Here is a 229,137-nt window from a genome sequence, read left to right on the forward strand (position 1 = left end):
AGTTCGACCATGGTCGGAGAACTGCAGCATTTGGTGGACACTACCGGGCGCCGACTGGACCGTTCCGTTGCGATCGATGATGTACAGATTCGTCTGCTCGCGTACAACTCGCATGACAGTGCCGTCGATTCAGTCAGAATGAATTCCGTTCTACAGCGGAATGTTTCACGCGAGATCGTAGACTTCATCTACGCGAGTGGAGGCCGTGAAGCCCTCGATCTCTTCACTGTTCCCGTCAACGAAGAACTAGGGCTGACCCTTGGCCGGGTCGGGATGCCGATCCGATATCGCAATGCGCTGCTGGGCTTCGTCTGGCTGTTGACTTCGGAGGGCGAAGTTGACGAGGATCAAGCCGAGGTCTTGAGGCGCACGGCTGATGCGGCAGCGATGATCCTCCACCGCGAACAGTTGCTGGACGAGTTGTCCCGAAGTCGGGAGCGGGAACTTACTCGAGACGTCCTGTCGGGCGAGCGGTCGCTGCGCGAGGACGCGGCAAACAGGTTGGCCGAGGAGGGCTTGTTGGCTGCGGGTCCAGCAGTCGTGGTCACTGTGTTGCTCCGTCCTGGCGACCAGTCGACATTGACCGAAAGAGATCGTCTGAGTGTTGCCGTCGGCGTCGATCAGCTTCGTCGGAGGCTCCCGCGGAACAGTGCAATCCAACTCGACCGCCCCGACCACAGTCTGTTGATCGTATCGGTGGCCGAACGCTCGACTCAAACCCATCTGGTCTCGCTGATCGTGGCAGCCCGGGAGCGAGTCTTGTCTGAAAGTGGGCGCCAGAACATCGAATGTTGGGTCGGTATCGGTGAACCGCGAACCTCGGTTGCACACGTGCGCGAATCCTACGAAGAGTCCAGACGTTCCGCAGATGTGGCCCAGGTCGTCAAGGTGCTCGGAAATGTTGTGCGTTATCGGGATCTCGGCGTCTACGGACTTCTGGCCGAACTGTCGGAGGATCGACTCGAGAACAGTATTCACTCAGGTTTGCAGTCCTTGCTCAGCCATGAGGACTCGAAAAGTGAGGCTCTTCTCGCGACGCTGGAGAGTTTTTTGGACAATGCCGGTGACGTAAAGCGAACGTCAGAGGCGCTCTGTGTGCATCGAGGGAGCTTGTACTATCGCTTGCGGCGAATTCAGGAGATAACACGAGCAGACTTGGCAAACGGCGACGACCGGTTGGCCTTGCATTTGAGCCTGAAAGTCGCGCGGCTGTTGGATCTCCGATGATCCCGATCCGAGAAGAGGGGACTGCGGAAGAATCAAGCGGCTCAACGTAGTTGGCGGCTTTCGATCGTCAAGCGGGATGGTTCTGGGGTGGGAAAGGAAGCGCGTCGTACATCGGCCGGGGTGGGTTGGCTTGACCTGCTGAGACGTTCATACGTTTGATCGGGCACCTTCTATCCTCCTGTCGGCAGATGCGGCGGAGTGCAACTTTTTCGGGCATTGAAAGTGCAGAATCGTCCAGATGGGTGTCGAGCTGCGTGAAGAACGCGCGTTTTTGCAAACCGAAATGACGACGAATTTGGTCTGAGTTCGGTCCCCCGGTACGCAGATGTTTGCGCGCGAACTGGACTATTTGTTGCCGACTGCAAATTGGGGATTTCGCGACCATCCCGTTGGCTCCCTTTACGGTTGGGTTGGATCAGATACCTGAGTCGGTGCGATTTTTACGCACCCCTTCACTGCAGGTCTGGTCTGATCTTTCCGAAATTGGAGTCGCGGAGATATATGCAGTTGTTCGAGATCGTTCCCCCGAAATTGAACAAACGCGCCAGACTGGATTGTGGCCATTGATGCTGCACGTCTAGCCATTTGCTTGCTGCTGAACTGGCTGGTCAGTACGACACGGTATCGGTGATGTTGCCGGCCTAACGCCAAACGGTGAAATGGTTCTGCCAGGAGAACGACACGTTTTTGCCGGCATTCGAGACGACGACTCCGCGTGGATCAACTTCTGGGGGAAGGGGAACCGACCACGTCATCTTTCCGTCGCGAGCCCGGATCGCGTGCATGCCGGTGTAGTCGCTGAAGACGAAGTGGTCGCCATCGGTTACCCCGCTGCGAACCCAGTACGCGTCTTGCCAGGGCGTTTGCCACAACTGTCGGCCACTCTCGATGTCGAGACCCGAGATTGTGCGAGTCTCGGGAGACGTGACCAGGATTGTTTTTCCTACCACCGCGGCGATGGCGCTTCCCATCCCGGCCATCGCGGTGTTGACGATTTGTGAACTGCGCCAGAGTTCGTCACCGGAATTCGGGTCGTAGGCGCCGTCGCCGAGAAACATCGGCAGGCCCGTCGAGGACTTACTTGGGTAGGACGACGATGAGTACGAGGGAATCGGTATCGCACGAATCGTGGATCCATTTGAAGCCAAGAGGTTTTGGGTTCCTGCATAACCTGACCTGCCGCCGACACTGGTGAGGAACAATCCGTTCCCGGCCGGGGCAAGCGAATCACCCTCGAATCTGAATCGTTCGGCGCCGGAATCCAGATCGTAGATTCGATAGCGGTACTGTGGGTCCCCGCCATCGCCCTGTTCCATCGCAATGACAGTGTCGGTGTGAGGGACCGTGTAGACGGCCCCGAACTTCTCACTTGGTTCGAAGGTGCGAACGAAGTTGGCAGTCAAATCGGTTGTGGTGCCGCTGGCAAGAATTCGTGTTCGAACCGTTCCGTCCATCCTTTCGCCGGACGTGTACACGGTGTCTCCGGCGATGGTGGCGCCATTGAGATCGAAGTCGGTTCCGAGGTCGGACATAAGAGTTCCGGTCGCGGTATCGACAAAGATCATCCGTCGATCGCCCCAGCACGCGATGATCGTGGATTCGTTCTGTTGGCTGCACTGGCCGATGACTCCGCCGATTCGCGTTTTCCACAGCGGACTTCCGTCGTCGGGATTCACCCCGACGAGTGTGACGGCACCGACTCCCTGACTCGACGAAGACTCGTCGGTCTTGGGAAGCGGATAAGCAGTCGCGGCCACCAGCACGTCACCGACTTGGTACGTGTTGCCGTAGCCGTAGTAGCTATCGAGCGTGGAAGGCATCGACAGCAGCACGTCCCCGGGGTTGTCCGTGAGCGCTCGGACATCGAGTTCCCAGGCTTGTTGCGGAGGATCGGAGAGGTCTACGTCGACAACGCCTTGCTCGACGATCGGACCGCCTGTCTTCTGCTTCGGCCATGCCGCATCACTGGAGTCGGAGATTACCGATACGACGATGAACGCGATCGCCACGAGCAATGCCAGTCCGAGTGCGACCAGTTTCCAATGTTCCTTCAACCGAAGCTGCATCGAAAGACCGTAACCGATCGATCAAACTGATCGGTTCGTTTCGCGGACGGCCGGCACGATGTCGATCGCGAGATCGAGCCCACGTGCTCGGTGTGACGAAGTGTGGTGGCCTCGTACGCACGAGACCACCACACCGACGGCGTCAGACGTAAGGCGAGTACGCCGGAAGATCCAACTGACCGTTGCCGGACAGCCCGATCACGATCACCTCGGGTTCGGTGACGGCACGGGCGTGAGCGATAGCGCCGGCAACCGCGTGGGTGGATTCCGGAGCCGGGATGATTCCTTCGGCGCGGGCGAAAATCAGACCTGCCTGGAGTGCGTCGTCCTGATCGACGGCAATTGCATCCATGAGTCCGAGGTTGACCGCGTGCGAGACCATCGGCGACATGCCGTGGTAGCGGAGGCCACCGGCATGGATGGCCGGCGGTACGAAATCCTTACCCAGAGTGTGCATCTTGAGCAGCGGCGTCAGGCCGGCGACATCACCGAAGTCGTAGCGGTACTCGCCCTGGGTGAGGGACGGGCATGCCGACGGCTCGCAGGCGACCAGACGAGTCTTGGTGCCTTCGCGAAGGTTTCGTCCCAGGAACGGGAAGGTGAGTCCGGCGAGGTTGGAACCGCCACCGGCGCAACCGAACACGGTGTCGGGGACGGCGTCGCCGGCTTCTTCGAGCTGGACCATTGCTTCCTGACCGATCACGGTCTGGTGCAGCATGACGTGGTTCAGCACGCTACCGAGTGAGTAGTGCGTGTTCGGATCCTGCGCAGCGACCTCGACGGCCTCACTGATGGCCATACCGAGCGAGCCGGTGGTGTCGGGATGCGACTTCAACAGTGCGCGTCCGGCTTCCGTCAGGTCCGAAGGCGACGGGTGACAGATTCCGCCGTACGCCTCCATCTGGATGCGTCGGTACGGCTTCGAATCGAAGGACGAGCGAACCTGCCATACCTCGACGTCGAGTCCGAGCAGCGCGCCCGCGAACGACAGCGACGCACCCCACTGTCCCGCACCGGTTTCGGTGGTGAGCTTGGTGGTTCCCTCGATTGCGTTGTAGTAAGCCTGCGCGACAGCAGTATTCGGCTTGTGTGAACCGACCGGGCTCACGCCTTCGTACTTGTAGTAGATGCGGGCAGGTGTGCCGAGAGCGCGCTCGAGTCGATGCGCGCGGAACAGGGGAGAGGGCCTCCACATGCCGTAGATCTCGCGAACCGTCTCCGGGATCTCGATGTAGCGCTCGGTTGCGACTTCCTGCGCGATGAGGTTCATCGGGAACAGCGGCGCCAAGTCCTCGGGGCCGAGCGGCTCACGAGTGCCCGGATGCAGGTGCGGGGGAACAGGCTCGGGGAGGTCAGCCGCCAGGTTGTACCAGTGCGTCGGCACTTTCGACGGGATGGAGACGCCCAAAGGCTCGAGCGAACGGTTGAGTGGGGTGGTGGTCAACTAACTCTCCTTCGTGGATTCGGTACCTGATCTTGGCGGTCGTAGCGACGACGCGTACGGCATTTGCCGGATCGGGGATCCTGAGAGGAGCCTGCTGGACCACCCGATATCGGTCCGGGCAGCACGCAGTTGCGGCTGACCGTCAGCGGTCGGGCCACCAGAGGTGCGCAGTGAGCAGGGTCACGAGCCGATCGTACATCGGCACTCGCACCCTGCTCACGTCGGGCTTAGCGAAAAATCATGCACGTCGTGGTTCCATGCGCCACCAACTTGCCGTTTTTGTCGAGGACCTTGCCCTCTGCCGTCGCGGTACGCCCGCCCACGTGAATGACGCTGCCGTGGGCTGTCAGTTCGTCACCGTCGAGAGGCACCGTGCGGATGTAGTTGAGCTTGAGTTCGAGGGTCGTGTAGCCGACGCCGGCCGGAAGCATCGTGTGTACCGCGCAGCCCATGACCGAGTCGAGCAGCGTTGCGCAGATGCCGCCGTGCACAGTGCCGAGCGGGTTGCTGAAATCGGCGCGCGGGGTCAGGGCGAAGCTCACGGATCCTTCGTTGACCTCGCGCATCTCCATGCCGAGGAGGCGTCCGATGCTGGGCCGGTCGTTGACCTGCGTTCCCATCCAGCGGAGAAGTTCGAGGCCTGTCATCTGCGCCGGATCGACGGTCGCGGTTGTCTCGTCACTCATTGTTTCATCCCATCACTATGTAGGTCGTCATACATAACGTAGCGTATGAGTCGACAGGTGTACCGACGGCCGAAGGATCTGTGACATGGCAGAGCTGAGCTCACGTGATCGCATGATTCGTAGTGCGGTCGAACTGATCAGCCGCAACGGCGTCGATGCGACATCCTTCAGCGACGTCATCAAGCACAGCGGCGCGCCCCGTGGGTCGATCTACCATCACTTTCCAGGCGGCAAGACGGAGTTGATGGTCGAAGCTGTGCGCGCGGCCGGTGCGATCATCACCAGACGAATCAGCTCGGCTGCGGCTACCGGTTCCACGGCCGACGTGATCGAAGCGGTCGGAGACATCTGGCGACTCAATCTCACACGCTCGGACTTCGCGATCGGCTGCCCGGTGATTGCCGGCGGGTTGGCGCGTGCCAGTGAGCCAGAAGTCGCGGAAGTGTCGGCTGAGGTCATGCTGGGATGGCAGAAGTTGATCGAATCGCAACTCGAAACTGCGGGTTATCCTGCAGTGCAGGCAAAATCGATGGCAAACCTGACGATCACGTCGGTCGAAGGTGCAGTGGCGGTGTGCCAGACGACTCGAAGTATCGAGCCGCTCGAACAGGTCATCGCTTCACTGCAGGGGCTCTCTCGTTCTGAGGCTTGGTCCCGCTGAGCCTTCGGGGGTTGACTTCGGTCGTCAAGTATCCGTAACTTCATGTAACGGCTAATTGGGCAGGAGTAGGCGATGACACATTGGTTCGACCTCGAACCGGTCGGTGTCGATTTCTTCGACACGGCACCGCATATCTTCACGTACTCGATCGATCTCGCCGCCGAACCTGACGCCGTCTGGGCCGGTCTGACCGCCGACGAGCCTTTGTCGTGGTGCCGACTGCTCACAAAAGTGCACTACACCTCGCCGCGCCCCTACGGCGTCGGCACGCGCCGAATCGCGGAGGTGGGCGGCGGTGCGATGCAGATGCGCGAAAAGTTCATCACCTGGGACGACGAAACGCGTCGGCACTCGTTTTACGTCGAACAGTCCAATGTTCCGCTGTTCCAATCCTTCGCGGAGGACTACCGCGTCGACGAGCTCGCAGTGGGTTCGAGACTGCAGTGGAATTTTGCATTCTCGCCGCGTCCGAAGCTGTCGCTCGCGGTGCGCGGCGGGCTACCGGTCAACTCGCTGATCTTCTCGAGCTTCGTGCGCGATACCAAGCGGCACTTCGGTTCTGCGCCACGCCATTGACTTTCTTCCCTTCATACGAGAGGCATCCATGACCACACTCGGAGAATCGTTGACTTTGCCCTGCGGGCAGATCCTGCGGAATCGGACCATGAAAGCTGCGCTCAGCGAGGCTCTGGGTGACCGCACTCATGGACCGTCCACTCGCTTGGAAACGCTGTACGGTCGTTGGGGCAGTGGCGGGTTCGGTTTGCTGATCACCGGCAATGTCATGGTCGATCGATCGCAGATCGCCGAACCGGGCAATGTCGTCGTCGACGACGATCGTGATGCCGAAGCACTGACTGCCTGGGCCAAGACCGCCAAGAACGGCGGCGCCGAGATCTGGATGCAGCTGAACCACCCAGGGCGGCAATCCAACCCGATTGCCAGCAGAGGTAGACCGGTCGCCCCGAGCGCGATCGCGCTGAAGATTCCGGGAATGGCGACGCCGCGAGAACTCTCGACCGCTGAGATCGACGAGATCATCGACAAGTTCGCGGAAACCGCTCGCGTCGCCGAGTCCTCCGGCTTCGGCGGCGTGCAGATACACGCAGCGCACGGTTATCTTGTTGCGCAGTTCCTTTCGCCCTTGTCCAATCAGCGGACGGACGAGTGGGGTGGAGATCCCGAGCGTCGACGACGCTTTCTGATCGAGATCGTTCGGCGCATACGCTCTGCCGTTGCTCCGGGATTCGCGGTCTCGGTCAAGCTCAACTCGGCTGATTTCCAACGAGGTGGATTCTCGGAAGACGAGTCGCGAGAAGTAGTGCGCGCGTTGACCGAAGAGTCGGTGGATCTCATCGAGATCAGCGGTGGCAGTTATGAATCGCCGGCCATGATGGGTAAAGCGCAGAAGCAGAGCACTCGGGATCGAGAGGCATATTTCCTCGAGTACGCCGAGACAGTCCGAGCGATTGCCGGCGACATTCCCTTGGCGGTCACCGGCGGCTTCCGCTCGCGATCGGCGATGGTCGAGGCACTGGCTTCCGGCGCGTGCGACGTGATCGGCCTCGGCCGGCCGACGATCACGATCCCCGACGCGGCAACCGTTCTCCTGGAATCGGATCGGGAACGATTGACCGTGCCGACTGTTGAGTTCGGAGCGCGGAAGTTGTTGGGGAAGGTTGCCGACATCTCGATGCTCGACGGTGCACTCGACCTGCAGTGGCATACCGATCAGCTGCACCGGATGGGCGACGGAAGCGAGCCGGATCCGGCTCGGCCGTGGTGGAAGACCCTCGGAACGATGGTGAGGCGAAACGGATTCGATGCGCTTCGCCCCACCAAACGAGCGGCTTGATCAGTTCGGTGCACCGATGTTGAGTTCATCGGGATGCGCGCCGACGCGGGTGCCGTCGTCGAGAGTGTCGATTTCGCTCAGGTCGAGATCGGTGAGTTCGAAGTCGAATACGTCGATGTTCTGAGCGATTCGAGCATCGTGTACGGATTTCGGGATGACGATCAGGCCGTTCTGAAGGTGCCAACGGATCAGGACCTGCGCGGCAGTCTTGCTGTGGCGGTCACCGATTCGTGTGATGATCGGGTCGGTGAGCAGGGTGTTGGGCTTGGACGCCTTACCCCAACCTGCGTTACTGGTACCGCCGAGTGGGCTCCACGATTCGACCTTGATCCCGTGCTCGGCGGCCTTGTCGCGAATGGCGTGCTGCGTGAGGTGCGGGTGCAGTTCCACCTGATCGACTGCGGGCAACAATCCACCGCGTTCGACGAGAAGCTGCAGATGATGCGGCTCGAAGTTGCACACCCCGATTGCCTTGGCGCGGCCCGATTCCGCGATCTTTTCTAGTGCGTCCCACGTGCGGAGGAGTCGGTCGTTGTCCTGCAGAGGCCAGTGGATGAGGTAGAGATCGACGTAGTCGACGCCGAGCTTGTCGATGCTGGTGTCGAAAGCCTTCAACGCCGGCTCGTAGCCCTGATCTGCATTCCAGAGCTTCGTGGTGAGGAAGATGTCCTCTCGCGCGACGGACGAGTTGGCGATACCTCGTCCGACGCCCTCTTCGTTTCCGTAGGCGGCAGCGGTGTCGATGTGCCGGTAGCCAGCCTCGTCGAGTGCGAACCGTACTGCATGCTCGGTTTCGTCGTTGGTGGCCTGCCAGACTCCGAGGCCGAGTTGCGGGATCGCGGTTCCGGAATTCAGCGTGATGTCAGGAATGCTCATGGATCAAGGCTAGCGATCTCGAGCTGTCCTTGCCTGGGTCAGAGCTGCCTGGGTCAGAGAGTGGTAGCCGAGTACCCATGCGCCGCTGCAACACTGTCGGACAGGAGCAGGCCGTCGTGTGTGCTCAGACCTGACCCCAGGCCGGGAACTGTCGCGACCGCGTCCTTCCACCCCTTGTCTGCCAAGGCGACGACGTACGGAAGCGTCGCGTTGGTGAGTGCGTAGGTGGACGTACGGGGGACGGCTCCGGGCATGTTCGCAACGCAGTAGAAGACCGAACCGTGTACCTGGTACGTCGGATCGGCGTGCGTGGTCGCGTGTGAATCCTCGAAGCAGCCTCCCTGGTCGATGGCGATGTCGACCAGGACAGAACCCGGCTTCATACGCGCCACCAGGCTGTTGGAGACGAGAGTCGGCGCCTTCGCCCCGGGGACCAGCACTGCGCCGATGACCAGGTCGGCGTCGAGGACTGCCTGTTCGAGTTCGAGGCTGTTGGACGTGATGGTCTTGACCTGGCCGTGGTACAGCTCGTCGATTTCCCGCAGGCGCGCGATCGACAGGTCGAGAACGGTGACGTCGGCCTGCATGCCGTAGGCCACGGCGATGGCGTTCTTGCCGGAGACTCCCGCACCGATCACCACGACCTTGGCGGGGCGCACTCCGGGTACGCCGCCCATCAGCACTCCGCGTCCGCCGCCGTGACGCATCAAGTGATAGGCGCCCGCCTGCGGTGCCAGGCGTCCGGCTACTTCACTCATCGGGGCGAGGAGGGGCAGTGAACCGTCGGAACCGACAACTGTTTCGTAGGCGATGGAGGTGGTCTTCGACGTCAGGAGCGCGTCGGTGCATTCCTTCGACGCCGCCAGGTGCAGGTAGGTGAAGAGAACCTGATCCTTACGGAGTCGCGAATACTCTTCTGCAATAGGTTCTTTGACCTTCAGGAGTAGATCTGCGTCCGTCCAGACCTGATCGGCAGATCCGAGGATCTGCGCGCCCGCGGCCTTGAAATCCTCGTCACTGAACGAGGAGCCGACGCCTGCACCCGTTTCGATGACGACTTCGTGTCCTCGGCCGACCAGTTCGTGGACGCCTGCTGGGCTGATGGCCACGCGGTACTCGTGGTTTTTGATCTCGCGGGGGATTCCGACCTTCATGACACGGCTCCGAACTGAGTCTGTTGTTTCTTCGAATGGCAGGTGCCAAGCATGAAGTTTCGTCGCCAGATAGTGAAGAGAAGTGAAGATAATTCTCTAGGCTGTATTCATGGTGCGCGAAAGTTCAAAAATCGGTATTCAGACGGCCGCCTCGCCGAAGCATGTTCGGGCAGCAATGAAGTTGGACGAGATCGACCGGGTTCTGCTCGAAGAGCTGGCGAAAGACGCGAGGATTCCGAACAATGCGCTGGCTGCGATCGCGGGAATTGCGCCGTCGACATGCCTCGGCCGTGTGCGCGCCTTGGTGGACAACGGCGTGATCAGGGGATTTCACGCGGACATCGACCCCGCCGCTCTCGGAATGGATCTGCAGGCGATGATCGCAGTTCGACTGCAGGCCAACGCACGGTCGCACCTCAACCGGCTCGGCGACGATTTCGCCAAGCTGGACTCCGTGCTCAACGTGTACTTCGTTGCCGGTGTCGACGACTACATGCTGCACGTCGCAACGACGGATTCGGCGCAGTTGCGTGACTTCGTCGTCAACAATCTCTCGGCACATCCAGCGGTTGCTGCGACCGAGACGATTCTGATCTTCGAACACGTCAGGCCTCGAGGCGGTACTGCCTGATTAGTTCTCACCTGATGGCGGGTCGACGCCCGGACCAGGCGTTCTCGAGGAGTTCGCTCAGGCCCGGCGGGGTGATCTCACGCGGATTCGGATACGCGGCGGAGGTGGCGAGTTCGACTGCATTTTCGATTTGATCGTGACTCATTCCCAGTTCTCGCAGAGTGGTCGGTCCGCCGCACGCGGTGACGAGGTCGAAAACGCCGGTAGCGGCATCGGATGCGCCCAGAGCAGTCGCTATTCGCGACATCACATCCGGGACAGCAGGCGCGTTGAATGCCATCGCGTGGGGGAGGACAACGGTGTGGGTGGGAGCATGCGGCAAACCGAAGCTGCCACCGAGGGTGTGGCACAACTTGTGATGAAGCCCCATACCGACCGTGCCCAAGCAGGTTCCGGCTAACCAGGCTGCTTGCAGTAGTTCGGCCCTACCTTCCAGATTTTTCGGATCATCGACAATGCTCGGCAGCGCACGGGCGATCCCGGAGATCGCCTCGATCGCCATCAAGTCCGTGATCGGGTTGGACTCGGTGGAGTACAACGCTTCAACCGCATGCGCCATCGCGTTGACGGCACTGGTGACGGTGGTATCCAGCGGCAGATCGAGAGTGAGGTCGACGTCGTAGATGACGGTTTCCGGTCTGATGTGGGGAGAGGAGCGAGTTGTCTTGCGTCCGTTCTCTGTTTCACCCAACACCGGAGTGACTTCTGATCCCGCGTACGTTGTCGGAACGACGATCTGATCGAACCCCGCTCGTAGTGCCAATGCCTTGGACAACCCGGTTGCCGAACCGCCGCCGATCGCCACGACCGTGTCGACGTGATGGTTCTCGGCAAGTCTCAGCGCGGCTGTCGTGACTTCGATCGGAGTATGCATCACAGCGCCGTCGAAGCGGGCCACCGCCATGTCGCCGAGAGATTCGGTCACGGCGGCGGCAACCGCGTCGAGTCGACGACTTGCCAGCACCATCACTCGGCTACGGCCGAGCCGCCGCACTTCTTCGGCGATCGTATCGATCATCCCTTGGCCGAAGACAATTCGAGCCGGTGAAGCGTCGTACGAGAAGGGCTTCATGTCATCCCTGCGAAACGGTGGCGTGCATTTCCCAGACGATGACCTCTGCCCCGGTATCGGAGCTGAGCTGCTGACCTCCGCCGCCGGACACGCGTACCGCGTCACCTTGTTCGAGCACTCCGACGCCTTCCATGGCGGCCTGACCGTCGGCGACAAAAACGTGCAGGAACGGTGCGTCGGGCAGGGTCACGGGCTGTCCGGGTTGCAGACGCGCAACGTGCATCGCGGCGTACTTGTTCTTGATCCGGATTGCCGAGTGATCGGCGTACGCGTCCATGCCCGACGCGACGGGAACCAGTCCACCGGCAAGCAATTCGGCGTCGATCTCCAACTGCTCGTATCCGGGCGTGATTCCGGCCTCGTCGGGGACGACCCACATCTGGATGAAGTGAACCGGGTCGCTGTGCTTGTCGGAATGCGCACCCGCCACGTCACCGAGTCGCCACGAATCGTTCTTCTCCGAATGCAGGATTCCCGTTCCAGCGCTCATCCGCTGGGCGAGACCGGGGTAGATGACGCCCGAATGCCCCATCGAATCCTGATGTACGAGAGAACCTCTCAGTACCCAGGTGACGATCTCCATGTCCTGGTGCGGGTGGGTGTCGAATCCCATTCCGGGCGTGACGATGTCGTCGTTGTTGACCAGGAGAAGACCGTGGTGAGTGTTCTTCGGGTCGTAGTGATTGCTGAACGAGAACGAGTGCTTCGAGTCCAGCCAGCCGGCATTGGACTTGAAGCGATCCCCGGATCGACGGATATCGAGGTTCGGCTGAGACAGAGTGGAGGTCATGGTGTGCCTTCCGAATGGTATGGGGGAGAGCAAGTTTTCAGAGGACGTGATTGCCGTACATCTCACCGAGTGGGTCTGCGATCAGTTCGAGTCGAGCGCCGTCGGGATCGCGGAAGTACAGCGAAACCTCACTGTGCTCGATCAGTTCGACGCCGGCCTCGGTCAGTCTGGTACGTAGCTTCGCCCACTTGGCAGGTTCGACGCTGATCGCGATGTGGTGGAGGCCGCCGAGTACTTCTTGGTACGGGCCCACGTCGAGTCCCGGGAAATCGAAGAAGGCCAGGAGGTTCCCGTTGCCGATGTCGAAGAAGAAGTGCGAAGACCCGGGATAGTCGCGGTTCTCGATCAGCTCGGTGAGAGGGAAGCCGAGGAGATCTTGATAGAACTTCACGGTTCGTTCGACGTCGCTGCTGATCAGGGCCGTATGGTGCAGGCCGCGTGCGGTCGATGCGGGTCGTTTGTCGGCGGGGAGCAGATGTCGATCCCTGATCTCGGCCCGGCGTTCCTCGAACTGCACTGCGTTGTTGTCGCTCATAGCGCCCGCCTCTCGGTTGAACCTTCTCTTCGAACAGGTAGTTGACTGATCAACTACATTGAGAATAGATCATTTGATTTCGTTGTCAACTACTTCGGATATGCTGGTGTCATGGAATCGACGCGGTGGTTGAGCGACTCGGAGCAAACGGCCTGGCGGGCTTACCTGGACTCGACCCGACTGCTCCAGCGTGTTCTCGATCAGCAGTTGGTGCGAGACTCCGACATTTCGTTCACGGACTTCGAACTGTTGGTTGCTCTATCCGAAGCGCCTGGGCGGCAACTGCGCATGAGTGAGCTCGCCGATGCTGTGATGGCGACCCGAAGTGGTGTGACCAGGGCCGTCAATCGGCTGGTCGGTGCCGGGTGGGTGCGCCGGGTCGAGTGTGTCGACGACAAGAGGGGCGCTAATGCGGAGCTGACCGACTCGGGTGCCGAGAAATTGGCGTCGGCAAGCCCGGCGCACGTGGCCGCTGTACGGGAGAGCATGTTCGACCTGCTGAGCCCGCGAGATGTCGAGCGGCTGGGTGTGGTCTTCGGTGAGATGCGTCGGCACCTTCTCGAGGCCCAAGCAAGTAATTGACAGAGCAACGGCCCATGTCACGTAGTTGGTGAGGGCTGCGAACGGACTGCCATCATTGTCTGGTGACCCGTATTCGTATGTTCGCAACCGACCTCGACGGCACCCTGCTGCGCTCCGACCGAACGATTTCGGCGCGCACCGCGCAGGCCATGGAGAACGCGCGGCTCGCGGGGATCGAAGTTGTGTGGGCGACGGCCCGGGCCAGGCATTCGGTACACACGTTGGCGAGCTCGTGCGGATTTCGCGGTAAAGCTGTGTGTGCCAACGGAGCTGTCATTCTCGACCTGGCGGACGGGACTCCGGAGATCGTCGACACCGTTTCGATCGAAACATCTTTGGCTGCAACAGCTATGGAGCAGGTTCGTGCTCTGATTCCTGGCGTCGTGTTCGCGAACGTCGGACCCACGCAGTTCTTTGCCGAGCCGGAGTATGCCGCTCTGTGCGAGTTCGCGGACCATCACCGGCACCTGCACGAGATGGTGCTCGCCGATACGCTGCCGCTGGACGTGGAGCCGATGGTCAAGATCGTGGCCCGGCATGCCGAGGTTCCCAGCGCCGACCTGTACCGAACTGCGGTCGCTGCGGGCATCGAGGGTGTGGAGTTGACCCACTCCGGGGCTCCGTACATGGAAATGGCTGCAGCGGGCGTCTCGAAGGCCAGCGCTCTCGCGCAGTTGTGCGCGATCGACGGCATCGACGCGTCGGAAGTTGCCGCGGCCGGTGACGCCTTCAACGACGTTGCGATGCTGACCTGGGCCGGAACGGCTCTGGCGCCCGCCAACGCCAGAGCCGAGGTCATCGAGCTCGCCGACCGAATTTTGCCCACGAACGACGAGGACGGGGTGGCGAGCTACCTCGAAGAGCTGGTTGCGGGGAGCTAGTTCAGCTGCTGACGGCCTTGGGTCCGGTGCCGATACCGACTCCGCAGTCCGTCATGAATTCGGAGAAGACACGGTCGAAGCGATCCGGATAGTCAAGGTGCGGGAAATGCCCGGCGCGCTTGAATATCTCCACCCGCCCCAGCGGTAGTTCGGCGCGAGCATTCTCGGTGTGGGCGTTGGGGATGATGGTGTCTTCCTCGCCCCACACCAGTAGTGCCTGCAGGTTCTTGAAGTTGGCGAAATGCGGAGTGGCATTGACGGTTTGGCCGTTGTAGTTGATGACCGATCGCGCGGTCGCCAGAAATGCCTGACGTGTCGACGCGTCCGATACCGAAGCAAAGCTCTTACGGGCCTCACTCGCGCTGGCACCGAGCTTGAACAGGCCGATCTTGTTGAAAAGTCCGAGCGCTTTGTCTGTCACGTCGGTCAGCGTCCGGGACGCGAGGACGGGAAGTACCAGTTCGCTGCCGGGCAGAGTTGCTGCGCGCAGGAGTGGGCTCACCTCGGGGCCGAGTCCGCCGCTGGCTACCAGGCACAGCCGCTCCACACGCTCGGGGAAGAGATACAGCGTCTGCATCGCGATCCCACCACCGAGGGAGTGGCCGACGAGGGTGGCCGACGGAATGTCGAGGGCCTCGAGGAGGTCACGCACAGTGGCGGCGTGAGCGCTGAGTGAGTAGTCGCCGGCAGGCTTGTCCGACGCACCGTGTCCGAAGAGGTCAGGAGCGATGACACGGTAGTGGCGCGAGAGTGTCTCGATCTGCGGCTCCCAATTGGAGTGCGCGCCCAGTAGGCCGTGAATGAGCACCACAACGGGGCCACTGCCTTGGTCGACGTATTTGAGCTGGTCGCCGTGCAATACAACCGTCTGCAATTGGTCGGTTGCCATGATTGAACCTTTCGGAGCCGCCAGTGTCTGTGGCTGCTCGCGTGTTGTCGGACCGCACCCGCCCCGACGCGGATCCACGGGTATTTGTGACCGGGAGTAACCCCAGTTCCCTCAGTATGCCCACCGAGGGGCCCGATGTCGTCGCCATCGGGCGTGTTGTGACGAACCGTGAGCCGTCGGCTGAGGGGAGACGTACAACTCACCGCCGTGTGTCGGCGCCGCTGATCAGGCGAAATCGACCAGTTTGCCGAAAGTGAGGTTGATGTCCCACGGTGTGACGCCCCACGTCTCGATCGCTGATACCGCGAAGATTCCGGCAGCCTCGATGGTGTCCTGTGAGGCTGGTGCCGAAACGGAAACGCCGGTTTGTCCGCTCGGAACCTCCGGCCAGACGCCGGTTCCGGCGGGCGCGGGGGTGGCCTCCACGACCGCGTTGGCCAGTCCCGATTCGTCGACGGTCGTGAAGAGGCAGTTCGGCTCGTGCGGAGAATCCCACCCGCCGAGTTCCGCGAGCCAGAATTCGCCACGTCCAGCAGCGGAGATCGCGACCGACGCGAGTACCGATTCGAGATCTTCCCAAGCGTCGGACGTCGGGGCCGACGCCTCGGTGAGCTTGAACGGTGCGGCAAGTGCAGTGCTGTCAGGGGAAGCGAAGCGCGGCTGCACAGTGAGGACCTGGGTCTGGGTATCCAGAAACGCAACCTCTCGGAACTTGTTGTCCGGCAGGGTCGTACGGGCTACGAGACCGCGTCCCAACTGTGCGCCGAGCGCCGCGGGATCGTCGACGCTCCACAAGCGGGTCTCGTCCTCGGACCAGGTGCGGATCTTTCCGCCGACGACGGGACTGATCAGCACGGGCTCGAGGTTCGTAGTGCCTGTTGACTCGCTCACCGCTGGCTCCCCACCGCACGTCGTACCGCCGGACCGGTTCCGGGCGACGAGATAAGTATGCCGCCTCGCTGCTGTGCGCCTTTATTAACCGCCGGCGGTTAATAAAGGCGCACAGCAAGTGGTCACATATGCGTGCCGCCGTCGATGCGGATTTCCGTTCCGGTGACAAACGAGCCGTCCTCGGAAGCGAGCATCGCGATCACGCCGGCGACCGCGGACGGGGGAGCGAAACCCTCACCGATTGCCGGGGCCAGCTTGCCGAGCAGCGTGAAGTCGATGTCGGCCGGGAAGCCGGGATCGGACGTCATGCCCGACGCGATGCTGCCGGGTGCGACGGCCACGGCGCGAAGGCCCTGCTTGCTGTACTCGAGTGCAAGAGCGTGCGTGAAGGATTGGATTCCGCCCTTCGACGCTGCATATGCCGTCATATACGGGTGGGCGAAGGTGGCCGACGTGGAACTGAAGTTGACCACGACGCCTGCCCCGCTTTCGAGCAGTGCCGGCAGGGACTCCCTCGTCATGAGGAAAGTTCCGGTCAGATTGACCCCGATGACGGTGTTCCAGAAATCGAGTGTCATCTCGTGGGTGTGCGCGGAGCGCAGAATGCCCGCCGCGTTGACCAGCACGTCGAGCCCGCCCAGAGCCTTGATCGCAGCGCCGACCTGTTCGCGAACAGACACTTCGCTGGAGATGTCGACCTTCACCGTGGTCAGGCGATCGGAGTGGCCTGCGTCCTTCGCGGCGTTCAACGTCTGTTCGAGGCCGGTCTCGGAAATGTCGGCGGCGACGACGGTGCCACCTTCTGCCAGGATGCGGGCAACGGTGGCCTGGCCGATTCCGGATCCTGCGCCGCTGATGAGGACGCGCTTGTCGTCGAATCGATTCACGAGAAAACTCCGGTCTGTGGGATGGACAGCTGTCTGGTGACCGATTCTGCGCGATCCAGAGCTATTAATCTGCTGGGCATTCCACTGACTGGGCACCAGTGGTGCTTGTTCGCTCGCAATCCCGAGCGAACAAGCACCGACGTCTCCTAGAGGCCCGCTGCCTGCGCGAGGCTCGGCAGGTAGGTGCTCGGCTGACCGAAGAGCTGAGCGCTGCCGTGTGCACGCTTGAAGTACAGCTGAGCGTCGTGCTCCCAGGTGATTGCGATTCCGCCGTGCAACTGAACTGCTTCGGAGGTGATCTGCTGCAAGGCTTCCGAGCAGTAGACCTTCGCCACTGCCGCGTCGTCCGCCGACTGCGTCGCCACGGCGGCGTACGTCATCGACCTCGCCGTCTCGACCAACGTGTACATGTCGGCCATCCGGTGCTTGAGGGCCTGGAAAGAGCCGATCGCGCGACCGAACTGCTTGCGCGACTTGGTGTATTCGACGGTCTGCTCGACGATCGCTGCGGCCGCTCCGACCTGTTCCGCGGACAAGGCGATCAGAACGACGGTTCGGATCCGATCGACCAGATCTTCGGACCACTCCAGTGGCCGACCACGAACACCGGAGAACGTGACCTCCGCCAGCGTTCGCGTCGGATCCATGGTGGGGACGCGTCGGCGGGAGACGCCTTCGGCCGCTGGATCCACTTCGTAGAACCCGTCGGCCGTGAGAACGAGCAGGGTGTCTGCGACGTGTCCGTCGAGGACGTACGACGCCGTGCCGGTCAACGCGTCTTCGGTTGCCTCGACGCCGAAGGTGCTCCAACCCGCGGCACCTGCCCAGCACAGAGCGAGCGTGCTCTCGCCGGACGCGACACCGGGCAGCAGTCGCGAGCATGCGTCGTTGTCACCGGAAAGCAGCAGTGCCTGTGCGGCAAGAATCGCCGAACCCAGCATCGGTGACGGGGTCAGCGTGCGGCCCAATTCCTCCTGGACCACGTGTACCTCGCCCAAACCTGCTCCGACGCCGTCGAACTCCTCCGGAATCGCCAACGCGGCGACGCCGATCTGCTCGCACAGCTTGCTCCACAAAGCGGCGTCGTAGCCGATCTCTGTGGTGATGGCGGCGCGGACGGCAGCGGAGTCGGAATGCTTGCTCAGGAGATCGCGTACCGATGCGCGCAGTGCTGCCTGGTCTTCGGTGTCGATGCTCATGATGCAACCAGCGCTTCGACGACGCGTGCGCGATGCTCGGACGGTGTGCCCCACGCGGTGAGCAGCGCCCGTACCTTGGTGAGCCACAAGGAGAGATCGTGTTCCATCGTGTAGCCGATGGCGCCGTGAACCTGGAGTCCGACGCGAGCGGCCTTGTACGCAGCATCCCCGCACGCGACCTTGGCCGCAGAGATGTCACGCGAGGCGTCGGCCGACTGATCGCGAACCGACAGTGCGGCGCCGTGCAGCAGGGGGCGAGCCATCTCGAGGGAGACGGCAACCTCGGCCAGGTGGTGCTTCATGGCCTGGAACTGTCCGATGACCTTGCCGAACTGCTTGCGTTGCTTCGCGTATTCGGTGGTGACCTCGAGCAGTGTCTGGCCCAGGCCCTGCAACTGCGCGGCAGTGGCAAGAGCGCCCATGTCGAAGGCGGCCGAGAAGTCGGCGGAGCCCAGCGATTCGCCGGCGGAAACCTCGTAGAGCTTGCGGGAGAGATCCACCGATGCCTTGGCTTCGCCAGGGACACCGAGTGATACGGCACCGTCCTGCGCGAGCAGAACCAGATCCACCGCATCGGCGTCGAGCGCGAACGGTGTGCGCGGGGGAGCTGCGACAGTTGCCAGCGAACCCTCGGCGAGAGCAGAGAGACGTTCCGGTGCAACGGAGGCCAGGAGCGTCGGCGCCACGGCGATGGTCTCGACGACCGGTCCGGGTACTGCGTGCCGACCGAGCTGTTCGAGCGCAACGACCAGGTCGACGGCGTCGGCGCCGAGTCCGTCGTGCTCTTCGGAGATGACGAGACCGTTGACGCCGGTCTCGGCGAGGCGCTGCCAGAGCTTCTTGCCCGGCTCGGTGTCACCGTCGTTCCACGAACGGATGACGGCGGGCATGTCGGACTTGGTCAGCAGTGCATCGATGCTTGCAGCGAAGTCCTGGTGGGAGGAGTCGAGCGCGAATCTCATCGGTCCGCCTTCGGTAGGCCGAGCAGACGCTCAGCGATGACGTTTTTCTGAATCTCGTTGGTGCCTGCGTAGATCGGGCCGGACAGGGAGAACAGGTATCCGTCCATCCAGTTGTCGGCCAACTCGGCTTCAGGGCCCTGAAGTTCGAGAGCAGTCTCGTGGGTGGCGATATCCCACTCGGACCAGAAGACCTTGTTGATCGAGGACTCGGCGCCGAGCTGTCCACCGTCGGCCAGACGGGTGACGGTGCCGAATGTGTTGAGTTGGTAAGCGCGAGCGCCGATCCAGGCGTCGGCGACCTGGTTGCGCAGAGCGCTGTCGTCGGTGCGTCCGCTGGACTTGTACAGCTCGAGCAGGCGGTCGACGGTGGCGAGAAAGCGGCCGGGGCTGCGCAGCGAGAGACCACGCTCGTTGCTCGCGGTGCTCATCGCGACCCGCCAACCTTCGTTGACGTTTCCGATCACACCCGACTCACCTGGGTTGGCCGGGTCGTCCGGAACGAAGACGTCTTCGAGGAAGATCTCGGCGAAGCCGGGCTCACCGTCGAGCTGATCGATCGGGCGAACGGTGACACCCTTCGACCGGAGGTCGAACATGAAATACGTGATGCCCTTGTGGCGCTGCGCATCCGGATCGGAGCGGAACAAGCCGAAGCCCCAGTCGGCGTAACTCGCGCGTGAGCTCCACGTCTTCTGACCGTTGAGCAGCCAGCCGCCGTCGACCTTCTTCGCACTCGAACGCAGGCTAGCGAGGTCGGAACCGGATTCGGGCTCGGACCAGGCCTGGGCCCAGATGTCGTCGGCACGAGCCATGCGCGGCATGATGCGAGCCAACTGCTCGGCATTTGCATGCTCGAACAGTGTGGGAGCCAACAAGAAGATGCCGTTCTGGCTTACGCGGCCGGGCGCGCCCGAGCGGTAGTACTCCTCCTCGAAGATGACCCACTCGAGCAGGGACGCATCGCGTCCACCGAGTTCCTTGGGCCAGGAGACGACGGCGTAGCCGGCGTCGGCGAGAGTGTGCTCCCACTGACGGTGCTCTTCGAAGCCTTCGGCGGTATCCATCGACTTCAGGGGAGTCGCGGGCACATTCGCTTCCAGGAACGAGCGAACCTCGTCACGGAATGCGGTTGTGGCGTCGTCGAATACGAGATCCACTAGTTTGTTCCTTCCTGCGGTGCGCGAGCACTGGCAGCCATAGCTTTGGCGTCGAGACCACCAAGCGAGTCTTTGCCGACTTCGGCGTTGTGAGCGTGAGCGAAGTGATGCAGACCGAAGACGGAGTCGATGCCGTTGCGCATCCCCATCTGATCCTCGCACTGATTGACGGCCTTCTTGGTCAAAGCCAGTCCGAAGCGCGGCATCTCGGCGATACGTCCGGCGAGCTCGAACGTCTCCTTCTCGAGATGCTTGCGGGCGACGACGCGGTTCACCATGCCGATTTCGTATGCACGTTGCGCGGTGAACCTATCGCCGGTGAAGAGCATTTCCTTGGCGAATCGTGAACCGACCATCCACGGGTGCGCGAAGTATTCGACGCCGGGGATACCCATGCGGACAACGGGATCGGAGAAGAAGGCGTCGTCGGCCGCGACGATCATGTCGCAGACCCAGGCGAGCATGAGCCCGCCGGCAATGCAGGCGCCTTGCACCATCGCGATGGTGGGCTTGGGGATCTCCCGCCAACGGCGGCACATGCCCAGGTAGACCTCCATCTCGCGGGCGAAACGCTGGTCACCGCCTGGCTTGTCGACGTGATCCCACCACATGGTGGCCTTGTTCTCGTACTCGACGTGATGGTCGCGTCCCGGAGTTCCCAGGTCGTGACCGGCGCTGAAGTGAGGTCCGTTGCCTGCCAGGACGATCACCTTCACCTCGTCGTCTTCGACGGCGCGCTGGAATGCCGCGTCGAGGGCGTACGTGACCACCGAGTTCTGGGCGTTGCGGTAGTCGGGTCGATTCAAGGTCACGACGGCGACCGAGTCACGAACCTCGTAGGTCACGACGTCGGCTTCGAAGGGAACGGTCATGATTGTTCCTCGCGCAGAACCGTTTTGAGGACCTTGCCCGAAGGGTTACGAGGCAGGTGATCTACGAAGCGCACCTCGCGGGGCACCTTGAAGCCTGCGATCTTCTCCTTGAGGAAGGCGATTACCGACTCTTCGGTGAGGCCGGCACCGTCGAGTTGGGCGATGTAGACGCGGCCCACCTCTCCCATCCGGTGATCGGGGATGCCGATGGCAGCAGACTCGTGGACGCCGGGCAGGCGAGCCAACATGCCCTCGATCTCGGCGGGGTAGACGTTGAATCCGCCGCTGACGTACATGTCTTTCAGACGGTCGGTGATGTCGAGATATCCGCGCTCGTCGAGGGTTCCGACGTCTCCGGTGTGCAGCCAGCCGTCGACGTCGATTGCCTTGGCGGTGGATTCCGGGTCGTCGAGGTACCCGAGCATGACGTTCGGTCCGCGAAGCAGGATCTCGCCTTGGTCGCCGATCTTGACCTCGAAATCGGCTGTCGCGCGGCCGGAACTGGTGGAGACGGTGACCGGGTCGTCGTCGGTGCGGCACATGGTCGCAACCACTGCCTCGGTCAAACCGTATGCCGTGAGGACGGCGTCGAAAAGCTCTGCTTGCATGCGCTCGACGAGAGCAACCGGCACGGGTGCTGCGCCCGTGATCGCGATGCGGAGCGAGGACAGGTCGTATTCGCTGCGGCGGGGATGATCGAGGATGGTCTGGTAGATCGTCGGGGCGCCGGGCAGGATGCTGATCTTCTCGCTGCTGACCAATGCGAGGGTGTCGTCGATGTTGAAGACGGACACCGGCACGATCGTCGCACCGTTCAACAGGCAGACCAGGATTCCGGCCTTGTACCCGAAGGTGTGGAAGAACGGGCTGATGATGAGGAAGTTGTCGTCGGCGGTGACCTCGGCGCATTCACCCCACGACTTGGCGACAGCGATGGACTGACGATGCGCGGTGATCGCACCCTTGCTGCGCCCCGTGGTGCCGGAGGTGAAGAGGATGTCGCTGACGTCGTCTGGCTGCACCTTCGCAGCACGCGCGTCGGCTTCGGTGCGGGCGGCGTCGGTGGCGAGCGCGAGGAAGTCCTCGAACTCGATGACGCCGTCACGGTCGTCGTCCCCGTCGATCGGTACCTGGATGACGGTGGGGATCCTCAGGTCCGGATTGGCGTCGAGCAACTGCTGGTACCGGTCGGCCTTGAGGAACGTGCCGACGACCACCAGGGCAGCTGCGTCGACGCGCTCGATGATGTCGAGTGCTTCGGTGCCGGTGTAGCGCGTGTTGATCGGGATGATGGCTGCGCCGGCGTACTGAGCGCCGAGCAGGGCGATCACCCAGTGGTACGTGTTGGGCGCCCAGATGACGACGCGGTCGCCTGCCTTCACCCCACGGTTGATCAGTGCGCCGGCGAAATCGCGGACGCGCTGATGTAGCTGTGCGAAGGTCAGTCGGGTGTCGCCATCGGCGATAGCCGCGCGCTCACCGAACTCCTCGGCGGCCCGGATGAGGGCTGATGGGATGGTTCTCGGTTGTTCGGTCACTGGACTCCTACCTGACACGCTACCTAGCAAGTGCTTGGTAGGTTATCTTACATATGTGGACCAGAGCGAGAGCCCGGACGGGCAGATGACGGACGACGAGTTTGCGGCCACGGTCGCGCAGTGGTTGGCCGAGAACTTGACGGGCAAATTCGCCCAGCTCAAGGGTAAGGGCGGCCCCGGCAGTGAGCACGAGTTCTTCGAGCAACGACTCGAGTGGGACAAGCACCTCGCAGCGTCGGGGTGGACGTGCCTCGGGTGGCCGAAGGAGTTCGGCGGGCGGGGAGCAAGCATCTCCCAGCAGGTCATCTTCCATCAGGAGTACGCGAAGGCCGGTGCGCCCGCTCGCGTCAGCCACATCGGTGAAGAGCTGCTCGGCCCGACGCTGATCGCGTACGGCACCGACGAGCAGAAGCGCCGATTCCTTCCTGGCATCAACACGGTCAGTGAACTGTGGTCGCAGGGCTACTCCGAGCCCGGCGCCGGTTCCGACCTCGCGAACGTCTCCACGACCGCACGCCTCGAAGACGGCAAGTGGATCATCAACGGCCAGAAGGTGTGGACCTCACTGGCTCACGTCGCGCAGTGGTGCTTCGTGGTCTGCCGCACCGAGGTGGGCTCCAAGCGTCACCAGGGGTTGAGCTTCCTGCTTGTCCCGTTGGATCAGCCCGGTGTGACAGTTCGGCCCATTCAGCAGCTCACCGGCACATCGGAGTTCAACGAGGTCTTCTTCGACGACGCCGTCACCGATGCCGATCTGGTGGTCGGGGAACCCGGCGAGGGCTGGAAGATCGCGATGGGGCTGCTCACCTTCGAGCGCGGTGTATCCACGCTCGGACAGCAGATCGGATTTGCCCGCGAGCTCCAAGGCGTCGTCGACCTGGCGAAAGCCAATGGCAGTGACCAGGATCCGCACATTCGTGAAAAGATCGCCCGCGCGTGGGTCGGACTGCGCGTGATGCGCGCCCACGCGATGCGTACTCTCGACGCGGTCGACGCCGGAACCGGTGGCGGAGAAGCGTCCGTCGCAAAACTGTTGTGGGCCAACTGGCATCGTGATCTGGGACAGCTGGCGATGGACGTGCAGGGTGCGTCGTCGTTGGTTGCACCGTGGGCGGATTCCGAAGGCAATGCCTCGGACATCACCGATCCCGAGCACCTCGAGCTCGACGAATGGCAACGCCTCTTCCTCTTCACCCGCGCCGACACGATTTACGGCGGCTCCAACGAAATTCAGCGCAACATCATTTCCGAGCGCGTGCTCGGTCTTCCCCGAGAGGCCCGTTAATGTCTGACACCAAAGCCGCGTCCCCGCTTTCCGTTGCGCCGGAGGAAACCCCGGGCCACGGACTGCTCGCGGGCAAGAAGGCGATCATCACCGCCGCAGCCGGAACCGGCATCGGTTTCTCCACTGCGCGCAGGGTGCTTCTCGAGGGCGGCGACGTTCTCGTCTCCGACTTCCACGAGCGTCGACTCGGCGAGACGGTGGAGAAGCTGAAGGCCGAATTCCCCGGTCAGCAGGTCGAATCGATTATCTGCGATGTATCGAGCACCGAGCAGGTCGACGCGTTGTTCGTCGGCGCCGCCGAGAAGTTGGGACGTATCGACATCGTCGTCAACAACGCGGGCCTTGGCGGTGAAACTCCCGTCGTCGACATGACGGACGATCAGTGGGATCGCGTTCTCGACATCACCCTCAACAGCACCTTCCGTTCGACGCGCGCCGCCCTGCGGTACTTCAAGAGCGTTCCCCACGGCGGTGTTCTGGTGAACAACGCGTCCGTTCTCGGTTGGCGCGCGCAGCATTCCCAGGCGCACTACGCCGCAGCCAAGGCCGGCGTCATGGCGCTGACTCGGTGCAGCGCCATCGAAGCAGCGGAGTACGGAGTCCGTATCAACGCGGTCTCGCCTTCCATTGCGCGTCACGCGTTCCTGGCGAAGGTCACCAGTGAGGAACTGCTCGACCAGTTGGCTTCCGGTGAGGCCTACGGCCGCGCCGCGGAGGTCTGGGAGATCGCAACGGTCATCGCGATGCTCGCCAGCGATTACTCCACCTACATGACCGGCGAGATCGTCTCCGTTTCTTCGCAGAGGGCCTAGCGTCCCCGTGCGCGGTTAAGGAGCCCCTGGACTCGCTGACCGCGCACAGGGGAAGGCCCTGGATAGGATTGAATACATGACGCCACCTCGAAATTCCGACGAATCAAACGGCAAGTCCGGGCGCCGCGACGAGCTGCTCGAGATCGCGGCGGGGCTCTTCGCCGATCGCGGAGTGCGCGCGACGACCGTCCGCGACATCGCCGACGCCGCCGGGATCCTGTCCGGCAGCCTGTATCACCATTTCGATTCCAAGGAGTCGATGGTCGACGAGATCCTGCACCAGTTCCTCGACGAACTCTTCGGAAAATACCGCGAGATCGTCGCGGCGGGGTTGGACAGTCGCGCGACGCTCGAAGCACTGGTCGTGACGTCGTACGAGGCCATCGACGCCTCACATTCGGCTGTGGCGATCTACCAGGACGAGGTCAAGCACCTCGTCGGGAACGAGCGCTTCGCTTACCTGGCCGAGCGCAACACCGAATTCCGGGACCTGTGGGTCGGCGTCCTCGAAGCCGGCGTCGCGGACGGGACCTTCCGCTCCGACATCGACGTCGAATTGGTCTTCCGCTTCATGCGCGACACCGTGTGGGTCGCGGTTCGCTGGTACCGCCCTGGTGGATCCCTCTCGGCTCACGCCGTCGCGGCTCAATATCTCGCGATCGTGCTCGACGGGCTCTCCGATCCGGCCACAACTTCAGACGCTATTGCTGAATCAACTTCAAGAACTATTGCTGCACAACGAAACTAGGAGCTAACGCTATGTCCGAGGTTTACATCGTCGACGCCATTCGCACACCGATCGGCAAGAGGGGCGGCGCGCTGTCCGGCGTGCACCCCATCGATCTCGGTGCGCACGTCGTCAAGGCACTGGTCGAGCGCACCGGTATCGACCCCAGTGACGTCGACGACGTGATCTTCGGTTGCGTCGACGCCATCGGCGGCCAGGCCGGCAACATCGCCCGTATGTCCTGGCTCGCAGCGGGATTCCCGGAGCACGTTCCCGGGGTGACCGTCGACCGTCAGTGCGGTTCGAGCCAGCAGGCAGTGCACTTCGGCGCTCAGGCCATCCTGTCGGGCACCGCGGATCTGATCGTTGCCGGCGGCGTTCAGAACATGAGCCAGATTCCGATCTCGGCAGCGATGATCGTCGGTCAGCAGTACGGATTCGACACGCCGACTTCGGGTTCGGTCGGTTGGACCGAGCGCTACGGTGACCAAGAGGTCTCGCAGTTCAAGGGCGCCGAAATGATCGCCGAGAAGTGGGACATCAGCCGCGAAGAGCTCGAGAAGTGGGCCCTGCAGAGCCATGAGCGCGCCAAGGCTGCAATCGCCGCGGGTCGTTTCGACAACGAGATCGTCGCCATGGGCGACGCGACCGTCGACGAAGGACCCCGCGAGACCAGCCTCGAGAAGATGGCGACGCTCAAGGTTCTCGTCGAAGACGGACGCATGACCGCGGCAGTGGCCAGCCAGATCTCCGACGGTGCGAGTGCGCTGCTGCTGGCGTCGGCGGAAGCGGTGGAGAAGTACAACCTCAAGCCCCGCGCCCGGATTCATCACCTCAGCGCACGCGGCGACGACCCGATCTTCATGCTCAGTGCGCCGATCCCGGCCACGAAGCATGCTCTCGCGAAGGCCGGCCTGAGCATCGACGACATCGACATCGTCGAGATCAACGAAGCTTTCGCCCCGGTCGTCCTGGCCTGGATCAAGGAAATCGGCGCAGATCCGGCCAAGGTCAACGTCAACGGCGGCGCGATCGCACTCGGTCACCCGCTCGGCGCGACCGGCACCAAGCTGATGGCAACCCTGCTCAACGAACTCGAGCGCACCGGCGGTCGTTACGGCCTGCTGACCATCTGTGAAGGTGGCGGCACCGCGAACGCGACGATTATCGAGCGTCTCTGACGCCTTGCTGTGCGCCTTTATTAACCGCCGGCGGTTAATAAAGGCGCACAGCAGTTAGTTGTTCGGCACATCCGCAACCTTGATGTCGAAGTTCGCACTTTCACCGTCAACGCTGGTCACGGTAGCTGTGACGTCGTATTCGGTGCCCTGCTCGGTCAGGATGCACGTGATCGATGCGCCGACTTCGGCGTCGAGGTTCTCCGGACACGTCACGTCGTCGGGTGGCTCGCCGATCTTCTCGGCTAGTTGAGTGGAGATCTGACTTGCGACTTCGGACTTGTCCACTTGCGGCGTCCCGACGCTTGCCGAGCAAGCTCCCGTGGCCAATGCCGCCGAGAGTAAGACGATTCCCACTGCAGGCCTCTTTGTCATGTGAACTCCCAGGGTGCGCCGGTGCTCGCTGCTGCCACCTCAGGGATTACCGCATTCGGGACTGTTCAACCGAGTTGCGCGACGCAGTTTTGCGAGGTCAGCGTCGGCGGACCGTCAAGTTGAAGCCTTCGGGCATCAGGGTGAGCCGTTCGGCTACCTTCAACTCGTAGTCCGGATCGGCCTCGATCGTGTATTTCTGCAAGATGGTGCCCAACACGAGGACCGCTTCGTGAATGGCGAATTGTCTTCCGATGCAGGCGCGTTCACCCGTTCCGAATGGCTTGTACACGTGCGCTGGCCTGGCTTTGATGTTGGCAGGCAGGAAGCGATCCGGATCGAACGCCTCGGGATCGTTGCCCCACACCGGATCACGATGAAGTGACGGGATGAGCACGAGCATCCAATCGCCCTTCTTCATCGGATACTTGCCGACGAGCGTCGTGTCTTCGAGCGCCGCGCGCCCGTAGGCGGGAGCGGTCGGCCACAGACGCAATGATTCGTCGAGGACGCGTCGTACGTATCGAAGTTTCGCGATCTTCTCGAAGGCGGGCTCCTCGCCCTCCCATACCTTGTCGACCTCGGCTTGCGCCTTGGCCAGCACGTCAGGGTTTCGTGACAGGTAGTACAGCGCGAACGACAATGCGCCGGAGGTCGTTTCGTGTCCGGCGACGAGGAAGGTCACGACCTGATGGCGGATGTTCAGTTCGTCGATACGGTTGGGATCGTTCTCGCGTGCCGCCCGCAGCATCAGTTCGAGAAGATCTTCGGGCCCCGGTTCGGTACTTGTCCGCCGGGCACGGATCACTTCGTCCACAACCTCGGCCATGTACGCCTTGCGGACCTCGTCACGTTGATCGGCGCGACGTGCGAGCACTCGCCCGAGGGCGATCGACTTCAGGAACGTCGTGCGCTGCGAATGGGAGAGTGCGCCGACCATTGCCTTGACGAACGGATGCTGTTCTTCACGTTCGAAGGAGTCGAACGAGTAGCTGAATCCAGTGCGTCCGATGGTCTCCAGCGTCAGCTTGGTCATGTCTGCGGAGACGTCGATGGGGGAGTCACTTTCACGACTGTCCCAATGGTCGACCAACTCGCCGGCTACGTCGAGCATGGTGCGGTGGTACGAGCGCATCGCAGTCTGGCTGAACGCCGGTGCCAGGAGATTGTGCGCCTTGCCCCAGTTGGGTTCGTGGTTGTACGCCGTGAACAGGCCGTCGCCGCCGATTCCGCGGAGTGCTTTGACTCCAGGTGCAAGGTGCTTCGCGAACCGGGACTCGTCGGACAGTTCTGCCACCATGTCCGCGCCCGAGGCGAAGACGAAGCGATTTCCCAGGACATTTCTCTCGAAGATCGGGCCGAGTTCGCGGCCGATGCTCACGGAGTTCTGCAGCGGTGTCCGGATATTGATCCCGAGAACGTCCCCGAGGACCGGCAGGCGCCACGCCGGATGCGGGATCCGAGCATCGGTCGTCGCCTCTGGAGTGGTGTCGACGCTCATTGTGTGTCCCCCGGGGTGAGATCGCTTACTGAATTGATGTCTAGTACGCAAAGTACGCCTTACTGAATCGGTGTCAAGTAGTAATCTGACTTGCCTATGGTCGCACCACGAAAACGCCTGGACCGAGAGCAGCGGCGCACGCAGTTGCTCGACATCGGCGCGCAACTTTTTGCCGATCGCTCGTACGAGGATGTGTGGATCGAAGAGGTCGCCGAGATTGCGGGCGTCTCGCGCGGGTTGATGTACCACTATTTTCCGACCAAGCGAGACTTCTTCGCCGCAATCGTCGAGCGCGAATCGCAGCACCTGCTCGAGGTGACCGCACCCGATGCGACGCTACCGGTGCGCGAACAGGTGGCAGCCGGGTTGGACGCCTACTTCGCGTACGTGAAGTCGCACAGCAGGGGAGTGCGCGCCATCAACGTCGGGACGCTGTCGGCCGAGGCCGGTATCCGGGCGATTGTCGAGCGCGAACTCGAACAGCAGCAGATTCGAATCCTCGATGCACTGGGATTCGAGGGCGAAAGAAGACAGCTCGCTGCCGTTGCAGTTCGGGGATGGATCGCGTTCGTCCGAGCTGTCTGCCTCGACTGGCTCGATCAACCTTCCATACCGCAGGAAGAGTTGAGAGTGATCTGTCTGCGGACCCTCTCCGGAGCGTTGGGCATCGACCTCGAAACGTGAAAAGCCGACCGCGCGGGAGCGGCCGGCATTTCCACGGACAAGGCTGATCAGTCGAGCGTCGAATAGAGATCGTCCCAGCCCTTGGCCACGTACATGTTGGTGTAGATGGACCCGTAGTACGTACTTCCTTGCAGAACGGCGACGTTCCCGGCCTGCACAGCCGGAAGTCGTTGCCACAACTTGTTGTCCGAGAGTTGATCGAAGGTGGTGTCACTGCTGTCGGTGACAGAAACCATGAACGCGTCGCAGTCTTGCAGACGATCCATCTCTTCGATGCTCAGTCGTCCCTGATTGTCGAAACCGGTTGTGTTCAATGTTCTTCCGCCGATATCGGCGAGCGTCATGTCGGTGGGTTGACGATTCTTCTTTCCCGTTTCCTCCGACACGGGCAGGCTGTCGATGTAGATCGTGGCCTTGTCCGGACTGTAGGACAAGCTTGCGACGGTTTTGCCCGCGATCGCCGAAGCGTGTCGAGTGCGAATGTCGGTGATCAGAGCGTCGTAATCGGTGATCAGGCGATCCATGGTGGGTGTTCGGCCCAGCCAATCGGAGAGCCGGGTCAGGTTCTCCCGCCACGTCTGCTTCGATTCGGTCGTCAGGACAGGAGCGATGGCTTGGAGCTTTGCAGCGGGCCAGTACTCGTTGTCGGCGTTGACGCAGATGATGAGATCGGGTGCGAGTCCGAGGATCTGCTCCAGATTGGGCTTGTCGCTGAGGTATTCGGCCGAGCCGTCGGCGGGAACCCACTTGGTGACGGGCGAGATGTTGTATCCGAACACCGGTAGTTCCAGGGCAATGGCGAGCTCGAGGTCGGTTCGGGCGTCGACGGCCAAGACCCGCTTCGGGTTGGTAGGTATGTCGTAGGTCCCCAACGGCGTGGTGACGGTGCGCATTTGAGCGTCATCATCGGTACCTGAACCGTCGCTGGAACTGCAGGACGACAGAATAGTTGCGACTGCTGCCATCCCGGCTCCGATGCCGAATTGGCGACGGGTAAGTGCGTCGACTAGCTCTTGCCAGACGCGTTCGTCCGGCACGGTAGGTGTGTTGGTCAGCATTTTTTCGATACCCTTCGGTCTGAGTCCGTATCGATCGTAGGGTTGGCGATACCAGATCACCTATATCGAAAACCGCCTGATATTAGTCGATTTCGGCCATGGTCCGTGACTTTCGGGTGATGGCGGCGCCGAAGGCTGCAGCGAGCGGGAACATCAGAACGCCGTACACCGCGGCCGGCACTGCCAATTGCACGTTGTCGAGGAGACTGACGGCGATGGTGATCGCCAACGTGCTGTTGTGGATGCCGATTTCCATGGAACTGGCGATGGCCTGACGATCCTCGATGCCGAATATCCGGGGAACGACGTAACCGATCGAGAGGCTCAGTAGGCAGAACAAGGCAGCGACGACGCCGATGTCGACGAGATAGTCCGCGATGTTCTCGCGCTCGGAAACAACCGTTCCGACGATCACCAGTGCCAGAACCACCGCGGATCCGATGCGGACGGGCTTGTCCATGCGCTCGGCAAAGGCGCTCGAGCGCAATCGAACCCACATTCCGAGGGCGACAGGAATCAGTACGACGGCAAAGACCTGAAGTACCTTCGTGAACTGCAGTCCGAGGGTGCCGTCCGCGTCCTCGGGTTCGAAGTACCCCAACGCGAAGTTGGTGATGAGCGGAAGGGTGACCACCGCTATCACCGAATTGACCGCAGTGAGTGTCACATTGAGAGCGACATCGCCGCGGAACAGATGACTGAACAGATTTGCCGTGGTGCCGCCCGGTGATGCGGCGAGGAGCATCATGCCGACGGCGAGCAGCGGGTCGAGGTCGAACAACGTGACCAGACCGAAGGCCGCGGCCGGGAGCAACAACAACTGACAGATCAGGGCAATCGAGACGGCTTTCGGCGCTTTTGCCACGCGGGCAAAATCTCCGACCGTCAAGGAAAGCCCGAGGCCGAACATGATGATGGCGAGTGCGGCGGGTAGGCCGACGGAGGTGAGTGCAGAGTCCATGAGTTAGTGGCTACTTCCAGTCACTGGGGGAATTTCACTGAAACTACCGTGATGCCCGGATCTGCGTGGCAGTTTGGATACATTGATGTATCGAACCGTGACGGCGTCGGTGAGCAGGGTTATCGTCGAATTATGTGCCGAAACATCACTGAACTTCGTGGACTCGAGCCCGCTGCTACGCCGGAGGAGATCGAGGCGGCCTCTCGCCAATACGTACGTAAGGTGAGCGGAATAGCCAAGGTGTCCGACGCGAACCGAGACGCCTTCGAACAGGCGGTGCGTGAGGTGACCGAAACGACGACGCGCCTGCTCAGTGCGTTGCCGCCTCGCAGACAGCCACCTCAGACCGTCCCTCCGTTGCGTCGCCCGGAAGTACAGGCCCGGATCGCTGCTCGTTCGTCCTGACCCGAGTGGATCTCACAGATATCGACGTATGGGACGTCGAAGCCTTGGATCAACTGTCTGCTGGGTTGGAAGGCGTTCTGGTCGCTCACCGCGTTCGCGACATCCGTCGACGGCTGGATACGCTGCGCAAAGAGGCCGTCGCCGACGACTTGCATATTCGTCAGGATGGGACCGTCTCTGCTGTTGCGCCCATCGCCGACGGTCACCCGCTCCACGTGCACGCCCAGTTGCTCGAGGTCGCAGTTCGAGAACTGATCGGTGAGGCACTGCTGGTCAGCGCGGATCTTCATCATGCGTTGTCTCTGCGGTCTCAGGTCGGCACCGACCTCCGTGACAAAGCTGTGCGTGTGGGGGAGGAGTGGCGAGCGTTCAGCCCTGATCGGCAGCGTCAGATGTTGCGTCATGCACCAGGCCTGATCGCCAACCTCGACGGCATTCCTGCTGCGATTCGCAGCCCGGCCAACCTCGATCGAATTCAATCGGAACGAGCACGGCTGCAAGATGATTCAGTCCGAATCTCGCAAGAACTTCACCGCGAGTTCTTCGGCGGCAGACTGAGTAACACCGGGGCGGGCCAGTGGTACGCCGAACGCAAACTCGAGGATCTGGACGCGCTCGACGAGTTGTTTCGCGCCGAACCTGATCGACGGTTACTGCTCATGGACATGCGCTCGGGCGAACGCGGCTTCGCTGCAATTGCGATCGGTGATCCGGACACAGCGGATCACATCTCCGTGACGATTCCCGGACTGAACACCAACGTCAAGGACTCGATGCGCGGAATGGTCGGCGAGGCAACGCGATTACGAGCCGAGGCGATGCGGCAACTCGAACTGGCCGGCCGAAAGGAAAGCGTGGCCACCATCGCCTGGATCGGATACGACGCGCCACAGGTGATCGGGCCGGGAAAGTTCGACATCGGTCGGGCCAGCTTCGACGTCAGTCGATCGTCCAAGGCCGGCATAGCCGCCGACGCATTGGGTAGCTTCTTTCACGGTCTTCGTGCCGCGTCGGTCAACGACGGAGTCCATATCACCGCGTTGGGCCACTCCTACGGATCCCTCGCGACTTCTCTTGCGCTGCAACGCGGGGCAAGCGCAGCGGTCGACGACGTGGTGTTCTACGGTTCACCCGGGGTGCGAGCCAAGGTGGAGTCGGACCTTGGTATCGCCGACCGGCACGTCTACGTCATGAAAGCGGAAGGCGACAGTATCGCGGGGTTCGGCCGTTTCGGTGGCGATCCGACGCGCACCGAGTTCCATCGGTTGTCCACGGCCGAGGGGATCACCCCGGATGGAGTGAAACACGAGCGGGCGTTCGGGCATGCGGAGTACGCGAGGACAGGGGACAACGGAGAACTGCGGATGTCGGGATACAACCTCGCGGTTGTGGTTGCCGGACTGCCGGAGCGTGCTGTTATTGATTGATCGTGCCACCTGAGCGACCGCATGAATCGACTGGAACTATTTCGTGTATAGAGATCTGTCCGATACCCCGACCCCGACCACATCTGCGTCGCTCGCCGTACTTTAGGCGTCCCCTGACGACCCGGAACGGCGCGCCTGGATCAAATGGGCGCAACAACGGGGGACAAGTGCCGATCATTTAGGTCAACTCAGCAAAGTCTCGCTGACATGGAATCTCCTTACTTACCAAGAGAAGTCAGTCGTCGACTATGAATTCGAATCCTCCTGGAGGCATTTCGTAGACGATGACGTTGTTCTCGACTCCCGTGACGATCGTCAGGTAAAATCTGGGCACTCCGTCTATCTGGACGTAGGAGTTCACGGTCACCCCGCGCTGGCGCGGGACCTGCGGAAATATCGCCTCGCCGCCCTGCACATGCGAACCGGGGTGGAGGGACTGCGCAGTGTCGAGGACAGATTTGCGGACGGCGTCGAGGTCGATGAGGTCGTCATCTGAATTGACCAGCGAAGGCTGAAAGTCCTTCAGCGGAAACGGCAGGTGCAGCGGTATCGGGCTCGGCTGGGGATGTGGGATCGGCTGATCCGAAAAGTCGACGTCCCAGACCAGCACGCCGTCAGTGACTGTCGGCATCAAGTACGAGTGCTCGGATCCTGACTCGATACTTCGACGAACCGAATCCACGTAGTCGGCCAGAGAGCCGAAAAGGGAGCCGCCTTCGTCGGCGGCTTCGGCGGCGAAATAGCGGATGCAGCCGTGGTGTAGGCCACCTCGGGTATCGACATAGAGAAAATCACCGGCTCCGTCCTCGGCGAACGGAATGTAGGTAGGGAGGAACATCTCTGCAGTTTCACCTGCGTGTTGTGCTCGAACGGTGATGGGCCAGTCGGGTCCGAGGTAGTCGATAGGATGCAATTGTTCACGGCAACGTCTGTGCGTGGAAACCACATGGTCGAGTGAAAGCAGTTCCACTCCTGGTAGGGCTTCGCCGACGAACTGGTTGTCGTCGGAGCGGAAGGGTTGGCCGTCATGCAGGGCGAAGAACTCGCGTAGGTCCTCCGGCCATGGATTAGTGACGCGTTCGGCGGTTTCCCGATCGGACCGAGTCCGAGGCGGACGTACCGCAGCGGCGGTGACCGGTGCACGGTCGCGGAGTACCTCCATGAAGGCGAGCCATGCGTCGGTAAGAGTCATGGTTCGAATCTATCGACAGAAATCCCGCTGCGAGATCGAACGCGGCCGTCAGATGTCATGGATCCGTGAGGCCGGGATAGCGTGCATTCATGAGCGTTGAAGAGCACTGGCGCAGACTCAACGGTTGGTGTCAGCGGGAAGCCCCGGTAACGGCTGCCGCTATCGACCCGCCCGCGCCAGTGGACGTCCTGAAATCCGTGGAAACATTTACGGGCAGGACGTGGCCGGCCGAGCTACGGACGTGGTTCGGTTTGCAGAACGGAAACCCCGACGGAGGGCACTCGGCCCTGATATTTCCGGAGTTTCAACCGTTGCCTTTGGATCGTGTCGCGTCTGTGTGGGAATCGATGACGACAGAGTGGGGAGAGACGACAACAGCCGCCGGTGGCATCGCTTTGCCTGATCAGCCAGCGGGAACGGTGGCTGACACCTTCTTGGCGGCATACATTCCCATAGCTGCCAACATTCGGGGCGATCTCTTGTTCGTCGATACGCGGACCGGTCAAGCAAGCGGATGTGTACGCGAATTCCTCGGAGACAGCGCCGACCAAGGGACAACCTGGCCCTCCGTCGCCGCGCTATTGGAGGACGTCGTTTTTGCGTTGGAGCACGGACAGCCATGCGGCGGTTGGATTCCGAGTGTCGACCAGGGCTGGTTGAGTTGGGATTTGCCCTAGGCTCACGACTTACGAGCGTGGAGCGTGACGGTGATTGAATACTGATGTGAGCACTGCACATCCACCGTTCCAGGGCGCGAGCCGGGTTTACAGTGGCACTCATGCGTCTGAGGCATTCGGCCAGGGGGTTGGTCGTTGACGACCAGTCCCGTCTTCTGCTTTACCGATTCATCGCGCCCGGGGGCGGGCTGACGGTCTGGTGCCCTCCGGGCGGAAGCTTGGAAGGAGACGAAACCCCGTCCGAGGCGCTCGCGCGCGAATTGGACGAGGAGATCGGCTTGCGCGACTACGGCGCAGCCACCCATGTGTGGCATGAGGAGATCCGTGACCCGGCGATATTGCCGGGTTGGGGCGGTGCGATCAACGACTACTTCCTCGTGCCGGTGGCGACCGTATTCGAGCCCTGTGGGTCGTTGGGGCGCGAAGCGCTGGCCGCCGAGCTGGTCGAGCACTCCGAGTGGTGGAGCGTTGACCGCCTCTTGTCACACAGTGGTCGAGAAGTGTTCGGGCCACGCGATTTACCCGACCGGTTTGCACGCCTGGTCAAGGATGGGCCATCGAGTGCGCCGGATCGATTTGTTCGGTCGCCGTGAGGGATGCGAGGTAGCGATTGAAAACGAACATTTCGGCATCGAAACACGGCTACGCTGGGGTTATGGAGCACTACGTGCGTAAGGACCCCATCCCGTACGCTTCTACGGCTGCGCCGGTCAGTTCTCACAACCGGTTGGCAAGGACGGCCCAAAAATTGTGGATGGCTCTTCGAGGGATGATGGGGGATCGGAAGGCGAGTCGATATACCTCGCTCGCTCCGCGGCATCCCGACGGATCACGCACCGCTGTAACATCTTTCAACAGTAGTGGTGGTGGGAAATAGGTATCGGTATACAATACTGCCCGGTGTTCGTCGAATTCTCGACGAACACCGGGCAGTGACGCACTACTCGAACTGGGGTCAGCGGAGGTACTGTCCGCACACCGGCCACGCGCCGGCGCCCTGACCGGCAAGGACGTTTTCAGCAACGCGGACCTGTTCTGCCTGGCTGGCGTTGGCGGCGCTGCCCGCTCCGCCGTAGGCCTCCCACGTGCTCTGGCTGAACTGGAGTCCGCCGTAGTAGCCGTTTCCGGTGTTCGCGGCCCAGTTGCCCGAAGATTCGCATTCTGCGACACCCGACCAGTCGTGGGTGGCTGCGGATGCGGTGCCTGCGCTCAGTCCGAGGGCTCCGGCCGCGAGGGCTCCGGCTGCGGCGACAGAGGCAAGTGCACGGGTAACGGTGGTCTTGGTCATTTTCGGTAAATCCTCTCGAGTCCCGCCGACGGAGGACGGTGACCGTCTCAGCTCCGCTCCCACCACTAGGAATGTTGTCGAGTCCGAACCGCGGGGTGGGACGGGCGGTGGCGATTCGGTAATGCCCGGTTGATCGGGCTGTCACCAACCATAAGAGATGATTACGGATTGGTCACGGGTCGGCGTGTCGACACATGTTTGTGCAACAGAAATGCATCAAAGAGTGTTTTCCCAGGTCGCATGGCGATATGCCACCTCTCCCGGCGTTACATAAACGAGATAAAATGTGATGTAAGTCACCTGAAACGTGCCTCGACGGCGTCGATATGCGGCGAATGTGACACTCGATCAGCCCGGTTTGTCGGCTTTTCGACCCGGTTTCCAGTCGTGCTGGAACCCATGTCCAGCCGTGATCTGTTGTCGACCGACCGGCCCGATTTACCTGTAGGGCAGCAGAATTGACAACGAATAACGCGCCGCTGGCTCAGACGAGATTCTTGCTCGCCTTGATCCGGCGGCGAATGTCGCGCATCTGAATGGTGTTGCCGGCCTGACGAACGGAGCGTGGGATGAACCTGTTGACGAACGACACGAAAATGAAGAGGTGTTCGAACCGGCGGCGGTCGTCTTCGGTCCACTCGAGATCGAGTTGGTCGCGGTAGATCGGTGGAAGGAATCCGACCGTCAGGAACCGCAACAAGTTTCGGAACACCAGGCGTATCGGCCACGCGATCATCTGTAGGTTGACCAAGTCGATCAGGTACTGCTTGGTGCGTTCGTCGATGACGACGCGTTCGCAACCGAGGTTCCAGTAGCGCTCGAAGTCGGCACGTGTGGCCGGCCACATCTCTTCGGTGACCTGCAGCGTCGTTCCCAAAGTTGACGCGGACTTGTAGAACGACTCCGCCTGTTCTTCGGACATCTTGCCGTGCAGCAACTGATGACTGTCTTCGAAACCGATGAACAGGCATGCAGCAACCCATAATTGGAGTTCGCGATTGAAGGCGTTGTACTTGACCGGGCTGTTTGAATCCGACTTCACATGTCGGTGTACCGAGTTCACGGCCTCGCGGTAAGCCTTTCGCTCTTCCTCGTCACCCAGGATCGCGACCGTCAGGTACTGCGTCGTGGTTCGTGCACGCTTCCACGGATGCGCTGTCAGAGCACCCGATTCGACCTTGCTCTCCATGACGCCGTACGCCACCTCGGGCCAACCGAGTTGCAGGATGACGTTGGCAGCGGCTCCGGCGAACGACCAGAAATCGAGTGCGTCGGTGATGTGTGCGGGCTTACGTGCCCACCGTCTACGCTCGGCCGTGATGGTGATGCGTGTCTGATCGGTGCGAAGCGACGACTCGGACTTTTCCGAATCCAGGTAGTGAGTGGGCATGGATCTTCCTCCGCGTGTGGTGAGTTACTTGGTCTCGACGTTGCTCACGAGCCACCGGTCGCCCGAGCGGACCAGGGACACGACCATGCGGTACTTCTGTGTGTTTCCCTCTGGCGCTGCGACATTCTTGGCTTGTTGGTCGACGAACACGAGCACCTTGGCCGACGAATCGTCCAGTGATCCGATGCCGACGTCTGTCGCCGTCGCGCTCGCCTGGCCTTGGCCCCCGGCAACGACTTCCCTCAGGGAATCCACCATCGTTCGGTAGGTGCCGGCAAACTCGTCGGTCGACATCGAGGCGATGGTGTCCTTGTTGACATCGAGGTTCTGATAATCGAAGGAGGACATGATGGTTGAGTAATCCCGTGCGGTGTCCAAAGCCTCCTGCCGCAGCGTGTCTTCCTGATTCGCCGAGTACATCTGGAATCCGAGCACCGCCAATGCTGCGACCAGCGCTACCGCCATTAGTGAGATCAATGCGTTGCGTGGCTCCTTCAGGCGGTGAAGTAGCGACGGAGAAGTCGGATGTTCGGCCACCTCGGCTTCTGTCTCGTCGAGTAGTGCGTTGTCACCGTGTGCCATTTCCCAGTCCTTCCAACATCAATCTCCAGTAGTTCAGGGCGTCGACTCCGGTCGGGACGAGAATCGGATCTGCGACGACGGGCGGTCCGATCGGAGTGCCCGGGACGGTCGAGTTCTGCAAACCGAGGTCGTTCGGACGCGGAGCATTCTGTGCTCCGCGTTGGACGAGGTCGTCGGCGGGGGGACAGTACATCGCCAGACTCGGACTGGTGGGAGACAGATCGCCGACCTCACGCCGAGGGGTGTCGTAGTTGCAGACCGGCCCCTGGGTCGCAACCAAGGCAAAGTCGGCGCGATCGCCTTTGACGATGGATGCCAGTTTGGCGAGACCTTCAGGAATCGTGACAAGTCCGGTTTCCAGGGCCTCTGTGCGGTCGGAGATGATCGGTGCGACAGTGACGAGATTGGCCAGGACCGCTCCGAAAGTGTTGTGGTACTTGTCGAACAACTGTTGAGCGCTGTTCAGGGCGGCGGGCGAATGATCGGTGAGGTAGATCAGCACCGGCGCATTGGATTCGAGTTGTTCGGTGAAGTTCTTGGCAGCTGCCATTCCCCGGACGAACGAATCCGATTGTGTCGCCATGGAGTCCACCAACGTGGAGGTTCGCGACAGCAGCGCAGCGAGTTCGGCCGACTGGTCGTTCAACTGCGCCGACATGGTCCCACCGTTGTCGATCATCGTCGCCAAGCTCGGGCCGAGCCCGTTGAACGAATTCCCCAGCTCGGTCCCGATGTCGCTGATCGCTTGTGGATCAATCCCTTCCAAGACACCGGACGCCTGAAGCATCAACTGGCTCATCTGGACCGGTTGCTGATCCGCGGGCATGGCGATCTCGTCGCCGTCCCTAAGATACGGGCCGTGGTCTGTGTTGGGGTAGATGTCGACATTCTGAATTCCGGCTGCGGTCCCCATCGTCACCTTGGCGACGCTGTCGGTAGGTATCTCGGTGTTGTCGTTGAGTGAGAGTTCCACCCGAGCCGTGCGGGTGCCTGCGTCGAGTTCGACTTCACTCACTTTCCCCACCTGTACGCCGCGATACGTGACGACCGTGCCCTTGGTCAGTCCGAAGGCGTCGGACATGTTGGCGTGCAGCCGGATTTGACCCCCGAAACCCTGAGGGCCGACCACGTAGACGATCCCGAAAGGGATGACCACAGCAGCGATCAGAGCGAACAGGACAAGTTGAACAAGCGCAAGGCGACTCAACGCGGACCTCCCTGAAGTAGATCGGTGAGAGTTCCCGCTGGTGCGATCGATTGACCGGCCATACCGCCGCTCCAGAGCTTGTCGATCGTTCCCGGAATATCCAGGGCGCCGTCGAAAACGAGGTAGTCACCCTGCACTGCACCGGTGAAGTTTTCGAGCAACCCGTTCATGTTCGTCAGCGTCTGGCCGATCTCCGAGTTGAACGAATCCAGAGTCCCGACAACGGTCGACGCATCGTGCAGCATCGCGTCGAGGCCGTTGGGAGACGAGTCGAGAATGGTGTTTGCGTTGGTGGCGAGCTGAACGGTCGAGTTCAACAGGCTCGCAATCTGATCCTTCTGTCCCACGAGAATCGACACCACCTGTGGAACGGAATCGAGGTAGTTGTCGACAACTACGCGTTGGCCGGCCAGTTGGGAGGAGACCCGGGCAGCGAGGTCGACGGCCTCGTCGAACTCGCTGCGGTGACTGCTTGCCTCTGCCATGAGCGAGGTGAGGGTCTCGGTCAGAGAACGAACTTCACCGGAGCGCCCGGAAAACGCGGTGTTCAGCTCGCGCACCACGGTATCGAGTTGGTCGATGCCGCTTCCGGTCAGAACCGTGCCGAGGGTGGCAAGCGCACTTTCGACCTGCGGACCGATCTCGGTGCGAGACTCCGGAATTGTGTCTCCGTCGCTGAGCGTGGAGCCGGACGGAACTTCCGGCACCAAGAGTCTGATGAACGGATTGCCAAGTGCGGACGGGAGTTCGACGGAAGCTTCGACGTTGTCGGGCAATGGCGTCGCGGCGTCCAGACTCAGAGTCACATCGGCTCCGACGACATCGGCTGACAGCGCGGATACTCGACCGATGACTTTCTGGCCGCTGCGGACGTCTGCTCCCAACACCAGGCCGTCGGCGCCGGCCAGCTGCAGCGCCACGTTGTACGCGTCACCGTCGGCCGAACGACCGAGGGGTAGGTCTTGAATGCCTGCGCTACAGCCGCCGAAGGCGAACACGGCCGCAGAACCCACACCGATGATCGCGATACCGGCGATTATTCGAACTGATTGTCGCGTCAATTGCCACCTCCGGGGACGGCTCCGCCGGAAATCGCGGAGGCGATGCCGAGCGGATCAGAAGTGCTGAGGGGGAAGGAAATCGGATTCGTGAACCCGGCTCCGGTGCAGATCGGCAACTTGTAGGTGTCGCACAGCGGTTTCGCCACCGCGAACTGAGTCAATGCAGTCGAGACGTTGAGCCGAATGCGCCCGCGCTGATCAGGACCGATTGTCTGGGAGAGGTTCTGCATCATCAACGGCACCAGGTCCATGAACTCGGCGAGGCCGGGTTCTTTGGCAGCCAGAGTGTCACCGAGAACTCGCACGTTGTCGGCTATGGCACCGACATCATCGCCGTGAGTTGTCATGAAACTGTTCAACTGGTCGAAGACCACCTGCAGATCCTGCAGAGGCTGTGAGATGTCCATGTTCTGGCTCGCCCATTGATCACCCAGGACGCCGAGGTCGCCGACAAGTTCGTCGAGGCTGACCTGCCGTGCGTCCAGAGCATTCATCAAAGTGTTGAGATTGTCGACAAGGGCACCGATGTCTTCCGACCGAGCGCCGACAACTCCGGTTGCCGTGCTGAGGTTGCGAATTGCGGTGTTGAATTGATCGCCCTGGCCCTGCCACCCGGCGGCGCCGCGGCTCACGAGATCGCCGAGATTGCCCCCATCCCCGGCAAATGCGTCGGCCAAAGTGCTGACGCTTCCCATCAAGCCGTCGAAATCTATGGGGGAGTGGGCACGTTCGATCGGAATCTGGTCGCCGTCTTTCAGTGTCTCTCCGCCGGTGTACGCCGGGCCGAGTTCGATGTGTCGATCGCTGATCACCGATGGATTGAGGACATAGGCCGAGGCGTCGGCGGGCAGGTCCACGGAGTCGGGCATCGACATCGCTACTCGAACAGAAGTTCCGCGAGGTTCCACCGACGTGACCGTCCCGACGCCGACTCCGAGGACGGTGACCTTGCTTCCCTCGTAGATTCCGCCGACGTAGCTGAAATCGGCGTAGACGGTCTTGGACTGATCTGTTCGTCCGAATATGTACCAACCGGGCAGGGCGATCGCCAAGGTCACTACCAGCATGGCCGTGACGGCTTTTCGTGTATTCACTTGCAGCCCTCCATGATGCCGAGCGCGCAGAGCAGATTGTCCGGGATCACGGCCGCCGGCGCGTTGACGTCGGTCCAATTGCCGGTGCCGGTTGAATCGGTGACCGAACGCAGCGCGGAAGGAAGACGAGTCAACAGCAGGTCGATCTGATCTGCGTTGTTCTTCAGCGTGGTGGTGACCGCGACGAGGTTGTCGGTCATGGCTCCGAACTCGTCCTGACGATCGACGAAAGTGGTGGAGAGCTTCGAGATGATGATTGTCAGGTTGTCGACCAGCTGAGTCAGTGCGTCCTTGCGCATCGCAAGAGTTCGAACGATCGTCTGAGCATTGGCCGCAGTACCGACGATCGAATCGGTTTGTGCCGCAGCCATGTCCGACAGCTCACGAGACATGATGAGAATCTGGTCGATCTGTTCACTGTTCTGCGCGAAAGCCGCCGAGGCGCCGCTGATTCCGGCCAGAGCCCGGCCCACCTGATCGGAATCAGTGGGAATCACCTGCGAAAGGGTGTTCATCATGGACTCCATCGCCTGTAGGTCGACGCCTGTTGCCGCAGTGGTGGCATCACTGCTGACGTCGTCGAGGCTGTACGGCACGGTTGTGCGGGAGAGCGGGATGACCCGCGCCTCGGAGTCGTCGACCACTCCGGCCGGCACGATCTCCAGGTAGCGCTTGCCGAGGACCGTCTTGAGCCTGACCGTCGCCGTGCTCTGGTTTCCCAAAGGCTGGTCCTTGTCCAAGCGGAAGTTGACGACGACGTGGTCGCCGGCAAGGTCGATCGAATCCACTCGGCCCGCGGGAACCCCGGCCACGTAAACCGGATCGGTGTCGGAAAGCCCGCTGGCATTGGCTAACTCGGCTGTGTATGCCGACGTGCGTACGTTGTACCAGAGCTTCGGAATGCCCAAGGCGGCGCCGAGTCCCACCACCAGAACGAAGATTCCGAGACTGCCCAGGGCGAGAGCGGTGCCGCTACCGCTGCGACGGCGATCCCCTTTGAACAGGAAGAGCATGATGCCGACGAACACGTCGATCAGCTTGACCAGGAACATCATGAGCACACCGGCGAGTGTGTCGGACCGAAGATGTTGGCTTCCATGTCGCCTGCCTTCAGAGTGAAATTGCACAGATACAGGCTGATGAAACTTCCGTAACTTCCGATCCGGTTGGCGGCGTCGGCGAACTGGGGAAGGTTGACGAGAAGTCTGTTGAACTCGTCGGTGCTCGCAATCCAACTCCCGGTGACACTTTCGAGTTGTTGCACGGTCTGACCGAATGCACCGTTCGACCCGGCCATGATCTGAGCCAAGGACGAGACAGTGCGGTTTCCCTGATCCAAGAGCGAGACCAGTTGATCGTTCTGCCCGACGACGGAAGTACTCAGATCGTTCAAACCGTCCAACAGACCGACCAATTCGGGTTGACGCTCGTCGACGGAGGTGAGAAGAGTGTTCATGTTCGTGAGTAGTTGCGCGAAGACGTCCTGACGGTCGACCAGGCCGGAACTCATGGTCGCGATCTGGTCGAGCAGGGTGGTCATTGCCTGGCCCTGGCCGTTGAAGGTTTCGACAAAACTTCGCGTGAGCGTGTTGACCTGCTCGGGCTGCAGCGCGGCGAACAACGGTTTGAACCCGTTCATCAGGGCCGTCAAGTTGATCGGCGGTGTTGTCTGCGCCAGCGGTATCGTGTCACCTGGTTCGAGCTGTCGTGCGGATACCGTTGTTGCGCTGTCGTCCTGCGTCAGTGCCAGATATCGAGCACCGAGCATGTCGCCGTAGCGCACGGCGGCACGGACATCCGACTCGAGGGAATATCGCGACTCGATTTCGACGTCGACGATCGCCTTGCTCGTCCCGCCTCCGTTGTCGGCGAACGCAACCGAGTCCACGCGGCCGATACGCACACCCGACATGGTGACCGGGTTGCCCGGGTTGAGTCCTTCGACGTCGGTGAACTCGAACGAGTACGAATCGGTGCTTCCGCGAACCGGGACCGACAACGTGTTCGCCACGAACGACGCGCAGGCGACGCCGGTGAGACAGAAGAGTGACAACCGAATTACCTGGCCAGGACGGACCTTCACGGGACGGTCACCTCGTTACCTCTGACCATCGGCCCCAACATCAGTGTTGTTGCCGGGTTGGGGGTATCCGAGGGTTCCGGCGATCCGCCCAGTAGTTGATCTTCGAGGTACCGCAGGGGGGCCGCTTCGGCTACGCCGCCCACGACCGGGGCACTGACGGGTTGTTCAGGCGTCAGGTTGGAGCCCGAACACTGTGCTCCGCGCGAGTCACCGTACTGCGGGCAATCATCACCCGTGTATGGGAGCGGTTCGGCGAACGTGGCAACTGCTGTGATGTCGAACTTTCCGGTGGCGAAGACTCGAGCGCCCGCGGCGCCGAACGTACTGGCATTGGCGAGGGTGGAACGCAGTCCTCCGGGATTGGCCGCGGTGGTTGCGAGTATCTTTCCGGCGGAATCGATCACAGTGATGATGTTTCGGTTGTTCGCCCCGACAAAATCGTCGACGGTAGCGGCGAAGACTGCGGCCGCGCCGATCGAGGACTCGAGATTCGCTCTGTTGGCGACCATGTCGTTCGAGACGGTTGTGGCGGCTGCCAAGGTATCGAGAATGTCGGGGGTCGCACGGTCCAACGCGTCGACGACCGACTTGAATTCGGGTGTCGATTCGAGGAATTGGTGTGCGGCGGGTGTCAGTACGCCGGACGCGGCACTGAGATTGTCTATCGTGGTACCGATCTCGGCTCCGTTTCCGTCGAGCGCCTGGCCCAGCGCAGTCAGGGCTGTCTGCAACTTCTCGGGCTGCATCGCAGTGAGGACGCCCACCAACTTGGTGTACACGTCGTAGAGCGCAACGGCTTCGGGACCGTCGTCCATGTGGATCTCGTCTCCGTCCGCCAGAGTCGTCTGGCCCTGCTCATTCGGACTGTCCACGAGCTGCATGTAGATGTCGCCGAAGAACGTGCGTGGAACAACGCGAGCCACCACGTCAGCGGGAATCTTCGACGCGTCATCGGTCTGAATCTGCAACTGCACAACGGATTCGGCGGTTCCTGATTCGATTTCGCCGATTCGGCCGACGTTGACGCCGTGGTACCGAACCGGAGCTTCACCGCTGATGAGACCGGCTGTGGCTGGAACAGCGACGAAGATGTCGGTGCTCTGCTCGAGATTTCCCGAACCGCGTAGAACCATTGTCACGGCGGCGGCGACGGCTACGACTATGGCGATCGCGCCGCGAAGGGCGTACACGATCTTCGTGCGTGTAGTGAGTCTGTCCACGGCTCAGACCCCCATTCCCGGGATCTGGGGCACGAGGCCCCACAGCGCGAAAGTCATCAGTACGTCGAGGATTCCGATCGCGAGGATCGCAGTCCGGAGCGCGCGCCCGGCCGCTTGCCCGACGCCGGCCGGACCACCGGAGGCATAGTAGCCGTACGCGCAGTGAACCAGCGCGACAACAGCGGCGAACACCACGGCCTTGAGACCCGAGTACAGGAGATCCTGCGGAGAGATCGCCAGATGGAAGAAGTAGTCGTAAGTACCGGCCGATGCGCCGTTGAAGAACACGACGACCAGTCGGGTCGAGAGGTAACTGGCCAGGAGTCCGATCATGTAGATCGGGATGACACAGATCATGGCAGCGATCACCCGGGTACCCGCGAGGAAGGGGATCGATCGGATCGCCATCGAGTCCAGCGCGTCGATTTCGTCGGAGATACGCATGGCCCCGATCTGGGCGGTGAAACCCGTTCCGACCTTGGCGGCCAACGCGATCGCGACGACAACAGGGGCCAGTTCACGGGTGTTGGCAACCGCGGACAGCATGCCGGAGAGCGAGGTCATCCCGACAAGCTCGAGGCCCCGGTGGGTCTCGACGCCCAACATCATCGCCGCGGCCAGCGACATCGCGAAGACGATCCCGATGGTGCCGCCGCCGGACAACAAGGAATTCGTGCCGAAGCTGACCTCGCTGATCTGACCGAGTACATGCTTGCGGTACTTGGTGAGCGCAAAGGGGATCGATGCGATAGTGCGGACGTAGAAAGTGACGTGCTGACCGAGGGAGACGAGGCCGTCGCCCGCGGTTCGCAGGGGTCTGCTCGCTTGACGTGCTCGAACACGGAGATCGACGAGCGACATCAGAATTCACCGACTGCCGGGACGATTACGGTGTAGAGCGCGGACAACACTGTGTTCACGATGAAGACGAGCGCGAACGCGATGACCACGGCTTCGTTGACTGCGTCGGCAACGCCGCGTGGGCCACCTTTTGCATGTAGACCTTTGAAGGTGGCGACCAAAGTCGAAGCGATGCCGAAGACCGCAGCCTTCACCAAAGCCATGACGAAGTCGGAAGATCGCCCGTACTGACTGAACGTTGCCATGAACGTTCCGGCCGGAAGATGCTGGACGTAGATGTGGTACAGGTAGCACGCGATCACACCGCCGAAGGTGACCATCGAACACAGTGCAAGGGAGACGATCACTGCCGCAACCAATCTCGGTGCGACGAGGCGCTCGATCACGTCGATGCCCATCACTTCCATCGCGTCGATCTCTTCCCGGATCTTTCGTGAACCCAAATCCGTGCAGATCGCCGATCCTGCGACACCGGCCATCATCAACGCGCACACCAGCGCCGCGGCCTGACCGACGATGATGAAAGCTACGACAGCTCCGGAATATCCACCGGCTCCGATCCGGCCGGCCAGTTCACCGACCGAGACGGCGATGAATACACCGATCGGAATCATGAGAAGCAGCGACGGGCCGGTGCTGACGCGACCGATGAACAGGGTCTGAGTAACCGTCTCGTGCAATGAGAGTCGTCTGCGCAGGATTGCCGTGAACAGGCCGAAGAGTGCCTGAACCGAGAATCCGATCAGATAGCCCCCCTGTAACGCTACGTCTCGCACCGGGCCCTTCGCGGCTGGCAGCTCGTACGTCATCTAATTGAATTCCTTTGCAGATCAACAGTGTTCGGCACGGAGTTCGAACTGTTCGAGCGCTGGCGGTCGAGCGAACTGCCTGTGAAGCATCTCACACATATATGTGTCCAAGCAAGCATTATGTGAACCGAAATTCTCGTCGAACTGTCAGCCCTGTTGACCGAGTTTCCTTCATTGACGTGGAGATATCGGAACTGTTCATATCGACATCCTGTGTATGTTTACGAATATTCCGAATCTGTCAGTCGGATTGCTTCGTGGATGCGGGCTGGATGCTTCGAGCGGTGACCCTACCCACTGCTGGTGGCCACAGGCAACGTTTTGTTAACGAAGATTCTCGGTGGAAGCAACGGGGGAGGTGGCGAAGGGTGAGTGGTGTGTTCTGATCAAAGGCAGCGTTACCTGCATGTCTGAAACTCTAGACGCGCGATGTGCTGAAATCGGTGTACGAGTTTTCAGAATCATGCTTATGCTGATTCTCGTCTGATGAGCAGGCGGATCGAAGTGCTTTGTGCGTGAGGGCTGGAGAGTGGGGTACACGGTGAGCCTGAACGATCAGTTCGTCGACGCGCAGACGTCGAATGGGATTGTTCGGCAGCCGAGGTCCGACTCCGTCAAGAGGCGACCAAAGGACCGCAAGGCGCAGATCGCGGCTGCAGCGGCAATCGCGTTCAGTGAGCGCGGATATCCTGCTGTCAGTGTCGACGACATCGCGTCGGCGGTCGGTATTTCGGGTTCGGCGCTCTATCGGCACTTTCCGAACAAGTACGCGATGTTCCGCCACGCGGCACTGGAGTTGACCGGAGCGCTCGCCAGTGCCCTCGATGCCGTTTCGGTTGCGCCTGCGGCAACCGATGCGCAGCGGTTGCGCGAAGATCTGATTGCAGTGATACGAACGACGATCCGCAATCGGCGCACGGCCGGAATCTATCGTTGGGAGAGCCGGTTTCTCGACACCGATGATCGGAAATCCGTTCGAGCGCAAGCCAGTACGGTCAATCGCCGAGTAGCCCGGTATCTTTCGCGCTCCGAACCCGCGATGACGGCGAGGGACGAGACCCTTGTCGTGGCAGCGATGTTCAGCGTCATCGGCAGTATCACCGTCCATAACCTGTTGCTGCCCCAGCGAGCGATGGAGAAGGTTCTGCTCGACGCGTGTCTGGCGATAGATCAAGGTGAGGGTGCAATCACCGCTAGCCGCTTGGAGCAGTCCTCGTTACCTCGAACCGTGACCACGAACAAACGTGAACGTCTCTTGCAGGAAGCCGTGCGCCTCTTCGACTCTCGCGGGTATCACGACGTCAGCATCGAAGAGATCGCCGCGGCCGCCGGCTTGAACGCGTCCGGTATGTACCGCTACTTTCCCAGCAAGGCAGAGCTTCTCGGCGCCGTGTTCTATCGAGCTGCAGATCGCTTGGACTTGGCGACGGCAGCGGTCTTCGACTCCGCGACTTCGCACGAACAAGTGCTCCGGTCACTGTCGGCGATGTACGTGGAGTTGTCGTTTGCACAGCACGAATTGATGTCGGTCTACTTCTCCGAGATGAACAACCTTCTGCCGAGTCATCGAAGCGATCTGAAGAATCGCCAGAAGCTTTACGTGGTCGAATGGGCGCGAGTGCTCGGAGAGATTCGTCCTGAGCTGTCGGCAGTAGAGGCGAAGTTCGTAGTTCACGCTGCGCTCAACCTGGTCCCGGATGTCGGCCGCATGATGAAGTTCGACGCTGCCGCAGAGAACGCGGCCATGTTGCAGGTGTTCATGTCGGCAGTACTGTTCGGCCGTCGGGCTTCGGCCGCCTGAAGCGTGTCGGTGAGTGTGCGTAGTCTGGCCCACTATGAGCGAAGTCGTGTCACTGGCAGCTGCCCGTCGCATAGCGCTTGCCGCTCAGGGATTCGGCAAATCGCATCCCACGACGGTGACGCGTCGCAATCTGGTCGGCGTGATGGACCGGCTGCAGGTGCTGCAGATCGACTCGGTCAATGTCTTCGAACGCAGTCACTACCTACCCGTTTATGCGCGATTGGGCGCATACGACAAATCCAGACTCGATCAGCTTGCCTTCACCCCCGGTTCGGGATACCTCGAATACTGGGGTCACGAAGCAACGTTCTTGCCGGTGGACATGTGGCCGTTGTTCCGCTGGCGGATGGACCAGTTTCGCGCCAAAGCGTTGAGTGACAAGGACGGGTGGGCTTCCGATCGGCGCGTCTTCCTCGATTGGTTGCGGCAGGAGTTGCGCGACAACGGTCCGATGGCGGCGAGCGAGATCGAACACGAGGCGAACACGCGGCGCGGTCCGTGGTGGGGGTGGTCCGACGTGAAGGTCGGGCTCGAGACGCTGTTCCGTTGGGGCGAGGTGGTCTCGGCGGGGCGCGCCGGTTTCGAGCGTCGTTACGGCCTGGCCGAGCAGATGCTTGCACCCGAGATACTCGACGCACACGTCGAGCGGTCGGAGGCGATACGCGAACTGGTGCTGCGGGGTGTGAAGGCACACGGTCTCGGCACCCTCGACGACATCGCCGACTACTTTCGTCTGCCCAGCGCAGAAGCACGAACGGCCTTGCAGGAACTCGAAGACGCCGGCAGCGTGCGCCGGGTGTCCGTCGACGGCTGGGAGCGTCGAGGCAAGGCAAGGGAGGTGTGGATCGATCCGCGAGCGAAGCGTCCCAGGTCCATCCGTGCGGATGCGCTGTTGTCACCCTTCGACCCGGTAGTGTGGGCACGCGATCGAGCGTTGCGGCTCTTCGACTTTCACTACCGGATCGAGATCTACACTCCGGCGCACAAGCGAGTTCACGGATACTACGTGCTCCCGGTGTTGATCGACGACAAGATCTGCGCCCGAGTTGATCTGAAGAACGACCGTCAGAACCGTCGACTGCTTGTCCGCGCGGCGTGGGCCGAACCCACCGCGGACGCCGACACTGCGCCGCGGTTGGCGGAACTCCTTCGGAGAACTGCGCGTTGGCAGGGCTGCGACACCATCGAGGTGGAGAACAAAGGCACGTTGTCTCAGCAGTTGGCCGCCGCCATGAGGTGAGCCTTCAAGGCCGCGAGGGAGATTGTCATTCGGGAACGGTTATCCGCCCGTCGATTGCGGCCCTGCTGATGGAATTTCTCAATGCGGAACAACTTCCGGATCGAATTCTCGGCGGTTCAGCATCGTCGCGGTACTCCAAACATGCCGTGCGCGAATCTGATCGCCACTGGGTCGACGTGTGATGCCAGCTGTTCTTCTCCACGAGGACGTATGTTCCGCACCGCTCGCAGTCCAGCGGTTCCATGGTCATTGCCCTACTCCTGCGGCGGCCCTGCGTGCGATGTTGTCAGCGACTTCCTGCTTCCACACTTCGATGGGTTTGCTTGTGTCCATCTCGAATTCGAAACGGTCGACCATCTCGGGCGTGACGTCGGCGACGTCCACGTAGAACTGTTCATACCACCGCCTCAGTTGGTATACCGGACCGTCCTCGGTGCAGAGCAGCGGATTGTCGATGCGGGTCTTGTTCTTCCAGATCTCGATGTCCTGCTCGAACCCGACACCGATGTATCCGATCATCGCGTCGACAAGTTGATCGGCGAACTCGGCGGGCATCTCTGCGGACTTCTGGACGGTAATGCCGTACATGAGTACGAATTTGTTCGGGCTCACCGGGTAGTGGCAGTTGATCAGCACCGAATCGGTCGTGAAGTTCTCGTAGACGTAGCGCAAGTCGTCGATCATGAACGACGGTCCGTGGTAGGCCGCTGTCGAAAGATTCGACACCAACTTCGGTACGTCGGGGTCGGTCCAGGTCACGATGTCGTCGCGGTTGATGCCGCTCTGCTCCTGGATGGCGACGTGTCCTTCGAAGACATTCTTGAAATAGGTGGGGAACGAGAAGTGCACGTAGAAGAAGTGCGCCATGTCAACGACGTTGTCGACGATTTCTCGGCAGTTCGTATCGATGACTATCGACTTCCAGACCCAATCGGTCCACTCGTGCTCCGCAGACTTGATGATCGGTATGGCGACTTCGGCAGGAGGCGGATTGCCTTCGGGGTCGTGCCAGACGAAGAGCAGCCCGTCTTGTTCGAGCGCAGTCCAAGCGCGGGTCTTGGCAAGCGGGGGGACACGTCGAGCATAGGGAATCGCGGTGCACTTACCGTTGCCTCCCCACCTCCAGTCGTGGAAGGGGCACGCGATCGAATCGCCCTTGACCGTGCCCTGACTCAGGTCGCCGCCCATGTGACGGCAGTACGCGTCGAGGATCTTCAGTTCGCCATGCGAGTCGGAGAAGACGACCAGTTTGGTACCGAAAGCTTCGACGGAATGCGGGTTCCCGTCGCTGTAGTCCTTGGCGAGGCCGAGGCAGTGCCATCCGCGGGCAAATCGAGTGGGAGGTTCTCCCTGGTCGATGATGCGAACCTCTTCCGATTCATTGACATCCGCAATTGTCATGTTCTTCCTTTCGTGAGTGCACCCGGTGGGCTGGACCGAGCGACGTTGTACGACAGTCGAAGGGGGGTAAATCTCTGGGCAAGTCACATACGCTGCGACGAGATGTTGCCGCCGTCGACAACCAATTCCGTTGCGGTGATGTAACTTGCTTCGTCGGACAGCAGGAAGCGGACAGCGTGTGCGATTTCCTCCGGGCGACCGAGCCTGCCGAGGAGGATGCGTCGTTCGAATGCCCCGTCACCCAATGCGTCTACGGTCGGCTGAAGCAGAGGGGTCAGAATCTGTCCGGGAGAGACGCAGTTGATCCGAATGCCGTCCGGGCCCAGTCGGTCCGCCAGCGATCGGACCATCGACAACATCCCACCCTTTGCAGCGGAGTAGACAGGGTTGATTGCATTGCCCAAAGTTGCGTTGATCGAAGCGATTCCGACTATTGCCGAACCGGGATTGGCCGTGAAATCAGGCATCAACTGTTGAACCAACAGGATGAGCGGACGTAGATGGGTGTTGATACCCGTCTCCCACACGTCGAGCGTCACTCCTTCGAGGGATCCGATATCGACGACCCCGGCGGAGTGAACAAGTCCGCCGATGGAGGGAAGTGAGGAACGGGTTGTGGCCAATGCGGCCGCGTAGTCGTCCGCTCTCGTGAGATCGATTCCCACTCCGATGGCGTCGATGCCGAATTCGGAGGAGATCACTGCTGCCTGATCGACCGCTTTTGCCTCGTCGATATCCCAGAGAGCGACTGGTCGTCGGATCGCCGCGAGCGCGCGGGCGGAGGCCAATCCGATTCCGGATGCGCCGCCGGTGATGATCACGCCTGTCGACGGGGATGAAGCATTCATGTGTCCTCCTGATTTTGAAGCGTTCTGCTCGGCGCCGCATGATCTGATGGGCTCCGGTCATCACTGTGACGAGGGATGGATTCGGGCTCAACGAACATGACCGATCATCGGTATAGGTGCTGGTGAGAGCCCATGCAGATGCATCTCCCGCTGCGTGGGAAACGTACTGGCGTCGTGTGTCCACGGAAGCTCAGATGGGCGGAACGAATGTTGGCTGCCGAAGCGGCGGGCCACCGGAACGGAGACATCGATGTTGGTCGGACCGATCACCGAAGAGTCCATCCCCATGTCAACTCTCGACAGACTGTCGGTGGTGGTGGACTGCTTTCGTGACGCGCCTCGGCTGACATTGGGGGAGGTCGCGCGCCGAACCGGGATTCCGCGATCGTCCGTGCACCGGATGCTACTGAAACTCGTGAGGATGAACTGGCTACGCCGCGAAGGACTCGAGTACGAGATAGGCGACAAGCTAGGAGATCTGGGCGCGCTCTCGCTGTATCGAAACAAAGTGGATCGAGTGGTTACGCCCCTACTTCAGCAATTGCATTTCGTGACTGGACACGCCGTGCACCTCGGGGTGTTGGAAGGAAACCATGTGCGCTACATCCAGAAGATCGGGAGCCTGATGGTCCCCGACCTTCAGACTCGCGTCGGCTCACGTATCCCAGCGCAAGCGTCGACCATCGGGAAGTCACTGTTGAGCGCCGGCAACAGATCGGTGGCATCGTCGCACAACGCCAATGACGTTCGCCAACACGCAGTTGCGTTCGGAATCTGCAATTCCGGGATGGGCTGTATCGGCGCGCGAATCGGGGTGCTCGACCACATGCCAGTAGGTCTCTCGATTTGTGGGCCCTTGATTCGCGGCACGATAGACAAGAGGAACGCCGCTCCCGTACAGATGGCGGCAGCAGCGATCTCGCAGTATTTCGGAATGATCGACGGGTTCGAGCAGGAGAAGACGGGATAGTCCGACAAACGCAAAGAGTGCGCCTCCCCCCACTACGCGTAAAGCGCAGTGGGGGAGACGCACTCGGATAGAGCTGTGTCAGCGAAGAGCCGCAAGCGCGTCGATACGCCCCGCGGCACCTTCCATGATGCTTTCGATCAGTTCCTTGCAGCTGGGCAGATCGTTGATCATGCCGACAACCTGACCCGAAGCAAGAACACCGGCTTCCGTGTTGCCCTCGACCAGTCCGGCCTTGAGCAACATCGGTGTGTTGGCTGCCATGATGATCTGCATCAGCGTGCGGTCACCCGACCGCTTCATCGCGAGACCGTCCTTGGCGAGGGTCGACCACTTCATGCCCGTCATGGCCTTGAACTTCGTGGCATTCTTGGCCGCGGCGATCAAACCGGTTGCATAGCTGGAACCTTCGAGGCTGTTGACCAGGTCGGTGTTGAGCACACGATGAGGCATGCCGTCGACCTTGCGGGAGACAGTCGTATCCGTCAGTCCGCGCTTGAGATACTCCTGTTTGACGGAATCGGGAACCGAAGAGTCGCTGGTGAGAAGGAATCGCGTTCCCATCGCGACACCGGCAGCGCCGTACGCCAGTGCGGCAGCCAGCCCGCGGCCGTCGAAGAATCCGCCACCGGCGATGACCGGAATATCGACCGCGTCGAGAACCGAGGGGAGAAGCAATGTCGTGGCCACACCGCCGGTATGGCCACCACCTTCGCCGCCCTGGACGATGACGGCGTCCGCGCCCCAGGATGCAACCTTGACCGCGTGCTTCGCGGCACCGATCGAGGGCACGACGACGATGCCGTGGTCCTTGAGCTTGGCGATCAGTTCCTTCTTGGGAGCCAACGCAAACGACGCGACCTTGACGCCTTCACGGATCAGCAGATCCGCGCGTTGCGGGGCGTCAGTGGCGTCGGCACGCATGTTGACGCCGAACGGCTTGTCCGTGAGCTGCTTCGTCTTCTTGATCGCGTGCTCGAGCTCGTCGTACGTCATCGTGGCCGAAGCCAGGATGCCGAGACCACCGGCGTTAGCCGTTGCCGACGTGAGAGCGGGACCGGAAACCCAGCCCATACCCGTCTGCACGATCGGGTACTCGACACCGACCAGTTCGGTCAGCGCGGTCTTCAGGGTGGGGGTCATGCCGAGACCTCACGGTCCCGGAGGTTGCGCGGATCGAGGGTTTCGCGGATGAGGTGAAGTTCTTCGGCGGTGGGGTCACGGGTGATACCGGCCTCGGCGAGTCCGGCAACCTCGAACGAGGTGTTCTCGGCTACCTCTTCGGCGGTGACGCCGGGGTGAAGGCTCAACGCGCGGAAGGTGTTTCCTGGTCCGCCGAAGTCGAAGACACCGAGGTTGGTGACGACGCGGGGGATGTTCAGGTACTTGTAAGCCGGATTCTCGGGATCGATCTGGTCGTAGCCGACACCGCACACCACGTCGACCTTGTCGACGAACACTCGCTTGGAGTGCTTGGGGACGAAGTAGCTCGTCGCGTGGTTGATGGTGTTACCCGGGGCGCCGCGCACACCGAACATCTGACGCGTCGGCTGCTGAAGCGGGCCGAAGGCGGAGAGGTTCTGGTTGCCGTGGCGATCGAGCTGATTGGCGCCCATGACTACGTGACGGCGGCCGGAAGCGACGACGTCGAACACCTTGCGGAACGGCATCCATCCTTCGACGGGGCCCTTCGTTCCGACGGCCGGAGTGTCCTCGAGAATGAGGGCTTCACCATCGGTGATCAGCAGGTCGGGCTCGGTGGTGAGTCGAGCCAGGCGAGCGCCGATGGTGGACGACGTCGACATCGGGCTGGCCATGATTTCGCCTGCACCGGAGAAGATTTCAGCGCAAGCGAGAACAACGTACTCTGCGCGGGTGACGGTGGATTCGCTCATTTTGCCTGCTCCCCTGCCTTTGATGAATCGGCAAACTTCTTTACTGCGGCTTGGTAGTCCTCTTCGCTGCCGGAGAGGAAGGTGTCGACGAACGCCTGCCACGACTCGGGGGTCTTGGCGGACTCGGCGTAGTGACGCTGGAACTTCTCGTCGCGGCCGTAGCTTTCGCCGGCCAACGTGAAGTGCGCACCATTGGGTGCCTCGACGACGGCGTCGACCATCATGCGGTTGAGCAGAAGGTTCTGCAGTGGAACGGATTTGACCAGTTCCTCGGTCTCGACGATGCGTTCGACGGAGACGTAACGCTTTTCGGCCGCCATGCAGTACAGGTCGTCGAAGTACGGGTCGACGCCGTTGTACGCGGCATTGCCGTGCTTGTCACCGAGATTGAGGTGAACGAACGACGCATCGAGGTTGAGCGCAGGCATCGCGATCAAGGTCTCGGAGCGGCCGTCGGCCTCGGGGTACGGGGAGGTGACGGTCTTGAGTTCGTCGCCCCAGAAGTTGCGGACATCCGAACCCAGGCCGGCGCGGATCGGGAGGAAGGGAAGGCGAGCGGCAGCTGCTTCGAGGCCACACTTGACCATGCCCTCGTCCATCTCGCGGACTTCGATCTCACCGGCGGTGCGTGCCTTGGCAAACCACGGGTCGTAGAACGGCGCGGAGTCGAGGGACACGAAACCGTAGTATGCCTTCTTGACCTTGCCGGCCGAGCACAGCAGTCCGAGATCCGGTCCGCCGTAGGTGACCACGGTCAGGTCTTTGACGTCCGAACGCAGAATCGCACGCACGAAGGCCATCGGCTTGCGGCGAGATCCCCAGCCGCCCAAGCCGATCGTCATTCCGCTGCGGAGTTCGCCGACTACCTCGTCGAGCGACTTCGTCTTGTCACGCTTGCTAGCCATGTTTGTCTCAGCCTTCCTTCTGGGTTGCGTTCTCGCGCGGCTTGCCGGTGGCGACGAACTCGTCGCGGTGTTCGTCGGACACGCCGAGGAGGTTGAGTTCGAAGGTGTAGCCCTGCTCGAGGCGGTAGCTGCCCTTGACGTCCACCGGGTCGATGCCGTTGATGGCTTCCTTGGCGCACCGGATGATGCGGGTGTCCTTGGCGGCGATCTTCGCGGCGATCTCGCGAGCGCACTCGTCGAGCTTCTCGCGCGGGACCACGTCGTAGACGCTGCCGAACTGCTTGAGTGTGTGTGCGTCGACGCTCTGTGCGGTGTAGTAGAGCGTGCGCATCATGTGCTGTGGCACCAGCCTCGAGAGGTGTGTGGCAGCGCCGAGTGCGCCGCGGTCGACCTCGGGGAGGGAGAAGATCGCGTCGTCGGAAGCGACGATCACGTCCGCGTTGCCGACGAGTCCGATGCCGCCGCCGACACAGAATCCGTTGACGGCCACGACGACGGGTACAGCACAGTCGTAGACGGCCGCGAAGGCCGCGGCGCAACCGCGGTTGGCGGCGACCAGCGCGTCGAATCCCTCGGTGGCCTGCATCTCCTTGATGTCGACGCCGGCGTTGAATCCGCGTCCCTCGGCTCGCAGGATCACCACGTGAGTGTTGAGATCCTTGCCCGCGTCGAGGATGGCGTCGGCAAGCTCGAACCATCCCTTGGACGGGATTGCATTGACCGGCGCGTAGTCGATGGTGACCGTGGTGATGCCGGTTCCGTCGGAGGAGGTGCTGATGCCCATATCGGGATTCCTTACGTCTGTGTACCAAACCAAGCGATTGCTTGGTAAGTTAGCACACAAGCGGAGCCGACAAGCCCGAGCAGAGTGCATTAGGAGACAAATATGAGTGGATTGGTCGACGGACGCGTAGTCATCATCACCGGGGCTGGCCGCGGTATCGGACGTGCGCATGCATTGGCATTTGCTGCCGAGGGCGCCAAGGTCGTCGTCAACGACATCGGTGCGGGTGCCGACGGTTCCGCGACCGGTGAGAGTCCGGCCGAGCAGGTTGTCGCGGAGATCATCGCCGCCGGTGGCCAAGCAGTGGTCAACGGAGACGACGTCGCCGACTGGGCGGGCGCCGAGAATCTGATCAAGACCGCGATCGACACCTTCGGTGGCCTGGACGTACTCGTGAACAACGCAGGCTTCCTGCGGGACCGCATGCTGGTCGGTATGAGCGAAGGCGAGTGGGACGCGGTGATTCGCGTGCACCTCAAGGGGCACTTCGCGCCGCTCCGTCACGCAGCTGCCTACTGGCGCGCCGAGGCCAAGGCAGGCAAGACCGTCGACGCACGCATCATCAACACCAGTTCGGGTGCAGGACTGCAGGGTTCGATCGGCCAGGGCAACTACGCCGCGGCCAAGGCCGGCATCGCCGAGATGACCATCCAGGCCGCCGCCGAGCTCAAGAATTACGGAGTCAGTGTCAACGCGATCGCGCCTGCTGCGCGCACACGCATGACTGTCGGCGCGGGCGGGGCGATGGCAGAAGCGATGGCAGCTCCGGAAGAGGGCTTCGACGCCATGGCTCCCGAGAACATCTCGCCGCTGGTCGTCTGGCTCGGTAGCGCCGAGTCCAAGGACGTCACGGGCCGGGTGTTCGAGGTAGAGGGCGGAAAGATCACCGTCGCGGAGGGCTGGCGTCACGGCCCGAGCGAGGACAAGGGAGATCGCTGGGACCCGAAGGAGATCGGGCCCGTCGTGGCAACGCTGTTGGAGAAGGCGGAGATTCCGACGCCGGTGTACGGGGCGTAGGGCCTCCGGCCCTGTGAGTGGTTAAGGAGTGCAGGGACTCCTCAACCACTCACAGGCGGCGTGCCGCCTACGCGGGCGCCCGAACCACCAACACGGTGCCGGGGAACTCAGCTGCGAGTTCGCGCCGCGAATGTTTCACGCAGGCGGTGCCGTAGCCCTTCTTGCGAGATTCCGGCGCGATCCAGATCGCCACGTTCACCTCTTGGCCGTCGAGTTCGCCGAATACCAGGCCGACGCTCTTCGGGCCGTCACCGGAGACGTCCTCGGCGACGAACCAGGCAGCGCTCTCGTCGTCGATCCGACCGAGACCGCCGACGCGCTCGGCTTCGATCCGATCCTCGCTCCACGGCTTGCCGTCTTCGCCGAGCTGCTCGGCCGAGCGAATCGTGAACAGTGCCTTGTCTTCTGCGCTGTCGCTGAACGGACGCAGGGTGAAGTTCTGCCCGCTGCTCGCGGGACGATCGAGCGTCGTCCATTCGAGAGTGGCGTCGAGATTCTCCAGCTCGCCCTGGATGCGATCGCGCGCTGCCTTGGTCAGTGCGCTGAACTTGAGGCTCAGAACTGCTTCGGCATTTGCTTCCGACGTGCCGAGGAGTTCCGCGACGGTGGTCAGTGCCTCCTGGTGGTCCTTGCTGTCGACCACTGCGTCCAGCACCTCGTGGCGACGCTCCAGCGCACGCACGAGGGCTGAGGTGATCTCGCGTCGGTCCAGGATTTGATCTTGAATATGCGTCGTCATATATGCGACTCCTTGCTGTGTTCGAGGCTCTGTCGAAACGCCGTGCGGACCGTACGAGTCAATAGTGCTCCAACTCGCCGGTTATGGCACGCGTTCAGCCTCCGGTGCGGCGAACGAGCCGTTCGTAGCGCTGGCGGGCGGCTTGAGTGCTTCCGAGTCCCAGCCCGAAAGCGATGTCCTGCCAGGTCATGCCCCGTTCGCGGGCAATCCCGAGGAACAGTGCTTCCAGCTGTTCCATTTCGGCTCGGGCCTTGGGGATCAGAGTCAACGCGGCCATGACGTCGGCATCGTCGACCTCGGGTTCGTTCGGCTGCGGTGTGTCGGTGCCACCCGCAAGACGAGCCACGACGCGCACCGCGCCGTAGGGCTCGAGCATCTCCGGATGAGATTGCCGCGCGCGCTGGCTTGGGGTCGCGCCGTGGCGCTCGCTGATTCGAAAGAGTCCGGCGTACTCGCGATGTGCGCGTTCGCGGCCGGAATCGATCGGTCTGAACTGGTCATCGGTCATGAACCCAGGGTGGCACGAACCCGGGTCAATGTAAACGTTTTGTTGTAAACAGTTCGTTTAACTCTTCAGTGGCTCGCACACGATGACGGGAATGACCCGGTCGGTCCAGGCCTGATAGTTGTCGAAATCCGGATACATCGCCCTCAACATCGGCCACAGCCGAGCGCGCTCGTCCTCGGCCGCGACGCGGGCTTTCATCGAGCGGATCCGAGACTTGATCTGCACCGTCACCACCGGGTCTGCCTTGATGTTGAGGTACCACATCGGGTTCTTCGGAAGACCGCCTTGCGACGCCACCAGAATCACGTTCTCGCCGTCCTCGAGGAACAGCAGCGGGCTGATCCGCTCCTCGCCGGATTTGCGACCGGTGGTGGTCAGCAGGCAGATCGGCAGCCCGCGAGGGAACGCGCTGCCGACCCGCCACTTGCTACCCAGCCGCCCGTCGGTGGCGCGATACATCGCGACGTTCGCCTTCGACATCCACTTGATGATCTTGACCGTCGCCGGAGCGTCGAGTCCCTTGGGTTTGGCTGGGGGAGTAGTCATCTCAGATACGCTCGATGATGGTTCCGGTGGCCAGTGCGCCGCCGGCGCACATCGTGATCAGAGCCGTCGAGCCGTTGCGACGCTCGAGTTCGTGCAGTGCGGTGGTGATCAGGCGAGATCCCGTGCTGCCGACCGGATGGCCGAGAGCGAGCGCGCCGCCGTTGACATTGACGTTGTCGAAGTCAGGTTCGTGAACCTGAGCCCAGGACAGTGCGACGGATGCGAATGCTTCGTTGATCTCGAACAGATCGAGATCGCCGATCTTCATTCCGCTCTTCTCCAGGACACGGCTGGTTGCCTGCACCGGTCCGTCGAGGTGGAATTCCGGTTCCGAGCCGACCAGCGCCTGGGCGATGATGCGGGCTCGCGGCTTCAATCCGAGCGCGCGAGCCTTGTCCTCGTCCATGAGCAGGACTGCGGCCGCTCCGTCGGAGATCTGGGAAGACGTTCCGGCCGTGTGAATCCCGCCTTCGAGGACGGGCTTCAGTCGGGCAAGGGACTCCGCCGTCGTATCGCGCAGGCCCTGATCGCGATTGACGACCTTGGTCTCGCCCGTGAGGTTTCCTTCCTTGTCGACCTGGGGTGCCGAGAGTTCGAGAACCTCGCGGTCGAAACGTCCTTCCTCCCAAGCCTGCTTGGCCAGCGCCTGCGAGCGGACGCCGAGGGCTTCGACGTCGTCGCGGGTCAGTCCGCGTCGACGCGCGATGCGTTCTGCAGCTTCGAACTGGTTGGGCATGTCGATGTCCCACGTCGCGGGTCGGCGCGGTCCGGCCTGATCGCCGACGTTGGCGCCGAGGGGAACCTGGCTCATGGCTTCGATGCCGCAGGCGATACCGGCGTCGATGGCGCCGGTGGCGATCAGACCGGCGATCAGATGGTTCGCCTGCTGGGCCGAACCGCACTGGCAGTCCACGGTGGTTGCGCCGGTCTGCCACGGAAGTCCGGCGTGCAGCCAGGCCGTGCGCGTGATGTTGTTGGACTGAGCGCCGGCCTGGGTGACGCAGCCGCCGATCACCTGCTCGATCAGCAACGGGTCGATTCCCGACCGGTCGAGAACTCCCTTTTGTGCAGCTCCGAGGATCTCGGCGGCGTGCAGACCGGCGAGCCAACCTCCGCGCTTGCCGATCGGTGTACGGACAGCCTCGACGATTACTGGTGTGCCCACAGCGGGCTCCTTTCCTTGTAATGAAAAAGTAGAACAGGTTCTCTGCGGGAAGCAAGACCTGCCGACGTTTCCTTTCCTAGTAAGCAGGCTTGTGTTTCAATGAGAGTAGAACGTGTTACACATCACGGATCCCCATCACCCCTGTGATGAAAAGGCTTAGGGCAGGAGACATCAGTGGCACAGCCCGCATTCCCCGAGGGAATCGACTTCACGGACCCCGACATCTACGCGGAACGCATGCCGTTCGAGGAGTTCGCCGAACTCCGGAAGACGGCCCCCGTGTGGTGGAATCCGCAGCCTCCGGAAATCGGTGGATTCCAGGACGAGGGCTTCTGGGTGGTCACCCGTCATGAAGAGGTCAAGGAGGTCTCGCAGCGAAGCGACATCTTCTCGACCCACGAGAACACCGCGATTCCTCGCTTCGCCGACGACATCCCGCGCGAGAACGTCGAGATGCAGCGATTCATTCTCATCAACAAGGACGCTCCGGAGCACACCAAGCTGCGCAAGCTGGTATCTCGTGGATTCACCCCGCGCGCCATCAACAGCCTGCGCGAGGAACTGACCGAGCGTGCCGAAAAGATCGTCACGACCGCGGCTGCCGGCGGTGCCGGTGACTTCGTGGTTCAGGTCGCGTCCGAACTTCCGCTGCAGGCAATCGCCGAGCTTCTCGGTGTGCCGCAGGAAGATCGAATGAAGCTCTTCGACTGGTCCAACCAGATGACGTCGTACGACGATCCCGAGTTCGACATCGACCCGCAGGCAGCGTCGATGGAGATTCTGGGATACGCGTACCAGATGGCGGATCAGCGCAAGAAGTGTCCCGCCGATGACATCGTCACCAAGCTCATCGAAGCTGACATCGACGGAAATGAGCTCTCCCCAGAGGAATTCGGCTTCTTCGTGATCCTGCTTGCGGTCGCGGGTAACGAGACCACTCGCAATGCCATCACACACGGCATGGTTGCCTTCCTCGACAATCCCGACCAGTGGGAGCTGTACAAGAAGGAACGCCCCAAGACGGCGGCCGACGAGATCGTTCGTTGGGCGACCCCGGTGACTTCCTTCCAGCGCACCGCGCTCGAAGACACCGAACTCGGCGGACAGAAGATCAAGAAGGGCGATCGCGTCGTGATGATGTACGCGTCGGCCAACTTCGACGAGGACGTCTTCGAGAACCCGACGAAGTTCGACATCATGCGTGACCCCAATCCGCACCTCGGATTCGGCGGCACCGGTGCGCACTACTGCATCGGCGCCAACTTGGCCCGTCTGGAAATCGATCTGATCTTCAATGCGATCGCCGATCACCTACCCGACATCACCAGGCTCGGGGATCCCCGACGCCTTCGCTCGGGCTGGCTCAACGGCATCAAAGAGTTTCAGGTTGATTACAAGACATCGGGCTGCCCGGTCAAACACTGATCCGGACATATACTGACCTGGTAACCGGCGAGTAGGTTCTGTGTAGGTTTTCGGGAGTTGCCTCTGCACTCTCGAACACGCAGAACTACAGTAGACGTTCCGGGGAGCCACTTGTTGGCAACCTGGAACTGCGGCGGCGTCTGCGGGATCCCTCATCTCCCGTAGGCGCCGCCGTTTGTAGTTCGATCTCCAATTCAGCCGCCGTACGGTTTGGTGATGGCTTCCAGGAAATGTCCCGACGGGTCGAGGAAGTAGACCCCACGCCCACCGTCGTTGGTGTTGAAGCCGGTACTCGACTGGCGCGGATCGGCCCAGTGATCCAGTTTCAGCGCCTGTATCCGCTGGTAGATGCCGTCGAAGTCATCCTCGGAGACGAGGAAAGCATAGTGCTGAGACGCAACCTCGGCGCCTTCTTCCACCTGTGCGAAGTCCAACGTCACGCCGTGCTCGAGTTCAACGCCGAGAAAGTAGCCGGCTTCGACCGGGCCTGGAAGGCCGAACATGTGAGTGAAGAACCACGCAGACTCTTGTCGGTCTTTTGCGGCGATGATGGTGTGATTGAACGAAATGGTCATGAGTGACCCCTTGCGGTACGACGCCTCCATGCCTGACGCAGTCCGTCATCGACACGCGACGTTGGGAACCAGGAAACCATTTCGAGTTTCTCGGTGCAAGTACGACAGGCTGATTCGAATACGACGAGCGCGGCCCCGGTCGATGACCGGGGCCGCGCTCGTACTGTGGGTTCTCAGGCTTTGCGTGCCGTCTTCATTGCACGGTCCACTTCCCAGAATGCTCGAAGCGACGCGATCTTGCCGTCGTCGTTCACCCGGTAGACGAACACGCCCTCGGCGTCGATGATCGAGCCGCCGATGGTGGTTCGGATCTTGCCGATGTTGACGTTCTCGTTGCCGCACACCAGGGAATCGTCGATCAGAAATTCGAGCTTGTCCGCGTTCGCGATCGTCATGTCGTAGAACTTGGAGATCGCTTCGCGCCCGTGATGGCCTTTGCCTTCGGGATCGAAGCCCGAAGGCCCGACCGGATCTTCCACCCAACCGTCCTCGGCGAAGAGGTCCAGCCAGGCTTCCTTGTTCTTGCCACTCGCTGCGGCGCGCGAAGCGTTACCCGCGACGCGGGCGGGGTGTTCGTCGGTCATCGCGGCTCCTCAGTTGATGTACTGCTCGGCGAATTTGCGCATCGAATCCTGCTTTGCCTCCAGTGGGGCATCGAATCCGATTCCGTCGAAAACCCAAGGCACGGTAATGATGTCCGTGACGCCGGCATCTTCGAGCTCTGCGTAACCGTCCTTGCCGAAACGGTCGATGCACACCGTCTGGATTTCGAACGGCTCGTTCTCGCGGCCGTACTCGGCGCGCAGTTCGCGTAGTCGTGCGATCACACCCACCAGGTCGTCGAACTTGATCATCGCCGAGGTCCAACCGTCGCCGACTCGCGCAGCACGCTTGAGTGCGACCTCGGTGTGGCCGCCGACGTAGAACGGAACCGGCTTGGTGGGGGCCGGGCTCATCTGCAGGCGATCGAAATCGAAGAACTCACCGTGATACTCGACCATGCCGCCGCCGAGGATCAGTTTGAGGACGTCGATCATCTCGTCCACACGTGCGCCCCGACGCTTGTACGGAGCGCCGCACCACTCGAACTCTTCCGGAGCCCAACCGATTCCGACGCCGAAGCCGAAACGGTTGTTCGTCAATGCCGCCACCGAACCGACCTGCCGCGCGAGCAGGACGGGATTGCGGCTACCCAGCTTGAGCACCTGGGTGTAGAACTCGATCTTCTCGGTCACCGCGCCCATTGCAGCCGCGGCGATGAGCGGATCGACCCAGGGGGTCTCGGCATTCCACATCCGAGACCCGTCCGGGGTGTACGGGTAATCCGCCGCCTGCGTTTCCATGAGAAACAGTGAATCGGGGAGAGCGATCGACGAAAAGCCGCATTCCTCAGCAGTTTTGGCGATACCGGCTAACTGGTCCAAGGGGTTCATGGCAACCCCGACGGTGTACTTCATCTTCGGCCTCTTCCTGATCGGCGTGTGTGCTGCTGCTTACGTGGTGGGACGTTCGGAGCCGACGACCCACATCGAGAAGTACTGCGAGCCACCGCCGTAGGCATGGCCGAGCGCCTTGCGAGCATCGGCCACCTGGTGATCGCCGGCGCGGTGCATGACCTGCATCGCCGACTCGGCAAAACGGATCATGCCCGAGGCGCCGATCGGGTTGGAGGAGAGAACACCGCCCGAGGCATTGACCGGGAGCTTGCCGCCGATCGCGGTTTCACCCGCCTCGGTGAGCTTCCAGCCCTGGCCTTCCTCCGCGAAGCCGAGGTTCTCGAGCCACATCGGCTCGAACCACGAGAACGGGACATAGATTTCGGCGCAGTCGATCTCGTTGAGCGGATCGGTGATTCCCGCTGACTTCCACAGTGCTGCTGCAGCGTCACGGCCGGCTTGCGGATTGACCTGATCGCGTCCGGCATAGAAGGTCGGCTCGGTGCGCATGGCCGTCGCGTGGATCCACGCGACCGAACGACCCTCGGCCTCGACCTGTGCGGCCGCTTCCTCGTTGCCGATCACCAGAGCGCACGCGCCGTCCGAGGACGGGCAGGTCTCGTCGTATCGGATCGGATCCCAGAGCATCTGAGATGCCTGTACCGATTCGAGAGTGATGTCCGGCTGCCGCAAGTGCGCATACGGATTGAGGCTGCCGTTGAGCCGATCCTTCACCGCGACGAGGTAGCCGATGTGCTCCGGTGCGCCCGATCGACGAATGTACGAACGGACGTGCGGGGCGAAGTATCCACCGGCACCGGCGCCGACCGGCATGTTGAACGGAACCGGTACGGACAGCGCCCACATGGCGTTCGACTCGGACTGCTTCTCCCAGGAAACCGTCAGAACCCGCTTGTGGACACCGGATTTGACCAGGCTGGAGGCGACGATAGCCGTCGAACCGCCCACCGATCCGGCAGTGTGAACACGCAGCAACGGCTTTCCGTTTGCGCCCAGAGCATCCGACATGGCGAGTTCGGGCATCATCGAACCCTCGAACAAATCGGGGGCCTTTCCGATGACGACGGCGTCGATGTCGTCCCAGCCGACGTTGGCGTCGAGCATCGCGGCGTCGATGGCTTCACGGACCAAGCCCGCCATCGAGACATCGTGACGCTTTGCGACGTAGTGAGTTTGGCCGGTGCCGAGCACGGCCGCGAGTTGAGGCGTTCCGGCCATCAGTTCCGTCCCTCCAAGACTGCTACCAGATTCTGCTGCAGCACAGGGCCGCTTGTTGCATGGGCCAGAGCGCGATTCGCCTGGCCGTCGAAGATTGCCTTGGCGGCGTGGCCGATTCGTTCCAGACCACCGGCGAACAGTGGGTTGCCGCTGAGCGGACCGCCGGACGGGTTGATCGTGGTGGCGTCGGTCAGGCCGATCGCTTCCTTCAAGATCAATTCCTGGTGAGTGAACGGTGCGTGCAGTTCGGCGACGTCGATGTTGCCGACCTCGCCGCCCGTTGCCGCCTTGGCTGCCGACGTAGTAGACGGTGAGGTGGTCAGGTCACGTGCACCCAGGTTGGGGGAGTCGATGCGATGCTCGAGTCCGGTGATCCACGCCGGCCGCTCGCAGAGATCGCGGGCGCGGTTACCCGAGGCCAGGACGATTGCTGCCGCGCCGTCGGTGATGGGCGCACAATCGTGTGCGCGCAACGGATCTGCGAGGAAGGGGCTGGCGAGAAGGGCCTCGATGTCGACCTCGCCTGCGAGCTGAGCCTTCGGATTGCTCAGCGCGTGACGACGGCTACGAGCGGCAACCTCCGCCATGTCCTCGTGCGTCCACTTACCCGCGTCGAGTCCGAGTCGGGCTTGAAGTCCGGCGATCGAGACGGAGTCCGGCCACAGCGGAGTGACGAGGTACGGATCGAGCTGCATGGACAGGATCTTGCGCAGGTGCCCGGCGGAGGACTTGCCGAATCCGTACACCAGCGCGGTCTCGACCTCACCGGTCAAGATCTTGATCCACGCTTCGTAGAAGGCCCACGCAGCGTCCATCTCGACGTGAGATTCGTTGATCGGCGGGACCGCTCCGATGGAGTCGATGGCCGAGATGAAGGAGAACGCTCGTCCGGCCAGGTAGTCGGAAGATCCGGAGCACCAGAAGCCGATGTCTGACTTGGTGATTCCCAGATCGCTGTAGAGCTGCTGGAAGCACGGGACGAGCATCTCGACGCCGTTGGTGGTGCCGTTGGTTTCGCGGACGTGGGGTGCCTGAGCAAAGCCCACGACTGCGATGTCTGCAGAAGTCATTTCAGGAGCCTCACAGGTGGTGTTGGAAGGTGGAGTACTCGGCGTCGGGTTCACCTGTCGGCCGGAAGTATTCGATGTTCTCGAGGGTGTAACCCCACTCTTCGCGAGGCTTCCACTTGGCTTCGACGCGCATGCCCATGCGTACGTCCGCGGCATCACATTCGAGAATCAAGTGCAGGAACGGAATGTCAGCCCCGTCGAGAAGCACGTAGGCGGCCACGTAGGGCGGTTTGATTCGCTGCCCGAGGAACGGGACGTTGACGATGCAGAAGGTGGTGACAATTCCCTTGTCCGGCAGTTCGATCTGCTCGCTCGTCGGCTTCCCGTTGGTGGGATTCGCGCCGCGCGGTGGGATGTAGATCTTGTCTTCGGGTCCGCTGCGACCACCGATGAGCTTGCCTTCTGCGAGACCGCGGAGGTAGAAACTCTCCTCGGCCGAAGCGGAATGCATGAAGTGCAGGTCGACAGGCGTCGTGATCATGGTGACAGGATCGGCGCTGGAATCGACTGTCGCGATTCCATTTTCGCTCTCACCTGGTTCGAAGCACTCGATGTCCTTGATCTGCCCGATCCGCTCCGACGCCCAGCGAGCACGAACCCGCAGGCCGGTGCTGATGTCGTCGGGGGAGTCGACGTCGACTGCGTGGAGCATGGACGTGTCCGCGCCGTCGAGCTTGATCAGGGCCCACGCGAAAGGCTTCGTCAGGGGTTGACCCTCGATGGGTTCGGGCATCCACGTCCAACTCACGACCGTTCCGCCGTCGGAGACTCCGACGAAGTCGGTCAGTGGTTCGGCCGTATCCGGATCGAATTCCGGTGGCGGCACGAAGACACGACCGTTCGACCCACGTGCGCCGATCACCTTGCGATCACGCAGGGCAGTCACGAACGCGCCGATGGTCGGTCCCGTCGATCTGGTGTAGTCGAAATGGAGATTCAATGGTGCGCTCAGGGGCTTGTCGGCCACCCCGCTCTTTCCGATGGTCACAAGATCGAGTAGAACAGGTTCTAGAGATTGTGGCAAGAGTCACTTCTGATCACCGGCAATGTGGAGGCCTGCGATGAAGCTTGGGTTGCAACTCGGATACTGGGGCGCGCAGCCGCCGGCAAACGCCCCGGAACTGATCGAGGCCGCGGAAGGCGCGGGATTCGACGCGGTCTTCGCGGCGGAGTCGTGGGGCTCGGACGCATTCACCCCGCTCGCCTGGTGGGGATCGCGCACCGAGACGGTTCGGCTCGGTACTTCCGTCGTACAGATTTCGGCGCGAACACCGACCAGCTGTGCCATGCACGCGCTCACTCTCGATCACCTCAACGGTGGGCGAACGATCCTCGGGCTCGGCGTATCCGGCCCGCAGGTCGTCGAAGGTTGGTACGGCCAGCCGTTCGAGAAGCCGCTCGCGCGCACCCGCGAATACGTCTCGATCGTGCGCCAGGTCCTCGCCCGTGAAGCGCCCGTCACCAGTCCCGGTCCCCACTACCCTCTGCCGTATGCGGGACCGGGCAGTTCGGGACTTGGCAAGCCGCTCAAGCCCATTACGCACCCGCTGCGTGCGGACATCCCGATCTGGCTCGGCGCCGAAGGGCCGAAGAACGTCGCGCTCGCCGGTGAAATCGCCGACGGCTGGCTGGCGATCTACTACACCCCGCGCCTGGCCCCGATGTACAACAAGTGGCTCGACGAAGGGTTCGCGCGCGCCGGGGCCCGTCGCAGTCGCGAAGACTTCGAGGTGGCCGCCACGTGCCAGGTCATCGTGACTGACGATCGCGCCGCTGCCATCGCCGCTCTCAAGCCGATGACCGCCCTCTACGTGGGCGGAATGGGCGCCCCGGAGTTGAACTTTCACGCGCAGGTCTACAAGCGGATGGGCTACGAGAAGGAGGTCGACGAGATCGGTCGCCTCTTCATGTCGGGCCGCAAGGACGAAGCTGCTGCCGTCGTCCCCGACGAGATGGTCACCGAGACCATGATCATCGGCAACGTCGACGAGGTGCGCGCAGACGTGAAGCGTTGGGAGGAAGCCGGAGTCACGATGCTGCTGGTGACCTGCCGCGACGCCGACCATGTGCGAGAGCTCGCGGCCGCGGTGGGTGGTTGAGCGGGGCACCCCCCATTTTCGAGCGGTACCCCCCTTTTTTCGAGCGCCGGTGCCGTCGCCAGCCATCTACCGCATCGCGTGAACGTATCGCTGCCCTTCTCTGACAGGGGGAGCGATACGTTCACAGGGCGGAGGGTTATCCACAGGTCGGTGTAAATGCCTGATTGGCAAGGGCCTGCGCGGCCAGGAAAGCCCATGATGTCTCCATGAGAAGGGGCGAATGGGGAGACGATCCGAGTTTGCTGATCGTTGCGAGCACGGATGGCGTAATTCGCGTGGCAGAGCTGACCAGACTGGGTGTGTCGGACACAGCGATTGCCGGGCGATGCCGCACGGGCGGTACTTGGCAGCGAATGCTTCCCGGCATAGTTCTGCTGGGGAACGGTTATCCGACGCCGCGCCAGCGCACGATCGCTGCATTGATGTTCTGCGGCCGCGGATCGATGGTCACTGGAAAAGCCGCCATGGCGCAGCATGGCTATCGTCCGCACTCCGGCGAGGTTCAAATCTTGATGCCCATGCATCGCAGGGTGCAATCGACCGGATTCGTCGTGGTCGAAAGGACTGTAAGGCTGCCGACGCCACTGACACGCAGCGGAATTGATTGCGCGCCACTGGTTCGGGCGGTACTCGATGCTGCACGGCGATGCAAGACTTTGGATAGTGCTCGCGCGTTGATTGCAGACGTCGTTCAACGAGGTGACGTTGTGGTTCGTGATCTGTCCAAAGAGTTGGAAGCCGGAAGTATTCGCGGTAGCGCATTGCCCCGCAAAGTTTTGCGGGAGGTGGATGCCAACGTGCATTCGGTGCCGGAGGCAGAGGCCCGCGAGCTGTGGAGGAGAACCGGGCTGCCCGAAATGGTATTCAACCGTGAGATCTGCGACGCAAACGGGAAATTCATTGCAATGCCCGACGGGTGGATCGATTCTGTGGCTTTTGCGTGGGACATCGATTCACTGGACTGGCATCTGTCACCTGGGGACTACCGGGCGACGGTCGAGCGTCGGACTCGTATGCAGAACGCGGGCATCATCGTGCTTCCGACTGTGCCGAGCGCGTTGCGCGCAGAGCCCGAGCGCGTGATAGGCGACCTGCGTGCGCATTTTGCGCTGGCCGCGTCACGGCCGCGTCCGAGGGTGTCAATCAGTGCCAGACCCGGAGGGTGAACGTATCGCTCCCCTTGTCAGAGAAGGGGAGCGATACGTTCACGCGATCGGGGGGCGGTGGTGTGCAGAGCGGTGGTGTGGGGAGCGGTGCTGTGCAGAGTGGGACGGGATAGGGCACGGGTGCACCGAGAGGGGACGGGAAAGGGGGGTGGCTCAGACAGGGGTGGGTCAGACGCCCTTGAACTGGGGCGCCCGCTTCTCACCGAAAGCCCGCGGGCCCTCCTTGGCGTCGGCGCTCATGAACACCTTCATACCCAGCTGTGCGTCGATCTGGAAGGCCTCTTCCTCGTGCATGCCCTCGGTGTCGCGGATGGTCTTGAGAATCGCCTGCACGGCGAGAGGGCCGTTTGCACTGATCAGGTCCGCGAGCTCCAGCGCCTTGTCGAGGGCCTGGCCGTCCGGGACCACGTGGCCGATGAGCCCGATCTCCTTGGCCTCCGGAGCCTTGATGTGACGACCTGTGAGCAGGATGTCCGCCGCGATCGTGTACGGAATCTGTCGCACCAGACGCACTGCGGAACCGCCGAGCGGGAAGAGCCCCCACTTGGCTTCGGAGACGCCGAACTTGGCGCTCTCACCCGCGACGCGGATGTCGGTGCCCTGCAGGATTTCGGTTCCGCCGGCGATGGCTGCACCCTCGACCGCAGCGATCAGCGGCTTGGTCAACCGACGGCCCTTGAGGAGGCCTTCGATCTTGGACATGTCGACGCCACCGCCCGCGAAGGAATCTCCCGGCGGCTTGGCGGACATGTTCTTGAGGTCGGCGCCGGCGCAGAAGTCACCGCCCGCACCGGTGAGGATGGCGACACGGATTTCGGGGTCGTTGTCGACCTGATCCCAGGCGTCGACCATGATCGCCATCATCTCGCCGGTGATGGCGTTCTTACGCTCGGGGCGATTCATGGTCACGATGAGAACGTGGCCACGCTTCTCCACGAGGCAATGCGGCGCGGTTTCCGAAATGTCTGATTTTTCGGTCGTCGAAGTGGACACTGATGGCTCCTGGCGGGTCTGTGAGCTGGCTCTCAAATTGGGTCTTGCCAGAAACGGTAACACGTTCTACTTTGAACTCGTGGCCCTTAACATCGCAGACTTCGTAGAGCACGCAATCGACCTCGTTCCGGACCGCGTTGCGCTGGTCTCGGACAACCGCGAGATGACTTATGCACAGTTGGAGGACCGAGCAAACCGCCTCGGCCACTACCTGCGTGAACATGGCGTTCAGCCGGGTGACAAGGTCGGCATCTACTGCCGGAACGTCATCGAGGCGATCGAGGCCATGGTCGCGGTTTTCAAGATCCGGGCCGTGATGGTCAACATCAACTACCGGTACGTCGAGAACGAGTTGCAGTACATCTTCGACAACTCCGACATGGTTGCGCTCATTCACGAGCGCCGCTACTCGGACAAGGTCGCGAACGTCCTGCCGAACACTCCCAAGGTCAAGTCCGTCATCGTGGTCGAGGACGGCACCGATCTGGACTTCAGTGCTTTCGGCATCGGCTACGAGGACGCACTCGCGCAGAGTTCGGGTGAGCGTGATTTCGAAGAGCGCAGCAACGACGACATCTTCATGCTCTACACCGGCGGCACCACCGGAAGTCCCAAGGGCGTCATGTGGCGTCACGAGGACTGGTGGCGTGTTCTCGGCGGAGGCATCAACTTCGTCACCGGAGTTCCGGTCGAGGACGAGTACGAGATGGCGAAGGTCGGCGCCGCCAACCCGAGCATGATCCGCTACCCGATCCCCCCGATGATTCACGGCGGTTCGCAGTCGGCGGTATTCCACAGCCTCTTCGGCGGCGGAACCTGTTTGATGCACCCGGAATTCGACGCCCACGAGGTGTGGCAGAACATCGACAAGCACAAGGTCAACCTGATCTTCATCACGGGTGACGCGATGGGCCGTCCGATGCTCGACGCACTCATCGCCGGAAACCCGGAGACCGGTGAGCCGTACGATCTTTCGACGCTCTACGTGATGGCCAGCAGTGCTGCACTCTTCTCGCCGAGTATCCAGGAGCAGTTCCTCGAACTGTTGCCCAACCGCCTGCTGACGGACTCCATCGGAGCATCCGAGACCGGCTTCGGTGGACTCGCCGTGCTGAGCAAGGGCCAGAAGCACACTGGCGGTCCGACGGTCAAGATCGACGCCTCCACAACGGTTCTCGACGACGACGGCAACGAGGTCGAACCCGGATCGGGCAAGCGCGGCATGCTCGCTCGCAAGGGCAACATCCCGCTCGGCTACTACAAGGACGAGGTCAAGACCGCCGAAACCTTCCGCACCATCAACGGCGTTCGCTACTCGATCCCCGGCGACTATGCGCAGGTCGAAGCCGACGGCACGGTCACGATGCTCGGCCGCGGTTCGGTGTCGATCAACAGCGGCGGCGAGAAGGTGTACCCGGAAGAGGTCGAAGGCGCTTTGAAGGCGCACCCGGACATCTTCGACGTCCTGGTGGTCGGTATCCCCGACGAGCGCTTCGGTCAGCGCGTTGCCGCAGTGGTCCAGGTACGCGAAGGCACGTCGCCGACGCTGCACGACATCGCCACCGCAGCACGCAAAGAGATTGCCGGATACAAGGTTCCGCGCAGCGTGTGGTTCGTGGACCAGATCAAGCGCAACCCGGCAGGCAAGCCCGACTACCGCTGGGCGAAGGCCGAAACGGAATCGCGCGAGGCCGATGATCACAACGGAAACGGCGCTCCTGTGGCGTCCGCAAACGAAAGCGTGGAAGCCTGATGCGTTCGGATCTCGCCGACAAGTTCGGCATCGAATACCCGATTTTCGGATTCACTCCTTCCGAGCACGTCGCGGCCGCGATCAGCCGCGCGGGAGGTCTGGGCGTGCTCGGTTGCGTCCGGTTCAACGACCCGGAAGAGCTCGAAGCCGCACTGACGTGGATGGACGAGAACACCGACGGTAAGCCGTACGGCGTCGACATCGTCATGCCGGCCAAGGTGCCGACAGAGGGCGGCGCCGTCGATCTCGACAAGCTGATTCCGGAGGAGCACCGCGCCTTCGTCAACCGCACGCTCGACGAGCTCGGTGTGCCGCCGCTTTCCGACGACGTCGAGCATGCGACCGGCGTATTGGGATGGCTTCACTCGGTGGCGCGGTCTCACGTCGATGTTGCTCTGGGACACCGGATCGCGTTGATTGCGAATGCATTGGGATCACCGCCGAAGGACGTCATCGATCAGGCGCACGAGAAGGGCGTACCGGTAGCAGCGCTGGCCGGCGCCGTCGAGCATGCACGTCGTCACGTCGAGAACGGTGTCGACATCGTGATCGCGCAGGGCTACGAGGCAGGCGGTCACACCGGCGAAATTGCGTCGATGGTTCTCGTTCCGGAAATCGTTGATGCACTGGGTGATTCAGCTGCTGTGCTGGCTGCCGGGGGTATCGGCAGCGGCCGTCAGGTGGCTGCCGCACTTGCACTCGGTGCGTCCGGAGTGTGGATGGGCTCGTACTGGCTCACCACGTCCGAATACAAACTCGGCAGTGCATCGGGCGATGGCCCGTCCGCTATTCAGCGTGCACTGTTGGGCGCGACGTCGGCCGACACCGTTCGTTCGCGCATCTACTCGGGTAAGCCCGCTCGGTTGCTCAAGACCAAGTGGACGGAAGCCTGGTCGAACCCGGGAGCACCGGCGCCCTTGCCGATGCCGCTGCAGAACCTTCTGGTCAGCGACGCTCATCAGAGAATCGCTGCATCGGAGAACCCGGAAGTTGTGGCAATGCCCGTCGGTCAGATCGTGGGACGGATGAACGAGATCCGCCCGGTCGCCGAGGTCATGGCAGAGCTGGTGTCCGGGTTCGAGGACGCGCGAACCCGGCTGGATTCGATGAAGTAGTAGATGACACGTGCGTGTGCCCTCGGCCGAGTTTCGGCCGAGGGCACACGTCGTTTCAGCCGGCGAGGTCGTCCGGTCCGACGGTGTCCGACAACCATTCTCCGCGGCTGAGGGCGCCGTCGTCGCGGCGGCGTGCGATCACGAAAATGACCAGGGCGGCAGCGAGGACAACTGCGAGAACGCGCGAAGGCGTCAGGTTCGGGTTCTTCATACCCGTAATTTTGCCGGAAGAACGGGCGCGATGGTGAGACAGCGGAGCAAAATCACGTGTTTCGAAATTACTGCGCTTCCGACGCATGGAGACTGGCGATCCGCTCGCGCAGGCCACCGAAGTGCACATCGAGAGTGTGCGCCGCCTCGACTGCATCACCCGTACGGATCGCGTCGAGAATCGCACGGTGCTTCGACGCGATGTCGATCAGCGGCGTATCCGAATGCCCGATGGCCTGCTGGATCTCGCTGTACACCTGCCAGAAGACGTCCATCAACTGAGCGAGGACCTGGTTGTCCAGCGGGGAGTACAGGCGGGAGTGGAAGGTCGCGTCGATGTCGGAGAAGTTCTTCCCGGCAGCGGCACGGACCTCCATGCCGGTGACGAGTTCGTCGAGGTCGGCGTGGTCGGCCGACGTCATCTCGGCCATCGCCGCACCGATCAGTCCGGTCTCGAGTGCCTGACGAATGTCGACCAGTTCCATCGCCTCGTGCCCGGTGCCCTGCAAGGACAACCGGCCACGGAAGGTCAGGCCGTCGGCGAGAGCGTCGAAGTTGCTAGGGGCGACGAACATTCCGAAGCCGTGACGGATCTCGACGACGCCCAAGGCCTGCAGAACCTTGAGCGCCTCCCGGAGCGTGTTTCGGCCGATACCCAATTCCTCGGACAGTTCGGCCTCGGTGGGCATCGGGTCGCCGGGGGAGAGCCTGCGTTCGAGGATCAAGTTCATGATGTCCGTCTGAAGTGCGCGCATGCGGTTTTGCGCGCTGAAACGAGCGCCCTGTGTGCCACTCCGGACAGACATCGATTCCCCTTTTCTGATACGAACGTCCTTCATCCTATGTCCGGTCATCCGCTCCATTGGTCAACCCACGTCAACGGTGCGTTGCAGGAGGCTGGGCGCCGCACCCAGCAGTTTGGCCGTGTACGCATCCGACGGGTTGTCGAATACTTCCTGGGCCGTTCCCTGCTCGACGATCCGCCCGGCGTTCATGACGACGATGGTGTCGGAGACGTACCGCACCGTCTGTATGTCGTGCGAGATGAACACCATGCCGAGCCCCAACCGAGCCTTGATGTCGCTGAGCAGATTCAGGATCTGCGCTCGCACCGAGACGTCGAGCGCCGACGTCGGCTCGTCGGCCACGATGACGTCAGGTTCGAGCGCGAGTGCACGCGCGATCGCGACACGTTGCCGCTGACCGCCGGAGATCTGGCTCGGGATGACTTCGAGCGCAGATTGGGGGAGTCCGACCAAACCGACCAGCTCGCAAACTCGGGCGGTCCGGCTCGCGCGGTTGCCGATGCCGTGGACGTCGAGTGGATCGGTGAGGATGTCGGCCACCGTCATTCGGGGATTGAGCGCGGTAGCCGGATCCTGGAAGACGATCGAAATCGCCCGGCCGAACTCCTTGCGCACGCCGGCCGACCGGGTCAGAGCGCTTCGGCCGCGAAAGACCACGTCGCCCGACGTCGGTTTCTGCAGTCCGACCATGACTTTGGCCAGAGTGGACTTGCCACAACCCGACTCGCCCACGATGCCGATCGTCGTCCCTCGTCGTACGTCGATACTGACATCGTTGACCGCGTGAACTGTGCCCGGTTTGAACAGTGATCCCGAACGGGTCTTGTGGACGACGTGAATGTTCTTCAGTTCCAGGATGGGTGCTTCAGCTGTAGTCATCGCACGCTCTCCAATTCCGATTCTGTACGTACGGGAGTCGCGGACTGGTCGGCGAACCAATGCTCGGTCCCGTCGACCCGGACCATCTCCGGCTTTCGGAGGGGGTCGGAGTCCGGGCGAGTGGAACGCTCGGCGAAACGGTCACCCGGCGCGAAGTTTCCGGGCGAGGGAACAGTTCCCTGAATCTGATGCAGTCGCGGCGCTTCGTCCTCGATCGAGAGAACGGCACCGAGAAGGCCCTGGGTGTATTCGTGGCGGGGATCGACGAGCAGATCACTCGTGGGCGCCGACTCGACGACCTGACCGGCGTACATCACCGTGATCTTGTGAGCGAGTGAAGCAACGAGTGCAAGATCGTGGCTCACGAAAACCATGGCAAACCCCAGCTTTTCCCGAAGATCGTTGAGCAAGTCCACGACCTGGGCCTGGACGGTGACGTCGAGAGCGGTGGTGGGCTCGTCCGCGACGATCAACCGCGGACTGCGGGTGAGCGACATGGCGATCAGAACGCGCTGACGCTGACCACCGGAAAGCTCGTGTGGGTAGCTGGAGAGAGTGCGCACCGGATCGAGTCCGACGAGTTCGAGCAGTTCCTCGGCTGTGCGGGTACCGCCGCGCTTGGTGAGCTGCTTGAACTGCGCGCGGATCAGCATCGCCGGATTCAGTGAACTCAGCGCGTCCTGGTAGATCATGGCCATGTCGTGCCCGCGCAGCTTGTTTCGCTCTCGGTTGTTCAGCTCGAGGACGTTGACTCCGTCGAACAGGATCTCGCCGGTCACCACTGCCGTCTTGGGTAGCAGACCCATGATCGCCAGCGACGTGAGCGATTTTCCGCAACCGGACTCGCCGACGAGTGCCATCGTCTCGTTCGGGCGGACGGTGAAGCTCACGTTGTCGACGATCGCGGTGTCTCCGTAGCGTTCCGGGAACCGGATCGTGAGATTGCGGACCTCGAGGAGTGGCGCGGCATCGCCCTCGTACACAAGACGATCGGAGCGGGACCGCTCGGTTTCCGCCAGGATCTTCAGGTGCGTTTCGAGAGGAGTCGGCTCGGCGGCCGGCTCGAGAACATCTTTCACGACGCTCGGATCGGCGAAGTCGTCTATCAACCCCGGAGTGTCGGTGACCGATGCGGCTTCGTCCTCCAGAATGAGCTCGTTGGAGGTCTCCTCCGCTGCAGCGGTCTGCGCTGCTTGGAGCGCGGAGGGCGTCTTCTTGGTCTTCTTCAGACTCGGATCGGCCATCGCGTCCGTCAGGCCCTCGGCGAGCACGTTGAGGGAGAGCACCGTCAGCAGAATGAGCAGGCCGGGGAACACCGTTGCCCACCAACCACCGAGGAGGACCATGTTCTTGCCGTCGGCGATCACCGATCCCCACGACGGGTCCGGGGGACGCACACCGGCGCCGATGAACGACAGGCTGGCTTCCAGCACGATGGCGTCGGCGACCATGACAGTGCAGAAGACGAGAACGGGCGCAGCACAGTTGGCTACGACGTGCTTGACGACGATGTGTGAAGTTCTTGCGCCGATGACCTTTTCGGCCGCGACGTAGTCCTCGCCGTACTGAGCGAGAACGTTTGCGCGAACGACGCGAGCCACCATCGGTGTGTAGAGGAACGCGATAGTGACGATCAGAACCGGGATCGAACCACCGAAGGCCGCGACGAGTACGGCAGCGAGCGCAATGCCCGGGAACGCCATGACCACGTCGAGCACACGCATGATGGTCTCGTCGACGCCTTTTCGGCTCGTTGCGGCCACCGATCCGATGAGAGCGCCGGCGCACAGTGCGAGGAAGGTGGAACCGAGACCGATGGTCAGCGACCAGCGTCCGCCGTAGAGCAAGCGGCTGAACAGATCTCGACCGAGACTGTCCTGACCGAACCAGTGCTCGGCGCTGGGGCCCGCGGTACCCACCGCCTGTTCGAGCGGGGTGTACTGCGTGATCAGCGGCGCGAAGAGGCAGGCGAGCACGATGATCGCGAGAACCGCCATCGACAGCCAGGCCGAGAGGGGGAAGCGAGAAAAGGTGATGCCGGGTCGCGAAAGCTTCTCGGTGAGTTTTCTTCTCATCATGCTGCGCTCCGAAGTCGTGGATTGACAAGCAGGTAGAGGATGTCGACGGCGAGGTTGACGACGACGAAGCCGACCGCGATGACGATGACAACACCCTGAACGACTGCGGGGTCACCGTTGGTGACGCCGTTGATCATGAGCTGACCCATGCCGGGCAGGCCGAAGATCTGCTCGATGACCACAGCGCCACCGAGGAGGTAACCGACACGGAGGCCCAGGACGGTGAGCGGGTTGATCAGCGCGTTACGCAACACATTCCGTCCGATCACCACGTGATAGGGCAGGCCGCTGCCGATCGCGGTCCGGACGTAGTCCTTGTCCAACTCCTCGACCATCGACGTGCGGATGATGCGCGTGAGTTGTGCTGCGACGGGCAGTGACAGGGACAGCGCCGGGAGCGCCATGTACCAGAGCCAGTCGCTGACGGAGTCGCTCGGATTGACGTAGCCACCGGTAGGGAACCATCCGAGTTGGACAGCAAGGTACTGAATCATCAGCAGTGCCAACCAGAATGACGGTGCCGCCACACCGCCGAGGGAGATCACTCGGATGACCTGATCCGGCCAACGATCGCGGAACAGTGCGCTGGTGACGCCGAAGATCAGCGAGAGCACGATGGCGATCACCAGTCCGAGAACCGTGAGCTGAATGGTCAGTGGCAGAGCGGTGGAGATCGAATCCAACACCGGGGTACCGGAAATCAGACTGTCACCCATGTTGCCGCTGACCAGATCGGTCACGAAGTGAACGTATTGCAGCGGAAGCGGATCGAGCAGTCCGTTCTCTTCCTTGAACTGCTGCAACTGTTCCGCAGTCGGGTTGCCACCGTTGAACGCCGCGGTTGCGGGATCGGTGGGCGCGAACTGCATCACGATGAAGACGAACGCGATGATGCCGAGGATCAGGGGGATCAGTATCAGTAATCGCCTGATCAGCATGGGGAGGACTCTTGCCATCGGGGGATCTCTCAGTTGTGGGAAACGGCCGAGCGGGCGGGTATCAGGCCGGCTTCGCCTGAAGCAGGTTGACGCCGGGGTACGGCAGCGGAGTGACGTCGGCGATCTTCTTCGGATCCCACGCAGTCAGGAGCTCCTGATGGAGAACCGGGTAGTAGACAGCATTTTCGGCGATCTGGTTCAGGTACGACTGCACGAGGGTGCTGCGCTTTGCCGGGTCGGTCTCGCGGGTGGCTTCGTCCATGGTGGCGTAGATCTTCTGCGCTTCGGGGGTGTCGTCCCACTTGGCGTAGGTCTTCGTCCACAAGCCGCCCTTGCTGTACGTGTAGCGGACGAGAAGGTCGACGTCGCTGCCGAATGCCTGCGGGTTGGACGTACCGGCGGCGATCTGGAACTTCTGGCCGCTGTTGAGCTTGCTCACCATGGCGCTGGTGTCCTGCGGTTCGAGTGTCGTGTTGAATCCGACTGCGTCCCAAGACTCTTTGATGGTCGGCAAGCAGTCGGCCAACCAGCTGACGTTGGTGGAGAGCAGCGTCAGGTCGAGGCCACTGACACCGGCGGCAGCGAGGAGCGAGCGGGCCTTGTCCGGATCGTACGAGTAGACGGTGGACGCTCGCGCGTAGTCGGGGTTGCGCTCGTACAGGTAGCTCGTGGCCGGTGCTGCCTTGCCGCCGAGGGCGATTTCGATCATCTTCGGGGTGTTGATCGCATAGAACATCGCCTGGCGAACACGAACGTCGTCGAACGGTGCCTGAGTCGTGTCGAAGAGCAGGTACATGAGGTTCATGCCCGGGTTGCCCTCGACGGTGCGCCCACCGGAGGTCAGAGTGGGGACGTTGGCGACGGGGATGTTGTCGGCGAGTTGTGCACCGGCATTGTTGCCCGAGACGCGCGCGATGCGTGAGGAGGTGTCGACGATGGAGAGCCAGTTCATGGTCGCGAAGTTGGCCGGACGCGGCCCGTTGTACGCCTCGAAGGCCTCGAAAGCTGTGTTGCTCTTGGGGGTGTGGCTCTTGAGCTTGTACGGACCGGAACCGACGACCAGCGTTCCGGACTTGGCCTCGTCCCAGTGGCCGTCGAAGACGTGCTTGGGCATGATCTTGGCGATCGAGAGACGCTGTGCGGCAGCGCTGAACGGGTAGTTGAAGTTCAGGGTCACCGTTTGGTCGTCGACCTTGGTGACGGACTGCAGCCAGGAGGAGAAGAAGGAGCGGATCAGTACGTTCTGCTGTGGATCGAGGATGCGATCGAAGGTGAAGACGACGTCGTCCGAGGTGACCGGAGTGCCGTCGTGCCAGGTTGCTCCCTCGCGGATTTTCATGGTCCAGCTCGAGGCAGTGGCGTCGGTCGGGACGGCCTGTGCGAGCGCCGCATACGTCTCACCGGTGCCTGGATCGTTTTCGAGCAGTCCCTCGTAGACGTGGTTGACCGCTGCCATGAGGAAACCGGATGCAGTCTGCATCGGGTCGAAGCTCTGGTCGTTGCCGTATCCGATGGCGGTGGTCAGATCGCCGGTGCTCGCGGAACCGCCGACAACCGAGGTCGACGACGGCCCGCCGCCACAGGCCGCGAGAGTCGCGGTGATACCTGCTGCAGCTCCCAGTAGCCCGGTGTACCGGAACAGGTCTCGGCGGGTGAACGCGGAGCTCAGCGGTCGTTCGTTCTTCAAGGCGGCCTCCAAGGCGGGGAGCGGGACATCAAGGGAGTGGATAGGGGATGTCCTATGTTCGACGTCCGATGTTGCGTAACTTACATTGTGGATCAGAAAGCGTCTAGAGAATCTTCGGAACTGGCGGCGCCGAACTTCGACGTTTCGCCGGTTTCGAGCCAAAAATAGTGCGCTCACCTGCATGGATGAAGACTGTGTTACCGGTGTCGAATTGACGAGCGATGACGCCGGCCGTATAACATAGGACATCCCTCATCCAATCTTTGGAGACTTCATGACCCGATACAAAGTCGGTGTGGTCGGTTGCGGATTCTTCGGTAGTTCCCTCGCTCGCGAGCTGGCTGCCCATCCACGTTTCGAACTGACGATGCTGTGCGACCGTGACTTCGAGCGGGCCAAGGACGTCGCCGCAGAGTTCTCGGCAACCCCGACAGACGATCACGACGCGGTGGCCGCTCACCCGGAGTTGGCCCTCGTTGTCGTCGCGACGCCCAATCACGCGCACGCCGAACCTGCCATCGCGGCGCTCGAACACGGCAAGGCAGTTTTTGTCGAGAAGCCACTCGCCGTCGAACTGGTCGATGCGCAGAACATGATCGCGAGCGCCGACGCGAGCGGTTCGCCGTTGATGGTCGGGCACATCATGCGGATGATGCCGGGTGTACGACGGCTGGCGGGCCTGCTGACGTCGGGGGAGCTCGGCGAGGTCGCTGCGATCGAAACGTCTCGCTCACGATGGATCGACACCGACGGCGCAGATCCACAGTGGTGGAAGCTCGACAAGAGCCGAACGGGTGGAGAACTGACTCACGAGATTCACGAACTGGACCTGATGTGCTGGCTCGGCGGCGAGGTGACTGCCGTGTCGAGCATCGCCACCGCGGACGACGGCTTCCGCAACACAGTGGTGTCGTTCGCCGGCGGCGCGATCGGCAGACACACCATCTCGACGCGTTCACACACTTCGTCGTGGCAGCTGACCGTCGATGCCACCGAAGGTTCGGTCCACGCGGACTTCCACACCGGCCGGGTCAGCCGACTGCGCGGGGGACAGGTCGTAGAGTCGTGGCCGATCTTCGACGTCGACGCCGAGAACCAATCGTTGATCGACGCTGCGAGCAGGACGCAGAAGTACAACTCGGGTAACGGAGGATCCTCGCTGTGGATGCAGGCTGCGATTCGTCACGAAATCGACGAGATGGCAGCAGTTCTCGACGGCAAGGCTGATCCCGACTCGCCGTTGACGTACGCACGTGAACGCGCACTCGTCGTCGCCGAACAGGTGCGACTCGGTGGCGGCGAACCGGCAGCGCTCTCGGGAAGTGCCAAGTGACGGTGCGTGTAGCCGTCATAGGTAGCGGCGGAATCGCGCGGGACCACGTCAGCGCCTTGGCGCGCATCCCGTCGGTCGAAGTCGCCTACGTATTCGGCAGTGACTTGGACCGGGCCGCATCGGTTGCGGCGTTGGCGCCGGGCGCGAAGGCCAGTACCGATCTGGCGAAGATTCTCGCCGACCCGAGCGTGCAGGCGGTCAACGTCGTCGGGGCCACTCCCGACCACGCACCCGTGACGATAGCCGCGGGCCGCGCGGGAAAGCATGTGCACGTGGAGAAGCCGGCCGCGCTGACAGTCGCGGACTTCGACGCGATGGTCGAGGCCACCGAAGGTAACGGCACCTCACTGATGGTCGGACAGACCGTACGATTCCAGCCGTCGATCACCTCGATCGGAAACTCGGTTGCACAAGGTGCCATCGGCGACCCCCGGTTGATCCATCTCAGTTGGTACACCGGCCATGTCTGGCCAGGGGGCTGGCGAGGCTGGCAACACGACAAGGAACGTTCGGGTGGTCACCCCGTTCACAACGGAACCCACGCACTCGATCTGGTGACGTGGCTGATCGGTCGTCGTCCGACCCGTGTGTTCGCTCGTAGTTTCCCCACCTTCGCGGCGGGGATGCCCGTGCACGACAGCTTCCATCTGACCGTTCGCTTCGAGGACGGATCGCTGGCTCTGATCGAATTGGCCTACGCGCTACCACAATCGGGAAAGATGGTGCGTCGGATCGTGGTGTCGGGGACTTCCGGCACGCTCGCGCACGACACCGGCGACGACCCGGGACTGATGACGGACACGACCAACGCGCCGCCGTCGTCGATCGAGGACGCGATGTCGCATCAGATGCGTCACTGGATCGCCACTCTCGACGGTTCCGCGAGCCCGATAGTCGAGAACTGGCAGGTGCGTGCAGCTCTCGCGACTGCCATCGCTGCCCAGCAATCGCTCGACACCGGCCGCGCTGTCTCGATCGGAGAAAACCAATGACCGGCACCGGTTCGATCCGCGTCGGATTTGTCAGCGGCGTCAGGCATGCCGGCTCCTATGCGGACCTGTTGCGATCCGATCCTCGAGTGAGCCTGGTCGGGGCCTCCGACGAATCCTCGGTCCCCGATTGGATTCGTGAGGACGGGATCGCGATGGCAAAGGCCGCAGACATCGAGTGGATCGACGAACTCGGCGAGTTGCTCGACCCCGAACGGATTGACCTGGCGATCATCTGCAGTGAGCCGACCAGGCATGCGCGGCTTGCGATTGCCGCATTGAACGCCGGACTCGACGTCCTGGTGGACAAGCCGGTGGGCGTCGACGAGGCGGAGGCCGCGGCGGTTCAGCAAGCCGCACGGTCGAACGGGCGAATCTGCACGGTGGTGAACCGCACTCATTCACCTGCGCTCCGGCGACTGCGCCGATGGATCGACGCCGGAAATCTCGGACTGCCGCGCCACGTCGACATCGAGTTCCTCGCAAGCGGAACACATTTCGCGACGTCTGTCGAGCGTCCCGAACTGGTGGTGGATCCCGCGCTTTCCGGCGGGGGAGAAGTAGTGAACTTCGCCGGTTACGCCGCCGACTACCTCCGATACCTCACCGGCCTGGACGTCACCGAGGTGTACGCCGAGACGAGCACACTCTACGGCGGGGCCCACCAGCAGTTCGGAGTCGAAGACACGGCGTTGATCTCGCTCGCCCTGGAAAACGGCGTCACCGCGACGGTGACCGTCGGAAGAATCCCCGCAGCACCGGGTTTCGGCGCGAATACCGCGACGGTTCGCGTCCTCGGATCCCACGGATACGCGAGTTCCGACGACGACAAACCCGCGGTGACCCACTTCGCGGCCTCGGGAGACGTGACCGCACTACCCATCGGCGGCTTCGGTTCGGACAACGCGGTGTCGAGCTTTCTCTCTCACGTGCTCGATCGACTTCCCACACGGACCGAACCCGACTACACCGTGGCAGACGCCCGCGCGTCGATGCGCGTGATCGATGCTGCCTATCTGTCCGCCTCGAGCGGTCAGCCGGTCTCCGTTTCTCCCTGACAGCCGCACCCACAACTCAATCCGACAACCAACATATGGAGACCCCATGAGCACGGAAACCACCACCTTCAGCGGAATCGTCCCGCCGATCGTCACACCACTGACGCTCGAGGGCGAGGTCGACACCACGTCGCTCGAACGCCTGCTCTCACTGCAGATCGAAGCCGGAGTCGACGGCTTGTTCGTCCTCGGTTCCTCGGGTGAGGTCGGTTACCTCACCGACGCTCAGCGCGCCCAGGTGGTGCAGACGGCCATCGGTCACGTCGGTGGCCAGGTACCGGTCCTCGTCGGAGTGAACGACATGACCACCAACCGGGTCATCGCCGTCGCCGAGCAGGCGCGCGAGGCTGGTGCGGATGCCATCGTCGCGACGGCGCCGTTCTACGCGATCACCGATGCAGCCGAGACGGCAACGCATTTCCGCTCCATCCACGCCGCAGTGGATCTTCCGTTGTTCGCCTACGACGTCCCGGTTCGTGTCCACAGCAAGCTCAGCCCGGCAATGCTGGTCGAGCTCGGTCGCGAGGGAGTCATCGCCGGCGTGAAGGATTCGAGCGGCGACGACGTCAGTTTCCGTATGTTGCTCCGTCAGTCGGCCGGGCTCGAAAACTTCGCCGTCTTCACCGGGCACGAGGTAGTCGTCGACGGATGCCTGCTGATGGGTGCTTCGGGCGCAGTGCCCGGCCTGGCCAACGTGGACCCGCACGGCTACGTACGACTGTGGCGCGCTGCGCAGGCAGGAGACTGGGCCGCAGCGAAGGCCGAGCAGGATCGACTCACCGATCTGTTCTCCATCGTCGAGGCGCCGACACCGGGTCGCGTCAGTGCCGGTGCCGCGGGTCTGGGCGCGTTCAAGACGGCTCTGGCCCTGCGCGGCGTCATCACCGGCAACACGATGTGCGCGCCGATGCTCTCGCTCGACGAGTCCGAGACCGCAACGATCAAGGTCGTTCTGGAACAGGCCGGGCTCCTCTGACATGACATCTGGGCAGAAGCGATGGATCGGTATCGACATCGGCGGCACCAAAGTGGCTGCCGCGGTGGTGACGTCCGACGGAGACGTGATCGACACCGTTCGTGCGGCAACACCGACGGCGGGTAGGGAAGCCGTTCTCGGGACCGCTACCGCGTTGATCGACCGTCTGAGGGCGAATCACACGGTAGCCGGAATCGGAGTCGGTGCACCGGGAATCATCGATCGGGTGCGTGGCCGCGTCGTCTTCGCCTCCGACATTCTGTCTGGATGGAGTGGCGCCGAGGTTCGCGGAGAACTCGAGGCACACTCAGGCCTACCAGTGACGGTGGACAACGACGTGCGCGCGATGGCTCACGGCGAGAACATGATCGGCGCCGGTCGCGGTCGAACCTCTGCACTGTTCGTCTCGATCGGTACCGGAATCGGTGGCGCGTTGACCGTGGGCGGTCAGCTGTACCACGGTGCCCACGGAACAGCCGGCGAGCTCGCGCATCTGTTGGTTCCGGTCTCCGGGGCGATAGGTTGCGGTTGCGGCAGAACCGATCACCTCGAGGCAGTCGCGTCTGGCCCGGCGATGGCAGCCGAGTACGCAGCGCGGGCGGGTGTGCCCACTCAACCGTTACAGGCAGTGGTGGCGCTCATGCACTCGGGCGATCCGATCGCCCGTGCCGTGGTCTCCGACGCCGGTACTCTGCTGGGCCGCGTCCTGGCCGGCATCGCGACTGCATTCGATCCCGAGGTGATCGTCATCGGCGGCGGCGCAGCCCAGATCGGAGCCGACCTCCTGTCTCCGCTGACGTCCGCTTTCCGGGTGGAAGCGATGGGCCCCATTGCCGAAACCGCCATTCTTCCTGCCCGTTTGGGGACCGATGCGCCGCTCGTCGGCGCTGCGCTCCTGGCCGCCGCAACACGAATCGAGGTAACACCGTGACTGTCGAAGAATTGCTCACGATCATCAGCGGGAAGCTGATCGTGTCCTGTCAGGCCGGACACGGCCATGCCCTGCGCGACACCGGGACCATCGAGAGGATGGCCCGCGCTGCGGTCGACGGGGGAGCGGTGGCTATCCGCTGCGGCGGTGTGGGCGGAACCCCGGATGTCGCAGCAGTCGTGTCGGCAGTGAAGGTACCGGTGATCGGTTTGACGAAGATCGGCTCGGAGGGCGTGTTCATCACGCCGACAAGGGAATCAGCCCTCGAAGTCGTGGATTCGGGTGCGCAGATCGTGGCTGCCGACGCCACGCTGCGACCTCGTCCGGACGGGCTGACCTTTGCCGACACCGTCGACGCGGTCCATGATCGCGGCGGCCTCGTCATGGCCGACTGTGGAACACTCGAGGACGGCGTCGCTGCCGCCGCGTCGGGCGCCGACATCATCTCCAGCACACTGGCGGGATACACCGAGAACAGCCGACGGCTGGCCGGCCCGGACCTGGAGCTGATCTCGGAACTGCGGCAGGCACTTCCAGATGCAGTCCTCATTGCCGAGGGGCGATACCACAGCCCGGAGGATGCGGCACGCGCCATCGCCCTGGGTGCAGACTCGGTGGTTGTCGGAACCGCAATCACGGATCCGGCGTTCATCACGTCGAAGTTCGCAGCGGCAGTATCGGGCGCCGAAAGGTCGAGGGTGTGACCCCGACGTCGAAGGCTCTGAAATCCAGGACCGCTGAACGGATTCGGCTGGAGACTTTGCTCGGCGACTCCTCGACGCCGATACGGTGGGTCTTCACCGGCGACAGCATCACTCAAGGATTGACGCACACCGACGGTCATCGAAGTTACGTCGAACACTGCGCCGAGCGCGTCCGTGGTGAACTTTCCTTGTTCAACCACGTCCTTGTCAACACCGGGGTGAGCGGCAATCGATCCTCCGATGTGCGTGCGGGTTTCGCGCACCGCATCGAAGTGTTCGAACCCTCGGTGGTGTTGATCATGCTCGGTACGAATGACGCATTGGATGGCGAAGAAGAACTGGAGCGGTTTCGAGACGACCTCTCGGACATGATTTTCCGGACGCGAGCGATCGGTGCGGTGCCGATCCTGCAGACGCCGCCACCGATCGACGTCGAGAATGCGCCCACCAGAGCGGGATTGGTTCAGTACGTCGAGGTCGTGCGGCAGGTTGCCGCCTCGACGCGCGTTGTGTTCGTCGACCACTACGCGCAGTGGACGGCCCATTCTCCCGATGGTCCACCGCCGGCTCTCCTGGCTGACGCATTCCATCCGAACGAACAAGGGCACTACGTGCTCGCGGACGCCGTGCTCCGTGAGTTGTCGATCGCGGATACCGAAGTTCCCGTTGTACCGCAGGTGATGTCGTGATGCATCGTGGACAAATTCTTCGTGGACAACTGGTGACCGGTGGGCAACTGCTTCCGGACGGTGTCGTCGAGATTTCCGGTGATCGTGTGGTGTGGGCCGGGCCCGCGTCGCAGCGAACCGACCCGTTACCCGAACGGGCAGCTGCGGGGACAACGATCATCCCGGGGTTGGTGGACGTTCACTGCCACGGCGCCGGCGGATTCGGTTTCCCCGAGGCAGACGAGTTCGGATCCACCGTGGCTGCCGATCACCACCGGACGAACGGCACGACCTCGGTGATCGGCTCGCTCGTCTCCGCGCCGCCGCAGATCCTGCGCAGTCGCATCGAGCTCCTGGCAGGACTGGTGGACGAGGGCACGCTGGCCGGAATTCACCTGGAAGGTCCATTCCTGTCGGTACTCCGTTGTGGCGCCCAGGATCCCGACAGCATTCTCGACGGCGACCCGGCTCTGCTCGAGTCGCTGCTCGAAGCCGGCCGCGGGCACATCCGCTCGATGACGATCGCTCCGGAGACAGCACACTTCGGCGAACTTGCCTCATTGCTGGAGCGTCACCGGGCCGTCGTGAGTATCGGACACACCGATGCGTCCAACCCGATTGCGACACGTTCGATCGCACACTCGGCGCATGCACCGCTCAGTGCCACTCACCTGTTCAACGGTATGGCTCCGATGCATCATCGCGCTCCCGGCGCAGTGGCGGCGTGTCTTGCCGCGGCCGCGAAAGGACAGATGGTGGTCGAGTTGATCGGGGACGGAGTACATCTCGCCGACGAGACGGTGGCGACGGTGTTCGATCTGGTCGGTCCGCATCAGATCGCGTTGGTCTCCGACGCGATGGCTGCGGCGGGAATGCCCGACGGGCGCTACCCACTCGGACCTCTCGACGTCGACGTGGTCGGTGGCGTGGCGCGGCTGGCCGGCCAGGGGGACACGGCCATTGCCGGCGGGACGAGTCGGTTGATGGACATAGTCCGCCGGGCTGTCAATCACGCCGGCGTCGATCTGCTTTCGGCTGTCATCGCAGCGACGGCAACGCCTGCTTCGCTGATGGGGCTGGCCGGAATGGTCGGCGATCTCGTGCCGGGTTGCCGCGCCGATCTGATCGTCACCGGTCCAGAACTCGAAACCCGCGCCGTCATGGCCGCTGGGAACTGGCTCATGAACTACACCGAAAGCTGAGGAATCAACCGATGGAAATTGTCATTGTCGACAGTGCGGAGGCGGCCGGCACCGTTGTTGCCGACATCTTCGAACACGCGGTGCATTCAGGTGCACGGACTTTGGGCCTGGCGACAGGATCTTCACCGCTCTCGGTGTACCGCGAACTCGCGCGCCGTCACCGCGAGGAAGGGTTGAGTTTTGCCGGCGTGCAGGCGTTCCTGTTGGACGAATACGTCGGCCTGCCGGAAGGCCACCCTGAGTCGTATGCCCAGGTGATCCGAACGGAGCTGGTGAATCACCTGGACCTGGACGCGGCAAGGGTATTCAGCCCCGACGGAACCGCGTCGGATCCATTTGCCGCCGCGGCAGCCTACGACCGGGCGATTGCGTCGAATGGTCCGGTGGACGTACAACTTCTGGGCATCGGCGGCAACGGTCACATCGGTTTCAACGAACCGACGTCCTCGCTGAATTCGAGGACCCGGGTCAAGACGCTGACGGAACAGACTCGAACCGACAACGCCCGATTCTTCGAGAGTCCGGACGACGTACCACGGCACGTGATCACCCAGGGCCTCGGAACTATCTGCGAAGCAAAGCATCTGGTGATGATCGCGACCGGCGAGCACAAGGCCGCTGCGATTGCCGCTGCCGTCGAGGGGCCGCTGGCCGCGGTGTGCCCGGCATCGGTCCTCCAACTGCATCCACACGCGACGGTGGTGATCGACGATGCAGCGGCATCACAGCTTCGGCTCACCGAGTTCTACAAAACGGTGTCGGCGCACAAACCGCTTGCTCAGCACTACTGAGATATCGGGCTAGACGGGCTCTCGCGTCTTCTCGAGGCCGAGTGCCATTTCGGGAGTGAGTAATTGGAAGTCGGATTCTCCACGCCGTCGGATCCACACCGGATCGGAGGTGTTCCAGCGTTCGGCGCTCTGCGTTCGAGTGACCACCTTGAACGTCGCCGTTCTCGGGAACTCACTGCACACTCGGATCAAGGTCGGCTTCTGCTTCGGCCCGAGTTCCGGCCGGGAATCGATGTATTCGGCTACGGCTGCCGGGTCGAAGTTGTCGACATCGCCGACCGGAATCACCGACGCCATGACGCGGTCGCCGACGTCGCTGTCGGGGACTGCGTACACGGACACCTGCGCGAAGCCCGGGTAACCGACCAGGGAGCGTTCGATGGGTGCGGCACCGATGTTCTCGCCGTCCACTCGCAGCCAACCGGAACTGCGTCCCGCGAAGTAGACGTAACCGTCGACGTCGGTGTACGCCAGATCGCCACTCCAGTACTGGCCGTTGCGCATTCGCTCGGCGTCGGCTTCCGGGTTCTTGTAGTACCCGGCGAACGTGCCTGGGCCGGTGACATTGACCAGTTCACCAGTTGCCTGGTCGGCGTTGGTGATCCGGCCGTCGGCATCGAAGACTGCAGGCGGGCATGGCGCTCCGGTCTCGGGATCGAGGATCTTGACGCCGTCCGGGAGCAGTCCGAGGGCGCCGGGCCGGGGAACCGGTGCCGCGGAGATCGAAATGCCGCCCTCGGTGGAACCGAACCCGTCGATGACGCGAGCGTCGAAGCGCCGGACGAAGGTGGCGACGGCGGGCGCCGAACCCTCGTTGCCGTACATGATCTTCAAGGTGTTGTCCCGCTCGTTCGGCACCTCGGGGGTGGAAGCGATGAAGGACAACGGCTTTCCGACGTAGTTGGAGTACGTGATTCCGTACTTGTGAACGTCGGGTAGAAAACCCGAAGCGGAGAACTTGCGTCGCATGGCAATTCCCGCACGAGCGTGCAGCGCGACCGTCCACGCCGCCATCATCGCGTTGGAATGGAACATGGGCATCGCCATGTAGACGACGTCGTCGGCGCCGAGCCCGAAACGATCGGCAAGCATGACCCCGGGAGAGGCCAACTTGTGGTGCGTGCACCGAACCGCTTTGGGATCACCGCTGGTTCCGGAAGTGAAGATGAGCATCAACAGATCGTCGGGCTGCGCCGTCGATGCGTAGGCCGGCGTATCGGCGAAGGGCGCCAACAATTCCGCCCAGGCCGGAGAATCCACGTTGATCACCCGGACGTCGCCGAGATCGACCTCGTCGAGTAGATGTGCCTGGTTGTTCTCGGTGAAGATGACTTGGCAGTCGGAGAGCGCAATGTCTCGCGCCAATGCCGGGCCGCGCCTGGTCGTGTTCAGCCCGGCGGCGACCGAACCCGAGAACGATGCCGCTCCGAGCAGCAGCGAGAACTCGGGGACGTTCTCCATCAGAAGTCCGAAATGCCTGGGGCGCGTTCGATCGAGCAGCGTGTCCAGCAGCGCTGCTCGATCGAACGAGCCTTGAACGTGCTCGCGCCAGGTGATGACCTGGTCCTCGAAACGGATACCGCGGTCGTCGATCTCGCTGACTCCGAGGAGTAGATCGGAAACAGTGGGGCTCTGACTCATAGCTGCATCATCATCGATTCGTCTCGGACCAGGTCATGGATTTCCACTCGGTGGGACGCACTCAGGCAGGGACTGCGGCAAGTACCTTGCCGAGCGCGCGAAGCTGATCCGTTGCGTTGCCGAGCAGGAACTCGTGATGCTTGGCCGCGAGAAAGTAGCGGTGAACCGGATGGTCCTCGTCCAGACCGACACCGCCGTGAACGTGAACCGCAGTGTGCCCGACACGGTGTCCCGCATCTGCAGCCCAGAACTTGGCCGTCTGTACAGCGCCGTCGGAAGGAAGTCCTTCGCTCAGACGCCACGCGGCAGCCCACAGAGTCAGACGAACACCCTTGACGTCGATGTATCCGTCTGCGAGGCGCTGGGCCACTGCCTGGAAACTACCGATCGGTCGACCGAACTGCACACGCTCGGTGGCATATTCGGCGGTCAGCTTCAACGCTTGATCGAGCACTCCGTACTGGTAGGCGGTCGAACCGAGCTGAATTCGCTCGACGATCCACGCCGCGATGTCCGATCCCTGGGCAACCGAGCCGAGAACACGATCGGCCGGGATCTGCACCGAATCGAATTCGACGAGACCCGCGCTCGAGAAATCTGTGGTCGATTGCCTGGTAATGCTCACGCCCGCGTCCGACGGTTCGACGAGGAAGACCGCGACGCCGTCCTCGGTGATGGCGGGGACGAGGAACAGATCTGCGAGCGGTGCACTGTCGACGGTGATCTTGGCTCCGTCGATGCGCCAACCTTCGGCGGTCTTCTCGGCACGCGTGACGGGGTGGGCCGGGTCGTCGTTGTATTCCTCGGCGAGGGCCGCGGTGAGTACCTTCTCGCCGGCGGCGGCAGCGCTCGCCCAGTCGTCGCGCTGCTTGTCCGAGCCGAATTCGGCTATCGCTGCGGCGGACCCGACGATGGACGTCAGGAACGGAACAGCTGCGACGCCGCGGCCAAGTTCGGCCAGGATGCTGCACTGCTCGAGGACACCGAATCCGTCGCCGCCCACCGATTCCGGAAGGGCCGCACCGAGGACGCCGGCCGAAGCCAGCGCATTCCACAAGATGGCGTCGAAGCGGTCTTCCGCGGCGTCGAGTTCACGAAGGCGATCGTTGGTGACCAGTTCGGTGACTACGGATCGTGTCAGGCCGGACAGGTCCTGCTGGGCCTCGGTAAGGGTGAATTCCATGATCGTGGGTCCTTATCGCTTCGATGCGGGAAGCCGCAGAGCTGTCATTCCGATGATGTCGCGTTGCACTTCGTTGGTACCGCCGCCGAACGTCAGGATCAGCGAAGAACGATGCATACGTTCGATGCGGCCGCGCAGAAGAGCGCCGGGGGAGTTCTGCCTGATCGTGGCGGAGGATCCGAGGATTTCCATCAGCAAGCGGTAAGCCTCGGTGGCGAATTCGGTACCGAACACCTTGTTGGCGGACGCAGCTTCGGGGCCGGGAGCGTGATCGGTTGCGGAGGCGATTTCCCAGTTCATCAACTTCAGGTACTCGGCTTTGGCATGCACGCGAGCCAGATTGATCTGCACCCATTCCTGGTCGATCATGCGTCGGCCGTCGGGCAGCTTGGTGTTCTGTGCCCACTCGCGGACCTCACGCTGCGCGGTCAGAATCGGTCCGGCCGAGGTGAGGGCAACGCGCTCGTGGTTGAGCTGATTGGTGATCAGTGCCCAGCCGCCGTGTTCCTGACCCACGATCGACGACGCCGGGACCCGCACGTCCTGGTAGTAGGTGGCGCTGGTGTCGGGGCCGGCCATGGTGTGAACCGGTGTGTAGGAGAAGCCTTCTGCCGTGGTGGGGACGATCAGCATGCTGATTCCCTTGTGCTTCTTGGCTTCCGGATCGGTGCGGCACGCCAACCACACGTAATCGGCGTACTGGATCAGGCTGGTCCACATCTTCTGCCCGTTGATGACGTAATCGTCACCGTCACGGACCGCCGACGTGCGCAGAGAGGCCAGGTCGGTGCCGGCCTCGGGCTCGGAGTAGCCGATCGCGAAGTGGAGCTCACCGCGAGAGATCTTGGGCAGGAAGAAGGCCTTCTGCTCGTCCGTACCGAAATGCATGATTGTCGGCGCTACCGAATTGATCGTCAGGAACGGCACCGGTGCACCGGCGATGGCGGCTTCGTCGGTGAAGATCAGCTGGTCCATCGCGGAGCGTTCCTGTCCGCCGTACTCTTTCGGCCAACCCAGGGTGAGCCAGCCGTCCTGGCCCATCTGCGCGACGACTTCGCGGTACACATTGCCTTCGCCGTACTCACCCGTCGTGGCGGCGAGCGCTTCACGCCGCTCGGGAGTCATCAGTTGTGCGAAGTAGGCACGCAACTCCTCCTGGAGCTGTTGCTGCTCAGGGGTGTAGGTGATGTGCATGGTTACCTCTCCATAGAGATACGAATCAAAGCGTCAACCATTCGATTGACACAGGTTCTATCGATGCGTACATCGGCGACAAGGGGCGCCCTCGCCGTCGCCGGCGGATCGTTCGACGTCCGTTCTCGGTACTTTTTCGAATCATTGCACACGACTGAAACAGGTTCTAGTGTTATCGCCAGGAACGGTGTGCGGCACAGCCCTGCGGCACTCGTTTCGTATCCGTGTTCGTGTGAGCAGTTGTGAGTAGAGAAGAGGAATCGCCATGGAGGTCAGGGTTGATCTGGACCGTTGCGAGGCAAACGGTGTGTGCGTCGGGATCGCGCCCGATATTTTCGACCTCGACGACAACGAGGAGCTCGTGATCAGTTCTGTGCGCCCACCGGAGGATCGCTGGGAGGATGTCCGTTCCGCGATCGCTCAGTGCCCGCGCGCGGCACTGACCGAACATCCATGACGATGGTTGCCCAAAACAAGAACACGTTCTAAAGTTGCGAACTCGTGGGTCACGGCAATCGAGCCGGGTAACTCGACACACGACCGCAGAGAACCGGGAGAGCGCTTCGATGAATGCTGTGAACAGCCCAGAAACCAGTCTCGAAGGCAAGGTCGCCATCGTGACCGGTGCCGGATCGGGGCTCGGAAAGTTCGAGGCCATCGGTCTGGCGAAGGCCGGTGCTTCGTTGGTCGTCAACGATCTGGCCCCGAACGAGGCCGTCGAAGCGACGCTCGAGGAAATCCGTGGTCTCGGCGCCAAGGTCGAATTCGTGGCAGGCAACGTCGGTGAGCGTTCTACCGCCGACGCTCTGATGGAAGCAGCGCAGGGGCAGTTCGGCAGTGTCGACATCGTCGTCAACAATGCAGGGGTCGTACGCGACCGGATGCTGTTCAACATGTCCGACGAAGACTGGGATCTCGTACTCGAAGTGCACCTTCGCGGCCATTTCCTCTTGTGCCGCAACGCCGCTGCCTACTGGCGGGCGAAATCCAAGGAAGCCGGGGCGCCGGTGTACGGGCGCATCGTCAACACTTCTTCGGAGGCGGGTCTCCTCGGACCGGAAGGGCAGCCCAACTACGGCGCTGCAAAAGCCGGAATCACGGCGCTGACGTTGTCGGCCGCACGTGGGCTCTCGCGCTACGGCGTACGGGCCAACGCGATCTGCCCGCGGGCACGGACGTCGATGACCGAAGGTGTGTTCGGTGACGCGCCGGCCGACGGCATCGATCCACTCTCGCCCGAGCACGTGGCTTCGCTCGTCTCGTACCTGGCATCACCAGCGGCCGACGCCGTCAACGGTCAGGTATTCGTGGTGTACGGACCGATGGTTGCGCTGATGGCGGCGCCCGTCGTCGAGCAGAGGTTCGACGCAGAGGGAGATTCCTGGTCGCCGGAAACGCTGTCCGCGGTGATGGGTGACTACTTCGCTGACCGTGACCCGGCAAAGATGTTCTCGGCATCGGCGGCCCTGCGCGCGTTGGGCTGATCGACGGGTCTGATTCTCAGGTGCGCGACACGTAGAACCGTTGTTCACACTTAGACGGTCTACGTGTCCACTTCCTGGTAGAAATAGCGTGTTCACGAGTCGGTGGGCGCGGCACTCTGCCTGCGTTCTACAACGAGACCAACGGTCTCGAAAAAACTAGACTGTGTTCCAATTTTGCATTCCTGTGAACGATGCGGTATTCGATCGACGTGCCCGGTCAAGGCTGGCGCGGTAGCAGGGTCTCGATCCGGCGCCGATAAGCGCTGATCATTCAAAAGTATTAATTTCCAGGATATTTCGGCGAAATTCGCACCGAAAAGGGATGCTTCCCATGGCCCGAACCTTCGGGTTTCGGATCGTCGCCGTGAGGCTACTTCTTAGAGTTGGACACTTGTTTTTGACAGGTGAACACGTTCTAGTTAATATGACCTGAGTCACAAGCTGTCGGGGGCTGGACTATGAGAACAGACAGTACTGCGGCAACCAAGGACGAGGAGGGCGAATGGTAGACCTCGTCGAGGTGCCATTACGAGCGGTCGGTGGCTTCTTTCAGATGTCCGCCCAAACCTTGAGGGCAGTCTTCTCCCGCCCCTTCCAGCGTCAAGAGTTCATCGATCAGGCCTGGTTCGTGGCGCGAGTCTCGATGGTGCCGACGGTGCTGGTCGCAATCCCGTTCACGGTGCTGGTCAGCTTCACCATCAACATTCTCTTGCGCGAGATCGGTGCAGCCGACCTCAGCGGTGCCGGAGCTGCCCTCGGCACCGTCACGCAGGTCGGCCCCATCGTCACCGTGCTGATCGTCGCCGGCGCCGGCGCAACCGCCATCTGCGCGGATCTTTCGGCCCGAACCATCCGCGAAGAGATCGACGCCATGAAGGTGCTCGGGATCAATCCCATCCACCGGTTGGTCGTTCCCCGAGTGCTCGCGTCGACAGGTGTGGCGCTGCTCCTCAACGGACTGGTCTGCACCATCGGCATCCTCGGCGGTTTCGTCTTCTCCGTGTTCATCCAGGACGTGAACCCCGGCGCGTTCGTCAACGGCATCACACTGCTCACCGGATTCGGTGAGCTCATGCTCTCCATGGTCAAAGCAGGGCTGTTCGGCATGATCGCCGGCCTGGTTGCGGCCTACCTCGGACTCAACGTCAAAGGCGGCGCCAAGAGCGTCGGTGACGCGGTCAACCAGACCGTCGTGTTCGCGTTCATGGCGCTCTTCGTCGTCAACGTGCTCATCACGACCATCGGTATCAAGTTGACGGCCGGATGAGGCCCACGGCAGTCGGAGAGATCGAAGTGGACAGAACGACAAACGACAGACGGGAGGAGATCTGATGGCGTTGGCCGCAGCGGGACGCTTCCCGCGCACACGTCGACAGATCGGTTCGATCTCTCGCAGTATCGACAGCATCGGTGATCAAGCGCTGTTCTTCGCGAAGGCTCTCGGTCACGCTCCCAAGGCGCTGATGCGCTATCCACGTGAAACTCTGCGACTGATCGCCGAGATCAGCATGGGCACCGGTGCGCTCGCCGTCATCGGTGGCACCGTCGTGATCGTCGGATTCCTGACACTGTTCACCGGTGGCACCATCGCCGTTCAGGGCTACAGCTCGCTGGGCAACATCGGCGTCGAAGCACTGACGGGCTTCTTCGCCGCCTTCATCAACGTTCGCATCGCAGCGCCGGTCATCGCCGGAATCGGCCTCGCCGCGACCATCGGCGCCGGCTCCACCGCGCAGCTCGGTGCGATGCGCGTCTCCGAAGAGATCGACGCGCTGGAGACGATGGCGATCCCGTCGATTCCGTATCTGGTCAGCACCCGCGTCATGGCCGGCATGATCGCGATCATCCCGCTGTACTCACTGGCGGTGATCGCGTCGTTCGTCGCCAGCCGCTTTGCGACGGTGTTCCTCTACAACCAGTCCGGCGGCGTGTACGACCACTACTTCACGACCTTCCTGATACCCACGGACATACTGTGGTCGTTCGCCCAGGCGATAGTCATGGCGCTGGCCGTCATGCTCATCCACACCTACTACGGCTTCAACGCAACCGGTGGCCCGGTCGGCGTCGGTGTCGCGGTGGGTAACGCAGTGCGCGCCTCGTTGATCGCGGTCGTCACGGTCACCCTGCTCATCTCACTCGCCATCTACGGCGGGTCCGGCAACTTCAACCTGTCGGGATAGGCGGGCAAGCGATGACCGTACCCAGATGGCACAAGAAGTTGGCCGCAGCCGGCCTGGTCCTCGGACTCGTGGCGATCGTCGCCGTTGCTCTCACCATGTTCTCGGGTGGGTTCACCAAGAGCACGCCCATCACCGTGACGTCCACGCGTGCCGGCCTCGTCATGGAACCCAATGCCAAGGTGAAGTTGCGCGGAGTGCAGGTCGGCCGCGTCGAGTCGATCTCACTCGTCGGGGACCAGGCAAACCTGAAGTTGGCGATGGATCCGGGCCAGATGTCGAAGATTCCGTCGAACGCCCGGGTGGAGATCAAGACCACCACGGTGTTCGGTGCGAAGTACGTCAACATCGTGATCCCCGACGATCCGTCGACTCAGCCGATCCAGGAGGGTGCTGTCATCGCTTCGGACAGCGTCACCGTCGAGTTCAACAGTGTCTTCGAACATCTTTCGGACGTGCTCGCGAAGATCGAACCGGAAAAGCTCAACGCCACACTCGGCGCGATCTCCACCGCACTCAACGGGCGCGGCGAGTCGCTGGGTGAGGTTCTCGAGCTCGGTGACACCTATCTGAAGAAGATGAATCCGGTTCTGCCGCAGCTCCAGGAAGACTTGGTCGGCGCCGCCGATGTCACCAATCTGTACGCCGACGTGGCACCGGATCTGATGCGCATCCTCGACAATGCCACCGCGACAAGCGGATCGATCGTGGCCGAGCAGGCAAACCTCGACTTGCTGTTGCTCAACGTCACCGGCCTCGCGGACACCGGCAACGCGTTGTTGACCGACAACGAGCAGAACCTGACCACCGCCCTCGACACTCTGACCGCGACGACGACCCTGCTCGACAAGTACTCGTCGGGTCTGACGTGCTTCATCGTCGGATTGAACGACGGTCGGATCAAGTTCGAGCCACTGGCAGGCACCGGGGACAAAGCGGCGCTGATGCTGAGTGCGAGCTTCATGTACGGCGCCGAGGCGTACCAGAATCCGCAATCTCTCCCCAAGGTCGCGGCCTCCGGCGGACCCAATTGTTATGGTCTGCCCGAATTCGATCCGAAGGTCGACGGGCATGCACCGTTCGCAGTCACCAACACCGGCAACGTGCCCTTCGTTCCCAACACCGAACTGCGCGTTACCGTGCCGACCATTTTCCAGTATCTCTTCGGTGACTCCTACGAGCAGGAAGACGGGAAGTGATGAGACCGACCACGGTCAAGCTGCTGATTTTCACCGTCGTCATGGCGGTCATCTTCGCCGGACTGGCGATCGTCTTCAGTCAGGTGCGCTTCAGCAGCAGCAACGGATTTCACGCCACCTTCTCGGACGTCTCGGGACTCAAGTCCGGCGACAAGGTCCGCATCGCCGGTGTTCCTGTCGGGTCGGTCACCGGAGTGTCCATCGGTGACTCCAACCAGGCCGAGGTCGAGTTCGACGTCGACACCAAGTACTCGCTGATGAAGAGCACCAAAGCGACTGTGCGCTACGAGAACCTGGTGGGCGATCGCTACATGGAACTGCTCGAGGGCGCCGGTTCCACCGAGACGCTTCCGTCGGGAGGATCCATTCCGGTCGATCAGACGTCGCCCGCTCTCGATCTGGATCTGCTGCTCGGCGGATTCAAGCCGCTGCTTCGTTCGCTCGACCCGCAGCAGGTCAACGACCTCTCCGGGGCCCTGCTGCAGGTACTCCAGGGCCAGGGCGGAACGCTGGTTTCGTTGCTGGGAAACACCAGTTCGTTCACCAGCACGTTGGCGGACCGAGACCAGCTGATCGGGGACGTCATCACCAATCTCAACGACGTACTCGGCACCATCAACGACAAGGGCGATCAGTTCTCCACCACGATCGATCAGCTCCAGCAGTTGGTCAGTGGATTGGCGAAGGACAGTGGCCCGATCGGTAATTCGATCACCGAGATCGCCGGTGCCACGGGAGATCTCGCGTCGTTGCTGCAGGCGACACGTCCGGACATCCAGACGCTGATCGGGGAGACCAACCGAACGATGACGCAGCTGGACCTGGGCAAGGACGACATCAACACCGCTCTCGATCGTCTGCCGTCCGACTACCGGAAGCTGATCCGAGTGGGCACGTACGGAGCGTTCTTCCAGTTCTATCTGTGCGCCAACACTTTCAAGTTCTCCGGACCCGACGGGACGACGATCATCTTGCCCACGGCAGTTCAGGACACGGGAAGGTGCGCAAAAGTCTCATGACCCCAACCCGTGAACGTAATCCGGTACAGATCGGTGTCATCGGTCTCGTCCTGGCGGTGGCAACCGTCGGTGCCGCGCTTCAATACGATCAACTCCAGTTCATCAACGGTGGCATTCGCTACTCGGCGTACTTCCAAGATGCCGGCGGCCTGGTCACCGGCGACGACGTGACCATGGCCGGCGTGAAGGTCGGCAAGGTCAGCGACGTCGAACTCGACGACCAGAAGGTGTTGGTCACCTTCACCGTTCAGGACGGTGTCGCCCTGGGCGAGCAGACAGCGGCTGATATCAAGACCAACACGGTTCTCGGGCGAAAGTCGTTGGCGGTACGGCCGGAAGGATCCGGACTGTTGCGGACGGACACGCCGATTCCGGTCGAACGCACCAACTCCCCGTACTCGCTCAACGACGCTCTGGGTGACCTCGGGACAACGGTGTCCGAACTCGACACGGAACAGATCAACGATTCGCTCAACGCGATCTCGGACACGCTGGCCGATACTCCGCCCGAACTGCGCACCGCGTTGGACGGAATGACGCGGCTTTCGCAGAGCATCAACTCACGCGACGAGAGCCTGCTCCAATTGCTCTCGCGGGCCGAAGATGTCACCAAGATCCTCTCCGACAGAAGCGGTCAGATCGATTCGTTGCTGGTCGACGGCAACAAGCTGTTTGCCGAACTGAGCTTGCGGCGTGACGCGATCAGCGAACTGATCGTCAACACCGGCGCAGTCTCACGTCAACTGTCAGCGCTGGTGCAGGAGAACGAGGCTCAGATGGGGCCGACCCTCGAGAAGCTGAATTCGGTCGCCGAGGTTCTCCAGCAGAACAAGGACAACATCGCGGGAGCGCTCGACGGACTCGGACCGTACATCACCGCGCTCGGTGAGACCGTGGCCAGCGGCCCGTTCTTCGACGCCTTCATCATCAACATTCTGCCGAGCAACTGGTGGAAGACCCTGGTGGACACCAGCGTCGCGCCCGAGCAGGTTCCGGGCGACCTGGAAGACTTCTTCCCCGGTATTCCACCGACGATCAGGGGGCCGGGAGAATGACCGAGACCATGACTTCACAGGATCCACAGGGCTCCACCAACCCACGCAAGAAGTGGGTGCTGATCGGAGCGGGTGTGCTGGTCGCGCTGCTCGTCGCCGGTGCGGCCTACCTCTTCATCCCTGGCCTGGGCAAGACCAAGATCTCCGCGCACTTCGTCTCGACCACCGGTCTCTACGAGGGCGATGTCGTGCGAGTGCTCGGTGTCAACGTCGGCAAGGTGACCAAGATCGAACCGCGTGATCGGGACACCTACGTCGAGATGAAGATCGATTCGAGCGTCGACGTTCCGGCAGATGCCAAGGCGCTCATCGTTGCTCAAAGCCTCGTGTCCGCACGCTTCGTGCAATTGACCCCCGTGTACTCCGGCGGGGAACAGATGCCCAACGGCGGCGAGATCCCGATCGAGCGCACCGCCGTTCCGGTGGAGTGGGACGAGATCAAGACCGAACTGACCAAACTGTCGGACGCACTCGGACCGGAGGGTCTGGACGATCAGGGTTCCCTCGGTCGATTCATCGACACCGTGGGAACGAACCTCGACGGTAACGGTGAGTCGATTCGGTCGACGCTGCGCGAACTCTCGGCCACGATGCACACGCTGTCCGAAGGCCGGACCGATTTGTTCTCCACCATTCGGAACCTGCAGGCGTTTGTCACTGCGTTGTCCTCGAGCAACGAGCAGATCGTGCAGTTCAGCGGTCACCTCGCTTCGGTGACAAGCGTTCTCGCAAGCAGCTCCGACGAGTTGGGTACCGCCCTCAGTGATCTCGACCTGGCCGTCGGCGACGTCCAGCGGTTCGTCAAGGACAACAGCGAGGGACTGAGCGAATCGGTTGCGCGTCTCGCCGATGCCACTCAGGTACTGACTGACAAGCGCCCGGAGATCGAGCAGGTTCTGCACTCCGGACCGACGTCGCTTGCCAACTTCTATCAGATCTACAAGCCGGCTCAGGGCAGTATGACCGGCGCAATTGCACTGAGTAACTTCAAGAATCCGATCCAGTGGATCTGTGGTTCCATCGAAGGTATCGAGAGTGGTAACTCCCAGAACAGTGCCGACCTGTGTAAGCAGTACCTCGGGCCGGTGCTCAGCACGATGATCGGCAACTACCCCGGATTCCTGTTCAACCCGGTCGCGGGCGTGCAGGCTTTCCCGGATCAGATCGTCTACACCGAACCGGGATTGGAAGCGGCAAGTCAGAATCAGCCGGAAACCGTCGCAGGACCGATGTCGGGTGCTCCCATGACGAGTGTTCCCAAGGATCTCGCCGAACTCTTCAACATGGGCGGAGGGAACTGATGCGGGTAGCTCGCAAGACCACGGTTGCCGTGTTGGCCACGGCAGTGGCACTCGGCGCCAGCGGTTGTGAATGGAACGGTCTCAACTCGGTGCCGATGCCAGGCACTCAAGGCCGGGGCGAAGGCGCATACGAGGTTCAGATCGAGATGCCGAACGTGACTACACTGTCGCAGAATTCGCCCGTCCGGGTGGATGACGTGGCAGTGGGAAGCGTTTCGAACATCGAGGTTCAAGGCTGGCACGCTCTGGTGACGGTGTCGCTGAATCCCGAGGTTCAGTTGCCGGCCAACGCGACGGCAAAAATCGGTCAGACCAGCTTGCTCGGCTCTCAGCACATCGAGTTGGCGCCGCCGGTAGGGGAGGAGCCCGAGGGCCGACTCGAAGCCGGTGACCTGATTCCGATCGAGCGGGCGGGCGCTTACCCGACGACGGAACAGACGCTGTCGTCGCTGTCGGTTGTTCTCAACGGCGGCGGTCTCGCTCAGGTTCAGGACATCACGAAGGAACTCAACGCCGCTCTCGGTGGGCGTGAAGATTCGGTTCGCGACCTCCTGCCTCAGCTCGATCAGCTGGTCGGCAGTCTGGACAAGCAACGGGGCGACATCGTTTCGGCGATGGAGGGACTCGATCGACTGTCCTCGACGGTCCAGGCCCAGCACGACACCCTGAACAAAGCGCTCGAAGGTATTCCGCCGGCACTCGAGGTTCTTGTCGCTCAGCGTCAGGACATCACCAACGCCTTGACCTCCCTCGGTGGTCTCAGCGAGGTGGCCAGTCGCGTTATCCAGGAGAGCGGTGACGATTTCGCGACCAACGTTCGCGCGTTGTCGCCGACTCTGAAAGCGTTGGCGGATTCGGGCAACGCTCTCACGCAGGTTCTCGGAGTCCTCTTGACGTTCCCGTTCCCACAGAACGGAATCGACAACGTCATTCGCGGTGACTACGCCAACCTGGCCATGACCATCGACATCTCGCTGCCCCGACTGGACGCGAACTTCCTCACCGGAACTCCGTTGGCCGGAACACTCTCCGGACCAGAAGGCGTGTTGGGTAAGCAGGCTGGGCTGGCCGGACAGACAGGCAACCCGTTGAGCGATCCGCTCAAGCCTGCCGCACCGCCCGCACAGGCCCCTGCCGGACAGGCTCCCGCAGGACAGGCTCCGGCAGCGGATCCGAATACCATTCAGATTCCGGGACTTCCGCCGATCAACATTCCAGGACTTCCTCAGGGGGCACCGGCACCATGATGCTCACAAAGTTCGTCCGCATCCAGCTCATCATCTTCGCCGTCTTGACGGTCGTCGGTTTGATCGTGATGGCCACTCAGTACGTGCGTGTTCCCGCTATGGTCGGTATCGGCCGATACGACGTCACCGTCGAATTGCCCGCCACCGGTGGGCTGTACAAGAACTCGAACGTCACCTACCGCGGTCAGACCATCGGCGTCGTGAACGCGGTGGAGTTGTCGGAAACGGGCGTGAATGCGCGTCTGTCTCTCGAGAGCGGCGTCAAGGTGCCCTCGGACGTCGACGCTGCGGTCAAGAGTGTGTCGGCGATCGGCGAGCAGTTCGTCGATCTGATTCCGCACACCGACAGCTCCGGAGCGATCGTGGTCGACGGGCATCTGGAAAACGGATCGGTGATTCCCGAAGACCGAACCAGCATTCCGCAGGATGTCGGCGCGATGCTCGATCAGGCAGATGTGTTGCTGCAGAGCATTTCCGACACCAAGCTCAAGACTGTCATCGACGAATCCTTCAAGGCGTTCAACGGTGCCGGCCCGGATCTGCAGAAGCTGATCGACTCGGCTCGGCTGTTCGTCGAGGAGGCGAACAACAACTCCGACGCGACCAAGACCCTGATCGAGCAGGCCGGTCCACTCCTGGACACCCAGGTGGTCAGCAGCGACGCCATCCGTTCCTGGACAAGCAATCTGGTGACGTTCACCGATCAGCTCCGAGCCAGCGACCCTGATCTGCGTGCCGTCATCCAGAAGGGGCCGGCGGCAGCGGCGGAGGCGAATGCTCTTCTGCAAGACATGCAGCCGACATTGCCGATTCTTCTGGCGAACCTCGTGTCCGTCGGACAGGTCGGCGTGATCTACAACAACGCGATCGAGCAGATTCTGGTCATCTACCCGCCGCTGGCCGCGGCGCTGGTCACGGTGGCAGGCTCCGGCCCGGCTGCGGATGGTGCACTGGTGGACTTCCACATGGAGGTCAACGACCCGCCGCCGTGCACTACAGGATTCCTGCCCGCAGAGCAGTGGCGCAGTCCGAAGGACGAATCACCGATCGAGACGCCGTCGGATCTCTTCTGCCAGGTTGCCCAGGATTCGCCGATCGCCGTGCGCGGCGCGAGAAACCTTCCCTGCGAGGAGTATCCGGGACGTCGTGCGCCGACGGTCGAACAGTGCCGTTCCGGCTACGTACCGATGGGCACGAACCCGCAATCCGGGCCTCCGGAACCGATTACCGCGACCCCGAGCTCGTACACGTCGACGCCTTCGGTCTCGGCTCGTCGGTACGATCCGATTACAGGCACGTACATCGGGCCGGACGGAAGGACGTACTCGCAACCGAACCTCGGTGGCGGCGACGTCAGTCTCGAACAGTTCATGAAGGGTCAGCAGGGTTGATGACAGACGAAGATCCACAGGCCGGGCAGCGGGTGCGCCGTCGCGCGTCCCGCAGCGCCGGACCCACGGGTGCGGATGCAGACGCTGCCGCGGTAGTAGTGCCCACCGAAAAGAAGTCGGCCGAACAGAAGCCAGCCGAGCAGAAGGCGGCCGAGCAGAAGCCGGCCGAGCAGAAGCCAGCTGAGCAGAAGGCGGCGGCGCCAGTTGCTTTGGGCAAGCCCGATACTCCACCTGAGAAGGTCGTCAGCGGTGATCAGGTCACGACCGAGGCTGAGCCGACCGGTACCGCCGAAACCCCCGCAGAAACTGCTGTGGACACCCCTTTTCGTTCGAAGCCCAAGGCCGGGTTGGTAGTCGGGATCGCCATTGCTTCGGTGATCGCTGTTGCTCTTGCGGCCCTGACGGTGATTCTCCTCGTCGACCGGAACAAGGCGTCCAATGCCGACGAGGACCGAGCCCGCTACGTGGCCGGTGCCCGGACCACCGCACTGAATCTGACGACACTGCACGCGGATACAGCGGCTGCCGACCTCGACAAGTTCCTCGCCGGCACCACCGACGAGTTCAAGTCGCAGTTCGACGGACGCAAGGATTCGTTTGTCAACGTCCTCGGGCAGGCCGGAGTTCAGACCGACGGCGAGGTGCTCGAAGCCGGGTTCGAGAAATCCGACGGCGATTGCGGGACTTCATTGGTCGCGGTGCGTGCGATGCAGAAGAACGGCGACGAAGCGCCCGCTGAACGCAACTACCGACTCCGAATCACCATGTGCGACGTCGACGGGCAGTTGCTTGCCTCGAATGTGGAGTTTGTGCCATGACCCCAGAAGTGAACCCCGAGACGTCCAAGCAAGTTTCGCCGAAGCCGAAGCGCGCCTCACCGCTCGCCATCATCCTGTGCGTCATCAGTGCAGTGGCCATCGCGTTGGCGGCAGTGTCGGCGTATCTCTACTTCGGTCCGGACGGAACGCGTGACACCGCAGCGATCGATCAGACCAGAGACGAAGTGGCACAGGCCTCTTCCGATCAGGCGGTAGCGATGTTCCAGTACGACTACAACAACGTCGACCAGCAGTTGCATGCAGCCACAGACGGTTTGACGGGCGATTTTCAAGGCACGTTCACCAACCTGATCGAATCGGTGATCATTCCGGGAGCCAAGGAAAAGTCGCTGACCGTTCAGGTCGTCGTCCAGGGCGCCGCGGTTCTCGACGCCGAGGCAGACAGCGCGACGACGATGCTGTTCCTCAATCAGATCACGACGTCTTCGGAATCGCCCGAAGCCGTTGCCAGTGGCAGTCGCGTGAAGATGAGTCTGGAGAAGCAGGACGGGCGTTGGCTCGTGAACAACGTCCAACCCTTCTGATCAAACACACGAAGGCTGGAGTCGGGTACGAAAGAGGCTGGGGCCGCGGAGATTCACTCTCCGCGGCCTCAGCCTTTGTGCACTGTCCTCAGTGGTCTTGTGCTTCGGCCGGGGCGATCAGCGCCGGGCCTGCGGCACCGCCGTGTGCGAGCGCGTCGAGGAACGAGCGCGCCCAGCGGTCGACGTCGTGCGTCAGGACCTGACGACGTAGCGCACGCATGTGGCGCCGGCCGTCCTCGCGCGGTTGATTGAGGGCCTTCTCCATCGAATCCTTGACGTCGTCGAGGTCGTGGGGATTGCACAGAAATGCCTGGCGGAGTTCTGCTGCGGCACCGGTGAATTCGCTGAGCAGCAATGCACCACCCAGATCGCTTCGGCAGGCGACGTACTCCTTGGCGACGAGGTTCATGCCGTCACGCAGCGGCGTGACGAGCATGAGATCGGCGGCGACGAAGAACGCGACCAGTTCGTCGCGTGGGATCGGCCGATGGATGTAATGGACGACGGGGCGGCCGACTTCGCTGAACTCGCCGTTGATTCGGGAGACCTTCTGCTCGATGTCTCCGCGCATCTGTACGTAGCTTTCGACGCGTTCGCGGCTCGGGGTCGCCAACTGCACCATGACGGTGTCGGCGGGGTCGATGCGCTTCTCCATGAGAAGTTCGTGGAGCGCAGCGAGCCTGACGTCGATGCCTTTGGTGTAGTCGAGGCGGTCGACGCCCAGCATGATGTGCTTGGGGTTTCCGAGTTCTTTGCGAATCTGCTTGGCGCGGTCTCGAATTGCCTTGGTGCGCGAGAGCTCGTCGAGCTTGCCGGAGTCGATGGAGATAGGGAAGGCGCCGACGCGGACGCTACGGAAACCTACTTGCACCACACCGAGTTTGGAGCGGACGCCGACGGTTCCACGTGAAGTCTGTTGCCCGGCAAGGCGTCTGGCCAGGTACAGGAAGTTCTGTGCGCCACCCGGAAGGTGGAAGCCGATGAGGTCGGCGCCGAGGAGGCCTTCGACGATCTCGGTGCGCCACGGCATCTGCATGAACAGCTCGACCGGGGGAAACGGAATGTGCAGGAAGAAGCCGATGGTCAGGTCGGGGCGCAGCATCCGCAGCATCTTCGGTACCAACTGCAGCTGGTAGTCCTGGATCCAGACTGTCGCGCCCTGTGCCGCTGCCTTGGAGGTGGCTTCGGCGAATCGCCGGTTCACCTCGACGTAGGCGTTCCACCATTCGCGGTGGTACTCGGGTTTGACGATGACGTCGTGATAGAGCGGCCAGAGGGTGGCGTTGGAGAATCCCTCGTAGTACTCGTTGATCTCCTCGGCGCTCAGCGGCACGGGGTAGAGCTCGAGTCCGTCTTCGACGATGGGGTCGAGCTCGGCGTCCGCCACCCCCGCCCAGCCCACCCACGCGCCTTGATTGCTGCGCAGGATCGGCTCGAGAGCGGTGACCAGTCCGCCGGGGCTTCGCTTCCAGCGGGTGGTGCCGTCGGGAAGCCGTTCCAAGTCGACGGGCAGGCGGTTCGCTACGACAACGAACTCAGCCTGCCCGGACACGGCTTCACCGGTCGAAGAAGCAGGTGCGCTGTCAGAAAGGGTTGAACTGGTCGAATCCGGACTGACAGGCACGTGGTTCCTTCTCGGTCGGTGAGGGAAAGATTCAGTCGAGCTTGGCGGCGGGGGAGATACCGAGCATCGAGAGCAGCATCCTGCACTCGTCGGCATCTTCCGCGTAGGCAGCGACGACGCGCTGTGCCTGACGAGCAGTTTCGTCCGCTACGGGCTCGAGGTCCTCGTCCGCGATCTCGGTTTCGACGGTCGTGTTCTCAGCCATCATGTTCCTCTCGTGCTTGCCTGCACGGCGCAAGCAATGGTTCTTACTCGCGACTCTATGAGAACTGGGCGTGTCGACGCTAGTTGCTCATGTATTAGGGTCGACTTACTTATCTCTGTACTCAACTTTATCGCTTCCATCGATGCTTGGAGTTCCATGAGTTCGACCCCCTCGAGTGTGACCGTCGACTCGGACGAGCCGGATAGTGGCAATCACAGCGGTGCTGCGATTTTGCGACGTGTCCTCGTCCGTAACCGTGGTCCGCTCGCCATCGGCACGGTTCTGGTCTGTCTGCACCAACTGACCGAGACGGCGGTGCCGATCTCCATCGGTGTGATCATCGACCGTGCGGTGGAGACTTCGGACACCACGGCCCTGATCGTCTCCATCGTCGGTCTCGCGGCTCTGTTTCTCGTTCTGACGGCCGCGTGGCGCTTCGGCGCACGCTTCATCGTCACCGCGATGCAGCAGGAGGCTCATCGCCTCCGACTCGAGGTGGCGCACCGCGTCCTCGATCCGCGTGGGGTGCGCACCGATCTGCGTTCGGGTGAATTGCTGACAGTCTCGACATCCGATGCCGAGCAGACTTCGTGGATCGCGGACATCGTCCCGCGCGCCGCTGCGGCCCTGACAGCTGCGGTGGCGTCGGCGGTGGCGTTGGTGTGGATCGACCTCTGGCTGGGGCTGGCCGTTCTGATCGGAACGCCGGTCATTCTCGGTCTGCTGCAATTGGCGGCGCCTCTCATCACGTCGAGGGCCACCGGTCAGCAGGCGTCGATCGCTCGGGCGTCGGCGATGGCTACGGATCTGGTCAGCGGATTGCGTCCGCTGCGCGGTATCGGCGGTGAGAAGACCGCGTCGGCGCGCTACCGCACGGTCAGCCGTCAAGCGCTCGCATCGACGATCGGCACGGCCAAGGCGACCGGTATCTACACCGGCGTTGCCGCGACCATCAGTGCGTTGCTCGCGGTCGGTGTTGCGGGCTTCGCGGGATACTTCGCGTTGCAGGGCCGGATCACGGTCGGTGAACTGATCACCGTGGTGGGGCTTGCGCAGTTCATCATCGAACCGCTCGGATTGCTTGCGTCCATTCCCGGATACTTCGCGGTGGCGCGAGCGTCGTCGGATCGACTGGCACTGGTCTTGGACGCGGAGCCACTGCGTGGCGCGGGTTCGCAGACCGAACTCGAAGGCACCGACCTGACTCTCGACAGAGTCGAGTACAAGTCACTCAAGGGCATCGACCTGCATCTGCCTGCCGGAGAACTGCTGGGCGTCGTGGCTTACCAGCCGCAGGACGCCGACGCTCTTGTCGCGGTCCTGTCCGGTCAGCTGGCGCAGGACGCGTATCGCGGAGTGGTGAGGGTTGGCGGAATCAGCCTGTCCGACATGGACTTGCGATTGGCACGTCGGACGGTGTTGGTGGAGCCGCACATCACCGATCTGTTTTCCGGGTCGCTTGCGTCGAACGTCACCGCGGGCGCCGGTGATGCCGCTGCTCTCGACATCCAGAGTGCTCTGGTGGCGTCGGCAGCGGCGGATGTCGTCGACGCACATCCGGACGGTCTCGACCTCGAAGTGACCGATCGGGGCGCCAGTTTGTCGGGAGGCCAGCGGCAACGCGTCGCCCTCGCGCGCGCCTTGGTGGCACAGGCACCCGTGATGGTCCTGCACGATCCGACGACGGCGGTGGACGCGGTTACCGAGGCATCGATCGCCGAAGGAATCGCAGAACTGCGGCACGAGGGTGCCAGTGGCATCCACACGACGGTATTGATCACCAGCAGCCCCGCCTTGCTGGCCGTGACGGATCGGGTGATCGTGTTGAACGACGGAGTGATCGCCTCGACGGGCACACATTCCGAACTCTCTCGCGGCGACGCGAACTACCGAGGAGCGGTGCTGCGGTGACGGCCACGGACACGACAACCGAAATGCCGGCCGGGGAGAACGCAGAGAAGGTGACAGAGCGCGAGTTGTTGCCGATCGCGAGTGGTCGCCAGACCTGGAAGTGGTTGCGGGCGGCGCTGACCGAACACCGGATGCAGAGCCTGCTGGTCCTGATCGTCGCGGCTTCGGCGTCGGCGATGGCCTTGGTGCCGATTTACGTCTTCGGCGTCCTGGTCGACCGGGTCCGGGACAACGCGCCCACGTCGGCGATCGTCGGGGTGGTCGTGATCATCGCCGCTGCCGCAATCGTGGGCGGTGTGTTCACCGGTGTGGCTGCCTATCTGATCAAGCGGCTCGGTGAGACGATCCTGGCGGATCTGCGAGAGCGGACCGTGGACCGGGCACTGCGACTGCCGATCCAGACCGTCGAGAAGGTCGGTAAGGGCGATCTGCTCTCGCGTGTCGGCGACGACGTGTCGGTGATCGCCAAGGCCGTGTCCGACGTGGTTCCCGGCATGATCGCGGCGGTTCTGCTCGTGGCTCTGAGCATGGTGACCATGCTCGGACTCGACTGGCGACTCGGTCTGGCCGGAATGGTCGCGCTGCCGATGTACGCGCTGGCGCTCAAGTGGTACCTGCCACGCTCGGCTCCTGTTTACGCAGCCGAGCGGGTAGCGATGGGCGCTCGTTCACAAGCGCTGATCAGCAGTCTCCAGGGTGCGAAGACGGTCCGCGCGTACAGCCTCGAGAAGGAACACCTCGGGCAGATCGATGCGGCGTCGGCAAAAGCGCGCGATCTGGCAGTCGGAGTGTTCGGCCTGTTCACGAGGTTCGCCGGTCGAGGTAACCGCGCCGAATTCGTGGGCCTGTCCATGATTCTCGTCGTCGGATTCCTGCTGGTCCGTGAGGACGTCGTGACAGTCGGCCAGACGACGACTGCCGCCCTGCTGTTCCACCGCCTGTTCAACCCGATCGGCTCACTGCTCTACACCTTCGACGAAGTGCAGTCGGCCGGCGCAAGCCTCGCGCGACTGGTCGGCGTCGTCGAGATCGAGGAAACGGAGCCTTCGACGGATGCAGGTTCCGTTCCGGCCGACGGTTCGCTGCGTCTGGATGACATTCGGCACAGCTACGACGGTGGTCATGAGGTTCTCCACGGAGTGAGCCTCACACTGCGTGCGGGGGAGCGCGTGGCGCTCGTCGGTTCGACCGGAGCCGGAAAGACGACGCTCGCGGCGATCGCTGCCGGTTCGATCACTCCGACGTCGGGCCGGGTGTCGATCGGCGGTGTCCCGCTTGCCGACCTCGATGACCTACGACGCCACATCGCGATCGTGAGTCAGGAGGTTCATGTCTTTGCCGGACCTCTGATCGAGGATCTGAGATTGGCGGCTCCCGAATCCTCGGACGAGGACGTTGCCGCGGCACTGCGGACGGTCGGCGCGTACGAGTGGGTGGAGGCTCTCGACGAGGGAATGCTGACCGTAGTCGGCGAAGGCGGGCACGAGATGACGGCGGCGCAGGCGCAGCAGTTGGCTTTGGCGAGACTGGTGTTGGCCGATCCCGCCGTCGCCGTACTGGACGAGGCAACAGCGGAGGCGGGCAGCGCCGGAGCGCGGGAACTGGAAGCGACTGCCGACGCCGCTACGGAGGGCCGCACCACTCTGGTTGTCGCACACCGGCTTACGCAGGCTGCGGGCGCCGACCGAGTGATCGTGCTCGAACACGGACAGATCGTAGAAGAAGGCCCGCACCGCGAACTGGTGTCCGCGGGCGGGCGTTACGCACAACTGTGGGTGGCCTGGGAAGGTCGCGACTGAGGGGTTTGTACTGGGTTTTGTACTGAGGGGGTCTGATCCGGCGATCAGGTGAGGTACCCGCCGCCGTGGGGGAAGAACTCGGCGGCGGTGTACTCGCTGCCGTCGTCGAGTCGGACGCGCTCGATCCGCAGTCCCTTGTTCTTGCCCGACCACGCGTCGGGGCCCGCGACGATCACCATGCCGTCGTCTTCCTGGATGAACACTCGGCCGGGGGTTCCGCCGTAGTGCCCGCGTGAGACGGACGCCTTCAGGATGCGGATGCGCTGGCCCTTGAACTCGGCGAAAGCGTTGGGGTACGGATCGGACTGTGCCCGGACGAAACGCTCGATGACCTCGGCGGGCCAGGACCAGTCGACGTGGCTGTCCTGCGGTGCGCGCTTGTGGAAGAACGTGGCCTGCGATCGGTCCTGCGGCGTCCAGTCGGTACGGCCGGACGCGATCAGATCCAGGGCGTCGAGTGTGATGGGGCCGATCATGTCGATCGTGCGGTGGAACAGATCGGTGACGGTGTCGGTCGGGCCGACCGTCGTCGAACGCTGCAGCACGATGTCGCCCGCATCGAGTTCCTCGTCCATCAGGTGCGCCGTGAGCCCGACTTCTTCTTCGCCGTTGATCAGAGCCCAGATGAGCGGGGAGAATCCCGTGTACTTGGGCAGCAGCGAATCGTGGATGTTGAGGGTGCCGTACTTGGGTGCGTCGAAGACCTCCGCAGGCAACCAGGTACGCCAGTTGTTGGCGACGATGATGTCGGGAGCTGCTTCGGCCAGCGCGGCTTTGAAGGCATCGTCAGGCTTGTTCGCCACGTGAACGGGTACACCGTTCTCGGCCGCCAGATCTGCAACCGAGTCCGCCCACATCTGTTCGTAGACGTGTTCGCTCTTCGGGTGTGTGATTGCCAGCACGACCTCGTGATCGGAGTCGATCAAGGCCTGCAGGGTACGGTGGCCCCAGGTTTGGTATCCGAGCGTAGCGACTCTCAACGGGGGTCCTCCTGGACGAGCATGGGCTGGGGTTGCGGTCACACGACCGCCCATCAGCTTAGGCTATCCAACCAAAATTGTTGATCACACGTACGAGGAGGAAGGCTGACATGACGGTCGCCACAATCAACGGAATCCCCATCAATTACCAGGTCAAGGGTGATGGAGATCTGGTGGTGCTCATCATGGGGACCGGCAGCCCCGGCCGCGTCTGGGATCTGCACCAGACCCCGGCGCTGGTGGCCGCCGGCTACCGAGTCTGCACCTTCGACAACCGCGGAATCGCACCGTCCGGCGAGAGCCTCGGCGGCATCACGATGCCCGACATGGTCGCAGACACCGCCGGACTGATCGAGCACCTCGGTGGCGGTCCGGCCCATGTCATCGGCACCTCGATGGGCGCCCGGGTGGCGCAGGAACTGACGCTCGCCAGGCCCGATCTGGTTCGCAAAGCAGTGTTCCTCGCCGGTCACGCCCGGATGGATCATTTCCAGCAGGTCCTGACCGAGGGTGAGCGCCAGTTGTTCGACAGTGGCGTCGCTCTGCCGGCCAAGTACCGTGCCGCAGTGACCGCGGTGATGAACCTCTCGCCGGCCACGCTGGCAGACGATCACTCCGCGCGCGACTGGATGGACATCTTCGAGTTCACCGGCGGCGCAACGTCACCGGGTGTTCGCGCGCAGCTCGGTATGGACCGCGCCTTCGATCGACGGGGTGCGTACAAGTCGATCATGCGCCCGTGCCTGTCCGTCGCTTTCGCCGACGACCGCATGATCCCGCCCTACCTCTCCCGCGAGGTGGCGGACTGCATCGCTACGGCGTCGTACGAAGAGATTCCCGACGCCGGGCACTACGGCTACCTCGAGCGTCCGGAGGCCGTGAACAAGGTGCTGATCGACTTCCTGGCGAAGTAGTTTTCCGCACGCGAGAAAGGGCCTGACCTGCTAACTGCAGGTCAGGCCCTTCTCATGTTTCAGGCCAGTGCCAGGAACAGCTTCTCGAGTTCGGCCTCGGTCATCGGTTCCTGACCTTCCGCGCTGTCACCGCTCAGGCATTCACGCAGCCCGGAAGCGACGATCTTGAACCCTGCTCGGTCCAGCGCCTTGGACACGGCGGCGAGTTGCGTGACGACGTCCTTGCAGTCGCGGCCGTTCTCGATCATCGAGATGACCCCGGCAAGTTGGCCGTGGGCACGACGCAGTCTGTTCAATACGAGCGCAATGCTCTCTTCGTCGCCGGTCATGGTGGCCCCTTCTCGAGTGTTCGTGCTGCGGTCAAGGGTACCCCTGGGGGCATGTCACTGCTTGATTCAGTGTTTGATCCGGCTGCGGTGTCAGATCAGCGAGTCGACGGCCGCGCGCAACTTGACGGCTGCGTCGGCTGCCACGGACTCGAGGCCGGGTTCGCCGGAAACCTGAACCATGAGAGCAGGATTCATCGCTTCGACGAAGAACGAATTCTCGGTAGTCGTATCTTCGCGGACGACGACGTTGCACGGCAGTAGGAGGCCGATCTGACGATCCACCGAAACTGCCCGATGGGCCAACGGTGGGTTACAGGCACCCAGGATCAGGTACTTTTCCATGTCCTCGTCCAGCTTCGCCTTGAGTGTTGCTTGCATGTCGATCTCGGTCAGGATGCCGAAGCCCTGCTCGGCGAGAGCGCCACGCGTGCGGGTGACGACGTCGTCGAAGGTTCCGGTGACCTTGGTTGCGATCGCTATCGGTTCTGTGGGTGTTGTCATTGCGCGCTCCTCGTCGTTGGCTGTCACTGTCGCCGGCTTTGATTTCTCTTGTCTCCATCATACCCCTGGGGGTATCAGTAGGACAGTGATGTCGGGTACACGATCAGCCATGCGAGAAGCTGATGTTCGGCAGGACGCGACGCAGCCATGCCGGCGCCCACCAGGCTGCCCGGCCGGTGAGGCGTAGGAGAACGGGCAGCAGCACCAAGCGGACGAGCACTGCGTCCAGGAGCACAGCTACGCCGAGGATGATGCCCATTTCCTTGGGTGGCAAGGGATCTGCGAGCGCAAAAGTGAAGAAGACCGCAACCATCACCGCTGCTGCCGCCGCAATGACCCGACCTGAATGCGCGAGGCCGTCGATGTGTGCGATCGCGGGGTCGCCTGTGCGTTCGTAGTGCTCCTTGGCACTCGAAAGCAGGAACACGGTGTAGTCCATCGCGATCGCAAAGATCATGGCGAAGAAGAAGACCGGACCCCACCCGTTGAGGAAACCCTGGGGGGTGAAGCCGAGTAGGCCTGCTCCGTGACCGTCCTGGAAGATCAGCTTCGCGATTCCGAATGCGGCCCCAGTGGACAGCAGGCTGACCAGCGTGCCGATCAAGGCGATCAAAGGCGCCTGGAGGGCGATCAGCAGCAACAGGAATCCGAGCGTCAGAATCACGACCACGACGATGGGAAGGTAGTCGTCGAGTGCCTGCTGAAGGTCGAGATTTTCGGCCGGAGCGCCGCCGACGAGCGCCGATTCCGGCAGTTGCGACCGAAGGTCGGCAAGGATGGTTTCCATCGCAGGATCTGACGGGTCGACGGTGGGAACTGCTTGCAGCATAACAAGATCGGACCCGTCGGCAGCTTGTTGCGCTGGGGTGACCATGGCCACGCCGTCAACGCTCATGGCAATACGTGAGGTGTCGGCTGCATCGTCGGCGGACGTGACGATCTGCAACATCCCCGGGGCGCCGTCCCCGAATTGCTGCTGCACCAGTTCATAGCCCTGGCGAACCGGGGCGTCCTCGGGAACCACGGCGATGGAGGGCATTGCCACCTTCAGTCCGAAGACCGGAACAACGAGTGCGATCAGGATGAGTAAGGCGCCGAAGCCGAATGGCCACGGGTGCTTGTGCAGCAATGATGCCCAACCTGCGAACATCGGGGAGCGGTGCTGCTGGCGCTTTGCATACGGTAGAGAACCGCCGTTGACCTTCGCGCCGATCCTGCCGAGCACGGCAGGCAACAGGGTGAGTGTTGCGGCGAGAACGAAGATCACAGCGAGCATGATTCCGACAGCCATCGTGCGTACGGCCGGGGCTGGAACGATGAGAACCGCAGACAAACTGACCAGAACTGTGAGGCCGGAAAGGACCACAGCCTTGCCGGCGGTGTCCATGGTTTGAGCCACGGCGGCCCTTGGATCCGGATCGGCTCGCAATGCATCCCGGAACCTGGCGACGAGGAAGAGTGCGTAGTCGATGCCCAGCGCGAGAGCGAACATCATCGCGAAGTTCATGGCCCACACGGAAATCGGCGTGATCTCGTTGAGGATTACAAGCCCGCCCGCCGAAGCGATCAGGCCCGCAAGCGTCAGCAGTAGTGGTAGACCCGCGGCAACCAGGGAGCCGAAGGCCAACACCATGATCGCGAGAGTGACGGGCCACGACATCATTTCGGCTTTGATCATGGCTTCGTGATTGGCCTTGTTGAAATCGCTCCACAACGCCGACGCACCCGTCGGGTACACCTCGATCGTGTCGGTGGACAAGCCCGTGAGCTTCTTGCCGAGTTCGTCTACCGCGCTGACCATCTCGTCGGTACTCGCGTTGGCGCCCGCGACCATGATGCCGGTATGTCCGTCCGGGCTGATGGTCATACCGGGCTGCGGGGCGATCACTTCGCCGAAGCGAGGGTCCGCGGAAAAGATTTCCGTTGCCGCGGCCAGGGTTTGCTGCATCGACGGATCCGTGATGGGTAGAGAATCCGAGTGAACGACCACTTGTACTGCGGCGGAGGAATTTCCACCGAAATGCTGCTCGGCCAACTCGCGAACTTGCACGGATTCGGATCCGTTTGCCTGCCAACCCGCGCCGGCCAGGGAGGTGAAGACGCTGGGTGCTGCGGCGCCGAGTGCGATCAACGCGATCAACCAGACGCCGACGACGAGGCGGGTGTGAGTCGCCATCGATCGACCGAGACGCGCAAGTATGCCGTCGGCTCGGGTGGGTGGGTCCGCGGTGACTGTTCTGGTCGCTGACATCTTCACTCCTGATACGGGTGGGGGTATTCCTGTCCGTCACCTGTATACCCCCAGGGGTATCGATCTGTCACATTCGAGGGTTCTCTATGCTGCTGGGGGCACCGTCCGATCTGAAACGGTGAAACGGTGAAACGGATATGGGAGAGCAATCATGGACGCACGCGACTGGGACGAGCGATACCGAGCGGTGACGGAGCCATGGGGAGTCGACCCGGCGGGAACCGTCGCAACAAGAATTTCCGATCTGAGACCGGGCACCGCGATCGATCTGGCCTGCGGCGACGGCCGTCACGCGCGGTGGATGGCTGGGCAAGGTTGGTCGGTGACTGCGGTCGACTACTCGTCGGTGGCGATCGATCTGGCACGGGCGAGTGACGGGGACAAGGCTGTCGACTGGCAGGTCGGCGACGCGACCGAGTGGCAGCCGGAAGGGCTGGTCGACCTGGTGTTGGTCAGCTTTCTTCACCTCGAGGTCGACCATCTGGCCGCAACCTTGAAGCGCGTCGGGGAGTGGCTGACGCCCGGCGGACGGGTCCTCTATTTGGGGCATTCCATCGAGAACTTCCATCGTGGTGTGGGCGGTCCACCCGAACCGACCATTCTGCCCGGTATTTCCGATCTCGCTCGCGCTGCGGAGGGATCGAGGGTCTATGCCCTCGAACATGTCGTTCGGCCGCAGGACGGTAAGACGGCAATTGACGTTTTGCTCGAATTCGGTCCGTGGGAACAGGTCTGACCAGGGCGGGAGCGCACCTTCACGTTCCTGGGTAGCCTACCCTAAACTTGCGAGGGTGTTCGTCGTTCGATGAGCATGAACGACGATGATCGGATTCTTGATGTCTGACCACTCTCAGGTAGCTCACCCGGCGGTATCGGGCGGTGCCGATCTGGACGCAGCGCTCCCGGCGACGGCCGCTCAGCGTGAGGTGTGGGTTGCTCAGAACGTGGATCCGAGCAGTCCGGTCTACAACATCGGACTTGTCGTCGAGGTCGACGGCACGATCGACATCGAGCGCGCGGCAGCGGCGATCGAGGCCAGCGTCGGACGCGTCGAAGCGCTGTTCGTGCACTTCGAGGTCGATGCCGACAACCAGCTGATCCAGGTGCCGATTCCGGATGCGCGCTGGGACGTGGAAATTCTCGACCTTCGGGCCGAGGCGGATCCCGATTCGACTGCGCAGTCGTGGATGGACACCGACATGGCTCGGGTCTTCGGTCCGGACGATCTGCTGTTCCGCCAGGTGCTTCTGCTGACCGCTGACGACCGAGTCATCTGGTATCAGCGCTATCACCACAGCGTGATCGACGGGTACGGCATCTCGCTCATCGTCGCCGACGTCGCCGAGCGATACGACGATCCGAATCTCGGGACTGCCGCGCCGCAGTGGTCACTCGACGCCGTGGTTGCAGCCGATCTGGATTACCGGAACTCTCCGCGATTCCAGACCGACCGTCAGTACTGGGTCGAACGCGTTGAATCGGGACCGGAAGCGACGCGGATTCTGCATGGGCAGGTGGATGATTCGCTGCCGCCGATCTCGGCGATACTCACGCTCGACGCTGATCGCGCGGCACAGCTCTACCGCTATGCGGCCGACGCCGGGATTCGACGAACTCGCCTGCCCATGGCCGCGCTGATCGCGTACATTGCGCGGACCACCGGAAAGCACGACGTTGTCGTCTCGGTACCGATGGCCGCTCGGGTGGGGCGCGACATGCGTCGCACTCCTTCGATGGCGTCGACGATTTCGCCGCTGAGTATTCGGGTAGAACGCTCGGAAAGCATCGGCCAGTTGGCAACTCGTCTCGACACCGCCCTGGTCTCGATTCTCAAGCACGGGCGGTACCGAGGTGAGGATCTTGCTCGCGACATTCGGGCGATCGATCCCGACCGTCAGGTCTTCGGCCCCGGCATCAACTCGATGATGTTCGAACACACACTCACCTTCGGCGGATGCCCGGTGCGCGTGCGTAATTCGGTAACCGGTCGAGTCAGTGACCTGGATCTGAGTGTGCGCGGTGGTCAGGACGGGGAGCCGATCGAGATCGACGTCCGCGCCCCGGCCGGATTCGACAGGGAGTTGGCCGATCACACCGCGAGAATCGAACAGTTCCTCGATCGATTCGTAGCCGAGCCGCAGCTTCCGATCTCGGCACTCGACCCCATGTCGCTCGCGGAGAGAGAACTCGTGCTCCACGGGTGGAACGACACCGCAGAGCCGCAGCCAATCACGACGGTGCCGGATTTGTTGCGCAGCAGCTTCTCTGCCGATCGGGGCGCTGTCGCCGTGGTCGACGGCGACGTCCGGCTGACCTACGGCGAACTCGAAAGTCGGGTATCACAGCTCGCCGCGCACTTGATCTCTCGCGGTGTCGCGACCGAAACCGTTGTGGCGATCGGGCTTCCGAGATCCGCCGAGATGGTGGTGGGGTTGTTGGCCGTCATGTGTGCCGGTGGTGCCTTCGTTCCGCTGGATCCGTCATGGCCTGCCGAACGCCGCGAATCGGTACTTGCCGACGCGGGCGCCACACTGGTGCTCACCTCGGACGGTGTAGACGACTCCGTTCCGGTCGATCTCTCCGCGTGGGCGTACGAGGACGGGCCCTCGGACCTGTCCGAGACAATGACCTCCGACATTCGTATTCACGGTGCCCAACTCGCATACGTCATCTTCACGTCCGGTTCGACCGGACGTCCGAAGGGCGCCATGATCCGCCACGAGGCAATCTGCGCAAGGTTGCTGTGGCAACGGGAGCGGATTCTCGGGTTCGGGTCCGGCGATGCCTCCTTGTTCAAAGCCCCACTCTCGTTCGACATCTCGATCAACGAGATCCTGCTCCCGCTCGTCTCCGGCGGTCGATTGGTGATCGCGAAGCCCGAGGGGGAACGCGACCCGCAATACCTGCTCGACCTGATCGCCGGAGAATCGGTCACCTTCGTCTACCTGGTCTCGTCCATGCTCGACATACTGCTGGACCTGGCGAACGAGACCGATCAGCTAGATTCGTTGAAGCACGTGTGGTGCGGCGGTGAGGTTCTCACGCCTGAACTCTTCGACCGGTTCCGTGCCCAACTGTCCACGACGCTGTATCACGGCTACGGGCCGGCAGAAGCGACCATCGGTGTCTCCCATGTGATCTACCGAGAGGACGCGGAACGAATCGCGACCTCCATCGGGCGGCCGAACCCCAACACTCGCCTGTACGTGTTGGACGGCGACCTGCAGCCGGTTCCGATCGGCACCGGCGGCGAACTCTACGCCGCGGGCTTCCTGCTGGGACGCGGATACGTCGGCGCGTCGGCACTGACCGCATCTCGTTTTGTCGCGGATCCCTTCGTCTCAGGTGATCTGGCCGGATCCCGGATGTACCGCACCGGTGACTTGGCCCGATGGGCCCCGGACGGCACCCTCGACTTCCTCGGACGCACGGACAATCAGGTGAAGATTCGTGGCATGCGCCTGGAACTCGAGGATGTCGAAGCCGCCGTGATTTCGCACCCCGCAGTGCGTCACGTGGCAGTTCTGGTGCGCCAAGCACCAACCGGTGCAAAGTATCTCGCCGCCTACGTGAGCGCAGCGTCGGGGACGAACCTCGCGATCGACTCACGTGAGCTTCGCGAGTGGGCTGCGAGCAAGCTGCCCGACTACATGGTCCCGACCACCGTCACCGTCCTCGACAAGTTTCCGCTCACGGCAAACGGCAAACTCGACCGTCGCGCGCTACCCGAGCCCGATCTCGCCGAACTGAGTGCACATGTCGCTGCGAGAAACGAAGTCGAACAACAGTTCTGCACGTTGATCGCGTCGGCAGTCGGCCTCGATTCGGTCGGCGTTACCGACGACTTCTTTGCACTGGGCGGCGACAGCATCGTCGCGATCTCACTCGTGACCGCGGCTCGTGCTGCCGGTTTGTCGATCAGTCCTCGCGAGGTGTTCCAACTGCGCACCGCCGAGGCTATGGCGCGTGCCCAGTCCTCCCGAGTGGCTGAGATCGTCGACCACGCGGACCAACCGATCGGCCACGTAGCCACGACGCCGATTGCCGCCAAGGTTCTCGGAGTGTCGGACGCAGTACGAACCTTCCACCAGCGAGCGCTGATTCAGACCCCGTCAGCTTTGACCTCCGAGCACGCCGAGTCGGCGCTCGACGCCCTGGTGGCGCGCCACGATGCACTTCGTGCGACGTTGACGCCCGAAGGAAGACTGCTCGTCCCGGAGACAAACGAAGCGGCTGTGGTCTTCGAGACCCGTGCACTACCGGCACCGCTCGAAGAATGCGGACCGCTGATCGTCGCCGAGACCGAGCGAGCTGTCGGCCGTCTGAATCCAGCCGACGGCACGATGGTCAGCGCTGTTCTGTTCCGCCCTGTGACCGGTCCCGGACGGCTGTTGCTTGTCATCCACCACGCGGTGGTCGACGGCGTCTCGTGGCGCATCATCCTCGAGGACCTCGCGCGCGCCGGCATCGCAGCGATGAATGGCGACGAACCCGCACTCGCTCCGGTCGGCACGTCGGTGCGAAGGTACGCCGAACTCGTCTCGGAGGCGGTCGGAGCCGGGCGACTGGACTCGGAAATCGAGTTCTGGGACTCGGTGACGTCCGCACAACGGGCATCTCTCGGCCGTCGGGCACTCGACCCGGCAGTTGACCTCGCGCGCACCGCTGCGGCGCGGTCGATCACCCTACCTCCAGAACTTGCAGATCAGCTGTTGGGCAGTGTCCCACGGGCGTTCGGAGCCGATGTGAGCGAAGTGCTGGTCACCGCACTTGCCGTGGCGCTGACCCGTTGGAGCGGTGCCGGATCGGTGACGATCGACCTGGAGGGGCACGGACGCGACGAAGACATCGTTCGCGGTGACGGCGATGCGCACGTCGACCTGACTCGTACCGTCGGATGGTTCACCACAGTGTTTCCGGTGGCGCTCGAGATCGGTACAGCCGCTCCCGATCTCGACGCGAGCGGCGAGTTGGCGGGGGTTCTCAAGAGCGTCAAGGAGCAACTTCGACGGGTCCCGAACGCCGGCTTCGGGTACGGAGCATTGCGATACCTCGGCGGCTCGGATCAGTTGCGTAGTTTCGCAGCGCCGGAGGTGGTGCTCAACTATCTGGGACGCACTGCCGCAGCGGAGGGGGACTGGTTCCCGGTGTCGATGGACGGTGCTGCCGATCCGTCCATGCCGATGGGTCACGCGTTGTCTGTCGACGTCGTAGCCGAGGACGCCGCCGGTGGACCACGCCTGCGAGCCACCCTGACCTGGGCGTCGAACATCTTCCTGCGTAGCGACATCGACAAGTTTGCGCGGTTGTGGCTGGACTCGCTCGAGGCCGTGTCCGGGCTCGCAGCCTTCGGCGGAGCCACACCCTCGGACTACCCTCTGGTGGCGCTCGCTCAGGCAGACGTGGACGGGTTACCGAAGGCTGAAGAGATTCTCCCACTCACTCCGCTGCAGGAAGGGATCTACTTCCATTCGGCGTTTGCCGATCCGGGGGCCGATCAGTATGTCGTGCAACAGGTTGTGGAACTGACCGGAGCCGTGGACAGTGCGGCGCTGCACCGCGCGCTGCAATCCGTCGTCGATCGGCATGAGGCGCTGCGCACCGGATTCTCGGTCCTGGGTGACGGCCGGGTCGTGCAGGTGGTGCACCCGAGCGCTGTCGTGGAGATGGCGGTAGTCGAGGTGGCCGGCGCCGATGTCGATGAACTGCTTTCCGCCGACCGCGCGCGCGGGTTCGACCTGGCGCAACCGCCGCTCGTCCGTTACACGCTTGTCCGTGCCTCTTCGGAGAAGTACCTTCTGCTGCAGTCGATTCACCATGCGGTCGCAGACGGATGGTCGGTTCCGGTGATGCTGCGGGAGCTGATGGCGTCGTACAGCGTTGGCGACTCCGGCGCGGTGCTCCCGACTCCGGCGCCGTACCGCAGCTATCTCGAATGGTTGGCCCGCCACGATCACGAGGCCTCGGCAGCGGTGTGGAGAGAAGCGCTGAACTCTCCCGGGCCCGCGGTCGAACTTCCCGCGCCGAGCGCGGGCAGCAGCGGCGTCTGTGCCACCCGAGTCGAGCTGTCCGACAGTGATACTCGCGCACTGGCGATCAACGGACGCTCCCATGGCCTGACGCTGAGTACGCTCGTGCACGGCGCCTGGGGGCTGGTGCTCGGCCGAATGACCGGCCGAACAGACGTGCTGTTCGGATCGACCGTATCGGGACGCGGTGGAGACCTGCCCGGCATCGAGTCCATGGTGGGCTTGTTCATCAACACCGTGCCGGCTCGGTTGCGGTTCGATCCGGCAGAGACAGCCGCGCAAGCGCTTTCCCGTTGGCAGAGGGAACAATCGGAACTACTCGACCATCAATACCTGGGGTTACCCGAACTGCGACGGACCGGCGGACTGGAGCAGGACTTCGAATCACTCGTCGTGTTCGAGAACTATCCACTCGGTGACACGGCAATCGCTGATCCGACGAACTCGGTGCGACTGACGGGAATTCGATTCGACGAGCGACCGGCCTACCCGCTGACCCTGATCGTCGTCCCCGGCGATCGATTGGCGTTGGAGCTCAAGTACGACGCTGCTCAGGTGGACGGCGACGCCGCTGCGTCGCTGGCCGAAACTCTCGCAGTCGTACTCACCGAGCTCTCGCGCGATCTCGATCAGGTCATCGGCCGGATCGCGCTGGCACCCGCACAGCCGGGGAGCGTCGGCACGGCCTTGGATCGGCCGCGCGCAACGCTGACCGAGCTGCTGAAGGATCAAGCCGGGCGTACGCCCGAAGCCACCGCAGTGATCTTCCGTGAAGAGTCGTTGACCTACGCCGAACTTCACTCTCGCGCTGATCGTTTTGCGCATCTGCTGCGCGAACGTGGCGTCGGACGCGAATCGTTGGTAGCGGTTGCCTTGCCTCGCTCTCCTGATCTGATGGTCGCGATACTCGGCATCGGGAAGGCCGGGGGAGCATACGTTCCCCTCGACACCGGCTACCCGGCGGAGCGGCTGACGTACATGCTGGGTGACGCCGATCCTGTGTGCGTCGTGGTGTCGGAAGACTCTTCACTCGATTCGGGTTCGGTTCCGCGGGTGACGGTATCGGAGTCGGCGCAGTTCCCCGCCGATCCGCTGAGTGTCCCAGGATCGCCCGCGGATGCCGCGTACATGATCTACACTTCGGGTTCGACCGGTCGCCCCAAAGGCGTTGTGGTCAACCACGAGGGTGTGGTCAACCGATTGCTCTGGGCACAGCAGATACGTCCGATGGACGTCTCCGACCGGATGCTGCAGAAGACCCCGTCGAGCTTCGACGTCTCCGTTCCCGAATTCTTCTGGCCGTTCCTGGTGGGGGCAACTCTCGTGATGGCCGAGCCGGACGGGCACAAGGACCCTGGCTATCTGGCCGACGTCATCGTCGAACATTCCGTGACCCGAGTGCATTTTGTTCCGTCGATGCTCGACGTGTTTCTCGCGGAGCCGAAAGCAGCACTGTGCTCTTCGCTCGAGATCGTCAACTGCAGCGGCGAGGCACTGCCCGTTCACGTTGCACGCAAGGTCTCCGAGATCCTGCCGAATACTCTGGTGGACAACCTCTACGGCCCCACCGAGGCCGCCGTCGACGTCAGTTGGCAGCCGTCGGTGCAGGAAACTCCGGCAGACGCCGTCAGCGTCCCGATCGGCGCACCTGCCGCCAACACCGGCCTGTTGGTTCTCGATCCCTACCTGCAGAACGTCCCGGCCGGTGCCACCGGTGAGCTCTATCTGGCAGGGCCACAACTGGCGCGTGGTTACCACGGACGTGGGGGATTGACCTCCGAACGATTCGTGGCGAATCCGTACAGCGACGGCGGCTCGCGGATGTACCGGACCGGTGACATCGTGCGGTGGAATGCCGACGGCGTTCTCGAGTACCTCGGCCGTGCCGACGAGCAGGTGAAGGTTCGTGGATTCCGAATCGAACTCGGCGAAATCGAAGCGCAATTGGCGCTGTGCCCCGGAGTCACGGCAAGTGCCGTGATCGTCCGAACCGACGGTCCGAGCAACCGCGCACAGGTGGTCGCCTACCTGGTCGGAGATGCTGATGATGTTGCGGTTCGAGCTCAGTTGTTGTCAGTGCTACCGGAGTTCATGGTGCCAAGTGCCTTCGTGCGGCTCGAGTCGCTGCCGCTGAGCCCGAGTGGCAAGCTCGACCGAAAAGCACTACCTGCACCGGATTTTGCGGCACAGGTGGGCGACTTGACGGGAGTGGTTTCCTCGGGCGTTGCAGACCTCCTCGCCGGGCATTTCGCGACGGTTCTCGGACTGCCCCGTGTCGGGGTGCGCGACGATTTCTTCACTCTCGGCGGCGACAGTATCCTGGCGATCCGCATGGTCAACCTGGCTCGTCGTGATTCGGTAGTGCTGACCCCGCGTCAGATCTTCGAATTGCGCACTCCCGCTGCGATCGCTGCAGCGGTGGGTGATGTCGCCACCTCGGATGCCACCGTCACGGCCGACATCGGCGTGGGTGAGCTGGTTCCGCTGCCGGTGGTTCACCGCTTGTCCGAATGGACGGGTGGTACCGACCGCTTCAACCAGGCAGTTCTGATCCACTCTCCGGCAACATCTCTCGGTTCGATCACCGGCGCATTGCAGGCCGTGCTCGATCACCACGACGGACTTCGCCAAACCTTGATCCGACATGACCGCGGGATGTGGTCGGCGCGGATCGAGGAACCCGGTAGTGTCCGGGCAGCGAACCTGGTCGAACGCGTTGATGCTCGGGGACTGGATGACTCCGAGTTGCGAAGACTCGTCACTGAGCACTCTGAAACTGCGACCAGTCGATTGGATCCGTCTGCAGGGCGGATGGTCTCGGTGGTCTGGTTCGATTGCGGCGCTGAGAGTCTGGGCCGACTCGCGATAGTCGCGCACCACCTGGTCGTGGACGGGGTTTCCTGGGGAACCCTGCTCGAGGATCTCGCGATGGCCTGGGTGGCAGTCGAAGCCGGAGAGCCCGCCGCACTGGATGCCGTCGGAACTTCGCTGCGTACCTTCTCCCGTACGGTGGCCGAACACGCATACAGTGCTCATCGATTCGCCGAACTCGATCACTGGCTGACCGTGACCGCTCCGGGCGCGCAGTTGATCCCCGACGCCGCGGGCGATGCCGTCGTATCCGGAGGCTCGAGGCGCACGGTCACGGTGGACGGAGCAATCTCCGAGGCAGCACTTGGATCGGTTGCGGCAATGGTGGGTGCCGAGGGAACGGATGTTCTGTTGGCAGCGCTGACGATGTCCGTCGATCGCTGGCGCCGCTCCACCGGCCGCAGTGAGCACGAATTGCTGGTCGATCTCGAACGGCACGGCCGGGAGGAGTTGGTGGCGGGCATCGATCTGTCGCGAACAGTCGGCTGGTTCACCACGATTGCCCCGATGCGACTGCACGGCGGAATCGACCCGGTGGACACGCTACGCGAGGTGAAGGAGAGCCTGCGGGCGGCTCCGGACGGCGGTATCGGCTACGGGATGCTGCGATACGTGAATGCCCGCACGGCATCGACATTGGCGGGGCGCTCCGAATCTCAGATCCTGTTCAACTATCTCGGACGTACGACGACAGCTGGATCGACAGCATGGTCCTTGGCAGCGGAATCCGAAGCCTTGTCCACCGATCCCGACGCAGACATGGGAGGCCCGTACCGACTGATCGTGAATGTCGTCAGCGTGGATTCGGGGCTCCGCGCCGAGTTTGCCTGGGCAAGTGAAGATTTGTCCGAGGAGGACGCGCAGTCACTCTCCGACGGCTGGGTTTCGGCCCTCGGCGATCTGGCGGCTGCAGCCGCGCGTCACGCCGGGCCTCCCATTCTGACCCCGTCCGATGTGACGTTGCTCGACCTGAGTCAGACCGAGATCGACGCGATAGCCGATGCGAGTCCGGCAGGTGTCAAAAGCATCCTCCCACTCTCACCGTTGCAGGAAGGCCTGTACTTCCAAGCCGGCTACGCGGGCAGCAGCGACAGCAGCAGTGGTGGGGACATCTACACGGCACAGTTCTCGATGGACTTCGGGCACACCCTCGATGTCGACAGGTTGGCTGCGGCCGCCCGGACACTTCAACGACGAAATCCCACGTTGCGAGCGGGTTTCGTGAGCGAAGGGCTGAACGAGCCGGTGCAGTTCTTCAGCGCTGGACTCGATGTTCCGGTCGTCGTCCACGATCTCCGTGAACTCGACGACTCGGTTGCTCGTGAGCGTGCCGAGGCCGTCGCCGCCCAAGACCGAGTGACGCCATTCGACCTGACCGCGCCGCCGCTGTGGCGTATGAGTGTGCTGCATCTGCCTGGCGGCCAGGATCGTCTGGTGATCAACAGGCAGTTCCTGCTGTGGGACGGCTGGTCCAACGGCCTTGTCGTCAGTCAGCTTCTGGCGCTTTACGATACCGGCGGCGACGACAGCGCATTCGGCGAACCCGAGGGGTCGTTCGAGACATACCTCGCCTGGTTGGCCGATCGCGACGGTGCAGCCGCCGACGAGGGGTGGCGCGGAGCGCTCGCAGGACTCGAGGAGCCGACGCTTGTTGCCGAGCCGATGCCCGGTGTCGAAGTTCAGCTTCCGGATCGCCGCGATGCGGTTCTGTCGGAAACGCTTTCGCGTGCCTTGCGTGAGCGCGCTGCCGCGTCCGGCGTCACGTTCAACACGGTACTGAATGCAGCGCTGGCCCTCGTGCTGGCGTCGGCCACCGGTCGACAGGACGTCGTCTTCGGCTCCACGGTTGCCGGACGGCCGCCGGAGGTACCGGGAATCGACACCGTGGTGGGCATGTTCCTCAACACCGTTCCCGTTCGGCTGCAACTGGATCCGAACGAGAGCGTCGAGGAACTTCTTCGTCGGACACAGGCGGATCGACTTTCGCTGATGCCCTTCGACTACCTCGGTTTGGCATCGATCCAGCGTGTTTCCGAGCATCGTCAACTCTTCGACGTGCTGATGGTCTTGCAGAACTTCGTGGACGAGAAGCAAGTCCACGCGCTCAACGCCGCTCACGACGTGAGTGGAAGCGACAGTATCGATCACACGCACTATCCGCTGACCGTCGTGGTCACACCGGGTGCCACCGTCAACGTCAAGTTCGAGTTCCATCCGAATCTGGTGACCGCGCGCCGGGCCGAGGACCTACTGCGTCACTTCGTCGACCTGCTGCAGAGTTGGTCGCAGGACATGACGGGATCGGTTGTTGCGTCTCCGGTTCCCGCAGTAGCGCAGCAGACGCAGATCCGGGAGTTGCCGGAGCGCACCATTGCCGACCTGTTCGAAGAAGTCGCGTCGGCGCAACCGAACGACACGGCACTCGTGTTCGGGAAGCGCCGGATGACCTACGCCGATCTCGACGGCGAGATCAACCGGATGGCGCGGTTGCTGATCAATTACGGCGCCGGCCCGGAAAAGATTGTCGCTCTTGGCCTACCACGTTCGGTGGACATGGTCGTCGCGCTCTTCGCGGTATTGCGCACGGGTGCTGCCTACCTACCCCTCGAACTCGACCATCCGGCCGAACGGTTGGCCGTGATGATCGACGACGCGGATCCTGTCGTGTTGCTGACAACCGTTTCGGCCTCACCGAGGTTCGAAGGTGCGGACGTCCGCACTATCGTGATCGACGAACCTGATACAGCAGCAAGGAGACTGACGATCTCGGCGCGGGCACTCTCCGCGTCGGAACTCGGAGCATTCGCCCCGGGGGCACCGCATCGACTCGACCACCCCGCGTACGTCATCTACACCTCCGGTTCGACCGGCAAGCCCAAGGGCGTGGTCACCGGTTACCGCGGCTTGACGAACATGCAGTTCAACCACCGCGAGGCGATTTTCGAACCCGTGATCGCCGCGGCGGGCCGGCGCCTGCGGATCGCGCACACCGTGTCCTTCGCCTTCGACATGTCGTGGGAGGAACTTCTGTGGCTCGTGGAAGGCCACGAGGTGCACATTTGCGACGAGGATCTGCGTCGTGATGCCGAGGCACTCGTTGCATACTGCGACGCACTGGACATCGACGTCGTCAACGTGACACCGACCTACGCGACGCACCTGATCGACAGCGGGCTTCTCGACGACGGTGTGGGACACCACCGCCCGCCGTTGGTCCTGCTCGGCGGTGAAGCCGTTCCGGATTCGGTGTGGAACAGGCTGCGCGACACCGAGGGAACCGTGGGCTACAACCTCTACGGTCCGACGGAATACACGATCAACACGCTCGGTGGCGGAACGTTCGACAGTGACACCCCGACCGTCGGCAAACCGATCTGGAACACCGCCGCGCATATTCTCGACGGCTGGCTGCGTCCGGTCCCCGATGGAGTTGCCGGCGAACTGTACATTGCCGGAGCCGGTTTGGCTCGCGGCTACCTCGGACGCTTCGCGCTCACGTCCGAGCGCTTCGTCGCAGATCCGGCTGGGACCGGAGGACGTATGTACCGCACCGGGGATCTCGTGCGGCGACGCGGTGACGGCAACCTGGACTTCCTCGGCCGCACCGACGATCAGGTGAAGATCAGAGGTCACCGCATCGAGCCGAGCGAAATCGTCTCCGTTCTCGAATCCGACGAACATGTGCGGCAAGCGGCAGTGGTGGTCGACATCGGGGCAGGTGGAGTCAAGAGGCTCGTCGGCTACGTGACACCCGTGCGACTCGGCGCCGGGCACGACTACCGCGCGCAGGCGCGAGTTCTCCTACCCGACTACATGGTTCCGGCCGTGGTGATCGAGGTGGAGACACTACCGATGACCGTCAACGGCAAGCTCGACGTCAAGGCACTGCCCACCGCTGATTCGGTGCTGGGGGAGCGGAGTGGGGAGTCGATCGCACCGCGTAACCACACGGAAGAGGTCCTCTGCGACCTCTTCTCCGACGTACTCGATGTGGGCGATATCGGGGTCGACGACAACTTCTTCGACCTCGGTGGGCACTCGCTTCTGGCCACCAAGCTGATCAGTCGAGCTCGGATCGCCATTCCGAACAGTCTGACCATGCGTGATCTCTTCGAAGCGCCGACGGTGGCGGAACTCGCGGAACGTATTGTGGCCGAGCAGGGATCGACGCGACCGGTGCTGGTAGCGAAGCCGCGGCCGGACCACCTTCCTCTTTCTGCCGCTCAACAGCGATTGTGGCTGATCGGACAGATGGAGGAGAACTCCGCGGCCTACAATTTCCCGATCGTGCTCCGTTTGGACGGCGCACTGGACGCGGACGTCTTCGCCGCGGCGCTCGGCGACGTCGTGGAACGACACGAATCCCTGCGTACGGTGTTCCGGTTGGTGGACGGATCGCCGGAGCAGATAATTCTCGAATCGGCGACGATTCCGGTCGAGACAGTTCATCGAGACGAATCCGGTGTCGCCGGTGAAATTGCCGTGGCAGTGGGTCGTCCGTTCGACCTGTCTGACGAGATTCCGATCCGCGCACGTCTGATCCGGGTGGACGGTGCCGAGGTGGACGGTGCCGTAGTGGTCGTGATCGTCCTGCATCACATCACGACGGACGAATGGTCCGATCGGCCATTCCTGCGCGATCTGATGTCTGCATACTCCTCTCGGATCCAGGGCGAAGATCCAATTTTCGAACCGCTTCCGGTTCAGTACGCGGATTACACTCTGTGGCAACGGGAATTGTTGGGCAGCCCCGACGATCCGTCGAGCATCCTGAGCACGCAGTTGGACTTCTGGGCGAAGAGTTTGGACGGAGCCCCCGAAGAACTGCTGCTTCCCGCCGACCGGAGTCGACCGGCCAGACCGAGTTTCTCCGGTGGTGCAGTGGTGACACGGTTGGGCGTGGAGACAACTGCTGCACTGCGAGATCTGGCGCGCGAGAGCCAGAGTTCGATGTTCATGGTTCTGCACGCGGCGTCGGCGGCGTTGCTGACTGCGCTCGGAGCGGGTGAGGACCTTCCCCTCGGCGCTCCCGTCGCCGGACGTAGTGAGCAGGGACTCGACGAACTGGTCGGCTTCTTCGTCAATACGATTGTGCTGCGCACGGATACGTCGGGTAACCCGACGTTCCGGGAGTTGGTGGATCGCGTTCGCGAGGGAGATCTCGAGGCCTTCGCCAACGCCGACGTTCCCTTCGAAACGGTGGTGGAGCGCCTCAATCCGTCGCGTACTTTGGCACGTAATCCGCTGTTCCAGGTCATGGTCGGCTATCACAGCCGCGAGGAGACGGGCGGCGATTCGTTCGAACTCGAGGAGTACACGGCCAAGTTCGATCTGGTGTTCAACTTCACCGAGTACCTCGGCGACGAAGGCTGCATCGACGTCCGGCTCGAGTACGGCAGCGACCTCTTCGATCGCGAAACGGCACAGCGAATTTCGAACCGATTGGAATCGGTGGTCGCGGCAGTCGTGGAATCGGCCGACATCGAGATCGGCGACATCGACATCTTCTTGCCAGGCGAACTCGAGCAAGTTGTCACCTCGTTCAACGACACCGCCGTCGACGTGCCGGAAGAGACGTTCTACGACGCTTTCGCGCGTGGAGTCGTTGCTACGCCCGAGGCGATTGCGGTGCGCGACGAGGCGGGGCAGGCCACGTACCGCGAACTCTCCGAGCAGTGTGATCGGATCGCCGGCGTGCTGTATCGCCGCGGAGTGTCGGTCGAAGACGTGGTGGGGCTTGCCGTCCCGCGCTCGGTGGAAATGGTCGCGTCGGTCCTCGCCGTGCTCAAGCTGGGGGCCGCGTATCTACCCCTGGATTTGAGTCACCCGAGCGAGCGCATCACATACATGCTCACCGATTCCCGCGCCTCGGTACTTCTGTCCACTGCGGAGGAAAGCTCGCGGATCGAGGATGTGGTCGGCGTCGAGCGAATTCTCCTGGACGATCCGCTGATCCGTGCGGAACTGGACGAGGCAGTGATCGTCGAAACTCCCCGGCCACCAGTTGGCGTCAGCCACGCTGCCTATGTCATCTACACCTCGGGATCGACCGGAAAGCCGAAGGGAGCCGTCCTCTCCCATGACGGTATTCCGAGTCTTGTTGCCACAGCTGAGGTTCGGATGCGACTGGTACCGGGTTCGGTGGTGATGCAGTTCGCTTCGGTCGGCTTCGACGTCGCGGTATTCGAGCTGGCGATGGCACTGTGCACGAGCAGCACCCTGGTGATCGTGCCGCAGAATGCACGAGTTGCCGGTCCGGCGCTGACCGATTTCATGACGAGCAATCGTGTCACCCACGCGATCATCCCTCCCTCGTTGCTGGCCGCTCTGCCGGCAGGATGTGAAGTGCCGCAGGGCTGCACCGTGTTGGTCGGAACCGAGACGGTGCCACCGGAGCTGATCGGGCGATGGGCGGAGCGGCTGAATTTGCTTGCCGCGTACGGACTCACCGAAGCCACGGTGAACAACACACTGTGGCAGGCGGAACCCGGTTGGAACGGTCCCGTGCCCATCGGAATCCCTGACCCCAACGAACAGGCGTACGTGCTCGACGATCGACTCCGTCCGGTTCCGCCGGGAGTATCCGGCGAGCTGTACATCGCGGGACGCGGCCTGGCGAGAGGCTATCTGGGCCGATTCGATCTGACGGCACAGAGATTCATCGCCGATCCCTTCACCGCGGGCGATCGCATGTATCGCACCGGGGACCGCGCGCGGTGGCGCACTGACGGGAACATCGACTTCCTCGGCCGCGTCGACGATCAGGTCAAGATCCGCGGTTTCCGAATCGAGTTGGGCGAAATCATCGGAGCTCTCAGTGCCCATCCTTCGGTGAAGCAGGCAACGGTCGTCGCGGATCGGCAGGGCGAAATCACGCGCCTGGTCGGTTACGTGTCACCGGAACCCGGTGTCGTCGTCGACACGACGGCAGTGCGGAACCTCGCGGCAGTGTCGTTGCCCGACTACATGGTTCCGACCATGGTTGTCGCCCTTGACGGTCCGCTGCCGTTGACGCCCAACGGAAAGCTCGACCGCAAGTCGTTGCCCACTCCGGACTGGTCGGAGCTGGCGGGTGATGTTGCTCCTCGCACGGCAGTGGAGTCCACGGTTGCGGCTGCATTCGCGGAAATCCTGCAACTCCCGAGTGTCGGAGTCCACGACAGTTTCTTCGAACTCGGCGGCCATTCGATGGCTTCGATGAAACTGGTCGGTCGCATTCGGGAAGCGTTCGGCGTGGACGTCAGTATTCGAGACGTATTCGACGCGCCGAGTGTTGCGGAGTTGGCGGCCGTCGTCGCGCGTTCGGAAGGTGGGCGTCCGATCCTGGCGCCGGCGGTGAAACGTCCCGAGACGATGGGTCTGTCTGCGCCGCAACGTCGTCAGTGGGAGTTGTTCCGCGCGTCCGGCGCGCAACCGCAAGCAAGCCACGCTCTGGCGCTGACCCTGAAATCGAAGATCGATCCGGAGATTCTCGGGCACGCCTTGGACGATGTGACTTCGCGGCACGAACCCCTGCGGACCACCTTCGTCGAGGTCGACGGCATCGTCGTGGCAAGAGAATCGGTGCGTCCGACTGTCGATGTGGTCGATGTCGGCGCCGGCGATGTGGGTCGAGTGGTGTTCGAACTGGCTCAACTTCCGATGGATCTGCGTGAGCAATCACCGTTGCGGGTTCATCTGGTGCTCGGTGAAGACGGCTCTAGGACACTGCTTCTCGTCATGCACTACATCGCCGTCGACGAGTGGTCAGTAGTGCCGCTGTTGGGAGATCTGGTCTCTGCTTATGCAGCCCGGTCGCAGGGAGATCAACCGGTTTGGGACGAGCTTGCATTGACGTACGCCGATTACACCGTGTGGTCGGAGGAGCTGTTGGGAGACCCCCGAGACGTCGACAGCCGTGCGTCGAAGCAACTTGCATATTGGCGGGATGCGCTCGACGGAATACCGACCAGTGTGAATCTTCCGTTGCCGGAAGGTGACTCGGAGCCTCGAGGTGACGTGATCGCCGTCGACATCGACGCGGGTCTGCACGCCGGAATCGACGCCCTGGCTGCGCGCACCGGCACGAGTATGTTCATGGTCCTGCAGGCCGCACTGGCCAGCGTTCTCACGAAGGCCGGCGCGGGTACTGATCTTCCCATCGGTTCATTGGTTGCGGGCAGGTCGGATCCCCGTCTCGAACCGATGATCGGGTCCTTCTTCAATGTTGTTCTCCTGCGCACGGATACGTCCGGTAGTCCGACGTTTGCAGAATTGCTGGGCCGAGTGAGGGAAAGAAATCTGGAGGCGCTGAACAATCAGGATGTCTCATATGTGTATGTCGAGCAGGCGCTGGGTAATCCGGCGTCCATGAGACCTCAGGTGATGGTGATCCATCACCAGCAGGCGGATTTGGACGGGCTCGGCGACTTCGGTTCTCTCGTACCGATTCCGGTGGGAGTGCCCCATGCGGATGTGACGTTGAGTTTTTACGAGCCGGTGGGCGATGGGCCTGTCTTTGCAACTCTCGGGTTCCGTGCCGACCGCGTCGATGCGGGTGCAGTCCGCGTATGGGCAGGTCAGTTGGTCGACGTGATCGAGGCTGCAGTCGCCGCCGAAGGGGATGACGCGAGCGAGGGGGCGAAACTATGACATACGTCGCATCGCTCCGTGGGGTCGACCGCTATACGGGGGCTCACAGTGTTGATACCCTCACCTCATTAAGGGTAGCCTTTGCTACTTACTTCGGGACATCGATTGGCGGCCGTACCAGGTCGTTCCGTCGGGGATGGACTACCTGTAATGAGTGAATCACCAAGAGACTCCAGCGCCGAACCTGCCATTGTCGACATCGTCGGCGTCGGGTTCGGTCCGGCCAACCTCGCGTTGGCCATTGCTGTCGAAGAACACAATGCAAATTGTGCGGCCGTTGATCGGGTGAACGCGCGGTTCTTCGAAAAGCAGTCTCAGTTCGCGTGGCATCCCGGGATGCTGCTCGACGGTGCCACCATGCAGATCGCGTTTCCGAAGGACCTGGTGACGTTCCGGAATCCACAGAGCGGATACAGCTTCTTCTCGTATCTGTTCGAGCAGGGTCGACTGGTCGACTTCGTCAACCACCAGACCTTCTTCCCCACGCGCCACGAATTCAACGACTACCTGTGCTGGGCAGCTCGACGAGTCGACGCGGACGTGCAGTTCGGTACAACCGTCGACGGGGTCGAGGGCATCAAGAACTCCGACGGCGTTGTCGATCGCTTTGCGGTTCGCACCGCCGACGGTGAAACGGTGATCGCGCGCAACATCGTTGTCGGAGCCGGACTGAAAGAGCGGATCCCGGAGTGGGCGACGCCTTCGTCGCGGTGCTTCCACAATCACCAGTTCCTCTTCCATCTCGAAGCAATGCCGGAGCCCGTACACAACCGGTTCGTCGTTCTCGGCGCCGGCCAGAGTGCCGCGGAGATCGTGGACTACCTGCACGCGAACTACCCGAACGCCGAAGTTCACAGTGTTTTTGCCCGTTACGGCTACAGCCCGGCAGACGACAGCCCGTACGCGAACCGCATCTTCGATCCCGAAGCCGTCGATCAGCTGCACGGTGCAGACGCCGCGGAACGACGCCGACTGCTCGATCTGCACCGCAGTACCAATTACTCGGTCGTCGACATCGAACTGATCAACAAGCTGTATGCCACCGAATATCAGGAGATGGTTCGTGGGCCGCGGCGACTGTTCATGCGTCGGGCCTCGGAGATCACGAGTGCCGTGGAGACCGAATCCGGCATCGAACTGGCTGTCCGTAGCAATCTCGACGGCTTGACCGACACGCTGGCGTGCGACGCACTCATTCTGGCCACGGGTTTCACCCCGGCACCTCTGGACGATTTGTTGGGTGAACTCGTGCCGGATTCGTCCGTTCCGCGTAACGTCAGTCGGGATTATCGACTGGCTGTAACGGAGGACGTGACAGGCGGTATCTATCTGCAGGGTGGGACAGAACAGACTCACGGATTGACGTCGTCGCTGCTGTCGAACGTGGCAGTGCGGGCGGGGGAGATTCTGGCGTCGGTGCTGAGCCACCAGAACCGAACTGGTGCGCTTGCTAGTCTGGGCGCACAAGACACGTACGTAACGAGTGAGGCGAGATGAGCACTAACCCTTTCGATGACGAAGACGGCCGCTTCTACGTGCTGGTGAACGACGAGGACCAGCACTCGCTGTGGCCCACGTTTTCCGAGGTCCCCGCCGGCTGGCGAGTGGTGTTCGGTGAAGACAGCCGCAAGGCGTGCCTCGAATACGTCGAGGCCAACTGGACCGACATGCGTCCGAAGAGCCTGCGTGAGGCCATGGAAGCCGATCAGGCTGCCGGTGGAAAGCACGCAGTCGAGAGCTGATTCTCTCACCGCTCGGAACCCCCGAGTGAACAGAAAAGAGCTGGGCACCGTCAGGTGCCCAGCTCTTTCTGCTTGAACGACGCCTACTTCTCGGTGACGGGAACTCGACGCCTGCGCTTGCGGACCATCGGGCGACGTAGCGAGTCCACGCGCATCAGAATCCGTGGACGACGCAGCGTGCGCGCTCCCCATTCGCCGAGCGTGACGCCCGCGGCCAGGGCGCAGCCGATGCCGAAGGCCGACAGCAAGGCAGTCAATCCGATCAGTACCTGGTCGTTGAGCAGCGCGTACAGGCCTCGGTACAGCGACAGACCGGGGAGCAGCGGAGTGATGCCTGCGACCGCGACAACCAGCGGAGGCGTCAGTGCGCGGCGAGCCATCAGACCACCGGCAAGACCGACCACGGTTGCGGCGATTGCGGCGGCGATCACGGGACCGACGTCGAGTGTCTGCACGAAGATCGACACACCACTGCCTGCCGCACCGCCCAGGAACGCCGCGGTGAGTGCACGCCGCTCGGCGTAGCAGGCGAGCGCGTAGAACACCGACGCACACGCACCGGAGAGCATGAGGATCGGCAACTGCGTGATGGTGGAGACTTCCACATTGATCGGTGGAAGCGTCGAACCCAACATCCCGGTCATTCGCAACGAGATTGCGACGCCCGCGATGATGCCGCCCGTCATCATCACCACTTCGAAGAATCGCGCGACAGCTGTAATGGGTGCACCCATGATCGCGTCCTGGACCGAGCCCACCAACGACAGCCCGGACAGTAGTACGACCACTCCGGCCGCGATGACCAACGACGGCCGGATACTGATCCCCAGCTGGTCCTGAAATGTATAGAGCGTGGCGGCAGGCGCAGCCGCGATGAGACCACCGACAACCTGCTGGAAGAAGAACGGCAACCCGAACCGGTTCAGTACGCGGTTGACTCGATCGATGACCATCGTCGTCAGAAACGCGACTGTGGCAACGAGGAACCCACCCCCGAGCAGGACGGAGACCGAAGCCGCCATCGCAGCCCAGGCCATGGTCGCGGTCCATCGGTTGTACGGGTGCGGCGCCGTCGTGATGGCTGTGAGCGCGTCGTGCGCTTGGTCCGGTGTGATCGCCTCACGGCGGATACGACGTGTCAGACGGTCGACGGCCGCCAGCCGCGTGAAGTCCATCGAGCGGTAGTGGACGATGCGCATCGTGCTCGCCGGCGGTCGCGTCGGGCCGCGATAGGCAGAGAGCACAATCGAGTTGTAAGTGACGTCGACGTCACACTGGGCAAGGCCGTACGTGGCGGCGATGAACTGCACCTGCTCAGCGGTGTCCATGGCCGCGGTTCCGGATGCGAGGAGGACTTCGCCCACCCGAACCGCGAGGTCCAGGACCTCTGCGACGACGGCGTCGTCTGTCAGGTCGATCGGTTGAAGCGGTGCGGGAGCCGACGTGACCGTGTCGACGGTGGCTTGCCGGTTTCCCGTCAGGCGTGTGAGTACTTCGGTGAATTTCGCCATCAGGGGGCGGAGTGGGAGTTGCGCATGGGGCCCACGCTATCTAACGTGACCCGCGCGCGGCCACCGTGACGGCTTGGATATGATGGCTCCGCAAAGTCAGTCGCGGCAACGCGTCGGTCTTCGCCTCCTTAGCTCAGTGGTAGAGCACTCGCCTTGTAAGCGAAAGGTCGTCGGTTCAATCCCGACAGGAGGCTCCGAAAGAGGAGGCACTCACCAATGTGGTGGGTGCCTCTGTATTTGCTGAGGTGCCGATAGGCGCCCGGTTCAGTTGGTCTCGGGCTTGTTCGTAGCCTGGCGCGGGTCGATCGCGCCGTCGATGTACTGCTGGGCGATCACTCGCAGTTTGACGTTGCTGCGCTGCGAGTCCTGGATGAGAATGCGGAAGGCTCGGTCGGCGTCGACGTGGTGGGTGCCCATGATGATGCCCTTGGCCTGTTCGATGACGCCTCGCGATTCGAGTGCTCGCTCGAGGTCCATTGCGTGCTTTCTGGCGATGTCGAGGCGCTGCGAGCTGTGCAGCGCGTAGGCCGAGGTCACGGCGAACAGTTGGAGCAATGCCACGTCGGCGCCGGTGAAACCTCGGAGGTCGTGGCTGTAGAGATTGAGGGTTCCGAGCGGGCGTTCCCGGCCAGGCAGTGGCATGGACAAGAAGCTGACAGCGCCGACTGCCTTTGCCGCGCTTGCGAATTGAGGCCACCGGCTGTGGGCTTCGCTGGCATGTGCGCGGACAACGGTTCCCGTGCGTGACGACGTCACACTCGGTCCGTAGTCCAGTCGGAATTGGATCGAGTCGACGGTGCGAACAAGTTGGTGGGTGGCGGCGACGGTTCGGAATGTCGTGTCCGAACCGCCGATGGTAATTCCGGCCATGTCGGCGTCGGCGATGAGATCGACGGCATGCCTGCAGACTTGTTCGAGAAATTGCTCGGCCTGGGCATGTGGATCGAGGTGCGCGTACAGCGATTGCAGGGCGTCCGAGGCGGCGTCCAGGCTGTCCTGCGACGCGGAATTTCGGCCCCCGGTAGGGCCGCGGTGTCCTCTGGCGATGCGCGGCGCCGTCATTGTCTCAACCACCCTTCCCCATCACGTCGCAGGCATGTCCGATTCGTCTCATTGTTGCACCGGACTAACTGTTGTGCACTCTGTTTCGGTGGACAAGTGTCTGATGGGGCGGACGGTTATGTGAAGTGGACTGCGTATGCCCAATCGTGATGTTTGATTCGGCCGTTAGCGGGTAGTGCGCCGATCTTGGAATTATGTTGTCCTGCAACAGTTAACGTGGAAACTGCGACCGGGGTACAAGTTTTCTCCGCAATGGCGCGCAGGTCACGAACTTGGCCTATTGTCAGCGCCAGCGCACAATCTTGTACGCGTAACCCGTAGACAGTGAAGGGGATACGACGATGAACGGACTGATCGCGGCTCTGAACAGTGGAATGACCGTTGGCTTGGCCAACACGATCCTGACTTTCGGCGGAATCATCATCAACCTCAACATCGTGATCAACAACTGACCGCGTAATCGGGGAGTAACCGTTTGTTATGCCGATTCGATCGGAAGGTCAGGCCCTGGGCGGTCGCTCTTGCTCTTGAGCCACCGATTGGGAAGTTTGCCGGCAAGTTCTCCGAGTGGACCGACTGCAGCGCTGAGGATTCCGACGGTTTCCTGAAGGACCTCGATGCTCGCGCTCATCCGCTCGAGGTTGGGGGCGAGGGAAGTCAAGGTGTCGGACAGTGCAACGATCTGGTCAAGCGGGCCGCCTTCGGCGATGAGCCGTTCGAAGGCGCCGTTCTCTGCCAGGAGTGTTTCGAGGATGCCGTTCTCGGCCAGTGCGCGATCGATGACACCGTCCTTGGCAGTCAGGCGTTCGACGGCACCGTCTTGCGCTGTCAGGCGTTCCAGCGGACCGTCCTCCGCCATCATTCGGTCGAGGAGACCGTCCGGCGCGAGCAAGCGTTCCAATGCGCCGTTCTCGGCGAGCACTCTATCCAGCGGTCCGCCGGGGGCAAGAAGTCTTTCGAGTGGTCCGCCGGGAGCGAGTAGTCGTTCGAGAGTGCCGTCGGGTGCAGTCAGTTTGTCGACCGGGCCGCCGGGAGAGAGAAGTCGATCGAGTGGCCCACCGGGGGCCAAGGCCTGCCCGATGGGCCGATCGTCAGCGGTGAGCGATGACAACTGCTGGATCATCTGCATGGGTCCGCGGGGGCTTGCCAAGCCGGCAGCACCCGCCGTCACGGCGCCGGTATTACCGACGGCGATACGAACTGTCGTGACCGTCAGCTCGGCGATTCCCAAACTGATCTCTGCGGCTGCAATGCCCGCGCGTAGGGGAAGCGTGAGCATCTCCAGCAGTTTCATGCGTTAACTGTAACCGGTAACACACAAACACTCACCAGGATCGCCGGTCAGTGAAGGACCTTCAGACCGACGACACAGCCGACGATGCCCAGGATCAGCAGTATCTTGACGATCGACGTGGACTCCGCGCCGGTGATCATCGCATATCCCACGGTCAGGGCGGCGCCGATGCCGACCCAGATCGCGTAGGAAGTCCCGATGGGAAGGGTACGCATTGCATACGCGAGGCCGGCCATACTGACGATCAGGCCGAGGACGAAGACGATGGTGGGCGACATCTTGCTGAATCCGTCGGACTTACCGAGTGCGGTAGCCCAGACAGCTTCGAAAAGTCCGGAAATGACGAGCACGATCCATGCCATGGTGAACAGCTCCCAAGGCACCGTCTTTTCGCTGGCCGGGTACGGTGCGCTCGTCCGGATGTCGTCGTTGACCACCCAACCATAGCAACAGAATTCTGCGTTCCGACCCGATCAGCTGGCGATTTAGGTCACCACCGCCGTTCGAACTCTCTTCAGATGGATGGTCGACACGGCCACCACGATCGTCGCCGTCGCAGCGAGAACAGTCAGAGGAATCGGCGTGTTCACGGCGGCCGGTCCGTGTTCGACGAGCACACCGGTAGACCACCCGAATTCCCGCGAGCCCGGGTCCAAGAAGGTCGGTGAAACCGAGAACAACGTGAAAGCGACGGGCAGCATCGCCCCGCTCGAGACTGCTCCGACGGCAACAGGCATGCATGACGTGACGGCCAGTCCCAGCGCAAGCGGGAGGATGAGGACGTAGGCAACCGTGGTCGGGGCGGCATCCAGCAATCCCGAGAGTGCAGTCACGGCAAGGAGTCCCAGCCCGAGTTGCGGCATCGGTCTTCTCCAGCCGACGACGACGCCCAACGCCAGGGCAGCAGCTCCCGCGGGCATCGCCCAGGTCCAGTCGGATGGAAAGGAAATCGAGCTGACCGAAACCGCGCTGACTGCCAGTCCGACGAGTACGAAACGACCGTCGTGTGGCGGCAACCGCCAAGCCAGTGCGACGGTAACGGCAACCGCCGATACCACCGCGATCACCCATGACCCAGGTGATGTCGTCGAGCCCAACCACACATAGAGAGCCGTGAATACCAGGGGCAGAACAACTCCCAGCTTCACCAGGCGTGCGTCGATGTCGCCCGGCTCCTGATTCGGTCGTGCGAGTGCGGCGACTCCACCCACGAGAAGAGTTGCGGCGAGCAGAATCCAGACGGGAACCGTGGACGGCACGGGGTAGGAATCGCCCGGAAGTGTGAGCGACCACCTGGGGACGCGATCGCGCCACAAGTCCGCTGCGCCGAAGTAAAGGGTCGTCGTGGTTACGCCGAGTCCGAGAGCGGTTTGTGCTCCGCGGTGACCCTTCGTCGGAAATGCCGCTGCCGCGAGGAAAGCGCCTGCTCCGATTGCGTTCAGAGTCACCGAAATCTGGGCGGAGACGGGGACGAATGCAGGTAGCGCGATGGCGAGGGCGCCGACTACAGCGAAGACACTCGCGAGACCGCCACGTCCCCAGCGATGCAGTAGCGCTACGCCGACGGCCGCAACCACAGCGGCAGTTGCTCCCGCCCACTGCGGCGTGATCACCACCGAGATAACGCCGGCGTCGGAGAAGGAGAAGTCGTCAACTCGGGACTCGGCCACTGCGTACGCGGCTACCACACCGCCGACCAGCGCGGACGCCACAGGACCGTAGAGCTGAGCGATTTGAACTGGGCTACGTTGCTGCATAATTCGTCGAATTTTTGCACAACTCGCCTATACGACTTATCGTCACATCGCCGTGCGGATCAATCCACACCGGTTCCCCGTCTCGAAGTCGAGGAACCAGCAGATGGCGTCCTCGACTCGGCCACTGAACGAAGTCGTAGCCGGCCAAATTTGTCTGAACTGCGTCGGCGACCCACACCGCAGCGTCCGCGAATGCAGTCTCCATCGACAGTGCGTTGAAGTAGCTGAATCCGCTGATGTCACGTGTGCCTTGCCAGCCGATCGTGACGTTGTAGTCGCTGTTGATCGAAAATTCCCAGATCAAACGGTCGACAACAACTTCAGGTCCGAATCGCAGGCAACGCAGATCTTGGGCAACACCTGCGAGGGCCTGTGCCCAAGACTCCGGTGGCGCGAAGCCGGGATCCTCGCCGGTATCGGAGTTGTTGGTGAACAGAGGAATACGCCAGGTCAAGCACTCCATGTTCCACAGTGGGGGTAGTGACATGCCGCATCCTTCCGATTCGTGGGCCTGCACCCCAGCTTTTCAGCTGCACCCGGCTTTTCACCTGCACCCGGCTTTTCACCTGTACCTAGTCCATCACATGCACTCGGCCGTTCACAGGAAGCTCCCAGGGAACATACAGCGGGAATCCAGTGGCAGGGGAGAAGATGGTTCTCGTGACCGACAAGACCCCCGAAGCTCGCATCCTCGTTGTCGACGACGAACCCACCATCGTGGAGTTGCTCTCCGTGAGCCTCCGATTCCAGGGTTTCGAGGTGGCAACTGCTTCGAGCGGCGCCCAAGGCCTGGACGTCGCACGGACATTCCGTCCCGACGCGATCGTTCTCGACGTCATGATGCCCGGGATGGACGGCTTCGGTCTGCTTCGACGCCTGCGCGCCGACGGTGTGGACGCGCCCGTCCTGTTTCTGACGGCGAAGGATTCGCTCGACGACAAGATCAGCGGCCTGACCCTCGGCGCGGACGACTACGTGACCAAGCCGTTCAGCCTCGAAGAAGTCGTGACGCGGTTGCGGGTCATCCTGCGCCGCGCCGGTCGCGGTGTCGCGCCGGAGCAGTCGCCGCGGGTGAAGTTCGCCGACATCGAACTCGACGACGACACCCGCGAGGTCTGGAAGAAGGGCGAGTTGGTTGCACTCTCGCCCACCGAGTTCACACTGCTCCGATACTTCATGGTCAACGCCGGGACGGTTCTCAGCAAACCGCGGATTCTCGACCACGTCTGGAATTACGACTTCGGTGGGGAGGTCGGAGTTGTCGAGTCCTACGTTTCCTACCTGCGGCGCAAGGTGGACACGGGGGAGACACCGCTGATTCACACATTGCGTGGGGTCGGCTACGTGATGCGTGAACCGCGGCAATGATCGCCGCCGCGGAAAACGATCAGCTTCCGAAGCGGGGTCGTTTCCGTCTCCATTCACTGCCGCTGCGCTTCACCCTGGTTGCGGCCTTGCTGGTGTTGGCCGCGCTGGGTCTGTTGGCGTCGGGTGTAGCGGTCACTTCTGCTCTCGAGAATTCACTGACCCAGCGAACCGACAAAACGCTGTACGAAGCGGTCGACGGTTGGGCAAAGCCGCACAGCAGAGATCTGCAGCCGCCCAGTGACGTCGGCCCGGGCACCCGCCCACCCAGCCCCTTCTTCGTTCGGACCGTGACCCCGGACGGACGGGTGATCATCCTGAACGACAAGTCGACGACGACCGAACCCGACCTGTCGATAGATTCCACCAACGGCCCGATCACCGTCGGATCGAGCGACGGTTCGGACGTGAACTGGCGGGTTCTCACGACGGTCCGCGACGGCACGACCACGACTATCGGTGTGCGACTGACGGATAACGAGCAGACCGTCGACGACTTGGTCGGCCTGCAACTCGGCATCGGCCTGGTTGTCCTGCTGATCCTCGGCGGCGCAGCGTATTTCGTGGTTCGTCGGAGCCTCCGTCCGCTTGTCGAAGTGGAAGAGACTGCCGCTGCCATTGCCGCCGGCGACCTTCATCGACGTGTTCCGGAGCGCGATGACCGCACCGAGGTCGGTCGACTGTCCGTGGCGCTCAACGGAATGCTCGCACAGATTCAGCACGCATTTGCCGCGACCGAGGCTTCGGAGGAATCGGCCCGGCGTTCCGAGGAGAAGATGCGTAGGTTTGTCGGCGACGCGAGCCACGAGTTGCGCACACCCTTGACGACTATTCGTGGGTTCGCCGAGTTGTATCGCCAAGGCGCCATGACTGATACGAAAACGCTGATGAACCGGATCGAGGGCGAGGCGTCGAGGATGGGACTTCTGGTCGAAGATCTGCTCATGCTGGCAAGACTCGACGAACAGCGTCCACTCGAGAACAAGCCTGTGGATCTGCTTGCAGTTGCGGCGGATTCGGTACAGGCGGCACGAGCGATCGCACCGGATCGAACTGTCGAACTTCAGATGACCGGCGGCCCAGGCCTGCCCGAAGTGCATGGTGACGAGGCCAGACTGCGTCAGGTAGTTGCCAATCTGGTGGGCAACGCGATCAAACACACGCCGCCGGATGCGCAGGTCACCGTTCGTGTCGGTACGACCGAGAACTCCGCGGTGGTCGAGGTTTCGGATACCGGTCAGGGTTTGAGTGACGAGGATGCCGCGCGGATCTTCGAGCGTTTCTACCGCGCCGACACCTCTCGCACCCGTGAGACCGGGGGCGCCGGTCTCGGCCTGTCCATCGTTTCGGCTTTGGTTGCAGCGCACGACGGAACCGTCAGCGTCGAGACCTCCCTCGGGCAGGGGACGACGTTCCGCGTCGAATTGCCGCGTGACCCGAAGGACGACTGACGCCGGATTACCGCAACCGGTCCCCTCAGAAGTAGGTGTGCACCGTACCGACGACGCGGTAATCCGAATCGACCTCGGGAATCAGTGACCACTTGTCGAATGTGGTGCAGGGATGCGAGATTCCGCAACCGAGCAGATCGCCGACCTTCACGTCGAAGTCAGCCGGAACGTCGACGTACGCGTGCTGGTCGTTGAGTGCGGTGATCGTCAGCTCTCGCGCTGATCGGTTGGATCCGTCGCGTCGGCGCCACAGGACGATGGGAAAGCCTGCGTCGGAACCGACATCGCGGCGGCCGAAGCCCAGGATCACCCGTCCGGGTTCAGGTATGGAGAGCACTACACCCCAGACCTCTGCGGCTCCCTGCAGAGTTCGCGGACCGTCAGCCCACGGCGAAGTTTCGGCATAGAGACCGTGATCATGGGTGATATAGCAACCGCTGCGCAGCACGATGCGTACACCGTTGTCCACTGCCCACCGTCCGGCCAGTTCGCGCACAACGAGATCGTGAAACGCACTGCCGCCGAAAGTGACCAGTGGTCGGGGAGCCTTCGGAGAATTGTTCTCGAAGAGGTTCTCGGCCACACAGATTTCCGTGAAAACCCGCGCGGATTTGAGATACGAATCGACGGAGATACGGCGGGCTGCTACCGAGGCTCCGGGCATCATGCCCTCGAACCCCTCGACTCCGGTGAGAATCAACGAAGGTGCCTGCGATGCTGCGCGTGCGACGTCGAGTGCTTGCTCGACAGTGCGAGCGCCCGCGCGTCCGCTGTCGTAGCCGAGTTCGACGAGAACCCGGATACGGCTGGCCGGTGAGACTTTCGCGATCAACTGTTCCATCAGGCGGACGCTCTCGACCGAGTCCACGAGGGTGGTGACGAAGAAATCGGGGTCGGTGGCCTGGGCGTCGCAGATCCACCGAATGCCGGCGGGATCGAGAACCTGGCTGGCGATGATGATGGTGTCCACACCGAACTCACGCAGAATGCGTGCCTGCGCGACGGTTGCCGCCGTCATCGCCCAAGCCCCGGCGTCGAGTTGCCGTCGAACCAGTTCGGGGCTCATCGTGGTCTTCGCGTGAGGCGCCAGATCCACATCGTGGTCGGAGCAGAACTGCGCCATGAGGTCGACATTGTGCGCGATCGCTGCACGGTTGAGTGTCATCACGGGTAGCAGGAGGTTGCCGTCGAGTGCCGAGATCCCCAGCGGCTCGAGGTCGGAACCGTCGCGACCTTCGAGGTCGGTGCCGAAGGCCTTGTGCTGCCAACCGATCGGGGGGTTCGCGAAATCCGTCATGGCATCGATTGTGCCGTTGATTGCAGACGATGTGTTCATGTGTGGTGACTTTCTGTCAGAACTATGCAGGTCAGAATGAGATCCGGCTACGAGCGGCGTACCGGGCGACCAGGCAACGCGTCCTGGACCACGACACCGTCTTCGACGACGGGTACTCCGCCGACCAGCACGCGGCTGATACCGGTGGAGGGGCGGGTGCCGTCGATGTACGTGGCGTTGTCGGTGATTCGCTCGGGGTCGAAAACGAGGATGTCCGCGTCGCTACCGGGGCTGATCCGGCCTTTCGTCGCCATCGAGGGAACCGACTCCTCCAGAATCTGCGCAGGGATCAACGAGCAGCGCGCGATGATCTCCGACAGCGACAGCAGTTGACGCTCGCGGTACAGCGTACGAATCGCACGTGCATAGGTGCCGGCGCCGCGGGGGTGGCCGAGTGCCTTCTCCGGCAGTGGCCACTGCAATGCGTCGGCAGGCGAACGGCCGGGCCAGGTCAGTGGCATCGCGTCGCTCGCGATGGCGGCGCGATCGAAAGTCATCGCCCGTTCGAGGAATTCGCGCTGCACGGTGTCGTTCTCGTCGAGGAACTCCACCAGCACCAACCCACCGGGGTCGGTGGCCCGAAGATGTTCCAGCTGCTTGCGGTCCGCGATACGTTCACCGGTGGGTACGAATGTCAGCGACCGTGGTGTCAGATTCATCAGGTGCAGCTTGTCGGGATCGAGAAATGCAGCTCCGACGGCCGTCGACCCGGAACCGTACGGATACGCCTCCGTCGTGACGCGCGATCCGGCTGCCTGAACCTGTGCCACCACCGACAGCGCGTGGTCGACGTGCATTCCCGAGGTGCTGTTGACGTGGCAGTAGTGCATGTGTGCGCCGGTTTCGGCTGCTGCACGGGCGATTTCGACGGCACCATCCACCGGGCTCGACGGATCGGCCGAGATGAGAGGGCGCGCATGGGTATAGGTGGGAACACCGGCTCGCGCCGCGAGATCCGCCACCTGTAGGTACTCCACCGGATCGGATTTCGGCGCGTACCCGACCACCACGCCGATGCCGAGAGCGCCTGCGGCCAGATCGTTTTCGAGGAGTTCGAGAATGTGGGCGCGCTGAGAGGCGGTGGGCTCGCCCTGCCAGCTCGGGGAACCGAGATGGTGCAGGAGCGTTCTGATGTCGCCGTCGGGATCGGCCCCTGAGAGTTCGATCATTCGGGCGTGCGCCCACGACGTCGCGTAGCCGTAGTTGATCGGGCGGCCCTCGGCGCCGGCCCGGGCATATGCCTTTGCAACAGGAATGACGCCGGCTTCCAGTTCGAGGGCCGTCGTGACTCCGTCCAATGCCTGAAGTCGCTGCTCGGCGATTTCCTGTCCGTGGCTGTGCAGGTCGATGAATCCGGGGCAGATGACCTGACCGGTCACGTCGATCGTCTGCCGGGCTTCGATCGCGTCGCGACCCCACGCCGAGACCTTGCCGTCGGTGATCGCGATGCCCCGAACCTCGTCGGTCCCCGATGCGGGATCGACGACACGGCCGCCGGTGAACACGATGTCGTGGACCTGCATCAGCGCTGCACTCCTGTCGTTGGTCGAACCGCCTGGCCCGGCGAATGTCCCGATGGTTTCACGGCTCGGGTATCGGATTCTGGTGTGAACGTCCCAAATGGAGGCCGACTCACCGTTCGAGCGGACAAGAAACGGATGCGCTCGAGTGTGAAGGTGAAAGCGAAGTTATCAATTCAGCCGATTGAGATCGATGGAGGACAGGAATGCACGTCTATATTTCGGTGGACATGGAGGGTATCGCGGGTATCGCGACGCTCGATCAGACGATCCGCGGCGGTGGCGGCTACCACCGTGCGCAGATGCTCATGACCGCCGAGACCAATGCCGCGATCGCCGGTGCGTTCGACGCCGGTGCGACGAGCGTCCTGGTCAACGACAGCCACGGAACGATGGACAATCTGCTTCACGCCGACCTGGATCCACGGGCGCGTCTGATCTTCGGAACACCGAAGATGCAGTGCATGGCGGAGGGACTGACGTCCGATCACGACGTCGCGCTGTTTGTCGGCTATCACGCACCCGCCGGTGGGCCCGGCGTCCTGGCGCACACGTTCTCGAGCTTGTTCGCCGACGTCCGCCTCGACGGCAAGTCCGTCTCGGAGACCGACGTCAACACCCTCTACGCTGCCACCCAGGGCGTTCCCGTCGGCCTGGTGACGGGTGACGACATCATCTGCGGCTTGGTCGACGCGGCCTCGCCGACAACCGAGACCGTCGAGGTCAAGAAGGCACATGGATGGTCGGCAACCAATTCGCTGCCGCCGTCGCTGGCGTGCGAGCAGATCCGAGCAGGAGCCGAGCGCGCAGTGCGTAAGGCCGACACGCTGAAGCCGGTCGAGCTGCGTGACGAATGGACCCTCGAGATCGTTCACCCCACCACCACGGGAGCTGAACTCGCCGAGGCTGTTCCCGGCTCGCGACGGATTTCGGATCGTACGATTTCGCACACACTCGGCAGCGTCGACGACATTCTCGGTCTGATCACTGTCAATGCCCGGCTTGCAGCCGCAGGCGTCTCGACGATCGTGGCAGTCGCCAATCGCACGTAGTGAAGTAGCGACTCCATCGCGAAATGCCGCCGACGCCGTGTGCGCCGGCGGCATTTGTCATCTCTTGGGGCAGAACATGTTCCGACCGACCAAACGTTGCTTCGGCTATTGGTGAAACGGACCAATGCGGTAGACGTGTTCGCTGTCACACTTCATCAGTCTTTTCAATGTTCCAGTCCATGCGGCACAAGACAATTCGGGAGGTTTGATGAAGGCGGAACGCGTCACAGTGGAAGGACCGTCGCGGGCGAGCGACGGTCCGGTTCGAAATATGATGGACAACAGGTCGATTCGTCGTACGACCACCGTTACGGTGGGGCTGCTCAGTACCATCTGGTTGATCGACATGGTGGATCGCGTCATGATCGGGCTTGCGCTTCCGATGATCGGCGACGAATTCTCGCTCAGCAGTACGCAGTTGGGTGGCGTGGTCTCGGTATTCGCGATCTTCTACATGCTCGGGCAGGTCCCCGGCGGAATGTTGGCCGACCGCTTCGGACCCAGGCCCCTGTTGATCGTTGCTTTGATCCTGTGGTCGGTGTTCACAGCGTTGACAGGGTTCGCGTGGGGTCTCGTCTCGCTGATGGTCATGCGTGCGATGTTCGGCATCAGCCAGGGGCTCTTTCCAGCGGCGTCGTTCAAGGCTTTGGCTGAGCGGACGCGTCCGAAAACCAGGGCGACCGCGATGGGTTTCATGCTCGGCGCCAACAACCTCGGCCCCGGCATCGCACCGCTGATCATCGCGCCGGTCCTCATGGCCGTGGGGTGGCGTGACGCGTTCTGGCTGGTGGCGATCGTCGGCGCAGTGATCGGCACGGTGGTGTGGTTGGTGCTGCCCGCACCGCTGGACACGGAAATCTCGGAAGATCCCGAGGCAGCCTTGCAACCTCTGGCGAGCGAGCACTCTCGCGCCGCGGTGTTCAAGTCCGCGTCGGTGTGGAAGTTCGCGATTCTGTTCTGCCTGGCCAACATGTCCGCGTACGGGCTGATGACCTGGGTGCCGAGTTATCTGCTCAACGACAAGGGACTCTCGCTGATCGACACGGGAATCTTTGCCGCAATCCCCTTCATCGTCACGGCGCTGGCCACGATTGTGGGCGGGCGGTTGGTGGACAAGTACTTCCACGACCGGGCCAGGATCCTTCTGGTTCCGTGTATGGCCACGTCGGCAGTCCTTTTGTTCCTGATGACCACCGCTGACACCGTCGCGATGTTCACGTTCTACGAGACGTTGGCTCTAGGCATCAGCGGTCTGTGTTCGATGTCGATCTTCGCGATGCCGTTGCGGGCACTTCCGGCCGAATTCCTCGGTTCCGGAATGGGTTTGATCAACGGTTGTGGTCAGTTCGCCGGTTTCATCACCCCGCTCGTGATGGGATGGATGGTGGACCAGTTCTCGTACATGGCTGCATTCGGAGTCCTGGTCGGAGCGACGAGCGCTGCCGCATTGGTGGCCATGATCGTTCCGCAGACCCCGGCGAAATTCTGACAAGGAGACCGAAGATGTCGGCAACGGACGGCACACGAAAGATCGAAGACGACGTCGTCACCGATTTTTCCGGGAAGATGAGTTACGGGGCCTACCTCGGACTCGATACCCTCCTGGATTCGCAGCACCCGGTGAGCGAGCCGGAACACCACGACGAACTCTTGTTCATCATTCAGCACCAGACCAGCGAGTTGTGGCTCAAGCTGTTTCTCCACGAGATACGGGCGGCCAGAGCAGCGATCGCTGCCGACGACATTCGGGTTGCGTTCAAGCGGATCGCACGTGTCAAACATATTCAGGCCACCTTGACCGAGCAGTGGTCGGTGTTGGCGACACTGACGCCGGCGGAGTATGCGGAGTTCAGGGGCGTTCTCGGCAACTCATCGGGGTTCCAGTCGTACCAGTACCGCGCCGTGGAATTCGTGCTCGGAAACAAGAACGCGGGCATGCTGAAGGTGTTCGAATCGGATCCGTCCGCCCATCGATTGTTGGAGACCCTGCTCGGGGAGCCGACACTGTACGACGAGTTCTGGCAGTACCTGTCCAGGCAGGGGTACGACGTTCCGGCGTCGGCTCTCGAACGAGACGTCAGCGCGCCCTACGTGCGAAACGACGAACTGATTCCGCTGGTCAAAGCAATCTACGAGAACGTCGAACAGCACTGGACGGCGTACGAGGCGTTCGAGGAGTTGGTCGACCTCGAGGAGAGCTTTCAGCTGTGGCGGTTCCGGCACCTTCGGACCGTGCTGCGGGTGATCGGCATGAAGAAGGGGACCGGCGGTTCGAGTGGTGGTGCCGGCTTCCTGCAACGTGCGCTGGAGTTGAGCTTCTTTCCCGAGCTGTTTGCCGCCCGAACAGAGATCGGTACCTGACACACCTGCTTGATGGCACCCAGCTGTTCGTGACACACGACGAATCCGAGCCCGAAGGACAGGAGTCTTGGACAAGATCCGACAGGGTCGCTTCGACCAAGCTTGACTGCGAAGTTGCAAGTCGGTGACAGGAGAGCGTCGGAGTGGACAAGAAATCAATGGTGGCAGACCTGGCGGCGTTGGTAACCGCTGAGTCGCCCAGTTCCGATCTCGGCGCAGTCGATGCATGTGCGGACGTGGTGGCCGAAATCGGCGAACGCCACCTCGGAAGCACCCCCGAACGTATCCGCATCGACGGGCGTCAGCACTTGCGTTGGTCGTTCGGCGCGGAGCCGAAGGTGATGCTCCTGGGCCATTTCGACACCGTCTGGCCGCTCGGAACGCTCGCGGAGTTGCCCTGGTCTGTCACCGACAACATCGCCACCGGACCCGGAGTCTTCGACATGAAGGCCGGCATCGTCCAGCTCTTCCATGCGCTCGCATCGCTTCCGTCGCTCGACGGGGTGGTCGTGCTCCTCAATTCCGACGAGGAAATCGGCTCCCCGACCTCGCGCGCACTGATCGAGGAGCAAGCACGTCAGGTCGACGCGGTGCTGGTCCTCGAAGCCGCAGCCGACGGCGCAGTGAAGACCGCGCGCAAGGGTATGTCGCTGTACTGCGTCGACATCGAGGGACGCGCTGCACACGCCGGACTGGAACCGGAACGAGGTGTGAACGCCGTAGTGGAGCTCGCACACCAGATTCAGGCCGTGGTGGAGCTCGCGGACCCGGTGGCGGGAACGTCGGTGGTGCCGTCCGTGATCAGTGGCGGCACGACCACCAATACTGTTGCAGCGCAAGCGCAACTGTGGTGTGACGTTCGCATGTGGTCGGCGAAGGAACAGGAACGCATCGACCGTTCGATCCGTGCACTGACACCGGCGCTGGCCGAAAGTCGAATTTCGGTGTCCGGAGGCCCCAACCGTGGACCACTGGAATCAGTGTCTTCGGAGAAGCTGTACTTTCTCGCTCACCAGGTCAGCAGTGAGAGCGGGTTGGGAATGCTTCGCGACTGCGCAGTCGGCGGTGCGTCGGACGGAAATTTCACCGCTGCAGTCGGAACTCCCACGTTGGACGGCCTCGGTGCCGTCGGCGGTGGTGCCCACGCAGCGACAGAACACGTAGAGATAGATCAGATGATCCCGCGCGCCACCTTGTTGGCCGGTCTGGTGACTCGAATCCTGGAGGGAGGACTGTGACGATGACGTCGCCGAACAATGTCCAACGCAAGACCGTTCAACCATTCGGAGGTGTATCGCCTTCACGGATGCGGCAGGCAATCAGCCAGGCCGAGCAGGCCGCTCTGCTTGCATGTGTGACTATCGAAACCGTCACCGGGCATGCCGAGTTGGAACAGGTATTCGGTCTGTTCGAGAAGGTATGGCAGCCGGAGAGCGGTAACCCTCCCGTCCATCGGGACATGATGAAGGCGCTCGCACACTCCGGTAACTACGTCGCCGGCGCGTTTCGTGGCGGGGATCTGATCGGCGGCTCGGTTGCATTCTTCGAGGAACCGCAACACCGTTCGTTGCATTCGCACATCACGGGGATCCTCCCGAACGTGCAGAACGGGCACATCGGCCTCGCGTTGAAACTGTTCCAGCGTGCGTGGGCACTGGAACGGGGAATTCTCCACGTGCGGTGGACTTTCGACCCGCTCGTCGCACGCAATGCCTACTTCAACGTCTCGAAACTCGGTGCGTTCCCGATCCAGTATCTGCCGCGTTTCTACGCGCCGATGAACGACAGCCTCAACGGCGGCGCAGACAGCGACCGGTTGTTGATCGACTGGGAAATCGGTAGTAGCAAGGTTGCCGACGTCGTCGCCGGTTCGGGAGAAGTCCCGACTCCCGAGTCCTTGGGGGCGAGCGAACTGCTGTCCGTCTCCGAAGCCGGCCTGCCCGTGTTGAAGTCGACCAAGAATCGATTCGTCACGGTGGCTACACCGAATGACGTGTACACACTGCGTAAGTCGGACCCGGCGGCGGCGAACGACTGGCGCCTGGCAGTCCGCGAGACTCTCGGTGGTGTGCTCGCCGAGAACGGAGTGGTTCTCGCAGTTACCAGAACCGGAAAGTACGTGCTGGACCGTGCGCCGGGAACACAGGCAGGCAGGACAACAGCGGAGGTTACATCGTGAAGATCGAAGGAGTTGAATTACGCCGGGCGGCAATGCCGTTGAAAGCGCCGTTCCGTACCTCGTTCGGCACCGAGACCACCAAGGACGTGTTGTTCGTCAAGGTCGTCACCTCGGAGTCGGAGGGCTGGGGCGAGTGCGTGGCGATGTCCGAGCCTCGCTACTGCTCCGAATACACGGACGGCGCCGCCGAAGTCCTTCGTAAGTTCCTGATTCCGTCTCTGGGTGAACTCACCGATCCCGACGTGCACGCACTGAGCGCGACGATGGAACAGTTCGCCGGGCACCCCATGGCCAAAGCGGCATTGGAAACCGCATTTCTCGACGCCGAGTTACGGGCTGCCGGGACGAGCATGTCTTCGTACCTGGGTGCAGTAGTCGATCGCGTACCCGCGGGTGTCTCGGTGGGTATCAAGAATTCGATCGATGAGCTGCTAGAGGAGGTAGGCGGGTTCCTCGATGCCGGATACCTGCGCATCAAACTGAAGATCGAACCGGGCTGGGACATCGAGCCGGTTCGCGCAGTCCGCGAGAGGTTCGGCGACGACGTACTCCTCCAGGTCGACGCGAACACCGCGTACACCCTGGCTGACGCCCGCCATCTCCAGCGGCTCGACGACTTCGACCTCCTGCTGATCGAGCAGCCGCTTCCCGAAGAGGAACTGCGTGGCCACGCCAGGCTGGCCGAGATGATGCGGACGCCGGTCTGCCTCGACGAGTCGATCACCTCCGCGAAGGTCACCGCCGACGCGCTGGCAATCGGTGCGTGCAGCGTGGTGAACATCAAACCGGGACGTGTGGGCGGTTATCTGGAATCGCGTCGTATCCACGACGTCTGCAAGGCCAACGGAATTGCCGTGTGGTGCGGCGGAATGCTCGAGACCGGAATCGGCAGGGCCGCCAACGTCGCGCTTGCCGCGCTCCCCGGATTTGCCCTACCAGGCGATACATCGGCTTCCGACCGGTACTTCGCCGAAGACATCACCGAGCCGTTCGTACTCGACAACGGTTACGTGAAGGTTCCGGAAGGACCGGGTATCGGCGTCGAACCGATCCCCGACCTGCTCGAAGCAATTACCACGTCGGTCGAATGGATCGGCATGGATCGGCTTTGACGAATCACTATGACACACTTCGTTCACAGGACGAAGGAGTGATAGACGTGGGCACCGTACGACCTCGCATCAGTTTGGTGCGGCTTCTCGAAGACGTGGGAACTACGGTGCTGAATCCGGTTGTCGGCGACCCGGAGGCGGTCCAGGAGATCGCCTCGGTGGTCATTCACGACCCCGACGACGACTCACCCTCGACACCGGACTCCATGGTGCTGCTCGTCGGCGTCACCGGAGGCGAACGTATCGCGGAGTCCGTGGCCGGCCTGGCCGAGCGCGGAGTACGCGTGGTGGTCGCGCGAGTGACCGCCGAGGTCAGCGATGCGGACCGCGAATCCGTCATCGCCTCGGGCGTCGTGCTGTTGGCCTTGGCGCGAGGAGTCTCGTGGGTTCAGCTGACAAGCCTGCTTCATTCGGTGCTCTCGGCCCGAAACGAAGTCGGGCACATCCACTCACGCGGAGGCGGCCCGGCCGGCGATCTGTTCGCCTTCGCCAACGCTGTCAGCGCACTTCTCGATGCGCCGATCACGATCGAGGACCGCAGCTCACGGGTCATCGCCTTCTCCGGCCGCCAGGAAGAAGGAGACGGTCCACGTATCGCGACCGTTCTGGAGCGGCAAGTTCCTGACCAGTACATTCGAGTGCTCGAAGAGGCCGGGGTCTTCGACCGGCTCTATCGCAGCGACGATCCGGTGTGGGTCTCGGCCGAGACCCTCGGTACCAAAATGGGTCGTATCGCCGTGTCCATCAGAGCCGGCGACGAGTTCCTCGGCTCCATGTGGGTGGCAACCGGTGAGCCGATGTCCGACGACCGGATGCGTGCTCTGCGCGATTCTGCCGGGTTGATCGCGCTGCAGATGTTGCGGTTGCGCGGCGGTGCCGACGCCGAGCGCCGACTGCGCGCAGACCTGATCGCAACCCTTCTCGACGGTGGGTCAGGTGCGGTCGACGCGATGAATCGCCTCGGTCTCGGGACCGGTCCCGCACTCGTGATGGCTTTGGGTCGTAGGTCTTTCGAAGGATCGTCGAAGCCGGACGATGCCGCCCACGTGGTGCGACTGACCGACGCTCTGGCCATGCACCTCGGCGCCGTCCACTCGCAGTCGGCGGCAGCCTTGGTCAACGGAACCGGCTACGCGGTGCTGTCTGTGCGAGGGCATTCCCCGGCCGAAGCCGAGTTGCAGGCGTTCCGTGTGGCCTCGGACTTCCTGGACCGCACCGGAGCGTCCGGCGACACGATCATCGGGATCGGCCGGGTCGTGACCAGACCGGCGCAGCTGAGCCGATCGAAGCGCGACGCCGAACATGCCCTCGAAGTGTTGTTGGCGGGACGAGCGTCGGGCAGCGTCGCCACCTTCAGTAGCGTCCACGTCGATGCCATCCTGTTGGAGATCGCGTCGGAAGCTGCAGCCGAAGGGTTCTCGGACCTCGGACCGATCGAGGCGATCGCCAGCCACGACGCCGCTCATGCGACCTCGTTCGTGGACACTCTCGATGCGTGGCTCAACGCGTTCGGTGATGTCGGTGACGCCGCGGCGTCATTGCACGTGCACCCCAACACCTTTCGGTATCGTCTCAGCAAGTTGAAGGGTATGGCCGCGTTGGATCTCGACGACCCCAACGTCCGCTTCCGGTTGATGGTGCATCTTCGTCTGCGCGGTCCACGCTAGCTCGAAAGCCGAAAAATGCGGGTCGCACTGATTTCTCAGCGCGACCCGCATTCTTTGTCAGTGGGTTCGGATCAGCTGTTGTTGCGAAGTGCTTCGACAGCGATGCGGCCGACGGTTCCGATGGAGGCGTCGATCTTCGGGGCGCGGTGGGTGAGCTCGTGGGACTTGGTGAAGACACCGACGGCGTAACGCTTGCCGTCCGGGTACGCCACGACGCCGGCTTCGTTTCGTACCAGTCCCAGCGTTCCGGTCTTGGCGGCGACAGTGACCTCGTCGGGGAAACCGGACGAAAGGCGGTGCGGCCAGACCTGCTTGCTCATGATGGTTCGGACCTCTTCACAAGCCGATGCGGGGCCGGCTTCATCCCTCCAGATTGCAGCCAGCAACATTGTGATCTCACGAGGAGTACTGGAATTGGAGCGGGCGGGATCCATGACGGAAATTGTCCGAAGAATTTCGATGGGGGGCATTTCCAGCAAGGTGCCCTTGTCGACGCCGAGGTCGTCGTAGACCGTCTTGAAGAGGCCTCGGCAGTCACGGACCAAGTTGGTCTTCTCCAAACCGAGCCCGCGCAGCGTTGCGACGATGTTGTCGAGTCCGAGACGCTCGTACAAGAAATCCGTGGCGGCGTTGTCGCTGAAGCTCATCATGAGCAGAGCGAGGTCTCGCCAGCTTGCAGTCACGTCGTCGGCGCAGCCGCCGATACCGATGCCGCCGGAGCGGAACTCGGCGGTCACCGTGGCGTGCTCGGTCGGATCAAGGGTGCCTGCCGCTACTTCACGGGCGTACTGAAGCACAACAGGAATCTTGAAAACGGAGGCGAGGATGACACCTTCGTCCGCGCCGTAGCCGAACTCTTCGCCGGAATCGATGTCGCGTGCGTGGACGTAGGCATCGGTCTTCGCTTCGGCGAGTACAGCAGCGATCTCCTGCTGTGCGCTCTCAACGTACGTGGCGGTTTCGGTCATTCGAGAAGCCCTTTCGTCGGTATCCATGTATCTGGGTTATTCGTGGATCTGACGATAGTGAGTCGACGACGGGGGGTCTTGTACGAATCGACGAAGGTTGGCGCACGGTTCGGTGCTGTTGCGCCGAATCATCCGGGCGTCGGGGTGTTCTCCGGATCAGGACGCATAAGTTTCGAGGCGACATCCGACCAGTTCGGCGACGGCGCTGCGTCGCTTGTCGGAGACCACGCCTGCCAACAGGAGGGTGAACAATTCGTCGATACGGTCGTTCAAATCGCTTCGTCTGGTGAGCACGTTCGAAACCAGTTGAACGCCGGTGAATGCCGAGATCACCACGCGACCCACCGATTCCGGCTCCACATCGTCGCGGATGTCGCCTTCGAGCTTCGCGGCCTCGGCCAGTTTTCGAAGCTCGCGGATCCACGCGACGTACGGGCCTTGCGAACCGTCGGCAGAGGCCAACTCGAGGGTAAGTCGGATTCCCGCACGAACAATAGGCTCTGCGACGAGTTGGCGGCCCATCTCGTGGCACACCATGACGAGCTGTTCCAGTGCCGGTGCGCCTGTGGCTGCAACTGCGGTGAAGGCACTGATCGAGATCTGGTGCTGTTCTTCGATCACCGCCTGAGCCAGTTCGTCTTTGGACGAGAAGTGAAAATAGACCGCGCCCTTGGTCATCTGCGCCGCGGACACGATGTCATTCATGCTCGTGCTGCCGTACCCCGTGACTTCGAACCGATCAGCAGCACCTTGAAGAATCTGTCGGCGACTGATCTTGGCACGTTCCTGCATTGCTCCCTTGTCCTCCGACTGTTAACACGTGAACCAGTTTTAGGGCCCTAGGTCCCGGACCAGCGACCCACGGTAGCAGCGAATCTCGTGCTCGCGCGACAGCGCGAAACGGACTGTTCGGTGTGCAATCGCAGGTCACGGTCGGTAGGAGCGACAAATGCGACCGCCGCAACCTCCGTTGGAGGCTGCGGCGGGGAGTCCAGTTATCGGCCAGCGAAATTCGGTCGAAGGTATGCGATCAACGAGTCGAGACAGTTGCCTCGAAGCCGAGGTCGCGTAGCGCCGACTTGAGCTTGGTCTGTGCCTCGTCGAGAGATTCGGGTGACGGCGAGGTGTCGGCGCCACTGATGTCGAAGTTCCCCATGTCGTATGCGGGGAAAACATGAACGTGAAGATGCGGAACTTCCAGACCTGCGATGAGGAGACCCGACCGAGGCGCGTCGAACGCCTTCCGCACGGCTTGGCCGAGGTTGCGGGCAACAGCGGTGACCTTGGCAAAGAGTTCAGGATCCACGTCCTGCCACTGATCGACCTCGGCTCGCGGAACCACAAGCACGTGGCCCTGCGTTACCGGCGCGATGGTCAAGAACGCGACGACGTCCTCGTCCTCCCACACGAAACGTCCTGGTAGATCCCCGTTGATGATGGCACTGAAGACTGAAGGCATACCCCGAGATTAGCCCGCGTCCGGTTGCCAGGAAACTCCCAGGCTGGACGCAGGTTCGTCGGAGCCGGCCCGACAAATCTAGGACGCATGACGACAGAAGCCATGCAGACCGCGGGCAGCACGGACGCAGAGGAGGTCTCCGCGACGACTGTAGTGCTGGACGTGGTCGTCCCGGTATACAACGAAGAGGCAGGCCTCGAGGCGTGCGTGCGGCGCCTGCGCCGGCATTTACGCACGCAGGTGCCATTCTCTGCACGAATTACCATCGCGGACAACGCCAGTGTCGACGGCACGTTGGCACTCGCCCGTTCCCTCGCCGAAGAATTCGACGACGTCCGGGTCGTCCACCTGGATGCGAAGGGTCGTGGTCGAGCACTGCGGCAGGTATGGAGCGACTCCGATGCCGACGTGGTCGCGTACATGGACGTCGACCTCTCGACCGACCTCAACGCCCTGATGCCGTTGATTGCTCCGTTGCTCTCCGGACACTCGGACATCGCCATCGGTTCCCGGCTGGCACGATCGTCCCGCGTGGTGCGCGGCCCCAAGCGTGAGTTCATCTCACGTAGCTACAACCTCATCCTCCGAAGCGCACTGCATGCTCGCTTCTCCGACGCCCAGTGCGGATTCAAAGCCATGCGCGTCGATGTTGCACGGCAACTACTTCCGCTGGTGGAGGACACCGGGTGGTTCTTCGATACCGAATTGCTGGTGCTGGCCGAGCGAGCGGGCATGCGGATTCACGAGGTCCCTGTCGACTGGGTGGACGACCCGGACAGTCGGGTGGACATCATTGCCACGGCAGTTGCCGACCTCAAAGGTGTGGTCCGTGTCGGGCGAGCACTGTCTACCGGTTCCCTTCCATTGGCCGAGCTCAGGGCAAGTTTCGGACGTGAACCGTTGGTTCCCGGAGTTCCACGAGGAATGGTCGGGCAGCTCTCACGCTTTGCCGTGGTGGGAGTCATTTCGACGCTCGCGTACGCGCTGCTCTACCTCGCTCTGCACTCGATCATGGGTGCGCAGTGGGCCAACGCCGTCGCATTGCTGGTGACCGCGGTATTCAACACCGCCGCCAACCGGGCCTTCACCTTCGGGATCCGAGGGTCGGAAGGATCCGCTCGTCACCAGATGCAGGGCCTGCTCGTGTTCGGGTTCGGTCTACTGCTCACCAGCGGATCGTTGTTCGTGCTCGACGTCATGGCGCCCGATGCTTCCAAGCACGTGGAGCTTGCCGTACTCGTCATCGCCAATCTTGTTGCCACAGTCAGTCGATTCATCGCACTGCGCTGGGTGTTTCGCACCGCACAATCCGTAGGAGCCAATCGATGACCGCCATTGCAGAGACACTCGCCGCGCCGCTGCCAGCGCCGGAACCGCAACGTCAGGTGCGCTGGGAACCGTGGGCACTGGGAGTGTTGTTGGTGGGCACCGGAGTCGCCTACATCTGGGGCCTGGGTGCGTCCGGATGGGCCAACTCGTTCTATGCCGCTGCGGTACAGGCAGGTTCGGTGTCGTGGAAGGCTTTCTTCTTCGGCTCCTCGGACGCTGCAAACTCGATCACCGTCGACAAGCCGCCCATGTCCCTGTGGTTGATGTCGCTGTCGGTTCGCATCTTCGGACTCAATTCCTGGGCGATGTTGGTGCCGCAGGCACTCCTCGGGGTCGGATCGGTTGCACTGTTGTGGGGAACGGTTCGACGGTATTTCGGTGCGGCCGCCGGCCTCCTCGCGGGCCTGGTACTTGCGCTCACACCCGTAGCGGCGCTGATGTTCCGGTTCAACAACCCGGATGCTCTGCTGGTGCTCCTGATGATCGCAGCAGTGTGGGCGATGATGCGCGCCGTGCAGGACGGCCGCACCCGCTGGCTCGTGTTGGTCGGTATCTTCTGCGGATTCGGTTTCCTGACAAAGCAATTACAGGTCATGTTGGTAGTTCCACCGCTGGCGCTCACCTATCTGATCGCCGGACCGCCGAAACTGGGTAAGCGCGTACTCCAACTGTTCGCGGCACTGGGCGGACTGATCGTCTCCGCCGGATGGTGGTTGGCAATCGTCGAACTGTGGCCGGCCGACTCGCGTCCGTGGATCGGTGGTTCACAGAACAATTCGATTCTCGAACTGACGCTCGGCTACAACGGGCTCGGGCGCTTGAGCGGCAACGAGACCGGAAGCGTCGGCGGCGGCGGAATGCGCGGTGCTGGTGATGCCGCGGCCGGCGCTGCTGCGGGCGGTTTCCCAGGTATGGGCGAGGCCGCGGGTGGTATGGCCGGGGGAGGTATGGCACCAGGTGGTGCGGCCGGCGGTGGTATGTGGGGGAGTACCGGCATTACCCGACTGTTCGAATCGGCCCAGGGCGGACAGATCGCCTGGTTGATTCCTGCTGCACTGATACTTCTGGCGGCTGGAATCGTGCTGCGAGGCAGTGCACCCCGCGCTGACACGCAGCGTGCGTCATTCATCGTCTGGGGGCTCTGGCTGTTGGTGACCGGACTGACCTTCAGTTTCATGGCGGGAATCTTCCACGCCTACTACACCGTTGCGCTGGCGCCGGCGATCGCCGCGCTGATCGGTTCAGGATCGGTAGTGGCGTGGCGTCATCGTGACGTCCTCTGGGTTCGCATCATTCTGGCGGTGTCCTTGGCCGCAACCGTCGCGATGGCGTGGGTACTGCTCGGACGCTCGCCTTCGTTCGTACCGTGGCTTCGCTGGACCATTCTGGTGGTCGGCATCGTCAGTGCCGTGGCAGTGCTGATTCCGGCAGTGACGCGAGGTCGATTGGCTGTAGCAGTGATTCTCGCAGCGATCTTCACCGGTCTGGCAGGTCCGACTGCATACGCGATCGACACGATCAACACTCCGCATACCGGTTCCATAGTTTCGGCCGGACCGAGCGTCGAAGGTGGAATGGGCGGGCCCGGCGGTGGCCGCGGAGGCTTCGGTGGATTCGGTGGCACGGCTGATGGCGGTAACCGTCGGACTGACGGGGCTGGGACCGGAATGCCGGGCACGCCCCCTGTAGGAATGGGTCAGATGCCCGGTGGTGCAACAGTTCCGGGCGGTACCACGCCGACCACCGACGGGACGCGAGGCGCAATGGGAGGCGGTGCCGGTGGTCTACTGCAGGGCAGCACGCCGGGAGCCGCTGTTGTGTCCACTCTCGAAGAGAACTCCGACCAGTTCACGTGGGTAGCCGCGGCAATCGGGTCCAACAGCGCATCGGGTTATCAGCTTGCGACGCAGTCACCGGTCATGGCTATCGGAGGGTTCAACGGGAGCGATCCGTCGCCGACGCTCGCGCAGTTCCAGCAGTACGTGGCAGAGGGCAAGATTCACTTCTTCATCGCTGGCGGTGGGATGGGTGGCGGTATGAACGCCGAAGGCACCGCTACCGCTATCTCGACGTGGGTGACCGAAAACTTCACCGCCACAACGGTGGACGGAGTAACCCTCTACGACTTGACGGTTGCAGGCTGACCAACAGGAACGCACGCCAGGTCCGCATCGGAGGTGCTTCCTCCGATGCGGACCTGGCGTGAAGTTGTATGCCTGAGGTTCGTCCTCAGGTTTTGAAGGTGGTGTTCGCCGGCCTGGGTTGCTGCCCGGGGTCGATCGAGGGTGGCGGGATGAACCAGGGTTTGTTGTCGGCGCCGATGCGGATTTCCCATTTCCCGACGAACCCTGATTTCCGGTGCATCAGTCGGTGGTGTGAACGGCACAGCAGGACCAGGTTGTTCATCACCGTCGGGCCACCGTTCGCCCAGTGCCGGATATGGTGCGCATCGGTCCAGGCGGGCACGCATGTGCAGCCCGGGAACGCGCAGCCTCTGTCGCGGGCAATCAACGCAGTCCGTTGTTCGGCGGTGACCAACCTCTTTCCTGGTTTCGCATCCAAGGGTGTGCCGTGATCGTCGAGCAGCACGGTCGAGAGGAAACAATCACACCCGAGAAGCCTGGTCTGCGACACCGACAGCGGTCCCAGCCAGGGCATGTGCCCGACATCAAGATCAGACACAGCCACTCCACCACCATCAGTTGGTGTGGCGGCGCAGTCCCGATGCTCAGCCAGATCCCGAGCATTGATGTGCACGTTCACATGCGGACGCTGACCACCATCGGTACCAGTCTTGGCGCAATCGAGATAACGGCGAATCAGTTCGGTGAACCCATCCGCAGTCCGCTTCGCCGCCGACCGAGAATCCGGCGTCCCATCTGGTGCCGGGGTCGGCATCGTCAGATTCGACAACGCCGACAACAACATTTCACCGGTGAGAGCATCGAAATCCCCACGCACCACCACCCGACCATTGAGCGTCGAAGCAATCCGCAACTCATTGAGATCGACATCCTCGGCGGGCGGAATCTCATCCGATTCGAACAACCGCTCCAAGGTCGCGATCACGTTCCGCACTTTTGTCGTCGTCGCCTCAACTCCGGAAGCAGCCGCAAGCAGTAGGTCGATACAGCGAGGGAGCGCGGCGTCTGGCATGCCCTTCGGTGGTGATTCACAGAACGCCACGATCAACACGGCATGCTCGAAGGAGCAGTCCCCGCCATCGAACCGAGCAGCCACCGCCGGAAACGGCCGCAAAGCTGCACCCAACGCGGCGATCTTCTTCCCGTCCCGAACCTGCAGCGTCGTGTTGGCCGCCAACCAGGACCCCACTCCGCGGCTGGCGATCACCTGATCATCCGGGCGCAACGACAACTCGTCCACCACCGCCACTCGAACGGCTTCGAGGCGCAGAATCTCCGCACTCGCCGACACCGCAGCAGCACGCAACTCAGCAGCAGACAACTGCCACAGGCGTCCGCGTAACCCCACCGCAGAACCAGACACCACGTCCGACAACAAGACGCTCATTGAATCCCCCGATCCCCTGCCCAAATCATACTCGAACATACGTTCGGGTCAAGGGTCGATTTCGCAGGGGCTAAGCGCTGATACTGTCGAGGTCGTGGACCACGTCGCAGCAGGCGCCGAGTAATTCGCGATCATGGCTGATGAGTAATACACCGACGCCGGTTTCGGCGGCGCGACTCTCGATCAACCGAATGAGCGCGGCCGTCGTGGCGGCGTCGAGCATCGCCGTCGCCTCGTCACAGATGAGGTATTTCGGTTGTTGCGCCAGCGATCTCGCCAGGCAGGCGCGCTGTAGTTGGCCGTCGCTCACCTGGTGTGGTCTGCGCGACAAGAGATCGGGAGTGAGGCCCACTTCTGCTGCCAGCGCGGCCACATCGATTGACCTACTGGCAATGTCACCGGGTTGGCCGATGATCGAGGCGAGCGTCTGCCGAGGGTCGGTCGATGCGCGAGGTGACTGAAACAGCATGGACACCGTGCCGCGTAGTGCCGCGGGTACCGAGAATTTGGTACCCACAACGGGTGATCCGTCGATCCGCACTTCGCCTGACCACGGTGCATCCAGCGAAGCGAGAATCCTTGCAAGTGTTGATTTTCCGGTGCCCGAAGGCCCGGTCAGGCCGATCAGCTTTCCCGACGGAATCTCGAGCGAGACGTTCTCGAGAACTGGCCGGTTGCGACGGTAACCGCTGGTGATTCCCAGAGCTTGCAGACTCATGTCAGCCCACCTTCCGCAGCGTTCGGTACGTGCGGTCACCCAATGTGACCAGTTCGGTCGGGCCACCGGATTGTTTCGACTCCGGGCGTCGTAGGTGATAGACGCACTCCTCGGGGAGATCGGTGAGTTGCGGTGGCGATCCCGGCATGGGAGTCAAACCTCTGGAAGGTAAGGCGCCGAGAAGGTCTCGGGTGTAATCGTGAAGCGGATCTTGGAACACCAGCGCGGCCGGACCGGTCTCCATGATGCGTGATGCGTACATGACGGCAAGTCGATCCGCGGCACCGCTGCGGGTAAGGGATGCCAGGTCATGGGTGATGAGCAGGACCGCCGCTCCGGCGTCCGCGCACTCTCGAAGTAATCCCATGACGTGGTCGGTGAGTTCGCGGTCGAGGTTGGCGGTGGGTTCGTCTGCGACGATCACCGACGGATTCCCGGCCAGCGCACCGGCAATGGCCACGCGTTGCGCCATGCCGCCCGACAGTTCGTGCGGGTAGCAGTCCAGGGCCGACGGTTCGAGTCCGACGCGAAGTGCCAAGGCATCGCAAGTGTGATCGCTGCCGAGTGCGTCGATCGTCTCCTGTAGTTGCGATCGCGCAGTCCGGACGGGGGTGAGATGTGTTGCGGCGGATTGTGGGACGAGAGCCACGTGCCGCCCACGGAACGCGGTGCCGGAGAAGACGTCGATCTCGAGGTCCGGTGTTGCGACGGTGACCGTTCCGGTTCGAGAAGCATTCGGCGGCAACATGTTCATGACCGAGGTGGCGATGATCGACTTGCCACACCCCGATTCCCCGACAAGTGCGGTCACCGTGCCGGCTGGAACGTCGAGGTCGATGTCGCTCGCAGCGTGAACTACCGATCCTCCGAGTAGAGGGATCCTGACGGTGAGAGATTCGATGCGCAGGCCGTGGTTCACAGTCGCAACTCCGAAGGTCGAGGGGGCGTGAGCATCGACCGCAGGGCCGAACCGGCGACGGCAACTGCGACGGTGGCGATCACGAGAACTGCGGCGGGGAATGCCAGCGTCCACCAACCGCCGAGGAGCAGAGAACTGCGTGCCTCTTCGAGAAGCGTCCCGAGACTGGGCTTGTGCGGGGGAAGGCCGAATCCCAGGAAGGACAACGTCGATTCGTGCCAGACGGCGTGGGGCAGCAGGAGAACGACTGCGATCAAAGCCTGTGGCGCCGTCGCCGGCACGAGGTGGCGCATGATCACGTGACGTCGACTGGCTCCCGCGAGAATGGCGGCGTCGATGTAGGGACGCTCGCGCAGACTCAAGATCTCGGAGCGGATGATCCGGGCCACTTGGGTCCAGTGGGTCAGTGCGATCGAAAGCACGATGGCGGCAATGCTTCCACGGAACATCGCGACGATGACGATGCCGAGCAACAGGTGGGGGAGTGCGTTGACGGCATCGGTGCCGCGCATGACGAACCTGTCCACCCAGCCGCCGACCAGTCCGGCCGTAGTGCCGACGGCGACGCCGATCACCGTGGCGAGCAGCGCGCAGGCGAGTGCGATCAGAAGTGAGGTTCTGATGCCTGCAGCTATGCGCACGAACAGATCTCGGCCCGCCGAGTCAGTTCCGAACGGGTGATCGAACGACGGAGCCAGGCGAGTCGCCGAGAAGTCTGTGACTCGGTCGTCGACGTCGGCCAACCATGGGACCAACGCCGCGTACAGCGCCACGAGGATCAGCACGCCGACGGCGATCTTGAAGCGTCGTTCAGCCATCGGTACTCACTCTCGGGTCGAGTACTGCAACGAGGACGTCGGCAATCAGTGAGCCGAGCATGACCGTCAATGTCGTACCGACGGTGAGGAACGCGAGCAGTGCCATGTCGAGGTCACGGGCTGACGAGACGATGGCGCCGGCGATCCCTGGCCAACTGAAGACCTCTTCCACCAGCACTGCCCCGACTATCAGCTCGGGCAGTCGCACGCCGACGATGTTCACGAAAGGCGCCAGTGAGGTCGGCAGTATGTGGCGTTTCGTGATGGTCGGCGTCGGGATTCCGCGTGCTACGGCGCCCGCGACAAATCCCTCACATTTCGAACCCACGACGGATTCTCGGACCGCGAGTAGGAGCCACGGCATCTGCGAGATGGAGAGGACCGTCACCGGTAGGACCAAGTGCCGGATCACCTGTCCCGGTGTGGGATCGGCACCCCCGTCGGTCAACCCGGCGACCGGGAGCCAGCCGAGAGTCAACGCGAAGAGCGCGATGGCACCCAGCGACAAGACAAACGGCGGAAGTCCTTGGACCACGACGCTCAGCCCGGACACGGTCTTGTCCAAGAATCCTCCACTGCGGATTCCGGCGAGAACACCGAGTGTCAGCGAGGCGAGAATCGCGATGAGGAGTGAGATACCGACCAGCAGCAGGGTCCATGGCAGACGCTCGGAGATAACTTGGGAAACAGGCTGATTGAACGATCTGGAGATCCCGAGATCACCGGTGAACACGCCCTGGAGCCAATTCCAGTACGTGCTGTACCAGGGGTTGTCGAAACCCATCTGATCGGCGATCAACGCTTTGTCCGCGTCGCTGGTCGTCATGTATCGCGTGCCCAGGTAGCCGACAAGTGGATCGAACGGTGAGATCGCGGCGGCGGCAAAGAGTCCCGCGGACACCACGGCGATCACCGGCACGATGAACAACACCCGCCGACCGACCATCGTGAGGATGGCCTTTCGGCGGGAGTTGCCACGGTGGCCGAGCGATTGCCGCGCGTCTACCCGAACGTCGACCGCTGTCATTGCCCTCTGGCCCACGTCTGCAGTGACCACCACGGGCCCCAGGTCACACCGTGTGAGTGTGGCTCGAGTACAGGTCCGGACATCTGCCAGTCCGAATCCTTCGAAACGTACGTATGGTCGAGGAATACGAGGATGACAAATCCGGGATCCTCGACGTACGCCTGCTGCACGTCGCGATACGCGGCGTCACGCGTTGCCTGATCCAGGCTGCGGCGTCCTACTTCCAGGCCTGCGTCGACTGCTGGATTGGAGTAGTCGCTGGCGTTGTCGTAGATGCTGCCGACCCCGGGCGCTATGTACTTCGAGTTCAGCGCGTCGTACGCCTGCGTGTCTGGATCGAAAGGTTCGTCTCCACCACCGAGAAGCGTCGAATCCTGGTTGATTCGAGGGTCTATGCGGTCCCAGGAGAGCGCTTCGAGATCCACCTCGATGCCGACAGCGAGAGCATCGGAGGCAAATGCCTGAGCGAGATCACGTCGAACGGTGTCGACGGAGTTGTACATGATCGTGAACTGCGCCCGCTGACCGTCTTTCGAACGGATTCCGTCGGCACCTTCGATCCAGCCCGCTTCGGTGAGAATTCGCTCGGCCTCGGCCGGGTCGTAGGCGAAGGTTGCGTTCGGGTTGTACGAATCGCCGTAGACCTCGGGGATCGGAGTGGCGGCGACGCGGCCGTGTCCGCCCAGGACGTTGTCGATCATCGACTGGCGATCGGCGGCGAGGTTGAGCGCCATCCGTACGGCTTTGTCGCCTGCCACGGGATTGTTCGTCGGAAGTGAGAGACCGCGCCAGTCCGCTGACTGATGGGCAGTCACCGACATGTTGTCTTTGCCCGAGAACGTATTGGCAAGCAGTGGAGGGAGATTGGTTCCGTCGATCTCGCCGGACACCATACGTTGGGCGCGGGTGTTGTCGTCCGGAACGTAGAGGAGAGTGAGCTTCTTGATCTCCGGTGCACCGTCCCAGTAGTTCTCGTTCGCCTCGAAGACCGCTCGATCCGGTGAGAGATCGACGAGTGTGTACGGACCCGTACCGACAGGCGCGGTGTTCAACGGCGATTCGGCGGCAAGTCCGGGTGTCGCGAGGGATTCCGACGGGACCATGCCGATCAGCATTTTCGTCAGCAGGGGCGCATACGAGTACGCGAGGCGGAACTCGACTGTGTTGTCGTCGACGGCCACGACATCGCTGATCATGTCGTACGACGAACGCGCTTCGGAGGCGGAAGCGGGATCGAGGATCGCCTTGTACGTGGCAACCACGTCGGCGGCGTCGAAGGTCGATCCGTCGGAGAAGGTGACCCCGTCGCGGAGTTTGACCGTCCAGACTGTCGCGTCGGCGTTGGCAGTGGGCATCTCCGCGGCCAGAGACGGCTCGAATCCCGGCATGCCGGTCCCTCCGGTGAGTCGGACGAGACCGTCGTACATCTTGGCCTCGCCGGCAGCGCCGAAGCCTGCGACCGGGTTGTAGCCGCCCAGCTCGTAGCCGTCGGCCAAGACCAGGCCGTCGTTGTTGCCCGAGGAGTCGGTGCCAGTCGGGCTACTGCACGACGTGATCAGAAGTGCGCCGATTGCGGCGGTTGCGGTGAGCGTCAGAACGCCTGGTTTGTGGAGTTTCACGGGTGTCCTTTCCTTGGTGGACAGGTGTCCGAAAACATCTGTTCACCTATTCAGGTATTCATATGATCTCATCTCGAAACGGATATTTCGCACAAAGGCCGAACGCTGGGACCTTGGCCCCGTGAGTGGCACTCCGAGAGCGCTGTTATCGCAGGCCGTAGTCTGTTCCCCGTGCGCGTACTAGTAATCGGCTCCGGAGCCCGTGAACATGCCCTCCTTCTCTCTCTTGCTCGCGATCCAGGTGTCACGGCCCTGATCTGCGCGCCTGGCAATGCCGGGATCGCAAAAATCGCCGAGCAGCACCCCATCGACGTCGCTTCGGGTGACGCGGTTACCGCGCTGGCCCAGAAGGTCGAAGCCGACCTCGTCGTCATCGGACCCGAGGTTCCGCTGGTCCTCGGTGTCGCAGACGCGGTGCGGGCAGCAGGTATCGCCTGCTTCGGGCCTTCGGCCGACGCCGCCCGCATCGAGGGATCGAAGGCTTTCGCCAAGGACGTGATGGCTGTCGCCGGCGTCAAGACCGCTCACAGTGAGATCGTCGACAATCCGGCCAAGCTCGACGAAGCACTCGACCGCTTCGGTCCCAACTGGGTGGTCAAGGACGACGGATTGGCCGCGGGTAAGGGCGTAGTCGTCACGACGGATCGTCTCGCCGCGCGCGATCATGCCGCAGAACTGCTCGAGACCGGACACCCGGTTCTCCTCGAGTCCTTCCTCGACGGTCCGGAAGTTTCGCTCTTCTGCCTCGTCGACGGCGAAACTGTGATCCCGCTGCTCCCGGCTCAGGACCACAAGCGTGTCGGCGACGGAGACTCCGGACCCAACACCGGCGGTATGGGCGCGTACACCCCATTGCCGTGGCTGCCCGACGAGATGGTCACGCAGATCGTCGATGACGTCGTCAAGCCCGTCGCTGCCGAGTTGGTCGCGCGCGGTAGCAGTTTCTCCGGCCTTCTCTACGCCGGTCTGGCGATCGGTGTCGACGGCCCGGCCGTCGTCGAATTCAACTGCCGGTTCGGTGACCCCGAAACTCAGGCCGTGCTTGCTCTCCTCGAAACGCCGCTGGGCGGTCTACTCAATGCGGCCTCGACCGGAACACTCGATTCGGTCGGTCCGTTGCAGTGGCGCGACGGTTCCGCTGTCACGGTCGTGATTGCCGCGGAGAACTACCCGGCAACCCCACGCACCGGCGACGTGATCACCGGAGCGGACGCCGACGGAGTCCTGCACGCCGGTACCAAGAAGCGTGAAGACGGTGCCGTCGTCTCGGCCGGCGGGCGTGTGCTGAGTGTTGTCGGAGTTGGCAAGGATCTGACCGAAGCTCGCGACGACGCCTACGCAAAGATCGCCGACGTCAAGCTTCCCGGCGGTCATTTCCGCAAGGACATCGGACTCGGCGCCGTCGAAGGTCGCATCTCAATTCCCTGACTCGTTCTTTCGGAGGGCCGGTGAACTTTCTGTTCATCGGCCCTTTTCATGGAAAATCAACGGTTCCTCGAAGTTACCCACGAGTATGGACTTCTCGTTCGGTTTCTCCCGGTATATCTCAGCGCGGGGGTCACGGAAAGAGAAGGGCACACTTGAGCATTCGCGCTGGATTCAACGAACGGCACGCACGTACCAATTCCACGCTCTCGCGTAGAAACTTCTTGGCAGCAACAGGATTAGCTGTGGGGGCCGCCGCACTCTCGTCCTCGTGGACCACGGCGGCCGCTGCGCCCAGACGAGCATTGAACGACGGAGACCGTGTCCCCGCGCTCGTGATCGGCAGTGGATACGGCGGTGCCGTTGCAGCACTTCGCCTGACGCAGGCCGGTATCGACACGCACATGGTCGAGATGGGGAAGTCGTGGACCACACCAGGGTCCGACGGCAAGATCTTCTGCCCGATGCTCTCGCCCGACGGTCGGTCCTTCTGGCTCAGAGACCGTACAGTTCAACCGGTTTCACACTTTTCCGGCGGCTCGGTGGACAAGAACATCAGCCGCTACGTCGGCGTTCTCGACGCCGAGGACTTCGGCGGGATCAAGGTCTACCAAGGCCGAGGGGTCGGCGGCGGGTCACTGGTCAACGGCGGTATGGCCGTCACACCCAAGCGCAACTACTTCGAAGAGATCCTGCCCGGGGTCGATTCCAACGAGATGTACTCGACGTACTTCCCGCGGGCCAACGCTGCGCTCGGAGTCAACAACATCGACCCGGCCTGGTTCGAATCGACCGAGTACTACAAGTTCGCGCGGACGGGGCGAAAGACCGCTGAGAGATCCGGTTACACAACAACGTTCGTTCCGAATGTCTACGACTTCAACTACATGAAGCAGGAAGCTGCCGGCCAGGTCACCAAGTCCGCTCTGGTCAGTGAGGTCATCTACGGCAACAATGCCGGAAAGAAGTCACTGGACAAAACGTACCTCGCTGCGGCATCCGCCACCGGCAAGCTCACCATTTCAGCTCTGCACGTCGTGACCTCGGTTGCCCCGGCCGCGACCGGCGGTGGCTATCAAGTGGTGATGAACCAGATCAACGAGCAGGGCAATACCGTCGGCACCAAGACAGTGACGGCGGACAAGGTCTTCTTCGCGGCCGGCAGTATCGGGACCAGCAAGCTCCTGGTCGCGATGAAAGCGCAAGGGCAGCTGGCGAATTTGCCGGGTGCAGTTGGACAGGAATGGGGTCACAACGGCAACGTGATGGTGGGCCGCGCCAATCACATGTGGGACGCCACCGGTGCGAAGCAGTCGGCGATCCCCGTGATGGGTATCGACAACTGGGCCGACACATCCGCTCCCGTCTTTGCGGAAATCGCACCCTTCCCGGCCGGTACCGAACTGTGGGTCAGCCTGTACTTGGCGATTGCCAAGAATCCGCAACGTGCTCAGTTCCAATTCAACTCGGCAACAGGCAAAGTCGGATTGAACTGGCAGCGCTCGCAGAACCAGCCGTCGATCGACATGGCGAAGAAGCTCTTCGACAAGATCAACAAGAAGGAAGGCACGATCTACCGGACCGACCTCTTCGGCCCGACGCAGACGTGGGGCGATCAGTTGACGTACCACCCCCTCGGCGGTTGTGTGCTCGGCAAGGCGACCGACGGCTACGGTCGTCTGCCGGAGTACCCGGGTCTGTACGTCATGGATGGATCCCTCGTACCGGGCAATGTGGGAGTCAATCCGTTCGTCACCATCACCGCTCTGGCCGAACGGAATATCGAGAACATCATTGCGAACGACATGAACTAGGGCGGTGACTCGTCAGCAGGTGCGGTGCGGTGCGGCAGGTGCTGCACCGCACCGCTTCTGTATGTCCCGGAGTGTCATCGCGGCGCGTGATCTCGCAATGATCGATTGACTCGGTCGAGGATGCCGACGGCAGTGGTCAATGTGTCGAGGTCGCCCTCGTCGAGGGACGCCAATTCTTCGGCGAGAACGCCGATGCGTAGTTCGGATCGACGGTCTCGTCGCGCGCTTCGTTCGTCCTTCACGAAAAGTGTGCTCACTCGGCCGTCCGTGGGATCGGGTCGCCGTTCGATCAGGTCTTTGTCGGAGAGTGTGCGCACCAGCGTGCTGACGGTGTTCGGGCGTCTGGAGAGACGATCGGCGACCGCCCCGATGCGAGTGCCCGGATGGTGTGCGACATCGTGAAGTACTTCGGATTGTGCCTCTGGCAGAGTCGCGTCGGTACCCGACGTATCCATGTATTCCCGCAGCGCTCGACGCAATTCGAACGCCGCAGCGATGAGTGATCTCGATGCTTCTTCCGCGGTGGGCATGCGATCGGAGTAGCGATCGACCCCGTGTGATCCACGCCCTGGAACTGTATCTGACACAGATATAGTTTACAGTTCTTCAAAGGGTAGGGTCACCTAACCATGACGGAAGATGAAGCTGTCATGCTTCACGACGTACGGGACACGATCATGAATTTTCGAAAGAAGTCACGCAGTGTAATGCTGATCGGCGCACTGACATTGGTGGCAGCTCTCAGTGGCTGCTCGAGCGAGGACGCGTCGCCCACAGATGCCGAGATCAGTGCGTCGGCTCCGGCGGACTCTGCGTTTGTCGCTCCGCGAGAAGTCCCGGTTGGAATGGGGAGCGGAAAGTCGGACGGCGAGTTCCCTCGTACCGTCTCACACTTCAAAGGGGACACCACGATCGAATCGCAGCCCGAAAAGGTTGTCGTCATCTCGACCGGGCAAGCAGATGCACTCCTGTCGCTCGGTGTCGTGCCCGCAGGTTCGACGCGTGGTGACGGTGCGGACCTGGTGCCTCCGTACTTGTTGTCTGCGTACCCCGAATTCCGTACTCAGCTAAGTGATGTCGTTGACGCAGGTGGACGCTTCACACCGAATTTCGAAGCGATCGTCACGCTCGATCCTGACCTGATCTTGATGAATGTTGCAGGAAAGGACGCTGATTCGCTGTACGACCAGCTTTCCGCCATCGCACCCACGGTGGCAACACAGGGGACCGGCGTCTACTGGAAGCAGGACTTCCTGCTGGTTGCCGACGGGGTAGGTAGGACGCAGCAGGCGACGGCACTGCTGGATACCTTCAATACCGATGCCGCGGCCCTCGGTGCTTCCCTCTCGTCGCCGCCGACGGTGTCGTTCACGCGCCAGAACGGAAATCGTCTGCGCATCTTCGGTATTCCTTCGTTCACCGGCAGTATCGCCGAGGATGCCGGCTTGACCCGTCCGCAGTCGCAGCAGTTCGACGACACTTCCCGAGACATCAGTGAAGAAGAGTTGAACGTGGCGGACGCCGACTGGATCTTCTACGGCGTGCAGGGCGGGGACCCGGCGACATTGACGAACGCGCCGTTGTGGGCGCAGTTACGTGGTGTGGTCGCCAACCACGCCGTCGCTGTTGACGATGACGTCTTCTACCTCAATACCGGGCCGACTGCGGCTCGTGAAGTGCTGAAGGTTCTGCAGAGCGCATTGCAGCAGTAGTCGATTCAGCTTGGTTGTGAGTGCCGACGAATCGGAAGAGGGCTCCACCCACCGTGACGGCAAGCGTCGCGAGAATGGCTCCGGCGATGACGTCGGTGAGCCAGTGCGCACCCAAGTAGAGGCGAGTCAGCGCGACGACGACGGTGACCGTCACGGCGAGGAGCATCAGAAGGCGTTTGACGGCCGCTGTTCGGTCGACGCTCACAACGAGAACGGCAATGCCGAACAGCGCTGCTGTGCCCGTCACGTGACCGGAGGGGAACGAGTGGCCGGTCTCGAGAAGAACCTGGATGTTGGTCGGCGGACGTTCGCGACCGACGAGCGCTTTGATTACCGTGCTGGCGACCGCCGCCCCGCCAACGGTTCCGATCACGATCAAGCCCGGAACGACCGAACGCGCTCGCCATGAGATGAGCACTCCGCAGGTGATCCCGAGCAGCGCGGTGGCGACAGGGCTACCGAGATCTGTGACGGCGACCGCGATCTGGTTCAGGGCGCCGCTCCGATGATCGACCATCCAGTCGGTCACCGGCCCGTCGAAGCTCGTCAACCACCCGCTTCCATACACCTGGATCGACAGCGTCACCAGTGCAAGCACGAGTCCGCACGTGCGAAGGGCTGTAGACCGAACGCTGGAAGCTCGGTAGATCGAACCGAACGCGAACAGAGCTGCGGCCACCACGATTGCGGCAACCGCGATCTCTGCGGTGGTGCTCTCGGTCAGGACTTCGGTGACCACGTTTCGCACGGTCGACACAGTTGCAGGCATGAATGCAGTGTGACGATCCGAAGCTGAAGAAACGCTGAACGGAACTCGGCCCTGGGTCTACCGTCTGCTCTACTGGGTGCATCCGAACAACTGCGTGGCGACGAAACGGGGCCGGTGGTGCGAGTACTGGTGGTCGAAGACGAAGTGCGCCTGGCCGAGACGATCCGGCGGGGATTGGTGGCCGAGGGATTCGTGACCGCCGTCGAACTCAACGGTGACGACGGATTCGCGACTGCGTGCAGTGACGAATTCGACGTGATCGTTCTCGACATCATGTTGCCGGGCAAACACGGGTACGACATCGTGCGGGATCTACGCGCCCGGGAGATCTGGACGCCGATCCTCATGCTCTCGGCAAAGGACGGCGAATACGACCTGGCCGATGCATTCGATCTCGGCGCCGACGACTACCTGGTCAAGCCATTCTCGTTTGTCGTGCTTCTCGCTCGGCTGCGCGCACTGGTGCGTCGCGGCGCTCCACAACGTCCGGCGATACTCTCCGTTGGAGACCTGTCCCTCGACCCGGCCAAACATCAGGTGAGCAGAGCGGGAATCGAATTGACCCTGACGCCACGGGAGTACAGCGTTCTCGAATTCTTGATGCGCAACAATGGTGTGGTGGTCACGAAGACCGAGATCGTTCGCTCCGTCTGGGACACCAACTACGAAGGTGACGAGAACATCGTCGAGGTGTATATCGGTTACCTTCGTAAGAAGCTCGACCTCCCGTTCGGAACTCAGAGCATCGAAACGGTCCGAGGCGTCGGGTACCGCTTTGTCGGCACTGCCTGATCTTCAGTCGTTCGGTACCGGAATCGTCACCTCGAATCGACTTCCACCGCCCACTCTCTCATTGACGGAAATGGTTCCGTGGTGCGCCGCAACTATTTCCGACGCGATGGCGAGTCCGAGTCCGGACCCGCCTCCCTGCCTCGACCGCGGCTGGTCCAGGCGGACGAAGCGTCCGAAGATTCGTTCGCGTTCTGCTGCAGGGATTCCGGGCCCGTCGTCCTCGATCACGATGTGGGCTTCGTTTCCGGCTTCGGAGCACTCGAGATACACGAGGGTCTCCGCATGCCGCACTGCATTGTCCACGAGGTTTCGCACCATCCGCGTCAATGCTCTCGGGTCTCCGGAGACCCGAACCGGAGCCACGGCAGCGGCGACCGTAACTGCGGAGATACCGTCGATCCTTTTCTGCTCGGCGAACAAGATGTCATCGAGGTCGACGTCGACGACGATGCCGAACTTTTCGAGTTCGCTTTCGTCAGAGCGCGCGAGAATCAACAGGTCTTCGATCAACTGCCGCATCCGGCGCGCCTCGGGAAGTAGTGCGTCTTCGATCAGCGCGTCGTCGAGGAGATCCGGGCGTCGGTGTGCCAGTTCGAGGGCCGTCGTGATCGTGGACAGCGGACTGCGTAACTCGTGTGAGGCATCGCTGACAAATCGTTGCTGGGCCAGCGCACCTTCGTCGAGGCGCGCCAGCATGTCGTTCATTGTTGTTGCCAGTCGGGCTATCTCGTCGTTCCCTGACGGGACAGGCACTCGTTCACCTTGACGCCCACTCGAAATCGATGCTACCCGAGCGCGGATGCGTTCGACGGGAGCGAGGGCCGAACCGACGAGGCGGTAGGTGGCAAACGCTGCCAGCCCCAGGACCAGAGGTCCGACGATGGCCAGCAGAACGGCAACGGTCGTCACCACGGTTTCAACCGGTTCGCGGTCGGCGCCGACGAAGACGGTGACTGGTCCGGTCGCCGTCTGAGCGCCTCGCCCGATCAGCCAGTAGTCCTCGTCGTCGGACTTCTTGACCCTTCCGAGAGCGTCCGACTCGTCAGGGCCGAGAAAACGTTCGGACAGGAGGTCGCTGTCGGTTCCAGGTGATTGGGCGACTATTCGGTGATCGGCGTCGACGATCTGCACGATTCCGATCTGACTGTCTGTGGACAGAAGCGAAGGGTCGAGATCGGCCGGGTTTTTTCCGTTGAGCTGCTGGACCAATTGCGTGGCGCGAGCGTCGGAGCTGTTCAGCGCGGACAGATGCAGGGAGTTTGCCAGCACGAAAACCAGTGCAAGCCCGGCGATCACCAGGCAGAAGGCGATCACGAGTGTCGAAGCCACGGTCGAACGGGCACGCACGCTCCACCGGGAGGGGTGCAGAATCGACTCGCCGATGAAGTTCATGGCGTCCAGTCTGTACCTTCTCGGCTGTGCATTTACGAAGACGGGTGACGCGGTCCCGTAATCGGACCGCGTCACCCGTCTAGAGGATCAGGCCACTCGCTTGGCGGTGCGGCCGCCGAATTCGAGCATCACGGCGCGACCGGTGTCGTCGGTGACGAAGCGGCCCAACGCCCGGGTGGTGTCGGCGCGAGCAGCGAAGTCACGGTCGTTGAGGAAGGCGATCGGGATTGCCGGCGGCCAGACGATGTCCTCGTATTCACCGAGATCCTGCGCGCTGCCCATCCGGATGCCGATTCCCTCGTCACCGGGGGCAACGGTCATCATCAGGTCTCCGGCCCGGTACTTACCCAAGACCGCGTCGACGGCAGCCGGTTCGGGCTCGACCACGTCGAGGGATGCCGGCGCGGCCAACTCAGCGAGATTGTCCATGCACCAGTCGACGATCTTCTCACCGATTCCGCCGCCGAGTGCGTTGGTCAGCACGGTGACGGCGAAGTTCTTCTCGGGCACTGTCATGAACTCGGAGACCTGGAGGTTGCTCACGTTTCCGCCGTGCCGCACTACCTGAGTGGTTCCGTATCGAGTCAACAGCCATCCCAGGCCGACTTCTTCGAACATCATCGCGGCGGGACGCTGCGGCTTCTGCATCAACAACCGGGTGGACTCGTCGAGTGGCTGTCCTTCGCCGGGGTGTTCGCCCGACAGTGCGTAACGTGCCCAGACGAGTTGGTCTCGCACCGAGGACCACATTCCGCCGCAAGGGATCATGCCGCGGTCCAGTCCGGTTTCGTTGGACACGAACGGCACACCGTCGCGGATGTAGTGACCGAGTGCGAACCGGTGGGTCATCACGTCCCAGGGCAGGAAGGCCGAGTTCTTCATGTCGAGGGGGTCGAGCACGCGCTGCTTGACCAGCTCTTCGAAGGTCAGTCCGCTGATCTTGGCCACGACATGTCCGGCGAGAACGAATCCGGAGTTGCTGTAGGAGAAGACTTCTCCGACGGGAAATTCTTGTCGCAGTTCGTTCAGCCGTGAAACCGAGCGTCCCAGGGCGTCTTCGCCCCAGCCTGCCGAGAGGCCGGCGTCGCCGGTGAATCCGCCGGTGTGGGTGAGGAGATGACGCATCGTGACTGTGCGCGTGGCTGTTTCGTCGGCGAAGGTCAGTTCGGGGACGTACTCGACCAACGGGGTGTCGAGATCGAGTAGGCCGTCCTCGACGAGTGCCATCGCGGCTGTTGCGGCGAACACCTTTGTGGTGGAGCCGATCATGAACATCGTCTTGTCGGTGACCGGGAGTTGGGTTTCGACGCTCTCGATGCCACTGGTGACGACGATGTCCTTGTCGCCGTGAACGATGCCGACCGAGACGCCGGGGATGTTTGCCTCGACCCTCCACTGATCGACGAGTTCTTGAAGCTGTTCTTGCATCTTTGATTCCTCGAGTTCGCTGGCGTTCTGTGATTCGGCGTTCTGTGTTCCGTCATCGTATGTGTATCGGTCATCGTCACGCGTTAACCCGTGGTAGGAAGCGGAATCCGACGTACACTCCGTTTCGGTGCGGCCGTACCGTCGTCCAACCGGCGGCCCCGGGTTGACGGGTGGTCCAGGTCCCCGGGATCTGCGACGGTACGAGAGTGGCTACCGTTGCAGGCTTCTTCGGAGCTGTCTCGTCTTCCTCGGGATTCGGGATTACGTCGCCGATGACGGTGATCACGGCCTCGTCAGCGGACTCTCCACGACGGAACTCGATTGCTATCCCGCCCGAGCTGTACTTTCCCAGAACCGAATCCGGAATCGACTCCACACTCGCGGGGTTCGGGGCGAGGGCTTGCGGAGGTTCGAGTCCGACCAACGCGGCCGCGGCTTCGGTGAAGAGATCACGGTAGAGGCCGTCGGCCTTGCCGCCGCTGGTCAGCAGTGCGATCGCGACATTGTGGCGGGGGAAGATACGCAGATATGCGTGCTGCCCGATGGTGCTGCCGTCGTGCCCGAAAATCTCTTCGCCCGACCAGGTTTCGTGGAACCAGCCCAAGCCCCAACCCGACTTGTCCGGGAACAGTTCGCTGATGTCGATTTCGGGTGTGCGCATCGCGGCGGCCGATTTTTCCGACACGATCCGTACGCCGTCGACGCTCTGTCCTTCGAGAAGACCGAGTTCCGCGAACGTGAGTAGATCTCCGATGCTGGCAGTGATGCAGCCGGCGGGCCCCATCGAGCGGGTGATCGGCCAGACGGGCATCACGACGGAGTTCCCCGTATGACCCGCTGCCACAGAGTATCTCGGTGTATCTCCGGTCAACGTGAGTGTGTGCGCGAGGCCGAGCGGATCGATGATCCGCTCCTTGAGGATGTCGTCCCAGATGCCGCCGCGAAGAACCTCGACGATACGAGCTGCAAGGACGTACGCGGAGTTCGAGTACGCGAAGCCGTCCTCGAGTGGATGAACCTGACGGAAGTCACGCAGGCCCTCGACGTAGCGTTCGACGACGTCGTCGCCGCGACCCTTGTCGATGAACAGGTCACCGTCGATTCCGTTGCGATGGTTCAGAAGTGCACGAACCGTGATGCGGGCAGCTGTTTCCTCGTCCTGCAGTGCGAAGTCGGGCAGGATCGACCGGACGGTTGCGTCCAGGTCGAGCAAGCCCTCGTCGACCAGCTGCATGACCAGCATCGCGGTCCACACCTTGGTGATGGATCCGATCTGGAACAGGGAGTCGGTGGAGACCTCGACCCCGGTGTCTGCATTGATCACGCCGGAAGCAACCGTCGTGCGGGTGATTTCCTTCCCGCTGGAATCGAGTGTGAGAATACCGAATTGAGCACCGGTGACGCCGTAACGCTCACACAGTACGTCCAGCGAACGCTTCCACGCGTCGGCTCCGGCAGACGCGTTGGCCAGGCCGGCCTTGGGTAGCTTCGCGGAGGTGTATCGCTTGACCCACTCGATGAGCCGTGTGCTGTAGTCGATTCGGTGCGAGATCGAGCCGTTGACGAGGAACCCGTGGCTTGCACCGGGATACGCCACCAGACGGGTGGGTACGTGCTGCTGGCGCAGTGCGGCGAACCAGGCCTCGGCTTGACCCAGCGGGCACCGCTCGTCCGACTTTCCGTGCAGGATCAGCGTCGGGGTCACCACGTTCTTCACGGCGGCGAGCGGTGAGGCTGCCAGGAGCCCCGCGGAGTTCTCGGGAACAGTCGTGCCGGTGGCGAGTGACGCGAGGTGCGGACCGAAATCGCAGACTCCGGCCATGGCGTTGAAATCGCAGATCAGCCCGCCGGCAACCGCAGCGGCAAAACGATCCGTCGCGGACGTCAGGTGACACGTACTGTATCCGCCGTAGCTGTACCCGGTGATCGCCAGACGGTCCCCGTCGACAAGTCCCTCGGCGACAAGCGCGTCGATCGGCTCGAGGAAGTCGGCTTGGTCGGAGGTACCCCAGGCGCCGTTGACGGCGTACATGAAGTCTGCGCCGTACCCGTCCGACCCACGTGGATTGAGGGTCAGGATGCGCCAACCCTGGGCGGCGAGAACCTGGTGGGCGGGGTGATAGGTATCTGCAACGCCGGTCCACGCGTTGTGCGGTCCGCCGTGAATGTCGAGCAGAAGGGGTGCGGCACCACTGGTTTCGGGAGCGGACAGCAACCAACCATGCACGGTGCGGCCGTCGGAGATGGTGAACTCGCGTTCCTCGGCGGCAAACAGTGTCACCTCGGGGAGTGCTTCTGCGGTGAATTTCGTCAGCGTGGTGACCGCGCCGCTGTCGAGATCGACGAGTGCGACCTCGCCGAAGGACTGCTGCGTGGTGACGATGACGGAGGCGACGCGGGCGTCACGGGCAACGGAGAGCGCCGAGACGACCTCGTTGGGATTGGCGACGAGGGATCGAGAGGTGCCGGTTTCGATGTCGGCCGCGTACAGATGCGTCCATCCACGATCGCGTAGGCAGAACACGATTTCGTCGCGAGTATTCGACAGTGCCGGTGTGCCGCCGGGGTAACCGGGTGCACCGGGCATCACGTTGCGATCGAGATGAGCTGTGAGGGTGACGTCGACCGGTGTCTCGGTTGGGCCGGGGACGGACAGCCGGATCAGGTCTGCAGTTCCGACACGGACCTCGGGAGTGCCGATGGCGACGACCGAATCTCCCTGCGGATGCCACAGTGTGGAGCCCTGCACTCCGGTGGCATGACCGAGTCGCTGCGGGGGAACCGACAGATCGTCGACGAGGATGCGGTAAGCGCTGAACGTGAGGTTCAGATCGCTGTCCGGTTCGAGATTCGCGGTGAAGGCAAGGGCCGTGCCGTCGGGCGACCAGGACGGAACGTCGGCATTCCAATCACCGTCGGTGAGCCGTCGAACTGCCTTCGTCTCCAGATCGACGGTGTGAAGGTGGCGACGGAAGGTGCCGAGCCAACCGGCACCGTCCACCTTGTATCCGAGTCGGTCGGTGACGATGGGAGCATTCGGATCGGCGGAGTCCGAGCGTGAGACCACAGCGGCGAACGCGATGGCATTTCCGTCCGGGCTCCAGGCTGCTGCACCGGCGCCGAGGGGGAGTGATGCTGATGTGGTGAGAGTTTCGGCCTCGCCACCGGCGAGCGGGATCAGGTGCAGCTGCGCGGAGTCGCCGACCTTACGCAGGAAGGCAATCGAGGTTCCGTCCGGAGAGAACCGAGGGGCAGAATCGGCGGGCCCTGCGGTGAGGCGGTGAGCCTGGGAATCGCGGGACACCGCCCAGAGCGATGTAGTTGCCTTTCCGGCAACAATTTCCGAGCGAACGAAGACGACCACGGTGCCGTCGGGAGAGATTGAGGTCTCAGTGGGTGTGACCACACGGTGGAGGTCGTCGAGAACAAATGGACGGTCAGTCATGTAGATCCTTCGAATCGGAGAAATAGATGCAGACGTAAAGCTTTGTCTTCCGGCTTATTTCAGAACGCGAATGCCAGGGCCGGCCAGGGTGCCGCCAACTGGTGCATACAGGGCCGTTGCGCCGTTGAAGAACATGAAGTTCGGCGACGTGGACACCGGAATGACGTCGGACGAGGTGAACAGTGCTTGTTCCGCTTCCTTCCACACCGAGCAGGATTCCTGCCCGGGCAGAACCGAGGCCTTCGCCGCCAGTTCGGCGTACTTTTGATTGTCGATCGATGCGAAGTTGACACCCGACGGTGGGGTGGGGCCGGCGAAGTACGGAACGAAGATGCTGGGGGTATCGCTCTGGACGGTCAGTCCGATCGAGATCGACCATGACGTAAGGTCTTTCGCTGCGAATGTGTTGGAAATGATGAAGTTGTTGTCACCACCACGAAGCTCCACCTTCGCGCCGAGCTCCTGCCACTGCTTCATCGCGTATTCTGCTGCTGCAGAGGTGGTGTCGCGGTAGTTGGCAAAGATGACCGTCAATTGCAGCGCTTGACCGTCCTTGGTCAGGACACCGTCGGATCCGGGTTTCCAACCGGCGTCCGCAAGAGTCTTTTTCGCAGCGGCCATGTCGAACTTCGGAACTACACCGGTGACGCTGTCGAAGTCACACGCCCGCGGATCGACTACTGCCAGTGCCGTAGCTCGTGAGCCTTTGCCACCGGTGTTGATGTCCGTGTAATCGTCGAGATCGATCGCTTGCACGAGTGCGGTGCGTACGGCTTCGTCCTTGGTGGGGAGAGCCGCATTGTGGTTGAAGATGAACTGTCCGCTCAGGGTGTTGGACGTCATCGACTCGAGGCCTGAAGCTTCCACACGTTCGATATCCGCGCCGGCAACCGGGGCCGCGTTGACCGTTCCGGTGAGGACGAGATTCGCCGTCGTCGCGGCGTCGGTCACGACCTTGATCGTGACCGTCTTGGGCACTCCGAGCGTGTCCGACGTGGTTTCGCCGTTCGGCCCCCAGTTGTATCCGTCGCGGCGTTCGAGCGTGACGTGATCGTTGGCCACTACTTCGGTGATCTTGAACAGTCCGGTTCCGTTGCTGCTGCCTCGAACACTGGCAGGGTCGTCGAGGGCTGCCTGGCACGCCATCTTGAGAGCGCCGATGCGCTCGAGGAGGAAGGGCGCGGGTTCCGTTGTCTTGATCGTGAGCTCGTCACCATCAGCGGTTGCTACCGCAGTTTCGGGTACGGATGCTCCCAACCACGGCGAGCCGTTGGTCGTGTCGACGACCCAGTTGATGTTGTTTGCCGCTGTCTGGGCAGTGAAGGTCGTGCCGTCTTCACACGTGATCCCCTTTTTGAGGGTGAAGTTCAGCGAAGTTCCGTTCTCGCTCCATTTTTCGGCCAGATACGAGCCCGCTGCGCGGGTTTTGGGGTCGATGGCCAACAACGAGTCGTTCGTATAGCTGTTGATCGCCTGCGTGGCAGTCAGATTGGTGATCAGGGGATGAAGGTTGCCGGGATCGGTGTTCACGATCGTGGTGAAACTGCCGTCCTTCGCGTAGTCGCCGGAAGAATTGCCGCCAGGATCAGAGGTGCTTCCGCACGAGGCAACCGTGAGAACGCCGATCGTGACCAGAGCCGCAGTGGGCACTGAGCGAGCTTTCATCTGATGCACCTTTTGATCGAAGGAAGTCGTTGATCAATGTTGCGCGAGGGACGTGGCCCAGGTCTCGTTGAATCGACTCATGCTGAGCGCCTGAATCTGTCGGATCGTCACAATGGGTGGCCGTCGTTTCTTGCCGCACCACGGTTCGACTACCGTCGGAGTGTGCGCTCAGAATCTCGTCGATCAGATATCCAGACGTTCCATGTCATGGATGTATGGAAGGCCGCGACCGAACGTCAGCGGACACATGGTGACGTCCTGACCTTGGCGGCAGGTCAACCGTCGACGCCCGCGCCGGCACCGGTGCTACGTGCGACGCGAGAGATTCTGGGCACCGAACTACTCGGGTATACCGAGACTTTCGGGATCCTGCAGCTACGCGAGGCTATTGCGCGCTACCACAGCGAGCGATCGGGAATCGCCGTCGACGCCGAAGACGTGGTGGTGACGACCGGTTCGTCCGGGGCGTTCACCTTGCTCTTCCTGGCCGCGTTCGACGAGGGCGACACCGTGGTGGTTGCTCGACCCGGATATCCCGCGTACCGCAATACCCTTGCCGCTCTCGGCTGCAACGTCGTCGAACTCGACTGCGGGCCGGCAACTCGATACCAGCCGACAGTGGAAATGCTCGAGGCTTTGCCGTCGCCGCCTGCCGGTCTGATCGTCGCGAGCCCGGCAAATCCCACGGGCACGGTGATCTCGCCCGAGGAGCTCGCTGCATTGGCGACGTGGTGCGAGCAGCACGGAACTCTTCTGATCTCGGACGAGATCTACCACGGCATCGGATACGGCGATCAGCACACGTCGAGCGCCTGGGAGACCTCACGCGAATCCGTCGTGATCGGCTCGGTGTCCAAGTACTTCTCGATGACGGGTTGGCGACTCGGGTGGATGTTGGTGCCGACCTATCTTCGGCGCCCGCTGCAGAGACTCGCGTCGAACATGACCGTGTGTCCGCCCGCGATCTCTCAGTACGCCGCCGTCGAGGCGTTCTCGGACGAGGCGAAGGTCGAGTTGGACGGGCACGTTCAGCGGTACGCCGTCAATCGTGAACTGTTGTTGACCGGGTTGCCGAAACTGGGCATCACCGAGTTGGCTCCCGCCGACGGTGCGTTCTACGTCTACGCGGACATCGGCCATCTGTGTGGCGACGAGGGCGCCACCGCGTGGTGTGCCCGGTTGCTGACAGATACCGGGGTCGCGCTGGCACCTGGAATCGATTTCGACACCGTCCACGGAAACCGGATGGTCAGACTCTCGTTCGCAGGTGCGACAGCCGACATCCAGGAGGCACTGGCCCGCCTCGAGAAGTGGCTCGGGTAACAAACAGCAGGGTCTTCGAGCTGTTTCGCCATGCGGAGGTGCCCTCTGCTGGCACGATGTCGTGGTGTCTTCTGCAGCTACGCCCAAGGGCGAACGACGTCGCCAAGCTCTGGTGGCGTCCGCTGCTGAACTTTTGCTGGAGGGCGGGTTCGACGCCGTTCGTCACCGAGCGGTGGCAACCAGAGCTGACCTTCCACTGGCTTCGACGACCTATTACTTCGACTCACTCGACGATCTGATCGCGTGTGCCGTCGAGCTCAACGGCAACGCCGACATGGAAGCGATGCGCGCCAGAGTGGCTGCGGTGACCCAACGTCGGCGGGGCGCGGAATCAACCGTCGAACTGTTGGTCGAGCTGCTGCTCGGAGACGAAGAGAAGCGGCCGGAGAGCCGCGAGCGTTTGATCTCGCGCTACGAACGATTCGTCGCGTGTGCCCGTCATCCCGCACTTCGTGACGTGCAGTTGCGCCTACGAGCCCAGCTCGACGACCTGTTGACCGATGCGCTTCGACGCTCGGGCCGGTCGGCTCCCGAGGGGCAATTGCGCCGTCTTGTCGCGATGGTCGACGGTGCGATGATCACGGCTCTGGGGGAGTACGACCCGGACCCACGGGGGTTGGCCAGGGGAATGCTCTTGGAATCGATCGACGTGATGGCGCCGCCGGTCTAGCTCGGTCTCTATCGGGGGTAACGGCACTGCTTGGCCCCCGTTAGACTGAGGCCTCGTGAGCCGCATCCCGAATGTCCTTGCCAACCGCTACGCCAGCCCGGAGCTCGTTGCTCTGTGGTCTCCCGAGTACAAGATCGTGCTCGAGCGTCAATTGTGGGTGGCGGTGTTGCGTGCGCAGGCAGAGCTGGGCATCGACATTCCGGCCGACGCCATCGACGACTACGAGCGTGTCATCGACAACGTCGACCTCGAGTCCATCGCGGACCGCGAGCGGGTCACCCGCCACGACGTGAAGGCACGCATCGAGGAATTCAACGCACTTGCCGGGCACGAGCAGGTCCACAAGGGCATGACCAGCCGCGACCTCACCGAGAACGTCGAGCAGCTGCAGATCGTGCGTTCTCTCGAACACGTCTACAACCACGGCATCGCCGTCGCCGCCCGTCTGGGTGAGCGCGCTGCCGAGTACTCGTCCATCGTTATGGCCGGCCGCTCGCACAACGTCGCAGCTCAGGCCACCACCTTGGGCAAGCGTTTCGCTTCGGCCGCCGACGAGCTGCTGGTTGCACTGACGCGTCTGCGCCAGCTGATCGACCGGTACCCGCTGCGCGGGATCAAGGGCCCGATGGGGACCGCTCAGGACATGCTCGACCTCCTCGACGGCGATGCGGCCAAGCTCGAGCAGCTCGAAGCGAAGGTTGCGGAGCACCTCGGATTCGCTCACGTGTTGACCAGCGTCGGCCAGGTGTACCCGCGTTCCCTCGACCACGACGTCATCTCCGCGCTCGTCCAGGTCGGCGCGGGCCCGTCGTCGTTTGCACACACGATCCGCCTGATGGCCGGCCACGAGTTGGTCACCGAAGGCTTCCAGCCCGGCCAGGTCGGCAGCTCGGCGATGCCGCACAAGATGAACACCCGCTCGTGCGAGCGAGTCAACGGACTTCAGGTGATCCTGCGCGGATACGGCTCCATGGCAGCCGAGCTTGCGGGTGCACAGTGGAACGAGGGCGACGTCTTCTGCTCCGTCGTGCGCCGCGTCGCGCTCCCAGACGCGTTCTTTGCGATCGACGGCATGTTCGAGACCTTCCTGACCGTGCTGATCGAGATGGGCGCGTACCCGGCCGTCATCGAGAAGGAACTGACCAGGTATCTGCCGTTCCTCGCCACGACGCGCGTGCTCATGGCCGCCGTCCGCGCCGGCGTCGGACGCGAGACCGCACACGAGGCGATCAAGGAGAATGCTGTCGCAGTTGCGCTGGCGATGCGTGAAGAGGGCAAGGAGCCCGACCTGCTCGATCGTCTTGCCGCCGACGACCGTTTGCCGCTCGACCGCGTTGCACTCGACGAGGCCCTGGCCGACAAGGCTGCTTTTGTCGGTGCTGCTTCGGCTCAGGTCGATGCCGTTGTCGCCGAGGTGCAGAAACTTGTTGACGCCAACCCCGAAGCTGCGGCGTACGCGCCGTCGCCGATTCTGTAAGGGCTACGCCCCGTGCGCCTTTTCGGTGGTCACCACTACCGAAAAGGCGCACAGGGGTCGAAGACCATGAACTGCATCTTCTGTTCCATCATCGCCGGTGAGGCCGAGGCCAGTGTCGTCTACGACGATGCGAACGTTCTTGCCTTCATGGATATTCGGCCGTTCACATCCGGCCATCTCCTGGTCGTGCCGAAGCGCCATGCCAGTGGATTGTCCACGCTCGATCCCGACGACGGTGCCAGGATCTTCGCCGTCGCGCAGAAGATCGCCGCGGCGATGCGTACCGGATCTCTCCCCGTCGACGGAGTGAATCTGCACCTCTCCGACGGAGCTGTTGCGGGGCAGGAAGTCTTCCATGTTCATCTGCATGTCATTCCGCGAAATCGCGGCGACGGCTTCGGCCTGCGCGCCCTACCTCGTACGCCCAATCGGACAATCCTCGACAGCACGGCTGCCGTCATTCGAGGCGCACTGAACTAGAGGTTCACCCGGTGTGGGTGATTCGCGCCGAGGTTTCTCCCAGCACCATCTGGGTATGGCCGACATCGAACTGACGTATTCCTCCGGACTTGTCCCGAGGGACGGAGAGCTTCCCGCTCGCGAAACCATCGCAACGGTCTTCGACGAGCTCGACTTCCAAACAGCAGTGCAGGCGTACTTGTGGGCCATACCCATCGTGTCCTGGGCTCAGTGGATGGACGTGCATACCAACATCTTCGGAGCAACTGCCTCCGATATCGTCGTCTACCGCTCATATCGTGACCGACTAGGCCTGATCACCGCCAACGCGACGACTCCGTACATCTTGAACTTTTTCGATCTCGGTGCAACGGGGCCGTTGGTGATCGAATTGCCGCCAGGGCCGACCGCCGGGGGCATCGCAGATTTCTGGCAACGAGAATTCGCGGTGCTCGGTGAGATGGGCCCCGATGCAGGCAAGGGTGGCAAGACCCTGGTAGTCGGCCCAGGCCAGAGTGCCGAGGACACAGGCGATTACACCGTTGTCCACTCCCCGATGATGCACATCATGTTCGGCTTCCGCACGCTCGATCCCGACCCGGCGCGCTCGGACGCGTTGGTCGACGCCGTCCGGGTGTACCCGTACTCCGATCGTGAGAATCCGACTCCGACGCGTCTGGTCTCACCGGACGGCAAGCCCTGGAGCGGAATTCAGCCGCGAGACCTTCGATACTGGGAACTCCTTCACGACATCGTGCAGGACGAACCTGTCGAAGAGCGCGACCGCTTCCCGATGGCGTGGCTTCGGCAGCTGGGGATTGAGAAGGGCAAGCCCTTCGCCCCGGATGATCGAGTGAGAAAGATCTTGCAACGGGCCGTCGAAGTGGGGGAGGTGTTCGCCCAGGCGAATGCGTTCGTCAAACGCTTCCCCGGTTCGCGCTACTGGCCGGATCGCCAGTGGGACTTGGCGATTGTCCTGGACAACTCAGCTCAGCGAGGGGACAACTACGACGAGTTCTACGAACGCGCGTCGTGGTTCTACGAGGCGGTCACCTTCTCCGAGGCGATGAAGAGTACGACGCCCGGACTCGGGCAGGCATATCTGGGTAGCTACGCCGACGCCGAGGGGCACTGGTTGGACGGAGGAAAGAGTTACACACTCCACGTACCCGCCGATGTCCCGGCAAAGTTGTTCTGGTCCGCGACGGTCTACTCGGTCGACACACGCTGCCTTGTCGACAACCAGCAGGGCCGAGGCGACCGTGGCTCGCGAGATCCCGATCTTGTTGTCAACGAGGACGGTTCGGTGGATCTCTACTACGGACCTACAGCTCCGGTAGGGAAGGAACCCAATTGGGTTCAGACCATTGCGGGTCAGCACTGGTTCTCGTACTTCCGCTTCTACGGACCGCTCGAACCGTATTTCGATCGGACTTGGAAGCTTGGTGACATCGAGCCGGCCTAGAGCGTGGTCTGTCTCACGGACTGCCGATCAGTTCGACAACGGAGTCCAGAAGGACACTGCGCCAGCACAACCAGTCGTGGCCGCCGTCGAAGATCCGACACGATACTTGCGCTCCTGCGGCCTTCAGTGCCTGTGCGACCGCTGCGCTGTGCCCGACCATGTCGGACTCGTGCTTACCTACTTCGAGGACAACGCGTAAACCGTCCGGTACGCCGTCGCGCTCGATCCGTGCGGCTATGTCTCCACCCGGCGGGCCGTCTTCCCCGCGCTTCAATCCGGTTGGCCACCAGAACGAACCGGACCCGCTGGCGACCAGCGCGAAGTGTTCGGGGAATTCGAGTGCTGCGAACATCGAAGCCAGGCCGCCGAAGCTCTGCCCCGAGACCACCGTTCGCGTTCGATCAGACGAGAAGGGTGTGACGGCGCGCACCTGCGGAAGCAGTTCGTCGACGACTGCACTCCAGTAGTCGCGGTTGCACGGCAATTCCTGCGAACGGCGTTGATTGTCAACGGAATCGATGGCCAGCAGAACGCAGGATTTCAGTTTGCCGGTCTGGACCGCACGATCGAACGCGGCGCCTGCCGGCATGACCTCGGCCCAGTGACGCCCGTCGAGAAGTATCACGAGCGGCCGTTCTTCGAGCGGTGTCAATCCGTCGTCCACGGTCTCGTAGATCCACACCGGCCGCTCGACGTCCAAAGTCGAACTAGCCCAGGTGAGCTGTATCGACTTCCTGAAAACTGGAGCATCCCAACCGAACTGGACCGGCGCCGAGGGCATCTCGGCGACGGAACGCCTTGTGTCCACACCTGCGGAAAGCGGATTGAGTGGGTCGGCAATTCGGTGCTCGAGCAACCCCAACCAGCGGGTGCGGCGGGTCGAGTCTTCCTTGCCTGCTCCCGGATAGTCGAACTCGTCGACTACGGACTTCGGTACCGGGATGATGCTGTAACTGCTACGCCAGGTGTTCGAGACTTCGGCGGTGTAGAACCACACCGGACTGTCGCCGAGTCGCTGCATCACGCTGAGTTGTTCTGCGTGATGGTCGGTCAGCGAATTTGCATCCAGGTAAACGCGCTCGACCTCGGTCTCCTCGGGCTGACGCCAGAGGAACGTAACTCGAACAGTCTGTGTATCAATGCTTTCGATGATCGGCGTTCCTTGTTGCACTATCCGATTCCAGGACGTCTCGATGTCGGGCGAGGCTGCGAGGGTAGCGGACAATTCGGTCACCGCCTGAGTTAGCATGAGCACAGCCTAACCTAATTTGATGGGCTTTTGAATTCGAGGAGTGGTCCGCCAGTGGGCGTCACAATGAAAAAATCACGCACCCTGAAGGTGCTCTCCGCAGTCTTGGTGGCAGGGTTCGCCCTCGTCGGTTGTAGTTCTGCGGATGCCGATTCCGATGCTGACTCAGCTGCATCGCAGGGTAATTGGCCGCGTACCGTGGAAACGCCGAAGGGGCCGGTGGAGATCACGTCGAAGCCGGAGAGGATCGTCTCGACCAGTGTGACGCTGACGGGCACGCTGTTGTCGATCGACGCTCCGGTGGTGGCTACCGCATCGACGGGACCGAACACCGACGTCTCGGATGCGCAGGGGTTGTTCACACAGTGGGGCGACATAGCAGAAGAACGCGGACTTGCAGTGTTGCCGATGGGCGGTGCGAACGCGGAATCCGTTCTGGCGCAGAACCCGGACCTGATCGTCGTCTCGGCAACTGGAGGTGACTCCGTCGTCGATCTGTACGAACAGTTCACGGCCATCGCGCCGACAATCGTGGTGGACTACGGCGGAAGTAGTTGGCAGGAAGTCGCCGCTGTGCTGGGTAAGGCGACAGGTCTCGAAGACAACGCGGCGGCCACGGTCGCGAAGTTCGACAGCGCAGTAGAGGCCGCGAAGGCCAAGATCACACTTCCCCCGCAGCCGACCACTGCGCTGGTCTATTACGAGGACGGCAGCGGTGCCAACATCTGGACGCACGAGTCGGGGCAGGCGAAGTTGCTCACGGCGATGGGTTTCACGGTCGCCGACATTCCCGAGTCCGCGAAGAGCAGTGAATCCATGGGTAAGCGCAAGGACATCATTCAGGTCTCGGCGGAGAACCTCTACGACGGTATCGCGGGCAACACCCTGATCTTGGTCAGTGCCGACGACGGTGCGGTGAAGGCGGTCGAGGCACTTCCACTGTTGGCCCAGCATCCGGCAATTCGTGATCTCCACGTCTATGCCGTGGGTCTGGACACCTTCCGTCTCGACTACTACAGCGCAACCAACATGGTGAACCGGTTGGTCGAGCAGTTCAGCTGAGCCATAAGTACTAGGCCTTTCACCTTCAACTAGTGCTTTGGTAGGAGTCGGGAATCGAACATTCCCTTCACGTTCGCCGAATGTGGGACCAAGTGGTGCGCGCATGCCACCATGAACGTCAATCATCGGATGCGGAATGGGGAGTGGATGTTCGACTCGGCTGGTCAGAATGCCCCGGGGCAAGCCCTGGCATCGCGAGGGTGGGGACGTTTCAACCTGAACAACCCGGCCACGGCGGCCGTGATCGTCGGCCTGCTGAGTGTGCCGTGGGTGTTCGGTCTCGCCAGTCTCAAGACTGAACCCGAGACGAGCAATCGAGTGCTGAGCGATCCGGGAACCGTCGTCGGCATCATGGGTTTCCTGACGGTGTTGACCGTTGTGGCGTGTGCGCGCCGGCGGTACCCGATCGCGTACTACCTCCTGACGTTGGCAGGATCCGGCGGATTGATGCTCTTCCTCGGCAGTCGATCGCTGGGGGCCACGCCGCTTTTCTGGTTCGCGATCATGGCAGTGTCCATCCGAGTGACAGGCATGCGCCTGGTCGGACTGCTGGTCCTCGGAATGGCGATGGACGTGATCTTGGCGATGTATCTCACCGAACGGGACGGGCTGACGGTCGCCGAGGTTCAGGTGGGGGAGTTGCCTCACTTGTTCCTCGAACCGGCGGCAAACACCGTCACGAGTTTTCTGGTCGTCGCAGCCATGGGAAAGATCGTCGCGCGCCTGCGAAAACAAGCAGTGGAGAACAGTCAGGCAGTAGCGGATCTGCACCGGGACCGCGAACGCAAGATTGCGAATGCCGTTGTCGCCGAACGGCAGGACATGGCACGTGAACTGCACGATGTCGCTGCCCACCACATGACCGGCATGATCATCCAGGCTCGTGCCGCCGACAAGTTCTTCTCGAGCAATCCCGAACAAGCACAAGCCCTTCTGGGGGGCGTCATCGAGCAGGGTCAGCGGGCCCTCAACAGCTTGCGGCAGATCGTGGGGATACTTCGCCTGGGTGAGGAAGACCCCGATTTCCCGACGCCCATGGTCTCCGACATCGACGAGTTGGTGGACGACTGCAAGCGCACCATCTCGTCGATCTCGTTGGAGAAGGTCGGCCGCTTCGACGACCTGGACAGCGGAGTCCAGTTGACGTGTTACCGCATCGTGCAGGAGGCGTTGTCGAACGTCCTTCGCCATGCGCCGGGTAGCGAGTCCAAGGTGTGTCTGAGTCGAGAAGCCGGTGCGGTGAGGGTACGGGTGGTCAATACTCTCGGGAATGCTCGCCCGGCCTCCGACGGGCAAAACCTCGGAATTGTGGGAATGCGCGAACGCGCGACGCTCATGGGTGGTCAACTGGACGCCGGACCGAATTCGGAAGGTGAGTGGGCTGTGCAGGCACTGGTGCCGGTGAACGGGAGGATCAACGCATGATCGATGTCCTTATTGCAGACGACCAGCAGGTGGTACGGCAGGGGTTCGAGCTGTTTCTCTCCGGTCACCCCGAGATTCGCGTCGTCGGGCATGCCAGAACGGGAGTCGAGGCGTACGAGCAGGTGCGTGCACTGCGTCCGGACGTCGTGCTGATGGATATCCGAATGCCGCATGGCGACGGGTTGACTGCGACCCGGGAGGTCCTTGCCGAGTTTCCCGGGACCCGCGTCATCGTGATCACCACGTTCGATCTCGACGAGTACGTTTTCGAGGCGCTCGACAGCGGTGCCGCAGGGTTCTTGCTCAAAGACGCCGATCCCGAAGAGCTCTCGTCGGCAGTGTTGACCGTGGCCGAAGGTGGTTCGGTGCTCTCGCCGAGATTGACGTCGAGACTGATCGTGGAGTTCGCGAGGCGCAAGCCGGCACCGATGTCCACGGCGCGCTCCGGATCGGATCACGGTCTCAGTGCGCGTGAGATGGATGTGGTGCAGTTGCTGTCACAAGGCTTGGGAAACAACGACATCGCAGATTCCCTCAGCCTCGAACAGAGCACGGTGAAGTCGCACATCAGCAACATCTGCAAGAAGCTGCAGGTGCGTACCCGTGTGCAGATCGTCATCTGGGCGTACCGAAACAACGTGATCGCCGTATCGCGCTGACGCACGGGACGCTGCGGCGCATCCGCCGCGGCACGGGCAGAGAAGTACACGTGCCCCGGGTCCGATCCCTCGTCGAACCCGGGGCATCCGTGCCACTCAGCCCAGCAGTTTGGCTTTGAGCGTCATGACAGTCGCCGGGCTCAGACCCAGGCCCTCGGTCAGGTACCGATCGACCGACCCGTAGGTCTGGTCCAACTGGGCGAGACCGGCATCGAGATAGCTTGCCTCGACACCCAACAGAGGCTCCATGTTGACGGCCATCTGTTCGCCCAGGCTCGCCGCGATGCCCGCGCGCGTGGCCTTCATGCCTTCGGCTGTGTACTCGTTGGTCAGCAAGTAGTCGTTCATGATCACCGAGCGGTCGACACCGGCGATACTCAGCAGCAGAAACGACGTCCAGCCGGTGCGGTCTTTGCCTGCGGTGCAGTGGAAGACCTGTGCACCTTCGGTTTCCGCGAGACCCGTGAGCAACTGCGCGAACCCGGCTCGCTCCGTCGCTCCGGTGACGAAGGCGCGGTTCATGTCCTGCATCATCGATCGTGAGTCCTCGGGGGACTTGATCTTCGCGATCATCTCGGCGATGTTCCCGGACAGGATCGGAATGTTCTCGTACGCAACCCCGTCGGGCAAGACATCGGGCTTACTGGCGATCTCGGGTTCCGTGCGCAGATCGTAAACCTTTGTCAGTCCCAGCTTTTCGAGATTGCTCATGTCATCGCCCTTGGGCGTGATCGCGTTCGCGCGGTAGAAGACTCCCTTGTTCACGGGCAGGCCGAAAGTTCCCGAGTATCCGGCGCCGGTGCCTGCGACGTCGCGGAAATTGTCGATCCCGGTCAGCCGCGGCGCATCTGGGGTCTGCTCGGAACTGCCGAAGTTGCTGGATCCGAAATCCAGCGAGCCGAACAGCGGAGCCGAGGGGCCAGGTTCGGCCTGCGCGATCGAGGCGCCGAAACCGGTGATGAGAAAGCTACTGGTCAACGCAATGGCCGCGGCAGACCGTAGTGAGCAGGTACGGGTGGATCGGGACATGTGTGAGCCCTTCGTCGAGCGGAGAGAGTGGCGAGTCGATGAGGTATCGCGAAGGCAAGGTAGCGAGTTCGCGTGTCCGATTCGAGAGGAATCTTGCTTTGCTCCCTCTCAGTGGGAGGCGTGCTGCTGTGAGCGTGGGCGGCTCGGGAGGCGCAGTTCATTCCTCGGGACCTTTGTTTGTGTAAAGGTCCAGTGCCCTGATATTGGTTAGCCTCACCAAATCAATTCCGGAGCAGTCCGGTGCGTTCAGATGGAGTTCAACATGCGGGTTCAAGGTCTGTCGCGGTTTCGCCGCGCAGTGGTGATCGGCGCAGCAGCTGCGCTGGCGGTCGGCGTCGCCGGCTGTAGCAACTCCGAGGAGGCGTCGTCCGAATCGTCGACGACAGCCGCGAGCTCGCAGACCCGTGTCTTCGAGGCGCAGAACGGATCCATCGAGATCCCGAGCGACCCGCAGCGGATCGTGGCCTGCGGATACGCAGTTCTGCCGCTGATTCAGGCGGGAGCGAACCTGGCAGCAGTATGCGAGTGGACCCGTGAACTCGGCAACATGGACGACAAGACCAAGGCCGCTTACGAAGCTCTGCCGAAGGTCGCGCCCGACGGCAACGTCTCCCAGCTCAACTACGAGGGAATCGTCGCTGCCGAGCCCGATCTGATCATCATGGGTGTTCCCGCTCGAGTCGAAAGCCAGCTGGACATGGCGCAGCTCGAGGCGGCCGCTCCCGTCGTCTTCCTGGGACCGACGGTTCCTGCTGATTGGCGAGTGCTGGGCGAGCAGTTCGCCGATGCCGCGAATGTCTCCGACACCTACGGCGAGTTCAAGGACGACTACGACGCCAAAACCGCCGAACTGGCCGCGAAGTACAAGGACAAGCTCGGCTCGTTGACCTTCGGCGGCGTGTGCAACGTCTGCAAGCCGGAGGCCGGCACCTTCTCACGCGAGTACGCGTCTTCGTACACGACCAATCTCTTCGACGGACTCGGACTGCAGTTCCCCGGCACCCCCGCAGACCCTGCCGACATCCATGTCGAACAGGTATCCATCGAGAAGATCGGCGAAAATCTCGGAAATGTCGACGTGATCGTCTACGGCCTCAACGCCGACGGCTCGATGTCTCCGCAGTTGCAGGAGCTGGTCAATTCCGAGCTGTGGAAGGAATTGCCCGCAGTGAAGGCCGGCAACGTCGTCCAGGTCCAGCATTCGCTGGCCGCGACCTATCAGACGGCTCTTCTGACGCTGGATTCGATCGACGAGGGCCTGTCGAAGCTGCCCGCAAACCAGTAGTTCATCGACTGTGACGGTGGCCTCTCGCCTGCTGGCGAGGGGCCACCTGCATATCCGGATGAGCAGGGCGGACAGCTCTCCGATCGGCGAGGACGCTTACCTGTCCCGGCTACCGGGGTTCTGTACGAACTGCGAACGCCCGATAGGGTGACCGGGTGCGTCCTACACTTGATTCCTACACTCATCTGGCCGGTGGCAAGGTCCGTGACCTTTACACGATCGACGACGAGCATCTGCTGCTTGTCGCGAGTGATCGGATCTCGGCCTACGACCACGTGCTCAGCACGCCGATCCCGGACAAGGGTCGCGTGCTCACCGCGATGAGCGTGTTCTTCTTCAACGTCCTCGGTGGCACCAACCACCTGGCCGGCGAGCCCGACGACGATCGCATCCCGGAAGAGGTTCTCGGCCGCGCTCTCGTGGTGCGCTCCCTCGACATGGTTCCCGTCGAATGCGTCGTTCGTGGCTTCCTCACCGGCTCCGGCTTGGTCGACTACAACAACACCGGCGCAGTGTGCGGCGTCGCGTTGCCCGAGGGCCTCGTCGAGGCGTCGCGTCTGCCCGACCCGATCTTCACCCCGGCGTCCAAGGCGGCTCTCGGGGATCACGACGAGAACATCAGCTTCGATCAGGTAGTGGAGAAGGTCGGCCAGAAGCTGGCAGTGCAGCTTCGTGAGGACACTCTCGACGTCTATGCCCGCGCCTCCAACTTCGCAGCGGATCGCGGAATCATCCTTGCCGACACCAAGCTCGAATTCGGTCTCGACTCCGCTGGAAACCTCGTGCTCGCCGACGAGGTGCTCACCCCCGACTCGTCGCGCTACTGGCCTCTCGAAGGCTACGAAGCGGGCAAGGTGCAGCCCAGTTTCGACAAGCAGTTCGTGCGCGACTGGCTCACGAGCCCTGAATCCGGCTGGGACCGTAGCTCGGACACGACACCGCCGCCGTTGCCGCAGGAGATCGTCGACGCGACCCGGGCACGCTACATCGAGGCGTACGAGCGCATTTCCGGTCTGTCCTTCGACGATTGGGTCGGTCCCAGCGCATGAGCCTGATCCCGCCGGTCGCAAAGAAGGTCCCCGCCGAACGTACCCATCACGGACACACGTTCGTCGATGACTACGAGTGGCTGCGGGACAAGGACAACGCCGAGGTAGTCGCATACCTCGAAGCCGAAAACGCGTACACCGACGAGCAGACGGCCGCGCTCGAGCCCTTGCGCGAGAAGATCTTCCAGGAGATCAAGTCGCGGACGCAGGAAACCGACATGTCGGTGCCCACGCGCATGGGTAAGTGGTGGTACTACTCGCGCAGCGTGGAAGGCAAGTCGTACACCGTCCAGTGCCGGTGCCCCATCGCCGGTGAAGATGACTGGACTCCGCCCGACCTAACGCCCGGCGTCGAGCTGGCCGACGAGCAGATCCTCATGGACGGTAACGTCGAAGCCGAAGGGCACGAGTTCTTTTCGCTCGGCGCGTTCTCCATCAGCGAGGACGGCACGTTGCTCGCGTACTCGGTGGACATCGTCGGCGACGAGCGGTACACCTTGCGGTTCAAGAACCTCGAGACCGGTGAGATGCTCGCCGACGAGATTCCCGATACCGCGCCTGGCGCCACCTGGGCGATCGACCACAGTCACGTCTTCTACATGACGGTCGACGGCTCCTGGCGTCCGGACACGGTGTGGCGTCACAAGCTGGGAACGCCGCAGAGTAAAGATGTTTCGGTGTTCCACGAGCCCGACGAACGGTACTGGGTTTCGGTGGGGTCCACCCGCAGTGAGAAGTACCTGATGATCTGGGTCGGTTCCAAGGTGACCAGCGAAGGCTGGATGCTGGAATCGGCGAACCCGGAAGGCGACTTCCGCGTCATCATCCCACGTCGCGAGGGCGTCGAGTACGGGGCCGAGCACGCCGTGATCGGGGGAGAGGACCGTTTCCTCATTCTCCACAACGACGTCGTCGACGGCATCAAGGCCGAGAACTTCGTGTTGGTGGAAGCTCCCGTGTCGGATCCGACGAACATGACGACGCTGATCGAGCACAGCGCCGACGTTCGGCTGGAAGAAGCCGAAGCCTTTGCCGGACACCTCGTCCTGAGCTACCGACGCGAGGCGCTCACTCGGGTTGCCGTGTGGCCGTTGACGGATGACGGCTACGGCGAACGCCACGAGATCGACTTCGACGAAGAACTCTTCAGCATCGGCATGGGGTCCAACCCGGAATGGGCGCAGCCCACCATCCGGCTCGGGTTCACCTCATTCATCACTCCCGGGCAGGTGTACGACTACTACGTCGCCAGTGGTGAACTGGCACTGCGTAAGTCGCAGCCCGTTCTCGGAGACTTCGATGCGAGTAACTACGAGCAGCGTCGCGACTGGGCAGTAGCCGACGACGGAACCCGCATTCCGCTCTCGATCGTGAGGCGCGTAGGTGCGCCGCAAGGTCCCGCGCCGCTGCTGTTGTACGGCTACGGTTCCTACGAGGCGAGCATCGACCCGTCGTTCTCGGTTGCCCGCTTGTCGTTGCTCGATCGCGGCGTCGTCTTCGTCGTCGCACACGTGCGCGGCGGCGGCGAGATGGGCCGTCACTGGTACGAAAACGGCAAGACGCTCACCAAGAAGAACACCTTCACCGATTTTGTCTCTTGCGCAAAGCATTTGATCGACACCGGTGTCACGTCGGCCGACCGGATGGTTGCCGACGGCGGTAGTGCAGGTGGACTGCTGATGGGCGCTGTCGCCAACATCGCTCCGGAACTGTTTGCCGGCATTCTCGCCAATGTTCCGTTTGTCGACCCGTTGACGTCGATTCTCGATCCGTCGCTGCCGTTGACGGTCATCGAGTGGGACGAATGGGGAGATCCGCTGCACAACAAGGACGTCTACGACTACATGCGCTCGTACAGCCCGTACGAGAACGTGGAAGCCAAGGACTATCCCGCCATTCTTGCGATCACGAGCATCAACGACACCCGTGTTCTGTACGTGGAGCCGGCCAAGTGGGTCGCAAAACTGCGCGCCACCAAGACCGGTGATGCTCCGCTACTTCTCAAGACCGAGATGAGCGCCGGACACGGCGGTGTCAGCGGTCGGTACGAGAAGTGGAAAGAGGTCGCGTTCGAGTTCGCCTGGGTGTTGGACACCGTGGGCGCGAACTAGCTTCTGTGTCAATCAGGTTCGGTGACTGTCAGGTTCTGTGTCAATCAGGTTCTGCGGTAACGAACCTGAGGGCGCCCAGCGCGCCCGTACTCGGTCTCCCGGGTGAGCATGCCGTCGTCTGCCAGCTTTTCCAGGTAGCGCCAGGCTGTCACCCGGGACACGCCGACCGATGCTGCCACCTCTGCAGCGGTCACGGGTCCCTCAGAATCCCGGACAGACGCTGCGACGAGTCCGAGTGTTTGAGACGCAAAGCCTTTCGGTGCCGCTGCTCGATCGTCGGACGTTCGTAGCGCGGACATCGCGCGGTCGATGTCGTGTTGACTGACCGCAGACTCTCCAGCGGGAAGCGCTGCACGATATTCGAGGTAGCGCTCGAGCTTGTCGCGGAATGCTGCGAAAGTGAACGGCTTGAGAAGATAGAGGACGATCCCGCGAGCCACGGCGCTTCGGACCACCTCCAGATCGCGCGCCGAGGTAACCGCGATGATGTCCGGACTGGGCCGCAAACCGCCCAGGGCGGAAGCCACGTCGAGACCGCTGGCGTCGGGCAACCCGATGTCGAGCAGGACCAGGTCGATGGGCTGGTCGGTGGCGTTGGCCGCCGTAACTGCACGCACGGCGGCGTTCCCGGAATGAACCACGCCGTGGACCACGAATTCCGGCACACGCTCGACGTACGAACGGTGCGCCTGGGCGATCAACGGTTCGTCGTCGACTATCAGCACACGGATCATCGCGGTGCTTCCACCTCGCGCAGCGGGATACGGACAACCAGCATGGAGCCCATCGCCGGCTCGCTGGTGAGCGTGCCGCCGTGCCGTTTCACAACTTGAGAGACCAGTGCGAGACCGAGTCCGCGAGAGCCGGATTTTGTGGAGTAGCCACGGCCCTTGGCCTTTTCGAGTGCTTCGGGTGTCATTCCCGGGCCGCTGTCGGCGACGGCAACAACCATCATCGAATCCTCTTCCATTACCGTCACTTCCACCCACGGAGACTCGCTCGCGCGCGATGCGTCAATAGCATTGTCCACGAGATTGCCGACCAGCGTGACCAACTCGCGTGCATTGAGCGAAGGAACCGGACCGAGCGCGGTGTCTTCGGTGATGGTCAGGTCGACCCCGCGTTCGGCCGCTTCACTCATTTTCCCGAGCAGCAGTGCGGCGAGCGCCGGCTCGTGGACCGCATTCATCAGACGATCTATCAACTGTTGGGACACTCGCAATTCATTGGTGGCGAAGGCCACTGCGTCGTCGTTCCGGCCCAACTCGACCATCGTGATGATCGTGTGCAGACGATTTGCACTCTCGTGGGCTTGCGATCGAAGCGACTCGGCAAAACTGCGTACCGAATCCAATTCCCCGAGTACGTTCTGCAATTCGGTGTGATCGCGAATTGTCAGCACGGTGCCAATTCTGTTGCCCTCCCACTCAACCGGGTGTTGGTTGACCACCAGCACACGCTTGTCGGTGAGGTGCACTTGATCCTTCGCGGGAGAGGCGTCGTCGACTCGCATGGTCTCGGGGATGGACGAAAGTGGCACGGGCCCGTCCGGTAGATCGAGGAGGCGACGCGCTTCGTCGTTGACGATATCCACTCGCGCATCTCTGCTTCGGCCTCGCCCGATCACCACCAGACCCTCACCGATGCTGTGCAGGACGGCGTCGTGGTGTTCGTACATGGTGCGCAGTTCATCCGGCGCCATCCCCAGGGTCTGTCGCCGGATACGCCGACTCACCAGAAGTGAACTCAGGAGGGCGGCAAGAAGACCGCCGCCGGCAACGAACAGGATGACCGGAACACTTTGGGCGAACTGCTTGCTGATCTGCTCGCGGGTGACACCGGCAGAAACCAGACCGACCAAGGCTCCGCCGGAATCGTAGACAGGAGTGACTGCGCGGATCGACGGCCCCAGCGACCCGGCGTACGTCTCTGTGAAGGTCACGCCGGCAAGTGCGCGGTCGATGTTCCCGGTGAAGAGTTGACCGATCAGCTCCGGGCTCGTGTGGGTGAACCGAGTGCGATCAGGCGCCATCACCACGATGAAATCGACGCCGGTTGCCTGTCGGATCTTCTCGGTCTGTGGTTGCAGAATCGCGGTCGGGTCCGGACTCGTCAGGGCTGCCGCCGTCGAATCCGACAGGGCGAGAGTCTGCGCTATCGAGCTCACCTGCCTGCGGATCGCGTCGTCGCTGTCTCGGCGTTCGTCGACAACTGCGAGCGCGGCTCCCACACCGATGACCAGCGCCAACAACGCCAATTGCAGGAGCAGGATCTGCCTGGCGACGCTCATACGTCGGCCGGTCTTTCGTTCGACCATCGAGCGCCTCCTGAACGTAATGAACACAAACTTCCGGGCCCACCTGTTTGCAACAAGAATTCTCCACGACTCGAAGTGATCCCGATCACTTCACAGATATCCGATCCAAAGGACACCCCATGAGCAGCACGGCAACAGGGACAGTAGACGGTTCCCCACAGCCCGAGGGCACCAAGGCAAAGCGCGACAAGACGCATTGGCTCTACATGAGCGTCATCGTCGCGGTCATCGGAGGCATCCTCGTCGGTTGGCTCGCACCCGAGTTCGGTAAGTCCGTCGGTGTACTCGGCACGTTGTTCGTCAGCCTGATCAAGATGATGATCAGCCCGGTCATCTTCTGCACCATCGTGCTCGGCATCGGCTCGGTTCGAGCGGCGGCCAAGGTCGGCAAGGTCGGCGGCCTCGCACTCGCCTACTTCATCGGGATGTCCACCATCGCACTCGCGATCGGCCTGGGCGTCGGCAACCTGCTCAACCCGGGCAGTGGCCTGAACATCACGCCCAATGCGGCCTCCGTGGCCAAGCTTGCAGATCAGGCCCACAGCGCGGGCGGTACCTGGGACTTCATCGCGTCCATCATTCCGACGTCGATGCTGTCCTCCCTCACAGCCGGCAGCGTGCTGCAGACTCTGTTCGTCGCCCTTCTGGTCGGCTTCGCGATCCAGTCGCTCGGCAAGTCGGGTGAACCGATCCTCAAGGCCGTCGGATACATCCAGAAGCTCGTGTTCAAGATCCTGACGATGATCCTCTGGCTCGCCCCGATCGGTGCTTTCGGTGCCATCGCCAGCGTCGTCGGCCAGACCGGTTTGAACGCCGTCGTCCAGCTCGGCACGCTGATGATCGGCTTCTACCTGACCTGCCTGATCTTCGTCTTTGGTGTTCTCGGAACGCTGCTGCGCGCGGTCACCGGATTCAACATCTTCAAGCTGGTCAAGTACTTGGCCCGTGAGTACCTGCTCATCTTCGCCACGTCGTCCTCCGAATCGGCACTGCCGCGTCTGATCGCCAAGATGGAGCACGTAGGCGTCGAGCGCACCACGGTGGGCATCGTCGTTCCCACGGGCTACTCGTTCAATCTCGACGGCACCGCGATCTACCTGACGATGGCCTCGATCTTCATCGCCGACGCCATGGGACAGCCACTCGGTTTCGGTGAACAGCTCTCGCTGCTGGTGTTCATGATCATCGCCTCCAAGGGCGCTGCCGGAGTCAGCGGCGCCGGTCTGGCCACGCTGGCAGGCGGACTGCAGAGCCATCGCCCCGAGCTTCTCGACGGCGTCGGACTCATCGTCGGAATCGACCGCTTCATGTCGGAAGCGCGAGCGATCACCAACTTCTCGGGCAATGCGGTTGCGACTCTCCTGGTCGGCGCCTGGACCAAGACGATCGACAAGGAACGCGTCGTCGAGGTACTCGACGGGAAGATTCCGTTCAACGAAGCCACGATGCTCGACGACGAGGACGAAGAAGAGCAGCACAAGCTCGAAACGGCTCCGACCGGCACCAAACAGTCGTTCGTGAGCCATCACTAGAAACGTCCGCTCTGCTGAACGTTTGACTGCGCTGCAGGCGCGGAACCCGATCTACGATCAGTGATCCTGGTCGTAACGATGAAAGAGACCGCCGCACCAACCGTGCGACGGTCTTTTTCTGTTCGTGGCTAGGTGTACCAGGTCGGTTCGGGAATCTCGCCGGTCAGAAAACGACTACCGACTTCACGGCGCTTGTACGCGAGCGGATCGTGAAGGGTATGCGTCCGGATGTTGCGCCAGTAGATGTCCAGGCCGACGTCGTTGGACGTGGCTCGGGCACCGGTCAGTTCGAAGATCTTGTTGCTGATCTCCAAGGAGACGTCGGCGGCGCGAAGTTTTGCGGCCGCAATGCGTACGGCGAGGTCGCCGCGAGCCTGCTCGGTGAGGTTTTCGCGAGCGTCGTGGAGCACGGCGTCGGCCTCACGGCTGACCTGGTCCACGAAGGCCTCCGCTGCCCACAGCTTGGATTGCAAGTCGCCGTAGCCCTCACGGAGGTACCACTCGTCGGTTGCGATTTCGCGGTTGTCACCGCCGTACGGCCATGGACGCGTACGGGTTCGGGTGTACTCGGCGGCAGTGTCCAGTGCGCCACGAGCGATCCCGAGGTAGAAGTTGGCGAACACGATCTCGATCGCCGGGAAGTTCAGGGTGTTGTAGACCAGAGGTTGGAATTCCTTGTCGACAAAGCCTGCCGCACTTGCCCAGTCGACCTCGACGTCGTTGATCTCGACACTGCCGGAATCGGTGAGGCGCTGCCCGAGATTGTCCCAATCACCGCGGAAGACTATGCCGTCCTGAGCAGTCGGCACGATTGCGAACACATGCGTCGCAGTTCCGTCGATGATTCCTTCGAGCACCGTGAGGTCGGTGACTCGGCCACCGGTGGAAAACGACTTCACACCGTTGAACACCAGGGTGTCTCCGCGGTCCGCGACGGTGAGGTCGGTGTCTCGAGGGTTGACCGCGCCGCCGAAGAAGAATCGGTTGCTCGTGTACAGCTCCTCGACAGCGGAGATCTGCGGATCTGTTCCGACCAATCTGGCTGCCCATGCCCACAGGTAGTGGTATCCGAGCAGTTGTCCGATGGAGCCGTCGGCGCGGGCGATCTCCCGAACCACCTTGTAGGCGGTCTCCCATCGCTGCCCGCCGCCGCCGAACTCGACCGGGCCCAGGAGCGTCACAAGACCACTGTCCTTGAGCAGCTGAACTTCTCGGAACGGTGGTTCGCCGGCTCGGTCGCGGGCGAGTGCGTCGGCGGCAAGGATGTTGCTCACCTCGCGAGCCCGGTCGATCCAGCCCTCGGATGTGTCGGGAACGCCGACGAAGACTTCGGTTTCACTGGTCACGGTCATGCCTGTTCATCCTTTTCGGTCGGTGCGGTCCCGATGGCCCACACGTAAATCGGTTCGGTTCCGTTGATTTCGTAGTCGCCGACAACTTTGGATTTGAAGACGACCGGATTGTGGCTGGCGACGGTGCGGGCGTTGCGCCAGAATCGATCGAGATCGAGGTCGCGGCTGACTCCGGAAGCACCGAGTGCGTCGAAGATCTTGGCCGTGGCCGGCACGACGAGTCCGATCGAGGTGACTTGCCCTCGCCCCGAATCGATTTCGGCTGCGATGTTGGCGGCCTTCTCTTCCTCCGGCGAGCCGGAGAATGCGGCTTCGTAAGCCCATTGGGACGACTGTGCTGCGTGCAGTGCAACGGCCTCGGCTGCAAAGGCTGCAGAGGACACCTCGCCGACAACTTGCTGGATCTGCGAATCCTGCGCGTATCTCGGAGCGTTGCCGTGACTGAAGGTTCGAGTGCGAGAGGCAACTCGACGAGAGATCTCGATCGTAGCAGCCTTGGCGATGCCGGCGAGAGTGGCGAGGTGGAACAATTGGTAGAACGCGGTCTGGTATTTGAATCGCGTCGAGAAGTCGAAGATGTTCTCCGGCTGTACAATTGCGTTCTCGTAGACGGACGAACCGGAGCCAGTCGTCTGCTGGCCGAACCCGTTCCAATCGTCACTGTGTGTGACACCGGGTTGTCTCGCCTCGACCGCCGCGATCACGAATGCGCCGGTGTCGGTGCGCTGCGAGTACAGGTCGATCCAGTCGGCGAAGATGGAACCCGTGCTGTAGAACTTTGCCCCGTTCGCCAGGAAATGGTCGGCATCGGGTGCGGGCGAGACCTTGGTGTTGGCTTCGCCCAATGCAACGTCGCCGATTTCGGTCCACGCGTTGCCGACTAACTGTCCCTCCGCAAAGCGTCGGAGCCAGATGTCACGCTCCGGGCCTGGGTCGGCGACCAGTCGGTCTTCGACAAATGCGAAATGTCCGCGCAGGGCCTGGGTGATATTGGAATCGGCGCTCGACAGCTCGACTAGTAAGCGGATCAATTGCGGGATGCTCGCACCGGATCCACCGTGTGTTGTCGGCACCCGAACGGCGCCGAAGCCTGCATTCTTGAGTGCGTCGATCTGTTGGAAGGGAAGTACGTGATCGCGTTCGCGTTCGACGACGCCTTGTGCGATGTCCGCGAAGATCGGACGGAATTTCTCTGCCAGTGTTTCGTAGTCGACCTCACTTTTGATCGGATCAGCAGACCGGGGTACGGCATTCGGCGTCAGTGCGGTGGTCATGGGAAGAATGCAAGCTGTAAACACCAGGGGCGTCGATCCTTCATCGCGACCTGATTCGAAGTGTTGTCAGTCCGCGCAAATCTCGGTTCGATGGCCTGCCGGGCACTCTTGTCGAAATCGAGTGGTCAGTGGGGTTGCTCGTGAACGTGCTCGACGGTCCATCCGCTCCATTCGACGGTCCCTCCGGCACCACAATCATGTCGGAACGGCAGCCCTGGAGGACCGGAGCGAACGACGACGCGAAAGTCTCTCCCCTCCAACCGAAGATCGACAGTCGTGTGTTCTCCGTCGACACTCTCGCTGATGCTCTCGAGTGCGTCCGTGGCGACGATGTCGGTGGCGCGTCGGACAGCATGTTCGGCTGCCTGAGCGGCCTGTGACAGTGCCGCCCGGCCGCGCAGGTGCAGCAGCTCCAATTCTCCGGCTAGGTATTTCTCGGCAGCATCGATTGCGGAGTTGCCGTCCAGTCGGCTGAAATAGACTGCGGCAGGCCACGCAATCATGTTGGCCGCGAAACGATCTCCGCCGATGTGACTGCATTCCCACACATCTGCGATCTGTGCCGCGTTCAGCGCCGAAACGACCGGGCGGCCGAGTTCCGCGCAGCACGCATCCTTCTTTCCATGCGTGCAGACTGCGAAGAGCGGTTCCGTGCGGGAGCGGCCGAAGTCGGGTTCCGCTCCGGTGGCCATCGATTCGAACGGCAGTACCGACAGGTCCTCGTATCGGTCGACCGCCCCTTCCCGCATCCATTGGCGTGTGCCGTCCGTCCAGGCGAGTACACACGTCGGGGTGAGCACCCGGCGGTTGCGGGTCCGCCGGATCACCACGACACGGATACGGCCCTGCGCTGCGTAGATCTTTTCGGTGAGCGCGACGGGGAGAACGTCGTCAGGGGCGGACGCCGGCCAGGGGCCGGGATGCTCGATCAATACCCACAGATGTGTCATTCCGGCGCGACCGACCATAGGTTCGCCGGCGGTCGACGACTGCCGTGTACAGGCGTGAGGGCGTCGACTGGTTTGCGGATTGGCGACAAATTCCGAAAGGCACTGCATAGATCCTTTCCCCAGGACACCGTCGCTGTGGCAGGGGAGGGAAGACATGATGAGGCTCCAGTCTCGTAGGTTAGGCTCACCAGACTATTGGATGGTGAATCCTTTGCTCAGCCGCGGTGAATGCACGTGGCTGTGACGGAAGGAAGCAGTCGGTAACAGGAGTTTGTGAATGAAACGCAGTAACTCGCGGACGAAGTACATGCTGGGTGGTTTTGTCCTCGCCGCCATAGTGGCAACGACAACGGCGTGTGGCAGTGACGACAAGACGGATACCGGCAGTCAGTCTGCCGACACCGTGCACGCGGTCACCCACGCCCGTGGAACTACCGACGTACCGACGGATCCGCAGCGAGTTGTCGTGCTCGAGCCGGTTCAGCTCGACACGTCGGTAGCGCTGGGCGTGATTCCCGTGGGCACCGCGGTACTCAGCGAGACGACCGGCGTTCCGGCGTACCTCGGTGAGAAGGCGGCGGAGATCGAGATGGTCGGAACCGTCGCGGCACCGAACCTCGAGAAGATCGTCGCACTGAGCCCGGACCTGATCATCGGAACGGAATCGCGGCACGGTGATCTGTACGAGCAGCTCGCTGCCATCGCACCGACCGTCTACATGGCAACTCAGACCGATCCGTGGCAGGACAACGTCCAGTTCGTCGCAGAGGCGTTGAACAAGACCGATCAGGCAGGTGAACTGCTCGGTGACTACACGGCACGCTGCGAGGAAGTGGCGAGCAAGCACAGCACCGAGGGCAAGACCGCTCAGCTGATCCGCCCACGCGACGACGTTCTGACGCTGTACGGACCCACGTCGTTTGCCGGAAGCACTCTCGAATGTGCTGGACTCACGATTCCCGCACGCGACTGGGAGAACTCGATCTCGGTGGACCTCTCCCCGGAATTCGTCTCCGGAGCCAACGCCGACCTCATCCTGGTCACCTCCGCGAAACCGGCCGATGCCGGCACGATGCCGAAGGCCGTGGCCGACAACGCCGGATTCTTCCCGAACCCGCATCTGGTCGACATGTCCTACTGGATCACCGGCGTCGGACCGCTCGGCGGCCTCACCGTTCTGGACGACCTCGATCGCATTCTCGGAGCGTCGAATTAGCAGTGCGCGAAGGAGCAGTGCGTGAGAGAGTCGCTAAGTTGGAGCCTATGACAACTCCAGTACAGAACATCGCGATCAACACCCTCGGTGGCGTGCCCACCTCTTTGGGTGAATACGACGGCCGCGCCGTCCTCGTGGTCAACGTCGCGTCCAAGTGTGGACTGACCCCGCAGTACTCGGCGCTCGAGAAGCTGGCCAGCGAGTACGCCGATCGCGGTCTGACCGTGATCGGTATCCCGTGCAACCAGTTCATGGGGCAGGAACCGGGTACCGCCGAAGAGATCGAGACGTTCTGCTCCACTACCTACGGCGTCACGTTCCCGCTTCTCGAGAAGATCGAGGTGAACGGCGAAAACCAGCATCCGCTGTACGCCGAGCTCACCAAGGCGGCCGACGCCGAAGGCGCTGCGGGAGACATTCAGTGGAACTTCGAGAAGTTCCTGATCGGACCGGACGGCACCGTCGTCAACCGCTTCCGTCCGCGGACCGAGCCTGACGCACCCGAGGTTGTCGCCGCGATCGAAGCTGCGCTTCCCAAGAACTAGAGGTTTCCAAGAACCAGTAGGTGCGCTGAAAACTGCCGCCGGATGATCATCCGGCGGCAGTGTGCTGTTCACCCACAGCTGCCACTATCGGAGTATGTCCGCAGAACTGATCGTGTCGGTATCCGGAATCAGAGACGAGACATGTTATCTCGCTGCCGGATTCGCAGACGAGATGGACACTCGAGGTGTCCGCTTGTCGCTCCTGGTGGCGCCGCGACTGAAGGACAAATACCGACTGGCCGACGACGCGGTGACGACGGCTTGGCTGCGTGAGCGTCGCGAGCACGGCGATGCCATCGTTCTGCACGGCTACGACCAGGCCGCGACCAAGCGTCGCCGAGCCGAGTTCGCCACTCTGTCGAAGCACGAAGCGAAACTGCGACTACTCGCTGCGGACCGCGTTCTCGAGCATGCAGGCCTTCGGACCCGGGTGTTCGCACCGCCGCGCTGGGTGGCATCGCCCGGTGCCATGTCGGTGTTGCCGGAGACGGGCTTTCGCACGATGGCAGGCCTCGGGGCAGTACATGATCTGACCCGCGGAACCTTGCAACGGGGAAGGGTTTTCGGGATCGGCGAAGGCTTCAAGGCCGAGCCGTGGTGGTGTCGCGCATTGGTTCTCGGAGCCGGGCGTGCCGCCAAACGTGGGGGACTGGTCAGATTGTCGATCACGGCCAAGCAGTTGGGAAACGAGGGCCCACGTCAGGCCGTCCTCGACGCCGTCGACCTTGCCCTCTTCCACGAAGCCAACTCGCAGGTGTATCGGTGGAACTCCCCGTCTCAGGAGCTCGGCGCTGCCTGAATTCGGTAGTTGGCAACTATTTGATAGCTACGAGAATATGTCGTCTGTCCGGGTTGTCCGAGCGGGCAGACTCTTCGCGTTTCTCCACTTCCTTGCTGGTAGTAGTGCAGAATGGGTCAAAATCGCATAAAACGGACGATTAATTAGAGCGCTGGGTCAGCCAACTCTCCCACTGCTAGAGTGCGTGCAGTTAATCTGCCGCTAGTAGATGGGATTGGGATCTCGCCATGCGCACGAGAGTGTTCTCCAAGTCGGCCGAGGGTCTTGTCGCCGTGGCTGTGGGCGCAGTCGTCTGTGCTGCGTTCGTTCCGGCGCTCGCGTCTGCCGCTCCGACCAGCGCGGTTCACACGCTGCCGACGGGCAGTGTCGACGGCGGGTCGAGCGGGTCGAGCGATGGCGTCCGCACCGCAACCGTCGACGATGAAGGTGAGCAACTCACACTGCGCCTTCACAAGATGAACCTGCGGGGATCCGAGTTCTCGATGGCTGTGCAAGACAGCGACGGAGAGCTGACCGACGCGGTGATCCCGGCGCCCCGTTCGTACATCGGCAGCGTGGAAGGGCGTCCGGACGCAATCGTCTCGGCCATCGTCGACTCCGCCGGAACACTGCGAGGGCAGGTGATTTTCGATCGTGGTGCTTCGCTCGAGTTCGTCGGATCCGACGTGGTCGGTCGCAGCACGGCGCCGATCGACGCAAAGCCCAAGTGGCCCACCGCCGCCATTGCGCCGGCCTCGGCCGCAAGGGTCGGCAAGACGGTCAAGCAATTCGTGGTGGGACTGGACCTCAGTGGCGAGTGGTACTCCGCGCACGGCGCAGGCAGTGCCGCCGTCGCTCTGGATCGGGCCGAGGAATCAATGGCCCGCACCGCTGCCATCTGGATCAGAGACGTCGGGATTCGGCCGGTCCTCGGTCGAGTTGTCCTGCGGGCAGATTCCGCCGGCGATCCGTACTCGAGCAGTTGTGAAAATCTCGAGCAGTTGGAAGATCTGTGGTCCGATCAGGTCGGGTCGAGTGTCGATCAGGCGACCGTCGTGTGCGCATCCGGTGGCGGAAATGCCTACTACTCGAAGTTCGAACTCGACCACAGCTACGCGCATGTAAGTGCCGAGTCCGACGGCAACTTCAGCCGCGTTCTCCGCCACGAGTTGGGCCACAACTTCTATGCCGACGACTACCACGGCGGCGGCGCCGAGGGATCGACCATCATGAACGGCAACGAGCTCTCGCGCTTCGACGGCACCGAATTCGCTGCCATCGTCGATGCGGCGGAGGTTGCCTCGGCTCGACTCGACGACGTCGGTCGGTACACGGCAAGCCCGATCCCGCCGTACGCCGCACTCGACATCGCGCGGGTCCGCTCAGGCGGCACAGTCACCGTCGACGCCGTCGCGAATGATCATGACAGCAACGGAGATTCGATCAAAGTGACCGGCGTCGGGGCAACGTCACTTCTCGGTGGCACCGTGAAGCTCGAAAACGGCGAAGTGGTGTTCGAAGCCGGAACGAAGGCAGGCACCGACAGGATTCTCTACACACTCACCGACGCAGCCGGTGGCACGAGCACCGGCTGGATCATCGTCGATGTGAGTGCGTGAGAACCGAATCAGGCGACTTCGACGCTCGACTCCTCGTCGAGAACTCGGAACTCGGTGCCGTCGGCAGCCATTTCCGAGTAGCGACCGTAGAAGATGCCCGCGGCCTCGTCGCGGATGATCGCTTGATGAATGGGAACCGCAACGCGCGGCGCCACCGCGCGGAGGTAGTCGATGGCCTCCGAGATCTTGAGCCACGGTGCGGCGGCGGGGAGGGCGAGAACGTCGATCTTTTGTTCGGGGACGTAGAGGGAATCGCCGGGATGCATGAACCGTGCCGGGTTGGTGGCGTCACCGAGGAGGAACGCGGTGTTGTCGATCATCGGTAGGTCCGGATGGATGATTGCGTGCTCTCCGCCCGTTCCGGTCACCTCGACGTCGCCGAAGCTGAACCGGTCGCCCGGCCGGACGCCGGTCCAGCGCCCACCGAGCTTTTCAGCCGTCTGCGGATCGCTGTAGAGCACGGCGTCGGGATTCGCTTCGGCCAGTTCGGGCAGCCGCGCAGGGTCGGCGTGATCGGGGTGTTGATGTGTCACGAGGATGGCGTCGAGGCCGGTGATGCCTTCGAATCCGTGCGAGAAGTTGCCGGGATCGAAGAGGATCTTCGAGCCGTTCAACTCCACGAGCACACAGGAATGGCCAAAATGTGTCAGTCGCATGATTTCGAGTATGCGCCGCCCCGAAGGGACTCGCAGGCGGGTTTCACAGGTGGTGGCCGTCACGCCCCGATCACTCGATGCGAACCATCTCGGGTCCGCCCGGTAAACTGGCCATCACCCGAGCGTTTCACTCCGGGTTCGCGCACTAGTACCGAGGAGCAGCACGTGGCCCGTGTCGTCGTCGAAGTCATGCCCAAGGCCGAGATTCTCGACCCCCAGGGACAGGCAATTGTCGGGGCACTGTCTCGCCTGGGCTTTGCAGGAGTATCCGATGTCCGTCAGGGCAAGCGGTTCGAGTTGGAGATCGACGGCAGTGTCGAAGACGCCGAACTCGAGAAGATCGCCGAAGGCCTGCTGGCCAACACGGTGATCGAGGATTGGACCGTCAGGCGAGTCGAGGCATGAGCGCACGTATCGGAGTAATCACTTTCCCCGGCACGCTCGACGACATCGACGCGGCTCGGGCAGTGAACCTGGCCGGCGGTGAAGCTGTCGAACTCTGGCACGGCGATGCAGACCTCAAGGGTGTCGACGCGGTCATCGTGCCCGGCGGATTCTCGTACGGCGATTACCTTCGTTGCGGCGCGATCGCACGTTTTGCTCCCGCGATGGGCAAGGTTGTGGAAGCAGCCAAGGGCGGCATGCCGGTCCTGGGCATCTGCAACGGTTTCCAGATCCTCTGCGAAGCAGGATTGCTGCCCGGTGCCCTGACCCGTAACCAGGGTCTGCACTTCATCTGCCGCGACGAGTGGTTGACGGTCGAAGCCAACAACACGGCGTGGTCCTCGCGATACGAGGCCGGCGCGCAGATCCTCATCCCCCTCAAGTCGGGTGAAGGTCGCTTCCAGGCGTCCGAGAAGGTTCTCGACGAACTCGAGGGCGAAGGCCGCGTCGTCTTCCGTTACTCGGAGGAGAACCCCAACGGCTCGCAGCGTCGTATCGCCGGCATCTCCTCGGCCAACGGCCGGGTCGTCGGTTTGATGCCGCACCCCGAGCACGCCACCGAGGCTCTCACCGGTCCCAGTGACGACGGATTGGGCTTGTTCTACTCGGCCCTCGACGCGATCGTCACTGCCTGATCGCCTGCTGATTTTCACCACTGAACGCCGACCGGAAATCCGGTCGGCGTTCAGTCGTATGTGGGCCCGGTACCCAGGGCTACTGGCTGTAGGAACTGAGGAAGTTGCCGAGTCGCTCGAGTGCCGTCGAGAGATCGTCGGTGTTGGGGAGAGTCACCAACCGGAAGTGATCGGGTTCGATCCAATTGAACGCGCGACCGTGGCTGACAAGAATCTTCTCCGATTCCAGTAGATCGAGAACGAACCTCTCGTCGTCGACGATGCCGAACTTGTCGACGTCGAGCTTGGGGAACAGGTACAGCGCCCCGTCGGCCTGTTGGCAACTGATCCCGTCGATGCTGTTGAGCGTGGTGTGTGCGAGATCGCGCTGGGCCGTCAGCCGACCTTGTGGAAGCAACAGGTCCTCGATGGACTGGCGTCCGCCGAGTGCAGTCTGGATAGCGTGCTGCGCCGGCACGTTGGCACACATTCGCATGTTGGCCAGCAATTTGATGCCTTCGATGAAGCTCGACGCCCGCTCGAGTGGTCCGGTGATGGCCAGCCATCCGGCTCGGAATCCGCACACGCGGTAGGCCTTGGACAGTCCCGAATACGTCAGACACAGAACGTCTCGCCCGGTCATCGTCGCAAGGTTTGTCATGGATCGGCCGTCGTAGACGATCTTTTCGTAGATCTCGTCGGCGAAGAGCATCAGATCGTGTTTGCGCGCTAGATCCACGAAGCGTTGCAGCACCTCCGTCGAGTAGACGGCGCCCGTCGGATTGTTGGGATTGATGACGACAATCCCTCGGGTGCGCGGCGTGATCCGAGCTTCCAGATCGTCGAAGTCCGGTGCCCAGCCTTGGCTTTCATCGGTGAGGTAGTGGACGGGCGTGCCGCCGGCAAGTGAAACCGAAGCCGTCCACAAGGGATAGTCGGGAGCGGGAATCAGGATCTCGTCCTCTGGATTGCAGAGGGCCTGCATCGTCAGGGTGATCAGTTCGGACACACCGTTTCCGAGATAGATCTCGTCGACGGTGACGTCGGTGATACCCCGCGTCTGGTAGTACTGGACCACCGCAGTGCGCGCCGAATACAGTCCGCGAGAATCGCAATATCCCTGCGCGGTAGGGAGATTGCGGATCATGGCCATCATGATTTCGTCCGGAGCTTCGAATCCGAAGGGGGCCGGATTGCCGACGTTGAGTCGCAGGATCGTGTGTCCCTGATCCTCGAGTTCTTCGGTCTTGTCGAGAATTCGCCCTCTGATGTCGTACCTGACATTCTCGAGCTTGCGGGCCTGATCGATGGGTGTGTTCACGCGGTTACGTACCTCTCCGGTTCGGGTGGGTGAGTTGTGTTTCAGATGAGAAGGGCGCCTCAGGGTTCGGTCTGGAAACGGACATTGATTTGCGATAGCGCTAGCGGCGAAAGAGGAGTAGCGCTACTATGATTCGACATGTCCAATGATAGCAGTTCGAGGATTGTCGCAGCTTTGCGTGAGTGGATCGCGACGGCTCCTCCAGGCGCGAAGCTTCCGTCCACTCGGTCGCTCGTCAGCCTGCACGGGGCGAGTCCGGTCACCGTGCAGAAGGCGCTGCGAACACTGGTATCTCAGGGGGTTGTGGAGGCTCGTCCCGGTGTGGGGACCTTCGTGCGCGCGGCGCGCGTCGTGCGACCCAACGACTACGGGTGGCAGACAGCGGCGCTTGGATCGCCGAACTATCGTCTGCAGCTGCCCATGGCGCTGCAGTCCACCTCCAACGACGTGATCGCGCTGCATTCCGGCTATCCGGCCCGAGAGCTGTTGCCGGAAGGTCTGGTTCGTGCAGCCTTCACCAGGGCGACGCGAACCGACGCCGTGTTCAATCGGCCCCTCGCTGCCGGGCTTCCGGAACTGCAGTCCTGGTTTGCCTCCGAATTGGGTTCCGCCACTCCTGCCGGGATCACGCCGCCGGGGCCGAACGACGTGGTTGTACTTCCCGGCAGTCAGGGCGGGCTTGCGACGTCCTTTCGCGCGTTGGTGGGGGAGGGGCGTCCGTTGCTCATGGAATCGCCGACCTACTGGGGTGCGATCCTGGCCGCCGCGCAGGCAGGAGTCACGGTCATTCCGATCTCCAGCGGCGCCAACGGGCCTGATCCTGAAGAGCTTTCGCGTGCATTCGAACAGACCGGTGCCCGTGCGTTCTACGCACAACCGAGCTTCGCGAGTCCGACCGGAGCGCTGTGGTCGCCGTCGTTGGCCGACAAGGTTCTCGACACCGTCCGTCGGCACGGCGCATTCCTCATCGAGGACAGTTCGGCGCTCGACTTCGGAATCACCGCAGATCCCAGCCCCATCGCTGCACGAGACGACAGCGGTCACGTCGTCTACCTTCGTGCGCTGACCAAGAGCGTGTCCCCGTCGGTGCGAGTTGCCGGATTGATTGCTCGGGGTCCGGCGTACGAGCGGATTCTGGCTGATACACAGGCAGATTCGATGTACGTCAGCGGGATGCTGCAAGCGGTAGCGCTCGACGTCGTGACCCAACCGGCCTGGCGAACCCACTTGCGCAGGCTTCGTCACCAACTCGAGGCCAGACGCGACCTCCTCGTCTCGAGTCTGCGCGAGCACGCGCCGGACGCTCACCTCGATGCCGTACCGAAAGGCGGACTCAACCTCTGGCTTCGGCTCCCGGACACCACGAACGTCGAACGCGTGGTGCAGGACTGCCGGTCGGCCGGCGTCATCGTCGGGGCCGGTGACGATTGGTTCCCGGCAGAACCGACTGGAAAGTTCTTGCGGCTCAACTACGCCGGACCGAACCCGGGTGAGTTCCCCGACGCCGCCCGCATTATCGGCCGAGCAATCACGCAACATATGTAGAACTTCACCTCGCTGGTGGTTGACCTGAACTTCCGTTGAGGTTTTATCGTCGTGTGCATGAACAAACAAGCGATGCAGCCACCGGCCAACCAGCCGATCGGATTCTGGACCGCGCGAGCCGGTGAAGCGATTCGCACGCGCACGCGCGGAGCACTCGAAGCGATCGGCGTCACCCAGCCGGGGTGGTGGGTCCTGCACCAACTTTCGCTGCACCCTGAAGGGGTGGAGCGTGCTGTCCTCTTGCGGACGATCGGTCCGAACGAATCCACCGACGTGATCGATGACGCCGTCGACTCTGCCCTCGAACTGGGGTGGGCGCGCGAAGACGGGTCTGTCCTTCGCCCGACTGATGCGGGCTCCGAGCAGTTCGATCGCGCCGCGCGGGTACAGCAGATGCTGCAGGAAGAGCGGATGCAGGGAATCACCGAAGAGGAGTTTGTCACCACCATCACTGTGCTGCAGCGAACCATCAAGAACGTGGGCGGCGACGCCTGGCACTGGTAGCAGACATTATCTGGGCCCGCTGCCGGGTAGAGCGGCTTCGATCAATTCGACGGCGCGGGACACACCGCCCGCCGCTGCGAGTTCTTCTGCCAACTCCGCGCTGCGTCGGCGGAACTCGTCGGCGCTCACCAGAGTCAGCGCCTCACGAAGCTCTACTGCCGTGACGGTAGCGCTGTCGACGCGTACTGCGACACCGGCGTCGACGAGCGAGTCGGCGTTGCCGAACTGATCGACGGCTTGCGGCACTGCGATCATGGGTGTCCCGGTCACCAGTCCCTCGCTGGATCCGCCCATACCCGCGTGGGTCACGAACGCGTCGGCCTGCTGCAGAATCGCGAACTGCGGTACCCAACGGTGTATTTCGACGTTGTCGGGCAATGGTCCGAGATCTGAGATCTGCACCTGCTTTCCGATCTGGAGGACGACGTGCCAGCCGTCCATCTGGCCGAAAGCCTCGACGCAGGTGCGGTAGAAATCCGGATGATCGGTGAATGCTGAACCCAGCGAGATCAACAAGAGCTTGCGTTCGGGATCCGGGTTCACCCAAGGTTGACTGCTCGGTTCGAGTGCGGGGCCGACGAACGTGTAGACGTCGCGGTTCACGCGTTCGGCGTTGGGCTGCATCGATTCTGCGATCAGCACGATTGCACGGGGTGGGCGTCCGGTGAACTCACGTGGATCGACCTCGACGCCTTCGGCGCGGAAGAACCGGGTCTCCCGATCGAGCAGGTCGACGCCTCTCGGATCGGAACGAATTTCGTCGTACATCGGTGCGGCGTCGGCTTCGTAACCGTCCCAGGCAACGTACGTCGGCGATAACTGGATGATGGGAACGCCCCACTGCTGAGCCAGTATTCGTGCCGGAATGCCGGCGATGTCGTAGAGAAAGAGGTCAGGGCGATCGTCTTCGTAGATTCGGCGTAGCTGCGGCAGCATCGACTCGTAATCGTCCTGGAAAATCGTCAACTGATCGATCAGATCCCCGTCCCAGCTCTTCTCGGGTTCGGCGCCGTCGGGAGAAGGGACGAGGCTGGGCAGCGTGGAGACGTACGGTGCGAATTCGGCCCCGGTCGCCTCGATGATCTCACGCATCGACTCGTCGTTGGCATAGGTGACGCGGTGACCGGCGGCGACGAGACGCGCGATGATCGCCAGGCTCGGATTGACGTGGCCCGGTGCCGGAATGCTCACCATGGCGATATGTCTGCGGGTCATCGATCACTCCTGCCGTCTGACTGCTCTGGAACAACTCCGGATACCGGACCGAGACTATCCACCAGGATGGGTAACGGCATCTGATTTTTGCCGGGGAAGTACCGTGCGCACTCGAGTAGGACTACGCATCCGAGTGCCGGGATGGGCGAGCAGACTTCGAAGCATGAGCACACCGACAACACCCTCGAAGACCACTGCAGCCTTCTATCTTCAGGCCGGAATAGCCTTTGCCGTCAGTTTTGTCGGCACCCTCCTCGGAACTGCGTATCTTCCGATCGATGCGTGGCAACGCGGATTTCTCGGAATGTCCTTGCTGTTCTTGGTCACCAGTACGTTCACGTTGGCCAAGGTGATTCGTGATCAGCAGGAGGCATCCACAGTCAGGGTTCGAGTGGACGAGGCTCGACTGGAAAAGCTGATCGCCGAGCACGATCCGTTCAAAGCGGCAGCCTGAAACCTGTCGGCAAGGTGAGGATCAGCGTGCTGCCGAGAGGTTGCTCGTTTCGGAGCGCCGACAGATCGCCGCCGTGTGCGAGCGCGAGGCTGCGCGCAATCGTGAGCCCCAAACCGGAACCGTCGGATCGATCACCGCGATGGAAACGGTCGAAGACTGATTCGAGTTGGTCTGCGGGAATTCCGTCACCGGTGTCGGTGACGGACACCGAGAGGTGGTCACCTTCCCGTGCGAGTGTCACCGTCACCGAACCTCCGCTCGGAGTGTGCCGCAACGCGTTTTCGAGCAGATTGGCGAGGATCTGTTCGATTCGTTGGCGATCGACCTCGGCCGTGATCGGTTGCGGAGGTAGCGCGGTCGTCAATTCGACTCCACGATCGGCGAAACGTGGCGCCGCTGCTGCCGTTGCGCTGCAAACGATGTCGTCGATCTTCTCATCTCGGCGATCGAGTTCGAGAGCGTGTTCGTCGGCCGCGGAGACGTCCGCCAGATCGCAAGAGAGCCGACGCAGTCTTTCGAGTTGATCGCGCATGACCGACCATGAAGAGTTGTCCGTGGGGAGGACGCCATCCTCGATGCCGTCCACGTACGCAGCCAAAGTCGATACCGGAGTGCGTAATTCGTGGGCAAGATCGGCAAGCAGGCGTTTGCGGACCCGATCCGAATGATCAAGGCGTGCCGCCATGTCGGCAAAGGCAGTTTCGAGACGCGTGAAATCGGCATCTACGTCGGACCTGCCGATAGTCACGTCGAAGTTCCCGTCTGCGACGCTTTGAGCCGCCTCCGCCAGCGTTGAGATCGGGGCCGTGATGCGTCGGACGATGTAGACCGCGGCGATGCTTGCGCCCACCAGTGCGACCGCGATCCCGCACAACAGTGCAATGGTCATGGTCTGAGCGAATGCCTCTTCGGTGTGGGTACGGACATTCGAGTCTTCGATGCCGGCCATCATGAGGTGGTTGTGAAAGAGCGGGGCAGCGACGGCAATGGCGACTGCGGCGATGGCGAGGCAGGAGACGAACAGGACGACAAGCTGCGCCAGCAGCAGTTTTCCGCGTAGCCCGAGTTTCTTCATGACGACCTCGTTCATGACGACCTCAGGGAGTATCCGACGCCCCTGACGGTTCTGATGAACCGAGGATCGGTCGCGTCGTCGCCGAGTTTGCGGCGTAATGCACGCACATGGACGTCGACGATGTGCTGGTCCCCGAACCAGGACGAGCCCCACACCGAGGTGATGATCTCGGCCCGACTCCAGGCAGCGTCGGGTCGGGACGCAAGCGCGGACAACAGGGTGAACTCGGTGGGAGTGAGATCGACCAGGGTGTCGTCGACACGGACCGTGCGGGCCACGACGTCGATGTCGAGTCCGGGAGGCGTCGGCAGCACTTTTGGCAGCAAACTCGACGCGCGTGGCCGTCTGAGCAGTGCTTTCACTCGCGCAACCAGTTCGCGGGGGCCGAAGGGTTTGACCACGTAGTCGTCAGCGCCGGCCGCCAGACCCGTCACCTTGTCCGACTCTTCACCGCGGGCGGACAGCATCAGGATGTACGCATCGGAGAAGGTACGGATTCGTCGGCAGACTTCCATGCCGTCGAAGCCCGGGAGCATCAGATCGAGCACTATCAGCGCGGGCTCGAATTCGCGCACCGAACGTACTGCGCTCGGCCCGTCGTGGGCGAGGCGCACGGTGAATCCTTCGCGTGTCAGATAGTTGGCGACAACCTTGGCGAGGGCAGTCTCGTCGTCGACGACAAGAACGCGCCCCGGTTCCTCGCCAGGTCGTAGTTCGGCGCTCATCAGACCGAGGTTAGTCGACTGCGTGTCTGCATTGCTGTCGCGTGGTGGTTTCCACTCGACTGTGAAGATTCGATGAAGGAAGCCTGTTCGAGCCGGTTATCGGGCTTCGCGGTGGATTTTCGCCGGTAACGTGGCAACTGTGCATGTGCAGCACTCTTGTCAAATCAATTGTGGTGCAGTGCATATCGAACAGAATCAATTCTCGGGAGTGAAAACATGTCTTTGACGGTCAGGAAGAGCGCCGCGCGGTTCGTTCCGGTTGTGGCAGCGGCAGCACTGTTGATTGCCGGATGCTCGGACAACTCCGGGGAGAGCATCAACCATTCTTCCGAAACAACCAGCGTCGCAGCACAGTCGGAGATTCCTGCGGGTGTCAATGCCGCCGACATCGAGTTTCTCGAAGGAATGTACCCGCATCACGCGCAGGCATTGGACATGGCCAGAATGGTCGACGGTCGAACCGACAATGCCGAACTTCTCTCTCTTGCAGCGCAGATAGAGGCAGCGCAAGGCCCGGAGATGGCTCAGATGACCGAATTGTTGACGGAGTGGGGACGCCCCGAGCCTTCGTCGAGTTCGATGGAGGGCATGGATGAGTCGGCGCACGCGGGACACGGCGTCGGGATGGCCGAGATGCCGGGAATGATGTCGGCCGACGACATGACCGCCCTCACCGATGCCAGTGGCGCGGAGTTCGACAAGTTGTGGCTGACGATGATGATCGAGCACCACAAGGGTGCCATCACCATGTCCCAGACCGAACTCGACAACGGGCTCGACCCGTCGGCGGAGAAGATGGCAGAAGCGATCATTGCCGGTCAGCAGGCGGAAATCACTCAGATGGAAGCGATGTTGAAGGGGAGTTGAACAGGAGGCCTTGGCCGCGTGACCTTGCTCGGGTGGCTACCTGGGCATACGTTCGAGGCTGATGGCTTGACCGGTGCTGTGCTGCAATCACACGCGAGGGGATGACCGCCACATGGATCACAGTCAGATGGACCATGGCCAGATGGACCATGGCCAGATGGACCATAGCGAGATGAGCCATGGCCAGATGGAGCATGGGGCACACGGTGGTCACGGGGATCACGTCGCACAGTTCCGGACGTTGTTTGCAGTCATGCTGGTCATCGCGGTTCCGGTCGTTGCGGCAGACGCGATGTTCGCTGATCTGGTCGGGTACACACTGCCGGAAAACTCTCTGGTGGAATGGATCTCACCGGTACTCGGCACGGTGATGTACTTCTGGGGTGGCAAGCCGTTCCTCACCGGCGCTGTTGCCGAAATCCGTTCTCGGCAGCCGGGAATGATGCTGTTGATCGCGCTCGCGATCACCGTGGCCTTCTTCGCGTCATGGGCTGCGAGTCTGCACTGGGTGGATCACACTCTCGATTTCTGGTGGGAGCTCGCGCTTCTGATCGTGATCATGTTGTTGGGCCACTGGATCGAGATGCGTTCGCTCAGTCAGACATCGAGCGCCTTGGATTCACTTGCCGCTTTGCTGCCCGACGAGGCAGAACGGGTGGTGGGGGAATCGGTGGAAACCGTGCCCACCGCAGCTCTGGCGACCGGCGACCTGGTGATAGTTCGTCCCGGCGCCCGTGTTCCCTCGGACGGAACGGTGGTCGAGGGAAGCGCCGACATGGACGAATCCATGATTACAGGCGAGTCGAAGACCGTCCGCCGGACTGTCGGAGATCAGGTGGTGGCCGGCACGGTAGCCACCGACTCGGCACTTCGGCTTCGAGTCACCGCCGTGGGAGAAGACACCGCGCTCGCCGGTATCCGGCGCCTGGTCGAACAAGCCCAGAACTCGTCGAGTCGCGCGCAGGTGTTGGCGGACAAGGCCGCTGCTCTGCTGTTCTGGTACGCACTGGGCGCGGCAGTGCTGACCGCGATCGCCTGGAGTATCTGGGGCACCCCGGAGAGCGCAGTCACCCGGACGATCACCGTTCTGGTGATCGCCTGCCCGCACGCGCTCGGGTTGGCGATTCCACTGGTCGTCTCGATCGCGACGGAACGGGCGGCTCGGGCTGGGATCTTGATCACCGACCGCATGGCCCTCGAGGCGATGCGTAACGTAGACACCGTTCTCTTCGACAAGACCGGCACTCTCACCAAGGGGGAGCCCGCAGTGGTCGGTGTACGCGGTGTCGACGGGTATTCCGATGACGACGTTCTCAGCGCAGCGGCTGCCGTCGAGTTCGACAGCGAACATCCACTCGGGCGCGCCGTCGTCGCGGCGGCGCGGGAGTTGTCGCTCGAATTCACTTCGGGTTCCGACTTTCAGGCGCACAACGGGATCGGGGTTGCTGCGGACGTCGCCGGTGCACGCGTCGGTGTCGGCGGACCGGGGATGCTGCGATCGGTCGGGGCCACCGCGATCCCGGGGACCGAAGAGTGGCTCAGTGACGGGTCGACCGTCCTGCATGTAGTGCGTGACGAGAAGGTAATCGGCGCATTGGCATTGGCCGACGAGATTCGCCCGGAATCAGCATTGGCCGTCGACGCCCTCCATGCTCGCGGTGTGCGGGTGGCCATGGTCACCGGAGACGCGGAGGCCGTGGCCCATTCGGTGGCTCGCAGGCTCGGGATCGACGAAGTTTTCGCCGAAGTGCTTCCGCAGGACAAGGGAGCGCAGGTATCTCGGCTTCAGGCTGCGGGCCACCGCGTGGCGATGGTCGGTGACGGGGTCAACGATGCGCCGGCACTCGCCCAGGCGGATGTGGGCATCGCGATCGGTGCCGGAACCGACGTGGCGATCGCGTCGGCGGGAGTTGTTCTGGCCAGCGATGATCCGCGTTCGGTGAGCTCGGTCATCGAGCTCTCCCGCGCCACCTACCGGAAGATGGTTCAGAACCTTTGGTGGGCAGCGGGATACAACGCGATCTCGGTTCCCCTCGCTGCGGGAGTACTGGCGCCCGTCGGGTTCGTGCTGCCGATGGAGGTCGGAGCAATCCTGATGTCGGTATCCACTGTGGTCGTTGCCGCGAATGCCCAGTTGTTGAGGCGCTTGGACTTGCGGCAACCACCGGTGACCGCGCTGGAGTCGAGAGTGCTCACATCGCAGTAGCGAGAGGTTCAAGGCGGACTACTGTCGGCTGAGGAACGGAATGAGCGCACGCAGTACAGCATCGGAGTCTGCGACTGCGCTTGCGTGGTCAGCCCCTTCGATCACAGTCAAGGCACTGTCCGGGATCAGCGACGCGAGATGCTCGGTATCCGGCAGGCGCTCGCGATCTCTCGATCCGACGAACAACAACGCCGGTGTGGTGATCCGTTGCAGCACGGCGTCGTCGATGCCGTGCTCCTTCTCTGCGCGGCGCATGTAGGCAGCGAGCGCGAGGGCATCATTGATTCGGAAGGCAGTCGCAGTCTGAGGATCCACCGGTTTGCCGCGCCTCACGCCCCAACCGGTCAGAAATCCCTCGATACCGCCGCTTTCGAGTACGTCGATGCAGCCCGGGAAGAACAATGCGTCGAACGCGCCCGTCATCGGTCGGCTGCTACCGCCCCCGACGGTCAGCGATCGCACCCGTTCGGAGTGCTCGACTGTCAGCGACATCACCGAGCGTCCGCCGAACGAGTATCCGAGGACGTGTGCCGGTTCGAACGGAGACTCCGTGTCGAGGATCTCCAGGAGATCGCCGACCACCAGATCCATTGCATACGAATCGGAGTCGTGTGGTTTGTCACTGCGTCCGTGACCCCGCATGTCGACGAGGATCAGACGATATTGCTCCTGAAGTGCCTTGACGTACCCGAAGCCACGCCAGATGGAGCGCGACAACGCTGTGCCGTGCACCATCAACAGGGGTGGGCCATCGCCCACGATCTGATAGGTGATCCGCGCACCGTCCACCGGATTTCTCACGTCGTGCAACACCCGTCCAGTATGGGTGCCAGTTGCTACGCACGTGAACTCGAGTAGTCGTCCGGTCCCATTCGACGGATGGCGTGGACTCTCACGAACAGTCGGGCCGTCAACTCGGCCTCCCCCAGAGCTACCGGTCACTGCCCGGCGGGGCAGTACCCACTGTTCCAAGCAATGCATCGGTGGAGGGGTCTGCAGTGCTGACGCCTGCGGCTATGCCCCGAATCAGAGCCTCGAAATCAGCGGCGACGATGGTGACCTCCTCGAACTCCGGCTCTCCTCCACGGACAACCTGACCGTCGGGTGCGAGCGCCAAGTACTCGTACCCATTGCGCACCGACAGCAGGACCGGGAGGTGAGTGGACCAGAAGGCGTTGATCGCCGCGCGCTCCGCCGGCCCGGAAGCGACCGCCAGGCTCTCGTGCCGGAACGCATTCCAGGGAAACGCCTCATCGCTGACGCCAACGCCACCGGCATAGTTCTCCGCCGAGAGAAACCACACCTGGTCGTCGGAGCTGGCAAGTACGGAGAACGAACTCGCCCACACTACGAGTTGGTCACAACCGCCGACCAGTGGTTGCGGAACTGGGGCAGAGGCCGATCGAGTGGGTTCTTCGCGAACCCAACCTGCGAGCGACAGCGCGGCGGTTGCGTCGAGGTGAAGGCACATCGCCCCACGGTAGGCCAGACCGTCGAGCACCGACAGCGTCAACCGTCGGCCTACTCGGGATCGATGTCTCGAATACCAGTCTCGTCCATGCTGATCCATCGCGTTATGCCGATGCCGCGAAGGAACGGCAGATCGTGACTCACCACCACCATGGCGCCGCGAAAATCGGAAAGTGCCTGCGTGAGGTGGGCGAGACTCGGTAGGTCCAGGTTGTTGGTCGGCTCGTCGAGAAGAAGCAGCTGGGGCGCGGGCTCGGCCAGCAGGATCGTGGCTAACGCCGCACGCAATCGTTCACCGCCGGAGAGTGCGGATGCCGATACGTCGGAATCCGTTCCCCGGAAAAGGAACCGTGCCAACTGCCCGCGAATTTCCTCGGCTGTCGCGTGTGGCGCGGCCAACGCGACGTTGTCCGCCACCGAGAGGTCCTCGTCGAACACGTCGAGACGTTGGGGGAGCGCACGAGAGGCTACGAACGGAGTCGACGCGGCGAGTGCATCGAGCAACGTCGTCTTGCCGATTCCGTTGCGTCCCACTATCGCAATCCGCTCCGGCCCGGTGATCTGGAGCGATACCACTTGGCCGCTCCGCAACGTCACCTCGTCGAGCCGCGCAACCTGCTGCCCCGGATGAACCTCTGTAGCAGGCAGATCCAGACGAATCTCGCGATCGTCTCGAAGGAGTTCCTCTGCCTCCGACAGGACAGACTTGGCCTCGTCCACCTTCCCGATATGGTTGAGGGCCAGCTTTCCCGCTGAAACTTGGGCCTGACGTTTTCGTGTCTGCGCGATGATCGGCGGCATCCGCTTGTTCTCGAACATCTTCTGCCCATAGCGCTTACGCCGGTCCAGTTTCGTTCGAGCGTCGATCAGCTCGCGGCTCTGCTTTGCCAGATCGGCCTTGGCGTCGCGAACGGTGGCGAGTGCGTTTTCCTGCTCAGCGGTCACGACCTCCTGGTAGTGCGAGTAGTTGCCGCCGAACACGCGTAGATCCCCCCGACGTAGTTCGATCGTGTACTCCGCGGTGTCGAGCAGTTCCCGGTCGTGGCTGACGATCAGCACGGTTCCCGGAAACTGTTGGACTGCAGCATGAACTCGTGATCGAGCGTCGCGATCCAGGTTGTTGGTCGGCTCGTCCAGGAGAAGTACCTGTGGATTCTTCAGCAGCGTTGCGGTCAAGCCGAGTAAGACGGTCTCTCCGCCGGAGAGGGTGCCGACAGTTCGGCTCAATGCTGCGGTATCCGGAACCACCTTCTCGAGGCCGAGTCGATGCAAGGTGGAGAGGGCGCTCTCCTCGATATCCCAGTTGTTGTCCACGAGCGCAAAGTCGGATTCGGAGCCGTCGCCGGTTTCGATGCGGTGCAATGCGTTTCGGAGTTCGTGGATACCGAGGATGTCATCCACCCGAACGCTCGGATCGAGTGTGATGTCCTGACGGAGGTAGCCGACCTCGCCGGAAGCGGTCACGGATCCGGATTCCGGTGAGAGCTCTCCCGCGATCAACCGCAGCAGAGTCGACTTTCCCGATCCGTTGAGTCCCACGAGACCGACACGGCCACTGGGGAATACAAAATTGGTGTGGGAAAAGACTGATTCGCCGTCCGGCCAGATGAAGGTGAGATCCGAGAGCGACAGAGAAAGATGGGATTGGGTCATGAGTACTCCAGAGGGTGCTTGGACTGTGCGCCCGGCTCAGCAAGTGCTGATGGGTGCGAGTGCCTTCGCGTGATGAACCTCTAGAGGAGCAACGGCCCGTTTCCTGTTCTGTCGGGAATGATTCGTGTTCCAGGTTAGAACACTCGAACGGTCCCGTGCAATCGAATTATTCTGTGCTGTCGGTCTCGTCGGTGTTCGGTGCTCAGATTTTCGGGCCGTCAGATTTTCGGACCCTCGGATCGGAGGTCGTCGACCTTCGACATCGCTTCGCGGAGTTCGGTGAGCCATTGTTCGCTGTGCTTGCCCGCCAACCGGACTGTCCACATGAGAGCGTCCGCTCGGGAGCGAGCAACTCCCGCGTCCACCAAGGTGTCGAGAACCTTGCGTTCGGGCTGACGTAGTCGTGTCATCACCGGAACTGCGAGATGTGTGAACAGGACGGTCTTTTCGTCCAGACGTACACCCCAGGCGACCTTGCGCCCGTAGCGAGCCTCGGCCTCGTCGGCGATGCGCATCCGGTCGGCGCGCGTGGTTTCGCGAAAGCGTGAGATCCTTCCGTCCGCGGCGGCCTCGCCACCGTCGACTGCGGGGAGTTCACCGATCACGACGATTTCTTCGCGGTCGACCTGGACGTCGGCCGTTCCGGTGAACCAGTCATCTGGAAGTCGACCGGCAAACCAGTCGGACGCATCACTCGCGTCGGGAACCGAAGCCTGTTGCCAACCTCCGGGACGGCCGAACCTGCGGTCGCCGGAGTTTTGTGAGTTCTTCATGGCGTTCTCCTCGGAGAGCTGGTGGAGTGTCGCGTGCGTTTATTGCACTGATTACATGATTACACCGATAGTCGAACTGGCGCCACAAATTCGGGCATGATCGGAGTCGTGCGCCTTTCACACGCTCGTCAGAGCTTCCGAACTTTCCGTCGTCCCGTGGCTGCCGTGGCTCTGGGGGTATTGGCCGCAGGATCGGTAGTTGCCTGCAGTTCTGGCCCTGACCAGCCGAAATCAGTGGCAGAGGAGTTCGCCTCCGCGCTCACCTCCGATGACGTGCAAGCGGCGGCAGCCCTGACCACCGATCCGGCGGCGGCGTCGACTGCGATTTCGGCTCTGATCGACGGGCTGGGCAAGGACGAGGGAACATTCACCGTCTCCGACGCCACCGAGTCCGGTGATTCTGCGGGGACGTTCACACTCGATGCGGCGTGGAAGTTCGGTGAAGGTCAGGACTGGAACTACTCGACGCAGGGAAACGCGTCGAAAAGCGGGGACAACTGGCTGATTCAGTGGGACCCGGCGCTGTTGGCTCCGGACCTGACCTCCTCGACGACCTTGCGCTACACACCCACCACCGGTGCTCCGCCGTCGGTGCTGGACGCGGCGGGCCAGCCGATCATGGAGCAGCAGGTGGTGACGCTGGTCAATCTCGATTCCGCCGCGGTGCCCCCGGTGGACACGGCAGCCGTGGCGGCCCTTCTCTCGCCCATCGCACCGACGATCACGGCGGCATCGCTGAGCGGCGATCTTGCGTCGGCAAGTGGGAAGCCGGTCACCGCAATCACTTTGCGGGCCGAGGATCTTGCACCGATCGAGGAGAGGTTGGCGGCGATTCCCGGAGTGAGCTTGGCGCCGCAGGCTCGGTTGCTCTCGGTGGACAAAACTCTGGCGTCGCCGACTTTCAGTGGGTTGTCCGATCTGTGGCAGGAGGGGCAGGACAAGTCCGCGGGCTGGGCGGTACAGCAGGTGAAGCAGAACGGAACCGTCACCACCGTCGCCGGCCAAGACGGGCCGGTTGCTCCGAACATCGCGACAACGATCGACCGACCGATGCAACTCGCGGCCGAGAATGCGCTCGCCGGGGTGACACAACAGGCGGCGATCGTTGCGCTGCAGCCGTCGACCGGAGCGGTGTTGGCGGTGGCCCAGAACGCCCCCGCCGACGCACAGGGCCCGATCGCTCTGACCGGCCTGTACCCACCGGGTTCGACGTTCAAGACCGTGACGACGTCCGCGGCCCTGCAAGCCGGCGTCGCTACACCGGACACCGTTCTGCCGTGCCCGGGTACCGAGAACATCGAGGGCCGTCAGATTCCCAACGACGACGAGTTCGACCTCGGATCGGTTCCGCTGCACACCGCGTTCGCGAAGTCGTGCAACACCACAATGGCGAGGATGGCCGTCGGTCTGCCCGCCGATGCTCTGCACAAAGCGGCGCTGCAGTTCGGGCTCGGCGTCGACTACGTCACCCCCGGACTCACGACGGTGACGGGCAACGTCCCTGACGCGAACACCCCCGCCGAACGCGTCGAGTCCGCGATCGGACAGGGCACGGTGACCGCCACGCCCTTCGGGATGGCTCTCGTGGCGGCCTCGATCGCCAACGGAACGACACCCGCGCCGATGTTGGTCAAGGGACAGCCCGGCGTGGCAGATCAGACCGTTGTACCGGCTCCCGCGGAGGTGACCGAACAGTTGCGGGTGATGATGCGCGAGACCGTCACAGGCGGTACGGCGACGTCGTTGCAGGACATTCCGGGGCTTCTCGGCAAGACCGGCACGGCCGAAACCGAGGGTGGCCCGGCACATGGGTGGTTCGTCGGAATCAAGGGAGACCTCGCATTTGCGGTATTCATCGCGGGTGCGGACAGCTCTTCGCCTGCAGTGCAGGTAGCGGGCACTTTTCTGCGCTGAAACCTGTTTTCCGTTGCAGTTGGATCACACCGTCGTAGCTCAACCGTGACACGTTCGTAGGCATCCCGTGCTTGTTACTCGTGTGACAGAAGTAAAGAGTTACATGCATGGGGCCCGGAGGACAGCACAACCGTCGTGGAAAATATGTCGTTGCGTCGATAACTGCTGTCGTTCTGACAGTGGCGCTCGCGTCGTGTGTCATCGGTGGGGAGAAGAAATCCGACGCCGCCTCGGTGGTGGAGGACTTCGTCACCGCCCTCAACAACCACGACGCCGAAGCTGCCGCGGCGCTCACGTCGTACCCCAACGCGGCGCGGCCGTCGATCCAGCAGATGTTCGACGGACTGGCCGCCAAGTCCACCGACTTCGACGTCGCTCAGGTCATGGATCTGGGTAGCGACTCCGGACTCTTCACACTCGACGCGTCCTGGAACTTCGGCGAAGGCAAGGACTGGAGCTACCAGTCGCAGGGTGAGGTTCGTGATCTGTCGGTCGGCTGGCGTGTGTCCTGGGACCCGTCGGTCCTCGTCCCCGACCTCGGCAACGGTCGCACCGTTTCGTACACCCGCACGGACGCAGCGCCGCCGAAGGTAGTCGACAGCACCGGCACCCTGCTCATGAACGAGCAGACCATCAACGCGATCACTCTCGACCCGGCCACCATGCCGGACCCCGTCGACACCACTCGTCGCCTCGCCACGGTGCTCGAACCTGTCGCCCCGTTGGTCACTTCGGAGTCGATGTTGGCCGACCTCGCCGCAAACCCCGGCAAGCCCGTCACCGCCGTACTGCTCCGCGATCCCGACTACGCCTACCTGGAAAGCGATTTTGCGATCCCCGGTGTCGTCGTGGTCAAGACACCCAAGCTGATCGCCTCCGACCGTCGAATCAACTCGCCGTTGCTGGACCCACTGCGGACCGTGTGGCAGGCCAATCGCGACGCCACCGCCGGCTGGGCGGTCAATCTGGTCGAGCCCAACGGATTCCCGATCAAGCAAGCCGGCTTCCAAGGACCTCCCGGGCCCGACGTCGCCGCGACCCTCGACTCGCACGCTCAACTCGCCGCGATCGAAGCTGTCGTCAGTGCAGGTACTCCTGCGGCCATCGTCGCGATCCGCCCGTCGGACGGCGCCATTCTGGCTGCCGCACAGAACAATCAGGCCATCGAACAGGGCCCGATCGCCTTCACCGGGTTGCGCCCGGCCGGCGGCGCCCTCGATCTGGTCCGTCTCGCATCGTCGATGCAGAACGGCGTCGACCCCGGCGCCGTGTCACCCGAGCAGTTGGCCGACACCGGGCAGCAACTCGGACTCGGCAACGGCTTCCACATTCAGGGACTCGAACAGCAGACAGCAGTGCTTGCCGCGAACCGCCCCGGCGTGGACCAGGCGATGAACAACGTCATGGCCAACAAGACGTCCAACGACGCGAGCACACCGACGGTAACTCCGTTCGGAATGGCGATGCTCGCGGCATCGATCGCCCGCGGCAGTGCCCCGATGCCGATGATGGTCTTCGGACAACCGGCTACCGCCGACGTCACGCCGACGGTATTGCCCGGCGACGTCAACAATCGTCTGCGTGACGCCATGCGAGGCGCCGGCGGACTGGCTGGGTACCCGGACATGATGGCGGCCGGTGCAGCGAGCGGTGACGATCGCTGGTTCTACGGATCACGCGGAGACTTCGCGTTCGCGGTGTTCGTCGCAGACGCCGACGGCGGTGATCGAGCAATGCAGATGACGGACAAGCTCTTCCAGGAACTCGGCAAGCCTGCCGACAAGTAGTACCGGGCACCGCGAGTAGATTCCTGGTTCGTGAACCTGCTCGATTTCCTTTTCCTCGTCGTAGCGGGATTCTTCAGCGGTCTAGTCGGTTTTGTCACCGGTCTTGCATCGATCGTTTCGTATCCGGCGCTGCTGAGCGTCGGGCTCTCACCGGTCAGCGCGAACATGACCAATACCGTCGCGTTGGTGGCCGTCGGCGTCGGAGCGTTGGCGAACTCGTCCCGTGAAGTTGCCGATACCGGTCCGAAACTTGTTCGCTGGTCTCTCTATTCGGCGGCCGGTGGCATCATCGGTGCCCTCATCCTGTGGCTGGCACCGGAAGGTTCGTTCGAATCCGTTGTGCCGGCGATGGTCGTGTTCGCCTCGCTCGCGCTGCTGCTGCAACCGAAGATTCGTGAGTTGTCCGGCGGCGGTGACCGCCCCGGAATCTACTCCGCAGCACTGTTCGCCGTCGCGGTATACGGGGGCTATTTCGGTGCCGGTGCCGGCGTCATCTTCCTGGCTGCGACGCTCATCCTCACTTCCGAAACGGTGTGGCGTGCAACGATCCTGAAGAGTTTCTTTCTCGGCATCGCCAATCTTGTGGCTGCACTCATCTTCGCCTTCTCTGGACAGGTGCATTGGGTGGCCGCGTTGGCGATGGCGCTCGGCGCGTTGGCCGGAGGTTGGTGTGGCCCGCCCGTCGTCAAGAAAATCCCGCCATCGGTACTGCGTGTGGCAGTAGCGATAGCGGGATTCGTGTTGGCTCTGTGGTTGTGGGTGAAGTGAGCCCGTCTACTTCACGCCCTGCATCAGCTTCTTGATCCACGGCGAGGCAAGAGCAAGAATCACTCCGATTCCGATCGACGAGAAACCGATGATCAGGAAGAACGGGCGACTGTCGTCGATGTCGAAGTAACCGGCCAAGGTTCCCGCCATCGAAGAACCCAATGCAACGGACAAGAAGAACAACGCCACCATCTGAGTGTGAAAATGCTCGGGCGCGAGTTTGGTTGCAAGGGAAAGGCCGACGGGGGACAGGAAGAGTTCGGCGAAGGTGAAGAGCAGAAGCACACCGGCAAGGCCGAGGAGCGGTGCACTGTTCGGTCCGCCCCCGGTGATCGGGATGAACGCCAGGAACGCCAGACCCATCGTGCCGGTGCCGAGCGCGAACTTGATCGGCGACGACGGCTGACGGTCACCGAGTTTGGTCCACATCGCTGCGAACACACCGGCAAAGATGATGATGAACACCGGATTGATCGACTGCACCCACGTCGGCGGGAAGTCCCAACCGAAGAGATTGCGGTCCAGGAGCTTGTCTGAGATCACCGGCACGGTGGTGAACTGCTGCTGAAACAGCGACCAGAAGGCCGCGCTCGCAATGAACATCGGGATGAATGCAAAGACTCGACTGCGTTCGACCTTGGTGACCTTCTTGCTGGTGAGCATGAGGAGGAAGTAACCGACCGACGCGACGATCGTGAGTCCGACAACGACGTCGGACATGTTGTCCGCCGTGATCAAACCGGTGACGGAGGCGACCGCGACGACGACGATCGCGGCAATGCCGATCCCGATGTAGAGTGCGCGCTTGTCCGCCGGCAACGGGTTGCCGGGTTCGGCACCGATTCCGTGAAGATGCTTGCGGCCCAGCGTGTACTGGATCAGGCCGAGCGCCATGCCGACGGCAGCGAGAGCAAAACCGGCGTGGAATCCCCAGGCGTCCTGGACGGCTCCGGTGAGCAGCGGACCGACGAGACCGCCGATGTTGATGCCCATGTAGAAGATGGAGAATCCGGCGTCGCGGCGAACATCCTGTTCGGAATAGAGATCTCCGACCAGAGAGGTCGCATTGGCCTTCAAGCCGCCGCTGCCGAAG

At 62.4% G+C, this 229,137-nt stretch carries 197 protein-coding genes, 1 tRNA gene, 1 pseudogene and 1 riboswitch (1 of these 200 cut by a window edge); of the genes and pseudogenes, 95 read left to right on the forward strand and 104 right to left on the reverse strand.

Features of this window, described 5'->3' with window-relative positions; all coding sequences use genetic code 11:
* The first annotated feature begins 9 nt into the window (after positions 1–9).
* A complete protein-coding gene (locus AC1Q6C_RS23845; protein WP_007734149.1) occupies positions 10–1,227 on the forward strand; it encodes a PucR family transcriptional regulator in 1,218 nt (405 codons plus the stop codon).
* Positions 1,228–1,868: 641 nt separating this feature from the next.
* Here AC1Q6C_RS23845 and AC1Q6C_RS23850 read toward each other — a convergent pair.
* The 3 genes from AC1Q6C_RS23850 to AC1Q6C_RS23860 form a co-directional block, all read right to left on the reverse strand.
* A complete protein-coding gene (locus AC1Q6C_RS23850; protein WP_492666849.1) occupies positions 1,869–3,293 on the reverse strand; it encodes an outer membrane protein assembly factor BamB family protein in 1,425 nt (474 codons plus the stop codon).
* Between the two features lie 142 nt (positions 3,294–3,435).
* Positions 3,436–4,737, reverse strand: coding sequence for a TrpB-like pyridoxal phosphate-dependent enzyme (locus tag AC1Q6C_RS23855; protein WP_003945451.1), 1,302 nt, complete (start codon positions 4,735–4,737; stop codon positions 3,436–3,438).
* Between the two features lie 227 nt (positions 4,738–4,964).
* The gene (locus tag AC1Q6C_RS23860; RefSeq protein WP_003945940.1) at positions 4,965–5,423 is read right to left on the reverse strand and encodes a PaaI family thioesterase; all 459 of its coding nucleotides are present in this window, start codon (positions 5,421–5,423) and stop codon (positions 4,965–4,967) included.
* Positions 5,424–5,508: 85 nt separating this feature from the next.
* Here AC1Q6C_RS23860 and AC1Q6C_RS23865 point away from each other — a divergent pair, with 85 nt between their 5' ends.
* The 3 genes from AC1Q6C_RS23865 to AC1Q6C_RS23875 all read left to right on the forward strand — a co-directional run bounded on the left by AC1Q6C_RS23865 (position 5,509) and on the right by AC1Q6C_RS23875 (position 7,939).
* Positions 5,509–6,084, forward strand: coding sequence for a TetR/AcrR family transcriptional regulator (locus AC1Q6C_RS23865; protein ID WP_007734151.1), 576 nt, complete (start codon positions 5,509–5,511; stop codon positions 6,082–6,084).
* A 72-nt stretch (positions 6,085–6,156) separates the two neighbouring features.
* Entirely contained in the window at positions 6,157–6,660 is a 504-nt protein-coding gene (locus AC1Q6C_RS23870) for an SRPBCC family protein (RefSeq protein ID WP_019746932.1), read from the forward strand.
* 28 nt (positions 6,661–6,688) lie between these two features.
* Positions 6,689–7,939: an NADH:flavin oxidoreductase/NADH oxidase family protein gene (locus AC1Q6C_RS23875; protein ID WP_007734160.1), complete on the forward strand. Its 1,251-nt coding sequence runs from the start codon at positions 6,689–6,691 to the stop codon at positions 7,937–7,939.
* Here the strand turns inward: AC1Q6C_RS23875 and AC1Q6C_RS23880 are convergent, their stop codons facing one another.
* Together AC1Q6C_RS23880 and ald are read right to left on the reverse strand one after the other, a co-directional pair.
* Positions 7,940–8,815: an aldo/keto reductase gene (locus tag AC1Q6C_RS23880; protein ID WP_064112448.1), complete on the reverse strand. Its 876-nt coding sequence runs from the start codon at positions 8,813–8,815 to the stop codon at positions 7,940–7,942.
* A gap of 53 nt (positions 8,816–8,868) precedes the next feature.
* On the reverse strand, positions 8,869–9,969 hold the full coding sequence (gene ald / locus AC1Q6C_RS23885) for an alanine dehydrogenase (protein WP_003945541.1): 1,101 nt from the start codon (positions 9,967–9,969) through the stop codon (positions 8,869–8,871).
* A gap of 109 nt (positions 9,970–10,078) precedes the next feature.
* Here ald and AC1Q6C_RS23890 point away from each other — a divergent pair, with 109 nt between their 5' ends.
* Entirely contained in the window at positions 10,079–10,600 is a 522-nt protein-coding gene (locus AC1Q6C_RS23890) for an Lrp/AsnC family transcriptional regulator (RefSeq protein WP_003945867.1), read from the forward strand.
* Positions 10,601–10,607: 7 nt separating this feature from the next.
* On the opposite strand, the gene AC1Q6C_RS23895 is transcribed toward AC1Q6C_RS23890, so the two are convergent.
* From AC1Q6C_RS23895 to AC1Q6C_RS23905, 3 genes are read right to left on the reverse strand one after another with little or no spacing between them, the layout of a single operon-like run.
* Complete coding sequence (locus AC1Q6C_RS23895) at positions 10,608–11,672, reverse strand: maleylacetate reductase (protein WP_064075162.1); 1,065 nt, start codon at positions 11,670–11,672, stop codon at positions 10,608–10,610.
* 1 nt (position 11,673) lies between these two features.
* The gene (locus AC1Q6C_RS23900) at positions 11,674–12,462 is read right to left on the reverse strand and encodes a pirin family protein (protein ID WP_020906267.1); all 789 of its coding nucleotides are present in this window, start codon (positions 12,460–12,462) and stop codon (positions 11,674–11,676) included.
* Positions 12,463–12,499: 37 nt separating this feature from the next.
* Positions 12,500–12,997: a VOC family protein gene (locus tag AC1Q6C_RS23905; protein WP_007734170.1), complete on the reverse strand. Its 498-nt coding sequence runs from the start codon at positions 12,995–12,997 to the stop codon at positions 12,500–12,502.
* 111 nt (positions 12,998–13,108) lie between these two features.
* Between AC1Q6C_RS23905 and AC1Q6C_RS23910 the strand changes: the two genes are divergently transcribed.
* Together AC1Q6C_RS23910 and AC1Q6C_RS23915 are read left to right on the forward strand one after the other, a co-directional pair.
* Positions 13,109–13,579 (forward strand): MarR family winged helix-turn-helix transcriptional regulator, encoded by a 471-nt coding sequence (locus AC1Q6C_RS23910; protein WP_042449445.1) that lies wholly within the window; start codon positions 13,109–13,111, stop codon positions 13,577–13,579.
* 62 nt (positions 13,580–13,641) lie between these two features.
* Positions 13,642–14,460, forward strand: a complete 819-nt coding sequence (locus tag AC1Q6C_RS23915) for an HAD family hydrolase (RefSeq protein ID WP_003945542.1) — start codon at positions 13,642–13,644, stop codon at positions 14,458–14,460.
* Between the two features lies 1 nt (position 14,461).
* Here AC1Q6C_RS23915 and AC1Q6C_RS23920 read toward each other — a convergent pair whose 3' ends face one another.
* The 8 genes from AC1Q6C_RS23920 to AC1Q6C_RS23955 all read right to left on the reverse strand — a co-directional run bounded on the left by AC1Q6C_RS23920 (position 14,462) and on the right by AC1Q6C_RS23955 (position 22,855).
* The gene (locus AC1Q6C_RS23920) at positions 14,462–15,349 is read right to left on the reverse strand and encodes an alpha/beta fold hydrolase (RefSeq protein ID WP_007734173.1); all 888 of its coding nucleotides are present in this window, start codon (positions 15,347–15,349) and stop codon (positions 14,462–14,464) included.
* A gap of 225 nt (positions 15,350–15,574) precedes the next feature.
* Entirely contained in the window at positions 15,575–16,240 is a 666-nt protein-coding gene (locus AC1Q6C_RS23925; RefSeq protein WP_064112450.1) for a hypothetical protein, read from the reverse strand.
* A gap of 122 nt (positions 16,241–16,362) precedes the next feature.
* Positions 16,363–17,127: an SDR family NAD(P)-dependent oxidoreductase gene (locus AC1Q6C_RS23930; RefSeq protein WP_064112451.1), complete on the reverse strand. Its 765-nt coding sequence runs from the start codon at positions 17,125–17,127 to the stop codon at positions 16,363–16,365.
* A 146-nt stretch (positions 17,128–17,273) separates the two neighbouring features.
* On the reverse strand, positions 17,274–18,326 hold the full coding sequence (locus AC1Q6C_RS23935; protein WP_003945931.1) for an acyl-CoA dehydrogenase family protein: 1,053 nt from the start codon (positions 18,324–18,326) through the stop codon (positions 17,274–17,276).
* Positions 18,323–19,288 (reverse strand): acyl-CoA dehydrogenase family protein, encoded by a 966-nt coding sequence (locus AC1Q6C_RS23940; protein ID WP_007734178.1) that lies wholly within the window; start codon positions 19,286–19,288, stop codon positions 18,323–18,325. Before AC1Q6C_RS23940 ends, AC1Q6C_RS23935 begins: the two co-directional genes overlap by 4 nt.
* Complete coding sequence (locus AC1Q6C_RS23945; protein WP_007734181.1) at positions 19,285–20,445, reverse strand: acyl-CoA dehydrogenase family protein; 1,161 nt, start codon at positions 20,443–20,445, stop codon at positions 19,285–19,287. The genes AC1Q6C_RS23940 and AC1Q6C_RS23945 overlap by 4 nt, the downstream gene beginning before the upstream one ends.
* A complete protein-coding gene (locus AC1Q6C_RS23950) occupies positions 20,445–21,317 on the reverse strand; it encodes an enoyl-CoA hydratase (RefSeq protein WP_007734183.1) in 873 nt (290 codons plus the stop codon). The genes AC1Q6C_RS23945 and AC1Q6C_RS23950 overlap by 1 nt, the downstream gene beginning before the upstream one ends.
* A complete protein-coding gene (locus AC1Q6C_RS23955) occupies positions 21,314–22,855 on the reverse strand; it encodes a FadD3 family acyl-CoA ligase (RefSeq protein ID WP_021332413.1) in 1,542 nt (513 codons plus the stop codon). Before AC1Q6C_RS23955 ends, AC1Q6C_RS23950 begins: the two co-directional genes overlap by 4 nt.
* Before the next feature lie 55 nt (positions 22,856–22,910).
* Between AC1Q6C_RS23955 and AC1Q6C_RS23960 the strand changes: the two genes are divergently transcribed.
* The 4 genes from AC1Q6C_RS23960 to AC1Q6C_RS23975 all read left to right on the forward strand — a co-directional run bounded on the left by AC1Q6C_RS23960 (position 22,911) and on the right by AC1Q6C_RS23975 (position 26,860).
* On the forward strand, positions 22,911–24,140 hold the full coding sequence (locus AC1Q6C_RS23960; RefSeq protein ID WP_007734188.1) for an acyl-CoA dehydrogenase family protein: 1,230 nt from the start codon (positions 22,911–22,913) through the stop codon (positions 24,138–24,140).
* A complete protein-coding gene (locus AC1Q6C_RS23965) occupies positions 24,140–24,952 on the forward strand; it encodes an SDR family oxidoreductase (protein ID WP_003945582.1) in 813 nt (270 codons plus the stop codon). Before AC1Q6C_RS23960 ends, AC1Q6C_RS23965 begins: the two co-directional genes overlap by 1 nt.
* Positions 24,953–25,028: 76 nt before the next feature.
* A complete protein-coding gene (locus tag AC1Q6C_RS23970) occupies positions 25,029–25,700 on the forward strand; it encodes a TetR/AcrR family transcriptional regulator (protein WP_003945807.1) in 672 nt (223 codons plus the stop codon).
* A gap of 11 nt (positions 25,701–25,711) precedes the next feature.
* Entirely contained in the window at positions 25,712–26,860 is a 1,149-nt protein-coding gene (locus AC1Q6C_RS23975) for an acetyl-CoA C-acetyltransferase (RefSeq protein ID WP_007734192.1), read from the forward strand.
* 54 nt (positions 26,861–26,914) lie between these two features.
* Here the strand turns inward: AC1Q6C_RS23975 and AC1Q6C_RS23980 are convergent, their stop codons facing one another.
* A complete protein-coding gene (locus AC1Q6C_RS23980; RefSeq protein ID WP_020906277.1) occupies positions 26,915–27,232 on the reverse strand; it encodes a DUF4333 domain-containing protein in 318 nt (105 codons plus the stop codon).
* 97 nt (positions 27,233–27,329) lie between these two features.
* Positions 27,330–28,730, reverse strand: coding sequence for a cytochrome P450 (locus tag AC1Q6C_RS23985; RefSeq protein ID WP_492666850.1), 1,401 nt, complete (start codon positions 28,728–28,730; stop codon positions 27,330–27,332).
* A 96-nt stretch (positions 28,731–28,826) separates the two neighbouring features.
* Between AC1Q6C_RS23985 and AC1Q6C_RS23990 the strand changes: the two genes are divergently transcribed.
* Positions 28,827–29,414, forward strand: coding sequence for a TetR/AcrR family transcriptional regulator (locus AC1Q6C_RS23990; RefSeq protein WP_003945528.1), 588 nt, complete (start codon positions 28,827–28,829; stop codon positions 29,412–29,414).
* A gap of 47 nt (positions 29,415–29,461) precedes the next feature.
* Here AC1Q6C_RS23990 and AC1Q6C_RS23995 read toward each other — a convergent pair whose 3' ends face one another.
* Positions 29,462–30,472, reverse strand: coding sequence for an ABC transporter substrate-binding protein (locus AC1Q6C_RS23995; protein ID WP_064112460.1), 1,011 nt, complete (start codon positions 30,470–30,472; stop codon positions 29,462–29,464).
* A gap of 82 nt (positions 30,473–30,554) precedes the next feature.
* The gene (locus AC1Q6C_RS24000; RefSeq protein WP_003945620.1) at positions 30,555–31,433 is read right to left on the reverse strand and encodes a bile acid:sodium symporter family protein; all 879 of its coding nucleotides are present in this window, start codon (positions 31,431–31,433) and stop codon (positions 30,555–30,557) included.
* 132 nt (positions 31,434–31,565) lie between these two features.
* On the opposite strand from AC1Q6C_RS24000, the gene AC1Q6C_RS24005 reads away from it, so the two are divergent.
* Both AC1Q6C_RS24005 and AC1Q6C_RS24010 read left to right on the forward strand, forming a co-directional pair.
* Positions 31,566–31,838, forward strand: coding sequence for a DUF2277 domain-containing protein (locus AC1Q6C_RS24005; RefSeq protein ID WP_003945457.1), 273 nt, complete (start codon positions 31,566–31,568; stop codon positions 31,836–31,838).
* A gap of 5 nt (positions 31,839–31,843) precedes the next feature.
* Positions 31,844–33,265, forward strand: coding sequence for an alpha/beta hydrolase (locus AC1Q6C_RS24010; RefSeq protein WP_058227639.1), 1,422 nt, complete (start codon positions 31,844–31,846; stop codon positions 33,263–33,265).
* Positions 33,266–33,500: 235 nt separating this feature from the next.
* Here AC1Q6C_RS24010 and AC1Q6C_RS24015 read toward each other — a convergent pair whose 3' ends face one another.
* Positions 33,501–34,457: an SMI1/KNR4 family protein gene (locus AC1Q6C_RS24015; protein WP_058227638.1), complete on the reverse strand. Its 957-nt coding sequence runs from the start codon at positions 34,455–34,457 to the stop codon at positions 33,501–33,503.
* 89 nt (positions 34,458–34,546) lie between these two features.
* Between AC1Q6C_RS24015 and AC1Q6C_RS24020 the strand changes: the two genes are divergently transcribed.
* Positions 34,547–35,134 (forward strand): SMI1/KNR4 family protein, encoded by a 588-nt coding sequence (locus AC1Q6C_RS24020; protein WP_154100282.1) that lies wholly within the window; start codon positions 34,547–34,549, stop codon positions 35,132–35,134.
* Positions 35,135–35,235: 101 nt separating this feature from the next.
* Positions 35,236–35,727, forward strand: a complete 492-nt coding sequence (locus AC1Q6C_RS24025; RefSeq protein ID WP_230359504.1) for an NUDIX domain-containing protein — start codon at positions 35,236–35,238, stop codon at positions 35,725–35,727.
* A 368-nt stretch (positions 35,728–36,095) separates the two neighbouring features.
* Here the strand turns inward: AC1Q6C_RS24025 and AC1Q6C_RS24030 are convergent.
* From AC1Q6C_RS24030 to AC1Q6C_RS24080, 11 genes and pseudogenes are all read right to left on the reverse strand, one after another.
* Positions 36,096–36,422: pseudogene (locus tag AC1Q6C_RS24030) on the reverse strand (transglycosylase family protein); the annotation flags it as partial.
* Positions 36,423–36,906: 484 nt separating this feature from the next.
* On the reverse strand, positions 36,907–37,812 hold the full coding sequence (locus AC1Q6C_RS24035; RefSeq protein WP_003945519.1) for an oxygenase MpaB family protein: 906 nt from the start codon (positions 37,810–37,812) through the stop codon (positions 36,907–36,909).
* A gap of 24 nt (positions 37,813–37,836) precedes the next feature.
* Positions 37,837–38,394 carry a hypothetical protein gene (locus AC1Q6C_RS24040; RefSeq protein ID WP_047269603.1) on the reverse strand — a complete coding sequence of 186 codons (558 nt, stop codon included), beginning with the start codon at positions 38,392–38,394 and terminating at the stop codon, positions 37,837–37,839.
* Positions 38,381–39,601 carry an MlaD family protein gene (locus tag AC1Q6C_RS24045; RefSeq protein WP_047269602.1) on the reverse strand — a complete coding sequence of 407 codons (1,221 nt, stop codon included), beginning with the start codon at positions 39,599–39,601 and terminating at the stop codon, positions 38,381–38,383. Before AC1Q6C_RS24045 ends, AC1Q6C_RS24040 begins: the two co-directional genes overlap by 14 nt.
* The gene (locus AC1Q6C_RS24050) at positions 39,598–40,662 is read right to left on the reverse strand and encodes an MCE family protein (protein ID WP_042920457.1); all 1,065 of its coding nucleotides are present in this window, start codon (positions 40,660–40,662) and stop codon (positions 39,598–39,600) included. Before AC1Q6C_RS24050 ends, AC1Q6C_RS24045 begins: the two co-directional genes overlap by 4 nt.
* Positions 40,659–41,756, reverse strand: a complete 1,098-nt coding sequence (locus AC1Q6C_RS24055) for an MCE family protein (protein WP_003945762.1) — start codon at positions 41,754–41,756, stop codon at positions 40,659–40,661. The genes AC1Q6C_RS24050 and AC1Q6C_RS24055 overlap by 4 nt, the downstream gene beginning before the upstream one ends.
* Complete coding sequence (locus tag AC1Q6C_RS24060) at positions 41,753–42,808, reverse strand: MCE family protein (protein WP_007734231.1); 1,056 nt, start codon at positions 42,806–42,808, stop codon at positions 41,753–41,755. The genes AC1Q6C_RS24055 and AC1Q6C_RS24060 overlap by 4 nt, the downstream gene beginning before the upstream one ends.
* A complete protein-coding gene (locus AC1Q6C_RS24065) occupies positions 42,808–43,839 on the reverse strand; it encodes an MCE family protein (protein ID WP_042449469.1) in 1,032 nt (343 codons plus the stop codon). The genes AC1Q6C_RS24060 and AC1Q6C_RS24065 overlap by 1 nt, the downstream gene beginning before the upstream one ends.
* Positions 43,836–45,059 (reverse strand): MCE family protein, encoded by a 1,224-nt coding sequence (locus AC1Q6C_RS24070; RefSeq protein ID WP_007734237.1) that lies wholly within the window; start codon positions 45,057–45,059, stop codon positions 43,836–43,838. The genes AC1Q6C_RS24065 and AC1Q6C_RS24070 overlap by 4 nt, the downstream gene beginning before the upstream one ends.
* A 3-nt stretch (positions 45,060–45,062) precedes the next feature.
* Complete coding sequence (locus tag AC1Q6C_RS24075) at positions 45,063–45,920, reverse strand: MlaE family ABC transporter permease (RefSeq protein WP_003945491.1); 858 nt, start codon at positions 45,918–45,920, stop codon at positions 45,063–45,065.
* The gene (locus AC1Q6C_RS24080) at positions 45,920–46,729 is read right to left on the reverse strand and encodes an MlaE family ABC transporter permease (protein ID WP_003945485.1); all 810 of its coding nucleotides are present in this window, start codon (positions 46,727–46,729) and stop codon (positions 45,920–45,922) included. Before AC1Q6C_RS24080 ends, AC1Q6C_RS24075 begins: the two co-directional genes overlap by 1 nt.
* A 541-nt stretch (positions 46,730–47,270) precedes the next feature.
* Between AC1Q6C_RS24080 and AC1Q6C_RS24085 the strand changes: the two genes are divergently transcribed.
* Complete coding sequence (locus AC1Q6C_RS24085) at positions 47,271–48,530, forward strand: TetR/AcrR family transcriptional regulator (protein WP_007734242.1); 1,260 nt, start codon at positions 47,271–47,273, stop codon at positions 48,528–48,530.
* Between the two features lie 34 nt (positions 48,531–48,564).
* A complete protein-coding gene (locus AC1Q6C_RS24090) occupies positions 48,565–49,770 on the forward strand; it encodes a winged helix-turn-helix domain-containing protein (protein WP_042449474.1) in 1,206 nt (401 codons plus the stop codon).
* Between the two features lie 246 nt (positions 49,771–50,016).
* On the opposite strand, the gene AC1Q6C_RS24095 is transcribed toward AC1Q6C_RS24090, so the two are convergent.
* Positions 50,017–51,171 carry a 3-ketosteroid-9-alpha-monooxygenase, oxygenase component gene (locus tag AC1Q6C_RS24095; protein ID WP_042449476.1) on the reverse strand — a complete coding sequence of 385 codons (1,155 nt, stop codon included), beginning with the start codon at positions 51,169–51,171 and terminating at the stop codon, positions 50,017–50,019.
* 83 nt (positions 51,172–51,254) lie between these two features.
* Complete coding sequence (locus AC1Q6C_RS24100; RefSeq protein ID WP_007734247.1) at positions 51,255–52,019, reverse strand: SDR family NAD(P)-dependent oxidoreductase; 765 nt, start codon at positions 52,017–52,019, stop codon at positions 51,255–51,257.
* A gap of 250 nt (positions 52,020–52,269) precedes the next feature.
* On the opposite strand from AC1Q6C_RS24100, the gene AC1Q6C_RS24105 reads away from it, so the two are divergent.
* Positions 52,270–52,989, forward strand: a complete 720-nt coding sequence (locus AC1Q6C_RS24105; RefSeq protein ID WP_042449480.1) for an IclR family transcriptional regulator — start codon at positions 52,270–52,272, stop codon at positions 52,987–52,989.
* 78 nt (positions 52,990–53,067) lie between these two features.
* Here AC1Q6C_RS24105 and AC1Q6C_RS24110 read toward each other — a convergent pair whose 3' ends face one another.
* Genes AC1Q6C_RS24110 through echA20 form a run of 4 tightly spaced genes read right to left on the reverse strand, consistent with a single transcriptional unit; the run spans position 53,068 to position 56,570 of the window.
* Positions 53,068–54,129, reverse strand: a complete 1,062-nt coding sequence (locus AC1Q6C_RS24110) for an NAD(P)H-dependent flavin oxidoreductase (protein ID WP_007734249.1) — start codon at positions 54,127–54,129, stop codon at positions 53,068–53,070.
* A complete protein-coding gene (locus tag AC1Q6C_RS24115) occupies positions 54,126–54,881 on the reverse strand; it encodes a CoA-transferase subunit beta (protein WP_003945796.1) in 756 nt (251 codons plus the stop codon). The genes AC1Q6C_RS24110 and AC1Q6C_RS24115 overlap by 4 nt, the downstream gene beginning before the upstream one ends.
* Positions 54,878–55,786 (reverse strand): cholesterol ring-cleaving hydrolase subunit IpdA, encoded by a 909-nt coding sequence (ipdA, locus tag AC1Q6C_RS24120; RefSeq protein ID WP_042449482.1) that lies wholly within the window; start codon positions 55,784–55,786, stop codon positions 54,878–54,880. The genes AC1Q6C_RS24115 and ipdA overlap by 4 nt, the downstream gene beginning before the upstream one ends.
* A 7-nt stretch (positions 55,787–55,793) precedes the next feature.
* Positions 55,794–56,570, reverse strand: coding sequence for a (7aS)-7a-methyl-1,5-dioxo-2,3,5,6,7,7a-hexahydro-1H-indene-carboxyl-CoA hydrolase (gene echA20 / locus AC1Q6C_RS24125; RefSeq protein ID WP_003945611.1), 777 nt, complete (start codon positions 56,568–56,570; stop codon positions 55,794–55,796).
* 102 nt (positions 56,571–56,672) lie between these two features.
* Between echA20 and AC1Q6C_RS24130 the strand changes: the two genes are divergently transcribed.
* The gene (locus AC1Q6C_RS24130; protein WP_003945561.1) at positions 56,673–57,587 is read left to right on the forward strand and encodes an SDR family oxidoreductase; all 915 of its coding nucleotides are present in this window, start codon (positions 56,673–56,675) and stop codon (positions 57,585–57,587) included.
* Between the two features lie 67 nt (positions 57,588–57,654).
* Here the strand turns inward: AC1Q6C_RS24130 and AC1Q6C_RS24135 are convergent, their stop codons facing one another.
* The 4 genes from AC1Q6C_RS24135 to AC1Q6C_RS24150 all read right to left on the reverse strand — a co-directional run bounded on the left by AC1Q6C_RS24135 (position 57,655) and on the right by AC1Q6C_RS24150 (position 60,545).
* Positions 57,655–58,326, reverse strand: a complete 672-nt coding sequence (locus AC1Q6C_RS24135) for a GNAT family N-acetyltransferase (RefSeq protein ID WP_003945460.1) — start codon at positions 58,324–58,326, stop codon at positions 57,655–57,657.
* A 94-nt stretch (positions 58,327–58,420) separates the two neighbouring features.
* Positions 58,421–58,834 carry a hypothetical protein gene (locus AC1Q6C_RS24140; protein ID WP_007734258.1) on the reverse strand — a complete coding sequence of 138 codons (414 nt, stop codon included), beginning with the start codon at positions 58,832–58,834 and terminating at the stop codon, positions 58,421–58,423.
* A 57-nt stretch (positions 58,835–58,891) separates the two neighbouring features.
* On the reverse strand, positions 58,892–59,380 hold the full coding sequence (locus AC1Q6C_RS24145; protein WP_050655745.1) for a nitroreductase family deazaflavin-dependent oxidoreductase: 489 nt from the start codon (positions 59,378–59,380) through the stop codon (positions 58,892–58,894).
* Between the two features lies 1 nt (position 59,381).
* Positions 59,382–60,545: a steroid 3-ketoacyl-CoA thiolase gene (locus tag AC1Q6C_RS24150; protein WP_003945509.1), complete on the reverse strand. Its 1,164-nt coding sequence runs from the start codon at positions 60,543–60,545 to the stop codon at positions 59,382–59,384.
* 174 nt (positions 60,546–60,719) lie between these two features.
* On the opposite strand from AC1Q6C_RS24150, the gene AC1Q6C_RS24155 reads away from it, so the two are divergent.
* A complete protein-coding gene (locus AC1Q6C_RS24155; protein WP_007734267.1) occupies positions 60,720–61,970 on the forward strand; it encodes a cytochrome P450 in 1,251 nt (416 codons plus the stop codon).
* Between the two features lie 194 nt (positions 61,971–62,164).
* Here the strand turns inward: AC1Q6C_RS24155 and AC1Q6C_RS24160 are convergent, their stop codons facing one another.
* From AC1Q6C_RS24160 to AC1Q6C_RS24185, 6 genes are all read right to left on the reverse strand, one after another.
* Positions 62,165–62,545: a VOC family protein gene (locus AC1Q6C_RS24160; RefSeq protein ID WP_020906296.1), complete on the reverse strand. Its 381-nt coding sequence runs from the start codon at positions 62,543–62,545 to the stop codon at positions 62,165–62,167.
* 173 nt (positions 62,546–62,718) lie between these two features.
* Positions 62,719–63,129, reverse strand: coding sequence for a nuclear transport factor 2 family protein (locus AC1Q6C_RS24165; protein ID WP_007734269.1), 411 nt, complete (start codon positions 63,127–63,129; stop codon positions 62,719–62,721).
* 9 nt (positions 63,130–63,138) lie between these two features.
* Positions 63,139–64,002, reverse strand: coding sequence for a TIGR03619 family F420-dependent LLM class oxidoreductase (locus tag AC1Q6C_RS24170; RefSeq protein ID WP_492666851.1), 864 nt, complete (start codon positions 64,000–64,002; stop codon positions 63,139–63,141).
* Between the two features lie 36 nt (positions 64,003–64,038).
* A complete protein-coding gene (locus tag AC1Q6C_RS24175; protein ID WP_007734272.1) occupies positions 64,039–65,220 on the reverse strand; it encodes a thiolase family protein in 1,182 nt (393 codons plus the stop codon).
* Positions 65,220–66,290, reverse strand: coding sequence for a thiolase family protein (locus AC1Q6C_RS24180; protein WP_007734273.1), 1,071 nt, complete (start codon positions 66,288–66,290; stop codon positions 65,220–65,222). The genes AC1Q6C_RS24175 and AC1Q6C_RS24180 overlap by 1 nt, the downstream gene beginning before the upstream one ends.
* 10 nt (positions 66,291–66,300) lie before the next feature.
* A complete protein-coding gene (locus tag AC1Q6C_RS24185) occupies positions 66,301–67,278 on the reverse strand; it encodes a Zn-ribbon domain-containing OB-fold protein (RefSeq protein WP_019746979.1) in 978 nt (325 codons plus the stop codon).
* 73 nt (positions 67,279–67,351) lie between these two features.
* On the opposite strand from AC1Q6C_RS24185, the gene AC1Q6C_RS24190 reads away from it, so the two are divergent.
* Together AC1Q6C_RS24190 and AC1Q6C_RS24195 are read left to right on the forward strand one after the other, a co-directional pair.
* Positions 67,352–68,389, forward strand: a complete 1,038-nt coding sequence (locus AC1Q6C_RS24190; protein ID WP_047269595.1) for an LLM class F420-dependent oxidoreductase — start codon at positions 67,352–67,354, stop codon at positions 68,387–68,389.
* Between the two features lie 206 nt (positions 68,390–68,595).
* Positions 68,596–69,555 carry a hypothetical protein gene (locus AC1Q6C_RS24195; RefSeq protein ID WP_492666852.1) on the forward strand — a complete coding sequence of 320 codons (960 nt, stop codon included), beginning with the start codon at positions 68,596–68,598 and terminating at the stop codon, positions 69,553–69,555.
* 168 nt (positions 69,556–69,723) lie between these two features.
* Here AC1Q6C_RS24195 and AC1Q6C_RS24200 read toward each other — a convergent pair whose 3' ends face one another.
* Positions 69,724–70,548: a crotonase/enoyl-CoA hydratase family protein gene (locus AC1Q6C_RS24200; protein ID WP_007734275.1), complete on the reverse strand. Its 825-nt coding sequence runs from the start codon at positions 70,546–70,548 to the stop codon at positions 69,724–69,726.
* 79 nt (positions 70,549–70,627) lie between these two features.
* On the opposite strand from AC1Q6C_RS24200, the gene AC1Q6C_RS24205 reads away from it, so the two are divergent.
* Together AC1Q6C_RS24205 and AC1Q6C_RS24210 are read left to right on the forward strand one after the other, a co-directional pair.
* A complete protein-coding gene (locus AC1Q6C_RS24205) occupies positions 70,628–72,301 on the forward strand; it encodes an acyl-CoA synthetase (RefSeq protein WP_039973409.1) in 1,674 nt (557 codons plus the stop codon).
* Positions 72,301–73,416, forward strand: coding sequence for an NAD(P)H-dependent flavin oxidoreductase (locus AC1Q6C_RS24210; protein WP_007734277.1), 1,116 nt, complete (start codon positions 72,301–72,303; stop codon positions 73,414–73,416). The genes AC1Q6C_RS24205 and AC1Q6C_RS24210 overlap by 1 nt, the downstream gene beginning before the upstream one ends.
* A gap of 55 nt (positions 73,417–73,471) precedes the next feature.
* Here AC1Q6C_RS24210 and AC1Q6C_RS24215 read toward each other — a convergent pair whose 3' ends face one another.
* The 6 genes from AC1Q6C_RS24215 to AC1Q6C_RS24240 form a co-directional block, all read right to left on the reverse strand.
* A complete protein-coding gene (locus tag AC1Q6C_RS24215) occupies positions 73,472–73,627 on the reverse strand; it encodes a hypothetical protein (RefSeq protein WP_003945810.1) in 156 nt (51 codons plus the stop codon).
* A 67-nt stretch (positions 73,628–73,694) separates the two neighbouring features.
* Entirely contained in the window at positions 73,695–74,432 is a 738-nt protein-coding gene (locus AC1Q6C_RS24220) for a FadR/GntR family transcriptional regulator (RefSeq protein ID WP_007734278.1), read from the reverse strand.
* Positions 74,433–74,492: 60 nt separating this feature from the next.
* Positions 74,493–75,311, reverse strand: coding sequence for an ABC transporter ATP-binding protein (locus AC1Q6C_RS24225; RefSeq protein WP_007734279.1), 819 nt, complete (start codon positions 75,309–75,311; stop codon positions 74,493–74,495).
* A complete protein-coding gene (locus AC1Q6C_RS24230) occupies positions 75,308–77,386 on the reverse strand; it encodes a dipeptide/oligopeptide/nickel ABC transporter permease/ATP-binding protein (RefSeq protein WP_039973385.1) in 2,079 nt (692 codons plus the stop codon). The genes AC1Q6C_RS24225 and AC1Q6C_RS24230 overlap by 4 nt, the downstream gene beginning before the upstream one ends.
* Positions 77,386–78,345, reverse strand: coding sequence for an ABC transporter permease (locus AC1Q6C_RS24235; RefSeq protein WP_003945671.1), 960 nt, complete (start codon positions 78,343–78,345; stop codon positions 77,386–77,388). The genes AC1Q6C_RS24230 and AC1Q6C_RS24235 overlap by 1 nt, the downstream gene beginning before the upstream one ends.
* A 43-nt stretch (positions 78,346–78,388) precedes the next feature.
* The gene (locus AC1Q6C_RS24240) at positions 78,389–80,014 is read right to left on the reverse strand and encodes an ABC transporter substrate-binding protein (protein WP_007734285.1); all 1,626 of its coding nucleotides are present in this window, start codon (positions 80,012–80,014) and stop codon (positions 78,389–78,391) included.
* 274 nt (positions 80,015–80,288) lie between these two features.
* Here AC1Q6C_RS24240 and AC1Q6C_RS24245 point away from each other — a divergent pair, with 274 nt between their 5' ends.
* From AC1Q6C_RS24245 to nagB, 9 genes are read left to right on the forward strand one after another with little or no spacing between them, the layout of a single operon-like run.
* Positions 80,289–81,347 (forward strand): Gfo/Idh/MocA family protein, encoded by a 1,059-nt coding sequence (locus AC1Q6C_RS24245; RefSeq protein WP_007734287.1) that lies wholly within the window; start codon positions 80,289–80,291, stop codon positions 81,345–81,347.
* Positions 81,344–82,339: a Gfo/Idh/MocA family protein gene (locus AC1Q6C_RS24250; protein ID WP_007734295.1), complete on the forward strand. Its 996-nt coding sequence runs from the start codon at positions 81,344–81,346 to the stop codon at positions 82,337–82,339. Before AC1Q6C_RS24245 ends, AC1Q6C_RS24250 begins: the two co-directional genes overlap by 4 nt.
* On the forward strand, positions 82,336–83,394 hold the full coding sequence (locus tag AC1Q6C_RS24255; protein WP_007734307.1) for a Gfo/Idh/MocA family protein: 1,059 nt from the start codon (positions 82,336–82,338) through the stop codon (positions 83,392–83,394). The genes AC1Q6C_RS24250 and AC1Q6C_RS24255 overlap by 4 nt, the downstream gene beginning before the upstream one ends.
* Before the next feature lie 46 nt (positions 83,395–83,440).
* On the forward strand, positions 83,441–84,370 hold the full coding sequence (locus AC1Q6C_RS24260; protein WP_007734313.1) for a dihydrodipicolinate synthase family protein: 930 nt from the start codon (positions 83,441–83,443) through the stop codon (positions 84,368–84,370).
* Position 84,371: 1 nt separating this feature from the next.
* The gene (locus AC1Q6C_RS24265; RefSeq protein ID WP_007734314.1) at positions 84,372–85,301 is read left to right on the forward strand and encodes an ROK family protein; all 930 of its coding nucleotides are present in this window, start codon (positions 84,372–84,374) and stop codon (positions 85,299–85,301) included.
* Positions 85,298–86,005 (forward strand): N-acetylmannosamine-6-phosphate 2-epimerase, encoded by a 708-nt coding sequence (locus AC1Q6C_RS24270; protein ID WP_007734316.1) that lies wholly within the window; start codon positions 85,298–85,300, stop codon positions 86,003–86,005. The genes AC1Q6C_RS24265 and AC1Q6C_RS24270 overlap by 4 nt, the downstream gene beginning before the upstream one ends.
* Positions 86,002–86,694 (forward strand): SGNH/GDSL hydrolase family protein, encoded by a 693-nt coding sequence (locus AC1Q6C_RS24275; protein ID WP_007734318.1) that lies wholly within the window; start codon positions 86,002–86,004, stop codon positions 86,692–86,694. Before AC1Q6C_RS24270 ends, AC1Q6C_RS24275 begins: the two co-directional genes overlap by 4 nt.
* Complete coding sequence (locus AC1Q6C_RS24280; RefSeq protein WP_007734320.1) at positions 86,694–87,875, forward strand: N-acetylglucosamine-6-phosphate deacetylase; 1,182 nt, start codon at positions 86,694–86,696, stop codon at positions 87,873–87,875. The genes AC1Q6C_RS24275 and AC1Q6C_RS24280 overlap by 1 nt, the downstream gene beginning before the upstream one ends.
* A gap of 11 nt (positions 87,876–87,886) precedes the next feature.
* Positions 87,887–88,666 carry a glucosamine-6-phosphate deaminase gene (gene nagB / locus AC1Q6C_RS24285; RefSeq protein ID WP_003945641.1) on the forward strand — a complete coding sequence of 260 codons (780 nt, stop codon included), beginning with the start codon at positions 87,887–87,889 and terminating at the stop codon, positions 88,664–88,666.
* Positions 88,667–88,675: 9 nt separating this feature from the next.
* Here the strand turns inward: nagB and AC1Q6C_RS24290 are convergent, their stop codons facing one another.
* The 3 genes from AC1Q6C_RS24290 to AC1Q6C_RS24300 all read right to left on the reverse strand — a co-directional run bounded on the left by AC1Q6C_RS24290 (position 88,676) and on the right by AC1Q6C_RS24300 (position 92,684).
* Positions 88,676–90,307, reverse strand: a complete 1,632-nt coding sequence (locus AC1Q6C_RS24290) for a long-chain-fatty-acid--CoA ligase (protein ID WP_492666853.1) — start codon at positions 90,305–90,307, stop codon at positions 88,676–88,678.
* 61 nt (positions 90,308–90,368) lie between these two features.
* Entirely contained in the window at positions 90,369–91,490 is a 1,122-nt protein-coding gene (locus AC1Q6C_RS24295) for an acyl-CoA dehydrogenase family protein (RefSeq protein WP_007734326.1), read from the reverse strand.
* Positions 91,491–91,502: 12 nt separating this feature from the next.
* Complete coding sequence (locus tag AC1Q6C_RS24300) at positions 91,503–92,684, reverse strand: acyl-CoA dehydrogenase family protein (RefSeq protein ID WP_003945878.1); 1,182 nt, start codon at positions 92,682–92,684, stop codon at positions 91,503–91,505.
* 265 nt (positions 92,685–92,949) lie between these two features.
* On the opposite strand from AC1Q6C_RS24300, the gene AC1Q6C_RS24305 reads away from it, so the two are divergent.
* From AC1Q6C_RS24305 to AC1Q6C_RS24360, 12 genes are all read left to right on the forward strand, one after another.
* A complete protein-coding gene (locus tag AC1Q6C_RS24305) occupies positions 92,950–93,141 on the forward strand; it encodes a ferredoxin (RefSeq protein WP_007734330.1) in 192 nt (63 codons plus the stop codon).
* Positions 93,142–93,250: 109 nt separating this feature from the next.
* Complete coding sequence (locus tag AC1Q6C_RS24310; RefSeq protein ID WP_007734334.1) at positions 93,251–94,168, forward strand: 3-oxoacyl-ACP reductase; 918 nt, start codon at positions 93,251–93,253, stop codon at positions 94,166–94,168.
* Between the two features lie 502 nt (positions 94,169–94,670).
* Entirely contained in the window at positions 94,671–95,435 is a 765-nt protein-coding gene (locus tag AC1Q6C_RS24315) for an MlaE family ABC transporter permease (RefSeq protein ID WP_003945687.1), read from the forward strand.
* A 64-nt stretch (positions 95,436–95,499) separates the two neighbouring features.
* Positions 95,500–96,351, forward strand: coding sequence for an MlaE family ABC transporter permease (locus tag AC1Q6C_RS24320; protein ID WP_003945759.1), 852 nt, complete (start codon positions 95,500–95,502; stop codon positions 96,349–96,351).
* A gap of 11 nt (positions 96,352–96,362) precedes the next feature.
* Positions 96,363–97,547 (forward strand): MCE family protein, encoded by a 1,185-nt coding sequence (locus tag AC1Q6C_RS24325; protein ID WP_003945815.1) that lies wholly within the window; start codon positions 96,363–96,365, stop codon positions 97,545–97,547.
* Entirely contained in the window at positions 97,547–98,566 is a 1,020-nt protein-coding gene (locus AC1Q6C_RS24330) for an MCE family protein (protein ID WP_007734337.1), read from the forward strand. The genes AC1Q6C_RS24325 and AC1Q6C_RS24330 overlap by 1 nt, the downstream gene beginning before the upstream one ends.
* Positions 98,563–99,621 (forward strand): MCE family protein, encoded by a 1,059-nt coding sequence (locus tag AC1Q6C_RS24335; protein WP_003945728.1) that lies wholly within the window; start codon positions 98,563–98,565, stop codon positions 99,619–99,621. Before AC1Q6C_RS24330 ends, AC1Q6C_RS24335 begins: the two co-directional genes overlap by 4 nt.
* Positions 99,618–100,922, forward strand: a complete 1,305-nt coding sequence (locus AC1Q6C_RS24340; RefSeq protein ID WP_007734341.1) for an MCE family protein — start codon at positions 99,618–99,620, stop codon at positions 100,920–100,922. The genes AC1Q6C_RS24335 and AC1Q6C_RS24340 overlap by 4 nt, the downstream gene beginning before the upstream one ends.
* Positions 100,922–102,169 carry an MCE family protein gene (locus AC1Q6C_RS24345; protein WP_042920418.1) on the forward strand — a complete coding sequence of 416 codons (1,248 nt, stop codon included), beginning with the start codon at positions 100,922–100,924 and terminating at the stop codon, positions 102,167–102,169. The genes AC1Q6C_RS24340 and AC1Q6C_RS24345 overlap by 1 nt, the downstream gene beginning before the upstream one ends.
* Positions 102,166–103,560, forward strand: a complete 1,395-nt coding sequence (locus tag AC1Q6C_RS24350; RefSeq protein WP_037132261.1) for an MCE family protein — start codon at positions 102,166–102,168, stop codon at positions 103,558–103,560. The genes AC1Q6C_RS24345 and AC1Q6C_RS24350 overlap by 4 nt, the downstream gene beginning before the upstream one ends.
* Complete coding sequence (locus AC1Q6C_RS24355; protein WP_116057208.1) at positions 103,560–104,378, forward strand: Rv1363c family protein; 819 nt, start codon at positions 103,560–103,562, stop codon at positions 104,376–104,378. The genes AC1Q6C_RS24350 and AC1Q6C_RS24355 overlap by 1 nt, the downstream gene beginning before the upstream one ends.
* Entirely contained in the window at positions 104,375–104,923 is a 549-nt protein-coding gene (locus tag AC1Q6C_RS24360) for a hypothetical protein (RefSeq protein WP_007734345.1), read from the forward strand. Before AC1Q6C_RS24355 ends, AC1Q6C_RS24360 begins: the two co-directional genes overlap by 4 nt.
* A gap of 88 nt (positions 104,924–105,011) precedes the next feature.
* Here AC1Q6C_RS24360 and AC1Q6C_RS24365 read toward each other — a convergent pair whose 3' ends face one another.
* Positions 105,012–106,475 (reverse strand): alpha,alpha-trehalose-phosphate synthase (UDP-forming), encoded by a 1,464-nt coding sequence (locus AC1Q6C_RS24365; RefSeq protein WP_085989962.1) that lies wholly within the window; start codon positions 106,473–106,475, stop codon positions 105,012–105,014.
* Positions 106,476–106,578: 103 nt separating this feature from the next.
* A complete protein-coding gene (locus AC1Q6C_RS24370; protein WP_164490548.1) occupies positions 106,579–106,752 on the reverse strand; it encodes a hypothetical protein in 174 nt (57 codons plus the stop codon).
* 156 nt (positions 106,753–106,908) lie between these two features.
* On the opposite strand from AC1Q6C_RS24370, the gene AC1Q6C_RS24375 reads away from it, so the two are divergent.
* Positions 106,909–108,663 (forward strand): ABC transporter ATP-binding protein, encoded by a 1,755-nt coding sequence (locus tag AC1Q6C_RS24375; protein WP_083197637.1) that lies wholly within the window; start codon positions 106,909–106,911, stop codon positions 108,661–108,663.
* Between the two features lie 23 nt (positions 108,664–108,686).
* Positions 108,687–110,462, forward strand: coding sequence for an ABC transporter ATP-binding protein (locus tag AC1Q6C_RS24380; RefSeq protein WP_492666865.1), 1,776 nt, complete (start codon positions 108,687–108,689; stop codon positions 110,460–110,462).
* Between the two features lie 44 nt (positions 110,463–110,506).
* Here the strand turns inward: AC1Q6C_RS24380 and AC1Q6C_RS24385 are convergent, their stop codons facing one another.
* Positions 110,507–111,442, reverse strand: a complete 936-nt coding sequence (locus tag AC1Q6C_RS24385; RefSeq protein WP_007734348.1) for a methionyl-tRNA formyltransferase — start codon at positions 111,440–111,442, stop codon at positions 110,507–110,509.
* A gap of 110 nt (positions 111,443–111,552) precedes the next feature.
* On the opposite strand from AC1Q6C_RS24385, the gene AC1Q6C_RS24390 reads away from it, so the two are divergent.
* Complete coding sequence (locus tag AC1Q6C_RS24390; protein ID WP_003945829.1) at positions 111,553–112,356, forward strand: alpha/beta fold hydrolase; 804 nt, start codon at positions 111,553–111,555, stop codon at positions 112,354–112,356.
* A gap of 59 nt (positions 112,357–112,415) precedes the next feature.
* Here AC1Q6C_RS24390 and AC1Q6C_RS24395 read toward each other — a convergent pair whose 3' ends face one another.
* The 3 genes from AC1Q6C_RS24395 to AC1Q6C_RS24405 all read right to left on the reverse strand — a co-directional run bounded on the left by AC1Q6C_RS24395 (position 112,416) and on the right by AC1Q6C_RS24405 (position 115,437).
* Positions 112,416–112,685, reverse strand: coding sequence for a metal-sensitive transcriptional regulator (locus AC1Q6C_RS24395; protein WP_007734349.1), 270 nt, complete (start codon positions 112,683–112,685; stop codon positions 112,416–112,418).
* Positions 112,686–112,775: 90 nt separating this feature from the next.
* Entirely contained in the window at positions 112,776–113,186 is a 411-nt protein-coding gene (locus tag AC1Q6C_RS24400; protein WP_003945447.1) for a DUF302 domain-containing protein, read from the reverse strand.
* Positions 113,187–113,289: 103 nt separating this feature from the next.
* Entirely contained in the window at positions 113,290–115,437 is a 2,148-nt protein-coding gene (locus tag AC1Q6C_RS24405) for an MMPL family transporter (RefSeq protein WP_228401900.1), read from the reverse strand.
* 151 nt (positions 115,438–115,588) lie between these two features.
* Here AC1Q6C_RS24405 and AC1Q6C_RS24410 point away from each other — a divergent pair, with 151 nt between their 5' ends.
* The 4 genes from AC1Q6C_RS24410 (at position 115,589) to AC1Q6C_RS24425 (ending at position 134,710) form a co-directional block, all read left to right on the forward strand.
* Positions 115,589–116,173: a class I SAM-dependent methyltransferase gene (locus tag AC1Q6C_RS24410; protein WP_003945672.1), complete on the forward strand. Its 585-nt coding sequence runs from the start codon at positions 115,589–115,591 to the stop codon at positions 116,171–116,173.
* Between the two features lie 85 nt (positions 116,174–116,258).
* Complete coding sequence (locus AC1Q6C_RS24415) at positions 116,259–132,968, forward strand: amino acid adenylation domain-containing protein (RefSeq protein WP_492666854.1); 16,710 nt, start codon at positions 116,259–116,261, stop codon at positions 132,966–132,968.
* Positions 132,969–133,118: 150 nt separating this feature from the next.
* On the forward strand, positions 133,119–134,465 hold the full coding sequence (locus tag AC1Q6C_RS24420; RefSeq protein WP_007734359.1) for a lysine N(6)-hydroxylase/L-ornithine N(5)-oxygenase family protein: 1,347 nt from the start codon (positions 133,119–133,121) through the stop codon (positions 134,463–134,465).
* Complete coding sequence (locus AC1Q6C_RS24425) at positions 134,462–134,710, forward strand: MbtH family protein (protein WP_003945538.1); 249 nt, start codon at positions 134,462–134,464, stop codon at positions 134,708–134,710. Before AC1Q6C_RS24420 ends, AC1Q6C_RS24425 begins: the two co-directional genes overlap by 4 nt.
* A gap of 83 nt (positions 134,711–134,793) precedes the next feature.
* Here the strand turns inward: AC1Q6C_RS24425 and AC1Q6C_RS24430 are convergent, their stop codons facing one another.
* The gene (locus AC1Q6C_RS24430; RefSeq protein WP_007734361.1) at positions 134,794–136,221 is read right to left on the reverse strand and encodes a threonine/serine exporter family protein; all 1,428 of its coding nucleotides are present in this window, start codon (positions 136,219–136,221) and stop codon (positions 134,794–134,796) included.
* A 122-nt stretch (positions 136,222–136,343) separates the two neighbouring features.
* Here AC1Q6C_RS24430 and AC1Q6C_RS24435 point away from each other — a divergent pair.
* Positions 136,344–136,415: transfer RNA gene (locus AC1Q6C_RS24435), tRNA-Thr, on the forward strand.
* A gap of 70 nt (positions 136,416–136,485) precedes the next feature.
* Here the strand turns inward: AC1Q6C_RS24435 and AC1Q6C_RS24440 are convergent.
* The 5 genes from AC1Q6C_RS24440 to AC1Q6C_RS24460 all read right to left on the reverse strand — a co-directional run bounded on the left by AC1Q6C_RS24440 (position 136,486) and on the right by AC1Q6C_RS24460 (position 140,821).
* Positions 136,486–137,283: a GAF and ANTAR domain-containing protein gene (locus AC1Q6C_RS24440; RefSeq protein WP_003945473.1), complete on the reverse strand. Its 798-nt coding sequence runs from the start codon at positions 137,281–137,283 to the stop codon at positions 136,486–136,488.
* Positions 137,284–137,761: 478 nt separating this feature from the next.
* On the reverse strand, positions 137,762–138,577 hold the full coding sequence (locus AC1Q6C_RS24445; protein ID WP_003945831.1) for a hypothetical protein: 816 nt from the start codon (positions 138,575–138,577) through the stop codon (positions 137,762–137,764).
* Between the two features lie 47 nt (positions 138,578–138,624).
* Positions 138,625–138,939 carry a DMT family transporter gene (locus tag AC1Q6C_RS24450; RefSeq protein WP_007734365.1) on the reverse strand — a complete coding sequence of 105 codons (315 nt, stop codon included), beginning with the start codon at positions 138,937–138,939 and terminating at the stop codon, positions 138,625–138,627.
* 14 nt (positions 138,940–138,953) lie between these two features.
* Positions 138,954–139,019: riboswitch (guanidine-III (ykkC-III) riboswitch) on the reverse strand.
* Between the two features lie 43 nt (positions 139,020–139,062).
* On the reverse strand, positions 139,063–140,334 hold the full coding sequence (locus tag AC1Q6C_RS24455) for a hypothetical protein (RefSeq protein ID WP_228401903.1): 1,272 nt from the start codon (positions 140,332–140,334) through the stop codon (positions 139,063–139,065).
* On the reverse strand, positions 140,321–140,821 hold the full coding sequence (locus AC1Q6C_RS24460; RefSeq protein ID WP_063314994.1) for a hypothetical protein: 501 nt from the start codon (positions 140,819–140,821) through the stop codon (positions 140,321–140,323). The genes AC1Q6C_RS24455 and AC1Q6C_RS24460 overlap by 14 nt, the downstream gene beginning before the upstream one ends.
* Positions 140,822–140,985: 164 nt before the next feature.
* Between AC1Q6C_RS24460 and AC1Q6C_RS24465 the strand changes: the two genes are divergently transcribed.
* Complete coding sequence (locus AC1Q6C_RS24465; RefSeq protein WP_007734368.1) at positions 140,986–141,702, forward strand: response regulator transcription factor; 717 nt, start codon at positions 140,986–140,988, stop codon at positions 141,700–141,702.
* Positions 141,699–143,150 (forward strand): sensor histidine kinase, encoded by a 1,452-nt coding sequence (locus tag AC1Q6C_RS24470; protein ID WP_230359509.1) that lies wholly within the window; start codon positions 141,699–141,701, stop codon positions 143,148–143,150. Before AC1Q6C_RS24465 ends, AC1Q6C_RS24470 begins: the two co-directional genes overlap by 4 nt.
* A 25-nt stretch (positions 143,151–143,175) precedes the next feature.
* Here AC1Q6C_RS24470 and AC1Q6C_RS24475 read toward each other — a convergent pair whose 3' ends face one another.
* Both AC1Q6C_RS24475 and AC1Q6C_RS24480 read right to left on the reverse strand, forming a co-directional pair.
* Complete coding sequence (locus tag AC1Q6C_RS24475) at positions 143,176–144,486, reverse strand: alanine racemase (protein WP_492666855.1); 1,311 nt, start codon at positions 144,484–144,486, stop codon at positions 143,176–143,178.
* 47 nt (positions 144,487–144,533) lie between these two features.
* Complete coding sequence (locus tag AC1Q6C_RS24480) at positions 144,534–146,009, reverse strand: amidohydrolase family protein (protein WP_003945627.1); 1,476 nt, start codon at positions 146,007–146,009, stop codon at positions 144,534–144,536.
* Between the two features lie 203 nt (positions 146,010–146,212).
* Between AC1Q6C_RS24480 and AC1Q6C_RS24485 the strand changes: the two genes are divergently transcribed.
* From AC1Q6C_RS24485 to AC1Q6C_RS24515, 7 genes are all read left to right on the forward strand, one after another.
* Positions 146,213–147,058 (forward strand): M55 family metallopeptidase, encoded by an 846-nt coding sequence (locus AC1Q6C_RS24485; protein ID WP_007734371.1) that lies wholly within the window; start codon positions 146,213–146,215, stop codon positions 147,056–147,058.
* Between the two features lie 208 nt (positions 147,059–147,266).
* A complete protein-coding gene (locus AC1Q6C_RS24490; RefSeq protein WP_037132270.1) occupies positions 147,267–148,547 on the forward strand; it encodes an MFS transporter in 1,281 nt (426 codons plus the stop codon).
* A gap of 14 nt (positions 148,548–148,561) precedes the next feature.
* Positions 148,562–149,419 (forward strand): tryptophan 2,3-dioxygenase, encoded by an 858-nt coding sequence (locus tag AC1Q6C_RS24495; protein WP_211921517.1) that lies wholly within the window; start codon positions 148,562–148,564, stop codon positions 149,417–149,419.
* 143 nt (positions 149,420–149,562) lie between these two features.
* Positions 149,563–150,657 (forward strand): M20 family metallopeptidase, encoded by a 1,095-nt coding sequence (locus tag AC1Q6C_RS24500; RefSeq protein WP_051649497.1) that lies wholly within the window; start codon positions 149,563–149,565, stop codon positions 150,655–150,657.
* 2 nt (positions 150,658–150,659) lie between these two features.
* Positions 150,660–151,598, forward strand: a complete 939-nt coding sequence (locus AC1Q6C_RS24505) for a GNAT family N-acetyltransferase (protein ID WP_230359511.1) — start codon at positions 150,660–150,662, stop codon at positions 151,596–151,598.
* Positions 151,595–152,710: an o-succinylbenzoate synthase gene (menC, locus tag AC1Q6C_RS24510; protein ID WP_064111855.1), complete on the forward strand. Its 1,116-nt coding sequence runs from the start codon at positions 151,595–151,597 to the stop codon at positions 152,708–152,710. The genes AC1Q6C_RS24505 and menC overlap by 4 nt, the downstream gene beginning before the upstream one ends.
* A gap of 47 nt (positions 152,711–152,757) precedes the next feature.
* A complete protein-coding gene (locus AC1Q6C_RS24515; RefSeq protein ID WP_058039306.1) occupies positions 152,758–154,377 on the forward strand; it encodes a PucR family transcriptional regulator in 1,620 nt (539 codons plus the stop codon).
* A gap of 71 nt (positions 154,378–154,448) precedes the next feature.
* Here AC1Q6C_RS24515 and AC1Q6C_RS24520 read toward each other — a convergent pair whose 3' ends face one another.
* The 3 genes from AC1Q6C_RS24520 to AC1Q6C_RS24530 all read right to left on the reverse strand — a co-directional run bounded on the left by AC1Q6C_RS24520 (position 154,449) and on the right by AC1Q6C_RS24530 (position 156,804).
* Positions 154,449–155,345, reverse strand: coding sequence for a serine hydrolase (locus AC1Q6C_RS24520; protein WP_007734380.1), 897 nt, complete (start codon positions 155,343–155,345; stop codon positions 154,449–154,451).
* Between the two features lie 156 nt (positions 155,346–155,501).
* Positions 155,502–156,137 (reverse strand): ScbR family autoregulator-binding transcription factor, encoded by a 636-nt coding sequence (locus tag AC1Q6C_RS24525; protein WP_007734383.1) that lies wholly within the window; start codon positions 156,135–156,137, stop codon positions 155,502–155,504.
* Between the two features lie 238 nt (positions 156,138–156,375).
* A complete protein-coding gene (locus AC1Q6C_RS24530) occupies positions 156,376–156,804 on the reverse strand; it encodes an HIT family protein (RefSeq protein ID WP_042449536.1) in 429 nt (142 codons plus the stop codon).
* An 87-nt stretch (positions 156,805–156,891) separates the two neighbouring features.
* Between AC1Q6C_RS24530 and AC1Q6C_RS24535 the strand changes: the two genes are divergently transcribed.
* On the forward strand, positions 156,892–158,133 hold the full coding sequence (locus AC1Q6C_RS24535; RefSeq protein WP_047269581.1) for a bifunctional glycosyltransferase family 2/GtrA family protein: 1,242 nt from the start codon (positions 156,892–156,894) through the stop codon (positions 158,131–158,133).
* Positions 158,130–160,277 (forward strand): ArnT family glycosyltransferase, encoded by a 2,148-nt coding sequence (locus AC1Q6C_RS24540; RefSeq protein ID WP_230359512.1) that lies wholly within the window; start codon positions 158,130–158,132, stop codon positions 160,275–160,277. Before AC1Q6C_RS24535 ends, AC1Q6C_RS24540 begins: the two co-directional genes overlap by 4 nt.
* 85 nt (positions 160,278–160,362) lie before the next feature.
* Here the strand turns inward: AC1Q6C_RS24540 and AC1Q6C_RS24545 are convergent, their stop codons facing one another.
* From AC1Q6C_RS24545 to AC1Q6C_RS24570, 6 genes are all read right to left on the reverse strand, one after another.
* Positions 160,363–161,664, reverse strand: coding sequence for an HNH endonuclease signature motif containing protein (locus AC1Q6C_RS24545; RefSeq protein WP_492666856.1), 1,302 nt, complete (start codon positions 161,662–161,664; stop codon positions 160,363–160,365).
* A gap of 70 nt (positions 161,665–161,734) precedes the next feature.
* Entirely contained in the window at positions 161,735–162,382 is a 648-nt protein-coding gene (locus tag AC1Q6C_RS24550; RefSeq protein WP_003945821.1) for an ABC transporter ATP-binding protein, read from the reverse strand.
* A gap of 1 nt (position 162,383) precedes the next feature.
* The gene (locus tag AC1Q6C_RS24555) at positions 162,384–163,301 is read right to left on the reverse strand and encodes an oligopeptide/dipeptide ABC transporter ATP-binding protein (RefSeq protein WP_228401908.1); all 918 of its coding nucleotides are present in this window, start codon (positions 163,299–163,301) and stop codon (positions 162,384–162,386) included.
* Positions 163,298–164,119: an ABC transporter permease gene (locus AC1Q6C_RS24560; protein ID WP_228401909.1), complete on the reverse strand. Its 822-nt coding sequence runs from the start codon at positions 164,117–164,119 to the stop codon at positions 163,298–163,300. The genes AC1Q6C_RS24555 and AC1Q6C_RS24560 overlap by 4 nt, the downstream gene beginning before the upstream one ends.
* The gene (locus AC1Q6C_RS24565; RefSeq protein ID WP_270008438.1) at positions 164,112–165,146 is read right to left on the reverse strand and encodes an ABC transporter permease; all 1,035 of its coding nucleotides are present in this window, start codon (positions 165,144–165,146) and stop codon (positions 164,112–164,114) included. Before AC1Q6C_RS24565 ends, AC1Q6C_RS24560 begins: the two co-directional genes overlap by 8 nt.
* Entirely contained in the window at positions 165,143–166,765 is a 1,623-nt protein-coding gene (locus tag AC1Q6C_RS24570) for an ABC transporter substrate-binding protein (protein ID WP_042452680.1), read from the reverse strand. Before AC1Q6C_RS24570 ends, AC1Q6C_RS24565 begins: the two co-directional genes overlap by 4 nt.
* 171 nt (positions 166,766–166,936) lie before the next feature.
* Between AC1Q6C_RS24570 and purD the strand changes: the two genes are divergently transcribed.
* Positions 166,937–168,193 carry a phosphoribosylamine--glycine ligase gene (purD, locus tag AC1Q6C_RS24575; RefSeq protein WP_042452678.1) on the forward strand — a complete coding sequence of 419 codons (1,257 nt, stop codon included), beginning with the start codon at positions 166,937–166,939 and terminating at the stop codon, positions 168,191–168,193.
* 152 nt (positions 168,194–168,345) lie between these two features.
* Positions 168,346–170,004, forward strand: coding sequence for a GMC oxidoreductase (locus AC1Q6C_RS24580; protein ID WP_446430704.1), 1,659 nt, complete (start codon positions 168,346–168,348; stop codon positions 170,002–170,004).
* 74 nt (positions 170,005–170,078) lie between these two features.
* Here AC1Q6C_RS24580 and AC1Q6C_RS24585 read toward each other — a convergent pair whose 3' ends face one another.
* Complete coding sequence (locus AC1Q6C_RS24585) at positions 170,079–170,591, reverse strand: MarR family winged helix-turn-helix transcriptional regulator (protein ID WP_003945763.1); 513 nt, start codon at positions 170,589–170,591, stop codon at positions 170,079–170,081.
* Positions 170,592–170,633: 42 nt separating this feature from the next.
* On the opposite strand from AC1Q6C_RS24585, the gene AC1Q6C_RS24590 reads away from it, so the two are divergent.
* Positions 170,634–171,716, forward strand: a complete 1,083-nt coding sequence (locus AC1Q6C_RS24590) for an ABC transporter substrate-binding protein (protein ID WP_228401910.1) — start codon at positions 170,634–170,636, stop codon at positions 171,714–171,716.
* Here AC1Q6C_RS24590 and AC1Q6C_RS24595 read toward each other — a convergent pair.
* Positions 171,652–172,485, reverse strand: a complete 834-nt coding sequence (locus AC1Q6C_RS24595; RefSeq protein WP_228401911.1) for a phosphatase PAP2 family protein — start codon at positions 172,483–172,485, stop codon at positions 171,652–171,654. The two genes, AC1Q6C_RS24590 and AC1Q6C_RS24595, sit on opposite strands and share 65 nt — an antisense overlap.
* A 117-nt stretch (positions 172,486–172,602) precedes the next feature.
* Between AC1Q6C_RS24595 and AC1Q6C_RS24600 the strand changes: the two genes are divergently transcribed.
* Positions 172,603–173,277, forward strand: a complete 675-nt coding sequence (locus AC1Q6C_RS24600; protein WP_037132434.1) for a response regulator transcription factor — start codon at positions 172,603–172,605, stop codon at positions 173,275–173,277.
* Positions 173,278–173,280: 3 nt separating this feature from the next.
* On the opposite strand, the gene AC1Q6C_RS24605 is transcribed toward AC1Q6C_RS24600, so the two are convergent.
* The 4 genes from AC1Q6C_RS24605 to AC1Q6C_RS24620 all read right to left on the reverse strand — a co-directional run bounded on the left by AC1Q6C_RS24605 (position 173,281) and on the right by AC1Q6C_RS24620 (position 181,207).
* A complete protein-coding gene (locus AC1Q6C_RS24605) occupies positions 173,281–174,669 on the reverse strand; it encodes a sensor histidine kinase (RefSeq protein WP_270008388.1) in 1,389 nt (462 codons plus the stop codon).
* Between the two features lie 87 nt (positions 174,670–174,756).
* On the reverse strand, positions 174,757–176,097 hold the full coding sequence (locus AC1Q6C_RS24610) for a serine hydrolase domain-containing protein (protein ID WP_492666857.1): 1,341 nt from the start codon (positions 176,095–176,097) through the stop codon (positions 174,757–174,759).
* A 76-nt stretch (positions 176,098–176,173) separates the two neighbouring features.
* The gene (locus AC1Q6C_RS24615; protein WP_270008390.1) at positions 176,174–179,542 is read right to left on the reverse strand and encodes a serine hydrolase; all 3,369 of its coding nucleotides are present in this window, start codon (positions 179,540–179,542) and stop codon (positions 176,174–176,176) included.
* Between the two features lie 54 nt (positions 179,543–179,596).
* Complete coding sequence (locus AC1Q6C_RS24620; RefSeq protein ID WP_042452661.1) at positions 179,597–181,207, reverse strand: ABC transporter substrate-binding protein; 1,611 nt, start codon at positions 181,205–181,207, stop codon at positions 179,597–179,599.
* A gap of 162 nt (positions 181,208–181,369) precedes the next feature.
* On the opposite strand from AC1Q6C_RS24620, the gene AC1Q6C_RS24625 reads away from it, so the two are divergent.
* The 5 genes from AC1Q6C_RS24625 (at position 181,370) to AC1Q6C_RS24645 (ending at position 186,601) form a co-directional block, all read left to right on the forward strand.
* Positions 181,370–182,530, forward strand: coding sequence for a pyridoxal phosphate-dependent aminotransferase (locus tag AC1Q6C_RS24625; RefSeq protein ID WP_037132442.1), 1,161 nt, complete (start codon positions 181,370–181,372; stop codon positions 182,528–182,530).
* A gap of 64 nt (positions 182,531–182,594) precedes the next feature.
* Positions 182,595–183,200: a TetR/AcrR family transcriptional regulator gene (locus tag AC1Q6C_RS24630; RefSeq protein ID WP_003945736.1), complete on the forward strand. Its 606-nt coding sequence runs from the start codon at positions 182,595–182,597 to the stop codon at positions 183,198–183,200.
* 55 nt (positions 183,201–183,255) lie between these two features.
* Complete coding sequence (purB, locus tag AC1Q6C_RS24635; RefSeq protein ID WP_003945775.1) at positions 183,256–184,677, forward strand: adenylosuccinate lyase; 1,422 nt, start codon at positions 183,256–183,258, stop codon at positions 184,675–184,677.
* 66 nt (positions 184,678–184,743) lie between these two features.
* Positions 184,744–185,157, forward strand: a complete 414-nt coding sequence (locus tag AC1Q6C_RS24640; RefSeq protein ID WP_065456106.1) for an HIT family protein — start codon at positions 184,744–184,746, stop codon at positions 185,155–185,157.
* 55 nt (positions 185,158–185,212) lie between these two features.
* Positions 185,213–186,601, forward strand: a complete 1,389-nt coding sequence (locus tag AC1Q6C_RS24645; protein WP_116058209.1) for a DUF1254 domain-containing protein — start codon at positions 185,213–185,215, stop codon at positions 186,599–186,601.
* A gap of 13 nt (positions 186,602–186,614) precedes the next feature.
* On the opposite strand, the gene fes is transcribed toward AC1Q6C_RS24645, so the two are convergent.
* On the reverse strand, positions 186,615–187,850 hold the full coding sequence (fes, locus tag AC1Q6C_RS24650; RefSeq protein ID WP_070162186.1) for an enterochelin esterase: 1,236 nt from the start codon (positions 187,848–187,850) through the stop codon (positions 186,615–186,617).
* A 66-nt stretch (positions 187,851–187,916) separates the two neighbouring features.
* On the opposite strand from fes, the gene fepB reads away from it, so the two are divergent.
* The 3 genes from fepB (at position 187,917) to AC1Q6C_RS24665 (ending at position 190,996) form a co-directional block, all read left to right on the forward strand.
* Positions 187,917–188,912 (forward strand): Fe2+-enterobactin ABC transporter substrate-binding protein, encoded by a 996-nt coding sequence (fepB, locus tag AC1Q6C_RS24655; protein ID WP_270008391.1) that lies wholly within the window; start codon positions 187,917–187,919, stop codon positions 188,910–188,912.
* 111 nt (positions 188,913–189,023) lie between these two features.
* The gene (locus AC1Q6C_RS24660; RefSeq protein ID WP_003945842.1) at positions 189,024–190,337 is read left to right on the forward strand and encodes a sensor histidine kinase; all 1,314 of its coding nucleotides are present in this window, start codon (positions 189,024–189,026) and stop codon (positions 190,335–190,337) included.
* On the forward strand, positions 190,334–190,996 hold the full coding sequence (locus AC1Q6C_RS24665; protein ID WP_270008392.1) for a response regulator transcription factor: 663 nt from the start codon (positions 190,334–190,336) through the stop codon (positions 190,994–190,996). Before AC1Q6C_RS24660 ends, AC1Q6C_RS24665 begins: the two co-directional genes overlap by 4 nt.
* 96 nt (positions 190,997–191,092) lie before the next feature.
* On the opposite strand, the gene AC1Q6C_RS24670 is transcribed toward AC1Q6C_RS24665, so the two are convergent.
* Positions 191,093–192,025, reverse strand: a complete 933-nt coding sequence (locus AC1Q6C_RS24670) for a tyrosine-protein phosphatase (protein ID WP_054781000.1) — start codon at positions 192,023–192,025, stop codon at positions 191,093–191,095.
* A gap of 250 nt (positions 192,026–192,275) precedes the next feature.
* Between AC1Q6C_RS24670 and AC1Q6C_RS24675 the strand changes: the two genes are divergently transcribed.
* The 3 genes from AC1Q6C_RS24675 (at position 192,276) to AC1Q6C_RS24685 (ending at position 196,470) form a co-directional block, all read left to right on the forward strand.
* Entirely contained in the window at positions 192,276–193,310 is a 1,035-nt protein-coding gene (locus AC1Q6C_RS24675; protein WP_081377449.1) for an ABC transporter substrate-binding protein, read from the forward strand.
* Between the two features lie 155 nt (positions 193,311–193,465).
* Positions 193,466–194,359, forward strand: a complete 894-nt coding sequence (locus AC1Q6C_RS24680) for a phosphoribosylaminoimidazolesuccinocarboxamide synthase (RefSeq protein WP_003945463.1) — start codon at positions 193,466–193,468, stop codon at positions 194,357–194,359.
* On the forward strand, positions 194,356–196,470 hold the full coding sequence (locus AC1Q6C_RS24685) for a S9 family peptidase (protein ID WP_270008393.1): 2,115 nt from the start codon (positions 194,356–194,358) through the stop codon (positions 196,468–196,470). The genes AC1Q6C_RS24680 and AC1Q6C_RS24685 overlap by 4 nt, the downstream gene beginning before the upstream one ends.
* Positions 196,471–196,514: 44 nt before the next feature.
* On the opposite strand, the gene AC1Q6C_RS24690 is transcribed toward AC1Q6C_RS24685, so the two are convergent.
* Both AC1Q6C_RS24690 and AC1Q6C_RS24695 read right to left on the reverse strand, forming a co-directional pair.
* Positions 196,515–197,204, reverse strand: coding sequence for a response regulator (locus tag AC1Q6C_RS24690; protein WP_003945570.1), 690 nt, complete (start codon positions 197,202–197,204; stop codon positions 196,515–196,517).
* Positions 197,201–198,787, reverse strand: a complete 1,587-nt coding sequence (locus AC1Q6C_RS24695) for a sensor histidine kinase (RefSeq protein WP_492666858.1) — start codon at positions 198,785–198,787, stop codon at positions 197,201–197,203. Before AC1Q6C_RS24695 ends, AC1Q6C_RS24690 begins: the two co-directional genes overlap by 4 nt.
* Positions 198,788–198,906: 119 nt before the next feature.
* Here AC1Q6C_RS24695 and AC1Q6C_RS24700 point away from each other — a divergent pair, with 119 nt between their 5' ends.
* Positions 198,907–200,319 carry a C4-dicarboxylate transporter DctA gene (locus AC1Q6C_RS24700; protein WP_007734438.1) on the forward strand — a complete coding sequence of 471 codons (1,413 nt, stop codon included), beginning with the start codon at positions 198,907–198,909 and terminating at the stop codon, positions 200,317–200,319.
* A gap of 128 nt (positions 200,320–200,447) precedes the next feature.
* Here AC1Q6C_RS24700 and AC1Q6C_RS24705 read toward each other — a convergent pair whose 3' ends face one another.
* The 3 genes from AC1Q6C_RS24705 to AC1Q6C_RS24715 form a co-directional block, all read right to left on the reverse strand.
* Positions 200,448–201,671 (reverse strand): acyl-CoA dehydrogenase family protein, encoded by a 1,224-nt coding sequence (locus AC1Q6C_RS24705; RefSeq protein ID WP_054188015.1) that lies wholly within the window; start codon positions 201,669–201,671, stop codon positions 200,448–200,450.
* Positions 201,668–202,945, reverse strand: a complete 1,278-nt coding sequence (locus AC1Q6C_RS24710; RefSeq protein WP_492666859.1) for an acyl-CoA dehydrogenase family protein — start codon at positions 202,943–202,945, stop codon at positions 201,668–201,670. The genes AC1Q6C_RS24705 and AC1Q6C_RS24710 overlap by 4 nt, the downstream gene beginning before the upstream one ends.
* A gap of 125 nt (positions 202,946–203,070) precedes the next feature.
* On the reverse strand, positions 203,071–203,895 hold the full coding sequence (locus tag AC1Q6C_RS24715; protein WP_232329985.1) for a sucrase ferredoxin: 825 nt from the start codon (positions 203,893–203,895) through the stop codon (positions 203,071–203,073).
* A gap of 277 nt (positions 203,896–204,172) precedes the next feature.
* On the opposite strand from AC1Q6C_RS24715, the gene AC1Q6C_RS24720 reads away from it, so the two are divergent.
* The 4 genes from AC1Q6C_RS24720 (at position 204,173) to AC1Q6C_RS24735 (ending at position 208,053) form a co-directional block, all read left to right on the forward strand.
* Positions 204,173–205,111 (forward strand): ABC transporter substrate-binding protein, encoded by a 939-nt coding sequence (locus AC1Q6C_RS24720; RefSeq protein WP_042452648.1) that lies wholly within the window; start codon positions 204,173–204,175, stop codon positions 205,109–205,111.
* Positions 205,112–205,158: 47 nt separating this feature from the next.
* Positions 205,159–205,656, forward strand: a complete 498-nt coding sequence (locus AC1Q6C_RS24725) for a glutathione peroxidase (protein ID WP_003945816.1) — start codon at positions 205,159–205,161, stop codon at positions 205,654–205,656.
* A 94-nt stretch (positions 205,657–205,750) separates the two neighbouring features.
* Positions 205,751–206,455: a DUF2334 domain-containing protein gene (locus AC1Q6C_RS24730; RefSeq protein ID WP_492666860.1), complete on the forward strand. Its 705-nt coding sequence runs from the start codon at positions 205,751–205,753 to the stop codon at positions 206,453–206,455.
* A 227-nt stretch (positions 206,456–206,682) separates the two neighbouring features.
* Positions 206,683–208,053, forward strand: a complete 1,371-nt coding sequence (locus tag AC1Q6C_RS24735; RefSeq protein ID WP_270008395.1) for an Ig-like domain-containing protein — start codon at positions 206,683–206,685, stop codon at positions 208,051–208,053.
* Between the two features lie 8 nt (positions 208,054–208,061).
* Here the strand turns inward: AC1Q6C_RS24735 and AC1Q6C_RS24740 are convergent, their stop codons facing one another.
* Entirely contained in the window at positions 208,062–208,709 is a 648-nt protein-coding gene (locus AC1Q6C_RS24740; RefSeq protein WP_270008396.1) for an MBL fold metallo-hydrolase, read from the reverse strand.
* 165 nt (positions 208,710–208,874) lie between these two features.
* On the opposite strand from AC1Q6C_RS24740, the gene purS reads away from it, so the two are divergent.
* Positions 208,875–209,114 (forward strand): phosphoribosylformylglycinamidine synthase subunit PurS, encoded by a 240-nt coding sequence (gene purS / locus AC1Q6C_RS24745; RefSeq protein WP_003945817.1) that lies wholly within the window; start codon positions 208,875–208,877, stop codon positions 209,112–209,114.
* Positions 209,111–209,788: a phosphoribosylformylglycinamidine synthase subunit PurQ gene (gene purQ, locus AC1Q6C_RS24750; RefSeq protein ID WP_003945887.1), complete on the forward strand. Its 678-nt coding sequence runs from the start codon at positions 209,111–209,113 to the stop codon at positions 209,786–209,788. Before purS ends, purQ begins: the two co-directional genes overlap by 4 nt.
* 79 nt (positions 209,789–209,867) lie before the next feature.
* Here the strand turns inward: purQ and AC1Q6C_RS24755 are convergent, their stop codons facing one another.
* Positions 209,868–211,088 carry a pyridoxal phosphate-dependent aminotransferase gene (locus AC1Q6C_RS24755; protein ID WP_003945423.1) on the reverse strand — a complete coding sequence of 407 codons (1,221 nt, stop codon included), beginning with the start codon at positions 211,086–211,088 and terminating at the stop codon, positions 209,868–209,870.
* A gap of 138 nt (positions 211,089–211,226) precedes the next feature.
* On the opposite strand from AC1Q6C_RS24755, the gene AC1Q6C_RS24760 reads away from it, so the two are divergent.
* Complete coding sequence (locus AC1Q6C_RS24760) at positions 211,227–212,633, forward strand: aminotransferase-like domain-containing protein (RefSeq protein ID WP_042452643.1); 1,407 nt, start codon at positions 211,227–211,229, stop codon at positions 212,631–212,633.
* A 57-nt stretch (positions 212,634–212,690) separates the two neighbouring features.
* Positions 212,691–213,137: a MarR family winged helix-turn-helix transcriptional regulator gene (locus AC1Q6C_RS24765; protein WP_007734451.1), complete on the forward strand. Its 447-nt coding sequence runs from the start codon at positions 212,691–212,693 to the stop codon at positions 213,135–213,137.
* 6 nt (positions 213,138–213,143) lie between these two features.
* Here the strand turns inward: AC1Q6C_RS24765 and AC1Q6C_RS24770 are convergent, their stop codons facing one another.
* Entirely contained in the window at positions 213,144–214,352 is a 1,209-nt protein-coding gene (locus tag AC1Q6C_RS24770; RefSeq protein ID WP_064111953.1) for a macrolide family glycosyltransferase, read from the reverse strand.
* A 163-nt stretch (positions 214,353–214,515) separates the two neighbouring features.
* Between AC1Q6C_RS24770 and AC1Q6C_RS24775 the strand changes: the two genes are divergently transcribed.
* Positions 214,516–214,806, forward strand: coding sequence for a YiaA/YiaB family inner membrane protein (locus AC1Q6C_RS24775; protein ID WP_270008398.1), 291 nt, complete (start codon positions 214,516–214,518; stop codon positions 214,804–214,806).
* On the opposite strand, the gene AC1Q6C_RS24780 is transcribed toward AC1Q6C_RS24775, so the two are convergent.
* Positions 214,790–215,881, reverse strand: a complete 1,092-nt coding sequence (locus AC1Q6C_RS24780) for a sensor histidine kinase (RefSeq protein ID WP_039973422.1) — start codon at positions 215,879–215,881, stop codon at positions 214,790–214,792. The two genes, AC1Q6C_RS24775 and AC1Q6C_RS24780, sit on opposite strands and share 17 nt — an antisense overlap.
* A gap of 11 nt (positions 215,882–215,892) precedes the next feature.
* On the reverse strand, positions 215,893–216,606 hold the full coding sequence (locus tag AC1Q6C_RS24785; RefSeq protein ID WP_162114322.1) for a response regulator: 714 nt from the start codon (positions 216,604–216,606) through the stop codon (positions 215,893–215,895).
* 216 nt (positions 216,607–216,822) lie between these two features.
* Here AC1Q6C_RS24785 and AC1Q6C_RS24790 point away from each other — a divergent pair, with 216 nt between their 5' ends.
* Positions 216,823–217,473, forward strand: coding sequence for a DUF305 domain-containing protein (locus AC1Q6C_RS24790; RefSeq protein ID WP_054188009.1), 651 nt, complete (start codon positions 216,823–216,825; stop codon positions 217,471–217,473).
* 127 nt (positions 217,474–217,600) lie between these two features.
* Positions 217,601–219,679 (forward strand): heavy metal translocating P-type ATPase, encoded by a 2,079-nt coding sequence (locus AC1Q6C_RS24795; RefSeq protein WP_099697079.1) that lies wholly within the window; start codon positions 217,601–217,603, stop codon positions 219,677–219,679.
* Between the two features lie 18 nt (positions 219,680–219,697).
* Here AC1Q6C_RS24795 and AC1Q6C_RS24800 read toward each other — a convergent pair whose 3' ends face one another.
* The 4 genes from AC1Q6C_RS24800 to abmR all read right to left on the reverse strand — a co-directional run bounded on the left by AC1Q6C_RS24800 (position 219,698) and on the right by abmR (position 223,575).
* Positions 219,698–220,468, reverse strand: a complete 771-nt coding sequence (locus AC1Q6C_RS24800) for an alpha/beta fold hydrolase (protein ID WP_003945805.1) — start codon at positions 220,466–220,468, stop codon at positions 219,698–219,700.
* A gap of 142 nt (positions 220,469–220,610) precedes the next feature.
* Complete coding sequence (locus AC1Q6C_RS24805) at positions 220,611–221,192, reverse strand: hypothetical protein (RefSeq protein ID WP_228401920.1); 582 nt, start codon at positions 221,190–221,192, stop codon at positions 220,611–220,613.
* Between the two features lie 8 nt (positions 221,193–221,200).
* Positions 221,201–222,802, reverse strand: a complete 1,602-nt coding sequence (locus AC1Q6C_RS24810) for an ABC-F family ATP-binding cassette domain-containing protein (RefSeq protein WP_162114325.1) — start codon at positions 222,800–222,802, stop codon at positions 221,201–221,203.
* Positions 222,803–223,020: 218 nt separating this feature from the next.
* The gene (gene abmR, locus AC1Q6C_RS24815; RefSeq protein WP_003945732.1) at positions 223,021–223,575 is read right to left on the reverse strand and encodes an ATP-binding transcription factor AbmR; all 555 of its coding nucleotides are present in this window, start codon (positions 223,573–223,575) and stop codon (positions 223,021–223,023) included.
* A 96-nt stretch (positions 223,576–223,671) separates the two neighbouring features.
* Between abmR and AC1Q6C_RS24820 the strand changes: the two genes are divergently transcribed.
* The 3 genes from AC1Q6C_RS24820 to AC1Q6C_RS24830 all read left to right on the forward strand — a co-directional run bounded on the left by AC1Q6C_RS24820 (position 223,672) and on the right by AC1Q6C_RS24830 (position 228,044).
* Entirely contained in the window at positions 223,672–225,489 is a 1,818-nt protein-coding gene (locus tag AC1Q6C_RS24820; protein WP_270008399.1) for a penicillin-binding transpeptidase domain-containing protein, read from the forward strand.
* A gap of 107 nt (positions 225,490–225,596) precedes the next feature.
* The gene (locus tag AC1Q6C_RS24825; RefSeq protein ID WP_064074132.1) at positions 225,597–227,276 is read left to right on the forward strand and encodes an NTF2-like N-terminal transpeptidase domain-containing protein; all 1,680 of its coding nucleotides are present in this window, start codon (positions 225,597–225,599) and stop codon (positions 227,274–227,276) included.
* Between the two features lie 30 nt (positions 227,277–227,306).
* Complete coding sequence (locus AC1Q6C_RS24830; RefSeq protein ID WP_003945554.1) at positions 227,307–228,044, forward strand: sulfite exporter TauE/SafE family protein; 738 nt, start codon at positions 227,307–227,309, stop codon at positions 228,042–228,044.
* A 6-nt stretch (positions 228,045–228,050) separates the two neighbouring features.
* Here the strand turns inward: AC1Q6C_RS24830 and AC1Q6C_RS24835 are convergent, their stop codons facing one another.
* Positions 228,051–229,137, reverse strand: partial view of a peptide MFS transporter gene (locus AC1Q6C_RS24835; protein WP_003945468.1) — the 3' portion only. It continues 386 nt past the right edge of the window; only the last 1,087 of its 1,473 coding nucleotides appear in the window; its start codon lies beyond the right edge, outside the window; it ends in the stop codon at positions 228,051–228,053.

It is taken from the genome of Rhodococcus sp. MT28, from assembly GCF_058792695.1.

Excerpts from the sequence above, each read along its gene's own strand:
- ipdA (WP_042449482.1), bottom strand. The coding sequence starts at position 55,786 with ATGGCTAGCAAGCGTGACAAGACGAAGTCGCTCGACGAGGTAGTCGGC.
- AC1Q6C_RS23935 (WP_003945931.1), bottom strand. The coding sequence starts at position 18,326 with ATGAGCATCGACACCGAAGACCAGGCAGCACTGCGCGCATCGGTACGC.
- AC1Q6C_RS24260 (WP_007734313.1), top strand. The coding sequence starts at position 83,441 with ATGAGCACGGAAACCACCACCTTCAGCGGAATCGTCCCGCCGATCGTC.
- AC1Q6C_RS24105 (WP_042449480.1), top strand. The coding sequence starts at position 52,270 with ATGTTGGTCGGACCGATCACCGAAGAGTCCATCCCCATGTCAACTCTC.
- AC1Q6C_RS23860 (WP_003945940.1), bottom strand. The coding sequence starts at position 5,423 with ATGAGTGACGAGACAACCGCGACCGTCGATCCGGCGCAGATGACAGGC.
- AC1Q6C_RS24540 (WP_230359512.1), top strand. The coding sequence starts at position 158,130 with ATGACCGCCATTGCAGAGACACTCGCCGCGCCGCTGCCAGCGCCGGAA.
- AC1Q6C_RS24520 (WP_007734380.1), bottom strand. The coding sequence starts at position 155,345 with ATGACCGAAACCGCCACGTACGTTGAGAGCGCACAGCAGGAGATCGCT.
- AC1Q6C_RS24190 (WP_047269595.1), top strand. The coding sequence starts at position 67,352 with ATGAAGCTTGGGTTGCAACTCGGATACTGGGGCGCGCAGCCGCCGGCA.
- AC1Q6C_RS23895 (WP_064075162.1), bottom strand. The coding sequence starts at position 11,672 with ATGAAGCCCTTCTCGTACGACGCTTCACCGGCTCGAATTGTCTTCGGC.
- AC1Q6C_RS24340 (WP_007734341.1), top strand. The coding sequence starts at position 99,618 with ATGACCGAGACCATGACTTCACAGGATCCACAGGGCTCCACCAACCCA.
- AC1Q6C_RS24820 (WP_270008399.1), top strand. The coding sequence starts at position 223,672 with ATGATCGGAGTCGTGCGCCTTTCACACGCTCGTCAGAGCTTCCGAACT.
- AC1Q6C_RS24560 (WP_228401909.1), bottom strand. The coding sequence starts at position 164,119 with ATGGCTGAACGACGCTTCAAGATCGCCGTCGGCGTGCTGATCCTCGTG.
- AC1Q6C_RS24795 (WP_099697079.1), top strand. The coding sequence starts at position 217,601 with ATGGACCATGGCCAGATGGACCATGGCCAGATGGACCATAGCGAGATG.
- AC1Q6C_RS24700 (WP_007734438.1), top strand. The coding sequence starts at position 198,907 with ATGAGCAGCACGGCAACAGGGACAGTAGACGGTTCCCCACAGCCCGAG.
- AC1Q6C_RS24380 (WP_492666865.1), top strand. The coding sequence starts at position 108,687 with ATGCCGGCCGGGGAGAACGCAGAGAAGGTGACAGAGCGCGAGTTGTTG.
- AC1Q6C_RS24135 (WP_003945460.1), bottom strand. The coding sequence starts at position 58,326 with ATGACGACGCATATTCAAGATCAAATCCTGGACCGACGCGAGATCACC.
- AC1Q6C_RS24440 (WP_003945473.1), bottom strand. The coding sequence starts at position 137,283 with ATGACGGCGCCGCGCATCGCCAGAGGACACCGCGGCCCTACCGGGGGC.
- AC1Q6C_RS24325 (WP_003945815.1), top strand. The coding sequence starts at position 96,363 with ATGACCGTACCCAGATGGCACAAGAAGTTGGCCGCAGCCGGCCTGGTC.
- AC1Q6C_RS24220 (WP_007734278.1), bottom strand. The coding sequence starts at position 74,432 with ATGTCTGTCCGGAGTGGCACACAGGGCGCTCGTTTCAGCGCGCAAAAC.
- AC1Q6C_RS24370 (WP_164490548.1), bottom strand. The coding sequence starts at position 106,752 with ATGGCTGAGAACACGACCGTCGAAACCGAGATCGCGGACGAGGACCTC.
- AC1Q6C_RS24505 (WP_230359511.1), top strand. The coding sequence starts at position 150,660 with ATGACGTCGCCGAACAATGTCCAACGCAAGACCGTTCAACCATTCGGA.
- AC1Q6C_RS24470 (WP_230359509.1), top strand. The coding sequence starts at position 141,699 with ATGATCGCCGCCGCGGAAAACGATCAGCTTCCGAAGCGGGGTCGTTTC.
- AC1Q6C_RS24355 (WP_116057208.1), top strand. The coding sequence starts at position 103,560 with ATGACAGACGAAGATCCACAGGCCGGGCAGCGGGTGCGCCGTCGCGCG.
- AC1Q6C_RS24660 (WP_003945842.1), top strand. The coding sequence starts at position 189,024 with ATGAACGTCAATCATCGGATGCGGAATGGGGAGTGGATGTTCGACTCG.
- AC1Q6C_RS24375 (WP_083197637.1), top strand. The coding sequence starts at position 106,909 with ATGAGTTCGACCCCCTCGAGTGTGACCGTCGACTCGGACGAGCCGGAT.
- AC1Q6C_RS24020 (WP_154100282.1), top strand. The coding sequence starts at position 34,547 with ATGAGCGTTGAAGAGCACTGGCGCAGACTCAACGGTTGGTGTCAGCGG.
- AC1Q6C_RS24525 (WP_007734383.1), bottom strand. The coding sequence starts at position 156,137 with ATGCAGGAACGTGCCAAGATCAGTCGCCGACAGATTCTTCAAGGTGCT.
- AC1Q6C_RS24685 (WP_270008393.1), top strand. The coding sequence starts at position 194,356 with ATGAGCCTGATCCCGCCGGTCGCAAAGAAGGTCCCCGCCGAACGTACC.
- AC1Q6C_RS24305 (WP_007734330.1), top strand. The coding sequence starts at position 92,950 with ATGGAGGTCAGGGTTGATCTGGACCGTTGCGAGGCAAACGGTGTGTGC.
- AC1Q6C_RS24280 (WP_007734320.1), top strand. The coding sequence starts at position 86,694 with ATGCATCGTGGACAAATTCTTCGTGGACAACTGGTGACCGGTGGGCAA.
- AC1Q6C_RS24620 (WP_042452661.1), bottom strand. The coding sequence starts at position 181,207 with ATGAAAGCTCGCTCAGTGCCCACTGCGGCTCTGGTCACGATCGGCGTT.
- AC1Q6C_RS24405 (WP_228401900.1), bottom strand. The coding sequence starts at position 115,437 with ATGTCAGCGACCAGAACAGTCACCGCGGACCCACCCACCCGAGCCGAC.
- AC1Q6C_RS24180 (WP_007734273.1), bottom strand. The coding sequence starts at position 66,290 with ATGACTTCTGCAGACATCGCAGTCGTGGGCTTTGCTCAGGCACCCCAC.
- AC1Q6C_RS24740 (WP_270008396.1), bottom strand. The coding sequence starts at position 208,709 with ATGCGACTGACACATTTTGGCCATTCCTGTGTGCTCGTGGAGTTGAAC.
- AC1Q6C_RS24165 (WP_007734269.1), bottom strand. The coding sequence starts at position 63,129 with ATGACCGACGAACACCCCGCCCGCGTCGCGGGTAACGCTTCGCGCGCC.
- AC1Q6C_RS24290 (WP_492666853.1), bottom strand. The coding sequence starts at position 90,307 with ATGAGTCAGAGCCCCACTGTTTCCGATCTACTCCTCGGAGTCAGCGAG.
- AC1Q6C_RS24675 (WP_081377449.1), top strand. The coding sequence starts at position 192,276 with ATGGAGTTCAACATGCGGGTTCAAGGTCTGTCGCGGTTTCGCCGCGCA.
- purQ (WP_003945887.1), top strand. The coding sequence starts at position 209,111 with ATGAGCGCACGTATCGGAGTAATCACTTTCCCCGGCACGCTCGACGAC.
- AC1Q6C_RS24465 (WP_007734368.1), top strand. The coding sequence starts at position 140,986 with ATGGTTCTCGTGACCGACAAGACCCCCGAAGCTCGCATCCTCGTTGTC.
- AC1Q6C_RS24300 (WP_003945878.1), bottom strand. The coding sequence starts at position 92,684 with ATGCACATCACCTACACCCCTGAGCAGCAACAGCTCCAGGAGGAGTTG.
- AC1Q6C_RS24455 (WP_228401903.1), bottom strand. The coding sequence starts at position 140,334 with ATGCAGCAACGTAGCCCAGTTCAAATCGCTCAGCTCTACGGTCCTGTG.
- AC1Q6C_RS24730 (WP_492666860.1), top strand. The coding sequence starts at position 205,751 with ATGTCCGCAGAACTGATCGTGTCGGTATCCGGAATCAGAGACGAGACA.
- AC1Q6C_RS24720 (WP_042452648.1), top strand. The coding sequence starts at position 204,173 with ATGAAACGCAGTAACTCGCGGACGAAGTACATGCTGGGTGGTTTTGTC.
- AC1Q6C_RS24715 (WP_232329985.1), bottom strand. The coding sequence starts at position 203,895 with ATGACACATCTGTGGGTATTGATCGAGCATCCCGGCCCCTGGCCGGCG.
- AC1Q6C_RS24090 (WP_042449474.1), top strand. The coding sequence starts at position 48,565 with ATGAGCGAAGTCGTGTCACTGGCAGCTGCCCGTCGCATAGCGCTTGCC.
- AC1Q6C_RS24360 (WP_007734345.1), top strand. The coding sequence starts at position 104,375 with ATGACCCCAGAAGTGAACCCCGAGACGTCCAAGCAAGTTTCGCCGAAG.
- AC1Q6C_RS24810 (WP_162114325.1), bottom strand. The coding sequence starts at position 222,802 with ATGACCCAATCCCATCTTTCTCTGTCGCTCTCGGATCTCACCTTCATC.
- AC1Q6C_RS24060 (WP_007734231.1), bottom strand. The coding sequence starts at position 42,808 with ATGTTCCTGGTCAAGCTGATCGACGTGTTCGTCGGCATCATGCTCTTC.
- AC1Q6C_RS24140 (WP_007734258.1), bottom strand. The coding sequence starts at position 58,834 with ATGACCGATGACCAGTTCAGACCGATCGATTCCGGCCGCGAACGCGCA.
- AC1Q6C_RS24485 (WP_007734371.1), top strand. The coding sequence starts at position 146,213 with ATGCACGTCTATATTTCGGTGGACATGGAGGGTATCGCGGGTATCGCG.
- AC1Q6C_RS24445 (WP_003945831.1), bottom strand. The coding sequence starts at position 138,577 with ATGAAACTGCTGGAGATGCTCACGCTTCCCCTACGCGCGGGCATTGCA.
- AC1Q6C_RS24475 (WP_492666855.1), bottom strand. The coding sequence starts at position 144,486 with ATGAACACATCGTCTGCAATCAACGGCACAATCGATGCCATGACGGAT.
- AC1Q6C_RS23890 (WP_003945867.1), top strand. The coding sequence starts at position 10,079 with ATGGTGCGCGAAAGTTCAAAAATCGGTATTCAGACGGCCGCCTCGCCG.
- AC1Q6C_RS24490 (WP_037132270.1), top strand. The coding sequence starts at position 147,267 with ATGAAGGCGGAACGCGTCACAGTGGAAGGACCGTCGCGGGCGAGCGAC.
- nagB (WP_003945641.1), top strand. The coding sequence starts at position 87,887 with ATGGAAATTGTCATTGTCGACAGTGCGGAGGCGGCCGGCACCGTTGTT.
- AC1Q6C_RS24255 (WP_007734307.1), top strand. The coding sequence starts at position 82,336 with ATGACCGGCACCGGTTCGATCCGCGTCGGATTTGTCAGCGGCGTCAGG.
- AC1Q6C_RS24425 (WP_003945538.1), top strand. The coding sequence starts at position 134,462 with ATGAGCACTAACCCTTTCGATGACGAAGACGGCCGCTTCTACGTGCTG.
- AC1Q6C_RS24410 (WP_003945672.1), top strand. The coding sequence starts at position 115,589 with ATGGACGCACGCGACTGGGACGAGCGATACCGAGCGGTGACGGAGCCA.
- AC1Q6C_RS24760 (WP_042452643.1), top strand. The coding sequence starts at position 211,227 with ATGTCCAATGATAGCAGTTCGAGGATTGTCGCAGCTTTGCGTGAGTGG.
- AC1Q6C_RS24725 (WP_003945816.1), top strand. The coding sequence starts at position 205,159 with ATGACAACTCCAGTACAGAACATCGCGATCAACACCCTCGGTGGCGTG.
- AC1Q6C_RS24605 (WP_270008388.1), bottom strand. The coding sequence starts at position 174,669 with ATGAACTTCATCGGCGAGTCGATTCTGCACCCCTCCCGGTGGAGCGTG.
- AC1Q6C_RS24035 (WP_003945519.1), bottom strand. The coding sequence starts at position 37,812 with ATGCCCACTCACTACCTGGATTCGGAAAAGTCCGAGTCGTCGCTTCGC.
- AC1Q6C_RS23920 (WP_007734173.1), bottom strand. The coding sequence starts at position 15,349 with ATGGCAACCGACCAATTGCAGACGGTTGTATTGCACGGCGACCAGCTC.
- AC1Q6C_RS24735 (WP_270008395.1), top strand. The coding sequence starts at position 206,683 with ATGCGCACGAGAGTGTTCTCCAAGTCGGCCGAGGGTCTTGTCGCCGTG.
- AC1Q6C_RS23985 (WP_492666850.1), bottom strand. The coding sequence starts at position 28,730 with ATGAGCGTCGACACCACTCCAGAGGCGACGACCGATGCTCGGATCCCG.
- AC1Q6C_RS24025 (WP_230359504.1), top strand. The coding sequence starts at position 35,236 with ATGCGTCTGAGGCATTCGGCCAGGGGGTTGGTCGTTGACGACCAGTCC.
- AC1Q6C_RS24195 (WP_492666852.1), top strand. The coding sequence starts at position 68,596 with ATGAGAAGGGGCGAATGGGGAGACGATCCGAGTTTGCTGATCGTTGCG.
- AC1Q6C_RS24245 (WP_007734287.1), top strand. The coding sequence starts at position 80,289 with ATGACCCGATACAAAGTCGGTGTGGTCGGTTGCGGATTCTTCGGTAGT.
- AC1Q6C_RS23900 (WP_020906267.1), bottom strand. The coding sequence starts at position 12,462 with ATGACCTCCACTCTGTCTCAGCCGAACCTCGATATCCGTCGATCCGGG.
- AC1Q6C_RS24040 (WP_047269603.1), bottom strand. The coding sequence starts at position 38,394 with ATGGCACACGGTGACAACGCACTACTCGACGAGACAGAAGCCGAGGTG.
- ald (WP_003945541.1), bottom strand. The coding sequence starts at position 9,969 with ATGAAGGTCGGAATCCCCCGCGAGATCAAAAACCACGAGTACCGCGTG.
- AC1Q6C_RS23970 (WP_003945807.1), top strand. The coding sequence starts at position 25,029 with ATGACGCCACCTCGAAATTCCGACGAATCAAACGGCAAGTCCGGGCGC.
- AC1Q6C_RS24095 (WP_042449476.1), bottom strand. The coding sequence starts at position 51,171 with ATGACAATTGCGGATGTCAATGAATCGGAAGAGGTTCGCATCATCGAC.
- AC1Q6C_RS24310 (WP_007734334.1), top strand. The coding sequence starts at position 93,251 with ATGAATGCTGTGAACAGCCCAGAAACCAGTCTCGAAGGCAAGGTCGCC.
- AC1Q6C_RS23950 (WP_007734183.1), bottom strand. The coding sequence starts at position 21,317 with ATGACCGTTCCCTTCGAAGCCGACGTCGTGACCTACGAGGTTCGTGAC.
- AC1Q6C_RS24100 (WP_007734247.1), bottom strand. The coding sequence starts at position 52,019 with ATGAATGCTTCATCCCCGTCGACAGGCGTGATCATCACCGGCGGCGCA.
- AC1Q6C_RS24590 (WP_228401910.1), top strand. The coding sequence starts at position 170,634 with ATGACGGAAGATGAAGCTGTCATGCTTCACGACGTACGGGACACGATC.
- AC1Q6C_RS24215 (WP_003945810.1), bottom strand. The coding sequence starts at position 73,627 with ATGAAGAACCCGAACCTGACGCCTTCGCGCGTTCTCGCAGTTGTCCTC.
- fepB (WP_270008391.1), top strand. The coding sequence starts at position 187,917 with ATGAAAAAATCACGCACCCTGAAGGTGCTCTCCGCAGTCTTGGTGGCA.
- AC1Q6C_RS24415 (WP_492666854.1), top strand. The coding sequence starts at position 116,259 with ATGATCGGATTCTTGATGTCTGACCACTCTCAGGTAGCTCACCCGGCG.
- AC1Q6C_RS24210 (WP_007734277.1), top strand. The coding sequence starts at position 72,301 with ATGCGTTCGGATCTCGCCGACAAGTTCGGCATCGAATACCCGATTTTC.
- AC1Q6C_RS23995 (WP_064112460.1), bottom strand. The coding sequence starts at position 30,472 with ATGCTGACCAACACACCTACCGTGCCGGACGAACGCGTCTGGCAAGAG.
- AC1Q6C_RS24145 (WP_050655745.1), bottom strand. The coding sequence starts at position 59,380 with ATGACTACTCCCCCAGCCAAACCCAAGGGACTCGACGCTCCGGCGACG.
- echA20 (WP_003945611.1), bottom strand. The coding sequence starts at position 56,570 with ATGGGCATCAGCACCTCCTCCGACGGAACCGGCATCACCACGGTCACC.
- AC1Q6C_RS24075 (WP_003945491.1), bottom strand. The coding sequence starts at position 45,920 with ATGTCGCTCGTCGATCTCCGTGTTCGAGCACGTCAAGCGAGCAGACCC.
- AC1Q6C_RS24265 (WP_007734314.1), top strand. The coding sequence starts at position 84,372 with ATGACATCTGGGCAGAAGCGATGGATCGGTATCGACATCGGCGGCACC.
- AC1Q6C_RS23850 (WP_492666849.1), bottom strand. The coding sequence starts at position 3,293 with ATGCAGCTTCGGTTGAAGGAACATTGGAAACTGGTCGCACTCGGACTG.
- AC1Q6C_RS24080 (WP_003945485.1), bottom strand. The coding sequence starts at position 46,729 with ATGACGTACGAGCTGCCAGCCGCGAAGGGCCCGGTGCGAGACGTAGCG.
- AC1Q6C_RS24695 (WP_492666858.1), bottom strand. The coding sequence starts at position 198,787 with ATGGTCGAACGAAAGACCGGCCGACGTATGAGCGTCGCCAGGCAGATC.
- AC1Q6C_RS24430 (WP_007734361.1), bottom strand. The coding sequence starts at position 136,221 with ATGGCGAAATTCACCGAAGTACTCACACGCCTGACGGGAAACCGGCAA.
- AC1Q6C_RS24780 (WP_039973422.1), bottom strand. The coding sequence starts at position 215,881 with ATGAAGAAACTCGGGCTACGCGGAAAACTGCTGCTGGCGCAGCTTGTC.
- AC1Q6C_RS23975 (WP_007734192.1), top strand. The coding sequence starts at position 25,712 with ATGTCCGAGGTTTACATCGTCGACGCCATTCGCACACCGATCGGCAAG.
- AC1Q6C_RS24390 (WP_003945829.1), top strand. The coding sequence starts at position 111,553 with ATGACGGTCGCCACAATCAACGGAATCCCCATCAATTACCAGGTCAAG.
- AC1Q6C_RS24545 (WP_492666856.1), bottom strand. The coding sequence starts at position 161,664 with ATGAGCGTCTTGTTGTCGGACGTGGTGTCTGGTTCTGCGGTGGGGTTA.
- AC1Q6C_RS24610 (WP_492666857.1), bottom strand. The coding sequence starts at position 176,097 with ATGCAAGAACAGCTTCAAGAACTCGTCGATCAGTGGAGGGTCGAGGCA.
- AC1Q6C_RS24395 (WP_007734349.1), bottom strand. The coding sequence starts at position 112,685 with ATGACCGGCGACGAAGAGAGCATTGCGCTCGTATTGAACAGACTGCGT.
- AC1Q6C_RS24565 (WP_270008438.1), bottom strand. The coding sequence starts at position 165,146 with ATGACAGCGGTCGACGTTCGGGTAGACGCGCGGCAATCGCTCGGCCAC.
- AC1Q6C_RS24770 (WP_064111953.1), bottom strand. The coding sequence starts at position 214,352 with ATGACCCGCAGACATATCGCCATGGTGAGCATTCCGGCACCGGGCCAC.
- AC1Q6C_RS23940 (WP_007734178.1), bottom strand. The coding sequence starts at position 19,288 with ATGAGATTCGCGCTCGACTCCTCCCACCAGGACTTCGCTGCAAGCATC.
- AC1Q6C_RS24670 (WP_054781000.1), bottom strand. The coding sequence starts at position 192,025 with ATGTCCCGATCCACCCGTACCTGCTCACTACGGTCTGCCGCGGCCATT.
- AC1Q6C_RS24330 (WP_007734337.1), top strand. The coding sequence starts at position 97,547 with ATGAGACCGACCACGGTCAAGCTGCTGATTTTCACCGTCGTCATGGCG.
- AC1Q6C_RS23875 (WP_007734160.1), top strand. The coding sequence starts at position 6,689 with ATGACCACACTCGGAGAATCGTTGACTTTGCCCTGCGGGCAGATCCTG.
- AC1Q6C_RS24160 (WP_020906296.1), bottom strand. The coding sequence starts at position 62,545 with ATGACCATTTCGTTCAATCACACCATCATCGCCGCAAAAGACCGACAA.
- AC1Q6C_RS24790 (WP_054188009.1), top strand. The coding sequence starts at position 216,823 with ATGTCTTTGACGGTCAGGAAGAGCGCCGCGCGGTTCGTTCCGGTTGTG.
- AC1Q6C_RS24640 (WP_065456106.1), top strand. The coding sequence starts at position 184,744 with ATGAACTGCATCTTCTGTTCCATCATCGCCGGTGAGGCCGAGGCCAGT.
- AC1Q6C_RS23865 (WP_007734151.1), top strand. The coding sequence starts at position 5,509 with ATGGCAGAGCTGAGCTCACGTGATCGCATGATTCGTAGTGCGGTCGAA.
- AC1Q6C_RS24460 (WP_063314994.1), bottom strand. The coding sequence starts at position 140,821 with ATGTCACTACCCCCACTGTGGAACATGGAGTGCTTGACCTGGCGTATT.
- fes (WP_070162186.1), bottom strand. The coding sequence starts at position 187,850 with ATGCTAACTCAGGCGGTGACCGAATTGTCCGCTACCCTCGCAGCCTCG.
- AC1Q6C_RS24000 (WP_003945620.1), bottom strand. The coding sequence starts at position 31,433 with ATGGACTCTGCACTCACCTCCGTCGGCCTACCCGCCGCACTCGCCATC.
- AC1Q6C_RS23965 (WP_003945582.1), top strand. The coding sequence starts at position 24,140 with ATGTCTGACACCAAAGCCGCGTCCCCGCTTTCCGTTGCGCCGGAGGAA.
- AC1Q6C_RS23990 (WP_003945528.1), top strand. The coding sequence starts at position 28,827 with ATGGTCGCACCACGAAAACGCCTGGACCGAGAGCAGCGGCGCACGCAG.
- AC1Q6C_RS24530 (WP_042449536.1), bottom strand. The coding sequence starts at position 156,804 with ATGCCTTCAGTCTTCAGTGCCATCATCAACGGGGATCTACCAGGACGT.
- abmR (WP_003945732.1), bottom strand. The coding sequence starts at position 223,575 with ATGAAGAACTCACAAAACTCCGGCGACCGCAGGTTCGGCCGTCCCGGA.
- AC1Q6C_RS24710 (WP_492666859.1), bottom strand. The coding sequence starts at position 202,945 with ATGACCACCGCACTGACGCCGAATGCCGTACCCCGGTCTGCTGATCCG.
- AC1Q6C_RS24825 (WP_064074132.1), top strand. The coding sequence starts at position 225,597 with ATGGGGCCCGGAGGACAGCACAACCGTCGTGGAAAATATGTCGTTGCG.
- AC1Q6C_RS24315 (WP_003945687.1), top strand. The coding sequence starts at position 94,671 with ATGGTAGACCTCGTCGAGGTGCCATTACGAGCGGTCGGTGGCTTCTTT.
- AC1Q6C_RS24130 (WP_003945561.1), top strand. The coding sequence starts at position 56,673 with ATGAGTGGATTGGTCGACGGACGCGTAGTCATCATCACCGGGGCTGGC.
- AC1Q6C_RS24595 (WP_228401911.1), bottom strand. The coding sequence starts at position 172,485 with ATGCCTGCAACTGTGTCGACCGTGCGAAACGTGGTCACCGAAGTCCTG.
- AC1Q6C_RS24480 (WP_003945627.1), bottom strand. The coding sequence starts at position 146,009 with ATGCAGGTCCACGACATCGTGTTCACCGGCGGCCGTGTCGTCGATCCC.
- AC1Q6C_RS24115 (WP_003945796.1), bottom strand. The coding sequence starts at position 54,881 with ATGAGCGAATCCACCGTCACCCGCGCAGAGTACGTTGTTCTCGCTTGC.
- AC1Q6C_RS24690 (WP_003945570.1), bottom strand. The coding sequence starts at position 197,204 with ATGATCCGTGTGCTGATAGTCGACGACGAACCGTTGATCGCCCAGGCG.
- AC1Q6C_RS23880 (WP_064112448.1), bottom strand. The coding sequence starts at position 8,815 with ATGAGCATTCCTGACATCACGCTGAATTCCGGAACCGCGATCCCGCAA.
- AC1Q6C_RS23910 (WP_042449445.1), top strand. The coding sequence starts at position 13,109 with ATGGAATCGACGCGGTGGTTGAGCGACTCGGAGCAAACGGCCTGGCGG.
- AC1Q6C_RS24420 (WP_007734359.1), top strand. The coding sequence starts at position 133,119 with ATGAGTGAATCACCAAGAGACTCCAGCGCCGAACCTGCCATTGTCGAC.
- AC1Q6C_RS24495 (WP_211921517.1), top strand. The coding sequence starts at position 148,562 with ATGTCGGCAACGGACGGCACACGAAAGATCGAAGACGACGTCGTCACC.
- AC1Q6C_RS24170 (WP_492666851.1), bottom strand. The coding sequence starts at position 64,002 with ATGAAGTACACCGTCGGGGTTGCCATGAACCCCTTGGACCAGTTAGCC.
- AC1Q6C_RS24175 (WP_007734272.1), bottom strand. The coding sequence starts at position 65,220 with ATGGCCGGAACGCCTCAACTCGCGGCCGTGCTCGGCACCGGCCAAACT.
- AC1Q6C_RS24235 (WP_003945671.1), bottom strand. The coding sequence starts at position 78,345 with ATGGCAAGAGTCCTCCCCATGCTGATCAGGCGATTACTGATACTGATC.
- AC1Q6C_RS24705 (WP_054188015.1), bottom strand. The coding sequence starts at position 201,671 with ATGACCGTGACCAGTGAAACCGAAGTCTTCGTCGGCGTTCCCGACACA.
- AC1Q6C_RS24765 (WP_007734451.1), top strand. The coding sequence starts at position 212,691 with ATGAACAAACAAGCGATGCAGCCACCGGCCAACCAGCCGATCGGATTC.
- AC1Q6C_RS23980 (WP_020906277.1), bottom strand. The coding sequence starts at position 27,232 with ATGACAAAGAGGCCTGCAGTGGGAATCGTCTTACTCTCGGCGGCATTG.
- AC1Q6C_RS24535 (WP_047269581.1), top strand. The coding sequence starts at position 156,892 with ATGACGACAGAAGCCATGCAGACCGCGGGCAGCACGGACGCAGAGGAG.
- AC1Q6C_RS24335 (WP_003945728.1), top strand. The coding sequence starts at position 98,563 with ATGACCCCAACCCGTGAACGTAATCCGGTACAGATCGGTGTCATCGGT.
- AC1Q6C_RS24615 (WP_270008390.1), bottom strand. The coding sequence starts at position 179,542 with ATGACTGACCGTCCATTTGTTCTCGACGACCTCCACCGTGTGGTCACA.
- AC1Q6C_RS23870 (WP_019746932.1), top strand. The coding sequence starts at position 6,157 with ATGACACATTGGTTCGACCTCGAACCGGTCGGTGTCGATTTCTTCGAC.
- AC1Q6C_RS24665 (WP_270008392.1), top strand. The coding sequence starts at position 190,334 with ATGATCGATGTCCTTATTGCAGACGACCAGCAGGTGGTACGGCAGGGG.
- AC1Q6C_RS24295 (WP_007734326.1), bottom strand. The coding sequence starts at position 91,490 with ATGGAATTCACCCTTACCGAGGCCCAGCAGGACCTGTCCGGCCTGACA.
- AC1Q6C_RS24550 (WP_003945821.1), bottom strand. The coding sequence starts at position 162,382 with ATGAGTCTGCAAGCTCTGGGAATCACCAGCGGTTACCGTCGCAACCGG.
- AC1Q6C_RS24230 (WP_039973385.1), bottom strand. The coding sequence starts at position 77,386 with ATGAGAAGAAAACTCACCGAGAAGCTTTCGCGACCCGGCATCACCTTT.
- AC1Q6C_RS24110 (WP_007734249.1), bottom strand. The coding sequence starts at position 54,129 with ATGACCCCCACCCTGAAGACCGCGCTGACCGAACTGGTCGGTGTCGAG.
- AC1Q6C_RS24005 (WP_003945457.1), top strand. The coding sequence starts at position 31,566 with ATGTGCCGAAACATCACTGAACTTCGTGGACTCGAGCCCGCTGCTACG.
- AC1Q6C_RS24450 (WP_007734365.1), bottom strand. The coding sequence starts at position 138,939 with ATGGCATGGATCGTGCTCGTCATTTCCGGACTTTTCGAAGCTGTCTGG.
- AC1Q6C_RS23905 (WP_007734170.1), bottom strand. The coding sequence starts at position 12,997 with ATGAGCGACAACAACGCAGTGCAGTTCGAGGAACGCCGGGCCGAGATC.
- AC1Q6C_RS24320 (WP_003945759.1), top strand. The coding sequence starts at position 95,500 with ATGGCGTTGGCCGCAGCGGGACGCTTCCCGCGCACACGTCGACAGATC.
- AC1Q6C_RS24345 (WP_042920418.1), top strand. The coding sequence starts at position 100,922 with ATGCGGGTAGCTCGCAAGACCACGGTTGCCGTGTTGGCCACGGCAGTG.
- AC1Q6C_RS23845 (WP_007734149.1), top strand. The coding sequence starts at position 10 with ATGGTCGGAGAACTGCAGCATTTGGTGGACACTACCGGGCGCCGACTG.
- AC1Q6C_RS24785 (WP_162114322.1), bottom strand. The coding sequence starts at position 216,606 with ATGAGCGCCGAACTACGACCTGGCGAGGAACCGGGGCGCGTTCTTGTC.
- AC1Q6C_RS24350 (WP_037132261.1), top strand. The coding sequence starts at position 102,166 with ATGATGCTCACAAAGTTCGTCCGCATCCAGCTCATCATCTTCGCCGTC.
- AC1Q6C_RS24015 (WP_058227638.1), bottom strand. The coding sequence starts at position 34,457 with ATGACTCTTACCGACGCATGGCTCGCCTTCATGGAGGTACTCCGCGAC.
- AC1Q6C_RS24645 (WP_116058209.1), top strand. The coding sequence starts at position 185,213 with ATGGCCGACATCGAACTGACGTATTCCTCCGGACTTGTCCCGAGGGAC.
- AC1Q6C_RS24225 (WP_007734279.1), bottom strand. The coding sequence starts at position 75,311 with ATGACTACAGCTGAAGCACCCATCCTGGAACTGAAGAACATTCACGTC.
- AC1Q6C_RS24400 (WP_003945447.1), bottom strand. The coding sequence starts at position 113,186 with ATGACAACACCCACAGAACCGATAGCGATCGCAACCAAGGTCACCGGA.
- AC1Q6C_RS24775 (WP_270008398.1), top strand. The coding sequence starts at position 214,516 with ATGAGCACACCGACAACACCCTCGAAGACCACTGCAGCCTTCTATCTT.